The 230686-nt window shown below is 55.1% G+C and carries 213 protein-coding genes (2 of these 213 cut by a window edge); 104 read left to right on the top strand and 109 right to left on the bottom strand.

Features of this window, described 5'->3' with window-relative positions; all coding sequences use genetic code 11:
* Both ACTU44_RS17610 and ACTU44_RS17605 read left to right on the top strand, forming a co-directional pair.
* Nucleotides 1-1098, top strand: partial view of a WecB/TagA/CpsF family glycosyltransferase gene (locus tag ACTU44_RS17610; protein WP_114098604.1) — the 3' portion only. Its footprint begins 375 nt before the window's first position; only the last 1098 of its 1473 coding nucleotides appear in the window; its start codon lies off the left edge, out of view; it ends in the stop codon at nucleotides 1096-1098.
* Entirely contained in the window at nucleotides 1095-3236 is a 2142-nt protein-coding gene (locus tag ACTU44_RS17605; RefSeq protein WP_114098605.1) for a GumC family protein, read from the top strand. Before ACTU44_RS17610 ends, ACTU44_RS17605 begins: the two co-directional genes overlap by 4 nt.
* 288 nt (nucleotides 3237-3524) lie before the next feature.
* Here the strand turns inward: ACTU44_RS17605 and ACTU44_RS17600 are convergent, their stop codons facing one another.
* Complete coding sequence (locus tag ACTU44_RS17600) at nucleotides 3525-4859, bottom strand: O-antigen ligase family protein (protein ID WP_114098607.1); 1335 nt, start codon at nucleotides 4857-4859, stop codon at nucleotides 3525-3527.
* Nucleotides 4860-4966: 107 nt separating this feature from the next.
* Here ACTU44_RS17600 and ACTU44_RS17595 point away from each other — a divergent pair, with 107 nt between their 5' ends.
* Nucleotides 4967-6058 (top strand): O-antigen ligase domain-containing protein, encoded by a 1092-nt coding sequence (locus ACTU44_RS17595; protein WP_258548724.1) that lies wholly within the window; start codon nucleotides 4967-4969, stop codon nucleotides 6056-6058.
* Nucleotides 6051-7403 (top strand): prenyltransferase/squalene oxidase repeat-containing protein, encoded by a 1353-nt coding sequence (locus ACTU44_RS17590; protein WP_114098608.1) that lies wholly within the window; start codon nucleotides 6051-6053, stop codon nucleotides 7401-7403. Before ACTU44_RS17595 ends, ACTU44_RS17590 begins: the two co-directional genes overlap by 8 nt.
* A gap of 21 nt (nucleotides 7404-7424) precedes the next feature.
* Here ACTU44_RS17590 and ACTU44_RS17585 read toward each other — a convergent pair whose 3' ends face one another.
* Nucleotides 7425-7823 (bottom strand): EF-hand domain-containing protein, encoded by a 399-nt coding sequence (locus ACTU44_RS17585; RefSeq protein ID WP_114098609.1) that lies wholly within the window; start codon nucleotides 7821-7823, stop codon nucleotides 7425-7427.
* A gap of 260 nt (nucleotides 7824-8083) precedes the next feature.
* Here ACTU44_RS17585 and hrpB point away from each other — a divergent pair, with 260 nt between their 5' ends.
* Nucleotides 8084-10591, top strand: coding sequence for an ATP-dependent helicase HrpB (hrpB, locus tag ACTU44_RS17580; protein WP_114098610.1), 2508 nt, complete (start codon nucleotides 8084-8086; stop codon nucleotides 10589-10591).
* 14 nt (nucleotides 10592-10605) lie between these two features.
* Here hrpB and ACTU44_RS17575 read toward each other — a convergent pair whose 3' ends face one another.
* From ACTU44_RS17575 to ACTU44_RS17510, 14 genes are all read right to left on the bottom strand, one after another.
* Nucleotides 10606-11889 (bottom strand): amidase, encoded by a 1284-nt coding sequence (locus tag ACTU44_RS17575; RefSeq protein ID WP_114098611.1) that lies wholly within the window; start codon nucleotides 11887-11889, stop codon nucleotides 10606-10608.
* Nucleotides 11886-13019: a M20 family metallopeptidase gene (locus ACTU44_RS17570; RefSeq protein ID WP_220150317.1), complete on the bottom strand. Its 1134-nt coding sequence runs from the start codon at nucleotides 13017-13019 to the stop codon at nucleotides 11886-11888. Before ACTU44_RS17570 ends, ACTU44_RS17575 begins: the two co-directional genes overlap by 4 nt.
* A gap of 47 nt (nucleotides 13020-13066) precedes the next feature.
* Complete coding sequence (locus tag ACTU44_RS17565; RefSeq protein WP_114098612.1) at nucleotides 13067-13783, bottom strand: ABC transporter ATP-binding protein; 717 nt, start codon at nucleotides 13781-13783, stop codon at nucleotides 13067-13069.
* Nucleotides 13784-13785: 2 nt separating this feature from the next.
* Nucleotides 13786-14571, bottom strand: a complete 786-nt coding sequence (locus ACTU44_RS17560) for an ABC transporter ATP-binding protein (protein WP_114098613.1) — start codon at nucleotides 14569-14571, stop codon at nucleotides 13786-13788.
* Between the two features lies 1 nt (nucleotide 14572).
* A complete protein-coding gene (locus ACTU44_RS17555) occupies nucleotides 14573-15724 on the bottom strand; it encodes a branched-chain amino acid ABC transporter permease (RefSeq protein ID WP_114098614.1) in 1152 nt (383 codons plus the stop codon).
* A 3-nt stretch (nucleotides 15725-15727) separates the two neighbouring features.
* Nucleotides 15728-16648: a branched-chain amino acid ABC transporter permease gene (locus ACTU44_RS17550; protein WP_220150318.1), complete on the bottom strand. Its 921-nt coding sequence runs from the start codon at nucleotides 16646-16648 to the stop codon at nucleotides 15728-15730.
* 105 nt (nucleotides 16649-16753) lie between these two features.
* Entirely contained in the window at nucleotides 16754-17926 is a 1173-nt protein-coding gene (locus ACTU44_RS17545) for a branched-chain amino acid ABC transporter substrate-binding protein (RefSeq protein ID WP_114098615.1), read from the bottom strand.
* A 243-nt stretch (nucleotides 17927-18169) separates the two neighbouring features.
* Nucleotides 18170-18733 (bottom strand): cupin domain-containing protein, encoded by a 564-nt coding sequence (locus tag ACTU44_RS17540; protein ID WP_114098616.1) that lies wholly within the window; start codon nucleotides 18731-18733, stop codon nucleotides 18170-18172.
* A gap of 304 nt (nucleotides 18734-19037) precedes the next feature.
* On the bottom strand, nucleotides 19038-19517 hold the full coding sequence (gene greB / locus ACTU44_RS17535; RefSeq protein ID WP_114098617.1) for a transcription elongation factor GreB: 480 nt from the start codon (nucleotides 19515-19517) through the stop codon (nucleotides 19038-19040).
* Nucleotides 19518-19608: 91 nt separating this feature from the next.
* Nucleotides 19609-20220: a pyridoxamine 5'-phosphate oxidase family protein gene (locus ACTU44_RS17530; RefSeq protein WP_114098680.1), complete on the bottom strand. Its 612-nt coding sequence runs from the start codon at nucleotides 20218-20220 to the stop codon at nucleotides 19609-19611.
* A 207-nt stretch (nucleotides 20221-20427) separates the two neighbouring features.
* Nucleotides 20428-21705 (bottom strand): MFS transporter, encoded by a 1278-nt coding sequence (locus tag ACTU44_RS17525; RefSeq protein WP_258548725.1) that lies wholly within the window; start codon nucleotides 21703-21705, stop codon nucleotides 20428-20430.
* 79 nt (nucleotides 21706-21784) lie between these two features.
* Entirely contained in the window at nucleotides 21785-22735 is a 951-nt protein-coding gene (locus tag ACTU44_RS17520) for a LysR family transcriptional regulator (RefSeq protein ID WP_462096086.1), read from the bottom strand.
* A gap of 105 nt (nucleotides 22736-22840) precedes the next feature.
* Nucleotides 22841-24010, bottom strand: a complete 1170-nt coding sequence (locus ACTU44_RS17515) for a DUF3095 domain-containing protein (protein ID WP_114098619.1) — start codon at nucleotides 24008-24010, stop codon at nucleotides 22841-22843.
* 55 nt (nucleotides 24011-24065) lie between these two features.
* Nucleotides 24066-24284, bottom strand: a complete 219-nt coding sequence (locus ACTU44_RS17510) for a SlyX family protein (RefSeq protein WP_114098620.1) — start codon at nucleotides 24282-24284, stop codon at nucleotides 24066-24068.
* A gap of 84 nt (nucleotides 24285-24368) precedes the next feature.
* Here ACTU44_RS17510 and ACTU44_RS17505 point away from each other — a divergent pair, with 84 nt between their 5' ends.
* Nucleotides 24369-24905, top strand: a complete 537-nt coding sequence (locus tag ACTU44_RS17505) for a class I SAM-dependent methyltransferase (protein WP_114098621.1) — start codon at nucleotides 24369-24371, stop codon at nucleotides 24903-24905.
* A gap of 3 nt (nucleotides 24906-24908) precedes the next feature.
* Here the strand turns inward: ACTU44_RS17505 and ACTU44_RS17500 are convergent, their stop codons facing one another.
* The 3 genes from ACTU44_RS17500 to ACTU44_RS17490 form a co-directional block, all read right to left on the bottom strand.
* The gene (locus ACTU44_RS17500; RefSeq protein WP_114098622.1) at nucleotides 24909-25184 is read right to left on the bottom strand and encodes a GDCCVxC domain-containing (seleno)protein; all 276 of its coding nucleotides are present in this window, start codon (nucleotides 25182-25184) and stop codon (nucleotides 24909-24911) included.
* Nucleotides 25171-26055, bottom strand: a complete 885-nt coding sequence (locus ACTU44_RS17495) for an NAD(P)-dependent oxidoreductase (protein WP_114098682.1) — start codon at nucleotides 26053-26055, stop codon at nucleotides 25171-25173. Before ACTU44_RS17495 ends, ACTU44_RS17500 begins: the two co-directional genes overlap by 14 nt.
* Before the next feature lie 283 nt (nucleotides 26056-26338).
* On the bottom strand, nucleotides 26339-26752 hold the full coding sequence (locus ACTU44_RS17490) for a tellurite resistance TerB family protein (RefSeq protein ID WP_114098623.1): 414 nt from the start codon (nucleotides 26750-26752) through the stop codon (nucleotides 26339-26341).
* A 365-nt stretch (nucleotides 26753-27117) separates the two neighbouring features.
* Here ACTU44_RS17490 and ACTU44_RS17485 point away from each other — a divergent pair, with 365 nt between their 5' ends.
* Nucleotides 27118-30249: a sensor domain-containing protein gene (locus ACTU44_RS17485; protein ID WP_258548726.1), complete on the top strand. Its 3132-nt coding sequence runs from the start codon at nucleotides 27118-27120 to the stop codon at nucleotides 30247-30249.
* A gap of 93 nt (nucleotides 30250-30342) precedes the next feature.
* Here ACTU44_RS17485 and ACTU44_RS17480 read toward each other — a convergent pair whose 3' ends face one another.
* Both ACTU44_RS17480 and ACTU44_RS17475 read right to left on the bottom strand, forming a co-directional pair.
* The gene (locus ACTU44_RS17480; RefSeq protein ID WP_114098624.1) at nucleotides 30343-30987 is read right to left on the bottom strand and encodes a Crp/Fnr family transcriptional regulator; all 645 of its coding nucleotides are present in this window, start codon (nucleotides 30985-30987) and stop codon (nucleotides 30343-30345) included.
* A 187-nt stretch (nucleotides 30988-31174) separates the two neighbouring features.
* Nucleotides 31175-31621 (bottom strand): DUF2946 family protein, encoded by a 447-nt coding sequence (locus ACTU44_RS17475; protein ID WP_258548727.1) that lies wholly within the window; start codon nucleotides 31619-31621, stop codon nucleotides 31175-31177.
* Between the two features lie 351 nt (nucleotides 31622-31972).
* Between ACTU44_RS17475 and ACTU44_RS17470 the strand changes: the two genes are divergently transcribed.
* Together ACTU44_RS17470 and ACTU44_RS17465 are read left to right on the top strand one after the other, a co-directional pair.
* The gene (locus tag ACTU44_RS17470) at nucleotides 31973-32542 is read left to right on the top strand and encodes an HdeD family acid-resistance protein (RefSeq protein WP_114098625.1); all 570 of its coding nucleotides are present in this window, start codon (nucleotides 31973-31975) and stop codon (nucleotides 32540-32542) included.
* Nucleotides 32543-32638: 96 nt separating this feature from the next.
* Complete coding sequence (locus tag ACTU44_RS17465; protein ID WP_462096085.1) at nucleotides 32639-34561, top strand: heavy metal translocating P-type ATPase; 1923 nt, start codon at nucleotides 32639-32641, stop codon at nucleotides 34559-34561.
* Nucleotides 34562-34602: 41 nt separating this feature from the next.
* Here the strand turns inward: ACTU44_RS17465 and ACTU44_RS17460 are convergent, their stop codons facing one another.
* Both ACTU44_RS17460 and ACTU44_RS17455 read right to left on the bottom strand, forming a co-directional pair.
* On the bottom strand, nucleotides 34603-35895 hold the full coding sequence (locus tag ACTU44_RS17460) for a glycosyltransferase (RefSeq protein WP_114098627.1): 1293 nt from the start codon (nucleotides 35893-35895) through the stop codon (nucleotides 34603-34605).
* 100 nt (nucleotides 35896-35995) lie between these two features.
* A complete protein-coding gene (locus ACTU44_RS17455) occupies nucleotides 35996-38776 on the bottom strand; it encodes an ATP-dependent DNA helicase (RefSeq protein ID WP_114098628.1) in 2781 nt (926 codons plus the stop codon).
* 101 nt (nucleotides 38777-38877) lie between these two features.
* On the opposite strand from ACTU44_RS17455, the gene ACTU44_RS17450 reads away from it, so the two are divergent.
* On the top strand, nucleotides 38878-39723 hold the full coding sequence (locus ACTU44_RS17450) for an AraC family transcriptional regulator (protein ID WP_114098629.1): 846 nt from the start codon (nucleotides 38878-38880) through the stop codon (nucleotides 39721-39723).
* 92 nt (nucleotides 39724-39815) lie between these two features.
* Here ACTU44_RS17450 and ACTU44_RS17445 read toward each other — a convergent pair whose 3' ends face one another.
* The 6 genes from ACTU44_RS17445 to ACTU44_RS17420 all read right to left on the bottom strand — a co-directional run bounded on the left by ACTU44_RS17445 (nucleotide 39816) and on the right by ACTU44_RS17420 (nucleotide 43737).
* A complete protein-coding gene (locus ACTU44_RS17445; RefSeq protein ID WP_220150319.1) occupies nucleotides 39816-40424 on the bottom strand; it encodes a LysE family translocator in 609 nt (202 codons plus the stop codon).
* Between the two features lie 207 nt (nucleotides 40425-40631).
* A complete protein-coding gene (locus tag ACTU44_RS17440; protein ID WP_220150320.1) occupies nucleotides 40632-41000 on the bottom strand; it encodes a hypothetical protein in 369 nt (122 codons plus the stop codon).
* 197 nt (nucleotides 41001-41197) lie between these two features.
* Nucleotides 41198-41629, bottom strand: a complete 432-nt coding sequence (locus ACTU44_RS17435) for a YqaA family protein (RefSeq protein ID WP_114098631.1) — start codon at nucleotides 41627-41629, stop codon at nucleotides 41198-41200.
* 26 nt (nucleotides 41630-41655) lie between these two features.
* Nucleotides 41656-41952, bottom strand: coding sequence for a putative quinol monooxygenase (locus ACTU44_RS17430; RefSeq protein ID WP_114098632.1), 297 nt, complete (start codon nucleotides 41950-41952; stop codon nucleotides 41656-41658).
* A gap of 190 nt (nucleotides 41953-42142) precedes the next feature.
* Nucleotides 42143-42568, bottom strand: a complete 426-nt coding sequence (locus ACTU44_RS17425; RefSeq protein WP_114098686.1) for an organic hydroperoxide resistance protein — start codon at nucleotides 42566-42568, stop codon at nucleotides 42143-42145.
* Nucleotides 42569-42693: 125 nt separating this feature from the next.
* Nucleotides 42694-43737, bottom strand: coding sequence for an alpha/beta hydrolase (locus ACTU44_RS17420; RefSeq protein ID WP_114098633.1), 1044 nt, complete (start codon nucleotides 43735-43737; stop codon nucleotides 42694-42696).
* Nucleotides 43738-44100: 363 nt separating this feature from the next.
* Between ACTU44_RS17420 and ACTU44_RS17415 the strand changes: the two genes are divergently transcribed.
* Nucleotides 44101-44553 (top strand): MarR family winged helix-turn-helix transcriptional regulator, encoded by a 453-nt coding sequence (locus tag ACTU44_RS17415; RefSeq protein WP_114098634.1) that lies wholly within the window; start codon nucleotides 44101-44103, stop codon nucleotides 44551-44553.
* Nucleotides 44554-44565: 12 nt separating this feature from the next.
* Here the strand turns inward: ACTU44_RS17415 and ACTU44_RS17410 are convergent, their stop codons facing one another.
* The 5 genes from ACTU44_RS17410 to ACTU44_RS17390 all read right to left on the bottom strand — a co-directional run bounded on the left by ACTU44_RS17410 (nucleotide 44566) and on the right by ACTU44_RS17390 (nucleotide 51299).
* Entirely contained in the window at nucleotides 44566-44982 is a 417-nt protein-coding gene (locus tag ACTU44_RS17410) for a DUF1801 domain-containing protein (RefSeq protein ID WP_114098635.1), read from the bottom strand.
* A complete protein-coding gene (locus ACTU44_RS17405; RefSeq protein ID WP_114098636.1) occupies nucleotides 44982-45392 on the bottom strand; it encodes an MAPEG family protein in 411 nt (136 codons plus the stop codon). The genes ACTU44_RS17410 and ACTU44_RS17405 overlap by 1 nt, the downstream gene beginning before the upstream one ends.
* 141 nt (nucleotides 45393-45533) lie before the next feature.
* Nucleotides 45534-47609 (bottom strand): methyl-accepting chemotaxis protein, encoded by a 2076-nt coding sequence (locus tag ACTU44_RS17400; RefSeq protein WP_114098637.1) that lies wholly within the window; start codon nucleotides 47607-47609, stop codon nucleotides 45534-45536.
* A gap of 178 nt (nucleotides 47610-47787) precedes the next feature.
* The gene (locus ACTU44_RS17395; protein WP_114098638.1) at nucleotides 47788-50226 is read right to left on the bottom strand and encodes a two-component system response regulator; all 2439 of its coding nucleotides are present in this window, start codon (nucleotides 50224-50226) and stop codon (nucleotides 47788-47790) included.
* Between the two features lie 17 nt (nucleotides 50227-50243).
* The gene (locus ACTU44_RS17390) at nucleotides 50244-51299 is read right to left on the bottom strand and encodes a sensor histidine kinase (protein WP_258548728.1); all 1056 of its coding nucleotides are present in this window, start codon (nucleotides 51297-51299) and stop codon (nucleotides 50244-50246) included.
* Between the two features lie 428 nt (nucleotides 51300-51727).
* On the opposite strand from ACTU44_RS17390, the gene ACTU44_RS17385 reads away from it, so the two are divergent.
* Nucleotides 51728-53320, top strand: a complete 1593-nt coding sequence (locus ACTU44_RS17385) for a lysine--tRNA ligase (RefSeq protein ID WP_114098640.1) — start codon at nucleotides 51728-51730, stop codon at nucleotides 53318-53320.
* An 89-nt stretch (nucleotides 53321-53409) separates the two neighbouring features.
* Here ACTU44_RS17385 and ACTU44_RS17380 read toward each other — a convergent pair whose 3' ends face one another.
* The 3 genes from ACTU44_RS17380 to ACTU44_RS17370 all read right to left on the bottom strand — a co-directional run bounded on the left by ACTU44_RS17380 (nucleotide 53410) and on the right by ACTU44_RS17370 (nucleotide 55816).
* On the bottom strand, nucleotides 53410-54312 hold the full coding sequence (locus ACTU44_RS17380; protein ID WP_114098641.1) for a TIR domain-containing protein: 903 nt from the start codon (nucleotides 54310-54312) through the stop codon (nucleotides 53410-53412).
* On the bottom strand, nucleotides 54309-54590 hold the full coding sequence (locus ACTU44_RS17375) for a hypothetical protein (protein ID WP_114098642.1): 282 nt from the start codon (nucleotides 54588-54590) through the stop codon (nucleotides 54309-54311). The genes ACTU44_RS17380 and ACTU44_RS17375 overlap by 4 nt, the downstream gene beginning before the upstream one ends.
* A 170-nt stretch (nucleotides 54591-54760) precedes the next feature.
* Entirely contained in the window at nucleotides 54761-55816 is a 1056-nt protein-coding gene (locus ACTU44_RS17370) for a hypothetical protein (protein ID WP_114098643.1), read from the bottom strand.
* A gap of 182 nt (nucleotides 55817-55998) precedes the next feature.
* On the opposite strand from ACTU44_RS17370, the gene ACTU44_RS17365 reads away from it, so the two are divergent.
* The 3 genes from ACTU44_RS17365 (at nucleotide 55999) to ACTU44_RS17355 (ending at nucleotide 58406) form a co-directional block, all read left to right on the top strand.
* Entirely contained in the window at nucleotides 55999-56964 is a 966-nt protein-coding gene (locus tag ACTU44_RS17365; protein ID WP_462096084.1) for a proline dehydrogenase family protein, read from the top strand.
* A 164-nt stretch (nucleotides 56965-57128) separates the two neighbouring features.
* Entirely contained in the window at nucleotides 57129-57710 is a 582-nt protein-coding gene (locus ACTU44_RS17360) for a TetR/AcrR family transcriptional regulator (RefSeq protein ID WP_336081802.1), read from the top strand.
* Between the two features lie 108 nt (nucleotides 57711-57818).
* Nucleotides 57819-58406: a DUF4136 domain-containing protein gene (locus ACTU44_RS17355; protein ID WP_114098646.1), complete on the top strand. Its 588-nt coding sequence runs from the start codon at nucleotides 57819-57821 to the stop codon at nucleotides 58404-58406.
* 88 nt (nucleotides 58407-58494) lie between these two features.
* Here ACTU44_RS17355 and ACTU44_RS17350 read toward each other — a convergent pair whose 3' ends face one another.
* Nucleotides 58495-59370, bottom strand: a complete 876-nt coding sequence (locus ACTU44_RS17350) for a branched-chain amino acid aminotransferase (RefSeq protein WP_114098647.1) — start codon at nucleotides 59368-59370, stop codon at nucleotides 58495-58497.
* Nucleotides 59371-59609: 239 nt separating this feature from the next.
* Between ACTU44_RS17350 and ACTU44_RS17345 the strand changes: the two genes are divergently transcribed.
* A complete protein-coding gene (locus ACTU44_RS17345) occupies nucleotides 59610-60419 on the top strand; it encodes an inositol monophosphatase family protein (protein WP_462096083.1) in 810 nt (269 codons plus the stop codon).
* Nucleotides 60420-60455: 36 nt separating this feature from the next.
* Here ACTU44_RS17345 and ACTU44_RS17340 read toward each other — a convergent pair whose 3' ends face one another.
* The 8 genes from ACTU44_RS17340 to ACTU44_RS17305 form a co-directional block, all read right to left on the bottom strand.
* Nucleotides 60456-63665 (bottom strand): CHASE domain-containing protein, encoded by a 3210-nt coding sequence (locus tag ACTU44_RS17340; protein WP_462096082.1) that lies wholly within the window; start codon nucleotides 63663-63665, stop codon nucleotides 60456-60458.
* Nucleotides 63666-63849: 184 nt separating this feature from the next.
* Entirely contained in the window at nucleotides 63850-64470 is a 621-nt protein-coding gene (locus ACTU44_RS17335) for a LexA family transcriptional regulator (RefSeq protein WP_114098649.1), read from the bottom strand.
* 88 nt (nucleotides 64471-64558) lie between these two features.
* Entirely contained in the window at nucleotides 64559-65887 is a 1329-nt protein-coding gene (locus ACTU44_RS17330) for a four-carbon acid sugar kinase family protein (protein ID WP_462096081.1), read from the bottom strand.
* A gap of 2 nt (nucleotides 65888-65889) precedes the next feature.
* On the bottom strand, nucleotides 65890-67161 hold the full coding sequence (locus tag ACTU44_RS17325) for a ribulose-bisphosphate carboxylase large subunit family protein (RefSeq protein ID WP_462096080.1): 1272 nt from the start codon (nucleotides 67159-67161) through the stop codon (nucleotides 65890-65892).
* Between the two features lie 3 nt (nucleotides 67162-67164).
* Nucleotides 67165-67704, bottom strand: coding sequence for a VOC family protein (locus tag ACTU44_RS17320; RefSeq protein WP_462096079.1), 540 nt, complete (start codon nucleotides 67702-67704; stop codon nucleotides 67165-67167).
* A gap of 10 nt (nucleotides 67705-67714) precedes the next feature.
* Complete coding sequence (locus ACTU44_RS17315; protein WP_220150321.1) at nucleotides 67715-68992, bottom strand: TRAP transporter large permease; 1278 nt, start codon at nucleotides 68990-68992, stop codon at nucleotides 67715-67717.
* On the bottom strand, nucleotides 68989-69513 hold the full coding sequence (locus ACTU44_RS17310) for a TRAP transporter small permease (protein WP_462096078.1): 525 nt from the start codon (nucleotides 69511-69513) through the stop codon (nucleotides 68989-68991). Before ACTU44_RS17310 ends, ACTU44_RS17315 begins: the two co-directional genes overlap by 4 nt.
* A gap of 135 nt (nucleotides 69514-69648) precedes the next feature.
* On the bottom strand, nucleotides 69649-70659 hold the full coding sequence (locus ACTU44_RS17305; protein WP_114098655.1) for a TRAP transporter substrate-binding protein: 1011 nt from the start codon (nucleotides 70657-70659) through the stop codon (nucleotides 69649-69651).
* A 189-nt stretch (nucleotides 70660-70848) separates the two neighbouring features.
* Between ACTU44_RS17305 and ACTU44_RS17300 the strand changes: the two genes are divergently transcribed.
* From ACTU44_RS17300 to ACTU44_RS17250, 11 genes are all read left to right on the top strand, one after another.
* Complete coding sequence (locus ACTU44_RS17300) at nucleotides 70849-71883, top strand: LacI family DNA-binding transcriptional regulator (RefSeq protein ID WP_462096077.1); 1035 nt, start codon at nucleotides 70849-70851, stop codon at nucleotides 71881-71883.
* Nucleotides 71884-72303: 420 nt separating this feature from the next.
* Complete coding sequence (locus tag ACTU44_RS17295) at nucleotides 72304-72744, top strand: hypothetical protein (protein WP_114098658.1); 441 nt, start codon at nucleotides 72304-72306, stop codon at nucleotides 72742-72744.
* Nucleotides 72732-73304, top strand: a complete 573-nt coding sequence (locus tag ACTU44_RS17290) for a hypothetical protein (RefSeq protein ID WP_462096076.1) — start codon at nucleotides 72732-72734, stop codon at nucleotides 73302-73304. Before ACTU44_RS17295 ends, ACTU44_RS17290 begins: the two co-directional genes overlap by 13 nt.
* Before the next feature lie 239 nt (nucleotides 73305-73543).
* Nucleotides 73544-73789 carry a hypothetical protein gene (locus ACTU44_RS17285; protein ID WP_462096075.1) on the top strand — a complete coding sequence of 82 codons (246 nt, stop codon included), beginning with the start codon at nucleotides 73544-73546 and terminating at the stop codon, nucleotides 73787-73789.
* Nucleotides 73790-73791: 2 nt separating this feature from the next.
* Complete coding sequence (locus ACTU44_RS17280; RefSeq protein ID WP_462096074.1) at nucleotides 73792-75363, top strand: portal protein; 1572 nt, start codon at nucleotides 73792-73794, stop codon at nucleotides 75361-75363.
* Nucleotides 75360-75623, top strand: a complete 264-nt coding sequence (locus tag ACTU44_RS17275; protein ID WP_462096073.1) for a Bbp19 family protein — start codon at nucleotides 75360-75362, stop codon at nucleotides 75621-75623. The genes ACTU44_RS17280 and ACTU44_RS17275 overlap by 4 nt, the downstream gene beginning before the upstream one ends.
* A complete protein-coding gene (locus ACTU44_RS17270) occupies nucleotides 75616-76311 on the top strand; it encodes a capsid assembly protein (protein ID WP_462096072.1) in 696 nt (231 codons plus the stop codon). The genes ACTU44_RS17275 and ACTU44_RS17270 overlap by 8 nt, the downstream gene beginning before the upstream one ends.
* Before the next feature lie 124 nt (nucleotides 76312-76435).
* Nucleotides 76436-77251, top strand: coding sequence for a phage capsid protein (locus ACTU44_RS17265; protein WP_462096071.1), 816 nt, complete (start codon nucleotides 76436-76438; stop codon nucleotides 77249-77251).
* Between the two features lie 157 nt (nucleotides 77252-77408).
* Nucleotides 77409-77684: a hypothetical protein gene (locus ACTU44_RS17260; protein WP_114098664.1), complete on the top strand. Its 276-nt coding sequence runs from the start codon at nucleotides 77409-77411 to the stop codon at nucleotides 77682-77684.
* Nucleotides 77685-77771: 87 nt separating this feature from the next.
* A complete protein-coding gene (locus tag ACTU44_RS17255; protein WP_462096070.1) occupies nucleotides 77772-78353 on the top strand; it encodes a tail fiber protein in 582 nt (193 codons plus the stop codon).
* Nucleotides 78354-78429: 76 nt separating this feature from the next.
* Nucleotides 78430-78993, top strand: coding sequence for a phage tail protein (locus tag ACTU44_RS17250; protein ID WP_462096069.1), 564 nt, complete (start codon nucleotides 78430-78432; stop codon nucleotides 78991-78993).
* A 57-nt stretch (nucleotides 78994-79050) separates the two neighbouring features.
* Here the strand turns inward: ACTU44_RS17250 and ACTU44_RS17245 are convergent, their stop codons facing one another.
* Nucleotides 79051-80700 (bottom strand): tetratricopeptide repeat protein, encoded by a 1650-nt coding sequence (locus tag ACTU44_RS17245; RefSeq protein WP_462096068.1) that lies wholly within the window; start codon nucleotides 80698-80700, stop codon nucleotides 79051-79053.
* Between the two features lie 135 nt (nucleotides 80701-80835).
* Between ACTU44_RS17245 and ACTU44_RS17240 the strand changes: the two genes are divergently transcribed.
* The 15 genes from ACTU44_RS17240 to ACTU44_RS17170 all read left to right on the top strand — a co-directional run bounded on the left by ACTU44_RS17240 (nucleotide 80836) and on the right by ACTU44_RS17170 (nucleotide 93216).
* Entirely contained in the window at nucleotides 80836-81414 is a 579-nt protein-coding gene (locus ACTU44_RS17240) for a phage connector family protein (RefSeq protein WP_462096067.1), read from the top strand.
* A 146-nt stretch (nucleotides 81415-81560) separates the two neighbouring features.
* Nucleotides 81561-83513 carry a phage tail protein gene (locus tag ACTU44_RS17235; protein WP_462096066.1) on the top strand — a complete coding sequence of 651 codons (1953 nt, stop codon included), beginning with the start codon at nucleotides 81561-81563 and terminating at the stop codon, nucleotides 83511-83513.
* Nucleotides 83513-83962, top strand: a complete 450-nt coding sequence (locus ACTU44_RS17230; protein WP_462096065.1) for a hypothetical protein — start codon at nucleotides 83513-83515, stop codon at nucleotides 83960-83962. The genes ACTU44_RS17235 and ACTU44_RS17230 overlap by 1 nt, the downstream gene beginning before the upstream one ends.
* 4 nt (nucleotides 83963-83966) lie before the next feature.
* Nucleotides 83967-85409 carry a hypothetical protein gene (locus ACTU44_RS17225; protein ID WP_462096064.1) on the top strand — a complete coding sequence of 481 codons (1443 nt, stop codon included), beginning with the start codon at nucleotides 83967-83969 and terminating at the stop codon, nucleotides 85407-85409.
* A 55-nt stretch (nucleotides 85410-85464) separates the two neighbouring features.
* Nucleotides 85465-86562, top strand: a complete 1098-nt coding sequence (locus ACTU44_RS17220; RefSeq protein ID WP_462096063.1) for a phage head spike fiber domain-containing protein — start codon at nucleotides 85465-85467, stop codon at nucleotides 86560-86562.
* Between the two features lie 4 nt (nucleotides 86563-86566).
* Nucleotides 86567-86896 carry a hypothetical protein gene (locus ACTU44_RS17215; protein WP_462096062.1) on the top strand — a complete coding sequence of 110 codons (330 nt, stop codon included), beginning with the start codon at nucleotides 86567-86569 and terminating at the stop codon, nucleotides 86894-86896.
* Nucleotides 86897-87024: 128 nt separating this feature from the next.
* Entirely contained in the window at nucleotides 87025-87849 is an 825-nt protein-coding gene (locus ACTU44_RS17210; RefSeq protein WP_462096061.1) for a hypothetical protein, read from the top strand.
* 25 nt (nucleotides 87850-87874) lie between these two features.
* The gene (gene terL / locus ACTU44_RS17205; RefSeq protein ID WP_462096060.1) at nucleotides 87875-89377 is read left to right on the top strand and encodes a phage terminase large subunit; all 1503 of its coding nucleotides are present in this window, start codon (nucleotides 87875-87877) and stop codon (nucleotides 89375-89377) included.
* Nucleotides 89378-89646: 269 nt separating this feature from the next.
* Nucleotides 89647-89952, top strand: a complete 306-nt coding sequence (locus ACTU44_RS17200) for a hypothetical protein (RefSeq protein ID WP_462096059.1) — start codon at nucleotides 89647-89649, stop codon at nucleotides 89950-89952.
* Nucleotides 89953-90277: 325 nt separating this feature from the next.
* Nucleotides 90278-90700, top strand: a complete 423-nt coding sequence (locus ACTU44_RS17195) for a DoxX family protein (RefSeq protein ID WP_114099381.1) — start codon at nucleotides 90278-90280, stop codon at nucleotides 90698-90700.
* 88 nt (nucleotides 90701-90788) lie between these two features.
* Complete coding sequence (locus ACTU44_RS17190) at nucleotides 90789-91103, top strand: hypothetical protein (RefSeq protein WP_462096058.1); 315 nt, start codon at nucleotides 90789-90791, stop codon at nucleotides 91101-91103.
* Complete coding sequence (locus tag ACTU44_RS17185) at nucleotides 91096-91548, top strand: cell wall hydrolase (protein ID WP_462096057.1); 453 nt, start codon at nucleotides 91096-91098, stop codon at nucleotides 91546-91548. The genes ACTU44_RS17190 and ACTU44_RS17185 overlap by 8 nt, the downstream gene beginning before the upstream one ends.
* Nucleotides 91549-91559: 11 nt before the next feature.
* Nucleotides 91560-92048: a 3TM-type holin gene (locus ACTU44_RS17180; RefSeq protein ID WP_114099384.1), complete on the top strand. Its 489-nt coding sequence runs from the start codon at nucleotides 91560-91562 to the stop codon at nucleotides 92046-92048.
* A 115-nt stretch (nucleotides 92049-92163) separates the two neighbouring features.
* Nucleotides 92164-92634, top strand: a complete 471-nt coding sequence (locus ACTU44_RS17175; protein WP_462096056.1) for a helix-turn-helix domain-containing protein — start codon at nucleotides 92164-92166, stop codon at nucleotides 92632-92634.
* 6 nt (nucleotides 92635-92640) lie between these two features.
* Nucleotides 92641-93216, top strand: coding sequence for a PIN domain-containing protein (locus ACTU44_RS17170; protein ID WP_462096055.1), 576 nt, complete (start codon nucleotides 92641-92643; stop codon nucleotides 93214-93216).
* Nucleotides 93217-93347: 131 nt separating this feature from the next.
* On the opposite strand, the gene ACTU44_RS17165 is transcribed toward ACTU44_RS17170, so the two are convergent.
* Genes ACTU44_RS17165 through ACTU44_RS17150 form a run of 4 tightly spaced genes read right to left on the bottom strand, consistent with a single transcriptional unit; the run spans nucleotide 93348 to nucleotide 95987 of the window.
* On the bottom strand, nucleotides 93348-94106 hold the full coding sequence (locus ACTU44_RS17165) for a hypothetical protein (RefSeq protein WP_462096054.1): 759 nt from the start codon (nucleotides 94104-94106) through the stop codon (nucleotides 93348-93350).
* A gap of 23 nt (nucleotides 94107-94129) precedes the next feature.
* A complete protein-coding gene (locus tag ACTU44_RS17160; RefSeq protein ID WP_462096053.1) occupies nucleotides 94130-94390 on the bottom strand; it encodes a hypothetical protein in 261 nt (86 codons plus the stop codon).
* A gap of 2 nt (nucleotides 94391-94392) precedes the next feature.
* Nucleotides 94393-95694 carry a type II toxin-antitoxin system HipA family toxin gene (locus tag ACTU44_RS17155; RefSeq protein ID WP_462096052.1) on the bottom strand — a complete coding sequence of 434 codons (1302 nt, stop codon included), beginning with the start codon at nucleotides 95692-95694 and terminating at the stop codon, nucleotides 94393-94395.
* Nucleotides 95691-95987: a helix-turn-helix domain-containing protein gene (locus tag ACTU44_RS17150; protein WP_462096051.1), complete on the bottom strand. Its 297-nt coding sequence runs from the start codon at nucleotides 95985-95987 to the stop codon at nucleotides 95691-95693. Before ACTU44_RS17150 ends, ACTU44_RS17155 begins: the two co-directional genes overlap by 4 nt.
* A gap of 182 nt (nucleotides 95988-96169) precedes the next feature.
* Between ACTU44_RS17150 and ACTU44_RS17145 the strand changes: the two genes are divergently transcribed.
* Nucleotides 96170-96529, top strand: a complete 360-nt coding sequence (locus ACTU44_RS17145) for a DUF952 domain-containing protein (RefSeq protein ID WP_462096050.1) — start codon at nucleotides 96170-96172, stop codon at nucleotides 96527-96529.
* Here the strand turns inward: ACTU44_RS17145 and ACTU44_RS17140 are convergent.
* Entirely contained in the window at nucleotides 96526-96774 is a 249-nt protein-coding gene (locus ACTU44_RS17140; RefSeq protein WP_462096049.1) for a DUF1413 domain-containing protein, read from the bottom strand. The genes ACTU44_RS17145 and ACTU44_RS17140 overlap by 4 nt on opposite strands.
* Before the next feature lie 137 nt (nucleotides 96775-96911).
* The gene (locus ACTU44_RS17135) at nucleotides 96912-98024 is read right to left on the bottom strand and encodes an NADH:flavin oxidoreductase (protein ID WP_462096048.1); all 1113 of its coding nucleotides are present in this window, start codon (nucleotides 98022-98024) and stop codon (nucleotides 96912-96914) included.
* A 164-nt stretch (nucleotides 98025-98188) separates the two neighbouring features.
* Between ACTU44_RS17135 and ACTU44_RS17130 the strand changes: the two genes are divergently transcribed.
* Nucleotides 98189-98572, top strand: a complete 384-nt coding sequence (locus ACTU44_RS17130; RefSeq protein WP_114099391.1) for a winged helix-turn-helix transcriptional regulator — start codon at nucleotides 98189-98191, stop codon at nucleotides 98570-98572.
* Here the strand turns inward: ACTU44_RS17130 and ACTU44_RS17125 are convergent.
* Nucleotides 98569-99918 carry a HipA domain-containing protein gene (locus ACTU44_RS17125; protein ID WP_462096047.1) on the bottom strand — a complete coding sequence of 450 codons (1350 nt, stop codon included), beginning with the start codon at nucleotides 99916-99918 and terminating at the stop codon, nucleotides 98569-98571. The two genes, ACTU44_RS17130 and ACTU44_RS17125, sit on opposite strands and share 4 nt — an antisense overlap.
* The gene (locus tag ACTU44_RS17120) at nucleotides 99902-100135 is read right to left on the bottom strand and encodes a helix-turn-helix transcriptional regulator (RefSeq protein ID WP_114099393.1); all 234 of its coding nucleotides are present in this window, start codon (nucleotides 100133-100135) and stop codon (nucleotides 99902-99904) included. The genes ACTU44_RS17125 and ACTU44_RS17120 overlap by 17 nt, the downstream gene beginning before the upstream one ends.
* Nucleotides 100136-100410: 275 nt before the next feature.
* Between ACTU44_RS17120 and ACTU44_RS17115 the strand changes: the two genes are divergently transcribed.
* The 4 genes from ACTU44_RS17115 to ACTU44_RS17100 all read left to right on the top strand — a co-directional run bounded on the left by ACTU44_RS17115 (nucleotide 100411) and on the right by ACTU44_RS17100 (nucleotide 103333).
* Nucleotides 100411-101541 (top strand): quinone-dependent dihydroorotate dehydrogenase, encoded by a 1131-nt coding sequence (locus ACTU44_RS17115; RefSeq protein ID WP_462096046.1) that lies wholly within the window; start codon nucleotides 100411-100413, stop codon nucleotides 101539-101541.
* Nucleotides 101542-101698: 157 nt separating this feature from the next.
* The gene (locus ACTU44_RS17110; protein WP_462096045.1) at nucleotides 101699-102580 is read left to right on the top strand and encodes a TIGR01459 family HAD-type hydrolase; all 882 of its coding nucleotides are present in this window, start codon (nucleotides 101699-101701) and stop codon (nucleotides 102578-102580) included.
* Complete coding sequence (locus tag ACTU44_RS17105) at nucleotides 102577-103158, top strand: hypothetical protein (RefSeq protein ID WP_462096044.1); 582 nt, start codon at nucleotides 102577-102579, stop codon at nucleotides 103156-103158. Before ACTU44_RS17110 ends, ACTU44_RS17105 begins: the two co-directional genes overlap by 4 nt.
* Complete coding sequence (locus ACTU44_RS17100) at nucleotides 103139-103333, top strand: hypothetical protein (protein ID WP_462096043.1); 195 nt, start codon at nucleotides 103139-103141, stop codon at nucleotides 103331-103333. Before ACTU44_RS17105 ends, ACTU44_RS17100 begins: the two co-directional genes overlap by 20 nt.
* A gap of 59 nt (nucleotides 103334-103392) precedes the next feature.
* Here ACTU44_RS17100 and ACTU44_RS17095 read toward each other — a convergent pair whose 3' ends face one another.
* Together ACTU44_RS17095 and ACTU44_RS17090 are read right to left on the bottom strand one after the other, a co-directional pair.
* Entirely contained in the window at nucleotides 103393-104271 is an 879-nt protein-coding gene (locus ACTU44_RS17095; protein ID WP_462096042.1) for a DMT family transporter, read from the bottom strand.
* 45 nt (nucleotides 104272-104316) lie between these two features.
* Nucleotides 104317-105255, bottom strand: a complete 939-nt coding sequence (locus ACTU44_RS17090) for a LysR family transcriptional regulator (protein WP_462096041.1) — start codon at nucleotides 105253-105255, stop codon at nucleotides 104317-104319.
* Nucleotides 105256-105351: 96 nt separating this feature from the next.
* Between ACTU44_RS17090 and ACTU44_RS17085 the strand changes: the two genes are divergently transcribed.
* Nucleotides 105352-106212 (top strand): SDR family oxidoreductase, encoded by an 861-nt coding sequence (locus tag ACTU44_RS17085; RefSeq protein WP_462096040.1) that lies wholly within the window; start codon nucleotides 105352-105354, stop codon nucleotides 106210-106212.
* A 97-nt stretch (nucleotides 106213-106309) separates the two neighbouring features.
* On the opposite strand, the gene ACTU44_RS17080 is transcribed toward ACTU44_RS17085, so the two are convergent.
* Entirely contained in the window at nucleotides 106310-107164 is an 855-nt protein-coding gene (locus ACTU44_RS17080; protein ID WP_114099401.1) for a D-amino-acid transaminase, read from the bottom strand.
* 394 nt (nucleotides 107165-107558) lie between these two features.
* Between ACTU44_RS17080 and ACTU44_RS17075 the strand changes: the two genes are divergently transcribed.
* Nucleotides 107559-108482, top strand: a complete 924-nt coding sequence (locus tag ACTU44_RS17075; protein WP_462096039.1) for an arylamine N-acetyltransferase family protein — start codon at nucleotides 107559-107561, stop codon at nucleotides 108480-108482.
* A 74-nt stretch (nucleotides 108483-108556) separates the two neighbouring features.
* On the opposite strand, the gene ACTU44_RS17070 is transcribed toward ACTU44_RS17075, so the two are convergent.
* From ACTU44_RS17070 to ACTU44_RS17025, 10 genes are all read right to left on the bottom strand, one after another.
* Nucleotides 108557-111124 carry an autotransporter family protein gene (locus ACTU44_RS17070; protein WP_462096038.1) on the bottom strand — a complete coding sequence of 856 codons (2568 nt, stop codon included), beginning with the start codon at nucleotides 111122-111124 and terminating at the stop codon, nucleotides 108557-108559.
* A gap of 214 nt (nucleotides 111125-111338) precedes the next feature.
* Nucleotides 111339-112328, bottom strand: a complete 990-nt coding sequence (locus tag ACTU44_RS17065) for a GAF domain-containing DNA-binding protein (protein ID WP_114099404.1) — start codon at nucleotides 112326-112328, stop codon at nucleotides 111339-111341.
* 129 nt (nucleotides 112329-112457) lie between these two features.
* Complete coding sequence (locus tag ACTU44_RS17060) at nucleotides 112458-113237, bottom strand: substrate-binding periplasmic protein (protein ID WP_258548776.1); 780 nt, start codon at nucleotides 113235-113237, stop codon at nucleotides 112458-112460.
* A 162-nt stretch (nucleotides 113238-113399) separates the two neighbouring features.
* Nucleotides 113400-114509 carry an ABC transporter ATP-binding protein gene (locus ACTU44_RS17055; protein ID WP_114099405.1) on the bottom strand — a complete coding sequence of 370 codons (1110 nt, stop codon included), beginning with the start codon at nucleotides 114507-114509 and terminating at the stop codon, nucleotides 113400-113402.
* A gap of 13 nt (nucleotides 114510-114522) precedes the next feature.
* The gene (locus ACTU44_RS17050; RefSeq protein ID WP_114099406.1) at nucleotides 114523-115374 is read right to left on the bottom strand and encodes a carbohydrate ABC transporter permease; all 852 of its coding nucleotides are present in this window, start codon (nucleotides 115372-115374) and stop codon (nucleotides 114523-114525) included.
* Between the two features lie 10 nt (nucleotides 115375-115384).
* Complete coding sequence (locus ACTU44_RS17045; RefSeq protein WP_462096037.1) at nucleotides 115385-116326, bottom strand: carbohydrate ABC transporter permease; 942 nt, start codon at nucleotides 116324-116326, stop codon at nucleotides 115385-115387.
* On the bottom strand, nucleotides 116323-117591 hold the full coding sequence (locus ACTU44_RS17040) for an ABC transporter substrate-binding protein (protein WP_114099408.1): 1269 nt from the start codon (nucleotides 117589-117591) through the stop codon (nucleotides 116323-116325). Before ACTU44_RS17040 ends, ACTU44_RS17045 begins: the two co-directional genes overlap by 4 nt.
* A 32-nt stretch (nucleotides 117592-117623) precedes the next feature.
* Complete coding sequence (locus ACTU44_RS17035; RefSeq protein ID WP_462096036.1) at nucleotides 117624-118811, bottom strand: PLP-dependent transferase; 1188 nt, start codon at nucleotides 118809-118811, stop codon at nucleotides 117624-117626.
* A complete protein-coding gene (locus tag ACTU44_RS17030) occupies nucleotides 118795-119517 on the bottom strand; it encodes a FadR/GntR family transcriptional regulator (RefSeq protein ID WP_114099410.1) in 723 nt (240 codons plus the stop codon). The genes ACTU44_RS17035 and ACTU44_RS17030 overlap by 17 nt, the downstream gene beginning before the upstream one ends.
* Before the next feature lie 323 nt (nucleotides 119518-119840).
* Complete coding sequence (locus ACTU44_RS17025) at nucleotides 119841-120224, bottom strand: c-type cytochrome (RefSeq protein WP_462096035.1); 384 nt, start codon at nucleotides 120222-120224, stop codon at nucleotides 119841-119843.
* Between the two features lie 246 nt (nucleotides 120225-120470).
* On the opposite strand from ACTU44_RS17025, the gene ACTU44_RS17020 reads away from it, so the two are divergent.
* The 4 genes from ACTU44_RS17020 to ACTU44_RS17005 all read left to right on the top strand — a co-directional run bounded on the left by ACTU44_RS17020 (nucleotide 120471) and on the right by ACTU44_RS17005 (nucleotide 125551).
* Entirely contained in the window at nucleotides 120471-120953 is a 483-nt protein-coding gene (locus ACTU44_RS17020) for a sigma-70 family RNA polymerase sigma factor (protein ID WP_336081676.1), read from the top strand.
* A gap of 148 nt (nucleotides 120954-121101) precedes the next feature.
* Entirely contained in the window at nucleotides 121102-122217 is a 1116-nt protein-coding gene (locus ACTU44_RS17015) for a FecR family protein (protein ID WP_462096034.1), read from the top strand.
* Nucleotides 122218-122419: 202 nt separating this feature from the next.
* On the top strand, nucleotides 122420-124834 hold the full coding sequence (locus ACTU44_RS17010) for a TonB-dependent siderophore receptor (protein ID WP_462096033.1): 2415 nt from the start codon (nucleotides 122420-122422) through the stop codon (nucleotides 124832-124834).
* 129 nt (nucleotides 124835-124963) lie between these two features.
* On the top strand, nucleotides 124964-125551 hold the full coding sequence (locus ACTU44_RS17005) for a HupE/UreJ family protein (protein ID WP_462096032.1): 588 nt from the start codon (nucleotides 124964-124966) through the stop codon (nucleotides 125549-125551).
* A gap of 99 nt (nucleotides 125552-125650) precedes the next feature.
* Here ACTU44_RS17005 and ACTU44_RS17000 read toward each other — a convergent pair whose 3' ends face one another.
* The 4 genes from ACTU44_RS17000 to ACTU44_RS16985 form a co-directional block, all read right to left on the bottom strand.
* Nucleotides 125651-126580 carry an ABC transporter permease gene (locus ACTU44_RS17000; RefSeq protein WP_336081667.1) on the bottom strand — a complete coding sequence of 310 codons (930 nt, stop codon included), beginning with the start codon at nucleotides 126578-126580 and terminating at the stop codon, nucleotides 125651-125653.
* A gap of 7 nt (nucleotides 126581-126587) precedes the next feature.
* Nucleotides 126588-127367: an ABC transporter ATP-binding protein gene (locus ACTU44_RS16995; protein ID WP_114099416.1), complete on the bottom strand. Its 780-nt coding sequence runs from the start codon at nucleotides 127365-127367 to the stop codon at nucleotides 126588-126590.
* 79 nt (nucleotides 127368-127446) lie between these two features.
* Nucleotides 127447-128433 carry an ABC transporter substrate-binding protein gene (locus ACTU44_RS16990; protein WP_114099417.1) on the bottom strand — a complete coding sequence of 329 codons (987 nt, stop codon included), beginning with the start codon at nucleotides 128431-128433 and terminating at the stop codon, nucleotides 127447-127449.
* A gap of 231 nt (nucleotides 128434-128664) precedes the next feature.
* Nucleotides 128665-128967 (bottom strand): hypothetical protein, encoded by a 303-nt coding sequence (locus tag ACTU44_RS16985; protein ID WP_462096031.1) that lies wholly within the window; start codon nucleotides 128965-128967, stop codon nucleotides 128665-128667.
* Between the two features lie 562 nt (nucleotides 128968-129529).
* Here ACTU44_RS16985 and ACTU44_RS16980 point away from each other — a divergent pair.
* The 4 genes from ACTU44_RS16980 to ACTU44_RS16965 are packed head-to-tail and all read left to right on the top strand — an operon-like array spanning nucleotide 129530 to nucleotide 132190.
* On the top strand, nucleotides 129530-129880 hold the full coding sequence (locus ACTU44_RS16980; protein ID WP_114099419.1) for a hypothetical protein: 351 nt from the start codon (nucleotides 129530-129532) through the stop codon (nucleotides 129878-129880).
* Nucleotides 129881-129909: 29 nt separating this feature from the next.
* Nucleotides 129910-130404, top strand: a complete 495-nt coding sequence (locus ACTU44_RS16975) for a hypothetical protein (protein WP_462096030.1) — start codon at nucleotides 129910-129912, stop codon at nucleotides 130402-130404.
* A gap of 55 nt (nucleotides 130405-130459) precedes the next feature.
* Nucleotides 130460-131263, top strand: a complete 804-nt coding sequence (locus tag ACTU44_RS16970; protein ID WP_462096029.1) for a transglutaminase-like domain-containing protein — start codon at nucleotides 130460-130462, stop codon at nucleotides 131261-131263.
* 54 nt (nucleotides 131264-131317) lie between these two features.
* Entirely contained in the window at nucleotides 131318-132190 is an 873-nt protein-coding gene (locus ACTU44_RS16965) for a transglutaminase family protein (protein ID WP_462096028.1), read from the top strand.
* A 114-nt stretch (nucleotides 132191-132304) separates the two neighbouring features.
* Here the strand turns inward: ACTU44_RS16965 and ACTU44_RS16960 are convergent, their stop codons facing one another.
* Entirely contained in the window at nucleotides 132305-132538 is a 234-nt protein-coding gene (locus tag ACTU44_RS16960) for a hypothetical protein (RefSeq protein WP_114099422.1), read from the bottom strand.
* A gap of 169 nt (nucleotides 132539-132707) precedes the next feature.
* Between ACTU44_RS16960 and ACTU44_RS16955 the strand changes: the two genes are divergently transcribed.
* Nucleotides 132708-133442 (top strand): Crp/Fnr family transcriptional regulator, encoded by a 735-nt coding sequence (locus ACTU44_RS16955; RefSeq protein ID WP_114099423.1) that lies wholly within the window; start codon nucleotides 132708-132710, stop codon nucleotides 133440-133442.
* Between the two features lie 23 nt (nucleotides 133443-133465).
* Here the strand turns inward: ACTU44_RS16955 and ACTU44_RS16950 are convergent, their stop codons facing one another.
* The gene (locus ACTU44_RS16950; RefSeq protein ID WP_336081652.1) at nucleotides 133466-133687 is read right to left on the bottom strand and encodes a hypothetical protein; all 222 of its coding nucleotides are present in this window, start codon (nucleotides 133685-133687) and stop codon (nucleotides 133466-133468) included.
* Between the two features lie 167 nt (nucleotides 133688-133854).
* Here ACTU44_RS16950 and ACTU44_RS16945 point away from each other — a divergent pair, with 167 nt between their 5' ends.
* Entirely contained in the window at nucleotides 133855-134217 is a 363-nt protein-coding gene (locus ACTU44_RS16945; protein ID WP_462096027.1) for a hypothetical protein, read from the top strand.
* A 225-nt stretch (nucleotides 134218-134442) separates the two neighbouring features.
* Here ACTU44_RS16945 and ACTU44_RS16940 read toward each other — a convergent pair whose 3' ends face one another.
* Together ACTU44_RS16940 and ACTU44_RS16935 are read right to left on the bottom strand one after the other, a co-directional pair.
* Nucleotides 134443-135606, bottom strand: a complete 1164-nt coding sequence (locus ACTU44_RS16940; protein ID WP_462096026.1) for a hypothetical protein — start codon at nucleotides 135604-135606, stop codon at nucleotides 134443-134445.
* A gap of 196 nt (nucleotides 135607-135802) precedes the next feature.
* Entirely contained in the window at nucleotides 135803-136609 is an 807-nt protein-coding gene (locus ACTU44_RS16935; RefSeq protein ID WP_462096025.1) for a TetR/AcrR family transcriptional regulator, read from the bottom strand.
* On the opposite strand from ACTU44_RS16935, the gene ACTU44_RS16930 reads away from it, so the two are divergent.
* Both ACTU44_RS16930 and ACTU44_RS16925 read left to right on the top strand, forming a co-directional pair.
* On the top strand, nucleotides 136608-137774 hold the full coding sequence (locus ACTU44_RS16930; RefSeq protein WP_462096024.1) for an efflux RND transporter periplasmic adaptor subunit: 1167 nt from the start codon (nucleotides 136608-136610) through the stop codon (nucleotides 137772-137774). The two genes, ACTU44_RS16935 and ACTU44_RS16930, sit on opposite strands and share 2 nt — an antisense overlap.
* A gap of 11 nt (nucleotides 137775-137785) precedes the next feature.
* Nucleotides 137786-140932 (top strand): efflux RND transporter permease subunit, encoded by a 3147-nt coding sequence (locus ACTU44_RS16925; protein ID WP_462096023.1) that lies wholly within the window; start codon nucleotides 137786-137788, stop codon nucleotides 140930-140932.
* Between the two features lie 252 nt (nucleotides 140933-141184).
* Here ACTU44_RS16925 and ACTU44_RS16920 read toward each other — a convergent pair whose 3' ends face one another.
* Nucleotides 141185-142774, bottom strand: a complete 1590-nt coding sequence (locus tag ACTU44_RS16920) for an FGGY-family carbohydrate kinase (protein ID WP_462096022.1) — start codon at nucleotides 142772-142774, stop codon at nucleotides 141185-141187.
* 190 nt (nucleotides 142775-142964) lie between these two features.
* Here ACTU44_RS16920 and ACTU44_RS16915 point away from each other — a divergent pair, with 190 nt between their 5' ends.
* A complete protein-coding gene (locus ACTU44_RS16915) occupies nucleotides 142965-143750 on the top strand; it encodes an HAD family hydrolase (protein ID WP_462096021.1) in 786 nt (261 codons plus the stop codon).
* Nucleotides 143751-143754: 4 nt separating this feature from the next.
* Here ACTU44_RS16915 and ACTU44_RS16910 read toward each other — a convergent pair whose 3' ends face one another.
* Complete coding sequence (locus ACTU44_RS16910) at nucleotides 143755-144486, bottom strand: FadR/GntR family transcriptional regulator (RefSeq protein ID WP_462096020.1); 732 nt, start codon at nucleotides 144484-144486, stop codon at nucleotides 143755-143757.
* Nucleotides 144487-144649: 163 nt separating this feature from the next.
* Between ACTU44_RS16910 and ACTU44_RS16905 the strand changes: the two genes are divergently transcribed.
* The 3 genes from ACTU44_RS16905 to ACTU44_RS16895 all read left to right on the top strand — a co-directional run bounded on the left by ACTU44_RS16905 (nucleotide 144650) and on the right by ACTU44_RS16895 (nucleotide 147571).
* Nucleotides 144650-145636 carry an aldose epimerase family protein gene (locus ACTU44_RS16905; RefSeq protein WP_462096019.1) on the top strand — a complete coding sequence of 329 codons (987 nt, stop codon included), beginning with the start codon at nucleotides 144650-144652 and terminating at the stop codon, nucleotides 145634-145636.
* 128 nt (nucleotides 145637-145764) lie between these two features.
* Nucleotides 145765-146481 (top strand): FadR/GntR family transcriptional regulator, encoded by a 717-nt coding sequence (locus tag ACTU44_RS16900; protein ID WP_336081635.1) that lies wholly within the window; start codon nucleotides 145765-145767, stop codon nucleotides 146479-146481.
* A 190-nt stretch (nucleotides 146482-146671) separates the two neighbouring features.
* Entirely contained in the window at nucleotides 146672-147571 is a 900-nt protein-coding gene (locus ACTU44_RS16895; RefSeq protein WP_462096018.1) for an SMP-30/gluconolactonase/LRE family protein, read from the top strand.
* 101 nt (nucleotides 147572-147672) lie between these two features.
* Here ACTU44_RS16895 and ACTU44_RS16890 read toward each other — a convergent pair whose 3' ends face one another.
* Nucleotides 147673-148437 (bottom strand): 2-keto-4-pentenoate hydratase, encoded by a 765-nt coding sequence (locus ACTU44_RS16890; protein ID WP_462096017.1) that lies wholly within the window; start codon nucleotides 148435-148437, stop codon nucleotides 147673-147675.
* Between the two features lie 280 nt (nucleotides 148438-148717).
* Between ACTU44_RS16890 and kdgD the strand changes: the two genes are divergently transcribed.
* The 5 genes from kdgD to ACTU44_RS16865 all read left to right on the top strand — a co-directional run bounded on the left by kdgD (nucleotide 148718) and on the right by ACTU44_RS16865 (nucleotide 153657).
* On the top strand, nucleotides 148718-149644 hold the full coding sequence (gene kdgD, locus ACTU44_RS16885) for a 5-dehydro-4-deoxyglucarate dehydratase (RefSeq protein ID WP_336081632.1): 927 nt from the start codon (nucleotides 148718-148720) through the stop codon (nucleotides 149642-149644).
* A gap of 248 nt (nucleotides 149645-149892) precedes the next feature.
* Complete coding sequence (locus ACTU44_RS16880; RefSeq protein ID WP_336081630.1) at nucleotides 149893-150885, top strand: TRAP transporter substrate-binding protein; 993 nt, start codon at nucleotides 149893-149895, stop codon at nucleotides 150883-150885.
* 108 nt (nucleotides 150886-150993) lie between these two features.
* On the top strand, nucleotides 150994-151539 hold the full coding sequence (locus tag ACTU44_RS16875; RefSeq protein WP_114099439.1) for a TRAP transporter small permease: 546 nt from the start codon (nucleotides 150994-150996) through the stop codon (nucleotides 151537-151539).
* Nucleotides 151540-152829 carry a TRAP transporter large permease gene (locus ACTU44_RS16870; protein WP_114099440.1) on the top strand — a complete coding sequence of 430 codons (1290 nt, stop codon included), beginning with the start codon at nucleotides 151540-151542 and terminating at the stop codon, nucleotides 152827-152829.
* A gap of 33 nt (nucleotides 152830-152862) precedes the next feature.
* On the top strand, nucleotides 152863-153657 hold the full coding sequence (locus ACTU44_RS16865) for an NAD-dependent epimerase/dehydratase family protein (RefSeq protein ID WP_462096016.1): 795 nt from the start codon (nucleotides 152863-152865) through the stop codon (nucleotides 153655-153657).
* A gap of 115 nt (nucleotides 153658-153772) precedes the next feature.
* Here the strand turns inward: ACTU44_RS16865 and ACTU44_RS16860 are convergent, their stop codons facing one another.
* Nucleotides 153773-155122 carry a flagellin N-terminal helical domain-containing protein gene (locus ACTU44_RS16860; protein ID WP_462096015.1) on the bottom strand — a complete coding sequence of 450 codons (1350 nt, stop codon included), beginning with the start codon at nucleotides 155120-155122 and terminating at the stop codon, nucleotides 153773-153775.
* Nucleotides 155123-155611: 489 nt separating this feature from the next.
* Here ACTU44_RS16860 and ACTU44_RS16855 point away from each other — a divergent pair, with 489 nt between their 5' ends.
* From ACTU44_RS16855 to ACTU44_RS16835, 5 genes are all read left to right on the top strand, one after another.
* On the top strand, nucleotides 155612-156136 hold the full coding sequence (locus tag ACTU44_RS16855) for an RNA polymerase sigma factor (protein WP_114099443.1): 525 nt from the start codon (nucleotides 155612-155614) through the stop codon (nucleotides 156134-156136).
* Between the two features lie 75 nt (nucleotides 156137-156211).
* Nucleotides 156212-157270 carry a FecR family protein gene (locus ACTU44_RS16850; RefSeq protein WP_462096014.1) on the top strand — a complete coding sequence of 353 codons (1059 nt, stop codon included), beginning with the start codon at nucleotides 156212-156214 and terminating at the stop codon, nucleotides 157268-157270.
* Between the two features lie 87 nt (nucleotides 157271-157357).
* The gene (locus ACTU44_RS16845; RefSeq protein WP_462096013.1) at nucleotides 157358-159778 is read left to right on the top strand and encodes a TonB-dependent receptor; all 2421 of its coding nucleotides are present in this window, start codon (nucleotides 157358-157360) and stop codon (nucleotides 159776-159778) included.
* Nucleotides 159779-159862: 84 nt separating this feature from the next.
* Nucleotides 159863-160276 (top strand): hypothetical protein, encoded by a 414-nt coding sequence (locus tag ACTU44_RS16840; protein ID WP_462096012.1) that lies wholly within the window; start codon nucleotides 159863-159865, stop codon nucleotides 160274-160276.
* 91 nt (nucleotides 160277-160367) lie between these two features.
* On the top strand, nucleotides 160368-160769 hold the full coding sequence (locus ACTU44_RS16835; RefSeq protein WP_114099447.1) for a GFA family protein: 402 nt from the start codon (nucleotides 160368-160370) through the stop codon (nucleotides 160767-160769).
* Between the two features lie 49 nt (nucleotides 160770-160818).
* Here the strand turns inward: ACTU44_RS16835 and fhuB are convergent, their stop codons facing one another.
* From fhuB to ACTU44_RS16815, 4 genes are read right to left on the bottom strand one after another with little or no spacing between them, the layout of a single operon-like run.
* The gene (gene fhuB, locus ACTU44_RS16830) at nucleotides 160819-162804 is read right to left on the bottom strand and encodes a Fe(3+)-hydroxamate ABC transporter permease FhuB (protein WP_462096011.1); all 1986 of its coding nucleotides are present in this window, start codon (nucleotides 162802-162804) and stop codon (nucleotides 160819-160821) included.
* A complete protein-coding gene (locus ACTU44_RS16825) occupies nucleotides 162801-163736 on the bottom strand; it encodes an ABC transporter substrate-binding protein (protein ID WP_462096010.1) in 936 nt (311 codons plus the stop codon). Before ACTU44_RS16825 ends, fhuB begins: the two co-directional genes overlap by 4 nt.
* Nucleotides 163737-163739: 3 nt before the next feature.
* Nucleotides 163740-164711 carry an ABC transporter substrate-binding protein gene (locus tag ACTU44_RS16820; RefSeq protein WP_462096009.1) on the bottom strand — a complete coding sequence of 324 codons (972 nt, stop codon included), beginning with the start codon at nucleotides 164709-164711 and terminating at the stop codon, nucleotides 163740-163742.
* A 51-nt stretch (nucleotides 164712-164762) separates the two neighbouring features.
* Nucleotides 164763-165539: an ABC transporter ATP-binding protein gene (locus tag ACTU44_RS16815; RefSeq protein WP_462096008.1), complete on the bottom strand. Its 777-nt coding sequence runs from the start codon at nucleotides 165537-165539 to the stop codon at nucleotides 164763-164765.
* A 309-nt stretch (nucleotides 165540-165848) separates the two neighbouring features.
* Between ACTU44_RS16815 and ACTU44_RS16810 the strand changes: the two genes are divergently transcribed.
* Nucleotides 165849-166739: an SMP-30/gluconolactonase/LRE family protein gene (locus ACTU44_RS16810; RefSeq protein WP_462096007.1), complete on the top strand. Its 891-nt coding sequence runs from the start codon at nucleotides 165849-165851 to the stop codon at nucleotides 166737-166739.
* A 204-nt stretch (nucleotides 166740-166943) separates the two neighbouring features.
* Nucleotides 166944-168509 (top strand): YbaY family lipoprotein, encoded by a 1566-nt coding sequence (locus ACTU44_RS16805; protein WP_462096006.1) that lies wholly within the window; start codon nucleotides 166944-166946, stop codon nucleotides 168507-168509.
* 152 nt (nucleotides 168510-168661) lie between these two features.
* On the opposite strand, the gene ACTU44_RS16800 is transcribed toward ACTU44_RS16805, so the two are convergent.
* The 4 genes from ACTU44_RS16800 to ACTU44_RS16785 all read right to left on the bottom strand — a co-directional run bounded on the left by ACTU44_RS16800 (nucleotide 168662) and on the right by ACTU44_RS16785 (nucleotide 172472).
* Nucleotides 168662-169168: a GNAT family N-acetyltransferase gene (locus ACTU44_RS16800; protein WP_462096005.1), complete on the bottom strand. Its 507-nt coding sequence runs from the start codon at nucleotides 169166-169168 to the stop codon at nucleotides 168662-168664.
* Nucleotides 169169-169190: 22 nt separating this feature from the next.
* A complete protein-coding gene (locus tag ACTU44_RS16795; RefSeq protein ID WP_462096004.1) occupies nucleotides 169191-170324 on the bottom strand; it encodes a type III PLP-dependent enzyme in 1134 nt (377 codons plus the stop codon).
* 575 nt (nucleotides 170325-170899) lie between these two features.
* On the bottom strand, nucleotides 170900-171820 hold the full coding sequence (locus ACTU44_RS16790) for a GNAT family N-acetyltransferase (protein ID WP_462096003.1): 921 nt from the start codon (nucleotides 171818-171820) through the stop codon (nucleotides 170900-170902).
* Nucleotides 171821-171986: 166 nt separating this feature from the next.
* Nucleotides 171987-172472 (bottom strand): hypothetical protein, encoded by a 486-nt coding sequence (locus tag ACTU44_RS16785; RefSeq protein ID WP_462096002.1) that lies wholly within the window; start codon nucleotides 172470-172472, stop codon nucleotides 171987-171989.
* 342 nt (nucleotides 172473-172814) lie between these two features.
* On the opposite strand from ACTU44_RS16785, the gene ACTU44_RS16780 reads away from it, so the two are divergent.
* The 3 genes from ACTU44_RS16780 to ACTU44_RS16770 all read left to right on the top strand — a co-directional run bounded on the left by ACTU44_RS16780 (nucleotide 172815) and on the right by ACTU44_RS16770 (nucleotide 175141).
* Entirely contained in the window at nucleotides 172815-174041 is a 1227-nt protein-coding gene (locus ACTU44_RS16780) for an SLC13 family permease (RefSeq protein WP_336081593.1), read from the top strand.
* Nucleotides 174042-174049: 8 nt separating this feature from the next.
* Entirely contained in the window at nucleotides 174050-174463 is a 414-nt protein-coding gene (locus ACTU44_RS16775) for a DUF3830 family protein (RefSeq protein ID WP_114099457.1), read from the top strand.
* A gap of 84 nt (nucleotides 174464-174547) precedes the next feature.
* Complete coding sequence (locus ACTU44_RS16770; protein ID WP_462096001.1) at nucleotides 174548-175141, top strand: DedA family protein; 594 nt, start codon at nucleotides 174548-174550, stop codon at nucleotides 175139-175141.
* A gap of 81 nt (nucleotides 175142-175222) precedes the next feature.
* Here the strand turns inward: ACTU44_RS16770 and ACTU44_RS16765 are convergent, their stop codons facing one another.
* The gene (locus ACTU44_RS16765) at nucleotides 175223-176152 is read right to left on the bottom strand and encodes a GNAT family N-acetyltransferase (RefSeq protein WP_462096000.1); all 930 of its coding nucleotides are present in this window, start codon (nucleotides 176150-176152) and stop codon (nucleotides 175223-175225) included.
* Between the two features lie 174 nt (nucleotides 176153-176326).
* Entirely contained in the window at nucleotides 176327-177028 is a 702-nt protein-coding gene (locus ACTU44_RS16760) for a hypothetical protein (protein ID WP_462095999.1), read from the bottom strand.
* Between the two features lie 304 nt (nucleotides 177029-177332).
* Between ACTU44_RS16760 and ACTU44_RS16755 the strand changes: the two genes are divergently transcribed.
* Both ACTU44_RS16755 and ACTU44_RS16750 read left to right on the top strand, forming a co-directional pair.
* A complete protein-coding gene (locus ACTU44_RS16755; protein ID WP_462095998.1) occupies nucleotides 177333-179603 on the top strand; it encodes a TOMM precursor leader peptide-binding protein in 2271 nt (756 codons plus the stop codon).
* Nucleotides 179604-179609: 6 nt separating this feature from the next.
* Nucleotides 179610-181112, top strand: a complete 1503-nt coding sequence (locus ACTU44_RS16750; RefSeq protein ID WP_462095997.1) for a SagB family peptide dehydrogenase — start codon at nucleotides 179610-179612, stop codon at nucleotides 181110-181112.
* 107 nt (nucleotides 181113-181219) lie between these two features.
* Here ACTU44_RS16750 and ACTU44_RS16745 read toward each other — a convergent pair whose 3' ends face one another.
* Entirely contained in the window at nucleotides 181220-182866 is a 1647-nt protein-coding gene (locus ACTU44_RS16745; RefSeq protein WP_114099463.1) for a U32 family peptidase C-terminal domain-containing protein, read from the bottom strand.
* Nucleotides 182867-183087: 221 nt separating this feature from the next.
* A complete protein-coding gene (locus ACTU44_RS16740; protein ID WP_114099464.1) occupies nucleotides 183088-183513 on the bottom strand; it encodes an acyl-CoA thioesterase in 426 nt (141 codons plus the stop codon).
* A gap of 526 nt (nucleotides 183514-184039) precedes the next feature.
* Between ACTU44_RS16740 and ACTU44_RS16735 the strand changes: the two genes are divergently transcribed.
* The 3 genes from ACTU44_RS16735 to ACTU44_RS16725 are packed head-to-tail and all read left to right on the top strand — an operon-like array spanning nucleotide 184040 to nucleotide 188013.
* Complete coding sequence (locus ACTU44_RS16735) at nucleotides 184040-185398, top strand: NAD(P)-dependent oxidoreductase (protein WP_462095996.1); 1359 nt, start codon at nucleotides 184040-184042, stop codon at nucleotides 185396-185398.
* A gap of 25 nt (nucleotides 185399-185423) precedes the next feature.
* Entirely contained in the window at nucleotides 185424-186701 is a 1278-nt protein-coding gene (gene preA / locus ACTU44_RS16730) for an NAD-dependent dihydropyrimidine dehydrogenase subunit PreA (protein ID WP_462095995.1), read from the top strand.
* Nucleotides 186702-186735: 34 nt separating this feature from the next.
* Entirely contained in the window at nucleotides 186736-188013 is a 1278-nt protein-coding gene (locus ACTU44_RS16725) for a Zn-dependent hydrolase (protein WP_114099467.1), read from the top strand.
* A 93-nt stretch (nucleotides 188014-188106) separates the two neighbouring features.
* On the opposite strand, the gene ACTU44_RS16720 is transcribed toward ACTU44_RS16725, so the two are convergent.
* The 3 genes from ACTU44_RS16720 to ACTU44_RS16710 form a co-directional block, all read right to left on the bottom strand.
* Nucleotides 188107-189606 carry an alkaline phosphatase D family protein gene (locus ACTU44_RS16720; RefSeq protein WP_336081569.1) on the bottom strand — a complete coding sequence of 500 codons (1500 nt, stop codon included), beginning with the start codon at nucleotides 189604-189606 and terminating at the stop codon, nucleotides 188107-188109.
* Nucleotides 189607-189744: 138 nt separating this feature from the next.
* Nucleotides 189745-190596 (bottom strand): substrate-binding periplasmic protein, encoded by an 852-nt coding sequence (locus ACTU44_RS16715; protein WP_258548780.1) that lies wholly within the window; start codon nucleotides 190594-190596, stop codon nucleotides 189745-189747.
* A gap of 120 nt (nucleotides 190597-190716) precedes the next feature.
* Nucleotides 190717-191394, bottom strand: coding sequence for a TetR/AcrR family transcriptional regulator (locus tag ACTU44_RS16710; RefSeq protein ID WP_336081566.1), 678 nt, complete (start codon nucleotides 191392-191394; stop codon nucleotides 190717-190719).
* 453 nt (nucleotides 191395-191847) lie between these two features.
* Here ACTU44_RS16710 and aptA point away from each other — a divergent pair, with 453 nt between their 5' ends.
* From aptA to hydA, 7 genes are all read left to right on the top strand, one after another.
* A complete protein-coding gene (gene aptA, locus ACTU44_RS16705) occupies nucleotides 191848-193179 on the top strand; it encodes an omega-aminotransferase AptA (RefSeq protein WP_114099469.1) in 1332 nt (443 codons plus the stop codon).
* Nucleotides 193180-193450: 271 nt separating this feature from the next.
* On the top strand, nucleotides 193451-194287 hold the full coding sequence (locus ACTU44_RS16700) for a nitrilase-related carbon-nitrogen hydrolase (RefSeq protein ID WP_336081562.1): 837 nt from the start codon (nucleotides 193451-193453) through the stop codon (nucleotides 194285-194287).
* A gap of 262 nt (nucleotides 194288-194549) precedes the next feature.
* Complete coding sequence (locus ACTU44_RS16695) at nucleotides 194550-195341, top strand: ABC transporter ATP-binding protein (protein WP_114099506.1); 792 nt, start codon at nucleotides 194550-194552, stop codon at nucleotides 195339-195341.
* Nucleotides 195331-196260, top strand: a complete 930-nt coding sequence (locus ACTU44_RS16690; RefSeq protein ID WP_462095994.1) for an ABC transporter permease — start codon at nucleotides 195331-195333, stop codon at nucleotides 196258-196260. Before ACTU44_RS16695 ends, ACTU44_RS16690 begins: the two co-directional genes overlap by 11 nt.
* Nucleotides 196257-197414: an ABC transporter permease gene (locus tag ACTU44_RS16685; RefSeq protein ID WP_114099471.1), complete on the top strand. Its 1158-nt coding sequence runs from the start codon at nucleotides 196257-196259 to the stop codon at nucleotides 197412-197414. The genes ACTU44_RS16690 and ACTU44_RS16685 overlap by 4 nt, the downstream gene beginning before the upstream one ends.
* 61 nt (nucleotides 197415-197475) lie before the next feature.
* Nucleotides 197476-198459 (top strand): ABC transporter substrate-binding protein, encoded by a 984-nt coding sequence (locus tag ACTU44_RS16680; RefSeq protein WP_462095993.1) that lies wholly within the window; start codon nucleotides 197476-197478, stop codon nucleotides 198457-198459.
* A 158-nt stretch (nucleotides 198460-198617) separates the two neighbouring features.
* Nucleotides 198618-200069: a dihydropyrimidinase gene (gene hydA, locus ACTU44_RS16675; RefSeq protein WP_114099473.1), complete on the top strand. Its 1452-nt coding sequence runs from the start codon at nucleotides 198618-198620 to the stop codon at nucleotides 200067-200069.
* A 99-nt stretch (nucleotides 200070-200168) separates the two neighbouring features.
* Here the strand turns inward: hydA and sugE are convergent, their stop codons facing one another.
* Complete coding sequence (sugE, locus tag ACTU44_RS16670; protein ID WP_336081555.1) at nucleotides 200169-200489, bottom strand: quaternary ammonium compound efflux SMR transporter SugE; 321 nt, start codon at nucleotides 200487-200489, stop codon at nucleotides 200169-200171.
* A 368-nt stretch (nucleotides 200490-200857) separates the two neighbouring features.
* Between sugE and ACTU44_RS16665 the strand changes: the two genes are divergently transcribed.
* From ACTU44_RS16665 to mobA, 3 genes are all read left to right on the top strand, one after another.
* Nucleotides 200858-201784 carry an SPFH domain-containing protein gene (locus ACTU44_RS16665; protein ID WP_336081553.1) on the top strand — a complete coding sequence of 309 codons (927 nt, stop codon included), beginning with the start codon at nucleotides 200858-200860 and terminating at the stop codon, nucleotides 201782-201784.
* 21 nt (nucleotides 201785-201805) lie between these two features.
* A complete protein-coding gene (locus ACTU44_RS16660) occupies nucleotides 201806-202279 on the top strand; it encodes an NfeD family protein (protein WP_336081551.1) in 474 nt (157 codons plus the stop codon).
* 115 nt (nucleotides 202280-202394) lie between these two features.
* Nucleotides 202395-203045 carry a molybdenum cofactor guanylyltransferase gene (mobA, locus tag ACTU44_RS16655; protein ID WP_462095992.1) on the top strand — a complete coding sequence of 217 codons (651 nt, stop codon included), beginning with the start codon at nucleotides 202395-202397 and terminating at the stop codon, nucleotides 203043-203045.
* Between the two features lie 15 nt (nucleotides 203046-203060).
* Here the strand turns inward: mobA and ACTU44_RS16650 are convergent, their stop codons facing one another.
* From ACTU44_RS16650 to glpD, 10 genes are all read right to left on the bottom strand, one after another.
* A complete protein-coding gene (locus ACTU44_RS16650; RefSeq protein ID WP_462095991.1) occupies nucleotides 203061-203912 on the bottom strand; it encodes a hypothetical protein in 852 nt (283 codons plus the stop codon).
* 85 nt (nucleotides 203913-203997) lie between these two features.
* Entirely contained in the window at nucleotides 203998-204891 is an 894-nt protein-coding gene (locus ACTU44_RS16645) for a tetratricopeptide repeat protein (RefSeq protein WP_462095990.1), read from the bottom strand.
* Nucleotides 204892-204983: 92 nt separating this feature from the next.
* A complete protein-coding gene (locus tag ACTU44_RS16640; protein WP_462095989.1) occupies nucleotides 204984-207296 on the bottom strand; it encodes a methyl-accepting chemotaxis protein in 2313 nt (770 codons plus the stop codon).
* A gap of 207 nt (nucleotides 207297-207503) precedes the next feature.
* A complete protein-coding gene (locus tag ACTU44_RS16635) occupies nucleotides 207504-209258 on the bottom strand; it encodes an ABC transporter substrate-binding protein (RefSeq protein ID WP_114099510.1) in 1755 nt (584 codons plus the stop codon).
* A gap of 139 nt (nucleotides 209259-209397) precedes the next feature.
* A complete protein-coding gene (locus ACTU44_RS16630; protein WP_114099479.1) occupies nucleotides 209398-209670 on the bottom strand; it encodes a DUF2160 domain-containing protein in 273 nt (90 codons plus the stop codon).
* Between the two features lie 24 nt (nucleotides 209671-209694).
* Nucleotides 209695-210498 (bottom strand): carbohydrate ABC transporter permease, encoded by an 804-nt coding sequence (locus tag ACTU44_RS16625; protein ID WP_336081539.1) that lies wholly within the window; start codon nucleotides 210496-210498, stop codon nucleotides 209695-209697.
* A gap of 1 nt (nucleotide 210499) precedes the next feature.
* Entirely contained in the window at nucleotides 210500-211372 is an 873-nt protein-coding gene (locus ACTU44_RS16620) for a carbohydrate ABC transporter permease (protein ID WP_114099481.1), read from the bottom strand.
* 14 nt (nucleotides 211373-211386) lie between these two features.
* Entirely contained in the window at nucleotides 211387-212481 is a 1095-nt protein-coding gene (locus tag ACTU44_RS16615; protein WP_462095988.1) for an ABC transporter ATP-binding protein, read from the bottom strand.
* A 14-nt stretch (nucleotides 212482-212495) separates the two neighbouring features.
* Nucleotides 212496-213596 carry an ABC transporter ATP-binding protein gene (locus tag ACTU44_RS16610; RefSeq protein ID WP_462095987.1) on the bottom strand — a complete coding sequence of 367 codons (1101 nt, stop codon included), beginning with the start codon at nucleotides 213594-213596 and terminating at the stop codon, nucleotides 212496-212498.
* Nucleotides 213593-215149, bottom strand: coding sequence for a glycerol-3-phosphate dehydrogenase (glpD, locus tag ACTU44_RS16605; RefSeq protein WP_336081532.1), 1557 nt, complete (start codon nucleotides 215147-215149; stop codon nucleotides 213593-213595). Before glpD ends, ACTU44_RS16610 begins: the two co-directional genes overlap by 4 nt.
* Before the next feature lie 555 nt (nucleotides 215150-215704).
* Here glpD and ACTU44_RS16600 point away from each other — a divergent pair.
* Nucleotides 215705-217165, top strand: a complete 1461-nt coding sequence (locus ACTU44_RS16600; protein WP_114099485.1) for an NAD-dependent succinate-semialdehyde dehydrogenase — start codon at nucleotides 215705-215707, stop codon at nucleotides 217163-217165.
* Nucleotides 217166-217241: 76 nt separating this feature from the next.
* Here the strand turns inward: ACTU44_RS16600 and ACTU44_RS16595 are convergent, their stop codons facing one another.
* Entirely contained in the window at nucleotides 217242-217784 is a 543-nt protein-coding gene (locus tag ACTU44_RS16595) for a hypothetical protein (protein WP_462095986.1), read from the bottom strand.
* 299 nt (nucleotides 217785-218083) lie between these two features.
* On the opposite strand from ACTU44_RS16595, the gene glpK reads away from it, so the two are divergent.
* On the top strand, nucleotides 218084-219580 hold the full coding sequence (gene glpK, locus ACTU44_RS16590; protein ID WP_114099487.1) for a glycerol kinase GlpK: 1497 nt from the start codon (nucleotides 218084-218086) through the stop codon (nucleotides 219578-219580).
* Between the two features lie 167 nt (nucleotides 219581-219747).
* Nucleotides 219748-220692, top strand: coding sequence for an AEC family transporter (locus tag ACTU44_RS16585; RefSeq protein ID WP_462095985.1), 945 nt, complete (start codon nucleotides 219748-219750; stop codon nucleotides 220690-220692).
* Nucleotides 220693-220699: 7 nt separating this feature from the next.
* Here ACTU44_RS16585 and ACTU44_RS16580 read toward each other — a convergent pair whose 3' ends face one another.
* Nucleotides 220700-222775 carry a bi-domain-containing oxidoreductase gene (locus ACTU44_RS16580; protein WP_462095984.1) on the bottom strand — a complete coding sequence of 692 codons (2076 nt, stop codon included), beginning with the start codon at nucleotides 222773-222775 and terminating at the stop codon, nucleotides 220700-220702.
* A 108-nt stretch (nucleotides 222776-222883) separates the two neighbouring features.
* On the opposite strand from ACTU44_RS16580, the gene ACTU44_RS16575 reads away from it, so the two are divergent.
* The 5 genes from ACTU44_RS16575 (at nucleotide 222884) to ACTU44_RS16555 (ending at nucleotide 229771) form a co-directional block, all read left to right on the top strand.
* Nucleotides 222884-225328 carry a glycosyltransferase gene (locus ACTU44_RS16575; RefSeq protein ID WP_462095983.1) on the top strand — a complete coding sequence of 815 codons (2445 nt, stop codon included), beginning with the start codon at nucleotides 222884-222886 and terminating at the stop codon, nucleotides 225326-225328.
* Nucleotides 225329-225531: 203 nt separating this feature from the next.
* Nucleotides 225532-226428, top strand: coding sequence for a dihydrodipicolinate synthase family protein (locus ACTU44_RS16570; protein ID WP_114099491.1), 897 nt, complete (start codon nucleotides 225532-225534; stop codon nucleotides 226426-226428).
* A gap of 175 nt (nucleotides 226429-226603) precedes the next feature.
* On the top strand, nucleotides 226604-227887 hold the full coding sequence (locus ACTU44_RS16565) for an NAD(P)/FAD-dependent oxidoreductase (RefSeq protein WP_114099492.1): 1284 nt from the start codon (nucleotides 226604-226606) through the stop codon (nucleotides 227885-227887).
* Nucleotides 227888-227901: 14 nt separating this feature from the next.
* Entirely contained in the window at nucleotides 227902-228903 is a 1002-nt protein-coding gene (locus ACTU44_RS16560) for a 4-hydroxyproline epimerase (protein WP_114099493.1), read from the top strand.
* A 199-nt stretch (nucleotides 228904-229102) separates the two neighbouring features.
* The gene (locus tag ACTU44_RS16555) at nucleotides 229103-229771 is read left to right on the top strand and encodes a GntR family transcriptional regulator (RefSeq protein ID WP_114099494.1); all 669 of its coding nucleotides are present in this window, start codon (nucleotides 229103-229105) and stop codon (nucleotides 229769-229771) included.
* 98 nt (nucleotides 229772-229869) lie between these two features.
* Here ACTU44_RS16555 and ACTU44_RS16550 read toward each other — a convergent pair whose 3' ends face one another.
* A protein-coding gene (locus tag ACTU44_RS16550) for a proline racemase family protein (protein ID WP_462095982.1) crosses the window boundary here: on the bottom strand, nucleotides 229870-230686 show its 3' portion. 254 nt of this gene lie beyond the right edge of the window; 817 of the gene's 1071 nt are visible here — the last part of the coding sequence; the start codon falls outside the window, past its right edge — the gene reads right to left on this strand; its stop codon occupies nucleotides 229870-229872.

The raw sequence follows: 230686 nt of genomic DNA, 5'->3' as shown, positions 1-230686 counted from the left end.
AAGGACAAACTGATTGCCGGTCACCCGGATCTTTTGATTGCCGGAATGCATCATGGCTATGAACAAGATGATGCAAAGCTTGCGCAAATTGTCAGGCAAAGCGGTGCTGATGTCTTGTTTGTCGCATTGCCATCCCCGCGCAAGGAGCTGTTTATCGAACGCTATGCCGATCTGACCGGGTGCGGCTTTGCCATGGGTGTTGGTGGAGCATTTGATGTTCTGGCCGGTCGGATCAGGCGTGCACCGGCTATCTGGCAAAGGACCGGGATGGAATTTCTTTGGCGTATCCTGTGTCAGCCGGGATACATGCTGCCACGTTATGCTTGCGGGTTGACTGCCTTTGCCAGGCTGGTTGTTCCCGCCGTCATAAAGTTTCAGGCAACCAGGTTCAGAAACTGGGCCGTAAAGATGGCTTTTGCCGTATCGGCAATTCTGATCCTGATGGGGGGTACGGACGGGCGTTCTGAAATTGTCGTTCCGGATAATCTGACAACATCAGATACCGAGGCAACGCAGGCATGGATCGAAAGCCGGATCGCGGCGATATCCGATCCCGAAGATATACAGGTCATCATCAATCAGCTGGTCGATCTGGTTTTGTTTGGGAAGGTCGAAGATGTGCCTGTCGATCCCGAAAAGACGGAAATTGACTGGCAGACAGCAGATGCCGCGATCCTGACTTTGCTTAAAGTGATCGAGGTTGTCCTGACAGCGGCAGGTGGAAACAGCTTTCTGGTCGAAACGGTTCTGGGCGGGACATTGAAACAGTTGCTGGGCCTGCATCCCGAACCAAGCCGCCTTAGCCGAATGATTGCCGATAGTACCCCGGAATTTGCAGCACGCGTTTTCCATGATCGTGCCTTCAGGAATGATGACTTTGACACAAGGCCGACCTTGCCGGTCTCGTATGCAGTCCCGTCTCAGTCTGTCGATCAACCGGAAACTTACGTTCAGAATGTCGATCGCCGGGTCATCCGGGTTTTTGATCTTGTCTATGGTCAGGGCCCGACAAGCACTCCGGAACAAGGTGGTTGGGGTGCCCTGATTGATGAGCGCGATGCTGATGTTGCAATTGTCGGGGATGCAAGCCCGCGATGACACAAAAACTGGCAAACAGCTTTGACCCGAGTTTGCGTGATCTGGTTGCCATTCTTTGGCAACGGCGCGGAGTGGCGGCTTTGACCTTTGTTCTTGTGCTGGTTGGATCAATTGGTGTGATTGCCAACTGGCGATTTGACTATCGTGCAAGTGCCGAGATCGGGTTGGCATCATCAATGCCCCCGACCCGGGGGGAGCTCAAGGATGGCGGGCCGACAGGACAGGGACAATTGACCGCGCAGGATATTGAAACGGTCATTGCCGAGATCGGAAGTGAAAAAACGCTTTCGACCGCCTTGTCGGTTTTGCGCGGGGAGCCTGTCATGTTTTCCAGACTGGTTTCGGGGCAGGCGAACAGGGGATTGTTCAAGGATGTGGTGGCCAGACAATCACAGACCTCGCCACACCCAGATGAAACAGGTCTGATCAATCAGCTGCATGCCGGGTTGAAGGCCGAGCGCATCGGTCATTCCGCCGTAATTTCGGTCAGCTTTGCATCCGGTGATCCGGCGCTTAGCCAGTCGGTTCTGCGCGCCATTGTCGAAAGTTATGTCTGGCAACGCGAGGACCGGCAAAAGCGGTCCCTTAGGATCGAACTTGCCGAAATAACGGGTCAGTTTGATCGTGCGCAGACAGAACTTGAAACCAGCGAGAGCGACTTGTCGGAATGGCAACAACGTGCCGGTGTCCTTGATCCTGACGAAAGCAAACTGATGCTTGACCGCATCTATGCCCTTGATGAGCAGGCCGAGAAAATCGGGCAGGATGTGGCGGCACTCAAACTGGCGGCAATTCAGCGTGACGGTGCAAACCGTCTTGAGGACCTTCTGACCATTCCCGATGTCGCGACCCATCCGATGGTGGCGCAACTTGCCACGCGGTATGACGCACAAAGGAAGGAGTTCCTTGCACTTGATCAGCGTTACGGTCCCAAACATCCGCTTATGCAAGGCAAGCAGCGTGAGCTTGATGATCTGCGCGCGGAACTGATGACCGTGGCAACATCGGTTGCCGATCAAATGGGAAGTGCCCTGATCAATGCGCAGGAAAAACTGTACCTGATCGAACGTCAACGCGATCAATGGCAGGCGCGCATGAGTGACCGCCATACCAGCATGCAGGGACAGGCTGCCTTGGTGCGCGCAGTCGCCATGGCGCGTGATAACCTTCAGGATTTGGGGCAGCGGGTTCAGGGGCTGCGTCGCGAACTGGTATCCTTTAAGGGCGATGCCGAAATCCTGCGATCACCAACATTGCCGGTTGCGGCAGAATTTCCGGCAAGACGCGACCTGTTGTTGCTTGCGGTTATGGTCGCCCTGTTTGCTGCGATGATTGCCGCCCTGCTTCGGCATTATTTTGATCAAACCATCGGCGATGGTTTCGAACCCGAAAGCATGCTGGGTATTCCGCTTTATGCCCGGATCCCGGATACAGGACCATCCGTGCGCACCGAACAATCATCAGGTGCGAGTGACGAGGCAACAGGCCATTTAGCAGTATTGATGCGTCTCCTTGATCAAAAATCAGATAACCGTTCGGAACGGTCTGGCCGGGGACAGGTCATTGCCATTGCATCGGCCCAGACCGGGGAAGGCAAATCGCATATCGCGCAGGCATTGGCAGCCAAGCTTGCCGCCCTTGGTGGCAAGACGGTGCTGGTTGATGCGGACCTTCATGATCCGGCGATGATGCGGGGGCATGCGGGTGTGTTTGCCGATCTGATGCCAATATTATCGGGGGATATCGCACCTGAGGATGTGTTTGGCGCGATGAAGGATGCGCCGGGCTACTGTCATCTGGGGGTGCGACTGGCGGTGCCGGGCAATATTGCCACGGGGCTGATCGAAAACCGCCTGCCCGCGATTATCAAGGCGCTTTGTTTTCAGTTTGATCACATCATCATTGATACGCCGCCGGTCCTGTCAGTTGCCGACGGGCTGGTTGCCTTGCGTTTGGCTGATGTCAGGCTGCTGGTTCTGCGCAAAGGGCAAAGCAAACGTCGCGATAGTGCCGAGGCGCTTGATCAGCTTCGAACAGTCGATGTGATCCCGGAGGGGATTGTTTTGAACGGAGTGGTGCCGCGCCCGGCCTATGGCAAGGCAAATACCACGGCAATCAAAAGCGGGCAGGTATCATGAAGTCTTTCCTTGTCCTGGTCGCGGGGCTTCTGATCGGTGTCGGTCTTTTCCGTCTTGGATCGGAAATCGCCGCGTTTCAGACAGTTGATCAGGTTGCCGCAGGATGGCGCAACGGCGATGGCATGGGGGCGGCTGCCCGCGCACAAGATATGCGGTACGCGGTTGCGTCGGGTGATCCGCGCCAGATGGAACGCATGACACAGGATCAACTGCAATCCGCACCATTTGACCCGGTATTGCTGTCACTTTTGGCGGTGGCCAGAATGTCCGGAAAAACGCCTGATCTTGTCACTGGCGCAGGGTTGCTTGATCAGGCAGTGGCGATTGCGCCGCGTGATAGGCGCGTTCGGGAAATTCGAAAGGCGATACAAGACGGCCTTCAAGGCCCGCCACCCACATTGCCACCATTGGCAGAATAAGGGCGGGAAGCGAGATGACCCAGTCCGAGAATGATCCGATCAGCGCAATGGAAATCAAAGCCGCCCCAAATGCCCGGTTTGGCCGGTTTGCGGCATTGCGGAGAATGAAAAAAATTGCTGCAATCAGCGATAAAGCAACGGCGATAGTTACCGGAATCCCGAACATAATCGCCCCGTCAAGCCACAGATTGTGGCTGCTAAACCAGTGGGCATTGGTATTTAAATCCGGTGTCGCGACATGAGCCATCACAAGGGGAATACTGTTTGCGCCATATCCGGTGATCGGGCGTTCGGCGATGGCATGTATGGCCGTCAGCCCGGCATCATCGCGCTGGATCAGATCAAGCCGGCCAAGATCGGCAAAGCGCATAAACAATTCGGGTTCGGCAGAAGCAACAAGGGCAAGAACAATTACGGCACCGGCTGTTGCAGCGAAAAATCGTCGAAGGCGGGCAAGACCGGATTGTCTGGAACTGCACAGGGTAACGAAAAGGATGGTTGCGATAATGATCGCCAAAATCGCACTGCGCGAATGGCTCTGGATCAGGGCGGCGGTGAACAGGATGGCCAGTGCCAGATAACTGCCCGACTGATCAAGCCGCTTGCCCGTCGATTGATCCGGATACCGGACAAAGAACCACAAACAGGTCATCGTTCCGGTTGCCATCAATATGCCAAAGGCATTGCGATTGGCAAAGCTTCCGGTCCAGTCCCCGATATGGGCGGTTTTGACAAACCAGAAGGTGGTCTGCCAGTCAAAAGCTGCATTGCCTGTGGCAAGGATCAGTTGCAGGCAGCAGGATGCAATAACAGCCTTGCCAACAATAATCTGCCAGTGACCGGGATGGAGTTGCGCGATCAGCGATCCAAGCGTGATCGTTCCGGCAAGCCAGATCAAACGGGCCGACAGGTCAATCCAGCCACCCGGGTAAAGCGCGATATAAGGTGCCTCGAACGGGAAGGGTTGAATGGGCCAGACTGGCATGGATTGCAGGACAGACCAGCCGATCAGTCCTGCCACAAGTATCCAGACATAAAGCACGTAACGGCGCAGGATCAGATTGCGCGCCGCCGCGATCATGGCAAGCAATCCAATGCCGGTCAGGATCGACAGGATCGCCATCGCCCATGGCCGTGCTCCGCCCAGCATTACCGGGGCGAGGATAATCTGTGCGATCAGGCAAAATTGCGCCAGACGATGCATCAGGCCGTGCCAATCTGCTTTGAAAACAAGGGGTTCAGTCTAGCGAAGATTTGCTTGCCTGTCGCGCGCCAATCAACAGAAGCAGGGACTGTGTGCCGAGGTGCAATATGACAGGCAGGCCTTATTCCCTGGCCGGGCGCGGGGATGTAAAAACACGTCTTGTTGACGTCGTTGCATCGCAGGTCTTGCCACTGTGGCTGGTGATTGCTGGCAACGCTGTGATGATCGCATCGCTGTGGCTGCTGGGCGCGGGCGGAATGATGGCCAAGCTGATCCTGCTGATTTTCTGGGTCATGATGCTGGCAGCGTATGGTCGCAATCTGCATTTCAAACCGGCCGGGCTGGTGGGTGGTTTGATCCTTTGTGCCCTGATCGGTTTGATCGGGCTGGGGGATGGCAGTCCGGGTGAGAAAATCCGTCTTGCGGGCAATCTGATGATGTTGCCGGTCGGGCTTGCTGCGGGATATGTGATCGGGCGTGATTGTTTGCGTATTCTTGTGCCATCACTCGCACTTTATCTTGTTCTTTCAAGCTCCTTTTATCTGACCCATGAAGGGTTTCGGCTTAATCACGCATTCCTGCTTCTGGGGTTCTTTGCGCTTTGCTCGGTCATGGCGTTGCCGGGTGGCCGATGGGCAGGCGGGGTTGCGGCCATCACCATTTTGCTGAGCCAGACGCGGATTGCGGTGATTGCGATGCTGATCAATCTGGTCGGCGGGATAAGGTTCGGACGGGCCGTGACCGTGCTGGTCGGGGTCACAGGTCTTGGGATCATGGCGGCATTGATCGCGCAGTATCTGCCACGTCTTTTGATGACCCATGACAGTGGAAGGCTGGTTTTCTGGCAGGAGTTTGCCGATCTCTGGCGTGATGGTCCGCCATCGCGGCAATGGCTTGGTTTCGGGGCCGGATCGGTTGAGGAAATCCTGTCGGGATCATCGTCATTTGCCTCATTTGGCGCACTTCATAATGATCATTTCCGTATCCTGTTTGAAACCGGGATGGTTGGGGCCATTTTGTGGCTTTGGGCATGGGGAATGATGATCTGGTCGGTGCGTCAGGTGCGGTTATCGGTCTGTATCCTGATTTCGGTATTTGTGACGATGGTGACCGATAACAGTCTGAATTACGGGCACTATCTGATGTGTGCGGCAATTGCATCGGGGATTGCCGCACACACAGGAGGACCGCGTGAATAGGGCCGTTCTGATCAATGTTCGGGACCGGGTTCTGGCACGCATGCGGCAAGCGGATTTTGCCGGTGCCGATCCGTTTGACGGGCTTGAAAGTCGATTATTCCAGGTATCGGGTCTTGGACGGTTTCGAATTGCCCGTCTGATCTGGTTGCAGGCGATCAAGCGCGGACCGGGTGTCTTGCGACGGTTTGCCATGATCCCGCCGATGATGAATCCCAAAACGCTGGCACTGCTGAATGGTGGTGCGGGTGGTGTCCGGCTTGGTGATTTTTCCGGGCAATTGATCGCGATGCAAAATGCCGATGGCGGGTGGGGATATCCGTTTGAATGGCAAGCGCGGGCCTTTTACGCCAGACGTCATCAAAGCAATGCGATTGTCACAAGTTTTGTGATTGATGGATTGCTGGCAGGCGGCATGACGCCAGACCATGCAGCCCTGATCCGGGCGGGGGAATTCATTGCACGTGATCTTTGGCGCGATGGCTATTTCGCCTATTTTGATCATGATGCGAGCGAAATTTACAATGCCAGCCTATGGGCGGCCTTTGCGTTAAATCGCATTCTGCCCGGAAATGAAAAATCCCGGCGCGCCTTGGTGCGCGTCATCAACGCGCAATGCGATGATGGCAGCTGGGCCTATGGCACGCGCGGGCATCATGGTTTTGTCGATGGCTTTCATACCGGCTACATCCTTGATCTGCTTGACCGGTTTCGGACGACTGGCGTTGAAGGGGCGGAGATTGGCGGGCTGGATGGCGTGATCGCACGTGGCTGGCAGTTTTATCGTAGCAACTGCTTTGATCCGGACGGTATTCCCAGAAGCTTTGCCAGCAAGGATGGTTATCTTGATGCTCATGCGGTGGCGCAGGCGATGGCAGGCCTGTGCCGGTTTGGTGAGGTGGTCGATGCGGTCAGGCTGGCACATTGGGCGGTGCAGATGCTTTTTGATCCGGCGCGCGATGTGTTTCATGCCGGGATCGGACGGTTTGGGGTTGATCGGCAAAACTATCTGCGCTGGACGCAAGCCTGGATGGTCTGGGCCCTTTCGATCGTGATAGAAAGAATGGCATTGAAACAGCAAGACACGCCCATGCCAACGCTTGATCCAAACGCAGCACTTTCATTTCCCCATCCCGATCCGGACAGGGCGGACAAGGAAGCGGCATTGCGCAACCTGTCCGAAGACGCCTTTTGCACGCTTTATGCCATTACGCGGGACGAAGCCGCGCGCATGAAAAACACAGGCGAGATGGAAGCGCTTTATGGCCTGACGCGCGGGATGAAAACCCTGCAACGGATTGGCGGAGAACGCGGGATCATTCTTCGGATTGCGCGTTCAGGCGCATAAAGCGGGGCAGTGTGTGGACTGTCAGCGTTGCGACATCTCGTCACTGGTCAACTGACCATCACCATTGGCATCAAGATGTTTGAACATCCGGGCATGGATGGCCTGAAATTCTTCGAGTGACAGGCTGCCATCACCGTTGGTGTCCATCATGACGATCATCATGTCGGGCCCATGCATCCTGCCCGCCATCATGCCAGATCCCATCATCATTCCGGCACCCGGCATGCCGTTACAGGAATAGGCCATATTGCCATAACCTTGTCCTTGCATCATTCCCTGACCCTGCATAGGACCCTGACCACCTTGCATCATGCCCTGTCCGGGCTGTTTCATCATCGGCGAGCCTTGTTGTGCATTTGCCAGACCAATAGAGCCTGCAAGTGCCAAACTAAATACGGTTACTGCGAGAATGTTCTTCATCGATCGTCTCCGGTTTCTGGGCTGGGGTGTTTTCCTGCAAGCTGCCTGAGCACTGATATGAAATGAGAGAACAGGCATCTGCCTAAACCAACAAGGAGAGCCTATCACGGTATGACATCGGGCCGCATTGAGGCCGATCAAAGGGCAAGGATCAGGGATCTGGTGAAATATCGATGTAACTGAGCGCTTGCGCCAAACAACAGCACAGGGATATTGCTAGGCAGAGCAACGATGTCGTCCGTTCAATATCGAAAGATCACATGACCTCTGCATTCCCGGCCCTTCCGATTGATGCCGTCCTGCCCGAATTTTGCGCGGCGCTGGAAACGGGAACCAATGCGGTTTTGCAAGCTCCGCCGGGCGCAGGCAAGACGACCAAGGTGCCCTTGGCGTTGCTGGATGCCGGGTGGCGTGGCGATCAGAAGATCATCATGCTTGAACCCCGCAGGCTCGCCGCCCGGGCGGCTGCGCGCCGCATGGCGCAGCTTCTGGGCGAGGGGGTTGGCGAGCGGGTGGGCTATCGCGTTCGCTTTGACAGCAAGATATCGGCCAGGACCAAAATCGAGGTCGTGACCGAGGGTATTCTGGTCCGGATGATTCAGGATGACCCGGAACTTTCGGGCATTGGCGCGATCCTGTTTGACGAGTTTCACGAACGATCCCTTGATGCCGATCTTGGATTGGCCTTGGCGCTGGAAACCCAAGGGGCACTGCGCGATGATCTGCGCATTGTGGTGATGTCGGCAACCCTTGATGGCGGGCCGATTGCAACGCTTATGGGCGACTGCCCGGTGATTACGTCCGAGGGGCGCGCCTTCCCGGTCGAAACCCGCTATTTCCCGCCCAAGCCCGATAAATGGGGCAATATCCGCATTGACGCGGAAATGACGGCGGCGATCAAAACCGCCCTTCGCGAAGAAAGCGGATCGATCCTTGCCTTCCTGCCCGGACAGGGCGAAATCACAAGGGTCGAGGCGGCATTAAAAGAAGTGGTTGGCAGCGATACCATCATCGCCCCGCTTTATGGCGCAATGGATGCCAAGGCACAGGATATCGCGATCCAGCCGGCATCAGAAGGCAAGCGCAAGGTGGTGCTGGCAACCGCGATTGCCGAAACGTCGCTGACCATTGATGGTATTCGCGTCGTGGTCGATAGCGGGTTGCAACGCCTGCCGCGTTTTGATCCGGCATCGGGCATGACCCGGCTGATCACGGTCAAATCATCGCAGGCAAGTGCCGAACAGCGCCGCGGTCGTGCCGGACGACTGGAGCCCGGTATTTGTTATCGCCTGTGGGCGGAAAATGAACAGCGCGCCCGTGCGCCCTTTACCGCGCCCGAAATTGCCGAGGCCGATCTGGCCCCGCTGACCCTTGAACTTGCGCGCTGGGGGGTAACGGATCCCAAAAGCCTGCCCTGGCTTGATGTACCCGAAGCCGCCAAGATTGATCAGGCGCGCGATATCCTGCGCGGGCTTGAGGCGATTGATACTGACAACCGCATCACCGCCATGGGAACGGCAATGGCGGGGATCCCGGTCCATCCCAGACTGGCGCATATGATGTTGCGCGGCGCGGCCTTGGGGCTTGACCAGATTGCCTGTGCCTTGGCGGCACTGCTTTCGGATCGGGATTTCATGCGCGGGCGCGGGGCGGATTTAAGGTTGCGGATTGAGGCCATCCTGCGCGGTCATGCCCCCAAAATGATCAGCGAGGCCGCCAAGCAACTTGCACGCAGGCTTTCTGATGTGGTGCATCAGGCAAACCTTCCCAAAGGTGAAGGCACAAAGGTTGATCGCGCGGATGAGGTCGGGTTGCTTCTGGCCTTTGCCTATCCCGACCGGATTGGCGAACGGCGCAAGGGGGCCGATGCGCGCTATCGCCTGTCAGGTGGGCGCGGGGGCGTTTTACCCAATGAAGACAGCCTTGCGAATGAGGCCTATATCGCGGTGGCCGAACTGGACGGGCAGGCGCGCGAGGCCAGAATTTACCTTGCCGCCCCGGTGGCGCGGGCAACTCTTGAAACACATTTCGCCGATCAGATTTCCGAAGGCACAGAGGTTTTCTGGGATACCCAATCAGACGCCGTGCAGGCTCGCTGGCAGCGCCGGATCGGGGCATTGGTGCTTGATGAAAAAGCCACCCATGACGAAGCCGATCCCGATGCGATTGCAACGGCGATGATCGAAGGTATCCGCAAGATCGGTCTGCATTGCCTGCCTTGGGACAAGGCATCAGAAGGTCTGCGTGAACGGTTATCCTTCCTGCATCGGGTGGATGGCGATCACTGGCCTGATGTGTCTGATGACGGGTTGCTGGGATCGCTTGAAACTTGGATTGCACCCTATTTGACCGGCATTACCAAGCGCGGGCAGCTTAAACAGATCAATCTGTCCGAGGCATTGCTGGCCGGGATTGACTGGAACCAGCGACAGGAACTGGACCGCCTTGCGCCCACCCATTGGCAAGTGCCGACCGGATCAAACATCCGCATTGATTATAGCGGTGAAAAACCGGCCCTGCCGGTGCGCATGCAGGAAATGTTCGGCGCGACCGAAACGCCAAAGGTCGCCGGAGGCAAGGTTGCCGTGACCCTGCATCTGCTATCCCCGGCCCAGCGCCCGATACAGGTCACAAGTGATCTGGTGGGTTTCTGGAACGGATCCTATGCGCAGGTCAAAGCCGAGATGAAGGGACGCTATCCCAAACATTACTGGCCCGATGATCCGCTTCAGGCGGAACCCACACGCCGGGTTAAAAGCCGGATGTAGGTTCCTGTCCGAAATCAAAGATGACGGGAAATCCAGTCGGCTGCCTTGAGCATGCGGGCATCATCACCAAAGCGACCAATCACCTGCAAGCCAACCGGCATATTGTTCGGGCCAGACAGACCCGGAACGTTGATGCAAGGCACGCCCGAGAACGTCCAGATACGGTTAAACACCGGATCACCCGTGGCGTTGAGGCCAACCGGTGCTTCGCCCGGGGCGCTTGGGCAGATCAGGATATCATAATCCCCCATGGCATCGGAAAGGGCGGTGCGGCTTAGTTTTGCCTGATCAAGTGCCTTGTCATAATCAGATGTCAGAACATTCATCCCGGCATCAAACCGTTCGCGGAACTTTGCGCTGGCCTGATCGGGGTGGTTTGAAACATCATAAAGGCCGGTAAAGCTGACCTCATAATCCATCGCAATGCCATGGGCGCTGGCAAGCGTTGCAAAGATGTCGGGCAGGGTGAAGTTGGAAACCTTCGCACCGGCTTTCCCAAGTCTGGTTGCGGCATCTTCGATCAGTGACTGGGTGGTTGCGTCGGCCGCATCCCATTGCGGCGTCTGGCAAAACCCGATTGTCGGAACGAAGTCGCCGGACTGGTTGCTGATATCAAGTTCGGGGCGTCGTCCAAGGATCGCGGCAAGGAAACCGGCATCCTTCACCGTCCGGGTCATAACCCCGAGGTGATCCATCGATGGCGCGAGGGGACGGATGCCGGTTAACGGCAAGAAACCGTAACTGGGTTTATAGCCAACAACCCCGCAATAGGATGCAGGACGGATAATCGAACCGGCGGTCTGGGTGCCGAGTGCTGCCGGAACATGATAATCGGCAACTGCGGCCGCCGAGCCGCTTGATGATCCGCCCGGAGTTCTGGTCAGATCGTTGGGATTGGCGGTTTTTCCCGGCTGGAAATAGGCAAATTCCGTCGAGACGGTTTTACCAAGGACAATGCCACCGGCATTGCGGATGGTCGCAACGCAGGCTGCGTCCTGTGCCGGTTGATGACCTTCATAGATCGGTGATCCATACCCGGTCGGCATGTCGACGGTATCAATCAGATCCTTGATCCCGATCGGAAGACCCGAAAGCGGGCCAGTGGTGGTCTTGGCGGCAGGGGCGCTTGCCTGTGCCTTGGCGCTGTCGGCATTGATATGCATCCAGGCACCAACATCCCCTTCACGTTCGGAAATGCGTTCAAGGCAGGATGCCAAAAGCGTTTCAGCGGTCAGTTTACCGTCCGAAAGTGCGCTGGCCGCTTCAAGAAGCGACAATCTGTTTGGCTGTGACATCATTGATTGTTCCAGTTTTCAGCCAGCGCACGATAGATACCGACGGCTTCTTCGATCCGCGAGACATAGCAAAACTCGTCGGTCTGGTGGGCCATGGCGGCTTCGCCCGGGCCAAGAATGACGGTTGGGGCAAAGTCATAGGCACGGGTGAAAATCGACGCATCGGTAAAATAGGCCGCAGTCCTGTTTTCAATCGGGCCGTCATGAAGCGGTGCGACCACCTCGAACACTGACTGCATCCACGGATCATCCGGCGATGTCCAGACCGGTTCAAGATTGACCGTCGGGGTCAATGTCACCTCGTCGCCCAGATAGGAGGCCAGCTGTTCAAGAATGACCTCGTTATCCTGACCGGGGATGGTGCGCACATCAATGCCGATTTCCGCACGGTTGGGGACGGAGTTGACGTTAATGCCGCCATCAACCGTCCCAACATTCAAGGTCGCGGGCCCCATCACCGGATGACGGGCGACGTTGAAGTCATAGTCTTCGAGCTTGGTGATCGCGCGCGATGCCTTGTAAATGGCATTGACGCCAAGTTCGGGCATCGAACCGTGCGCGGTGACACCGTCGGTCGTGGCTTTCATCCAAAGCGCTCCCTTGTGCCCGACATAGGGGTAGTTTGATGTCGGTTCGGCAACGACGATGGCACCGGACTTGCCAATCACATCGCCAAGTCCGGCGATATAGGCAGCACCCTCGCAGCCGGTTTCTTCGCCCGCCGTTATCAGAAGAACCACACCGGGACCCTTGGCCAGATCAGGCGCAATTTCAATCACGGCGGCGACAAAGGCGGCGACGCCCGATTTCATGTCGCTTGATCCGCGACCATAAAGTTTGCCATCGGCAATGTCGGCACCAAACGGCGCCATGGACCATTCGGTATGACCAAGCGGGACGGTATCAAGATGACCGGTAAAGCATATCGGGGGACAGGTTTCTGACCCGCCGATCCGCGCAATCAGGTTGGTTCGACCCGGTGCGAAGTCATGATAGGAAATGTCAAAACCATTTTCTGCCAGCAGCTTGCCGACATATTCGACGCAATCCTTTTCAGGATTGACCGGATTGACGGTTTCAAACCGGATGAGTTGACGGGTCAGTTCGACCGCATCAATTTTGGTGTTGGGCACGTTTTATCCCCTGTGTTCCTGATATTTTCAGAAGCGTGTTTCGGTGACTAGCCGAAATAGGCCTCGTGGACTTCCTTGTTTTCGGACAGTTCCTGTGCCGTTCCTTCGGCGACAACACGTCCCTGCGACATCACGTAGCCGTAATGGGCAATGGCCAGTGTTTGATGCACATTCTGTTCGACAAGGAACACTGTGATGCCCTGATCGTTGATCCGCTTGATGATGTTGAAGTTTTCTTTGACAAACAGCGGCGACAAGCCCAGAGACGGCTCGTCAATCAACAGGACCTTGGGGGCCGCCATCAGGCCGCGCCCGATGGACACCATTGCCTGTTCACCGCCCGACATCGTTCCGGCCAGCTGATTGCGGCGTTCCTTAAGGCGCGGGAAAATTTCGAACACCTGATCCATGCGATCTTTCAGGACGGCTTCGGTATTTTCCTGATATCCGCCAAGACGGAGGTTATCGACAACCGTCATTTTCGGGAAAACCTTGCGGCCTTCGGGGATACAGGCAATGCCCGCTGAAATGATCTTGTGGGTCGGAAGCCCGACCAGACTTTGACCATCAATCAGAATGTCGCCGGCACGCGGTGGCGTCAGGCCAAGAATGGCGCGAATGATGGTGGATTTCCCGGCACCGTTTGATCCCAGCAGGCAGGTGATTTTGCCTGCCGGGACCTTAAGCGATACGCCTTCGAGAACATCGGCGGAATCATAGGCCGCGTAGATGTCCCTGACTTCAAGTGCACTTGCAGTGGCCATGATTATTCTCCCCCCAGATAGGCTTCCTGGACAAGCTTGTCCGAGGCGACGTCACGATACGCACCTTCACAAATTTTCTGACCGAAATTCAGGACAATGCATTTGTCTGTCACGCGTTCGATCATGCCCATTTCATGTTCGACCAGAATGATGGACAGGCCATCGATCATTTCGCGGACTTCAAGAATGTCATCCATCAATTCGCGGGTTTCTTCGTGGGTCATGCCCGCCGAAGGTTCATCAAGAAGCAACAGACGCGGATGACTGATCAGGGCGCGGCAAATTTCGATACGGCGACGGTCAATCATGCGCAGGCTTCCGACCGGATCGAACATCTTCTCGGCCAGTGCAGGATCAAAAATCTTCAGAAGCTTGCGGGCTTCTTCGTGATTTTCCTGGATCTGTTCCTTAAGGGCCTTGCGCTGGAAGATATTGAACAGCAGGCCCTGATTAAGGCGCTTGTGGTTGCCGATCATGATGTTGTCAAAGATCGACAATTCAAGACACAGGCGCGAACGCTGGAACGTGCGGGCAACCCCGGCTTCGTAGACTTTCTGGGCAGGCCAGCTTGTGATGTCCTGTCCGAGAAATTCGATGCTGCCGCCATTGGCTTCATAGATGCCGGTCAGCACGTTAAACGACGTTGTCTTGCCCGATCCGTTCGGCCCGATAAGGCCAAGGATCTGGCCATTGGTAAGTTCCATGTCGAACTTGTTAAGCGCAATCACGCCGCCGAAACGCCGGGTCAGTCCGCGAAAGGTCAGTACGGTTTCTTGTTGCTGGGCCATATCAACCTCTCCAGCCTGGAATATATGCGCGCAAACCACGCGGAAGGATGCCCTGCGGACGGAACAGCAGGATCAGGATCATCACGACCGCATAGATCAGGAACCGGTATTCCTGAATGACCTGAAGCTTTTCAGGCAGCAGAACGACAAGACCGGCGGCAAGGATCGTGCCCCACAGGCTTCCCATCCCGCCGAGCAACACGATGGAAACAAGGATCAGTGAGTCCGAGAACGCAAAGTTCGACGGCGCAATAAAGCCAAGCATCATGGCGTACAGCGCACCAGCCGTTCCGGCCAGGAAGTTGCCAAGGGTAAAGGCAACAATTTTCCAGCGTTTGATATTGATGCCAAAGCAGGCCGCAGCGGTTTCATCAAGACGAACCGCATCGAAATTCAACCCGATCCATGACCGTTCAATACGACGCATCAGAACAAAGGTCAGAACCACCATAATCAGCGCCAAAACCACGTAGTTCATATAGAACGAGATTTCGAGGTTTTCGCTGATTTCGATGTTGTTGTTAAAGTCCCAGCCAAACAGGTTCATGCCCGAAACGCCCAGCCCTTGCGGGCCGCCAAGCGTGTCGTTGACCTCAAGGAAGGTACGGAACAAAAGACCAAAGGCGATGGTGACAACGGCGGCATAATGGCCGCGTGTACGCAGAACCGGAATAATCAGCACCGATCCGACAATGGCTGCAATGATGCCGCCAAGCAGGATGACAAGCAGCAGCGGCACGGATGTATCGCCAAGCACAGCTGCGGTATAGCAACCCACCCCAAAGAATGCCGCCCCGGCAAAGTTCACAACACCGGTGAAGCCGAACTGAATGTTCAGGCCGCAACAGGCAATCACATACAAAAGGACAGTCGCGATCATCAGAAGCGGGAAGTGATCTTCGCGGAACCAGAAAACAACGGCAATGGTTGCCGCGATGAAGGCAAAGTTCATCAGCCGTTCATTCCGCGCCAGGCTTTGCGCGATGGAGGCGGTGATGCCAAGTTTGGCACCGCCAAGAACCAGTGCAGCGGCAAATACCAGCAGGGCAAAGATTTCGACCTGTTCTTCAATGGCGATGAAGGTGATCGAAAAGGCAGCAATCACAGCGGCCAGAAGAATGATGACAAGTTTGTCTTTTAACGATTGCGTCATCGATCAGACCCTTTCGCTCGTTTTTTCGGCGATCAGGCCGGTTGGACGCCAGGCGATGATGGCAATAACAACTGCAAACGCGAAAACGTCTTTGTACGCACTGGCAAAGGGCAGGGCGACGGCACCAAGGGTCTGCAATCCGGCAAACAGGAAACCGCCAAGAATGGCGCCATAGATGTTGCCAAGGCCGCCAACGATGGCCGCACTAAAGCCGATAACACCAAGCAACAGGCCCATGCCGAAGTTGATTTCATTGTAGTAAAGGCCGTTCATGACACCGGCAAAGGCCGCCACACCCGAACCCAGCGCAAAGGTCAGAAGCACAATCATTTTGAAATTGATGCCCATGCATTTGGCGGTTTCTTCGTCCTGGGCCACAGCACGGATTGCCAGACCAAGACGGGTACGGTTGATCAGCATATTGACGCCGACAATCACCAGAAGGCCACCGACCAGCAGGATGACGCTGTCGGAACGCAGGGTGAAGGACCCCAGTGACCATGAATCGGTCGGCAGAAGGGCCGGGAAGTGTTTCGGGTTCGAGCCGTCCGGGTAAAACAGACGGATGGCTTCGCGCAGAACCGTGCCCAGCATCAACGTAACCAGCAGGGTATTAAGTGGCGGTGCCGATTTCAGCGGAAGCACCAGATAGCGGGCAATGACAGCACCGAGAATGGCCATCGATCCGATGGAGATAACCAGAACACCGATCAACTGAATGAAAGCGTTGTCGATCCCGATCGCAGTCATGCCGAGATAGGTCGAGAAACCTGCGAAAGTACCGACCATCAAGACATCACCATGGGAGAACTTGATGACATCAAGCACACCGAAAAACAGTGTGAAGCCAACAGCGACAAGGGCATACATCATGCCAAGCATCATGCCGTTAACAACAAACTGACCGAGAAGGCCCACATCCATGGCCAACCTACCTTTTTGTTTTGATTGATTTAAATTGCTTGCGAGAAATGCAATGAGCCCCTTCCTGCCCGAAAAACCGGACAGGAAGGGCCGCATCAGACCGGCTTATTTGCCAGCAAGTTTACGGGCGCCGGTTGCGTATTCGCTGTCTTCCCAGACCACCCATTTGCCGTCCTGGACGACATATTTGGTGATGGCGGCAACGGTGTTCTGACCGTGATCATCAAACGAGATTTTACCAACGATCGAGTCATGACCCTGAATGTCGCCAAGGTATTTGGTCAGTTTTTTGCGGTTCGGACCGACTTCCTCGATACCATCAAGGATCAGGCTCATTGCAGCAAAGGCGAACGGGCCATAGGCTTCTTCGTCTTCGGCAAAACCGGCTGCTTTGTATTTCTCGGTAAAGTACTGGCCACCCGGAAGTTTGTCCACCGGTGCACCTTCAAGGAAGCTGACAACGCCTTCGGAAAGTTCGGTGCCAACGCCTTCGATGAAGGCATCAGACTTGATACCCGATACGCCCTGGAACTGTGCGCTGATGCCAAGCTTTTCCATCTGCGAACGCACGCGGACGCCAAGCGGAACCAGACCACCGAAATAGATGACATCCGGGTTCAGCTGTTTGGCTTTGGTCAGCTCGGCAGTGAAGTCCTGCTGGTCAGCCGGAACACCGAAATCAGCAAGGATTTCGCCGCCATTCTGGGTCAGATACTCGGAGAAGTATTTGTTGTGGCCTTTGCCGTAATCGGTCGTGTCGTGAATGATGACCCAGGTTTTATAACCCTGTTCAGCCATGAACTTTGCTGCGACATCGTTCTGGTTGATCATCGTGCCGTTCACGCGATGGATTTCTTTGTAATCGTTGCCATAGGTGACATCGGGAAGAACAGCACCCCACACCGACATCGGCAGGTTGAATTTGTGATAGATGTCAACAGCGCCCATCGCCACAGCCGAGCAATAGTGGCCAACAAGGCCGATAATCGATCTGTCAGCGGCAACTTTGGTTGCAACCTGAACGCCGACGTTCGGTTTGCATTCGGAATCCATCGCAACTAGTTCATATTCGTACTTGGCATCCGGGTCTGCGTTACGGAGCTGAACAGCAAGCTCTGCCGAGTTACGACCGCCAACACCGATTGCCGATACGCCACCGGTCAGCGGGCCAATGAAGGCAACTTTTACTTTGTCTTTTGCATCGGCGATGCCGGCACCAACCGTCAGTGCCATCGTCAGTGCAATCGCAGAAACGGTCGATTTGCGTAGAATGTTCATCAAGATAAGCCCCCTGTTGGCTTTTTGGAAAACAACTCATACGGAGCCGAATTCGGACTCCGGAGGTTTCGCCAGCCATATCGATGCGAGATTTATGTTCCTTCCCGAACCTGGGTCTTATGACCCGGCCACCTTGTGTACGGTGGAATTCCGACTTAGCCAGCAGAGGCATACTGACCAAGTCTTTCTTATTGGTCAAGTGACTTGACCAATAAGAAAGTAGTTTTACTTAGAGCATGAAAACTAGAAGGTTGGCGGTGTGTTCACCCACAAAACCCTGGTTTCCTTATCGGTCGGATTGCGATAGCCGTGCGGCATTCGTGACGGGAAAAAGAATGAGTCGCCTGGCATCAGGTGATATTCGACACCATCGACATTCAGATCGAGCTCCCCTTCAAGCACATAACCAAGTTCTTCGCCTTCATGGACGATGGTGCCCGAACTGCCGCCACCGGCACGGACAATATGGATCGCGCCAAACAGCAAATGACCGGCGGATGGGGAAACCAGTGTTTCAAGGCCGACACCTTCGCCGGGGCGAATGTTACTGGTATGAAGAACTTGTCGTGTTCCAGCGCGCGACACAATGCTGTCGTTGCTTTCGCTAAACAGGTTGCTGATCGATGTTTCAAGGACAGCGACAATCCTGTGTAGAAGCTGGAGTGATGGTTTGACCCTGTCATTTTCCAGTTTGGACAGAAAGCCTTCCGAGCATTCTACCTGATCGGCGAGATCGCAAAGTCGCATGCCTTTGATCTTGCGTGCATGGCGCAGTTTCGTGCCAATCGAGAATGTAGGATCACTCATTTTTAAATTCCGGTCGTTTTTATATCGTACTGGCTCGCCAGAAATGAATTATTTCCGGGAAACGATCTGTTTTAAAATTTGAACTGTATGTCGCTAATCATGAGCGCGATTTGGATCATTGCGCAAGGCTTCTGACGAGAAATTGTTTCTTGTCGTCTGTTCTTTCTGCCAGCTGGTGCGCTGTTTACCCCGCGAAATCAGTTATCTGACTGCGCGGAGTTGCCGGGGGTAGTGCAACTTTTGCAAGAAATCCCGTTGTTTCGCGTTTGACAGGCAGATTGCCGAGGTTCGATCCTGTCACCAACTAGCCCGGGTAGCTGATTTCAAGGACTTCGAGTTCGTCCTCGCCCGCCGGGGTGCGGAAGGTGACAACATCGCCGACCGTGGCCTTCATCAATGCGCGCGCGACCGGGGAAATCCAGCTGATCTTGCCATTGAGGCTGTCGGCCTCGTCCTCGCCGACGATGCGGATGGTTTTTTCCTCGTCGCGGGAATTTACATAGGTGACAGTGGCCCCAAAGAAGATGCGCGAATGATCGGGCTGTTCTTCGGGGCGGACAACAACGGCATCCTCGATCCGCTTGCGCAGATATCTTACGCGACGGTCAATCTCGCGCAGGCGTCGTTTGCCATAGATGTAATCGCCATTTTCCGAACGATCACCATTGCCCGCCGCCCAATGCACAACGGCAACCACTTCGGGGCGTTCCTTTTTCCAAAGGTGATCAAGTTCGGCGCGCAGCGTCGCAAGACCCTCGGGCGTGATGTAAATCGGTCTGTCCATGCGCGGGTTTTAACCCAACTTGCTCTCTTCGGAAAGATGCAATCAAACCCCGGCAAATCAGGCCGGGCAATTGATGGACGATCGCAATGACCTAAAGACTTTGGCGGTAACGGGCTTCCATTTCCGATTGCGTTTCGTTGGGGCCTTCGCTGTTCATCTGGTCTTTAAGCATCTGTCCCATGGTGGGAAGTTCGGCACGGTCAATGCGGGCATCGGCTGACCAAAGTTCGGAGCGCATGAACGCCTTGGCACAATGCAAAAAGGCACAGGTGACGGTGATGGCAAGGACCGAACGCGGAGCTGTATCGCGTTCGGTAAATTCGGCGCAGAAGTCAGGGTCGGTGACGATCTTGATCGTCCCGCGAATGCGCAAGGTTTCATTGACGCCGGGGATCATGAAAAGCAGTGCAACCTGCGGGTTTTGGGCAAGGTTTCCCAGATTGTCCAACCGGTTGTTGCCGGGGCGATCGGGCAGGACCAGCGTATTATCATCTTTGACATGGACAAAGCCCGGCAATCCGCCGCGTGGACTAAGATCAGGTTCGGCACTGGGTGTCGCGGTTGACAGGATGCAAAACGGCGACAGGGAAATGAACTTCTTGCAGTGGATGTCAAGCTTTTGAAGTTCTTTGGCCTTGGCCCGTGCTCCGACTTCGGGATAGTGCGCCAGGATTTCAGAACGGGGCGTGTCCGGTGACGACATCGTTGCTTCCTTTTTGCTTTTCAGATCGCAGAAAACCGGTTGCAACAGTGCCTAGCCAAAGCCACCCTGACAACAGACCAACCCTGAATTCATCCAGTAAAAGGTGAAAATATTTTGCCGGTGAGCAATGCAATGAACGCATAAAAAAGCAGCGACAAGAATGCCTTGTCGCTGCCCGTCAAAATCGTGATTGTTCGGAATGCCCGATCAGGCCGCCTTGGCCGTGCGCAGTTCCTTGTCATCAATGGGCATATGGACAAGGGCCGCAAAGATGCCAAGCCCGACTGAGGTCCACCAGACGGCATCGAAATTGCCGGTCAGGTCATAGACAATCCCGCCCATCCATGCGCCAAAGAACGCACCAACTTGATGGGACAGCATGACAATGCCAAACAGGGTGGCCATGTAGCGCGGCCCAAATACCTGTGCGATCAGGCCACTGGTCAGCGGGACGGTCGACAGCCAAAGGGCGCCCATCGATGCCGAAAACAGCAAGATGGTTTCCGATGTCTTTGGCGAGAAGATAAAGACAATAATGACCAGCGCCCGCATCCCGTAGATGAAGGACAGACCATTCTTCTTGCGCCACTTGCCGCCAGCCCAGCCCGCCGTCAGCGTGCCAAAGATGTTAAACAGGCCAACCAGTGCCAGACCCTCGGCCGCCACCGAACGCGGCAGGCCGCAAAGCTCGGTAAAGGTCGGAAGGTGGGTGGCAATCACGGCAATGTGGAAACCGCAGACAAAGAACCCTGCATTCAAAAGCAGGAAGCCGCGATGTTTGCGTGCCTCGTGAAAGGCTGCGGCAAGGCCCTGTGGACCCAGATCGGGGGTGGCGGTCGGGCTGTTGCCCTCGGCCTTGCCAGTCAGGGCAAAGGCAGCAGGCACAATCAGCATCGAAATGGCGGCAAGAATGCCAAGGGTCGCGACATAGCCAAGCGATCCGTTAAGGGCCTGTGCGGTCGGGGCCATGACAAACTGACCAACCGAACCGCCCGCCGATGCAAGACCAAGGGCAAAGCTGCGGCGTTCGGGGCTGAAAACACGGCTGATTGCGGCCAGAATAACCGGGAAGCTGGTCGCACCGACACCTGTGCCAATCAGGAAGCCAGCCGTCAGGTGCAACTCGCCGGGGGTTGATGATGTGCCCATCATGTAAAGGCCAAGACCATACAGGATGGAGCCACCGATCAGGGTCCGGGTGGTGCCAAACCGGTCGGCAAGCGCACCGGCGATCGGGGCAGATATCCCCCACATCAGGTTCTGAATGGCAAAGGCAAGACCAAAGGTCGCTGCCGTCCAGCCGGTATCATTGAGCATGTCGGGAATAAACAGGCCAAGTGACTGACGCACACCAAGGTTCAGCGACAGGACAAGGCAACCGCAAAGCAGAACCAGCCAGGGGAACCATTTGGTTGCCCGCAACAACGCCAGACGCGTCGGGCTGGGGGTGCCGGATGAGCTGCCGGCATTTTGGGTGGGGCTCATGAATGTTCCTCCGCAAGGGGAATGAGTATGTTGGTGGCGATAGTGGGCGCATTGCGGTCATGCGTCCAATTCATTCGAATTATGATGCTGATAACATTTGCGCATGATCGGGGTTTGACATTTCGCCAGCCCGGATCACGATATCTCCGATTTTATCAATGATATCATTAAGATCACCGCTTGAGGTGCGCCGGATCAGGGTGATGGCCATATCCCAGTTCATGCCGGGAATATCAAGGATCCGGATGCGATCGCTGGCCGGGCTATGCATGCAAAAGCGCCGTGCCATGATGCCATATCCGGCCCCGGCCGCGACCATTTCGATCTGCAATTCAAGGGCGGAGACTTCAAGCACGGAATTGAATTCGACACCATTCTTGCGCGCCCAGGCATTGCCAAGGGCACGGAAAGTACAGCCTTCGGGCATCAGGACCATCGGATGTCTGGCAAGTTCGGTAATGCTTGTCGGGTGATGGCGGGCCGATTTCGGACCGATGGCAACAATATGATCATCCAGCAGCCTTTGAGGGACCAGACTTGCCGGAAGGTCGCGGGTCTGAATGCCGCCGACAATGCCATTGGGGCCATCAAGCGAAAGCATGGCATCAATCTCGCCACGTCGCAGAAGCGGTAGAAGTTCACTTGACCAGCCGCTTTTGATGGACAGCGATATATCGGGAAAGGATTGATGAAGTTCGCGCAGTTCCGGTGCGGTCAGAAGCGGTGCCGAACCATGACTGACGCCAAGCCGGAAGGGGCCCTGTCGTCTGGTATCGCCGGAAATGGCGTCGGTAAACCCGTCAAGGCGGCGCAAAAGATCTCGGGCCTCGGTAAGTGCGCGGTGACCGGCAGGGGTTGGTTGCAACGGTTTGGTCGACCGGTCAAACAGCGATGTGCCAATACGGTCTTCAAGACGCTGAATGCGGCGTGTCACGGCGGGCTGTGTCAGGCCAAGCTTGTCGGCGGCACCGTGAAAGGATTGCGCATCTGCGACGGCAATCAGGGCTTCGAGTTCGCGGGTATCCATCATCCGTGTCCTGATCTGTCAGGGATCAGGACAGTGTCAGACATTTCAAGACGTCATGCAATGAATCTATTGGCACCGTATCATTGATGCGTTTTGCGCATGTCAAGGCTATGTGGCTGGGGTTTGGTTCGTCCCGATTGCACCGATCTTGGCCTTGTAGGCAGCAGCGGCGGCGGTATAGCCGCCTTCGCCCCCATCAAGGAAATGGAAATGCGCGTCATTGGTGATCGAGGGCACGATACAGGTCATGATCGCACTGCGTTGATGATGGGTGCCAAACAGGATGTCGCCGCGCTGTTCGGCCGCATGCAAATATTCCTCGATCTCTGCGCTGCGATCCGCGCTGCAATTCACCGTCATCCAGAGACCGTCACCGAACTTTCGAAAGTCGGTGTTATTGCCGGTGAAATCGCGATAGCGCTTGGGGTCAAAGTCGCCAAGCTTCCATCCGGTTTTCATCAGGACAAGCGCAATCAGCGAGATATAGAACGCCTTGAACCAGGCCTTGAAATATCCGCCTTCCTGATGTTCGGTGGCAATGGCTTCAAGTTTGAGCCCCGGCGGGGGAAAGGCAAAATCAGGCCCCTTGGCCGGGATCGGGCTGCTTTTGCGTGGAGCATCGTCAAGAAGTTCAAACAGATGTTTGACAACCGTATCAAATTTGGCGCGGTCATCGGTCGGCTGAACAATGATCGACAGGATGTGATCATCGCCTTTGGCCTTGATCGGCGACCAGCGGCACGAGAGCCCGGTCAGATCCGGACGCGTCCCGGCCGGGGCCGGGGCCACGATATTGTCGCCTGCCTTCATGCGATCTTCGGCCCATTTAAGGCCCCGACCACTGAACATGGCATAGGAAACCGGGTGCGAGACGGCATAGCGCGCAACCCGGATATCGCGTCCGGTGGCACGAATATCGGAAATCCGGGCCAGCGCAACGCGCAGGTCAAAATCAAGGGTTTCGCGCGCCCAGGTGGCGGTCGCAGCCAGGGCCGCCCGCACATCCTCGATCCGGTCAGGCGGGCAGGCAAAGCTCGCGCCGTCACCGCCAAAGATAAAGGGATAATCGGAATGGCCCAATGCGTTGCTGACCGCACAGATCACGGATGCGCCAACCATATTCACATCCTTGAACCGCCCGGCGGCAATCGCCCTGGTTGATCCGACGATATCGGATGTGCCTACCCACCAGTCGTCAGGCAGTCGATGATATACATCGCCATCGAGTACTCTGGCGAAGTCGTCAAATACCGGAATATCAAGATACAGGTTGGTCACGTCCTACTCGCAATCTGGTGCTGGTGCCGCAGGTCTTTACGGGTCTTTCAGACGATCAGTAGTGCGGAGGCGGAGCATCGTCTTCTGGTGCTGTACGCAGAAAATCGATCATCCGTTTAATATCAGCAGACATTAATTTATTCTGGCGTTCCAGAAGATCAATACGATCCCACTGGGATTTGATCATGTCTGAAAGGTCGCTTACCACGGAATCCATGTGTGCGAGCTGGGTTTCAAGTTCAGTGATGCGGGTTTCCGTGTCTTCGTTATGCATGCTGGTATCTTCTGGATTTGGGGGCCACCGTGTGGCAGGACTAAAGACTGAATTCACCCGGACACTAACATATTTAGCGGGCTTATGACTGATTTATCGGTACTTGTTTTCGTCGTTATCATTCTGGGTCTGATTGCGGCTTATGCCGTTTGGCTGCGTTCGGTTCCCATGCCGACATTGTCCGCGGCGGCTGATGAAATCATTGCCTATATCCCGGCTGACGTCACAACCGTCACCGATTTCGGATCGGGGTGGGGGGATTTGACCTTTGCCATTGCCCGTGCGCGTCCCGGGATCAGTGTAACCGGGATCGAACTGTCCCCGGTGCCCTATGCGATCAGCCGGATGCGGGCGGTCTTGGCTGCCAAGCCGAACCTGACGCTGATCCGGGGGGACTTTCGCAAGCTTGACCGTGATCCGGGCGATGTTGTGATCTGTTTTCTGGATCCGCGCGTCATGGCCGATGTCGGCGATGTCCTGTCAGAACGGATGCGCGATGGCGCGATTGTCATTTCACGCGCCTTTTCCATTCCCGGCTGGCAGGCCTTTGGCGAAGTGCCGATGAAATCCGGTCCGGACCGGTTGTATCTATACCGGTTTGGAAAGCACAAGCCAGGCTGATCGTTAGGGGATTTCCGCCTGGTCCGCCTTCGTGGTGCCATTGCCGCCACAACAGGAAGCATTCTTGCCATCAAGCTGAACCGGCGGGCAGGGGACCGTGCCGTAAGAACAAAATACACAGCAATCCCCGGCAAGCGGGCGCAGTACCGCCCCGCATCCCTTACAGTCATAAAAATACTGGCAGGCATCGGTTGGCATGGTTTCGGTTTCGACATGGCCACATTCCGGGCATGTCAGAACCGATGTCAGTTCGACATCTTGCTGGTCAGTCTTCTTCATAGACTTTGATCAGTGCGGAATGGTCAAGTTCGCCACCGCCCATGGCGATGACTTCGTCATAAAGCTCCAGCGCGAGCCGCGAGAAGGGCAGTTCAAGACCAAGTTCACCTTCGGAAAATTCAAGTGCCTGATAGAGGTCCTTGCGCTGGGTGACAACCTTGCCGCCCGGTTCGAAATTGCGCTCGATCATGCGTTCGCCATGCTTTTGCAAGATTGCAGAATCTGCAAATCCGCCGGTCAGGGCCGAGCGCAGCTTGTCAAGATCAACACCTGCCTCATCGGCCATCGAGAAGGCTTCGGCAACCGCACCGATGGTGATGCCGACAATCATCTGGTTGGCGGCCTTGGCGATCTGGCCCGACGTTACATCGCCGACATGGGTGACGCGTGCGCCCAGAACATCAAACACCCGATGCGCGCGTTCGAAATCCTGCTTGTCGGCGCCGACCATGATCGAAAGCGTGCCGTTTTCAGCTCCATGCGTGCCACCCGAAACCGGGGCATCAATCCAGCGGCCACCGGCATCCTCGACCGCATCGGCAAAGCGGCGTGTCGCATCAACGGCGGTGGTGCCCATATCAATGACAATCGTGCCTTCTTCCATGCCGTCAATGACGCCGTCCTCGCCGAGCAGCACATTTTCAAGGGCGGGCGTATTGGCAACGCAGATGATGACAATATCGGCCTCGGCGGCGGCGTCTGCGGGGGTGCCTGCCGTTGCAATGCCAAGATCTTCAAAGGCATTGAGCGTTTCTGGATTGCGGGTATTGACCGTCAGGATCGCTCCGGCCTTTTCAAGATTGAGCGCCATCGGGCGCCCCATCAGTCCAAGTCCGATAAAGGCGATATTTTCCCCGGAAAGAGCAGTCATGACAGCGGTCCCTTTTGTGGCGGTGAACGACAACGGATCGGTCGATACGCAACCCCACGCGCGCCGAATGGCACGTATGCGGTGATTCTTGTGGCTAGGCCATATCACATTGTGGCGTTGATGAAAGCTGCGATTTCAAGGGGAACTTGCCCGAAATGCGCTTGGTACACCACAATTTGTGTCAGACACGGCCTCGTTGTTTCGGGTTTTGCTGATGAATTCTGCTTTGTTTCGTCATGCCAGACATATGTCGTCTGACGCGTGTTGCCACAATGCCCGACCCCTAGAAATCACCGGGGCGAACATAGCGGGCAGCCATGGCACGTTCAATTGCCGCGCCGACAAGACGGTCGATATCAAGCCGGTGGCGCAGAAGTTCAAGGATACGAAGTTCTTCCTGACTGATTTCACTGTCAGACAGAACAATTTCGCAGGCAAAGACATAGGCGGTTTCACGCAATTTGCGCGGCAGGGCATCGCGGATCATGGTCAGTGCGCGGTCCATGCCGTCTTCTTCGCCAAGCAGGCTTGCACAATCGCGGGCCACACTGGTGACACCGTCATTGTCAAATCCGGCAAAAATCGGAAGATACCGTACCCGGCGTCCCATAGCGGAAAGCTCGGCATCCGTAATGTCATTATCGGCGGCCGAAACCATAACCATTGTGTAGATCAAGGCGTCCTGATGCGAAATCACGTTGGTTACTCCTTTCCAGTATGATTATCAGAATCGTGTCTGTGCAGACCGTTGACGTTCGTCGCATTACACTGTGACAACCATTAGGCGGAGGAATGGTATTCTGATAACAATCAGCGGGCAACAGTTAACCGATTAAATTTTTTGGATTTTAATGATTACGTAGGGAAATCTGACACAATCTGTTCAAGTCGGTCACGCGGGGTAAAAAAATGCATCGAAAGATGTGCGTGATTCAGGCAATCTAAAAAAAATTAAGCCGGTTCAAAATAATAGCGACATAAAGTGGCTGCTTACTCTCTTTGGGGAAAAATAGCCTTTGCAGTGCATGGGGTAGCAGTTATGGTCTCGCAGCGATAACGAAAATGACGATTAAAGCGGATATGGGAGACATCAACGCAATCAATTCCGCCAACACACTGGCGGCATTGATCAGCCACCTGCGTATGCCGGCTGGATTGTTTGATCCTGTCCGAAAGTGTCTGCTTGTCAATGCGTTATGGGTTCCCTGGTTTGATCAGGACATCGAAGAGTCCCGGTGGTACGAGATTGATGATCTCGGCAGCTTGTCGGATCTGCTACCGGAACTTGCGGACGAAATTCTTCAGAATAGCGGATATCACAGCCGTACTCTTGCAGTTGGCGGCGCAGACCATGTGCTGTTTGGCTGGAAGCTGAGCATTCGTGGAGTTGACTATATCCGCCTGATGGTGATGGATGACGATGTGTCATCAGGCATGGGCAGCCTGATATCGCCACAACCGGTTCTGATATTCGAACGCGATGGCGCAATGCGATGTGCGAACCGCGCGGCCGAACAGCTGGCCCTTGAGATGGGCTTTGCAAGCCCGTTCGCATTGGCCCATCCGGTGGATCAGCGTTCCCTTGTTGATCAGAATGGTCCGCAATTTGACGAAGAAAATTCACGCACGGTTCATTACGGACAGCGTTTCTTCCAGTGGCAATGCATGCCGCTTTTCGGTGCCGAATTTGTCGTCCTGTTTGCACAGGAACGCACGCGCGAGGAAAGTTATCGCCGCGCGCTTGAACATGCGGTGCACGGGATTATTGAACTGAGTGCCGATGGCACGATCACCCATGTAAACGAAGAAACCGCAGCCCTGTTTAATTATGACAGTGTGCGCGAAGTCATGCAGGCCTATCTGCGCCATCCCGAGACATTCTATGCCCAGGACAGTGATCGTGTGCAGCTGCGCCGTGATCTGGCAACAGGTATTGGGGTCCATGCGCGCGATATCGAAATGCGCCGTTCGGACGGCAGTCAGATCTGGGTTCGCCTGAATGCGACCGAAATCCGTGGCGAAGGCGGCGGGTTGCTTGGCTATAGCGTCACGATGACCGACATCACCAAAAGCCGTCAGGCGGAATATGACCTGCGCCGGCGTCAGGAACGCTATCGCGCACTGGTTCAGACCGCAGGCAGCGTGATCATGTTCCTCGATGCCGAGGGACGCATTCTTGAATATAACCGTGAATGCGAATGGACCTTTGGCTATTCCTGGATGGAGGCCGCCGGTCAGAACTTTTTTGATTTCCTGCTGATTGAAAGTGACCGTGCGCGGGTGCGTATGGCGGTACGTCGTCTGCTTTCCGGTGAAATCATCAAGGATGAGGTTTTCTCGTTCAAGCGCCGTGATGGTGAAGTCCGCCTGTTGCAATGGAATGCCCGCGCGCATTTCGGTGAAGATGGCGACGTGGCCGGTGTGATCTGTATCGGCCAGGACGTAACCGAGAAACTGGCGGTCGAGCGTGCGCTTCGCCACGCCGAAGAGAAATTCCGCGGTATCTTTGAAAACTCTGCCGAGGGGCTTTATCAAAGCAGGCCTATGGGGCCGGTTCTGTCCGCCAATCCGGCATTCGTTTCGATTTTGGGCTATGAGTCCGTTGATGAGTTGATGTTGCAAAATGACGAACTTCAACATCATTACCTGAACCCCGTAAGTCGCCTGCGCCTTACGGGGCGTTTGTTACGCGATGGAATTGTGCAGGGCTTTGAAACAGAGCTGCGCCGCAGTGACGGTAAGATCATCTGGGTCGAGGAAAATGCCCGTCTGGTCCGCGACGAGAAGGGGCGTCCCCACCTGATCGAAGGATCGATTACCGACATTACCGACCGCAAGCGCAGCGAAGCCCGCATTCAGTTCCTTGCCCATCATGACGGCTTGACCGGTCTTCCCAATCGCACGCTGTTTCAGGAGCGACTGGCTGCCGCGGTCGAACGATCCAAACGCGAACGCCGCAATTTTGTCCTGATGATGTTTGATCTGGATAACTTTAAAGACATCAACGACACACTCGGCCACCCCATCGGTGACCTACTCTTACAGGGGGTAGGGGAACGCATGCGCGTTTGTCTGCGCAACGAGGATGTGGTCGCCCGTCTGGGCGGGGATGAATTTGCCGTTCTGATCCATGAACCCGGATCGGTCGAGGAAGTCACATTCGTTGCCCAGCGCCTGATTGAACGCGTTTCTGAACGCTTCATGCTTGATGGCAACGAGGTTCAGGCATCGACCTCGGTCGGGATTTGCATGTATCCGCAGGATGGTCGCGATGAAAAGGACCTTCTGCGCAATGCCGATCTTGCGCTTTATTGTTCCAAGGCCGAAGGCCGCAACCGGTATCATTTCTTTGAGCCGAAATTGCAGGTCGAGGTTCAGGAACGCAAGGCGATGGAACGCGATCTTAGCCACGCGATTGAAAATGACGAGCTGGAACTGTTCTATCAGCCGATCATTGAAATGGGTGGGCATCGTATCATCGGCATGGAGGCCCTTGTTCGCTGGTTCAGTCCGTCACGTGGCCCCGTCAGTCCGGTTGATTTCATCCCGGTTGCCGAACGCATGGGCATCATTGGCGATATCGGCAAATGGGTTTTGAACCGTGCCTGTGAACAAACCAAGATCTGGCGCGATGAGGGGTTCGGGGAGCTGACGATTTCGGTCAACCTGTCGCCGCTTGAACTGGCGCGCCACGAAGACCTGATTGAAAGTGTCGGCGAAGTCCTGGCGCGTTCGGGCCTTAATCCGCGTCAATTGCAGTTCGAGGTCACCGAAGGTGCGGTGATGGACAACCCGCGCGAGGCGGCCATTACCCTTGGCATTCTGCGTAATCAGGGCATCCGGATTGCGATTGACGATTTCGGCACCGGCTATTCGTCGCTGGCCTATCTGAAACGCTTCCCAGTCGACAAGATCAAGATCGACCGGTCCTTTATCATTGATATCGACAGTTCCGATGGCAATGCCGCGATTGTCCGTGCGGTGGTGTTCCTGGCGCGTTCGTTCGGGATGGCTGTGAATGTCGAGGGTATTGAAACCGAAACCCAGCTTGAACATATCGCGTCCGAGGGCGTGGACGAGGTACAGGGATTCTATTTCAGCAAGCCTGTCTCGGCGAGTGACATGGAAGCCTTGCTGAAATCCAACAAAACTGCGCCAACGCATTTCCCGCTGACCGGGAATGCCGTGCATTAAGCAGCGCGCGCGTGACCGCAGAATATCGAAATTGAAAAAGGTGCATGGGGATAACCGCCACACACCTTTTTTCATGTTTGCACCGATCTTTGATCAGGCGGCGGATTGTTGCCGGGCTTCGCCAGCCCCGGCACAAAGCTTTGCCCGGTTGATCTGCATGACCGTGGGCAGGGCCGGACTTTTGGAAATGGCTCCTTCACGTTTGAGATTGGCAATCATGCGACTGGCCGTTTCGGTCGTGGTTGCAATGATATTGCCAAGCTTTTCACGGTTGGGCAGGGCGACCTGATCCTTGTGCGATGCCCAAAGCAGGAACCGGCAAATGCGGCGCATGGCCGATCCGGTGCCAAAGCTTATTTTAAGCTGCTGGGCATCCATGACTTCGGTCGCAAGCAGGCTCATGACCGCCATTTGAGTCTGGCGATCGTGCTGCTGGGTTTCTTGCAACCGTTTGATCGGGATCCGCTTGATGATCGAAGGCGCAATGGTTTCGATCACCAGGGTCGGATCACAGACCGCAAGCATTTCAAGTCCGATCACATCGCCGGGGCGGTAAACCCGGCAGACCTGTCTTTCGCCGTCTTCGGTATATTTGCAGCGAAGGGCAAGGCCGTTTGCCAGAAGATAGATATAGCTCTGATCTTCGGCATGATGACCGATGCTGGCATCGGCCGGCAGGTTAAGGGCCGATGGCTCGGCGAGTATTTCCATAATTTTCAAGGCGTCTTGTTTGTTCATGGGTTGTCCCCCATTGGCAAATTCAGGATACGCGGCAAATGCGGGGTCGCGTATCGACACCAGTCGTTAGGCCCGGCATGGCATCCGGGATGGCCCGATTGGATGGGCGCTGCACATTGTTTTCAGACGGATTCCGGGCGTGAAGATACAGTGATGGCGTAAAATGCCGAAAACCGCGGAAACAAAATCAGATCAAAGCGGGCGGTGCGCGCGGGGATGCTGCAATCGGGCAAAAGTCGTGCAGACGTGCCGTGATGTGAAGGGCTGTGACCTGATTGGAAAGCTTGACCCGCTGAACATCTGGAAGTTCCGGCTCGACCGGCATGCCGACAGCATGATTGCCAAGTCCGCAACTCGCACATTGAAAGCCCTCATAGGCGTTCGAACTGTGCGGGGCGGTGGCACCATCATTTGCGACCTCGGCCGGGACGGAAATGGTCTTGATGCCGTTGGCCGTACAGATAATCAGGGGAACATAGGTAACTTCGGATGCCGTCGTGCTGGTCGGAACCGCAGCAAGGGCAACAGGGGCGTGCATGAACCCGAACATCATGCCATTAACCAGCAACAGCCATCCGACAAGGAGTGACAGTGTGCGTCGAATGACCGGAATATGTTTTCGGGTAACTGACACGGCTTCTATCCAGATTGGAAAGATACGGGTTTTCAATAGCCCTTTGAAAGCGCCCTGTCAAAGCCTGCAATTGTGAACCAGTTATCAGAATTTCTTTATAATGATTCAAACAAATCCCGTGATCGCAGGTAACCCGTGGTTTGTGCGTTCGGGCCGATGGTTCGCGGGCAGATTTTTTGTCGGGATTTTTTTAAAAGCGTCATGAAAAGGGCGCAAGAATATCTGTGATCTGATTGGGGATGATGGTCCAACATATTGCAACTCATAAACTTTTGTATTCAGTCGGAACAAAATGAACTATTTTGGGTTGAGATTTGTTGATGCCATCCGCACTCACACAGGAGCAAATCCATGACCCAGGTCGTAAATGACGGTACCCCGGAAATGCGCGGACTTCTCGACAAGGGCCGCAAGCGGCTGCGCAATGTTGGCGTGATCATGCTGATCCTTGGTGTTCTGGCTGTGGCTTTCCCATTGGCAACGACGATTGCGTTTAAAACCATCATTGGCTGGTTGTTCATTATCGGCGCGCTTGGTCATTTCTATGGCGCCTGGAATGCCGATACGCCCACCCGGCGATCTGTTGATGTTGTTCAGGGCATCATTTTTGGTGTGATTGGTGGCTGGCTGGCATTCTTTCCGCTGGCCGGGATCGTGACCCTGACGGTGTTGCTTGCCATTGCCTTTATCCTGCAGGGCCTGCTTGAAATCGTGATGGCCTCACGGCTCAGCCAGTTTCCCGGCTGGAAATGGATGCTGTTTTCGGGCGGTGTTGCCATCCTTGCCGGTGTCCTGATTTTCGCCGAATTGCCAAGTTCTGCCAGCTGGGCAATTGGCCTGTTGCTGGGCATCAATTTGCTGTCATCGGGTTTCAGCTATCTGATGGTTTCGGTTGCGATGGGCAAGGTTTCGCGTCTTTGACACCCCAAAGGCCTGTGGTGACCGTATTGTTCAGGCGGGGCTGCGTAGCGGCGTGCATTCATGGCATGATCGCAGAACCACATTCGGGATTTGACCATGGCAGCACAGGCTTTTGAAGATTTTCTTGCCCGGATAGATGACAGGCTTTCGACACCTGTCCTTAATCGTGTGATCCTGATTGCGACACTGGTCGCCATGGGGACGCATTTTGTGCTGCTTTGGGCGGGGCCTCACAGGGTCGGTGCGTATCAGGCCGCAGATATCCCGCTTTTGGCACTGTTTGTGATCGGGGGCGTGCCGATCCTCGGCCAGCTTGCCATCAAGTTGCTCAGGCGCGAAATGGGTGCGGATTTTCTGGCTGCCATTGCCTTTGTGACCGGTGTGTGGCTCGGTGAATATCTGGCGGCCAGCCTGATCATCCTGATGCTGACTGGCGGGCAGGTTCTGGAAAGCTTTGCCATGCGCAAGGCATCCTCGGCACTCAATGCCCTTGCGCGTCGCATGCCCAGTGTCGCGCATCGCAAGGAAGCCGGGGGCGATATTACCGACATTGCCCTTGATGATGTTCAGATCAATGATCTGATCGCGGTCTTTCCCCATGAAACAGCCCCGGTCGATGGCACCGTTGTCGATGGTCATGGCTCGATGGATGAAAGCTATCTGACCGGCGAGCCCTATGTGGTGGCCAAGGCACCGGGAACGGCGGTGTTATCGGGTGCGATCAATGGCGAGGCGGTCCTGATCATCCGGGCGGAAAAACGCGCACGCGATTCCCGTTATGCCCAGATCATGGATGTGATGGCCGAGGCCGAACAAAAACGCCCGCGCATCCGCCGTCTTGGTGATCAGATCGGTGCATGGTTTGCGCCCGCCGCCCTGATCTTTGCCATTCTTGTCGGGTATCTGAGCGGGGACTCATCACGCTTTCTGGCCGTGCTGGTGGTGGCAACACCCTGTCCGCTTCTGATTGCCATTCCGATCACGGTAATGAGTGCGATTTCCATTGCTGCCCGGCGCGGCATCGTCATTCGCGACCCGACGGTGCTGGAACGCCTGCCGACCTGCCAGACCGCGATTTTTGACAAGACCGGGACACTGACCTATGGGCGGCCGGAGCTGGTCGATGTCGTGCCCGGCGCCGGGTTTGAGGGGGATTTTGTCCTGCGCCTGACAGCGGGGCTGGAACGCTATTCCAAGCATCCGCTGGCATCCGCGGTGCTTAAGGCCGCCAAGCTCCGCAAGCTGCCGCTTGATGAAGTTTCTCGTGCCTCGGAAAAACCCGGACAGGGATTAAGCGGGCAGGTTGATGGCCATGAAGTGGTGGTCACCCACCGCAACAAGCTTATGAAATCCGATCCCGAGATGGCAAAGCTTCTGCCCGACACCACGGCGGGGCTTGAATGTGTGGTGCTGATCAATGGCCAATATGGCGCGACATTCCGGTTCCGCGACACACCGCGCGCCGAAGGTGAAAGCTTCGTCGGGCATCTGGGCGACATCCATCATTTCAAAAAGGTGATGTTGCTGTCAGGCGACCGCGAAAGCGAGGTCAGCTACCTTTCGGAACTGCTGGGTATTTCCGAAAGTCTGGCATCACAAAGCCCGGAACAGAAAGTCGCCATCGTCCGGGCCGAGGCCGCCAAGGCCCCGACACTGTTCATGGGCGATGGCATCAACGATGCCCCGGCACTGGCTGTTGCCACCGTCGGCATTGCCTTTGGCAAGGAAAGTGCGGTCACGGCGGATGCCGCCGGTGCCGTGATCCCCGAAGCATCGCTGGTCACGGTGGACGAGCTCCTTCACATCAGCATGGCGATGCGTCGCATTCTTTTGCAAAGCGTGATTGGTGGCATGGTGCTATCCATCGTCGCCATGGGCTTTGCCGCGGCTGGCTACATCACGCCTGTTGCGGGTGCGCTGTTGCAGGAAGGCATTGATATCATCGCGATCCTCAATGTGATCAGACTGGCAATCGCGCATGATATTGATGCCGATATGGTAGAGCAGCCAAACGCCTGAGACGCCAAGTTTGCGGTCCAGCTAACAGTATTCGGAAAGTGTTAGTGGTTAACCGCGCGCGTGATTTCGGCAATGGCATTCGCGATGCCGTCTTCATCGGCGATCTTGCTTGCGACGCGTTCGGCGTTGTTGCGATAGGCCGGCGTTTCAAGGACCGTTTTGATCTGATGGGCCAGGATCGCGGCATCAAGTTTTGCAGGCTTGATCGGGCATGGCGCAACGCCAAGCCCGTGCAGGCGCTTTGCCCAGAAAGGTTGATCACCGAAAAACGGAATGATGATCGACGGGCGACCGGCGCGCAGTGCTGCGGCACAGGTGCCAGCCCCGCCATGATGAATGACGAGATCGACTTTCGGGAACAGCCAGTCATGGGGAACTTCGCGGACCGCAAGGATGTTGGATGGCCAGTCAATGTCGCCCATGCCGCCCCAGCCGGTTGCAATGATAGCGCTCACACCGGCTTGTGAGACGGCCTTAACAATCATCTCTGCCATCGCGGTCGGATCATTGCCGTGCATTGACCCGAAACCGATATATATCAGGTTTTCGTGACGTTCGACAAAGCTTTTTAATGCCGGATCAGGCAGGTTTGTTTGTGCGCCCCCGTCCAGAAACCAGTATCCAGTGACAGTTGCGTGTGTCGGCCAGTCTGTGGGGCGATTGATCACAGCGTTGCCAAAGGCGTGGATCATGGGCAGCGTACCGGACTTACAAGACTGAAGGATGTCCAAAGAGTTGGCATTGATCCCGTTTTGGCGTCGTGCGGCCCATCTGTGAACTTGCCGACGCAGTGTCGCGTTCAAAAGCCTATATATCAGCGTGCCGGTCACGCGGTTATACCAGCGGCCCAACACACCTCTTGGGCCAAGATCGGGAACGCCCATATGCGGATAATCGCCGGTCGGGATAAAGGACGGGATCAGTTGCGCCATCACAACCGGGATACCGAAATGCCTGCCAATCGGCAGCGCGCCAAAGGTTTTCGGATGAAAAACGATGACGTCGGGCTTGGCCTGATCTATCGCGCGGAAAATGCCATCAAGCAGCCTGTCCTGAAGACCACGCGCCTTTTTGCCGATGGCAAATAACGATCTCAGTTTCGCCAAGGCCGATGCCTTCGGATCAGACGCATCGGCAAATTGCGGGTCATCCATAAGCGCAATCAGCGCATCGGTCAGGGCTGCGAATTCAAGATCATGATCGGTGATAAAACCGGCAAAGCGTTCCGGGGCGGCGACGGTGACCCGATGCCCCTTTTGGATCAGTCCACGCCCCAACGCGACAAAGGGCTGCACATCGCCGCGCGTCCCATAGGTCATCAGCATGACATGCATGATCCATCCTTTTTGCCGTTCCAAAGAACACCCTGCGCCTTAAAAGTTTAGCAGGTCTTGTCGCGGAAATCCGGCACGACAAAGGCAGGCAGGCAGCCGATCATTTTTCGTTGCTCTGGTCGTTGCCAAGGAAGATCCGCGTCTGTTCAATCGCCTCGCGCAACCCAACCCGCTGGACTTCGACGTCTTCGGGGAAGGCGCCCAGAAGCCGTGACGGCATGCGGTTATCAAGCAGAACAAACACACCGCGATCTTCGGCACGACGCACAAGGCGGCCAAAGGCCTGTTTCATCCGAAGGCGCGTGAGCATGTCGTCATAACGCGCACCGTGGAATGCGGATTTACGGGCACGGTGGAGAATATCGGGGCGGGGCCATGGCACGCGGTCAAAGACGATCAGGCGCAAACTGTCGCCCGGTACATCAACGCCGTCACGCACGGCATCCGTACCCAGCAAACAGGCATCGCGTTCAACCCGGAAAATATCGATGAGTGTTGAGACATCCATGCCGTCAATATGCTGGGCGAGTAATTGCAGACCCGCATCATCCATCGGTCCGGTCAGGCGTTCATAAATCGCACGCAGACGGGTGATCGCGGTAAACAGGCCAAGCGCACCGCCACCGGACGCCAGAAACAGTTCGCGATAGGCCGCAGCAATATGGTCCGGGTTATCCCGGCCCAGATCATTGACGATGAAAACACGGGTCTGTTCGCGGTAATTATAGGGGCTTTTCATCGCCGCCCGGATGGCCGGAAGCGGCATGTGGGCGGCCCCCGTGCGGTCCTCGGCCACGGCCCAGTCAAAATCCTCGTCCCCGGTGCCATCGCGCAGGGTGGCGGACGTCACCACCATGCCATGGGCGGTGGGGGCCAATGCCGATGTCAGCGGCAAGGTCGGATCAAGGTAATGGCGATGCATGCCAACATCAAAATCCCGGCCAAACTGCCGTTCAATCGCAAACCAGTCGACAAAGGTTTTGGGTGTTTCCTCGACTAATGATGCCAGCATTTCACGCCATGCCGCGACCTGCATGATCGCCCGGCGTTCAAGGGATCTGATGGCAGCATCAAGGCGCTGACGCTCCGCACTTTCAAGCTCATCAGCCTTTTCATCGAGCATATGGGCGATGATCTTGATCAGCGACTTGGCCGGTTTTTCCATGGCCTCAAGCGCGCGATCAAGATCGGCTGCACTGGCAAGGACTTCGTTCAGCGCCGGTTTGCAATCGGTCTCGATGGAATATCCGCGATCACCTTCGGCGGAGCGTGCCATGACCTGCGCACGCACATGGGCAAGGAAGGTTTCCGCCGGGCCCTTGGCATGTTGCGATCCGTCATGAATGCGCGAAAGCCATCCCTGTTCCGGAAGGCATTGGGCGGCAACAATCACCGCATTGACCGCATCGCGCAGTTCATCGCGATCAAGGATCAGGGTTTCAAGCCGCTGTTTCAAACCACGCGCACGCGATGACCCCTTTTGCTCGGCCCCAAGCAGCCAGCGGCGCAATTCCTGCCCCTCCATCCCGGTCAGGTGGGATGAAAATGCCTTATCGGCGGCATCAAACAAATGATGGCCTTCGTCAAAGACGTAACGGGTCGGCATCGAGCTGTCATCAAGCCCGCCCAAGGCCGCCTGCACCATGACAAGGGCATGGTTGGCAACAACGATCTCGGCCGAACGGGCGCGGCGTACGGTCTTTTCGATAAAGCATTTCGAATAATGCGGGCAGGCAGCATAGATGCATTCGCCGCGCTGATCGGCCAATGCGCCGGTGAAGCGGTTACCCAGCAATTCGGTCAGCCAGGCGGGGAAATCACCGCCGACCATATCGCCATCGCGGGTATGGGATGCCCAACGCGCAATCAGGCCAAGCGGGGTGGCTTGGTGCGGTTGCTGGTTTAACGGGCGCTGCGCTTCTTCGAAATTCAGCAGGCAGAAATAGTTTTCGCGACCCTTGCGGACCACGGCCTTAAGGCGTTTGTCCTTGGGGTCATCATAAAGCCGGTCAAGTTCCTGATCGATCTGGCGTTGCAGGTTGCGGGTATAGGTCGAAATCCAGACCGCGCCGTCATTTTTCTGGGCCCAAAGCGATGCTGGTGCCACGTAACCCAGCGTCTTGCCGGTGCCTGTTCCGGCCTCGGCCAAGACAATATTGGGCGCACCATCATGCAGACGCGGGCCAAAGGCCGAACAGACCGATGAGGCATAATCGGCCTGTTGCGGGCGTTCTTCGGCCCCTTCGCCCAGAAGTTCTTTCAGGCGCTTGCGGGCATCCTTGGGATCAACCGGATAATTGGCGGGCGGCGGTGGCGGCGCATGTTCGGCCCATTCGCCAAGCTTTTTCCAGACCTTAAGCCCTTCATAGACCGCATAACGATGCGGGCCGTCGCCATCCGCACCAAGAGCAGCCAGAACCGAAACACCCCACGGCCAATGTCCGCGGGCCATCGGCCATGCAACCGAAAGAGCCGGGCCGCGCTTGTTACGATGAAGGGTGGCCAGTTCCTGCAAAAGCCGCTTCATGGCTTCTGCCAGTGCCTCGGCCTGACCGATCAGGTCATCGGCGGGCTTTTGACCCGTTGCCAACGCGATGCCACGCGGGGTCGGCACGCAAAACTGTGCCGGGCGGACAAAGGCAAACAGTTCGAGCAGGTCATGGGCCGGAAACGGATCGGATTTCAGACGCCGCGCGCAGGCCGGGGTATGCACCAGAATGGGACGGGTTGAACGTGCCTTTTTGGCGGCAGCCCCGTGCGGGAGTTCCTCGATCTCGCCATCTGGCGACAGAAACACAGCATGACGCAATCCAACGACCATGACTGGCGCATTGGGCGGCATAAAACGCGGTGTGGCTTCTTCGGAACGATCATCGAACATTTGGGGCACTATAAGCAGACAGCGACAGTGGCGCTACCGGGGAAATTGACCTATCTTTGAAATTATCAAGTTTGACAATCACCACAAGATGACCGTACCGAATGGCAGCCCCGAATACCCGCAACCAGCATTTCTGGCGTGACGACGCGTTGCCGTTTGTCGAGCTCAGGCGCGTGGCGGACGGGCATGCTGTCTGTTATGAGCGCCATAGCCACGATACCTTTTCGATTGGCACGGTGAATGGTGGTCACAGCACCTATTGGAACCGCGGCAAGACCCATGAAACGCAAGCCGGTTCGGTGGTGATCCTGAATCCTGAGGATGTGCATGGCTGCAACCCGGTCAAGGGGGCGGACTGGTGTTATGACATGCTGTTTGTCGATCCGGGCTGGCTTCTGGATCTGCAGATCGAAATTGATGCCGATGCGGCCGGAAAATTTGCGATGTTTTCCGATACGATCAGCCACAATCCAAGGCTTTATAACGGGCTGGCCGATCTTGCCGATACGCTGATCAATCCGGATATTGATGTGCTGGGCAAGGAAACCGCCATGGTGTCGTTCTTTGGCGATTTGCATGTGCAGCTTGATCTGCGCGGTGATCTCGATGGCGGGATCGGTTCGGTCAATGACCGGAAAATGATCCGGGTCGCCGATTATATCCGCACGCATTATGACGAGAATATCAGTCTTGATGCACTGGCCGGACTGGTTGGTTATTCGCGGTCCTATCTGGTGCGGGCTTTCAAAAAAACCTTTGGCATGACGCCCTATGCCTATCTGATAAATTGCCGGGTCCAGCGCGCCCGTCATGCATTGCGGCGCGGGGAAAAGATCGTTGATGTGGCGCTTGAAACCGGCTTTGCCGATCAGGCGCATTTTCAGCGCATTTTCAAACGCCTGATGGCGACGACGCCACGGCAATATGCGCGCGGCAAGGCCGCCTGAGATCCGGGTAAAAAGAAAGGCGGATACAATGATCCGCCTTGAAGTTCACACCTTGATATTTGCAGGTTTGCAGGGGGAGCAAGGTGTGGGGGTTATCCCAAAATCAGATAGATCGCACTGGCGGCCAGCAATATGGCCATCGCCCGGTTAAACATGCGGATGCGCGATGGTTCGCCCAGAAAACGCGATAAAAACGCCCCGGCATAGGCCCAGCATGCGATCGCCGCAAAACAGATGACGAAATAGATCGCAGTGAATTCCCAGATCAGGGTCGGTGCCCCGGATGAGGCATAGGCCCCCATCCCGGCGATCGAGGCCAGCCATGCCTTGGGGTTTAGCCATTGCATCACCGCCCCGGTCATGACGGAGGGGCCGGAACCGGCATCGCTTTTGCCAAGTTCACCATTTGATGAAAACAGCTTCCAGGCCATGAATAACAGAAAAGCAACACCCGCCCACTGGATGAGGGTGGTCAGTTGCGGAAAGGTTTCAAGCAACTGATGCAGGCCAAGCCCGATCAACAACAAAAGCAGGCAAAATCCGGCAGTGGCCCCGAAAACAAGGCGGAGCGAGGGCCGGAAACCGAACTGAACGCCCGAGCTCAGGACAAGAATATTGACCGGGCCGGGGGTGATCGAGGCGGCAAGCGCAAAGCTTGCCATCGAAAGATACAGGCTCATGGTTGCGCTAAAGGGGAGCATGCGTTTGGTTTCCTCTGTGGGGCTTTTCCTTGTTCCAAGCCTGCCATGACGGATGCGGGCTTTATTGAACAAAATTGACCTTCAGAGGAAGGCGGGGACGATTTTTGCAAAAAAAACCGCAACCGGATGTGATGCCGGTTGCGGTTTTTTGATTTGGTTCATTTGCCGTTTTGGCCAAAGGCCGTGACGGGCCCGGAGATGGACCAATCAGCTTTTGGTCATGTCCATCAGAAGCGATGCACAGCGCTGGGCAATGTCATTGCGCGGCTCTTCGCTGCCCGGCATGGTTGCCCAACCCTTGGCGATGACGAAATCATCACGCTTGTAAGAGCTTTCCTCTTTCAGGGCGGCAAGTTCCGCCATCTGATTGTTCGGGGTCAGCGTCTTGAACTGGGCAACGCAAACAGGCGCCATGGCGGCAATAACAGATTCCTTGCTGCTGGTTTCAGCCATCTTTTCGGCTGTGCTGCCAGATACGACCGAGCCGGTGCTGAAACCGACGATGGTGATCAGGACAGCACCGACAACGCCGCCCCAGATTGCGGGTTTAACCCATGTGGCGATTGTCATTGGCATAATAAAGATCCTTTTGGTCAGGCTATGAAATGCATTTTCCATAGAGCTGTTGTGCCAAAGGAAGACATTATCGGCGCACAATTACAATTGATTTATATTTTTATATTTAAATCATTGGTGGGTTTTTTGACATTATTTTGAAACATGTCGCACTTTTATTATCAAACATGTTCAGATATTTGGCGTGATTTCGGGTGTTAAAATAATGATCCAAGCCAAGCTGCGCCACCGGCAATCATGGCATAGCGTGCGGCCTTGCCAATGGTGACAAGGATCAAAAACGGTATGAAGCGAACCCGCATGACGCCTGCAAAAAGGGTCAGCGGATCGCCAATAACCGGAAGCCATGCAAGCAAGAGTGACCAAAGCCCGTATTTGCCAAACCAGTGCGACGCACGATCCAGTGCATCGGGCGAAACCGGGAACCAGCGGCGATCCTTGAAGTGATCGACATAAAGACCAAGCCCCCAATTGATGATAGAGCCCAGCACATTGCCAAGGGTTGCGATGGCGACCAGAAGCCAGATGGCATGATCGCCCGCAGCAACCATTGCGCCAAGGGCCGCCTCGGACGTTCCGGGCAGAATGGTTGCCGATGTCAGGGCCGAAAGGAAAAGGGCAAACAGCACGGGTTTAAAGCCGATCCGGTCAGATGTTATGACTTGATCGTGAATTTGCGAATATCAAGCGGGCCGTCAAGGACTTCGTCCTTGGTATCGGCAAAGGCGCGCAGATAAGGCTGTTCAAAATGGCTGGCAAGGTCTTCTTCGGAGCGCCAGTTTTCATAGGCCAGCCAGACGGCCGGATCTTCCTGCGACTGGTGCATGTCATAGCTGATGCAGCCTTCTTCGGCGCGCGACGGCTCGACAAGGGCCAGAAGCCGCTTGCCCAGTTCTTCCTCCATGCCCGGTTTGGCGCGCGAATAGACAACAAGGGTAAGCTGCTTGGACATGATAAGTTCCCGATTTTCTGAATATTTATTGTGACGAGGTGGATCATCGGCGCCCACAACCCGATCGGCAACAGTTTAATGAACGACGACCTGAAAAACAAAGAAAAGGCCCGGTGCGGGGTAACACCGGGCCTTTGAATGCCGATCAGCAAATGGGGGCTGCTGACCAGCAGGGGGGGAACTGATAAAATCAGGCAATCACCGAAGTTACTTCGACATTGCCGCGCGTTGCGTTCGAATACGGGCAGATCTTGTGCGCTTCTTCGACCAGTTTCTCGGCCTCGGCCTTGTCAAGGCCCGGAAGCGAGATGGTCAGGGTCACAGCAAGACCAAATCCACCGGCAGAACGCGGGCCGATACCGACATCGGCAGTGACAGAAACATCAGCCGGAACTTTCGGGCCACCCTGGGAAGAAACGAACTTCATCGCACCGATGAAACAGGCCGAGTAACCCATGGCAAACAACTGTTCGGGGTTGTTGCCGTCGCCACCTGCACCACCAAGTTCCTTTGGCGTGGTCAGCTTGACATCAAGCGAACCATCAGCGGTTTTGGCGCGACCATCGCGGCCACCGGTTGCAGAAGCTTGTGCGGTGTATTTGACATCAACAGACATGGTTTTCATCCTTTGTTTGATCAATGGTTTGGTTTCGGTGATTACCCGGCTGTCTTTTCCATATGTCGCCGGGGGTGGGCAGGCGCAACCGCGCCTACCCGAAAGAGAGTATGAAAGTTTTGTGATCATTCACCGTGAAGGGCGTTGTGCAGATACTGACCGGCCTGGGCGATTGCTGCTTTGGCGGCCGGGGTGTCAGCAAGGGCATTGAGCATCACAAAATCATGGATCGTGCCGTTATAGCGGGTGACCGTGACATCAACGCCAGCCTGCGACAATTTGCGGGCATAGGCTTCGCCTTCATCACGCAGCACATCGTTTTCAGCCGTGATCACAAGGGCAGGGGCCTGACCGGCAAGCTGATCTTGTGTCGCATGGATCGGCGTTATTTTCGGATCAGTACGGTCAATGCCTTCGGGCAGATACTGGTTCCAGAACCATTCCATGGCAGGCCGGGTCAACCACGGGCCGTTGGCAAAGCTGGTGTAGGATCCGTTATCAAAGTTCGCGTCCGTCACCGGATAGAACAGGACCTGTGCGGTGATCGCCGGACCTTTGCGTTCCTGTGCCAGCAACGAGACTACGGCGGTCATGTTGCCCCCGACACTGTCACCGGCAATCGCCAGACGGGTTGGATCGACATTCAGCTGTTCGGCATGTTCGGCGACATATTTGGTCACCGCATAATCCTGTTCGATGGCGACCGGGTAGCGGTGTTCGGGTGACCGTTCATAATCGACAAAGACCAGGGCGGCATTGGCGCGAACCGCAAGTTCACGGACCAGTCGGTCGTGGGTTCCCTTGTCCCCCATCACCCAGCCTGCGCCGTGGAAATACACGATCACCGGGAGACGTTGCTGATTACCCGCCGGGCGGATGATGCGTACATTGGTCTGGCCGGTCGGGCCGACGGCAAAGACGGTGTCGGTGATATCAACAGCCGGTTTGGCAATTTTGCCGGATTGTGCACCGGCCAGAACGTTGCGGGCTTCAGTTGGTGTCAGGGTGTAGATCGCCGGGCCGCCGGATGCTTCAAGGACATTGATGAAGTTCTGGGTGGCCGGTTCGAGAACCGGTTCAGCAAAGGCAGCCGAAGATGCAATCGCCGTCGAGAGTGCCAGTACGCCAGAAAATGCAGCTGCGGCAACTTTGGTTTTGAATGGGCTCATGGGTCTGTTCCTTTGAGAAGGCCCGGTGACCGGGCGGTGTGTCGTTTCGGTGAATTATGTATCGCATACAATTAAATCGTGTGCGATATAAAAATGGAGATACCAGGCATGCAATTAAATCGCTTGTAATTAAATCGTGCGCGATATAATGTCTCTGACCCTGATTCCAGAACTCCTGATTTTCTGCAGGGATGCAGGATCAGGGAGCGTGATGAAATATCTATGGAATCAATGGGTTATGTGGATGTCGTGTTGAAAGTCGCCGCAGATATTTGACCCGACCCGCATGCCGATATATGTCAAGACAAGTCGTAATGATCCGGCATATGCCAGATCCCGCCCCGTTTCAGACAGGATGAACCGATGGAAAACACATCAAACCAAGACTTTTTGCAGCTTGAAAAGTTTCTGTGCTTTTCGGTTTATTCTGCAACCCATGCCTTTAACCGTATTTACAAGCCGCTGCTTGATGCGCTTGGCCTGACCTATCCGCAATATCTGGTGATGGTTACGCTTTGGCAGGAAGATGATCAGTCGGTCAGCAGTATCGGGGAAAAGATGTATCTGGAATCAAGTACGTTGACCCCGCTTTTGAAACGGCTGGAGGCCAATGGCCTTGTCATGCGCAAGCGCGATCCGAAAGACGAGCGGTCTGTGCGCATCAACCTGACCGACGCGGGCAAGGCGTTGCGGGAAAAGGCGCGTGAAGTCCCGCCCTGCATTCTTGAGGCGACCGGGCTTGATATCGAAACGGCCAAGCGCCTGAACAGTGATCTGCAGGCAATGCGTGATACGCTGGCGGCGGCTGCGAAATAGGCCCGCTTTCGATCAGGATGCCTTGCGATCCAGATGATATCGAAGCGCCCAGCCAAGTGCGGTTTTGATCGCGTCTTCCGGTAAGGGGCGGTCAAGGGGCAGGATGATCGCCCGGTTGCCTTCACAGGTCAGTTCGGATGATAGCAGGCTGCGCGTGCGGTCGATCAGATCGGTCTTGCAGTCAAAAAAGATCATGACCTGATCGGGGGTTTTTGCCTTCCAGTCTGCGCGAATGGTGGTGCCGGCCCCCGATTTCGGACGCCAGGCGGGCTCGCCCCATTTAAGGCTTTCATCAAGCGGCCCCACACCATCCATCCCGGCGGCAAGGCTATGAACCCAGTTTCTGATCTGGGTCAGTATCTGACGCGCCGGGGCAGGGCAGGTTGCGATTTTGGCAGGCACGCCGGACATTTTGACCGGATCGGTCATCACATCATCCCGCCCATTACATTGTGAAAGCTTTGCACCAGTAGCCAGATTGCGCAAATCATCATGGTCACATGCTGGATCACCATGGCCGGGGCCACCAGACGCTTGTTGAGGCGCTTGAATGTGCCGATGACATGCAGGACACGTGCAGCAATCAGCAGACCGGCCACAACCCAGACCATGTCCGATGTTGCCAGAATGGCTTCAACCGCAAGGACAACCAGCGCACAAAGCGGCGCGTTCTCGATAAAGTTGCCATGGGTGCGGATGCGACGGCGCAAGATGCGATCATCGCCATCTCCGACCGCCAGATTAAGGTCACGCCGCCTGAACGATACAGCAAGGCTCAGCACAGTCAGCATCAGGGCAAATATCGCAACGGTCACAGTCGTCACAGGAAGTGGCAGCATCGGAGTATTCCTTGAATAAGGGCGCAAGGTCTTTGTATCGAAAAGCAATTCAACCACCGAACGGGATTGCTATCAACAAAATGACGGCACCCGCGAGGAGTGCCGCCGTTTAATTTTGTGTGATGTCCGCCTGTCGTGCGCCTAGATGTTGCGCAGACGATCAAGGAAGTTTTTGACCTGTGCATCAAGATTGCGGGCTTCCTGTGCAAGCTGGGTTGCCCCGACCTGGACGTTTGATGCTGCTTCGCCGGTTTCTTGCGACGTATTGCGCACGATCCCGATTGAGGATGACACCTCGTTCGTGCCCGCCGCAGCTTGCTGAACATTGCCCGAAATCTCGGCTGTGGCGGCACCCTGCTGTTCAACGGCAGATGCAATGGCGGTGGCGATTTCATTGATGTTTGAAATCGTCTCGGTCACCCGTTCAATCGCGCCAACAGTGTTCTGGGTTTCGGACTGGATGGATCCGATCTGCTGGGCAATTTCATCGGTTGCCTTGGCGGTCTGGTTGGCAAGGTTTTTGACTTCCTGTGCAACAACGGCAAAGCCTTTGCCTGCTTCACCGGCACGCGCAGCCTCGATGGTGGCGTTCAGGGCCAACAGGTTGGTCTGGGCTGCGATATCGTTGATCAGGCTGACGACTTCGCCAATGCGGTCCGCAGCCTCGGCAAGGCCGGTGACCATGGCATTGGCCCGCGATGCTTCTTCAACAGCGGTGCTGGAAATATCAGACGATTTTGCCACTTGCGAACTGATCTCCTGAATGGAGGCAGACAGTTCCTCGGTCGCGGATGCCACGGTCTGAACATTGGCACTGGCTTCGTCAGCGGCGGCGGCAACGACAACGGCCTGTTCAGCGCTTTGATCTGCGGCATTGCGCATCTGGCGGGAAACCTTTTCCATGTTTTCAGCACTGTCAGACACATTGACGACAATCGAGCCGACCGACTTTTCAAACTCGTCAGCCATTTGCAGCCGGGTGCGATTGCGTTCCTCGCTGGCGCGCTGTTCGGCTTCAAGCTTTTCGCGTTCGGCCTGCTGCATGCCAGCCGATGCTTCCTTGAAGGCTTCAAGTGCCTTGGCAATGGCACCGATTTCGTCATTGCGCTCAAGATAGGGCACGTCGATGGCGAAATTGCCCTTTTGCAGATGGTCAATCACCCCGGCAACAGATGTCATCGGGCGACGCACCATCGTGGTGGTCGAAAACAGCACAACTGCAATCACAATTGACAAAAGGACCACACCGCCAATCAGGGTTGCATCGCGCAGATTGTCTGCCGGGGCAAAGACAGTGGCAAGCGGCACATTGACGACCACACCCCACTGATTGGGGTAACCTGAAATTTCCACCGGCACGATCATATGCATGTCTTTGTCATCGTCGATGCGCTGCGGTTCACCACTTTTCATCACTTCGAGGATGGTGGCCTGAACCGGGTCATTGGCGTCAAGCTTGGTGCCGCGAATGGCCGGATCTTCGTGGGCAACCCAGGTGCCTTGTGCCGAAACCAGATTGACCGTTCCCGTTTCAAACGGTGTCAGTTCGGCAAAGCGTTCGGAAAGCGCATTCAGTTCAAGATCAACGCCCAGAACTCCAAGGAATTTTCCTGATTTGTCCTGCACCGGATAGACAAAGGATGTCAGAACAACATCACGGCCCTGAATGTCATAGGTGATGGCATCGGTGACATAGGGTTTATTGGTGTCACGCGGCGAGGTGTAATATTCATTGACCGACGGGTCATCAAGGCCGGTCAGATGATAGGGCGTAATGCCGTCACCGAAATTATAAAAATAGGTGACATAGCGTCCTGATCCTTCGCCAAACGGCTCACCTTCGTCCTTGTAGTCGGCATCCTTGCCATCAAGGGCATCGGGTTCAAACCCCGACCAGGCACCGGCAAGCGACGGGTAATCAATCAGGGTGCGGTTGAGAATTTCGTTATAGACCTTGCGGTCTGCGCCGCCCTGTTCACGGATGGCACGGAAACCGCCGGCAAGCTGTCTGGCAATCGACATGCCGCTATTGAGAACCTGACTGGCCTGTTCGGCATGGTGTTTGGCAACGCCGCGCGCCTCACCCACCGTCAACTGTTCTGTCGTCTTGCTGGTTTGAATGGTTTGCAGGGTAATGCCCGCAATCAGGCAAACAGCAATGGCAAACGCACTGACAAGCGTGAGCTTTGCGCCAAGCGACAAGGAGGAGAGATTCATGCAGCCGTCCTTCCGACCTATGCTTTGGTGAGATTTATCGCATATGGCGACACCAGCCGTTAATTCAATAACTTGCAAGTGAATTTACATCGACAAGTTGCTGAAACCTGATCGGAAGTATTGGGAAAGGACAATGCTTTTGGGGGCGTTCGGCGGGGTCGGGCGATATGGGACGGATTTATGAAAACTTTGCCTTGGGGGAGGTGTCGGCAGTGATTTCTGACGCAGGGACAGGTTTGCCAAACAGATAGCCCTGCAACTCGATGCCTTCGATGGCACGAAGGAAGGTGTATTGTTCACGGGTTTCAACGCCCTCGGCCGTGACAAGCAGGCCAAGCGACCCGGCCATGGCAAGCATGGCCTCGACCAGTGCGACATCATCGGTCTTGTCGGGAATGCCCTTGATAAAGGCGCGGTCAATCTTGATGCGTTTGATCGGCAGGCTTTTGATCGACCGCAGACAGGAATAGCCGGTCCCGAAATCATCAATCGCAAGCAACACGCCGACTTCGCGCAATTCATGCAGCGTCTTGATCATTGACGCTTCGTCCTGGATCATGCTTTCGGTGACTTCAATTTCAAGGAATTCGGCGGGCAGGCCCGACAGGGCAAGCTCGTGCTGGACAGCTTCGGCAAAGCCCTCTGATCGTAACTGCCGAACCGAAGCATTCACGGCAACGCGGATTTTCTTGTCAAACTCGTCCTGCCATTGGCGGGCCTGTGAGCAGGCTTCGCGAATGACCCAGTTCCCGATTTCAACAATCAGGCCACTTTGTTCGGCAATCGGGATGATTTCCGCCGGGCCAAGAAGGCCGTGCTGGGGATGGTTCCAGCGCAGAAGCGCTTCGACACCGACCATCTGTTCGGTTCTTGCATCGATCTGTGGCTGGTAATGCAGGACCAGTTCATTGTTTTCAAGGCCGCGCCGCAATTCAAGCGATCTGGTCATGTAATGGGTGGCGTTCTCGGTCATTTCAGTTTCATAGAACGCATAGGTCCGTCTGCCACGATCCTTCGCTGCATACATCGCGGTATCGGCAAGCCGGATCAGGTCCTGTGAGGAGGACGCATGGTTAGGATAGAAAGATATGCCGATGCTGGCCGAAAGCGTCATTTCCTGACCGACAATGTAAAACGGGCGTTCGAGTTCCTGAATGATCTTGTTGGCAAGATTTGCCGCCGCGACCTCGCTTTTGAGATTTTCGCGAATGATCAGGAATTCATCCCCGCCAAGACGCGAAATGGTGTCGGTGCGCTCTGTCACTGCCCTGATACGGGTCGAGGCAATCAGGATCACCTGATCGCCTGCCGCATGACCCAGCGTGTCATTGATATTCTTGAAATCATCAATATCAAGAAACAGACAGGCGACAATCGAGCCGGTTTGTTCGGAACGCTCGATCGCCCGGTTCAGGCGGTCGGTGGCCAGCAGACGGTTGGGCAGGCTGGTCAGGCCGTCATACTGTGCAAGGTAATGCAATTCCTGTTCGGCTTGCCGGATGGCGGTGCGATCCGAAACGATGGCAACGAAATGGGTCAGTTTACCGTCATCATCCTCGACCCCGATGATCTGGATCGCCAGCGATATCGGACCGCCGCCCGTATTCTGGGTATCAATATCCTGATGCCAGTGTTTGCGATTTTGCAAGGCCAGAAGCAGTTCCTTGTACTGTTCTGCGGGCAGCTTTTCAGGGGTTATGAAATAGGGCGGATGATGGAGCGTGTTTTTGGCATTGGCCCCGGTAATCCGGTAATAGGCCTTGTTGGCATTGGTGACATTCAGTTTGGGATCAAGAATAAGGATGCCGTCCTGCGTGGTCTCATAGACCGCCATGGCTTCGCGCAATTTATCCTGGGTATGGCGTTGATCGGTGATGTCCTGGGTCATGCCGATGATGCGCATCGCGCTGGTGCGATCCGCGGGAAACAGTTTGCCGCGTGCACGCAGCCAGCGATATCCGCGTTCTTCATCAATGGTGCGAAAAACGATGTCGTAGAACTCGCCATTGTGAATGGCAAAGGTAAAGGCCTTGCGGACCATGGCGCGATCTTCGGGGGCCACCCGTTCAAGGAAATCATCCCAGCTTTCGGTGATGGTTTCGGTTTCCTGAAGGTGGCTGAAACTGCCAAGGCCGGTGCGCTGGACCTGACGGGTGGCAACATCAATTTCCCAGCAACTCATCTGGGCGGCTGTCATTGCCAGTGACAGACGTTGCTGCGTATCGCGAAGGGCCAGTTCGGCAACGCGACGTTCAAGGGCCATCTGAATGGTGGCATGCAGTTCGCGTTCGGAAAACGGCTTGATCAGAAAACCATAGGGACGGGTTTTCTGCGCACGGACAAGGGTGGCGTCTTCGGAATGGGCAGACAGATAGATCACCGGGATCAACAGGTGCGGTGGAATGCCTGCAGCCGTTTCAATACCGTCAATATCGCCATCAATGCGGATATCCATCAGGATGATGTCGGGCGGATCGCGCTCGATTGCCTTGAGTGCATCATAGCCGGCGTTATGAACGCTTGTGCGCTCATAGCCCAGTCGTTCGAGTTGCTTGCGCAAATGCAGGGCAATTACGCGTTCATCCTCGACAATCATGACATGGACCGGATGATGCATCCCAGATCAGTTCCTTTTCAGTTTCCCAGAGTAAACCGGATGATGAAGGTGGTGTCCCTTGAAGTATCAACGACCAGATTTCCGCCAATCTGATCGACCAGCAATTCAATCAGCTGCAAGCCAAGGCCGCTATTTGTCGACATGTTGAAATCCTTGGGCATGCCGCGCCCGGTATCTGAAACGCAAAGTTCCACGACATTTTCGGTCTCCATGCGTGTGGAGACCCGGATTTCGCCACTGTAACCGTCAGAAAAGCCGTGTTTCAGTGCATTGGAAATCAATTCATTGGCAATCAGCCCACATGGAACAGCCTGATCAATGGCCAGCTCGACTTCCGTCAGGTCGGTAATGACGCGGATGCGTTCGATGTCGATATTATAGGCGGCAAAAAGCGATGAAATAAGGCCTTCGCAGAAATTGGCGAAATTGACCTTGGCGATGTCTTCGCTTTGATACAGCGACTGGTGGATTTGCGCCATTGATCGCACGCGGTTGCAACTGTCAATCAGCGCCTGACGGGCCTGGCTGTCCATGACAGAGCTGGTTTGCATATCCAGAAGACTATGCACGATCTGCAGGTTGTTTTTGACCCGGTGATGGACCTCGGAAAGCAGGGTTTCCTTTTCACGAAGGGATCGCGCGATCTGTTCTTCGCGATGCTTGCGTTCGGAAATGTCGGAAATCGCCGCAAGGATCTGGTGGCGGTCGCCGCTGGTGATCGGGTTCAGGCCGATTTCGACCGGGAACTCGCTGCCATCCTTGCGCAAGGCATATAAATCCCTGCCCGGGCCCATCGGACGCGGGTTCGGGTTTTTTGAAAACGACCCGCGCAGGGCCGGGTGGCGCGCGCGAAACCGTTCGGGCACCAGCATTTCAATCGGTTGGCCAAGCAATTCGGATCGCGCATAACCGAAAATGATTTCGGTCTGGGCGTTGACCATTTCCATAAGGCCTCCTGCGCTGATCAGGATCATGGCATTTGGTGCGTATTCGACCACGCGTTCAAATCTCTGATCGGCACTGTCTGGCGAAAGCTCGTCGCTTCCTTGTTGGACGACCTGATCGTGCGTCACCTTGTTGTGGCTCCCCATAACAACACGAAAACATCAAACTGAATCCGGTCGTGGCTTTATCTTTCCGTATGGTTTTTGATCAGTTCTTATCTGCGTTATTGCGTGCGGATATTGTGCGAAAAATTTAAATTCTTTTCCGAGTGCGCGCTTGGGTTGGATATCTGGACGGTATGGCCGGAATTCAACTACACTTACGCATAGGGGTGCATGGGGCCTCTGTTTAGGTTTTTCCCATGCCTGTTTTATGTGGAGAAGGGCTGCAAAAATTACCATGCGTTCCGCGATTATTTGGCAGCCATGCGTAACAGAGGCTTGATCTTGGGACAAAGTGAGGTATAGCTTCGCGCACGCACGCGATCCGGGTGATCGGGCGTGCATAAGATTTCCATGTGATTTCAACGATACAACTGACAAACAAGGTTTCAAAAATGACAGCCGATCTTCGAGATGCCGCACTTAACAGCAACGTCTGGGCCTTTCAGGAAGCCAGCAAGCTGGTCAAGCGGTATAAACAGAAGGCGCCTGAAAAGGGCTATGTCCTTTTTGAAACCGGTTATGGTCCGTCGGGGCTTCCGCATATCGGGACCTTTGGTGAAGTTGCGCGTACGACTTATGTCCGCCGTGCGTTTGAAACCATGTGCGATATCCCGACCAAGCTTTTCTGCTTCTCGGACGATATGGACGGCCTGCGCAAGGTACCGGACAATATACCGAACAAGGAAATGGTTGCCGAGCATCTTGGCAAGGCGCTGACCAGCGTTCCGGACCCGTTTGGCACCCACGAGAGCTTTGCGCATCATAACAATGCCAAGCTGCGTGAATTCCTTGACGGTTTCGGCTTTGAATATGAATTCAAATCTTCGACCGAATGTTACCGTTCGGGCATGTTTGATGCCGCTCTTTTGCGTCTTCTGGAACGCTATGACGCGATCCAGAAAATCATGCTGCCGACCCTTGGTGAAGAACGCCGCGCGACCTATAGCCCGTTCATGCCGGTCGAACCGGGGACCAACAAGGTTCTGATGGCCAAGGTGACTGAGCTTAATGTTGAAGCCGGGACCATCGTTTACGAGCATCCGGAAACCGGCAAGCTTGTCGAAACCCCGGTTACTGGCGGGAACTGCAAATTGCAGTGGAAACCCGACTGGGCGATGCGCTGGTATGCGCTGGGTGTTGATTACGAAATGGCTGGCAAGGACCTTATTCCGTCGGTTGAGCTTGGCAACAAGATCGTCAAGGCCCTTGGCGGTACGCCGCCAGAAGGCTTTAACTACGAGCTGTTCCTTGACGAGAACGCCCAGAAGATTTCGAAATCCAAGGGCAATGGTCTTTCGATGGAAGACTGGCTGAAATATGCGCCGGAAGACAGCCTGTCGCTGTTCATGTTCCAGAAACCGAAAACCGCAAAGCGTCTGTATTTCGATGTCATCCCGAAAACCGTGGATGAATATCTGACCTTTGCCGAAAAGCTGAAAACCGAAACCGACCCGGAAAAAATCCTTCAGAACCCGGCCTGGCACATCCATGCCGGTACGGCACCGGATCGCGAAATTCCGCTGTCCTTTGGGATTTTGCTGAACCTTGTTTCGGTCTGCAACACCGATGACAGCGCGCTTCTGTGGAAGTTCATTTCGCGCTATGCCAAGGGTGCCACCCCGGAAAGCTCGCCGTATCTCGACAAGCTGGTTGGCTATGCCATCAATTATTACAGCGACTTCGTCAAACCGACGAAGAAATACCGCGCCGCAACCGAGGCCGAACAGGCCGCCCTGCGCGAACTGCGCGATACGCTTGCCAAAGTCGCACCGGGCACCGATCCGTCTGACATCCAGACCGAGGTCTTCACGGTTGGCAAAAACCACAATTACGAGAACCTGCGCGACTGGTTCAAAACGCTTTATGAAATCCTGCTCGGTCAGGAACAGGGCCCGCGCATGGGTTCCTTCATTGCCCTGTATGGCATTGACGAAAGCGTTGCCCTGATCGACCGCGCGCTTGCCGGTGAAGATCTGAGCGCCTGATTAGCGACCAGAACGTAAAATGACAAAGGCCCGCATCAAATGATGCGGGCTTTTTTTGTGATTTTTGACTCTTCATGGATGAGGTCAACTCAGCGCATGACGGTGTTCCAGTCTATAGTATATCCTGCAGCACTGAGCTCTCTTGCAAGTTTGGTTTTCCAAGCGCCGGCTTGGTCGAGTTCTTCCCAGACAACTCCCGCGAAATCGCTAGGGATACTTACATTTCCCTTCTTTAGAGCGCAGACGCGACTTCGTTGTAATCGGCCAATAAAGTAACCTAGCTCTAGCAAGACGTTTTGTCGGGCGCGTGGCTCAAGATCTTGATCGCCAACTGATTTTCCAACATCGTCAGGTGTTAGCAAAACTACTGCGAAACCGACATCGGAACTGTGTTCTACTTTTTCGATAATCGTTCGTCCCTGATTTGCTTGCTCATGTAAGATTATTGCTTCAAGCCCAAGCTTTTCAATATAGCGGGCTACAGATTCTCTAGCTTCCGCATCATGACCGTGAACGACAAAAACCTTTTTTGATATACTCGGAATTAGTGCAGGAGCTATTTCTCCTTGGCTTTTTACAAACGCTTTATAGTCTCTGATGAAAGGGATTATCAGTTTTGTTACAAATGATTGAATGTGTCCTGATATCTTGCCGTTGCTATAAAAAAATGTGTGACAGAAGTGTATTAGTTCCTCAGGTTTCTCTGAGAATTTCAGGACTAGCAAAAGCTGTAAGCCCAAGATTTCCAAATCATCGTCGGGCCAGACTAACTTAGCAGACCCAACAAACCCTCCTTGTGTTTCATTGCTTTTACTAATGAAATCATCAAGGTTTAGATTTCTTGATATTTCTAGATTGAACGTCCTGAGTTGATCATGTTGCAACAATCTGCCAAGTCGTTTTAGTGGTTGATGAAAATTCTGGCTATCGGTCTGTTGCAAATCCAAGACAGCATTATTGATTTGAACGAATAAATCAGATTCCTGTTTCATGTTTCATTTTCAATCCTAGCTTCAGAAGCTTTCTCCAGAATTGATGCTCTGAACTGTTCTTTTGATGCTTCAATCATTGGTGCGACGAATGGATTTTTTGAGTATTTCCCCATTTTTTCGTCAATTAACGTTTCCATTTTGGAAATTGCAATTGCAATGCTCTCTGGGTCATGTGGGTCAAGAGATACTGTACATAATTCACCATCAATATCTTCCAAGGCGCGCTGCGCTTCTTTAAGCTGTTTCTGGAGCTTATCTAAACCTTCAACTTTGAGCATTGGTTGTATCCGATCAATTGCGGCTTAATGTTGTGTTTCTCTAATATTCTAGCTGAAGGCATTTCAGGTTTTCAATTAAAAGTTGATGTTTGTTGTTCTGTTTTGATAAAAAAAGGTAAGGCCCGCGTCAAATGATGCGGGCCTTTTTGTTTGAATGCTGTCTTGTGGATTTAGCTTGGCGGCAGGTAACGCCGCCAGGGCTGGTCGGCAAATGGTGCAAGCAGGACATGACGGGCTTTTTGCCAGCCAACCCCGAATGCCATGACAAGGCCGCCAATGATAAAGCAGACCAGAACAATGGTCACAGACGGGTCGATGGCGACACCTTCAAAGCCCGATTGCAGCAGATAGCCGACATAGATCAGTGAACTGATGATCGGTGATCTGCGATCCACGACCAGCGAGAACAGCATGGCAAGGGCAATCAGCGGAACCATCACCCAGGCCGATGCCTCATAGGCGATGGCAACCGAATGGATGGTCATCGGTGCGCCCATCACATAAAGCCAGAACGCGCATTCCGCCCAGCCATTGATACGTTCGGGATCGCGGCTGTCGATAAAGACGCCAAGGACAAGCAACAGCAACCCGGTCGCGGTGATCAGGTAATTCAGATAGTCGGCAATCGCCGGGCCGATGGCGGCCGTCAGTGCCGCCCAGGCCACACCAAGGATGCCCGCCGCAATCAGTGCGAAGGATACCGGCAATCTGTATCGCAGGAAAAAGCCCACCTGAAAGGCAAAGCCGATCACGGTCACAAGCACAAGAATATTGGCAGATTCCTCGCCAAATTCGATGATGCTTTCAAGGGTCGAAAGGCCGCTTCCTGTGCCGTAAAACGGCATAAACAGCGCCATGGCATACAGCATGATGGTCGCGCCAAGGGCAGCCATGATCGCAATTGACGGCAGGGTCGCCTTGAGCTTGCCCGCGATATATTCAGCCAATGCGACATAACCGGCAATCGCCAGAAGCGGTGCAACCCAGAAGGCCGGGCTTTCGGTCAGCATGCCCCACAGGATGAACCAGCCAACACTTAATGCCACGACGCCCAGCGCGATGAAGATGTCATTCATACCGCGAAACAGGGTGAATTTTTCGGTTTCGGCGGCTTCATGCGATTGCGCGACAAGGAAGCTTTCAAGCCTTGTAAAAGACTCTTCGCTGATGACACCGGCCGAGATGGCGTTACGAATGTCAGCAAGCGTGAATTGACGGTTTTTCAAGGGGGCTCCCGTTTTATTGTTTCTGAAATCGTGTCAGACGTGACTGTGATACACCGCAATGACAAAGGGTTCAATTTTCGCAGTAAATCGTCAAAATTTGTCCGGTCTGTGGCGCATATCGTTCAATAAGCAATATCGGCTTTCATGTTACCTGCATATTCGCCACCACGAAGGAGTAATCAATGGGTATCTGGCAGAAATGCATGATCGCTGTTGCCTGCAACAAGCCGATACGTCGCGCGGGTGAGGCCATTGGACGCAAGACCGGTCTTGCCGATCAGTTTGTCAGTGCGAGCAATATTGAAGGACATGTTGCACGCGCCATCCGGTTGCACGAACAGGGCATCGGAATATCAAGCTTTTATCTTGGCGAATATGTCACCGACATTGCCCAGGTCCATGAAACAGCAGCACAGCTGGGGGCGCTTGTGCCCAAGCTCGATCAGGCGGGCGGGGATATTCATATTTCCATCGATCCGTCGCAGCTTGGCTATATGCAGGGCAAGGAAGTCCTTGATCAAAATGTCGATGACATTGCCCGACTGATCCGAACGGCTGCAAACGGAACCGCGCAGCGCAAAAATAACCGCACTATCCGATTGATGATCGATATGGAAGATTTCGACATGATCGATGATACGCTTGCCCTGCATCATCGTCTTGCCGATGCGGGCATTCCGGTCGCCCAGACGTTACAGGCCCGTCTGTTCAGAACAGAAACCGATCTTGAGAGCATGATTGCGCGCGGGGCGATGGTACGGCTGGTCAAGGGCGCCATGGCCCCGCCTGATACGGTGGCCTTTACCAAGCGTCCCGATATCGATGCCAATTATCTGAAGCTTGCAGGCAGGATGTTGTCGGATGCTGCGCGCAATGCCGGGTTCTTTCCGGTGTTTGGTACCCATCATCGCGATCTTGCGATCCGGATCGGGCAAATTGCCGATCAGAATGGTTGGGTGCGCGACCGGTTTGAATTTGAAATGCTGTATGGCGTGAACCAGCCCTTGCAACGTGAATTGCGTGATGCCGGATACCGGTTGCGGCTTTATGCGCCGTTCGGGCATGACTGGTGGGCTTATGCCTGGCGTCGGGTCGGGGAAAATCCCCGCAATCTTGGTTTGTTGTTACGATCCGGGCTGAACCGATAGACATCTCAACTACCTGCAGATGCCGCCAGATCCGTCTGGCGGCATTTTTACAAGGGCCAGTGTATCGGGAACGGCTGCGAAGAGGTGATGTCACATTGACAATATCTGGAGTTTCACATATCAAGTTAGTTAACTTACTTAATTGATCAGAATAAGGATCTGTGATGGCGGGCAAACTCAGTTCCGAGGAAAAACGGACAAAGCTTGCCCGTGCGGCAATGAATGTGATCTGGCGCGACGGATATCACGCGGCCACCATTCAGGCCGTCGCCAACGAAGCCGGATTGCCCGCAGGCGGGGTATTTTACCGGTTCCCTAGGAAACATGATCTGGCGCGCGCCGCACTTGAAACCATTCAGGGTGAATTCGCACCGCTTCTGGCCAGTATTGCGCCAGATGGTTCGGTCCGCGAACGCGTTGCCAAATTCTTTGATTATCTTGATGCCATGACCCCGCGTCGGGTGCGCCATGGCTGCCCGTTAGCGCGCCTGATGATTGATCTGCCGCCGGATGCGGATTTTGATGATGCGCGCGCAATCGGACAATCGGTGTTTGATGACCTTGTTGACTGGCTGGCCATGCAGTTCGTGGCAGCGGGCATGGTATCGACAAAGGCCGAAACCGAAGGCCGACGGATTATTGTGCGCTGGCAAGGGGCGATCATTCTGGCCCATGCGATGAATGACCGTGCCATCCTTGATGACGAAATCGAGGATTTGCGTCAGACGGCGCAGCAATTGCTGTGATGCAATTTATGATTGCCATCATGAAACCAATTTCTGGTGATGGTATTGTCGGGTTCAAACGTCATATATTAAAGACAGTTCTGTACTGAACAAAAAGGGGCCGACATTATGCAAAGATTGAAACTGGCGGTTGCGGGGCTTCTGGCTGGAATGCTTGCGGCCTGTGCAAGCGGCCCGCGCGTCTATACCGATGTTGATCCGGCGGCCGATTTCGGCCAGTTCCAGACCTTTGCCTTTATTGAATCCGCAGGCAAGGATACCGAGGCCCGGTATCAGACCCTGTCAGGGCAGCGGATCGAGGATGCCATAAGTAGCGCCCTTGAAGCGCGCGGCTATCGCGTTGATATTCGCAATCCCGATATCCTGATCAATTTCCATCTCAAGACCGAGGAAAAAACGCGAACAGCCCCGCCGGTCTATGTTGGCGGCTATTACGGATATCGCAGCGGAATGTATGTTGGCTGGCCGGGCTATGTCGAACCCGGTTATGTCGATACCTATACCGAGGGGACCCTGACGGTTGATATGGTCAACCGCGTGACCAGACAGATGGTCTGGGAAGGAACGGCGGTTGCGCGTGTGACAAGTTCGGTGCGCGAGGCGCCTAATGAAACAGTCAGATCAGCAGTGGCATCGATCTTTGCCAAATATCCCTTTGTTGCCGGAAGTAACGTTGCCGTGCCGCTGGCACAGTAACTTCCCCAGTGGCATCAAGGCCGCGATACAAGGCGGGCAATAAAAAAGGGCCGGATAACCGGCCCTTTTGTCTGGAATACGCAGGCTGTCAGTCTTCGCTGGCCGCGGTGAAGGCCATATAGAGTTCCTGTGCGCGGCGTGTGATCGGGCCGGGCTGCAGGTTGCGGTCATCAAGTTTGACGCAGGGTGCAACCTTGTAATAGTTGCCGGTGCCAAAGATTTCGTCGGCAGCTTCGAGTTCCTCGTATTTGCAGGTTTTCTCGACAACCTCGACGCCGTTTTCACGCAGAAGGGCAATGACGCGCTGACGGGTCAGACCATTAAGGAACGTGCCATTGATGGCCGGGGTATAGACCGTGCCATCCTTGGCAAAGAACAGGTTGGCATAGGAAAACTCGGCCACATTGCCAATCGGATCAAGCATCACACCGGTATCAAAACCGGACTCGGTCGCCTCGGTCACGGCACGGCCGACATTCGGATAGAGGCAGGCTGCCTTGGCCTCGGTCGGGGCACTTTCCGGTGACGGGCGGCGGAAACTTGATTTGCGTGCCGTAAAGCCGGTCTCGATGGCGTCGGGAATGTCAGAGACCGAAAGACACAGCACGAACTGCGCGCTGTCGGGGTTCGGGGCAAGGAAGCCTTCACCACCATAGACAATCGGCTTGATATAAAGGGCAAGTGCCGGATCGAATTTCTGAACACCTTCCTTGACCAGGGCAACAATTTCCTCGGTCGTGATTTTGGGTGTCAGACCCATCAACTTGGCGGAGCGCAGCACACGCGCGCAATGCGGATAAAGGTCGGGCATCTTGCCATTCATACGGCGCGCACCGTCAAACACGGTCGATGCCATCCAGACACCATGGGTTTGCGGACCCATGATGTTCGGGTTACCCTCATGCCATTCGCCCTTGTACCAGGTCCAGGTGGTGGGGGTGCTATCAGTGGCGGCGTGGCCCATTCTTGTACTCCTGATCAGTCTTGTGCGCGTCCGCTTGGCGCGGCGCTGCCGGTGGGGCGGTCAATTCCGGGGGTGAGAATAGGATTTTTGCCCAAGGATGGTCAAAGAAAAGATCGCATTTGGCGCTGCCTGAAAATTGTCATGAAAAGTTGCGATATCTGCGGGCCGCAGATTTTGTATATCTGTTTGATTATGAACAAAATTTGCCGATCAGAACCATTACCCGAAAGGAAGCCATCATGGGCAGTGACATCAAACTTGATATCAACGCGCGCTTTGATCATGCACGGGATGTGATCAAGGCCGCGGGCAAGCGCGCGATGTCCTATTACGATGGCACCGCCGGTGACCTTGAGATCGAGGCAAAGACCAATGCCCTTGATATGGTCAGTATTGCCGACAAGAATGTCGAGGCAATCATTCGTGACCGCATTCATGATGCCTTTCCCGAAGACGGATTTCTTGGCGAGGAAATGGGGATCGAGCAGGGCAGCAATGACTGCCTTTGGGTGATTGACCCGATTGATGGCACGGCCTGTTTTGTCAACCAGATGCCAAGCTGGTGCATTTCCATTGCACTGGTTGTGGCCGGTGAAATCGTGCTGGGTCTGATCTATCAGCCCTGCAACAAGGAACTTTTCACTGCCCGACTGGGCGAGGGGGCCGAGGTCAATGGCGAGCCGATCAAGGCCAGCACGGCAAACTCTGTGAGTGAGGGCCTGATGGGGCTTGGCATGTCTCATCGCACCAGCAGTGATGAAATCACGCCTTTCATCAAGGATTTGCTGGACCGCGAGGGCATCTTTATCCGTAACGGATCAGGGGCGTTGATGATGGCCTATGCCGCGGCGGGCCGGTTGATCGGTTATTACGAACCCCATATCAATCCGTGGGACTGCATGGCGGGCATCCTTTTGATGCGCGAGGCCGGTGGCTGGGCCAATGATTATCTTGGTGCGCCCGATGCCCTTGAAAAAGGCGCGCCCATCCTGACTGCCGGGGCCAATGTTGCCGCCGAATTGCGCGCGATGACCGGGATTGAAAAATAAAGTCCGGTACCGCCCCTGTTGCAATGGATCAAAGGATCAGGGGGCGGTTTTTTGCTGTGCTGCGCGTCGGTTTTCCAGCATCCGGCTTTCAAGGCGCATCAATTCGCTATTGATGGCCTTGATATCAAGCGGTTTGGTGCAATGGGCGTCAAATCCCGCTGCCCGGAAGACGGCAAGATTGTCATTGGAAATATCTGCCGTCAGGGCAAGGATCGGGATGGTGGCCTTTACGGGGTCATCAAATTCGCGGATTTGTCGCGTGGCTTCAATCCCGTCAAGGACGGGCATATGCACATCCATCAGAACCGCATCGAAATCCTGTTTTGCAAGGATATCAAGGGCGTCCTGACCATTGGCTGCCGGGGTGATGATATGCCCCTGCTGTTCAAGGAGTTTCTGGGCAAGGATGCGATTGATCTCGATATCCTCGACCAGAAGCAGGTTCCTGCCGGTAACCGGGACCTTTTCAAGATCTTCGTCGGTTTGAGCTTCGATTTCCGCATTTTCCGCCGCCGCAGCAGCAGAGCTGCGCGGCAGGGTCAATTCAAACCAGAATGTGCTGCCAGTTCCTTCCTGGCTATCGACCCTGATCTTGCCCCCCATTGCCTCAACCATGCGCTGACAGATCGCAAGCCCAAGCCCGGTGCCGCCATAGCGGCGTGACGTCGATGTTTCGACCTGTGCAAAGGCCTCGAAAATGGTTTCGAGTTTGTTGGCCGGAATGCCGATCCCTTCGTCGCGCACGGAAATGCGGAAACCAAGGTCATCATCGGTGACCGTGGTCGGTGTCACGGTGACATGGATATTGCCATATTTGGTGAATTTGATCGCATTGGAGACAAGGTTGGTCAGGACCTGTCGGAAGCGGACCGGATCACCGGTGACCCAGCGCGGCATGTCTGCCGGGATTTCAAGATGCAGCCGGTTATTCTGTGCGCGTGCGGGCACCAGCATCATTGATGTGACTTCCTCGCAAATCCCGCGCAGATCAAAGGGCACTTCTTCAAGGATCAGGCGTCCGGCCTCGATCTTGGAAATATCAAGAACATCTCCGATCAGCGACAGGACATGACGCCCCGCCCCGCGAATGGTCGACAGGTATCCGCGCAAGGTTTCGACAGAAAAATCCTTGTTGTCCAGACTGTCACTGGCAAGTTCGGTATAGCCAAGGATAGATGTCATCGGGGATCGGAATTCGTGGCTCATATGGGCGATGAATTCCGATTTTGCCCGGTCGGCCTGCTGGGCCTGATTCATTGCCCGTTCGGCAGCGGTACTTGCATTTTCAAGTTCCTCGGTCCGGCGGGCAACCAGATCGACAACATATTTTTCCGTGCGGTTGAGTGACCGCAGATAAATCAGCAACAGAATGCTGATCATGCTGCCAAATACAAGGATCGCCCAAGGTTGCCAGTAATGCAGGCTGGCAAGTGCGGACTTGGTCGGATGCAAGACAATTGTCCAGTCGCGATAGCCAAAGGTGAAATTTGAAACAGTCGGATTGAACGGTCTTTCAAGTTCGTGCTGAATATGGTCAATGGCATAGTCAGTCGGCCGGTTGGAATAGATCAGCTGTGCGTCGGATCTGGATTTCAGGTCGGCCAGATGGATCTCAAAATCAAGCGGCATGCGTGCCACGCGCGCAGCCCGCGTGATCATGTCGGTCAGGCGCAGGACACCCACGGCAAGTCCCAGTGGCGGACCATCGGGGTTGCGCCGGTTCTCAACGCTCAAAAAGGCAAGTGCAGTGGCAACCGCTGAGTTTGACTGAATCAGTTTGATCGGTTCGGTCAGGGTGACATTTCCCGTCAGAAGGGCGGTCTCAAGCGCACGTCTGCGGGTTTCCTCACTGGCCAGATCAAAGCCGATAGCGGCCTCGTTACCTGAACGCGGGAACACAAAGAAAATCGGGTAATACCCGTCGCGCTGGGCGGCGGCTTGTCGCTTGCCATCGACCAGTTCGCGGATCTGGAAATCCGGAACTCCGCGCAGGGCGGCATTTTCTTCTATCAGTGCACGGGCGCGGCCTTCGATAAACGGCGCCCATTCAAGGGCGGCAATCCCCGGACGGCGACTGACCCAGGGGGCAATCATTGCGTCAAACGTATTGGCAGAAACACTGCCATGGACGTCAAACAGCGTTTTGACCGCGACCAGTGCATCGGTCGCACGGCCAAGTTCTTCGCGAAGGGACGCCTCAAAGGCCAGCCGGTATTGTTCGGTCGACACGCGTTCTGCCGCAACCAGCTGGCTATAGGTGTACCAGGATGCCAGAGACGACACGCCAAAACCGATGACACCGATCACGATCGAAAGGGTGCGCCGCATGCGATGCACGTCATCAGAAAGGCGGCCGTCACGTGCGCGCGTCGTGATAAAGGAAATGCGCTCCAGTCCGCCTGCAAGGAACAGGGTCCCGACCGATACGGCGATCAGATAGCCATAAAGGTTGCGAAGGCCGGTATTGATCCCGACCGACCCGAATGTATTGTTGCCAAGGGCCGCAAAGACAATGATGTCAGCCACAATGATGGTATTGACGAGTGTCGCACCCAGAAGCCCGAACCGCGTCGCCCCCCAGATCACAAAAGGCAGGGAGACAAAGATAAACAGAAATTCGGGTTTCGAGACCAGTGGTGTGGTCTGCACCGCCGAGGAAATAACGATGGCGGCAACACAGATAAAGACCAGTTCACCATAATGCTGGCCCATCCGGCCGAACTGACGCCATTTCATCAGGCGCATCACAAGTGGCCCGACAACAATTGCGCCGACCAGATCCCCCAGGAACCAGCCCTGCCAGATTTGCGGGAACTGGCCAAAATTCCCGATCACGACAAGACTGAGCGATGTCGCGCCAAAAAGAGCGGACAGGGCAGGGCTGAGCACGCACCCGAGCGACAGGAAAATCAGCATGTTTCGGAACAGGCCGATCGGGTAGGTCCCGCAAAACCGCCGGACAATCAATGCCGGGCCGATGGCGGCAATGGTATTGCCTGTTGCAATCAGAAAGGCGAGGGTAATGGATGGCGACGTCGCAAGGTTAACAGCCAGCGCACCGATAAAGACGGCTGGAAAATATCGCCAGCCCCAGACAATCAGGGCGGCAAGCGCAATCCCGGATGGCGGCCAGACAAGGGTGACGCTGCTGCCAAAAAAGGGCAGTTGCAAACCGGCATAACCAAAAAGGAAATAGGCAAGTGCAATCGCCAGAGCGCGCAAGATATAGCGGCGTTGCAGCGTCAAACGAATTCCCCTTTCCCCCATGCGCGACACGTCTGTGTGTCTTCTCCTTAATGTAAGGATGCGCAACGTGATTTTGAATACGGTTTCGACGCAATCACGGATGATCAGGATGAAAAAAATACAACAGAATTTGGCAAATGCCGATGGCGGGGCATTTCAGTGCCTGTCGCGGGTTTTGTGCGGGTTACTGACTGCACCATAAAACGCGCGCGACCCAGTCAATCTGATCGGCGGGGATGAACCGGTCTTCAAAGTCGGGGTTGAACGATTTCAGCTCAACGCCAAGCGCGCCGCGCCGGATCAGTTCCTTTGCCAGAACTTCGCCATCAACCGTTTTGACGACAACCCGGTCATGGGGGCGGATGTTTGATGCCGGGCTGACAATGATCAGATCGCCATTGCGAAAGACCGGCGCCATTGAGTCCCCGGAAATCCGCAAGCCATAGGCGGTCGGATCATGCAGGGCCGGAAAAGTGATGTCTTCCCATGATCCGCCAACCGGATAACCGGCATCGTCAAAAAATCCCTGATTGCCAGCCTGCGCAAAGCCGATCACCGGAATACGCCCGGCCCCGTTGCCATCAACCAGTTCGGAAAATTCACGGAAACTGACATCGGTCACCGCAAGCACCTTGGAAATGCTTTCGGTCGAGGGCCAGCGCGCCTTGCCCTGTGTGGTGGTGCGTTTGGACCGGTTGAATGTCGTCGGGTCAAGCTGGGCCAGACGTGCAAGACCCGACGGTGTCAAACCGTGGTCTTTGGCGATCTGGTCAAGGGCGGCCCAAATTTTCTGATGTCGGATCATGACCCATCCTAGCAGGGGGGCGGGACGCAGTCGAAGGAATTTATTCCTTATCGCTCGGGGATTTTACAGGCCGGAACAGAGCGCCCGGCTAAGCCTTGGCGATGGCCAGATTGGCGATATTGTCAAACAGGGTGACTTTGCCCATCTGCCCGCCCTTAAGCAGCATCGGCAGGCCATCAAGGCTGTTCTGTGCGCTGTCATGTGTTTGGGCATGGGCCAGAATGACCGGCGCACCGGCATCGAAATCGGCAACATAGGACAGGCTGTCAATGCCAAGGGCCTGAACCGCAAGGCTTGATGTATCGCCACCGGCAATCAAAAGGAAACCAAGGGCTACCGACCGGCTGATATCGGCGATGAAACGCGCGCTGGCCTGTGCAAGGTCATGGCTGGCAATCGTGTGATTGCGGTCATCAGACAGCGACACCAAAAGGTTCTTGTCGTCTTTCAGGGCCGAAAGACATTCGTCTTTCAACAGATTGACGGCATCGGGATCAAGCAGATCAGATGGAGACACGCGGTATTTGATATAGTTCTGTGCGCTTGCCACCTGTTCGGCGGTCAGGGGTGATCTGCTTCCGGCAAAGGCAAAGACCGGCCCTGCGCGCCGCGATGCCTTGGCAGCATTTTGCGGCAGGGGCGGGAAGGACGGAAACAGCGCCTGTGCGACGCTGCTTGCGCCAATGCACAGGACCGGGGCGGATCTGGCGATCTCATGAAGGGCTTCGCCAATCGTCAGAAGATCGTTTTCATCGGACACATCAAACAGGGTTTCGGTTTCGCCATTGGCGATCCGGCGTTTGATTTCGGCAATCAGGGCAGTGCGCCCTTGCCGGATCATGGTGAAATCAATCAACCCGACACTGGACCAGCCCTGTGTTGCCAGATGGCGACGAAGGTCGGCCTCGCTCATCGGGGTGACCGGGTGGTTTGCCATTACCGGATGGCGGTCAATGCGGTGGATTTGTCCCGCGCCGACACCGGCAAAAAGATTGCCAAGGAAACAGAACCGGCGCAGTGATGGCTGTCCGCCGATGATGGCTTTCCAATTTGCACCAACGGACTGCGCATAACGATCCGCAACGGCGGCAATATTGCCGGTTTCCGGTGCGCTGTCGAAGGTCGAGCAGATTTTGAAATGATAGATGCCACAGCGGGCTTTTGCCAGCTGATCGGCAAGTTTGCCGATGGTGGCAACGCCGTCTTCGACCCCCATAGCACGAAGCGACGTTGCAACACCAAAGGCATCGAGGCTGCCAGGGTCTGAACCCGGTGACCCGTGACCAACGTCGTCTTTGTGTTCCGACATATCCGGAGCAGTCAGATACAGGCGTGCAGAAAGTCCTGCCCGGGCCAGCGTGGCCAGCGTATCGGACGCCCCGGTGAAGTCATCAGCACAAAAAACGAGTTTGGTCATTGTCAGCCTCGTGCCCCATAAAATGCCAGGGCTTCTGACAGGGCAGGGTTGGTTTTGGCATGTTGTTCGAGGCTGACACCGGCTTCGCAGGCTTCCCATGCCTGACGCAGACTGGTGATGCCGGCCGCAGGTCCCGACGGATGGGCAAGGATGCCACCCCCGGCCAGGAACATGAAATCAGCCGATCCGACCGCCTTGCAGGTGGCCGGAACCGTGCCAGCCCACTGGCCCGACGAAAAGACCGGAAGAACGCGATCTTCATCGCCATTGCCAGCGGCAAGCGGCTTGCCACACAGCTGGGCCGATGCTTCGACTTCGCTGTCTTCATCACAGAATTTGCCGCCCATGCCATGGACATGCATGTGATCCATACCCGCCAGACGATACAGCGTCTGATAGGCCGGATAGGCCATGCCGATCATCGGATGACGCGACAGCGCCCCAAAGCCGTTGCGATGCCCGTGCAGGACAAGGCCGGTCGATTTGCGCAAGGTCTGAAGGGCTGAAAGACCCGTCCAGTTCATGCTGACCATCGCGCATGATCCGCCTTCTTTTTCAATCAGGTCGGCATGGCGACGCATGGCATCGGTTTCATCGGTGATGTTAAAGGCGATCATCACATCGCGCCCGGTGCGATCCCGATACCGACGGACCTGATCCATCACGGCCGGAATGCGTTCGGCAAGCGGGGCGGATGCCGGATTGGCGCAGACTTCATCATCCTTGATGAAATCGACACCGGCTTCGCAAAGTTGCCCGACCAGACTTGCGATATCTTCGCTGCGCAGGCCGACATTCGGCTTGATGATCGTGCCAAAGAACGGGCGACCATGGACATTCATGCGATCACGCGTGCCCTTGGTTCCGGCCACCGGATAATCATAAAGATCGCGATAGGCCTTGGGCACTGTGACATCAATCAGCTTAAGCCCGGTGATTTCGCCCAGATCATAAAGATTGCCCGAAACCGTTGCGGCCAGTGTCGCAAGGTTTTTGCCGATATTGCCGGTTGGAAAACCGATGCGGATTTCAGCCCGGCGATAGGGGCCGGTGATGCCGCGCTCAGTCAGATAGGCACTATGCAGGCTGGGGTGATTGACCGGGGTCAGTTCGCGGACTTCAAGCACGCGGGCCGAACAGCGTTCGCGCAGCTCGTCGGTTTCACCTGCTACGCGCACGAATGTTCCGCTGCTTTGTTCGCCAGCCATGATGGCGGCGATCTTTGCAGGGTCCATCGGCGTTTCGATAAGATAGCGGGCTTCGATCAGGTCCATGGCTCAGATTTCCGAAAGCGACGGGAAAGGACGGATCGGATCAGAACCGTCCCAGTCAATCGAGGCTTCATAGATCGACTTGAACAGACGGCCTTTGGGGCCGACGACCTCGGAAAGTTCGATCACGGTGCCCGGATGCATTTCGCGGTCAAAATAGACAAAGCGACCATTGTCACCGACCTTGCCGCTCATTTTGACGTTGAAGCCCTTGCTTTCCATCAGGGCAAGGTCTTCATCAAACTTCTCGGTCCAGTAGGCGACATGTTGCAGGCCGACATTCCCGGCCTGGGTGAAGTCGCGATACATGGATGGCGCGTCATTGCGGGTCTGGATCAGTTCGACCTGAACGTAACCGGAATTGGCAAGTGCGACCGAGTTGTGGACGTCATAGGCCTTGCCGTCATAACGGTAATCCTCGATCGGCACGCGCGGGTTATAGTACCAGGGGCCGACACCCATGGTCGTGGACCAGTATTCCATGGCCTCTTCGATATCGGGCACGACATAACCGAGCTGGCGAATTTCACCAAGAAATCTGCTCATGTTTCCTCACTTAATCCAGAAGGTTGGGCAACCAGACAGAGATTGCCGGTATGCAGGTCACTGCGAGCAGCGACAAAAACAGCGGTAACAGGAAGGGCAAGGCGCCCCGGATCACGCGGTGCAGCGGCATCTTGGCGATGATGCTGACCATATAAAGGCTCATGCCGACCGGTGGGGTCAGAAGCCCGATCATCAGATTGAGAACGAACACGATGCCAAGTTGCAGCGGATCAACACCGGCCGCCGTCATGGCAGGGGTAATGATCGGTGCGATGATCAGGATGGCGGCAATGGATTCAAGGAACATGCCGACCACCAGCAGCAGCACATTGACGATCAGAAGCAGCACCAGTGGATCGCTGGAAAGCCCCAGAAGGAACTCGCTGGCCGTTGCCGGCAGGCGATCCATGGTCAGGACCCAGGCAAACAGGGCGGCGGTGGCAACGATGAACAGGACATTGCCCGTGGCATCGACACTGTCGCGTGCGGCAATCAGAACACGTTTGAGATCAAGCTGCCCATAGATGAACTTGCCGATCAAAAGCGCATAGGCAACCGTGACACCGGCCACTTCGGTCGGCCCGAAATACCCCGAAATCAGACCGCCGATCAGAAGAACCGGGGCGGCAAGGGCAGGAAGCGAGACGACGAATTTGCGGGCAAAGGCCGCAAGGCTGAATTTCACCTCGTCACGCGGCAATTTATAGATGCGCGCCATCACGGCAACCTGTGCCATCAAAAGGATGGTGATCAGGATGGCCGGAACGATGCCAGCAATCAGAAGCTTGACCGCTGATACGTTCGAGACCGACGCAAAGATGATCAACGGAATGCTTGGCGGGAAGATCGGACCGATGGTGGCTGCCGCCATGGTGATGCCCGATGCAAACTCGGAAGAATACCCCTGTTTGCGCATCATCTTGATCTGAACGGCACCAAGGGCCCCTATATCGGCAAGGGCCGCACCCGACACGCCCGAGAAAATCAGGCTGACCAGAACGCTGACCTGCGCGGTCCCACCCCGGATCCAGCCAACCATCATGCGGACCAGTTCAAACAGATGGTTGGTCACACCCGACAGGCTGAGAAGATTGGCGGCAAAGATGAAAAGCGGCACGGCCAGAAGCGGGGTTGAATCAAGCGCATTGACCGTGCGCTGCGCCAGAACCGCCATCGGCAGGTTAAACAGGATCATCACCACAGCCGATGACAGGCCCAGACAGACCGCAATCGGCACCCGAATGATCATGAGTGCGAGAAACAGGATAAGAAGGGTTGCACTCATCATTTGCGGGAATCCCCAGACGATACCTGTTCCGACATTTCCTCGGCGATGGCCTTGGCAATCGGGTTTTCGTCTTCTTCGGTGTCAAAGTCAGAAGCAGGTTCGGTGCCGGTGATCAGGCGATAGAGTGCAACAATCAGCAAAAGCACAATCGCGATCAGAACCGGCGCATAAACTGCATAATTCGAAAGGCTGAGCGACGGGGTGGTGAATTTGCCCGCACGGATCAGAAACTTGTAAAGACCAAACAGGAAGATGCCTGCAAATGCGCTGATCAGCACATAATTGGAAAATCGCAGGATCGCTTTTCCGCAAGGCCGCAGGGCGCCATAAAGCAGATCAATTGCGATATGACGGTTGTGCAGCATCAAGGCCGGAACGGCAAAGAACACCAGGGCGATATTGGAAATGCGCGATAATTCATCGGCCCAGGGCAGGCCAAGATCAAAGAAGTTGCGCAAGATCACCTGACCAACCACCAGCACAGCCATCAAACCCAGCATCAGCATGGATAATGCGGTCATGAAGCGGCAGATGCGGTCCAGTCCCCTGTAGATCGGGGAATTCCTGTACGGCATGACGATACCTGAATAAAAGCGGGATAAAAGGGGCGGGCGACATCCCTGAACGCAAGGTTCCCTGATGCCGCCCTGATCGTTTTATTTTACAGCAGCGATCTGTTCGAAATACTTGCCGTATTTGTCGTCAAAACGCTCGTGGACGAGTTTCTCGACACCGGCGCGGAAGGCCGCAACATCAAGACCGTCATCCGGACCAATGATGGTCATACCGGCATCCTTAAGCTTCTGAAGATCGCCTGCTTCCTTATCAAGGATCATCTGGGAGGCTTTCTGACGAACTGTTTCAGCCGCCTTGGTGAGGCCGTCCTTGATGTCCTGCGGGAAGCTCTGCCACAGGTCTTCGTTGATCACGACGATTTCTGCGGCCGAAATATGACCGGTCAGCATCATGTGCGACTGAACATCAAAGAGCTTGTGGTCAACTGCAACGTTTACCGGGTTTTCCTGGCCCTGAACGATGCCGGTTGCAAGGGCGGTCGGGACTTCCGACCAGTCAACCGGAACCGGGGCAGCACCAAGGCCCTCGACCGCGGTCAGATAAACCGGGGACGGAATGGCGCGGATTTTGACACCAGCCAGATCAGCAGGCGTCTTGACGGCCATATTGGCGGTCAGCTGACGGGTGCCGAAATAGAACGCATACAGGACGCGCATGCCGGTATTGTCGATCAGGCCCTGATTGAGTTCGGCCATGATCGGGGAGTTGATGTCGACAACCTTCATCAGGTGATCATAGTCGCGATACAGATACGGGGTGTCGAGCACACCGAAATCTTCGTAAAGCGAGCTCAGCGCACCAGCGGTATTGTGCGAAAGCGCGATGGAACCCATCGAAACGCCTTCGGCCAGTTCCTGAATCTTGCCAAGCTGGGAGGATGGGTAAACATCGATCTTGACCGCGCCATTGGTGTTCTTGGCGACTTCTTCGGCCAGCCAGTCTGCCTGCATGCCAACAACGCTGGTCGGCGAGTTCATGTGGCCGTAATTCAGTTCATATTCCTGCGCCTGCGCGCCGTGTGCGATCACGGCAAACGAAGCTGCCGCTGCAAAGGTGGTCGCGAGCTGGCGAAACTTTTTATGCATAGCCATGGTTTCCTCCCATGATGGTTTATGAGCGTTTTGACGGCAGAACGCACCTTTGAAAGATATGTTCGTACCTTATCTGTTTTCCGGTCGGGATTGTTATATCTTTTCCCTTGAATGGACGCAGAATACGTGAAACATTTTGCCTCATCAAACATCATAAAATGATGTGTTTTGATGTTTTTTGAGGATCAGATGCCAAAAACGACCGGCCCCATCATCAAGGATATCGCCGAGCTTTCCGGGGTTTCACCGGCAACGGTTGACCGCGTTTTGAACAAACGTCCGGGCGTGCGTGAACGCACGGCAAAGCGGGTTTTGCAAGCGGCAAGCGAGCTTGGCTATCTGCCTGAAACCGATATGGCCGAAGCGTTTCGGCCCAAACCGATGCGGGTCGTGTTCCTGTTGCCATCGGGCACCAACCCGTATTTGCAGTTGCTTGGTGATCGCATCAAAACTGCGGCCGAGGCCACCACGGGCTATAACATCCGCGCGCGGTGCTTTTTCATCGACAGTTTCAATCCGCAGCTTCTGTCCGAGGCGCTTCGTCAGCATGGCGAAAAGGCCGATGGCATTGCCTTTATGGCGATTGATCATCCGCTGGTACGTGAAACCGTGTCCGAACTTCAGAATGCCGGAAAGCATATGATTACGGTGGTGTCCGATATTTCCGGTGTGCCCCATGCTGCCTATGTCGGGCTTGATAACCGTGCGGTTGGCCGGACGGCGGGATATTTGCTGGGCCGGTTCAAGGGCAGTCGCAGCGGGCGGGTGGCAATGATTGCGGCCAGCCGTACCTATCGCGCCCATGAAGAACGCGAAATGGGCTTCCTGAGCCTGATGGAAGAAGAATTTCCCGAACTGCGCGTGGTTGCAGCCCGCGAAGGTCATGATGATCGCAGCGAAAACTATCTGCACACCAAATCACTGCTCGAAGAATATCCCGATCTGATTGGCATCTATAACGTTGGCGGGGCATCGGACGGGGTGGCACGCGCCTTGCGCGAAAGCGGTCGTGGACGCGACATCATCTTTATCGGCCATGGCCTGACACCCGATACCCGTCGTTTCCTGCTTGAAGACATCATGGATGTCGTCATCACCCAAAGCCCCGGCGTGATCGCGCATAATGTGCTGCGCATCTTTGAAAATCTGCGCGCCGGTGGTCAGGTCGACAAGGACCTGGCCAAGCTGACCATGGAAGTGGTGGTCAAAGAGAATTTGCCGTAAGGAAGTTCTCTTTTCCAAGTAAATTCAATGTTTTGCGGTCAGTTTCGTGATTTGTTGTACCATCGCGATAGTGCGTGCTCATCTTCTGAATAGGAAATTAATCCTTTACAATGAGAACAAAAGGGGATTATAACTTGAAAATCAACACCGGAACTGCATCCAGAAATAGGGTTTTCTCCATCTGCTCATAGGCGGCGGGGTGCCCTGAAATATGCAACGGCTGTGGCACCGTTGCCGGAATTGGGCGGCATGGCCGTCTTTGGGGAAATCACAAACCAGCATCATCGTAACGATGCGCACTTATGTGCGTGCGATGGGTCCAGCTTGGCTTTTTGGCGGGTGAAATGGCTGGTTGGTGCCCCATCCCAGGGGATTGCATGGTCGGCGTTGCGATGAGAATCCAGCCAGCAGGAGGGCGACGTGACCGAACAACGACTTTTTCCAAAACCCCTGTCAGAGCGTGAAATTACGCCCTTTGCCAGTGCGCGTCAGGCATGGTTCTGGTTCGTGCGATGTCAGACCGCGCGGATCGAGGGCGCACGCGTGATCGCCGATGCGGGCGAGGTGGTGCGCCCGTGCGATCCCGATGATGTCTATAACGCGGTGATGCGGCTGAAACAGGCCGGGACATTGACCGACCGGCATTTGCAGGTTCTTGAATATTTCGGGCTGGTGGAACGCGAACCCGATCCCCGTGATCCGCGTGAAAAAGGTAAGGACAGCCTGTGGCGGCAGGCCATGGAGGCGCTTGAAAATGTCCTGATCACACGCGGGATTGTGACGCGCCGCCGCGATGAGGATTTCCACCATGACGAGGTCATGATCAAACTGCGCGGGGATTTGTCGCCATGCGGAATCTGAGTTTTGAAAATCTGTGCTCTGTCGCGCCGGGCAGGGTAGGTGACGACGACAGTTATCATGCCATCCCGAACGCGGATGCCAGCAACGATACGTCGCTTGATCAATGGATCAGCCAGTCGACATCGGCGCGCGAGGTATCGGTTCTGGTGGTCTTTGCCGATGCTCCGGAAAAGCGGTTATTGCGGCTTCTTAAACCCGGATTTCGCCATTGCTTTGTGCTGGTGTCGGGATTGCGGGCCGGGGAATGGATTTGCCTTGATCCGCAAAGCCACCGGGTGCGCTGTGAAAGCTGGGCCTATTCGCCAATCTTTGATCCGGCGGCCTATTACCGGTCAATCGGCCATCATTGCATCTGGGCCCATTACCCGCACATGGTCACGCGCAAGGCCCGGTTTGGCCCGATGAGCTGTGTCGAGCTGGTTAAACGATTGCTGGGTATTTCGGCCTTTTGGGTCATCACCCCCTGGCAGCTTTATCGTCATATGTACGCGCAAAGCCAAACGGGCAGGGACCGGACGGCTGAAAACGGCCATGTTTATTTTTCTGAAAAATGTTCTTGATTTGTTCTTCTTGTGATGCTATAAGAGGCAAATCAACGCGATAATTGCGCCCGCAGGGTTCCGACCCTTGCGGGCGTTTTTGCGTTTGGCCGTGAGCTTGTGGATCGCGTTTCCCGCCTTTGCGGGAATGACGTTCGTTCCTTGCAGCTGTTTTGGGCGCCGTCATCCCCGCGAAGGCGGGGGCTCGTGCAACGTGCTCTTTCGCAACCATCACCAAACTTCACAACCCGGAGACCGCGATGGGAAGCCTGTTTTCAACGCCAAAGCCGGTCATGGTCAGCAATCCGGTCACGAACGCAACCACCACCAACGATGCGGCTGCGGATACGCCAACCGGCACGGAAACCGCGACCGGCAACGCCCGCAAGGAAGCCCTTGAGCGTCGGCGTTATGGCCGGTCCAGCCTGATCACCACAAGCTTTCGCGGCTTGCTGAATGACCGCATCACCGGGCTTGGCGGTGGCAAAAACCTTTTGGGGGAATAGGCATGGCAAAACCGGCAAAACAGATGACCCATGGTGCCGCCGGACAGGAGCCGCAAAAGCCCAGCGCCAGCGCCAGGGACAATAACACCAACACCAGTATTGCCCAGCTGCGCAGCCGCTATCAAAAGGCGGTGGGCCGTCGGCGCAACTGGCTGGCCCATTGGCAGGAATGTTATGAATTTGCCCTGCCTCAACGCAATGGTGCCGCCCGGAAAACCAGCGGGGGCAAGCGCCTTGACCGGGTGTTTGACGCAACCGCACCTGATGCGGTCGAACAGCTTGCCGCAAGTCTGATGGCCGAAATTACCCCGCCTGCGGGTGGGTGGTTTGATCTTGAACCGGGCGGCAATGTTGCGTCCGATGATCGTCAGGTTCTGACGGAACAGCTTGGCCGTGCGGTGCGCATTCTTCAGGGGCATTTTGACCGGTCGAACTTTGCAGTCGAGATGCATCAGGCCTTTCTTGATCTGGTCACGGCTGGTACCGCATGCCTGCGTCTTGAAAAGGCCGGTCTGCAAAGCCCGTCGGCCTTTCGATTTAGCGCTGTTCCGCTGCGTGATCTGGCCTTTGAAGAACGATCTGATGGCAAGATGGACGCGGTGTTTCGCAAGCTGATGCTGACCCGTGATGACATCAGGTCGAACTGGCCCGATGCCGGGAAACTGCCCGAATTCGGGGCAAGCAATGATGAAGAAGATCATCAGAAACGCTTTGCCGTGATCGAGGCGGTTATACCGGCCACCAGCGGGCAATCGGGATATGAGATTTGCGTCTTTCGCGAGGAAGGCGGGGCATCACAGGATGATCTGATTTATCGCGGGCAGTTTGATGTGTCGCCCTATATCACCTTTCGCTGGATGAAGGCCCCGGGCGAGATTTATGGAAGGTCGCCTGTGATGAAGGCGCTGCCTGATATCAAAACCGCCAACAAGGTGGTCGAACTTGTTCTTAAAAACGCATCGATTGCGGTGACCGGCATCTGGCAGGCCGATGATGACGGGGTGCTGAACCCGGCCACCATTCGACTTGTACCGGGCAGCATCATCCCCAAGGCGGTGGGCTCGGCCGGGCTCAAGCCGCTTGATGCGCCGGGCCGGTTTGATGTGTCCGATCTTGTGTTGTCGGACCTGCGTGACCGTATTCGCCGTTGTCTTCTGGCCGACCGGCTGGGTCAGGTTGATCAACCGGGCATGACCGCGACCGAGGTGCTTGAACGTGCATCGGAAAATGCGCGGTTGCTTGGTGCGACCTATGGCCGGTTGCAGGGGGAATTGCTTTATCCGCTGATCCGCCGGGCGCTTCATATCCTGAGCCGGACCGGGGAACTTCCCGACATTCCGATTGACGGGGATGTCGTGGTTTTGCGCCATTCCGCGCCGCTGGCGCAATTGCCAAGACGGGTACAGGCGGGGCAGGCGCTTGACTGGCTTTCACGCATCGCAACCCTTGGTCCCGATGCGTTGAATGAGGTCGATTTGCCGGTCATGGTGCGCTGGCTTGCCGATCAGTTCGGGGTGCCGGACCATCTTTTGAAACCGGCCTTGCCGACCATTACGGCGGAGGAACTGGCATGAACACCGAAAACGGTTGGGACTGGTTCGAACCGCAAGAGTCTCCAAATCCGGGCGCGGAAAATGATCACTGGCAGGCCTGTTTTGGCAGTCCCGCCGGGCAACAGGTTCTCGATGATCTTGAAGCACATATTCTGCACAGCGCCCTTGGCCCGGATGTAAGTCCGGGGGCGATCTGGATGCGCGAAGGGCAACGCGCACTGGTGCTTTTGATCCGGCGGCTTGCAACAGCAAACAACACTGCGGAGGAGGCAGATGACTGACATCATCGCGGATAATGAAACACCGCCAAATGACAGCCTGTCGGGCGGTGGTGCCGAACCACAAATTGAAACTGAAATTCCTGATCCGGGCCCCGCTGATGCGGGGCTTTTGTCTGGGGGCTTGCCGGATGATCAGGGTGATGAGCATGACGGGAATAACGCCGATATGCTCACGGTGCCTGCCAGTGCTGATGACTATGCGATTTCGGTTGATGATGCGCTTGGCGGTATGGATCCCGATCTGAACAAGCGCCTGCATCAAGCGGGATTTAACAATGCGCAGGCCCAGCTTGTTTATGATCTCGCCGGGGAAATTCTGGGTCCGATGATGGCCGATATGGATCAGGCCGCCAAACGGGCATCGGACCGTGCCGCCCTGATCACTGAATTTGGTGGCAAGGACGCATGGCAGGCCCTGGCACCGCGGATCGAACAATGGGGGCGGGCTAACCTGCCCGATGCGGCCTTTGAAACACTTTGTCAGACCAGGGACGGGGTGATGGCGCTCCATCGTTTGATGACGCAGGCAGGCGAGATCACATTGGGTCATACCAATGATGCCGATGGCAGTGGCGATTTGCGCGCCGATATCCGGGCCAAAATGAATGATCCGCGCTATTGGCGTGATCGCGATCCGGCCCTGATTGCCGAGGTGCAGGCGGGCTTTGCGCGCCTGCGCGGCGATTAGGACAACCGCATTTTCCAACAGATGACGCGTAACGGGCACCAGCGGAACGGGCACCAGAGGCAGATGGCTTTGGCGACGGGCCTTTGATGCCCGGATTTCATTTCTTCAAAGGGGGCGATTAGCGATGAGCGATACCATTGATCAAAGCTTTATTGATCATTTTCAGGCCGATGTGCATCAGGCCTATCAGCGCATGGGATCAAAATTGCGCAACACGGTCCGGGTGAAAAATTCGATCAAGGGCGCGACCACGGTTTTCCAGAAAGTCGGCAAGGGCACGGCAATGACCAAGGCGCGCCACGGCAAGGTACCGGTGATGAATGTCGATCATGAAGCGGTGCGGTGTGATCTGCGCGATTACTATGCCGGGGACTGGGTTGATGCGCTTGATGAACTTAAAATCAACCATGACGAAAAGATGGTTCTGGCCAATGCCGGGGCCTATGCGCTGGGCCGCAAGACCGACGAGCTGATCATCAATGCACTGGTGCAGGGCGACGATATCGTGCCCGATAACGCCGAGGGCATGACGCTTGAAAAAGTCATGATGGCGTTCGAGGGACTGGGCGAACGCGATGTTCCCGATGACGGGCAGCGCTATGCGATTGTCGGCTGGAAACAATGGTCGGAACTGTTGCAGATCAACGAATTTTCCAATGCCGATTATATCGGTGATGATGATCTGCCCTGGAAGGGCACACAGGCCAAACGATGGTTGGGAACGCTCTGGATGCCCCATTCGGGGCTTCCGGTGGCGGCGGGCATCCGGTCCTGTTTCTGGTATCACCGCACGGCCATCGGTCACGCGATTGGCTCGGACGTTCAATCCGATATCACCTGGCATGGCGATCATGCGGCGCATTTCGTGAACAACTCCATGTCACAGGGCGCTGCCCTGATTGACGGCGATGGGGTGACCTGTTTGCAGGCCATGGAATAAGGCCGAAGTCCTGCTCAATACGCTGCTCGAGGTTCCCGCCTGCGCGGGAATGACGTTCGTTCCACGCGCTTGTTTTACCCATCGTCATCCCCGCGAAGGCGGGGATCTCGACCGGCAAGCTCAAATCTCTGACAAAGACAACCAAAGGAGCCCATAGATGGCAGAAGGTTTCAAAGCCAGAAATCTCAGTGTTCTGGCCTATGCCAACGGCTTTACGCTTTGGCATTACATCACCCCGGATGTCGCCGCCGACGTTGATACATCGGGCTATTTTGCCGATGCGCGCGACATGCTGCGTGTCGGTGATTTCATCATCGCCAATACCAACCGCGACGCCACCCTGTCTGGCGGCCTTTTCGTGGTCGCAAGCTCGGGCGCTGCGGGCGTTGATGTCCGCGACATGACGGCAATTGGTACGGCCAATACCGACTAAGCGCGCATCTCTTTTATTTCCTCCCTCAACCTCGGCCCCGGTAGCACTGCTGCCGGGGTTTTCTTTTCCCAACCAAGGAGACTGCCCATGCAGGGGAATACTGCTGTCGAATGTGAAATCCTCAATGTCATTCAGGGGGCCGGCATCTGGCCCGATTGCGATGACAAAACCCAGCTGCTTCAGGCGATCAATACCCTGATTTCCGGTGGCGGTAACACCGTTATCATCGGCAGCGAAATCGGCTCGGTTTCGGCATTTGCGATGCCAACGGTACCGGAAGGCTGGCTGGTCTGTGATGGCGCTGCCATCTCGCGCACGGAATATGCTGATCTGTTTGCAGAAATTGGCACCGTCTGGGGTGCTGGCGACGAAATTTCGACCTTCAACCTTCCTGATCTGCGCGGCGAGTTTGTTCGTGGTTTCGATGCCGGTCGCGATGTGGATGTCGGGCGTGTGTTTGGTTCTGCGCAATCTGATGAGCTCAAAGCACACAGCCACACCACGGGTCAGGCGTTTTATGGCACTGGTGGGTCAACTTCTAGTGCTATCGGGGAGGCAAACTTGATCACAGAAACTGAGGCGACTGGCGGGATAGAAACCCGCCCGCGCAACGTCGCAATGACTTACGCGATCAAGGCGTTTTATCCGGCGCTTGGTTCCCAAGCTTAACCTTCTGTTTTCCCAAAAATGATCTCCCCGGCAGATGTCACTTGCCGGTTTTTTTGTCTCTGATTGGAGAATTCAAATGCAGTGTTTGAGCCCGGTTGAAAGCGAAGTTCTCAACGTTGTTCTGGCAGCAGACATCGTTCCGGATCGCATGGACGATACCCAGCTTTTGCAAGCGCTTCAGGTCATGTTTGGTGGTGGTAGCTCCTCCGGTTCGGTGCCCGTCGCGACCGTGCTGCCCTTTGCCGGTTCGGTGGCCCCGGAAGGCTTCCTGATTTGTGATGGCGCGGAAGTGCCCGCAAGCGAGTTTGCCGATCTGTTTGCAGCCATTGGCACCACCTATGGCGAAGGCCAGTCGGCCGGTGGTTTCAAACTGCCGGATCTGCGCGGTCGTATTCCGGTCGGTGCCGGTCAGGGCGACGGCCTGACGGATCGTGTCATTGGTGCAGTCGATGGTGCTGAAACGCATCAGTTGACGATCAATGAGATGCCTTCGCACAGTGGACATATTGATGCAGCAGTTGGGCAATCCGGAAATAACGCCGGTTCATCGTCTAGCCAGAATGGCATCATTGAAGGCGGCGATCAGCCGCATAACAATATGCAGCCATTCCTGGTGGTGAATTACATCATCAAGGTCTGATCTGATCTGATCTGGCCTGATGTGATCTGGTCGGGGCCCGGTTTTCCGGGCCCCGTTTCAGTTCCGGCTGTTTTCGGCTTCGGCCTTTTTCGCGCGGTATTTGCTCAGTTCGACGATGGCGCGGCTGCGCTGTTCATAGGAAACTTCCGGTTCGATGGTTTCGCGCCATTCGCGGGCATCGGGATGGCCACCATCCTCGGCGATGGCAAGATAAAGCCATGCGCGTTCAAGATCGCCCGGGACATGTTCGCCGTAATAATACATCCGTCCCATGGCGGCATAGCCGTCGATATTGCCGTTTTCCACGGCTTTTTGATACCAGGGCACGGCCTTTGCCGGTTCTTCGGGACCGCCAATGCCATATTCAAGAAAATGGCCGTAATAATAGGGGGCATCCGGGTCACCATTTTCGGCAGCAAGCCCCATCCAGTGGCGGGCAAGGACCGGATCAGGTGCGATATCGCCGCCCCCGGACTGATAGACCGCTGCCAGATTGTATTGCGCCCCGGCATTGCCGCCAATGGCAGCCTTTTGATACCATTCAACCGCCCGGGTCAGGTTGACCTCGACCCCGGTGCCATGCAAATAGCAATCGGCGATATTGACCATGGCAACCACTTCGCCAAGTTCGGCGGCATGGCGGAAATGATAGGCCGCCTCGGTTGCATCCTTCGTAACGCCCAGACCATCACGATACAGCACACCCAGCAAATTGAACGCGGCCGCATGCCCAAGTACGGCGGCCTCGCGCCCGATCCTGAAAGCATCTTCATAGCTTTGTGCGCGCCCGTTTCCGTAAAAGGCATCATAGGCCGCGCCATAGAGTTCGTCCGCCTTGGCATCGTTCGGCGAGACGGATGGCGGAGGTGCTGGTGTCGGTGTTGGTGTTGGCGCCGGTGTCGGTGTCGGTGTCGGAACTGTTTGCGATGATGATGTTTGGGGGACGTCGGCGGTGTCCGCGGGCTGGGCGGTTGTGGTTCCCGGGGCCGTTTCAGATGATGGTGCCGACGACCCTGTTGCCGGGATCGGCCTTGAGGAAAATACCCGGGTCAGATTGCCGTTTTCATCGCGCATCTTGTTGGTAAAGGCACAGGGCTGTGAGGCGGGATAAAGCCTGAAAAGCGGATCATTTTCGAGAAAGTCGATGGCTTCCTGATAGCCCTGCCTTGCCGCGCAATTATACCATGCTTCGGCCACTTCCATATTGCCCGGATCAAACAGGGTCGGCTCGAAATCCCGGCCCAGTTTGAACTGGGCATCGGGATAGCCATCCATTGCTGCGGCCCACATGTCGGTATGGCCGCCCCAAACGGATGCCGTGGCCGTCGACGAACTCTCAGGTTTCGGATCGTCGGCGGTGTAACCCGCCCCGGTAAATTCGCATTCTCCGGTTTCGCTGATGTCGAAATTGTAGGGCACATTTTGCAATTGTTCGATGGCGATGTCATCGCCCTGAAGGGCCGCACATTCAAACCAGCGGATGATCTGTTTGGCCTCGTATTCGTCGATCTCGCCGTCATCCTCGGCATAGTCATAAGACAGCATGATCGCATAAAGGCGCTGGGATGTCGCATCACCGGCATAGGCATCGCGCCGGACCGCATCAAGCGTTTCATCCGCACGTGAAGCCGACACGGGCAGCATAGCAGCAATCAGGGCAGCAAGGATCATTCCTGCAAACGGGACTGCAAACGGGGATCGGGACATGCGTGCTCCAGCAAAGGCGGCCATTCTTGCGGGCCGTTGGCTTTGGTCATCTTGGGCGACCGGTTGGCCTGATTTTGACAATAAATCAACCTGAACGGCAACTGAAATTAACCGGATATGGAGGAGGAAAAGCACATGGCACTCAGTGACATAGCGCTTTGTGCGCGTGCGCAAGTGATGATCGGGGCCAGCCCGGTGTCATCCTTTGACGAAGACAGTGCCGAGGCCGAAATTGCCCGCCTTCTCTATCCGACCATCCGTGACGGCATGCTGGCAAGCTATCCCTGGCGATTTGCCGCGCGCGGGTGCTGGCTGGCGCGATTGGCAAATACCGATGATGCGCGTGATCCCGGTGATGGATCGCATCTTTTTGCCATGCCGCGCGATTTTATCCGCTTGCTGTCGCTTGAAAATGACGGCGGCAAAATCACCCGGTTCGAGCTGCGCGACCGTGCGGTGCTGTGTTCGGCGGATGCGGCCTGGCTTTCCTATGTCGCACGTCTGGCTGAGGGCAGTTTTCCGCCATGGTTTGATCTGGCGCTGATTGTGCGACTGGCAGCGGAATTCTGTCTGCCGCTGACCGAAAGCAGTGCGCGGGCGGAATATCTGTTCAAGCGGTCCGAGGATCAGTTTCGCGCCGCCCGTCTTGCCGATGCCCAGCAATCGACCCCGCATGCGATTGACGATTTTTCCCTTATCTCGGTCCGGAATTGAGAGGCGGAGCCTCCGGCACAATGGGCTCCCGCCTGCGCGGGAGCGACGGGTAAACACGGAAGCAGAAACACCAGCGTCATCCCCGCGCAGGCGGGGATCTTGGTCCGTAAGCTCATCAGATGCGATATCCAAACAAGGAGGCATTCATGGCCCGCAGGGTTCTTGAGAAAAATACCTTCTCGACCGGGGAACTGGCCCCGGAATTGTGGGGGCGGTCCGATCTGAATGCCTATGCCAACGGGGCGGCACGGCTGCGCAATGTGTTTATCGAGCCATCCGGTGGCGTGCGCCGTCGTCCGGGCATTCGTCTGATCGACGGGCTGGACGGGCCGGTGCGCCTGATCCAGTTCGAGTTCAATACCGAGCAGACCTATATCCTGGCCTTTGGCGATATGAAGGCAACCGTGTTTGAAAACGGTGTTTCGGTCCTGTGGTTTGAAACACCGTTCGGGGTCGAGCACCACGATCTTCTGAACTGGACGCAAAGTGCGGACACGCTTCTGGTGGTGCATCCCGATGCGCCGCCGGTACGGATCAGCCGGACTGCGACCGGGGGATGGCAGGTCACATCATGGGCATGGCGGGCAACCGGTCAGCTGACTAGCCAGCCCTATTACAAATTCACCGATCCGGCCGCGACCCTGACGCCATCAGGGGTCAGCGGGACGATCACGGTCACGGCCGATCTTGATCTGTTTGTCGGTGGCCATGTCGGGACCCTGTGGCGGATTGCCGGGATCGAGGGCGAAATAACGGCTGTGTCGGGGCCAAGAACCGCAAGTATCGCGCTTAAGGCATCCTTGCCAGATAGCAGTGCGACAACCGATTTTGCCGAGCAGGCCTTTTCGGCTGTGCGTGGCTGGCCGCGCAGTGTGACGTTTCATCAGGACCGCATGGTGATTGGCGGATCACGGGATTTGCCCAACCGGCTCTGGATGTCGCAATCAGGCGATCTTTTCAATTTCGAGCTGGGCGAGGGCCTTGATGACGAGGCGATTGAATTTGCGCTGCTGGCTGATCAGGTCAATGCGATTACCGGGGTTTTTGCCGGTCGCCATCTTCAGGTTTTTACCAGTGGATCGGAATGGATGGTGACGGGGGATCCGTTAACGCCCGCCAATATTCAGGTCACGCGCCAAACCCGGATTGGCAGTCAGAGTGACCGTACCGTGCCACTGGTCAATATTGACGGGGCGACGATCTTTGCCGGGCGCAGCGGGCGTGAAATCCGCGAATTCCTGTTTACCGATGTCGAGCAGGCCTATGGATCAGCCGATCTGGCATTATTGTCGCGCCATCTGGTCAATCGCCCGGTTGATCAGGCCTTTGACGCCAACCGCCGGCTTTTGCATGTGGTGATGCGTGACGGATCACTTGCCACCCTGACGCTTTATCGGTCCGAGGCAATCACCGCCTGGTCGGCGCAGAATGTAAAGGATTGTGATTTTACATCGGTCGCGGTGTCGGGCGGCGATGTCTATGTCAGTCTGCGCCGTGGCGAGTGCTATTATCTTGGCCTGTTTGACGAGGATTGCGGTTTTGACTTGCAGGTGTCGCAATCCCTTGGCGCGGGCGAGGAAGCACGCCGTCACTGGGGCAGGCTTGAGGCGCTTGATGGTCTGGTGGTTGCCGGTCTGGTGGTTAATGGTCTGGTGGTTAATGGTCTGGCTGATGGCATTGTGATCACGGATTTGGCGGTGGCGGGCGGGACCGTGACCCTGCCGCTTGATACCGGTGCGGTATCGGAAATCGCCGTCGGTTTGCCGTTTACTCATGAAATCTTTGCCCTGCCGCCAGCGGCATCGGATGGCAGCCGCCCGCATGGCGGCAATGCCGTGCGGCTGGTATCGCTGACCTTGCGATTGCAAAAAAGCGGGCAGCTTCGCGTCGATACCGGGCGCGGCATGCGCGATATTGCCCTTCCGGTCACAGGTGATGATGCAGACGGGCTTTATAGTGGTGATATCACCTTGCGAAGCCTTGGATGGCGGCGCGGCAGTGGCGGTACGATTTCGGCGGGTTTATGGCGGATTGCCGGGGATTTTCCCCGGCCTTTTTTATTGCTGGGATGTGCATCGGAAATGGGGGTGAATGACTGATGGGCGGATTTACATCAATCGTGCCGTTGGCCGCATCGGCCGTGCAGACCGGACAGAAAATTCAGGCAAGTCAGGCCAGCGCACAAAGCCGGATTGCCGAGCTTGACGCTGCGCGCAAGGCCGAACTGGCCGATATCGATGCAAGACAAAAGCAACAGGACACCGAGCGCGAAGAGACCCTGCGCCGCCGTCAGGCCAGTTTGCGCGCCAGACAGGGGGCATCGGGTTTGATGGCCGGTGGTACCGGTTCGGCCAGTGCGGTTCTGGCCGGATATGAAAAAGCCGCCCTTGATGATCAGGCAACGGATCGTGCCGAGGCCACCCGCAAGCGCAACCAGATCAATGCCAGTGCCAGTTGGCGGGAAAAGTCGCTTTTGCGCACGGCACAGGATGACACAGCCGCACGGCTAAGCGCCTGGTTTGCGCGGCGTGACGGGTTCGGGGGATAAGGCAATGGGAACGGTTTTTACCAATCAGACCAGTGCATCACGCGCCTTTGTCGGTGATGGCGCGCGTGTCAGCTTTGGCTTTGATTTTGCGGTGTTTGACGACAGCGATATCAAGATCACCCTTGATGATGTCGCCCTTGATACCGGCTTTCACGTCACACTGGCGCGCGGGGATGCGGTGGCGGGTGGTGTGGTGACATTTGAAACGCCCCCCGCAGACGGCAGCTTGATCGTCATCGCCCGGATGTTGCGGTTACGCCGGTTGAGTGACTATGACGCGATGTCGGTTCCGCGCGGTGACGCGATTGACCGTGATCTTGATTTTATCACGGCGGCGATCGGTGATCTTGACGGCGCATTGGCAGCTACGCTGCGTCTTGATGCGGCAGATCGTGATCAGGCATCGGCGAAACTTCCAAAGATCGAAGCGGGCAGGGTCCTGATCTGGAACCCGGCGGGTGATGGTTTGGCGAACGGGCCGGACGGGGTGGAAATCGCCAAGGCGGCAAGCCATGCAAGCCTTGCACAGGATGCCGCCAACCGGGCAGAAGCCGCCGATGCGCGGTCACAAACCGCGCTGAAATCATTTGTGCAAAATGATGCCGGTGCGTTGCTTGATCTTGATTTCCGAAGTGCCAATGCCCTGGTGTGGGAAGATGAACGCCGCATGCCGGTGATTGATGCATCAACCAGCCGGATCATGGATATTCGTGAAACCGGATCACTTGTCAGGTTGTCAAATGGCGCACGGTTAAGCCTTCCGGATGCGTCGCTTGCGCGCAATGGCGTGCGGTATCGGGTGTTTAATGGCGATGGCACCATGGTTGATGTTTCGGCGGCCAGTGGCGATGTGATTGCGCCGGTCCATGGCGGGGCGGAAAACATCCTTTATCCGCTGCCAATCCGGGGCGATATGGTTGATCTGGTCTGTGATGGCGGGGGCACGGGAGGTGCTGGCGGTACTGGCGGGACTAGCGCCCGGTGGTTTGCCTGTCCGGTGCGCGAAAGCGGGCCTGTGGTCAAGCTGTTGCGCACCAATGCGCAAGGCATTCCGGCAGGGGGATCGTTCCTGATTGAATGGGATCAGGTGGTCGAAGACAGCCACAGCCTTTATGACAGCAGCAACCATGCGATCACCGGGCTTGCGCCGGGATTTTATCAGATCGATATCGGCGTCTGTTTCCCGATCACGAATGAGGCGGTGATGACCAGCCTGTTTGTCGAACGGTTTGACGGGACAAGCTGGAACTATCACCTCAGATCGCGCGACATCACAGCAATCGGCAGCGGGGCGGAACATAGCCTGCGTCTTGGCGGTGTGGCACGGATTGATGCAACCCCTGCGACCGGTCTTCGGGTGCGGTTGCTTCATAGCGATGCCCAGACGCGCAATATCGGCGCCAGTGATTTGCTGACCTGGTTGCATCTGCACCGGATTGGCGGTTAGCGCATCTGGTGCGTGCCGGACAAAATTCCCGATTTCATATCAAGGAGTGCATCCGATGGGATTGCGTTATCAGCCGCTTGCGGCCTCGATCAGGTTTGCGCGGGCCTCATTCAAACTGATCCGGGGGGAGGATGGCTTGCTCGAAACCCTTGGCAATGATCAGCCCGGTTTTGATCATGACGCGCTTGGTCGGCGTCTGGGGCTTTTGATCGAGGCATCTGCAACCAATCTGCTGCGCTATTCCACTGATTTTTCAAACACGCTTTGGGAAAGGAATGCCGGTGTGACGGTTGGCCCGAGTGCAATCATGGCACCTGATGGCAGCAATAATGCCATGTTGCTGGATCTGCCCGGTGGCACAGATGGCATTTATCAGAATGTCGGATCGCTGGTCAGTGGCGAGACATACAGTTTTGCCATCTGGATGCGGGCGGTTTCGGGAACCGCGGACATCACGCTTGGCGGGATTGACGGGCCATCGATGCATGCGATTTCATTGGGTGAAAACTGGCAACGGGTTTCAATCGCCGAACCGGCATCGGGCACGACCCGATATCCGAAAATCAGCACCGCAGTTTCGGGGATTCCTGCATCTGTCCTGATCTGGAATGCGCAGCTGGAAGCCGGGCCTGCGCCGACATCGGATATCATCAGCAACGGCATTCCGGCCTCGCGTGCCGCCGAGGGCGTGACGCTTGATCCCGGCGACTGGTTTGCGCAAGGAGCCGGGACATTGGTGTTTGATCTGCAGACTGCGTCGGCATGGCGCGGCATCTGGCGGATCGTGCAGCTTTATTCCAGTAGTCTTGATGATGATCATCTTGATCTTGGCTATGACAGCGATGCCGGTCAGCTCCGCATTTCAGTGCGCCGTGATGGTACGCCACTCATCACCCAGTCACTTTATGGGCAGTTATCGCCCGATACCCGCCATCGCATTGCACTGGCCTGGGAGGATGATGGTATCGCCGTCGCACTTGGCGGGGTGGTTTTGACATCACCTCCGGGCTTTGCCATGCCGCGCAATTTTTCCAATATCGTGCTGGGATCATATGGTGGAACCGACAAGCACATGAACGGGCATTTGCGCAATCTGGCCTATTGGCCGGAACGGCTTTCGGATGCGCGGTTGGCTGGGCTTTCGGTGGTGTAATCTCATGAAGACACCCAAGCAAACCGATCCGATTGCGATCCTTCGCACCCGACTTTTATCCGAACTGCCCGATGATATTGCACAGGCGCGGGATGCCTATCAAAGGCTTGCGGGGGAGGCCGCAGGCATCATGGATGCCAAGGAATTTTCCGCCCATCAGGGGGCGTGCAAGGCCGCCCTTGGGCATCTTGAAAGTCTGATCAAATTGCTGCGCTGGGCCTGCGAAGGGCACTTAGAGAAAGTGATAGCGAATGACGGTAGCGCCGCAAATGGAGAAGTTGATCAATTGATTGCGCAAGCTAGGTCGGGGTTAAGAAGAGGCACACAGATTTAGCTTTTAGTCTTCTCCCGATGTCCCTCTAATGTGGGCAGCAATTAAAATAGTGCTGCAAATTCTGCTGTAACCTGTGAAAAATTTGACGCTGATAGAACTGTTTTTATTTGCAATCGGGAAGACTTGGAATGATGGATCTGTGGGATGTCGCGACATTTGATCGTCATGTCGTGGACCTTTTGACTCAGAATGAGTGTCTGGTAAGAGATTTTTTTGAGGAAGAAAATCGTATTTTCATTTCTTATGATCTTTGCCGCGACCCTGACCTTCTTTGCCGCCCTAATAACAAATTCTATGATGCGTACAGTGAATTGGAAGAAGAAGTTGCGGCAAGAATTTCGAGGAGTTCTTTTAGGGCATTCCACTATACTCGCCTGACCGAAGATGAAGTCCGTCGACTTCGAAACTTTGGGATAGAACTATCAAGCTCAGAAACCTTGGAGCATAGATTGGCGTCGCAAGTTGCGGTTGGCAATATACCAGCAGATTGTGCTTCTCAGTTGTTTAATTTAAGCCCTCTTCAGAATGGGCAGAAAGACAATAGATCAGGGATGTTTTGGCTTGCTTCGTGGCCTGTTCCTGTTAGCGACGGAGGTGTTAACAACTTGCTTTCCCATTGGGGAGGCGAAGTGGTCTACATGTGGCTTCAAGATAAAAAACTGACTGAATTAATTCAGTCAATCGGTAAGCCGACCGTAGTTGAAGTTTGTGTCCCGATGTCTTCGACGAAGGATGTTTTCCGGGCATCCAGAGCGGTGGTTCGCACATTTGCTAGGTCGTTGGGGTTGCACGCAGAGGGCGGCGAGTTCGATGTATGTGTTCGAGAAAACCTGCCCCCAACAGCTATTCTGCGAGTGCATCAGAGCGGTGATTTGGATTTCATGAATTTGGCGCAAGGTTATCCAAAGTCATATTCCAGAAATGACAATATTTGGTGGGAAGAACACGAATAGTCGCCCATCGCAACGGGGGATGCATATGATGTCAGCAACTTTTGCCGAATTCGTCTGGATCTGGGATCAGATGCTGGGGCTAAGCCTGCCGCGGCATCATCGCAAGATGGCGGACTGGCTCGAAGATTGTTGGCGGTCCGGGCGGCGAGAGATGTTGTTGATGGCTTTTCGCAATTCCGGGAAATCAACGCTTGTCGGGCTGTTTTGTGCCTGGTTGCTGTATCGTGATGCCAATCTGCGCATTCTGGTTCTGGCCGCCGATCTTGATCTTGCGAAAAAAATGGTGCGCAACGTCAAACGCGTGATTGAACGCCATCCCCTGATGGCTGGTCACGTGCCCGAACGTTTGATCGACTGGGGGAGCGAGCGTTTTACGGTGGCACGAAGTGGCGTTTTGCGCGATCCATCGATGCAGGCGGTTGGTATTGGCGGCAATATTACGGGCTCAAGGGCCGATATCGTGATTTGCGATGATGTCGAGGTCCCGAAAAACAGCGATACCGCCCATAAGCGCGCCGAGCTTCGCGAGAAGCTTTCCGAGATTTCCTATGTCCTGTCGCCGGGCGGCGCACAGCTTTATGTCGGCACACCGCATAGTTACTATTCGATCTATGCCGATGAAGTCCGGCCGGAAACCGGCGAGGTTGCACCGTTTTTAAACGATTTCTCACGTTTTGTGCTGCCCATCGTCAATAGACATGGATCGTCAAACTGGCCCGAACGATTTGATGACAAGGCGATTGAAGCGATCCGGGCCAGAACGCCCGCGCACAAGTTTCAAAGCCAGATGATGCTTGAAATGGTTGCGCCCCTGGCCGGGCCGTTTGACCCGGCGCGCCTGCATCATTACGACGCAGAAACCGACATTGAATATGGCAATGGCCGGATGCGGCTTTCGATTGCCGGGCGCACCATGGTCGCAAGTGCCTGCCATTTTGATCCGAGCTTTGGCGGGCTGCGCGGTGACGGGGCGGTGGTGGCGTGTGTCTATATCTGTGATCAGGGCGAATACTGGCTGCATGATATCGCCTGGTTGCACGCAACCAACCCGCTTGAAGACGGGCAAAGCGGCGAAACCCCCTGGCGTGATGAGGCAAGCCAGCTTTGTGCGCAGGTCGCGGCATTTGTCGCGCGCAATCATTTGCCATCATTGCGGGTTGAGACCAATGGCATCGGGCGGTTTTTGCCCAATATCCTGCGGCGCGAGCTTAAATCAATCGGATGGGCGGCAAGCGTCGTAGAACATTATGAAGCCACCAACAAGACCACCCGGATCGAGGATGCCTTTGGCGCGGTGATGGGGGCAAGATTGCTTCATATCGGGCAAGCGGTGACCAAAACACCGTTTCTGCGCCAGCTTCGCGAATGGCACCCCGATGGCAGCGGGCATGATGACGGGCTTGATGCGGTGGCCGGATGCATTCTGGCCGAGCCGGTGCGCCTTCCACGGGTCGATTTGCCACTTTATCGGGCCGACTGGCGGGGAAATGGCGGTGTTTTTCGTGCCGAGAACCATTTCAATCCGTGAGCGAAGAAAAAACTTTTCTCACAATGCCAAATGGTTAGCGGGTCGCTGTATCACAAATGTGAAATATTCATGGAATTTTCAGCTTTTATCCCTACGTTTATTATATGAAAGAATAGTATTGCAATTTTAATCCTATACCAAAGGGCGGTTTAAGCCGACACAAGACACGTTGATTGCAGGAAACGGCCAGATCGATTTTTTGATCAATTTAGCAGTTCAGGACACCAAGACGCCCCTGTGGGCGCACCTGACTGTCAGGAGGCCTGACCATGTGGAAAACATTGAGCTTGATGGCTGTAATGGCAGGTGCCGTTGCAGTGACAATCCCCGAAGCCTCGGCTTCTCCGGTGTGCGGTGACCGTAGCAAGGTTATCGACAGTCTGAGTGCCAAATATTCCGAAGAACCGGTTGCGGTTGGCGTGACGTCCAATGGTGGCGTGATCGAGGTGCTCAAGGCACCCGACGGGCAGACCTGGACGATCCTGTTTACCTATCCGTCCGGGCCCAGCTGCCTTGTTGCATCTGGCGAAGCCTGGCAGGAACTGGAAGAAAAGATCAAGGGACCGGCTGCCTAGAAGGCATTGAATTGATGCCTCCTGAGCTTTGGTCACGGGCATGGGGCCTGCGCGCGGACTGATCTGTGCTGCACCCTTTGCCAACACAAGTTTTATGCCGCTCATCAAAACCGGGGGTGTTGCCCCGGTCACGATGACCTCCCTGAACTGACCCGCAAGCCTTCCGGTTTGCGGGTTTTTCTTTGCAGTGTAATCCTGAGATGATTCATCTATGTTGCTGAAAAATATGATAAATTTTCACTTTACCTTAACTTATGTTCAGGTTGTAGGGTGCCCGGCTCTGGTCGCCAGATCTTGGGCGACGTGATGCAAGTAAAGGCATGTTATGCAGAAAGTGATTTCAGGAATTCTCGAAAGCCGGTGGTTCTGGTTTTTGGCAAGGTTGTGTCTGGTGGTGATGTTTCTTGCCTCCGGCCTGGCGAAGCTGATCGATTTTGACGGAGGCATGGCAGAGATGCAGGCCGCCGGGCTTGCGCCAGCAGCACTTTTCAACGTCCTTGTGATCATCACGCTTTTGGCGGGTGCTGTTCTGATCCTGATCGACCGGGCTGTCTGGCTGGCCGCCGGGATGCTGGGCGGTTTCCTGTTCCTGACCATCCTGATTGTCCATACATTCTGGAACAAGACCGGGGCAGAAGCACAGATTTCCATGTTCTTTGCCCTTGAACATATTGTGGTTATTGGCGGTCTGATGGCTGCGGCGATCACCAGTCACCTTCGACGCAAGATCGCAGGGCTTTCAGCCTGATCCGTCATTAACGGCATATCCCGATTTTATGGACCCGCAAGCCTTCCGGTTTGCGGGTTTTTCTTTGACCAGATGACGAGGCCCCCCGATGAACGATCCAAGCCAGCCTGTGGATGTGATCTGGTGGATCACGGCGGTCGAAATCCCGGTGGTTGCCAGCCTGTTCTGGCTGCATTGGCGGATGCGGTCCGAGCTGCTTGGCCGGATCGAGGATCAGCGCATTCGCCATGATCAGGATGCCGGTGATCTGCGCGCCGATCTTGCCGACTTCAAGCTTGATGTGGCGCGCAACTATGTCTCGATCCCGTATCTCAAGGATATTGAAAAACGCCTGACCGGTCATTTGCTCCGGATCGAGGCCAAACTTGACAGCCCGCATAAAAAGGAACTGATCCATGACTGATCTTATGACCCGCCCGGTGACGGAACCGGAAACATTGCCCGAGGCCGAAATTCTGGCCCGAACGCTGTATGGCGAGGCGCGCGGCGAGGAACTTGCCGGGATCGAGGCGGTGGCATCGGTGATCCTCAACCGTGTGGCCTTTGCCAAAAAGCGCGGTCGATACTGGTGGGGCAATGACATCACATCGGTGTGCCTCAAACCGGGGCAGTTTTCCTGCTGGAACGCCCATGATCCCAACCGCAAGAAGCTTTTGGCGATCAATCCGCGCGATCCGGCCTATCGGCTGTGCAAGCGCATCACCAAACGGGCAGTGACCGGCGAGCTTCCCGATCTGACGGACGGGGCGACGCATTACCATACCCATGCGGTTGACCCCTATTGGGCGCGCGGGCAGGTGCCGGTTGCCGAGATAGGTAATCATGTTTTTTACAAAAACATCGGATAGGAAGGTGTCACGTGATCCCAGCATTGCTTGCCCAGATCGGGCTGCCGCTTTTGATCAAGGCGGTGGGTGCAGGGCTTGATCATATCGATAATCCCATCGCCAAAACCGCGGCCGAGGGCCTTAAACAGGTAGAAGTTGCCGTCACCAAGGGCGACGTCACGCCCGCCCAAATCCTTGAGGCCAACCGCCACACCGAACGGATGGCCGAGATTGAACTGGCGCGCGATACCGGGACGCTTAAATCGGTCAATCGCACGATCCGCGCCGAGGTCGCCAGCGAAGACGCGTTCGTGCGGCGCTGGCGGCCAAGCTTTGGCTATGCGGTCGCACTCACCTGGATCATGACTATGGGCGCGATTGCCTATGCCATCATCCTGACCCCGCTTCAGGCCCCTGCCATCATCGCAGCGCTGGTCAATACCAGCCCGATCTGGGGCATTGCGCTGGGGGTCTTGGGGGTGAGTGTGGTGAAAAGGAGTGCGGACAAGAAGATCCAGTGATTTCGTTTATTGCGAATGTTTCGAATATTGCGAATAGATGGGCGCGTGTGTATAAGTAAGAAAGCTACAAGAAAAATTGTAGCCGTGCGCCGGAAAGTGAAATGGAGATTGCAATATGTCCGCAATTCGCAAAGACGATTTTGGCGGTAGATTGCCAACGCAGATTGAGAGTGATACGGCCGATCAGTTGTGTCAGATTATTGCTTCGCAGGCAAAGGAGGGTGAAGATACCCAACTGACTGTTGTGCGTGGTGAGGGTGGGGCGGAAACCATCACGCTCAGCCCGGCTCTGACGGAAAGCCTGATGAATTTGTTGCGTCTGGTTTCTGGCCGTCAGGGGTTTCAGATGATCCCGCTTTCGGCAGATTTGACGACACAGCAGGCGGCAGATTTGTTGAATGTGTCGCGGCCCTATCTGATCAAGCTGCTTGAGGCGGGCGACATCCCGTACGCCACCGTCGGACGGCATCGCCGGATCAAGGCCGAGGATTTGTTTGCCTATAAAGCCCGGCGGGATGCAGAGCGTGACGAGGCTTTGTCTGAGTTGGCGAAGATGGACGCAGAGCTTCTTCTGAAAGGATACTGAGCGCGTATGACATATCGGGCAGATCATTTTACAGCGCTTCTTGATGCCTGTGTTCTGGCCGATGTGTTCAAACGGAATTTGCTACTCAGTCTGGCGCGAGCTGAGCTATTTCGTCCGCGCTGGAGCCCCCAAATCCTTGATGAGACCGAACGGGCGATCCTGAAAATCACCAAGGGTGAAGCTGACGGCAAAAAGCAGCGTGCGGTAATTGAGCGGGCGTTTCGGGATGCCTGCGTGACCGGGTATGAAGCGCTCATCCCGGCGGTGGCGCTGCCAGACGTGAATGATCGCCACGTTCTGGCGGCAGCCATTCATACCAACGCGCAGGTTCTGGTGACAGATAACCTCAAGGATTTTCCATCGGATGAACTGGCGAAGTTCGGGATTGAGCTCAAATCACCGGATGACTTTATTTCCGATACCATCACACTTCATGAGCAGACAGCGTTCGGTGCGTTGAAAGCCATGCGGGGGCGCTACCAAAACCCGACCCTTACGACAGGCAAGATCATTCAGTTTGCCGAAAGCCGTGGCTTGATGACGACGGCGCTTTTGCTCAAGGAATATGAGCAATATTGGTGAACGCTTGCTTCAAGCTTCGGCAATCATCGCCGCACTCGTTAATACCAGCCTGATCTGGGGCATTGGGCTGGGGGGGTAAGTGGAGTGCGGATAAGAAGTTGCAGCGTTGATCCTGAGGTGTTTGGAAACCTCTAAGCTCCGGGCTGCTGAAGCCTCTCAATATCGCTCTTAATTTCAAAGTCGCCAACCTCTAGTGTTGCCGAGGCAATGACTTCAAGTATGGAAGTGACAATCTCAACTTTACGCTTAACTCGAGTGGCCCAATCACTTGTGATTTTTCGGTATAGGTAGGTGACTTCCTTTTGTAGGCCTTTGTCAGAACCTACCAAGCGGGACTCGTATAGGGCAAGTAGGTCGATCTCTGCAGAAGAGAAAGTTTCGTGGTGAGTTATTCTATTTCTGCTTCTTAGCTCGTGATCAAAGATTTTTTTGACTTGTTTGACCGTGCTGCCTGTATCAACTTTTGTTTTGTCAGCAAGTAAATTAAGAGCGTTAAGGTACTTCTTTATGCGCTCGCAAAGTTGATAGAAGCGAGTGAAGTACAATTCACATATGTTAACAATGTGGTTGGACCGGCTTACTGGTAACTCACGGAACGGAAATCGGCGGAAGTAGTATTCTGTTTCCGCCAATGCATCTGCAGCACGAACGAGACCTAGATACTGTAACAGTACATCGTGCTTTTGCTTGATAGGTTCTTCAAACTCGAAAGGGCTACTATCTCCCTCAAACTCTGAAAAATCAGGATGAGAGGCTATCGTGTACCTTACCTTTCCGCGTTGCCAGTCTTCCCATCCGGGATAGCTGCTCAGGTCTTGGAGAAACTTATGAACAACGATGTCCAGTTTTTCGCGCGCGTTTTGAACCAATGCTTCTCCCCTTCCAGCCAAGTATCTCTCAGCTATCTGTGCTGCTATGTATAAGTAAGGAAAGCTGAGATTTCCTGACAACTATAGCCAAGCAGTTCACCCACCCTTGCGGAACCCGCGTTGTGATCTTTGACGGTCCCGCCATGAAGATTGCGCGACATGACGAGTGCTTCTTCGATCCGCCTATTCTTCTCCGGGCAGGACGAAGAAATCGTCATTGGCTTGCTGCCTGCCAGCATCAATTCCAGTTCGCGTCCTTCGTGCGGGCCGATGCCCGGCGGCAATGTCAGTTCATTATCCATCATGCTTACCCGAGTTGCGTCAGCCAATGTTTGCAGCGGTCTGATACGTCGTCAACGATGATGTCCAGTCTTGGGCTGTCGGCGTCGCTGTTACGCAGCTCTTCGCGGAGCGGCTTGAGGGCGTCTTGCAGTTTTTTGGCGATGGTTTTGACCTGTTTGCGAAGGGCGGTCGGGGAGCTTCCGATGGCGCGGGCCTGGGCTTCCCAGTGGGACCAGTCAAGTTTGGTCGGATCAAATTCGCCGCCGATGGATTGGGCAAGGCGGGGGCGTTGGCTTTTGAAGCAGTCGCGAAATGCGGCACCATTATTGACGTCATAAAGCGGACTGATCGCGGTCTGGACCGATTTCGGGTTCTGGCGATAGATCAGTGAATAGTTTTTGGCATGCGCATCGGGATTGCCGATCAGGAAATTGAAAATCACAAAGCCGAGCAATTTCGGAATGTCGCGGGCCGGAACCGTTGCGGCCTTTTTGGTCATGGCGAACATGGCCGCTAAGTCCGGTCCGCCCTGCTTTTCATATTTGAGGTCCGGGTTGATGCCGGTCGCCTGACAGAAATCTTCCTGATGCAGGCGGGTGACGCGCACACCGTCCGAGGTCCTTGCATAGGCGCGGTCAAAGCGGGTGACGAACAGAACCGGGCGGTCGTTATAGATCCGGATTTTGGTGTGTGCCGCATCAAGCCCGATGGTGCGGGCAAGTTTCAGACAGAAATGCTCGGTCCGGGTGGAATCCGGCAGGCGTTCGATATCGATTTTAAGGATATGGGTGCTGGGATATCCGCCAATCGGCAGGGAAATCGCGCCGCTATCAGGATCAATATAAACCGCTGCCTTGTCATTGACCCCGGCAAGGGACAGAACGACTTCATCCTCGTCAATGAAAAGCGGGCGTTGCGGTAGCTCGGCAATGCGGTGTGCCAGATCATCCGGCGCGATTGGCATCAGATGGGGTTTGGCGTTGTCCGATATGGTCTGCTGATCAGGATGGATCAGCATCAAGGCCCCGGCGCAATCACGCCCGATATGTTCAAGCATGCCAAACTCGTCGGTTGGGGCGACGTCAAAAAGCTCGCCAATCTGGCGGCGGACATCCTTTTTGTCGGGCAGAAGTCCGTCAAAGAAGGGTTCGATGGATGTATGGTCAAACGGGCCTTTGCGCAGCGGGATGCTTTGCGATACCGGATAGGATGTCGGACGTGCCAGCCATTCCGGGGCATATTCAAAGGACATATAACCGCGATCATCGGCATTCAGGACACCGACGCGATCCTGGCCATTGGCAAGAACAAGGAGTGACTTGTTCATGCCCGGGCTCCGTCGGGGGTTTCATCGGCACCGGCACCGGCATCGTCACCGGCATCTGGATCGGAGCTTGCCGTGACCTCCAGCCAGTTGATGTCAATCTGCCCGCCAAGGGCGCGGACAATATCAATCACATTGGCAAGGCCCGGATTGTCGGCCTTGCCGGTTTCGAGCTGACTGAGGAATTTGATGCTAAGCCCCGTCGCAAGCGAAAGGTCGGTTTGCGATAAACCGAGCGCCTTGCGGGCCTTGCGGATTTCGGGGCCAAGCTGGTTTATGCTGGAGATGTGCACCATATCCTCCAAATTTACCTGTGGGTAAATATAGGCAAGGAGCGGTGGAAATTCAATGTAAGTTTACCTTTGGGTAAATTTTTCTGTCATTCAGAGCTTGGAAGTCGAAAGTTTACTTGTGGGTAAAGTTTGATCAGATGCGTTTTTGCCTTGTTGTTGCTGCGTTCTGATCCTAAATTCCGTCCATGACAAATATAGAACATGAAACCATTTACCGCGTATTGGGTTCGGACGAATGGGCGGAGGCCCTTAGTGCCGGACAGTATGACGGTGCGCCCCATGATATCGCCGATGGCTTTATCCATTTCTCGACCCAGGACACGCTGGCGGCAACGCTTGCGCTGCATTATGCAGGGCGGGACCATCTGAAGCTGTTGCGGGTGCCGGTAGCACCGATTACCGCCAAGCTGAAATGGGAACCGGCCCGTGGCGGCACGCTGTTCCCGCATCTTTATGACACCCTGTCGGTCGAATATGTCACCAAGGTCGATGATATCCGCCTTGATGAAAACGGTGTTCACATTCTGCCCGAAGATTTGCGTTAAGGCCGGAATTCCGGCCCGTCAGGCTGGCACAGATATAGCCGCCCGCCGCCTTTTTTCGTGCCGGTATCGATCACACCGGGGAGCTTTCCTGCGCGCACGGCATTGAGGAAGGCATGGCCGTATTTGACCTTGTCACCGATATAAAGCTGTGCCCATGCCGGGCCATAAAGCGCGGCAAAATGGAACGGGCCCGGATTGCGGGTGGCAAGGGCGGCCCAAAGGGATTTGAGATCAAGTTCCGTCATGACGGCATCAGACCATTGTCAAAAGCCCTGTGCATTGTTCTGGCGCAAAGTGCGAAAGACACCCGGCCTGATATGACAACAGCCCGCCAGGATCCTGGCGGGCTGTTTTGCATGTGCAAGGCGTTGGGGCAGAGGATTTACACCAGTTCTGCCAGTGCGGCCGGGCTGAAGTCTTCGAGCTGGTCAAATGCACCCTTGGCGACCTTGTTGGGCCACTGGGCATCGGTGATCAGCGCACGACCCACCGCGATCAGGTCAAACTCGTTGCGTTCCATGCGTTCGACCAGACCGTCAAGGCTGGATTTCTGCGAGGATTCACCGGAAAACGCGCCGATAAAGTCGGAATTCAGACCAACCGAACCGACCGAAATGGTCGCAGCCCCGGTAAGCTTTTTCGCCCAACCGGCAAAGTTCAGGCCCTTTTCCCCATCAATTTCAGGGAATTCCGGTTCCCAGAAACGGCGCTGGGAGGCGTGGATGATATCCACACCGGCCTCGACCAGCGGTGCCAGCCATGACGTCATTTCATCTGGCGTGGTGGCAAGCCGGGCGGTGAAGTCCTGCTGTTTCCACTGGCTGACGCGCAGGATGATCGGGAAGTCCGGACCCACGGCAGCACGCATTGCCGCCACAACTTCGCGGGCAAAGGTCGAACGTTCGGCAATGGTCTTGCCGCCAAAACGATCGGTGCGCAGGTTGGTGCCCGACCAGAAGAACTGATCAATCAGATAGCCGTGCGCGCCATGGATTTCAAAGGTATCAAAACCGGCATTTTTGGCATCAAGGGCGGCCTTGGCGAAGGCGGCAATGGTATCGGCAATGTCGGAGTCAGACATGGTATTGCCGCGCGGCTGATCCGGGCCAAGAAGACCCGACGGGCTTTCGACCGGGGCATCGGGTTCCCATTCGGTAAAGGCGCGGGTTGATCCGGTGTGCCAGATCTGCGGGCCCATTTTGCCACCGGCGGCATGAACGGCATCGGCAACCGCTTTCCAGCCGGCAATCGCCGCATCACCATGGAAGAACGGAATGCCCGGATCATTGCGCGAAGCCGGGCGGTCAACCACCGTACCCTCGGACAGGATCAGGCCAACGCCGCCTTCGGCGCGTTTACGGTAATATTCGGCATTGATCGCGCCGGGAATGCCGTTTTCGGCCTTGGTCCGGGTCATCGGCGCCATGACAATGCGGTTGGGCAGATCAAGGGTTTTCAGCGCAAAAGGCTGAAACAGAATATCTGTATTGGTCATCACGGAAATCTCCGGTTCATGAAAGTCTATGTTGGAGACTAGATATATGTTATATACTTGGTGTCAATGAGGCACCTTGAGGAAACCAGGTATACTCAAGGAAACCGCACAGCTCTGGTTGAGGCGGTTGGGGCCATTAAACTGCGCGTTGGAAAGGATCCGTCATGGAAATGAAGGAATGCTCGGTCAGGGAGTTCCGGGCCGATTGCCCGAGCCGGAACCTGTTTGACCAGATCGCTGATAAATGGTCGATGATGATCCTGGCGGTGCTGGCCGACGGGCCGCTGCGCTTTAACGCGATCAAGCGCGGGCTTGAGGGCATCACGCAAAAGGCCCTGACCCAGACGTTGCGCAAGCTTGAACGCAACGGCATCATTTCGCGCAATGTGATCGCGACATCGCCCGTCGCGGTTGAATATGAAATCACCCCGCTGGGCCGCACCCTGATCGAGCCGTTCAAGGCGCTTTATTACTGGACCAAGGAAAAAATGCCCGAAGTCGAAGCCGCGCGCGCGGCGTTTGACGAACGGATGAAAGAGAATACCTAGGAGCCCATCCCCCAGCCGCCGCCTTGTGCGATGAAGGTGTCGCGGGTTTTTTGGGTGACAGAAACATCAAGAATATCGGCAAGGATCGCAATGTTTTGCGAGATCATGTCGCGGCAAGATTTAAGAGCCGTGCCGTCGAGCATATCCAGATTGTCTTCGATATCCTGAAGAAGTTTGCCCAATTCCTCAAAATACCGATGGCGGGCTGTTTTGTTGTTCATGGGGCGCGACAGGCCAAGGGCCGAAATGAAGGCGGTGATATCGGCATTCTCCAGATTCTCAATCCGGTCCGCCTGCCCGATCCTGAATGAAAAATCATGGGTAACTGATGGATCAAGCCAGATTGGGACAATGTCATAGGCCGGTGCAAGGACCGGTTTGCTTCCCAGGTCCGGATACAGGATCGCGTGGTTTTTGGCGTGATTGTCGGTATTGCCGACTGCAAGGTTGAAAATCGATAATGCGATAAAGTGGTTCCGGGAGATCAAAGGAACGTCTGTTTCTCCCAGAATGCGTGACAGGCTGGCTGCCGAGAATTTGTGATCCTCATTGCCATTGCGCTCATATTTAAGAACCGGTGCCAGCGAGAGTGCCTGACAGAAATCTTCCTGATGGATGCGACGGATGTACGGGCCGTCAATCTTTCTGTCAAAGCGTTCGATCAACAGGGCCTTGCAGCCAGAAATCTCGATGGCCTCGACATTGGCAACAGGCATTTCCAGAACTTTTGCCGCAAGAGCCATCAAGGCAGCTTCTTGCGAAACAAGGGCTTCTTCCTCGCGCTTGGGAACTTTTACGATATGGGTTGTTGGTGCGCCGGATCCTGATTTGGGCAGACCAAATTTCCCATTTTCCAGTTTGGTGACGGCAATTTTACCCTGTACGCCAGCCAAGGGGGAAGGATCCTTTTGCATGTCGCGTAACCTGCGCCGATCCCGCAGATTGATAACGATATCGCCAAGGTCATCTTCTGAAAGGGCGTCATAATCCTCGATGATATTGCCGGGCATTTTTGCCGGTTTCTCGCCGGACGGAACGCAGGATATGGCGCCGGGGCAGTCGCGCCCGACATGGTAAAGCAAGCCTGCAATATCATCGCGGTCAATCCGGTGTTTTGCCATGACCTGATCAAGAGAATTATTTTCCTGTAACAGATTGGCAAAGAAGCCGCGCGTTATATGATCGGGAAAGCGTTCCTGTGTGACCGGCATGGATAATGACAACTGGATTTTGGCGTCAAATGCCGAAGGGCTATAGGAAAATCCAAGGGAGTTATCTTCATTTCCAACAAGCTGGCCGACAGGGGCTTCCCATCCTTCGATATAAACATCAAGCAGTATGGTCATGAAGTGCCCCCTCGTATCCGAGTTTCAGGCCCAGTTCCCTGCAAACATCCAAAGCCAGGCCGACATTGACGCCCGGTGTGCCCTTTTCCAGCTCGCCAATCAGTTGCCGGGACACACCCATCATGGATGCAAGATAGGCTTGCGTCATACCAAGCGTCTTGCGGCGTTGACGGATTGCCCTTGCAAGGTCGGATGTGTCTCTAATAAGAGTGAGCATGACAACCTCAAAATGTCAGGAATATTTGACATTTTATGCTTTCTTCCAGGAAAGTCAACAAATGTCAGAAATATATAACATTTTCTGGTGGCGACGTTACTTTTTGAAGAATGTTATATATATCTGACATTTCGTCTTGGGGTGAAGGATATTGGCATATTTGCTGTGATGCTGAATTTGCCGTTTCAATCCGGATGAGGCCATTGTCCCTTGCCCTGTTGGGCCGCCACGCGTAAGAACAGGACAGGTTGTCATACGCAAAAGGAGCAGCTCGCGTGGGGTGGTACAAGTCACTGGTTTTGCCGATTGTCCGCTGGATTGATGCAGAGACCGCACATGGTCTTGCCATCTGGGCATTGAAAAACAATCTGGTGCCGCGTGCGGATGATGCGACCGACGCAACGCCAAGCCTTGAATGTGAAGTTTTCGGGCGCAAATTCGCCAATCCGGTCGGCCTTGCCGCAGGGTTCGATAAAAACGGCGAAGTCCCCAATGCCGCACTTTCGCACGGGTTCGGTTTTGTTGAAATCGGATCGGTCACACCTTTGCCGCAACCGGGCAATCCCAAACCCCGTCTTTTCCGTCTTTATTCCGACCGCGCGGTGATCAACCGCATGGGGTTTAATAATGACGGGGCGGAGGCAGTTGCCGCCCGCCTGCGCAAACGTGCGCGCCGTGGCATCCTGGGCGCCAATCTTGGCAAAAACAAATATTCCGAAGATGCGGCCGATGATTACGTCAAGGGGGTCGAAGCCCTTGGTCCCTATGCCGATTATCTGGTCGTCAATGTGTCTTCGCCCAACACGCCGGGCCTTCGCGCCCTTCAGGGCCGTGCGCCGCTTGAAAAGCTTTTGAAAGCGGTGCTTAAGGCACGCGACAGCTTTGCTAAGGGGGTGCCGGTCTTGCTTAAGGTCGCACCGGACCTGACCGATGAAGACAAATCCGACATTGCCGCAGTCGTGCTTAAGGTCAAGGTCGATGGCATGATTGTCTCGAATACCACCATTGACCGGCCGGTCGGGCTTAACTCCTATGATCAGGATGAAAAGGGCGGACTTTCCGGCCCGCCTTTGATGGAGCCATCGACCAAGGTTCTGGCCGATTTTTATCGCCTGACCGAGGGCAAGGTGCCGCTGATCGGGGTTGGCGGGATTGCATCGGGCAAGGATGCCTATGAGAAAATCCTGAGCGGTGCATCGCTTGTGCAGCTCTACTCCTCGCTGGTTTATCACGGGTTTGAGCTTGTCACCGAGATCAAGGAAGACCTTGAACGCAGACTTCGCAAGGACGGTTTTGCCAATGTTGCGGATGCGGTCGGCGCGGCCTTCCCGGAAATTTCGGGCAAGAATATCCCGGTGGATGAGGCGCGTGCGGCGAAGGATGCGGTTGAAGCCAAGAAAGATTGAGCCCGCTTGATTGATGGATGCCCGTACCCGCCTTCGCGGGCACAGGCTCTTCGCGGGCAGGACGGATGAGTTTTCAATGCCATGATCCGGCATCGTCATCCCCGCGCAGGCGGGGACCTCGACCCGCAGGTAATCATATTTGAACAGGAACATGTAAATGCGAGCTGCCCCCTATGAAATGATCAACGGCCTTTCGGAAGTGATCGGCAAATATGATGCCGTGATCCTTGATCTTTGGGGGGTGGTGCATGACGGTGTTGATCCCTATCCAAACTCGATCCCGGCGATGACCGCACTCAAGGAAGCCGGCATTCCGGTGGCGCTTTTATCAAACGCACCGCGTCGTTCATCGGTCGTCACCGGCCGGATGGAAGAGATGGGCATTGCGCGCGATCTTTATGGTCCGGCGGTGGCATCGGGCGAGATCGCCTATCGCCAGCTCGTGGACCGTACCGATCCCTGGTATGCGAAGCTGGGCCGCAAGGTTTTGATGGTGGGGCCGGTGCGCGATATGTCGATGTTTGAACATCAGGATGTCGAGATCGTCAAAGCCGTCGAGGATGCCGACTGGGTCCTGATCACCGGCCCGAACGAGGATTTCGACCCGGTCTCGAAATATGAAGACCTGCTGCATGCGCTTTTGGCGCGCAACCTTCCGGTCCTGTGCCCGAACCCGGACCGCGAAGTGATCCGGGGTGGCAAGCGTATCATCTGTGCCGGTGCGATTGCCGGACGGTATGAGGAACTTGGCGGCAATGTCCGCTGGGAAGGCAAGCCGTTCGCCAGTGCCTATGATTTCTGCCTGCAGATGTTCGATAAGGGCCCGGATGCCAGATTGCTCGTCGTCGGCGACAGCATCTCGACCGATATTGCCGGATCAAACAATGCCGGGCTTGATGTCGCACTCGTCACCGGTGGCATCCATGCCGCCGAACTGGATGCCCCGCGTGGCACCCTTCCGACCCGTGAAAAGCTTGATGCGCTTCTGGCGGCGACGGGCCGTCACATCACCTATGCGATTGGGGATTTTTGCTGGTGAGCGAATTCTATCGACCAGAACTGGTTGAGGCTTTGAGATTGGTTGCAGAGGCATCTGATGCTGTCGTTGCCGAAGGCCATGAAAGACCGGTTCTTGTTGGTGGTGCTGCCGTGGAACTTGCAACCTTGGGCGAGCTGATTTCAGGTGATCTTGATATCGTCACGCCCTGGCAAACAGACTTTGAAGCCGCATTGGAAAAAACGGGGTTTGTCAGAAGCGTTGGACCCGGTTCATTTTCGCGCGGGTTCCAGCATCCTAATCTCAGTGTTGGTGTTGAGGTTGTTGGAAGTGCCCTGATGGACGGTCGCGGAAGTTATGATCGTGTATTTCTTCTGCGTCTCGATAATGGACGTGCGGTTAGTGTTATTTGCATCGAGGATTTAATCGCAGATCGAATGGCGCAATATAACTGCCCGCCAAACTATGATCTGCAGGCGCTTGATCAGGCTGAAAAGCTGTACCAGCTTGCGTTTGAGCTCGACAAGACCTATCTTGAAAAACGGATCGTCGAAGAGACATCCGGAGATTTTGATTTGGCGTTTTTGGAAAAGAAGGCCTATGCGCGAGATAACGATTGAGGAATTGGCCGCGAAAGTCAGCCAGAAGAAAGCCGAGATGGGCTATTCTGGTGGTGGCTTCGTGCAACCAAATTCCGGTCGTCGACGCACCGAAAGCAAGCGTGCGCTTCTGCGCAATATCGCCGCTGCTGCGGCGGAGCGCGGGGAAGAGCCGACCTTTAAGGCCAATTACTGATCCGAACGCCAATAAGTTTTCAGGACCCGCTTTTCGTTTGAAAGGCGGGTCTTTGCGTTTCAGCTTTCCGCCACGCGCTTTTCGCGGAAGATGACGAACAGGCCGCTTGCGGTAATGATTGCTGCCCCGACAAAGGTCAGCATATCGGGCGTTTCCCCCCAGAACAGCCAGCCAAGGGCGGTGGCCCAGATCAGCGCTGTGTAGTCAAAGGGGGCGACTGTCGGCGCTTCGGCAAAGCGGAAGGCCTGTGTGATCATGGTAATCCCGACTGAGCCAAAAGCCGCAATCGCAACAAACCGCCAGATGTCCTCGACCCGGATAGGTGTCCAGACAAACAAGGCCGGAATACAGGTCAGAATGGCGCTGGTCAGGCTGAGATAGAGCAGCAATGTCCACATGCTTTCGCGGGTGTCGACAAAGCGCGCGCTCAGCATCAAAAACGCATAGGCAAGCGCGGTCGCAATCGGCAGGAGCGATATGAGCTCAAACGTGGCTGCGCCGGGCCGGACAATGACCAGAACACCCATGAAACCCACAATGACCGCAAGCCAGCGCCGCCATCCCACGCGGGCAATGAAAATCGCCGAAAGGGCCGTGATGAACAGCGGCGCGACAAAGGCGAGTGCGGTTGCCTCTGCCAGGCCAAGGTGATGGATGCTGGTAAAGAACATGACTGTGGCGGTAATCCAGATCACACCGCGCATGAAATGCACACCTACCCGGGTCGAGCGCAACCCGTGATAGCCCCCCATTTTAAGTGCGAGCAGGAAGGCAAAGGGAAGGGCGATCATATTGCGCAGGAAGATGATCTGGAACGGGGAATAATGATCCATCAGGCTCTTGGCCAGCGCATCATTGATGCAAAGGGCCGCCACACCGCCGCACATGGTCATAATGCCGACAAGGTTGTTCTGGCGTGATGTGTTGCTGGACGTCATCGCCCCTGTCCCCGCGTTTTGATCCGGTTTTTGTCATTGTTAAAATCAGATATCCCTTTCCAGATATCCGGTTCGCAACGCAGGGTCGAGCGATTTCATCACATCAATAAAGGCGCGTAAGGGTGGGGGAACGCGCCGGTGATCCGGGTAATACAGGAACAGCCCCGGAATTTCGGGCAACCAGTCATCCAGTACGGTGACAAGATCACCACTGGCAATGGCGCGCGCGGCATAAATCTCTGACACGTAAGCAATGCCAAGCCCCTGACGGGCGGCATCGACCATCAGATCATGTCGATCCAGTGTTAGCGGGCCGGGCACATCAATCGAGATTTCCTGACCCTGCTTTTCGAAATCCCAGTGATAGATCTTGCCGCTGGGAAAACGATGGCGGATGCAATCATGGCTTTGCAAATCATCGGGTACGACAGGGCGCGGGCGGGTCTTGAAATAATCCGGCGAAGCCACGGCAAGAAACCGGAATGGCGGACCAAAGCGGACTGCCACCATATCAAGTGGCACGTTTTCGCCCAATCGTGCCCCGGCATCAAATCCACCGGCGACGATATCGACAAGCCGTCCTTCGGTCACAAGATCAATCGCCACATCCGGATATCGTTTGCGCATTTCCGGCACAACATGACGGGTCAAAAGACGCGCAGCCCCATCGGATGTATTGATGCGCACCGTGCCTGACGTCCCGCCGGTGCGAAAGCTGTCAACCGTGCCGATGGCTTCTTCAAGGTTGACCAGTGCCGGGCGTAACCGGTCCAGAAGCTGTTCGCCTGCTTCGGTCAGCGAGACACTGCGCGTGGTGCGATGAAACAGACGGATATCAAGATTGCTTTCCATGTTGCGCAGCGCATGGCTGAGTGTGGAGGGCGCAACACCCAGCGTATCAGCCGCCTTGCGAAAGCTGCGATGTTCGGCAACCGCGATGAAGAACCGCATGTCATTTAAGGTCGGCTGACTGATTGCTGGCATATTTTCACTAACCAATCCGAATTAAGCGCAGTTATCGCATCAATCATTGGTTTCTATAGTCCCCCCATGTTCAGAGCAAGACAGAAAGGAACTGACATGGACAAGACATGGTTGATTACCGGTGCATCGTCCGGGTTTGGTCGCGGGCTTACGGAAAAGCTGCTTGCACGTGGAGATCGGGTGATCGCCACTGTGCGGCGCACGGGATCGCTTGACGATCTGGTTGCGCAATATGGTGAACGGCTTCGTGTCGCCGATCTTGATGTGAGCGATACCGATGCGGTGCAGGCGACTGTTGATAGGGCCTTTGCCGATGTCGGACGCATTGATTTCATCGTTAGCAACGCTGCCTTTGGTATCCTTGGTGCGGCCGAGGAAACCGGTATTGATCAGATGCGCCAGATCATTGATACCAATCTTTTGGGGTCAATTGTCCTGATCAAGGCCGCCTTGCCGCATCTGCGTGCCCAAGGATCGGGGCGCATCATTCAGGTATCGTCCGAAGGTGGCCAGATCGCCTATCCGGGCTTTAGCCTGTATCACGCGACCAAATGGGGGATTGAGGGCTTTGTTGAATCCCTTGCCAAGGAAGTCGCGCCATTTGACATCGAATTCATGATTGTCGAGCCGGGACCGGCGCGAACCCCGTTTATAGGCTCCATCGTTCAGCCTGACCCGATTGCAGCCTATGATGGCACGCCAGCCCATGACCTGAAAGAAGCGGCCTTTGGCGGCGGCTGGGTGATCAAGGGCGATCCGGCCCGGATGGTCGACGCAATGATTGCGGCTTCGGATGCGCCCCAAATGCCCTTCCGTCTGTTGCTGGGCTCGGATGCCTATGCCGGTATGCGCGCGGCATTGACCGAACGTCTGGCGGTGCTTGAGGCTGGCAAGGACGTCACCCTTGCTGCGGACTTTACCGAAGAAGAACTTGCCGCGATGCAGGCAACGGTTTGAAACGCAAAGCAAACCCCGCACATCAAACCCCGATGCAAAAGAAAACGCCGCCCGAAGCCGGGCGGCGTTTGCGTTGGGACGCAGATGATGGAGCCAATCAGAGTGCGGTTGCGCGGTTGGCTTCGATATAGATTTCGCGCAGGCGCTTGGCGATCGGGCCGGGAACGCCATCGCCGATTTTCTTGCCATCGATTTCAGAAACCGGGCAGACGAATGCCGAGGCCGAGGTCGAAAAGGCTTCCTTGGCGTTCTGGGCTTCCTCAATCGTGAAGTGGCGTTCTTCGACTTTCAGCTGGAGCTCCTCGGCGCATTTCAGAACCGATGCACGGGTGATGCCATGCAGAATGTCGGTCGACAGTTCGCGCGTTACAATCGTGCCGTCCTGGGTGACGATATAGGCGTTGTTGCTTGATCCTTCGGTGACAAAGCCATCAAGAACCATCCATGCATCATCCGCCCCCTTGCTTGCGGCTTCGGTTTTGAGAAGCGACGCATAAAGCAGCTGCACGGTCTTGATATCGGACCGGCGCCAGCGGATGTCGGGGAAGGTAACGATTTTCTGTCCACGTTCGGCCAGGGCTGATTTGATCAGCGACTTGGACTGGGTGAACATAACGATGGTCGGCGTGGTTTCCGGGTTGATTGCGAAATCACGATCACCCGCCGACCCCCGCGAGACCTGAAGATAAATCAGGCCTTCGGTGATGTCATTGCGCTTTACCAGCTCACGATGGGCTTCAAGCAGCTGATCGATATCAGGCTTGAAGGAAAATTTAAGTTCGGAAAGCGAACGTTCCAGACGTTTCATATGGCCCATGAAATCGATCAGCTTGCCATCAAGTACCGAGGTCACTTCATAAACGCCATCGGCGAACAGGAAGGATCGGTCAAAGATCGAAATCTTGGCTTCGGTTTCCGGCAAAAACTCGCCGTTCACATAAACAGTACGCATGGCAACTTTCCTGGCTCAGGAACGGATAGGGATATCCGTCTTTGTTGGATATGGCGACGTTTCCTGCGGTCGGGCCGGATGCAGCACATGTCACGGCGACCGTCTGAGAACTATTTGGGTATTGATTATCACAGTGCGAGGGGCCCTGTCGTGCAAAAGCTGTGGATCATGCGTTCAAATGATCGAATGTTGCTTGTGTGGGGCATCGATAGGGGGTGATGAATGATGAATGGTCCCTGATATGGGTAAATCGTCGCAGATTATTCGATTTCAAATTGGCAGATCAAAAAAAATGAAAATGAAGAATTTTTTCCTTTGACCCTAACATAAGTTGAGGTTCTATCGTCCTGCTCCATGAGACCACAACATCATCGAAAAAAGATGGAGCCACGAGATGAATAGCCACCAGCCCGCAAACCGTGACGTCCTTGTCGCCAATGACCGGGGCAGCGTGCAAACCCGGATCGATGCCAGTTGGGCCAAACCGGTTCCCGTGCCGCGGCCAGAGGTCGATCTCGATGCCTATTTCGCGCGTATCGGATATGACGGCCCGCGCGAAGCAACCCTTGAAGTTCTGCAATCCCTGCATGCCCTGCATCCCGCCGTGATCCCGTTTGAGGCGATTGACGTGTTCAATGACACGCCAATCAGCATCGCGTCGGATCGGGTTGACCAGAAACTGATCCATGGCGGGCGCGGCGGATATTGCTTTGAACAAAACGGGCTGTTTCGCCGGGTATTGCGCAGCCTTGGCTTTGAGGTCGAAGGATTGGCCGGGCGGGTTTTGTGGGGATATAGCGAGGCCGACATGCCCCGTCCGCGCTGCCATATGGCCAACCGGGTGATCATTGATGGCGAGGCATGGCTTGCCGATGTCGGGCTTGGCGGATGTGTGCCGACCGCGCCGCTGTTGCTTGATACCGCCATGCCGCAGGTCACCCCGCATGATACCTATCGCGTGATCCGGGGCGAACACAGCTATCGTACCGAACTGGAACGCGATGGTGTGTGGAAGGCGGTGCATGAAGTCGATATCGCCCCGGTCGGTGACATCGATTACGAGGTCATGAACTGGTACGCATCCGATCACCCCGAAAGCGGTTTTTGCAAGACGCTGATGGTGGCGCGGTCTGCCCCGTTTGCGCGCTTTACCCTGCTCAATAACCGTCTGACCATCCGCCTTGTCACCGGCGAGGAAGAGCAACATACGCTCAGCATTGGTGACATCCCCCAGACGCTCAAGGACATCTTTGGCATCGAACCCGATCCGGCCTGGCAGGGGGCCTTTGCAAGAATGATCAGACACAGTAACGGATAAACGATTGTGCGGTGTTTATGCCGCCTGTGAATGATCAAGGGCGGGGAGTTTCGGCTCCCCGCTCCATGATTTTATTAGAAGTTCATTCGGAATCCTGCTGCAAGTGCATGTTCGGTGCGATTTTCTGACAGAGACGGTTGGTAATCGGCATAGAAGCTCCAGCCATTTTCATCGGCCAGGGCCATGCCGATATTGCCAACCAGTGTATCGCGATCCGTTTCACCGCCGGTCACATTGAAGGACGAGGTTCCGGCAAAGGCAAGGGTGGTGGTGCTGGTGGTCGGACCCAGATGGCGATCCCATCCCAGCCGGAATTGCGGAATGATGGTTTGACCGTTGCCGGTATCAATCATGCCCGCCATGCGTAGGCCAAGGCTTGCAGTCCCGGTCAGGAGGCTGTCGGCTTCGCGTGACAGATTGGCCGAACCGGCACCGGTTTCGTCAAAGCTGTCAAAATCATTCCACAAGATGCCCAATCCGCCAAAGGGCTCTATCCGCCAGTTCCTGTTCAGGGCAAAGCCCTTTGCCAGTTCGATTTCACCATTCAGGGCGTTATCGGTGTAATCAGCAGAGGCGGTGCGGTCAATTGAACCAAAATCAAGATTTCGGCTGCTTTCGGTTCGGATCATGGTCCATCCGGCCTGCCCGGAAAGCCGCCAGTCATCGCCCAGATCATGGTCGCCATAAAGACCGGCCATATAGTTTCCTGCCTCAAGGGTGGCATCACGGTTGCTTTGACGGCTGTTGCCATCGGCATAGCCGAAATAGACCCCGAACCGGGTGTCAGCGGACATGTTTGTGTCATATCCGCCGATCATGCCGGTCCATTTATAATCGGTAGTATCGACATTACTGTCGCCATCAATACGGCCCTTGCCACCGATGGCCTGTAACCATACAGAGGCCCCCTGTTGCATCACCTGATCGCCAAGCGACAGCATCGGGGCGTCGGTCGCGCCATCTGTGCGGATAATGTCACTGGAAGCCGGGCCGGACGCGGCAAAGCCGGTCAATTGTGCAGGGCTCAGCGTTTCGGCGGCAACAAGCGTTCCGGCATTGGCCCCGCCGGACCGCAAAACCGCCATGCGCCCGCCGATCTGCCCGCCCGCCTGTTGGGCGATCTGACCATTGATGGCGGTGCTGCTGGCGTGAACGTCACCGGAAAGCTGTTCATAGGCGCGCTGGACTTCGGCGGTTGTCAGACCCTGAAGGGCGGTGCGGATGGCGGCACCGTCCGTCCCCGGAAGATCATCAATGACAGCGGCAACTGCCGTCTGGTTGCCGGTAACGGCATGATCGGTAAAATCGGTGTCGTTGCGTGTGAGGCTAAGTGTTACATCGTTGCCGGTACCGCCACTATAGGAAACAGAAGCATCATAAAATGCCAGTTTGTTATCGATGCTGTTGAAGGTGCCGACAATTGCATCGACCCCGTCATTGGCGATGATGATGTGGGTATAATTGTTCTGTCCCGACATATCATTATCGGGCAGGCCAAGAACGCGGAGCGTCGCACTGCCAAGATCAACCGCACCATTGACGATCACCTGATCGGCATTGCCTGCTGAATTGACCTCGATCGCAAGGATCGATCCGCTGGTAAGGGTATAGTTGCCATTGACGGTCTGGGTGCCAATCGAATTACCCGGTGCATGAATGGCGCCCGATTGCAGGGTGGTCGCGCCAACCGTGCCCGTCCCGCCAAGGGTGGTACCGTTCTGGACTGTGAAGGCCGACGAACTGGCAGAGCCATTCACCAGCAAGGTGCCACCCGAAACGGTGGTGGTGCCGGAATAGGTGTTGGTGCCTGTCAGGGTCAGGGTTCCAGCACCCAGTTTGGTTACTTTACCTGCACCGGAAATCACACTGGCATAGGTCTGATCATCGCTGCGATTAAAGGCAAGTGTTCCGTTGCTGGAGGTGGTTATGTTGCCGCCTAGCGCCCCGGTGGTGCCACCATTGCCGATCTGAAGCGTTCCCTGCCCAACGTCTGTGCTTCCGGTATAAGCAGACGAATCCCCTGTTAAAATCTGGGTATGGTTACCGTTCTTGTTGAACTGCCCATTGCCGGTCATGACCCCGGAATATGTGTTGGAACTGGTGGATGTGATGGTGAAGGTGCCGGTATTGTAGATATTGCCAACCAACAGCCCCCCGCTTACCGAGAGGGTCCCCGCGTTATTAAGGGTGCCGGTATTGGTAAGCGTGGTCCTTAGGAGCATGTAACTGTTATTGGTCAGAGTCCCGCTATTGTTCAGCGTGCCATCAGCATCAAAGGAGCCGTTATTGGTAAACGTGCCGTTATTGGTAAATGTGCTGCCACTGCTATTCTTCAGCGTGCTGCCATTCTCATTGGTAAACGTGACGTTATTGGTCAGTGTGCCGTTATTGGTCAGTGTGCTCGCACCGCTATTGGCAAATTGGCCGTTAATGGTGTAACTGCCGCCATTTTCAATCGTTCCACCGTTGGCAGCAACGATGCCCGTGGCGGTCTGGCTGTCGCCATTGGCAACGTAGATTTGCGCCAGTGCAATCTGTGGCGCAACAAGGGTGATCAATCCCCCGCCAAGGGAAAGTCCGCAAAGCACAGTTGTATCGTGCAGCAGGGCACAAAAGTACCGCCGCGATGGAAATGTCCGCATCGTCGTTTGTCCCGTCAACCGGGGCGGGGATCTTGTTTTTAAGGTGTTGCCCGCCTGTCTTTCTTCGCCTTTAGGGTGTGTCGATGCGCGGTGCAATCGGAAACAGAATACTTGACATGTATGTTCGACGAAGTGACATGAAATACAGTGTCATATGTGGAAAATGGCGTGTTTTCGGGGGCTTAGACAGAAATCTGGAGGCTGTTGAGGCGACTCAGACGCCAAGCCGATAGCGCAAATCCCGGCGATAGGGGCGCGAAACCGTCCAGGGTTTGTCCGTTCCACGCAAAAGAACTTCCCATCGCTGGCCGCTGGAACCGGCGTGACGGTCAAGATGGCGCACATGCAAAAGATTGATCACGCTTGTCCGGTGAATGCGCAGGAAATGCTTGGCGGGCAAAAGACCACTCCAGACCGATAAAGGCCTGAGATCGGTGATCTGGCTACCATCATCAAGATAGACGGTTGTGTAATCGTGGGATGAATGCAGTCCGGAGATTTCTACACTGGTCACACCGCGTACCAGCCCGTGACTGCGCAGATGGATCAGCGGTTCAGACGGAAGCGGTGTTTTGGGATTTTCATTGCCGTCCGGCTGCAAGCCAGTAGTCCGTTCGTAGCGGGCTGTTGCAATCAGGACACCGCATTGTGCCAGTGCAATAATGGTTTCCGATCCCCAGCGCATATGACAGGACGTGGCATCAAACCCGATGCAGGCGCGAAGCACTCCCCGCGAAAAGATCGGCACAGACAGAACGCTTTTGTCATTCTGACGCAGCATTTCGGCTTGAAGATCACGGGCAGCATGGGGAAGTGCGGCAACATCATTGATCATCACAGCCCTGCCAGCGGCAAGCTGACTATGCAGCCATGCAATCATGGTGACCGGGGTGTCCTGCAAATCCGCGACATGACAGGAAATGTTTTCGCGGCTCCATTCATGGGTATTGCGAAACAAAAGCCCGGTTTCATCATATTCAAACATCCAGGCCCGGTCGGCCCGGGCGGCGGTGCCGATATATGCCAGAATGCGGGAAATCGCATCGTCGCAGGGCTTTGACAGCAGCATTTGTGCGGCTTGAAACAGCCAGTTAGTTCCGGTTTTAGAACTATCGGGGGGCGTGTCCCCCGTCAGATGATCAAAAATCTCGAAAGGCGGGCACGCAACATCCGGCGTGCCAGAAAATGGCTCGTCCAACAGCATACTCGTATGTTCCTGCAACCTGAATATTGTTCATTTATTATTATGTCAGGTCCGTTTAAGTCGCTTTATCGGACCTGTTCGTGTCAGGGTTGCATGTTTAGGAGTGATTCGCAACAAAAGAGCATGTGCTCAGTACCGCATGACCAGCCCGAACCGTTCGATCAGGCCGTTAAAGGTTCCGTTTTGGCGGATTTCGGCAAGAGCGGTGTTGAACCTGACCAGAAGGCTATCGTTATCGGGATAGTCTTTTGAGGTCATCAGAAAAAGCGGGGCATGCGCAATAAGCGGTGGGTCAAGGGTATAGAAATTGGCGGCGATTTCCGGGGGGAACAGTTGATTGATCAGATACCAGCCAACCGTGGTTGCCGCCGGGAACAGATCAATCCGTCCCAGTTTCAGGCGTTCAAAATTCTGACTTTCATTCAGCGCGTAATCGGCCGCAATACCGGCCTCGGCAAATATCTGCTCGTAAAAATATCCCTGAATGCCGCCAATATGCCATCGCTTGAGCTCGTCAAGTTTTTCATAGGTTTCGGGCGGCAAGACATGTGCGCTTGTGCCGGGATCGCGATAGGCAAAAAAGCGCGAGTCCTCAAAATAGATCGGATCGGACAGGGCAAACCTGTCCTTGCGCTCTTGGGTAAGGGTATAGGGAAAGGTTCCCCATGCATCGAGATTGATGACCGATTGTTCGCCGCGTTTCCAGGGTTCTATCCTGACTTCAAATGTGACACCCATGATCTTGCCGATCTCGTAAAACAGGGCCGGGAGGAAGCTGTTTTCGACATTTTCCTGAACATAGGGCGGATAGATATTGGTGGTAATCACAAGGGTATGATCTGCACGCGCAAGGAACGGTGCGCAGATCAAGGCAAGCAACATAAAAAGATTTCGGGCGGTGATGATCATTATATATCTCAGATACTTGGCGATCTGAAACATATGGCGATGTATTTCCTGATTTGCAGAGGCCGTCACCGCGAAATCACCGATTGCACCACATCCCGGCAACCGTGGGGGTCAAATACGATACCCTTTGTTGCCGGGATGCTGGTTGGAAAGGCCCGGTGATCAGGTCAGAATACCGGCTGCATTGGCAGGGGGCAGGCGCTTTTCCGATGCGGTATCAAAGACATGGATTTTTGCCATGTCAAAGGCGATATGGATGAAGCTGTCCACCGGATAATCAGGTCGATCCATGGTGAAGATCTTGATCGGCTTTCCGGCAAGCGTGACGTGAACAAGGGTGGAAAGGCCCATCGGTTCAATCAGTTCGACCTTTGCCGGAAGACCGCCGCTTTGAGCATCGGCAACAATCGAGATATGTTCCGGGCGTGCGCCAAGCGTGATGGCCTGACCGGGCTTGGCATCGGCAACCGGCAGAACCGAAATCAGCGCCCCGTCCGAAAGACGGATGCCTGCGGTGGTGGCGTCGGCAATTTCATAGCTGCCTTCAAGGAAGTTCATCGCCGGTGATCCGATGAAACTGGCGACAAAGATGTTCGCGGGCCTGTCATAGATTTCGACCGGGCTTCCGACCTGCTGGATGATACCGTCATGCATGGCAACGATACGGTCGGCCATGGTCATGGCTTCGATCTGGTCATGGGTGACATAGACCGATGTCGCGCCAAGACGACGATGCAGCTTGCGGATCTCTGTGCGCATCTGTTCTCGCAACCGGGCATCAAGGTTTGATAACGGTTCGTCAAACAGGAATGCCTGGGGTTTGCGCACAATGGCGCGCCCCATGGCGACACGTTGGCGTTGCCCGCCGGAAAGTGCCTTGGGGCGACGGTCAAGAAGGGCCGTCAGGCCGAGGATTTCGGCGACGCCTGAAATCGCGTCCGATATCTTTTCCTTTGCGGTTTTGCGCAAGGCAAGCGCGTAGCTCATATTCTCGGCAACCGACATATGCGGATAAAGCGCATAGGATTGAAACACCATGGCGATATCGCGGTCCTTGGGCTGCAATTCATTGACCACGGTGCCGGCAATCGAAATAGCGCCCGATGTGATGTCTTCAAGTCCGGCAATCATGCGCAGCAAGGTCGATTTGCCGCAACCGGACGGGCCGACAAGAACAATGAATTCGCCGTCCGAGATATTGAGATCAATGCCGTGCAGGACATCAACCGCGCCATAGCTTTTGCGCGCATTTTCAATTTGAATGGAAGCCATTTGAAACGTCCTCTTATCCTTTGACCGCGCCAGCCGTCAGACCCTGCACCAGATAACGCTGGATCAGCAGGAAGAACAGGCAGGCGGGAACAAGTGCCAGCACACCGGCAGCCATCATCTGACCGAAATCGACACTGAATTTTGAAACGAATGACAGAAGTCCGACCGGGAAGGTTGACGCCGACTCACTGCTGACCAGCATCAGGGCAAACAAAAGCTCGCTCCAGGCAGCGGTAAAGACAAAGCCAAGCGTTGCCGCAACACCCGGAAGGGTCAGGGGCAGGATGATCGCCCGGAAAGCCTCAAAGCGGGTATTGCCATCAATCATTGCAGCTTCTTCCAGATCCTTGGGGATCCCGTCGAAGAAGGACTGCATCAGGAAGGTGGCAAACGGGACGTTGAAGGCCGTATAGACAATAATCAGTCCGGTCAGGCTGTCCGTCAGGCCAAGTGGCGCCAGAATTTTAAAGATCGGTGCGATCAGCATGACCAGCGGGAACATCTGCGTGATCAGCATCAGAGCGACGATGATCACCTTGCCGCGAAAGGCAAAACGCGAAAATGCATAACCGGTAAGGGCGGCAATCAGTGTTGTGACGAGGGCGGTTGTGCCCGATACGATCACGGAATTCAGGAAGTAATGCGGGAAGTTGCTTTGGGTCAGAACGAATGCATAGTTCTCCCACGAGGTGCGGGACGGCCACAAACGCACGCCTTCGGTATAAAGGATGTCGTTGGGCGTTACCGATACCTTGAGCAACCAGTAAAGCGGAAACAACGCAAAGATCACAAAGGCCGCAATCATCAAATAGTGACTGCCCCAGTAAAGCAGCTTGCGTGTGGAAGTTTGTCCGGTCAGGGTCATGGGGAATTCCCTAGCTATCTGTATGCGTCATGGCACGACGAAGCGCAATCATACTGAGCGCATAGGCCAGCAACAGAACAAGAAGGACTGCGGCAATCGCCGAGGCATAGCCGAAATCAAGTCGGCGGAAGGCCTGGGTAAAGATGTAGGAAGCAACAATCTGGGTGGAATCTGCCGGGCCGCCATTGGTCATGACAACGATCAGATCGGCGAAATTGGCAATCCAGATGGTGCGCAGCATCAGTGTGATGGCAATGGTTGGCGCAAGGAAGGGCAGCGTAATGCTGATAAATTGTTGGCGGGTCGTGGCACCGTCAATCGAGGCCGCTTCATACAATTCCTTGGGGATGGATTGCAGGGCCGCCAGCAGGGTGATGGCAAAAAACGGAATGCCAAACCAGATATTGGCGATGATCGGCCCCCACATGGCAAGGTCGGGATCCGACAGGATATTGAACGGTTCGGCCATCAGTCCAAGCGATGTCATCCAGTGCGGCAGCGGACCGACAACCGGGTTAAACATCCAGGCCCAGTTCAGACCCGAGAGAAATGTCGGAACCGCCCAGGGCAGGAAAACCAGCGCCTGCACAAGTCTGCGTCCAAGGAATTGCCGATTGAGCAGAAGTGCCAGAACAAGCCCGAGGCCGAACTGAAACAGCAGCGACCCGAATGTCCACCATGCGGTATTGGCAAGGGCGTCCAGAAACGCCTGATCTGATATCAGGGCTTCGAAATGGGCCGTACCGACAAAGCCGCCACTGAACGGGTTAAGGATACGGATATCGCGAAAGGCATAACTCAGTCCAAGGATCAGCGGCATCAACATCACCGCAATGATCAGGACAAGGGCCGGCGAGACATAAAGATAAGGTTCGATGATCCCGGAAAACTTCCTTGAGAAGCCTCCCCGTCTTTCGACGGGGAGTTTTCCGGTTTGGGTTCCAGTGTTCACTGATTTGCCTGCATCCATTTTTTCTGTGCGGGGGTCAGATAGTCTGCCCACTGATTGGCAAGCTCTTCCGGGCTGATCCGGCCAAGCATCGCTTCCTGACTGGTGCGGATGACCAGGCTGTCCTTGAAGAAGGCAAATTCTTCAAGGTGGGTCGGCATCACGGTCGGATGGACATCCGGATCGGAAAGTTCGGCGAACCATCCGGCAAATTGCGGGCTGGCAAAGAACGGATCACTTTCGGCGCCATTATGGATTGGAAGGGCACCAATACGCTTGTTCCAGGTCAGGTTGCTTTCCTTGGATTCAAGATGGGCGATCAGTTTCCAGGCTTCGTCTTTATGTTCACTGTTCGAGAACATCGACCAACCGGCATACCCGATGGTCGGGAATGCCTTTCCTGACGGACCTTTGGGCATGGTGGTCACGCCGAAATCTTCTTCCTTCATGCGGCTGGAAATCGCGATCAGTGCGTCGGGGTCCTGATCAAGCATCGCACAGGTCCCGGAATAGAACCCGGCGACAATTTCGTTAAAGCCCCAGTTCAGGCTGTCTTTCGGTGCCAGACCGTCTTTGTAAAGATTGATCAGATATTCCAGACCGTTTTCCCAGCCTTCGGAATTAAACGTGCTTTGACCGTCTTCGGTGAAGAATTTGTTCGAACCGGCTTCGGCGGCACCAAACATCACCCAGCCGTTCAAACCACCCGGTCCGCCACGCATGCAATAGCCGTATTTGCCCGGAAGGGCCGAGACTTTTTCGGCAGCCGCCCGGAAATCTTCAAGGGTTGCGGGGACTTCGGTGACACCGGCTTCTTCGAACAGTTTCTTGTTATAGAACATCGCACGAAGGTAAAAACCATAAGGCAGCATATAGGCGGTGTTGCCTGCCGAACGCGCAAATTCCAGTGCACGGTCATTCAGCGTCTTGGCACCATCCCATTTTGCCAGATACGGTTCCAGGCTTTCCAGGGCACCGTTATTGGCATAAAGCGTCAGCCAGGTGTCGGGCATCTCGACGACATCAGGCGTCTGGCCGGCTGAAACCATGGTTGCGAATTTCTCGAATGCCTGACCCCAGGGCAGGGAGGTGATTTCGACCGTTACACCGGGGTTCGCGGCTTCATACTCGGCGACCAGCCCTTTAAGGGTTTCGGTACGTTCCGGGCTGGAGATGACTTCCACCAGTTTCAATGTTGTGTCGGCATAGGCCTGACTTGTTAGCGCAATAGACGTCACACCTGCCAGTAGCGTTGTTTTCCAGTTCATTGTGAAGTTCCCTGTTTTTAACGATAGTTTTCTTACTTCAGGCTTGCCTCGATTGCGGTCGCCAGGTCAGACCAGAGGTCTTCGGCGCTTTCGAGGCCGATATGCAGGCGGACCAGATTTTCGGGCACGCCAAAGCGTATCGCCGAATTGGGTCCACCCACTTGCGCCCGCGTAACCAGTGCGGGGACAATCAGGCTTTCATGCCCGCCCCACGACACGCCGATCTTGAAAAAGCGCAGCGCATCAACAAAGGTCGGAATGTCGACCTCGGGGGCGAACTCGAATGAGAAAAGTCCGGAAGAACCGCTTAGTCCCGGTGCAGCCGGTTCCATCAATCCGGGATAATGCACAGCGGTTACTTTGGGATGATTGGCGAGATTGCGGGCAATGATCGTCGCAGAACGTTGATGTTCGCGCATACGTGCGGGCAATGTGCGCAAGCCGCGCAGCAATAACCAGCCATCGAAGGCCGACAGTTTCGCACCAAGATACGGCAGGATATGAGAGCGCACGCGGCCGATAAATTCATTGCTTCCGGCGATCACGCCAGCGACCACATCACTATGCCCGCCGATATATTTCGATGCAGAATGGATAACGACATCACAGCCAAGAGTGGCGGGCTGACAGAAAACCGGCGAAGCCCAGCTGTTATCAATCATCGAAACCGCACCATGATCGCGGGCGATCTGGCAAAGGGCGGCGATGTCGTGCGTGTGGAAGGTCCAGCTGGTCGGGCTTTCAAGATAGAGAACCTTGGCACCGGGCATGATCTTTCGCACAGCATCAAGGTCGCGACCATCGACATAATCAACACGGACATTCATGTCGCGCAGGAACATCTCGAAAAAGCGGAAGGCATCGGGATAGCAATGTTCGACCGACACGATCCGGTCCCCCGGTTTGACAACAGACAGAACCGCCGACGAAATGGCAGCCATGCCGCTTGCCAGACCAAGGGCGTCTTCGGTTCTTTCAAGCTGCGCGATCTTTTCTTCAAAGGCGCGTGTGGTGGGGTTCAGGCCACGGGAATAGACCGGGCGGGTCTTGCGCCCGGCATAGGTTTCGACCATTTCGTCGAAATTCTCGAAGGTGAACAGAGAATTCTGAAAGATCGGTGGAACGACGGCATTTGCAAAATGCTCGGCGTCATAGGCGACCACACTTTCGGGGGCGCGTGGCAACTGATTAGGATCGGCAGGATTATTGTTGTTCTTCATCAGACATTCTCACGATGTCGTTCTCGACGACTTCAAGGATGGCAAGGGTGTGTTTGCGTGCGAGTTCGGCATCACCGGCAACGATGGCGTCAAACAACATGCGGTGAAATTCAAAGGATGAACTGGCGAAATCCGGCCGGTTGAACGGTTGGGCAAAGAAGCTTTCAAAGGCTTCACGCATCTGCCCCAGAAGCTGTTCAAATAACGGGTTGCCCGATGCCTTGTAGATCGAGAGGTGAAATACAAGGTCGGCCTCGCCGGCGGTTCCAAACTCAAGATGCTCTGCCTCCATTGCATCAAGGGCAGTCCGCATTTCATCAATGTCCTCGGGCGTGGCGCGCCTGGCAGCCAGCATACTTGCTTCGACTTCAAGTCCACGGCGGACTTCAAGGGTTTGCAGCAACCCGTCACGCTGGGTGGCAATCGAGAGCGGCATGAAAAGCGTCTTTTCGCTGACCGGTCGTTTCAGATAGGTGCCCGATCCGCGACGAATTTCCACAATACCAAGTGCCTGCATGTGGCCGATGGCCTCGCGGATGCTGGAGCGGCCGACTTTCAAGCCCGCCATCAATTCGCGTTCCGGCGGCAAACGGTCGCCCGGAGTCAGTTCCGAGCTGACAATGAAGTCGGTCAGCGCTTCAAGGATCGCATCACGGCGTCCCGATGTTTCAATGGGTCGAATGGTCGTTCCGTCCGCTTGCGGCACATCGCACCTTCATGCTTGTCATCACTGTGTCCGATCTGGCCCGACTTGCAAAAGTCAGTGTGGTCAGTCATCAGACGTCAGACCAATTTTCAGATTGAATCGGTTCAAGTCAAGTCTGAATTCAACCGAATGGCGATTTTGGCATGTGCGAAATACAGCCAAATAGCGGTTTTAGCAGCATTTTCGACCGTATGAAGACGCGCAAATTCGCAGTGCACGCATGGCGACAGGTGCTGATCTGTTAAACCGGCAAGCCGGAAACCGGCCGTGAATCGGCGGGGACGTGATGACGGATTTGCACGATGGGGAAAACGATGGCGGGTTTATTTGCCCTTGGCTTCGGCTTCCCGGGTCAGGCTTTCCATATAGGTCAGAAGATCGGCGATGCTTTCCGGGGTAAAGGAAAATTCCGGCATCGTCATATTGTCGTGGGATACCGTGATGCCCTCGGCCAGTGCTTCTTCAAGATTTTCAAGCGGCCAGCGTTGCCCGAAACTGGCCAGTGCCGGTGCGTCGGTGATTGACGGATCGGGCAGGGGATCACCATCAAATTTCGCGTGGCAGCGCAGGCAGGTTTGTTCGGCAATCGATTGACCGCGTGTCACATCGCCGTGCTCTTCGCCCTTGCGCGACAGATAATCGCTGATCCCCCACATGCCTGCGGCAACGACACCGGTCACAAGGATGACAAGGCTTATTTTCTGCAAGGTGATCTCCCCGGAACTGCGTGTTTCTTGTTGATATCGCCCGACCCTATCAGGGTTTGGTAACGAATTTCCTAAGCTGTGTATGGGGTGGGACGGACCGGGTTTTGCGCGGATGATTGTCAATCCGAAAGTTATTGATAATCAATATCATCTACGTTAAGGATCAGCATCATCGAAAGCCCTGATGAAAGCTGTGCTTGAAGGAAGTCCTGTTTGCCCGGTAATTCGACATCATTGATCCTGTTCATGGCGCAGCGTTCGGCGCTGGTGAATTATGCCAGCTCAATCATCGGCAACCGGGTTCAGGCCGAAGATCTGGTACAGGAAGCATGGCTGCGCTTTGACGAGGCATCAAAAGGCCGTTTTCTGGACGACGCGACCGGTTATCTGTACCGGATCGTGCGCAATCTTGCCCTTGATAGCAAACGACGTGATGCACAGGAAAGCCGGGTGACCCGTGCGGCGGATTATGATGTCATTGCCAATATCTCGGCTGATGAGGCGCCGGATCCGGAAACGGTCGCGCTCTATAAGGATGACTATGCCCGGCTGATGCAGGCGCTGGGCGAGCTTCCCGAACGCACGCGCATTGCCTGTGAAATGCATCGTTTCGGCGGGGCCAAGCTGCGCGAAATTGCCGAATATCTCGATATTTCCGTGCCGCTTGCCCATAAGCTGGTGGCAGACGGGATCGATCATTGCCGTGAACGGCTGGGCGGATGGCCATGAAGGTAATGCATGACCTTACTGGTTTTTTCAGTGTAGAAGGTCGGAACCCTGATCAGCCCTTTGGCCTTGATCGGAAAAGGTTTTCAAACGAATTGTTCCGGGCCGCAGCCCCGCATCGCACGAACAGCAAAGCAGCGTGAAGACAGGCATGACAAATTCGGCCCAAGCCAAAGCCGCCAAGGCCGCCAAAGAGGCAACCGACTGGTTCATCCTGTTGCAGGAAGCCCCCGATGACCGCGACCTGATCGCGCGGTTTGAGGACTGGTGCGCGCAAAGTCCCCTTCATGCTGATGCCTGGCATGCAACGGTTCGTACTGCGGATCTGATGGCGGGTATTGCGCCCGTAATGTCCAATGGCGACAAAGCGGGCCCCAACGACAAAACCGACTGGCAGCGTTTCCTTGAAGAACGTCGTGCGTCGGACACCGATTTGCTGCGCGTTCGCACGGCTGCTGGCGAAGATGCGATCGCCGCCCAGGCCGAAGAAACCGCAAAGGTGATCTCGGCACAAAGCCGGTTTAAAAAGCGCGGCAATACGTCGTGGGGCGGGATTGGTCTGGGTGGTGTTGCCGTGGCGGCATCCCTTGTTGCCGCCGTGTTTGGCCCGCGTATTGCGACCGAAATGCAGGCCGATCATTTCACCAGGACAGCAGAAATCAGCACCATCACCCTTGCCGATAACAGCACGGTGACACTGGCCCCCGAAAGCGCGATCAAGGTGCATTATGACGGGGCAACGCGCCTTGTCGAACTGCTTGGCGGCGAGGCGTTCTTTGAGGTTGCCCCAAATCCCGATCAACCGTTCAGGGTCGGTGCGGATAATGTCACCGTCACGGTTCTGGGCACGGGGTTTGATGTGTCCGAAGGGGCCGGTCAGTCAAGCGTTGCTGTCGAACATGGTCTGGTGCGGGTTGAAAATGCCGCCAATGTCCCGGATGTTTCGGAAATTCTCGAACCCGGTCAGCAGGCGCGCGTCACCCGCGATGGCAAAGTCACCCGGTCGACCACGCCGGTCGATCAGATTGCGCCATGGCGCAACAACCAGCTGATCGCACAGGATCAGCCATTGGGCGAGATCGTTGATCGCCTGCGCCGCTATTATGATGGCACCATCCTGATCACCGATGGAACTTTGTCCCGGCAAACCGTGACCGGGGTCTATCGGCTGGATGATCCGGTATCGGCATTGCGGGGTATTGCGCGCGCACACAAGGCCAATGTGCGCGAAGTGACTCCCTGGATTCTGATCGTTTCCCCGTCCTGATCCGTTCTGGTCTGTCCATGATCCCGGAAATGCGGATTGTCTGAAACCCGCAGAAAATCGGCAATTTCAAGAAAGTTCTGATTTTTCGAAAGTTTTTTTGAAAAAGCTGCATCCCCGTCCGTTTTGTCTTTATACGCCATTGAGAAGCATTTGCATTCTCAGTCTGGTTGAGGCATATGACCTGAAACGGAGATCAAGACGAATGAAGAATGGGGGAGCAACCGAACTGCGCAATCGTGGTCGTGTTGCAATTATCGCCAGCGCCCTGATGATGAGCACGGCCCTTGCGCCGGTGATGTTTGCATCACCGGCAGCCGCACAGGTCGCATCAAAGGGCATTGATGGTCAGTATGATTTTGACATTCCGGCCCAGTCGCTGACGCGCGCGCTTGCGCAATTCGGGGTGCAGACGGGCTTGCAGGTAACTGTCGATGGCGCGCTTGCCCGCAATGTGGATGCCAGTGCCGTTTCGGGCACGATGCGCGCGGGACGTGCGCTTGAAAGCCTGTTGCGCGGGACGGGCCTGACCTATGTCGTGACCGATGACCAGACCATCGTGATTGAGGCAGTCGTCAGCGGCGATGCCGCCCGGGGCGAGGTTCTTGATCCGGTCCGGGTCGAAGCCAACAGTGCCGAGGCATCCGGTCCGGACACTGCCATCACGGATAGCTTTGTCGCATTGCGCAGCCGCACGGCATCAAAAACCGACACCCCGGTTCTTGATGATTCCTCGGCCATTTCGGTCGTGACCCAGAAGGAAATGGAAACCCGCAATGTGCAGGACATCCAGCAGGCGGTTTCCTATACGGCCGGTGTCCAGGCCGCCGAATACGGGTCGGATTATCGGTATGACTATGTCCGCATCCGGGGCTTTGGCCAGACATCGCTTGGCAGTTATCGTGACGGTCTTCCGGTCCGGGTTTACAATTTCACCAACAGCCGCCCGGAACCCTATGGCTTGCAGCAGATTGATGTTCTTAAGGGATCGACATCAAGCCTGTTTGGCCTGAATGGCCCCGGCGGTCTGGTCAATATGACAACCAAACGCCCCGAAGACGTGGCAGGCGGTGAAGTCTTTACCACCTTTGGGGAAAATCATCTGCGCGCCGGTGGCGATGTTACCGGGCCGGTTGCTGAGGACAGCAACTGGACATATCGTCTGACCGGTCTGTGGCAGGATGCCGAACGCAGTCAGGACTATTCGCAGGATGACCGTCTTTATCTTGCACCGGCTTTTACCTTTAAGCCCAAGGCAGGGACGGAGCTTACGATCCTGACAAGCTATAGCGAACGTGACAGCGGCCTTGGTTACGGATATCCGATCGGGATTGAAACCAGCCGCGATGCGTTTTTCGGTGAACCGGATTTCAACAATTTCGATACCGAGGAAACCAATATCGGTTACGCGTTTTCGCATCAGATTACCGACAAGCTCGAATTCCGTCAGAATGCGCGCTACACCAATGTCGATCTGACCTATGAGACGGTTTACCTGAATGACACCAGCCCGCTTGGCAATCGTTATGCCTTTGCGATTTATGGGGAACTGGACCGGTTTGGTGTCGATAACCAGCTGCAATATGACACCGCACTCAACGACATGTTTGAGAGCAAGACGCTGATCGGGATTGATTACAACCGCGACCAGAACCGGGAGCTCCGCCGTGACGGTACGGCAACCGCGATTGATCCCTATAACCCGTCCTATTGCGGGCTTTCATGCATCACCTTTACCAGCAGTTCCGATACGGAAATCACGCAGGCGACTTATGGGGCCTATGTGCAGGAACAGCTGACGATTGCTGATGACTGGATTGCCACTGTTGGCGGGCGCTTTGACTATGTGCAGAGTGACACCGACACCATCAGCAGCGGTACGACAAGCGAACGCGATGATCATAAATTCACATCACGTCTTGGCCTGACCTATAAGGCGACCAACGCAGTTTCGATCTATGGCAATTATTCGGAATCCTTCCAGCCGGTCTATTCCGGTCTGGCGTCGCGCCCGGAGGGCGTGAAACCGCAGGAAGGCACGCAATATGAAATCGGCGTGAAGTATCAGCCCGAAGCCATTGATGCCCTGTTTACCGCCGCCCTGTTTGACCTGACCCAGGAAAACGTGTCGCAGTGGAATTCAAGTACGAGCAGCTATAAGCAGATCGGCGAAATCAATTCGCGCGGGCTTGAGCTTGAAGGCAAGATGTCACTTGATGAACAGACCAACCTGACACTTGCCTATACCTATCTCGATGCGGAAATCAAAGACGACATTGCCGCAGCCAATATCGGCAACAGTCCGGCAAACGTGCCCGAACATCAGGCATCGGCATGGCTTGATTACACCATTCCGGGGCAGGGTGTGTTTGGTGACCTGACGCTCGGTGGTGGTCTGCGCTTTACTGGCGAACGCGCACGTAATGATGGCAACACCGAAACACTTGGGAGTTACACGCTGTTTGACGCGGCAATCATTTATGCGGTCACCGATGATGTCAGCCTGTCGGTCAACGCAACCAACCTGATGGATCGTGAATATGTATCGTCGAACACCTTTGGCAGTCGCTATTACGGCGATGGCCGCACAGTACTGGCGACACTGAAATATAGCTGGTAAGCAAACGACCTGAGACAAAAGGGCGGGGAAATTCTCCGCCCTTTTTGCGTCATTGGCATTTCCGCAGTCGTATGATAAATTTATAAAACTTCATAATTTCAGATTTCAGCATCCCAAGGAGATTTCAAAATGCGGCGTTCTTCCTTTGTGGCATTTGCCATTGCAACGCTGGTGGCAACACCGGCCCTTGCCCATACCGGTGCTGGTACGGTTTCGGGGTTTGCATCGGGATTTGGGCATCCGGTCGGGGGCCTTGATCATTTGCTGGCAATGGTTGCGGTTGGCATCCTTGCTTCCCAGCAGGGCGGGAAATCGATCTGGCTGCTGCCGCTGTCCTTTGTCGCGATGATGATTGTCGGTGGCATCCTTGGTGCTGCCAGCGTCGCCTTGCCGCTGGTTGAGCTTGGCATTGTCGGCTCGGTCATTGTTCTGGGGGCGGTGATTGCCCTTGGCAAACATATGCCAACCGGTGCGGCGATGGCGCTGGTCGGGCTGTTTGCGGTCTTCCATGGTCATGCCCATGGTACGGAAATGCCGACCACGGCAAGCGGCGTTGAATATGGTGTCGGCTTTGCAATTGCAACGGCGGCCTTGCATGCGGTCGGTCTTGGTCTGGGCCTGACGGTAAAACAGATTGCGCAGAAAACCGCACCGGTTGCTCTGCGCGCAGGCGGTGGTGCGATTGCCGCTGCTGGCGTTTTCCTGCTTGCCGCCTGATTGGGGCGCGATAGAGCTTCCCAATAACCAAAACAGAAACGGCCGCCCTTCGGAATTGAGGGGCGGCCGTTTTTATGGGCGTGATGACGTCAGGTTTGACTATTCACGCAGCTTTTCATGGGCGGGCGCGCCACCGGCACCGCGACCGCGCTTAAGCGTTGGCAGGGCCAGCATGGCCAGAACGAACAGACCGGTCGCCAGTTTCAGATCGGGCGGCGGCATGCCAGCTGCCAGACAAAGCGACACCAGCTGATAGTAAATGATCGCCCCGACAAACGGGGCCAGCAACTGGCGGAACACCGACTTTTTGCCAACAACCGCCTCGCCGATCATAAGCGCAGCAAGGCCGTTGATCAGGATACCAAGACCCATATTCACATCGGCGAAGCCCTGTGACTGAACCATCAGCGCGCCACTGGTTGCCGAAAACGCACTGGCAAGGCCAACACCGACAATGGTCGAAACCCAGACCGAGATGCCCTGTGCCTCGGCCATGGCGGGGTTGGAACCAACCGCGCGAAGGGCTGTGCCCTTTTCGGTTTTGAAGAACCAGTTAAGGGCCAGAAACACACCCGCCCCGATGATCCCGGCAATGATGATCTTGCTGACCGGGAAGCCCGGCGTGACAAACGGGGCCCAGTTATAAACCGTGTCTGAGCCAAAGATCGACAGGTTCGACTTGCCCATGATGCGCAGATTTATGCTGTAAAGCATCGTCATCATCAAAATCCCGGCAAGCAGGGTATGAATGCGGAACCGCAAGTGAATAAGCGCAGTACAGCACCCGGCAACAAAGCCACAGGCAAGGGCCGCAATAATCGCCAGTGCCGGATTGACGCCAGCCGCAATCAGGATACCGCAAACACAGCCGCCTAGCGGATAGGCGCCTTCGCTGGTCAGATCGGGGAAATGAAGCGTTCTGAACGGGATCATGATGCCCAGAACCACAAAGGCCAGAATAAGGCTTTGCGCAAGGGTGACGGGCACAAGGGCGACATAGCTGGTGAAGGTTGAGGAAAGGAATTCCATTATATTCTTATGCCCCCAGCATCATTGCGTCGGTTTTGACCGCGAAATGGTCGACCAGTTTTGCCACCGTGACATTTGCTTTTTCTTCGCCACCGATCTGAAGTTTGACACGACCGGCATCAAGCATGATGACGCGATGGCCGTAATCAACCGCATGCTGCATGTTGTGGGTGACCATCAGTGTCGTCAGTTTCAGGCTGTCAACGGCGCGCACGGTTGCCTGCATGACAAGGTCGGCAGTACGCGGATCAAGGGCAGCGGTATGTTCATCAAGCAACAGCAAATCCGGTGATCCGCCAACCGCCATGATCAGCGACAGCGATTGACGCTGTCCGCCCGAAAGAAGTTCGACCTTGGTTTCAAGGCGGTTTTCAAGGCCAAGGCCCAGAACCGAAAGCCGTTCCTTGTAATCGGCAAGGCGCTTGGCATTCAGGCCACGCGCAAGCGTGCGTTTCTTGCTGCGCAATTCGGCAAGCAACATGTTCTCAGCAACCGTCATGCTGGCAGCCGTGCCCAGCATCGGGTCCTGAAACACCCGGGCGATCCGGGTGGCGCGTTTGTGCACCGGTGTACTGGTGACGTCATCGCCATTGATCAGGATGGCACCGCTATCAAGGGACAGTGCGCCTGATACGGCATTGAGCATCGTGCTTTTACCAGCCCCGTTCGAGCCGATGACAACGCCGAATTCGCCGGTTTGCAAGGTCAGGTCAAGATTATCAAGTGCGACCTTTTCGTCGGGTTGCCCGGCATAAAAGGTTTTGCGTGCAGATCGGATTTCAAGCATCCGTCTTCTCCGTAAAGCCATTGGCGCCGCAGGGGGATTGACCCTGACGGCGCCAATGTTTGTTCAAGTCTGGACGAGCTTATTCGACGATGCAGCCGCAATCGTCAAACGATGCCGGAATTTCGATCCCGAATGCCGCAGCAGCCGATTTCGAAATCATCGGCGCATGGGTTTCATAGGTCGGTGCAGACGGCGGAATGTCAGCCGGTGATTTGCCCTTAAGGATTTCAGCGGCAATCATGCCTGCATTTTTGCCGACCTGGCTGTAATCAACCGAGAAGCTGGCCGGAACGGTGCCATTGGCAACAGCGGAGCTGTCAGAGTTCACAATCGGAACGCCAATCTGGCGGGCCGCCGCCGAAACAGCGGCAATTGCCGGCTGGATCAGGTTTGATGCCGGGGTATAGATGACATCGGCCTTGCCTGCGACCGAGGTAATGCGCTGCTGGATGTCATTGACGTTATCAATACCAACCGGAACAACCGAGAAACCGGCAGCCGGTGCCAGGGCCTCGACCTTTTCCAGAAGGGCGGTGTCGTTGGCTTCGCCCGGGTTATAGGGCAGGGCCAGACGTTTGGCATCAGGCAGAAGCTTGCGGGTGAATTCCAGAACGGCTGCAATATCCTGAAGATCGGATGCGCCGGTCATGTTGGTGTCGCCTGCTTCCCAGGACGGCACAAGCTTGGCAGCAACCGGATCGGTGACGGCCGAGAACACAATCGGAATGCCCGAACCGGCCAGCGCCTGTTTGGCGATCTGGGAAACCGGGGTGGTGATCGTATAGATCAGTTTCGGGTTTTCCGACTGCAACTTGGTGATCATCTGGGGGACCAGAGACGCATCAAAATTGGTGTGGCTTTCGGAATAGGAAACGTCCTTGCCCTCGACAAAGCCGTTTGCAGACATGGCTTCCTTGAAGCCCGCAATCGCGGCATTCAGCTGCGGATGTTCGCCAAAATTGGCGATCCCGACCTTGATTTCCTCGGCCGATACGCTGGTGACGGATGCGAAAAGGCTGCCTGCCAGGACCAGTCCGGAAAGGAGGCCCGATTTATTCATTTTCATTCACTGAAACTCCCTGATTCTTTCGGGTCGGCATTTGGGGCGCCAACCTTGTGTGCGGATCATGCGAAGTTCCAAGAAGAACGTCAATCCTCTGTATTATTGCCTACATATTATTCGAATGCGTTTCGGACGTTGCAAATTTGCAAACTGGCAATTGTCCGGGTCATGGATCGGGCCGACATCCAGACCGGCATCAATCAGGCGTGCCCGAACATGATGTCATCACGGACGTTATCCCGCTGGTCCGTATGATTTCGGCGTATGCAGGGACATAATCAAGCCTGTCACGATGTTCTGACGATTTTCAGCCGAGTGCGTTATGTCGGTGAAATTGATCATAACGGTGTCAAGCTTCTCGCGAGCTGCTTCCTTTGACATTGTGCTGAGGTCGTGTGCCACCTGCCAGGGATCAAGTCCAAGCCTGGCTAACATGGAAAGTGTCGTGACAGGTGTTCCGTTTGAACCTGCGCCGATTTTTGTCTGCAAAAAACGGTCGTATCTTGTGTCGAGGCCGGTTGGTCTGTTTTCCGTCATGCCTGATCAATCCATGAAAATGTCTGCGCAAGGTCTCTGTCGAGAGACCTGATTTAGCCAAGATGGTTAAATCGCGTTTTGCTGACATTATGGACCAAGCCGGATCTGGAGGACTTAATGTGGATTAGTCAATCCGTTCATTAAGCTGCTTTGTGCATCTGGTTGGCTTTATGTTCTGGGCGAAAAATCCAAAATCCGAAGCCGGTTGCGTCGGGATGTGTGCGGACAATTCTCTTAAAGCTAACCTCGATTAGTTCGTTCGGCTCGCATTCGTTGTATAAGAATAGTCTTCATTGAATGTTCTGCGATGCCGGATCGAAGGCTACGAAGTGTGGGCTTGGATTCAGATCAAAAAGGTATCTTCCTGCGGGCTTTATGCAGGGTCCTTCTGGTCGCCGTATTTTTCAGTAATTTTCCAATCATTTGAAAAATGAGAGGCATGTTCGCCTTCGATATTGCGAGCTCCTCGAGAGGCAAAAGAGCAATTTTTCATCGATCTCTTTTTGCACACGAAAAAATCCGGACATTCAAGCCATTCATCTTCCTTTCAGGAGGACAAGACATGAACTATCCCGATTGGTTAAAGCCCTATGTTCTTGGTGCGGCTTCCGGTGCAGCTTTTGCAATGGTGGTCGGCTTTACATGGGGAGACTGGAAGACGGGCGGAGATGCGCGTCAGATGTCAGAAACAATGTCCCATGACAATGTGATTGCGGCGCTAGTGCCGGTTTGTGTTGCCAAGGCAAACGCGGATTCAAATCGCGAAGAAAAACTGGAAACGATCCGGGATGCTTCAAGTTACCGCCAACAAGAAGCCGTGATGGACGCTGGTTGGGCGACAATGCCGGGCACAGAAATTCCAAATCGTGATCTTGCACAAGCCTGTTTCGATGCTCTTGAACCAGAGCTGTGATAACCGCTGAACTCAAGGAGATAAACACAGTGTCTGATGAGAGAAAGACCTCTCCCTTGCCGCCGGAAGCGACAGCTTTGGAACGGCGCGTTCTTGCGCATGAGCGGATATTGCAATCCCTTCTTGCGTTTATGTCACGAAGCGACCCCAAGTTTGTAGAACATCTGCAGGCCAGGTTCGTTTTACCCATGTCACGGGTGTCTCACGAGCATGACTACAAGGAAACAGACGAATACGCCGAAGATTTCATTCGTGCTGTCATGCTGCTTGAGGCGAAAGGCCTGTCAGGTGGTGATAAATCCAAACTGAACAGGAGTTCTGCCAACAAACAGCAGGGTGTTATCAGCCCTGCTCACGCCCCCTATGCAGAGCGTATCGAGCGCACCGGACGGGTTGAGCGCGTGCAACTGGTCAAGAAGAACAGTATCTGGGAAATCAGTGTGGATGGCGTTTTTCGGGCGCACTATCATGACCGGGAGCAAGCCCTTGCAGCTGAGGCTCTTGCGAAGCTGGCATTGTCATGAGTGCTAAGTGCGCGACTGTTCCGATGTGCTGCTCTGGTTGGTCAGGACAATACAAATGCGTCTAAGCATTGGATGCCATTTTCAGTATGAGCTGCAGCAGATCACACCAATGATTGCCCTGTTGAATGTGCATCATTCCCGTGTGGATGATCTGGAGGGCGAAGATTGCCTGCAGACAGTCCCGGAAGTGGTGCAAACGCCATATGTCGACGGGTTCGGGAATATCTGCACGCGTTTGATAGCGCCGGTTGGAACATTTGTTCTGAAGTCAGATGGAACCATCCTTGATGATGGTTCCGAAGATGAGCCATGTCAGAACGCGGAACAGCATGCGGTCGAAGATTTGCCATCGGATGTACTGGTTTATCTGCTTGGCAGCCGGTATTGCGACACAGATCTTCTGTCAAATGAAGCCTGGCGGCTTTTTGAAAATACGACACCAGGATCCGTCAGGGTCAAAGCGATATGTGATTTCGTCCATCAACATATTGCGTTTGGATATCTGGACGCACGCGCGACGCGCACAGCGTCCGAGGCGATGTCCGAACAACGTGGTGTTTGCCGCGACTACACACATCTTGCGATCACACTGTGCCGCTGCATGAATATACCGGCACGATACTGCACCGGATATCTTAGCGATATTGGCGAACCTCTTCCGCATCCGAGCGGTGACTTTGCTGCATGGATGGAGGTGTATCTTTCGGGCAGATGGTGGGTTTTCGACCCCAGAAACAATTCCCCGCGGATCGGGCGTGTCCTGATCGCCAGAGGACGCGATGCGGCCGATGTGCCGTTGCTGCAGACCTTTGGCGAAAGCACGTTGCGTGACTTCCGGGTGTGGACAGAAGAAATATGATGCGTTGCCAATATGGATCTGAAGAACCCTGTTACGGGGTAGTGGGGCTGTCTTATGCTGTCTCTTGAGCTTGTCCATTCAACGACCTATCGGTATCGTCGGCCGGTGTTGCTCGGCCCGCACAGATTGATGCTTCGCCCGCGCGAGGTGCGTGAAACGCGACTGGTTTCCTTTGATGTAAGGATGAACCCGGACACGGAGTTGATCTGGACGCATGATGTTGCCGACAATGCGATCGCAACAGCAAATTTCAAGGATAAGACCGATTATCTTGAAATTATAAGCCAGTCCAGGATCGAGATGAGTGCCACGCAATGGCCGGTTTTTGCGATCTCGGCTGATGCGTGCAGTTTTCCGTTCTCATATTCGGACAATGACTGGATCGATCTTGGTGCTTTGACAGCACAGCATTATCCCGACGCGCAGGGGCGGCTATCAGAATGGGTGAACAGTTTTATTTTCGGGTGCCCGACAGACACGCTTTCGTTGCTAAAGGACATTAGCGTCGGGATATCCCAGAGAACGATCTATCAGGTGCGCGAGAGCGAGGGCACGCAGACGCCGCTTGAAACGCTTGATAAACAGGAAGGGTCGTGCCGCGATTTCGCTGTCTTGTTTGTGGCGGCGGCGCGGTGCCTTGGACTTGGGGCACGTATTGTGTCAGGGTATCTGGTGAATACGGGTGGCTGGTTGAGCGGCTCGGACGGTTCGGGGTCTACCCATGCGTGGGCCGAGGTGTTCCTTCCCGGTGCGGGGTGGGTCGCTTTTGATCCGACAAATCGGAGTGTCGGTTCTGGCAACCTTATTGCAGTGGCAGTGGTTCGTGAAATGAAACAGGCCGTTCCGGTCGCCGGTGAATTCACCGGGGGCATTGATGCCCTTCTTGAAATGAGCGTTGCGGTCAGTATCACGGTAACAGAGCGCTAGTCAGATAACGGCAGACCAACCGCAAACAACCACAAAAGCCGGGTTGGCTTTGCTGAAAATGATGGGGGCAAGCATCCCCAAACGACTTGGTTTTCGTGCCTGCGAACGTGATTATCAGAGTTTCAGCCTGTTGCCGCCCTTGATAATCCTATCGATCAGGCTGTTGACAGCCTGATGGTCTGTTTGGACTGAAATGTGGGGCGGCACTGCAACATGTGCGTTTTTGGCATCCTTAAGAATGCCGACAATATCCTCTGTGCGGAGAATTCCGAGATCGCCCAGGCATAATAGAGTAGACTCGCATATCGAGAGTGCCGCAGATCCCTGGATCTCCATCGAATAATTCATGGTTCGTGCCCTCTTTTAAGTTTTGGTTTGAAGAAAAGCGATTTGGACGCTGCGTTTTCATACCATCACTTCGTTTCTGCGCTGCATACACAGGTTAGTCTGAGCAAGGATATTCTCATATCACTGCGACACTGAGGGGCTCCGATATTCCATGAGGAGACCGGGTTTGATGATTTCCCCGACCGAGGCAGTTTCAAAGAAGCTGAAAAACTATATCGACCTGACCGATCAGGAACTTGGCACACTTGCAGGAATGCCGGGCAGGTCGTTGATGATTCCTGCGGGCGAGGACATCGTCCATGAGGGGCAAAGCGGTCATCGTGCTTTCATTCTTCAGGACGGTTGGGTGATGTCCTACAAGTTGCTTCCCGAAGGTGCGCGACAGATCATTGACTTTCAGGTGCCCGGTGACTTTCTGGGGTTGCGCAGTTTGCTGTTACGTACGTCCGATCACAGCTTTGAAGCGGTTACGGATGTGCGGGTCGCCGAAGTCAAGGCACATGACATGCTGTCGGCTTTCTCATCTTCACCACGACTGGCGATGGCGATCCTGTGGGCGGTGTCCTGCGACGAGGCGATGGTTGTGGAACATCTCGTTAATATTGGAAGGCGCTCGGCGATTGAAAGAACCGCGCACTTCCTTTTGGAACTTGGTGCGCGGCTCAGACTAATTGGTGTCGGTACTGCACAGGGATATCCCTGTCCTTTATCGCAATATCAACTTGCCGATACGCTCGGGCTGAGTGCCATTCACATCAATCGCGTCTTGCGCCAGTTGCGCGAACAGAAGTTGGTGACTTTCCAAAAGGGACTTGTTCGCTTCGATGATCTGGAAAGGTTGACGGCACTTGCAGAATTCGAAATGGGTTATCTGGATCAGATTGGTCCCATCCTTGTAAAATAGGCCATTTGGCGCGTTGCATGTGCTTAAGAGAAATCTTTGCCAGCCATCCATTTTTCAACGTCGGCAACGGCTTCTTCCTCGGAAACCGCCCTGCGAATTTTGATCATGTTGCAGAGCTGACCCTTGGTTTTGATGGTCGATAGATCGTAGTGTGTCAGGAAGTTCCACTTCTTTTGGGCGTCGGCAAGATACCCTTTTTTCCGGGTGACTGTATCGGATGTTTCGCCACCTTTAAATCCAAACATGATTTTTCCTTTTATTTATTTGTGAATTTTGATCTTTCTTTGTGGTTTTCATTATGAATGAATTTTAATTTCAGAAGCTAACCTATGATGTTTATTTTGTTTTTATTTCATGGGATTGTTCTGATTATTCGAGTTTTATTCTCTTAATATCAAGAAAGTTGGTCGTCATGAATACGACAAGAACAACACATAAAACATACGCGTTTACCCATCCGTTCAGCCTGGACGGTTACGCCCAACGCTTTCTGCCGGGGCTTTACAGCATAGAGATAGAAGAAGCGTTATCGTCACGGCGTGGTCGTCTTGATTTCAGGTGGGTTAAGTCACGTTTGTATTTTACTCCCAAATCGGGGGCTCCGATCGAGATCGGCGTCTGCGGCATTGATCCTGATGATTTTGATCGGGCAGCCCTGCAAGATGGAGCAAGGTATTTGAAGGATCATCGCGCTGTACGAGGCCGCTCGAAGATTTCTCCGTTTGATCGCCTTGCAATTGAACGCAGTGAGAATGAGGGGATGTCGGTCAAGTAGACGTGTGGAATATTCTTGTATCAGGCGATTGAGTTCAGGGGCGTCTGGCGACGTGATGCTCCGGATGCTTTGCCCGATTTCAGGCCTGCAATCCGAAATGCGCGCCGTGAAACACCACTATGGCCCGGATATTCAGGCAACAGATCACAATCAGGAAATCACAATGCGGTTGTACGGGCCGACAAGGATATCAGAAGGTATCCTGGCATGCGGGGCTTTCAGGGCCTAGCTGCCATCAGCTGTTCGAAACACGGTCATGCCATTCACAACCACCCGGCCATCTGGCAGCAGCTGTCCGTCATATTCGGTCGTCCCTTGCGGGCCGGGGCGTCCGGCGGCAAGGCCATTGACCGCAAAGGGCAAAAGAGCACCCAGTAGGGTCGGGCTGTCAGGGGTGCCCAGCAGGTCAACCAGCTTGTCCTGTCCCAGCAATTTGAAATCAAATTCACCGGCAAAGCCATAGCGTGCGGCAGCCTGGGCAATGAATTCGCCCGCCCCCAATGCCTCAAGACCGCGCGATTCCACATAGAATTCGTCGACCTTGACCGGAGCCCCGTTATGTGCGGCCTTTTGCCACAGGGCATCGCCAATCTGGCGACGGGCAAGGCGCGGGGCGGTGCCGGTCAGAATATCGTGGAAGCCTTTTTCAATGATCGGTTTGGCATCGCTCCAGGGCAGGCCGGTGCTGCTGCTTTTGACGCGCACGGTGCGCGGCTGAAACAGGCTGGGTAACCAAAGCCCGTCATGGGCATAATCCAGATGGGTCTCGCCTGCTTCGCCGGGATAAAGGGTAAAGCTTGCCGATTTGATCGACCCCATTTTTTCCCGGTTGGGGCCGGTCCATTCCGCACCCTGCCATGCAATGCGCGCCAGTTCGGGCAGCCATTGCAGGATCAGACCATTCATCATCCAGTGTTTGCGCGTGATCGGTTCTTCCCCGATCAGGAAATCGGCAAAGCCGTCAAAAGTCATCGGGGCGTTGCGGGCAATATCCCAGCGCAGATACCCGCCCGCGTTGCGAAGGGTCAGCTCGCGCCGGTCGCTGGCAGCTTCGGCATCCATTCTGGCGCGCTCAGGAAGCTTGATATCAAGATCGATATGATCGGGATTGTCGGTATCGCGCACCGTGACATTAACCCCGTCCATCAACAGCTCGCGCGCCGTTGAATAGCCGCGAAGATCAAGGGATATACCGTCATATGTCAGGGTGACGGCATCGCCGTCTATCAGGCGTGCATCGGTTTCGGTTGCCGCAATACCCGATTGCATCAGAATGGCATCAATGGCGTTGCGTGCCTTTTCGACAGTGATCGCCTGGGCGCGCGCGTGCAGTGCAACGAGCGAAATCGCACAGATACCAAATCCCAACAAAGCGTGGCGCACGCGCATAAGGTGATGCCCCTTGACTGGATCGGTCCGGACAGATGGAACGATCAAATTGCGACAGGTTGTATTGTTTAGCGCAAATTTGGTGAAGATAGGGCAAATTTCACCAAAAATTATGCGTCATCTGACGACAACTGACAGGATGCTGTCAGGAGGGGCGCGTTACAAATAATTGAGTTTGATCACAAACAGGGGGAGCTCAGTTGCCACATCCGAACGTTTTGCGCTGATCGTCTGTCGCAATTCCGCACAGGAAGATATTCACAGCGCGCGATACGCGATTTTCGATTTCGCTGTCTGTCATTGGCGGTCGTGGGTGGTGTTTCATGACGCGTGATTGCCAGTCGCCGATCACCATGGCCTCGAAGATCTCGGCTGCGTGATCCGGATCATCAATGTGGATACGACCAAGTTTTTGCTGGCGCGAAAGATAATCGGCAAGGTGTTTGCGGGTACTGTCAGGGCCGATCTCGAAGAACTTTTCGATCAGGGGTAGAAAGTGCTGGCCCTCTGAATACAGAATTTGAGTGAAGCGGGCGACTTCCTCGGTTACTATCTTGTTGGCCAGTTTGGTTCCGAAGTCCGTCAGGGCATCACGAGGAGGGAGATCGGTTTTCAGCGAAATTTGAAGTTCCGCGGAAAATTCCACGCATCGTTCTGTCATGACGGCCTCAAGCAGGCCATCCTTTCCGCCGAATGCTTCGTAAAGGGTTGTACGAGAGCCACCCGACTGCGAAATGACATCATTAAGTGTGACGCCAGTGAACCCTCGCTCTAGCAGAAGTTGCCAGGCCGCATCCATCATGGCGCGCCGCCGCGCAGACCCGCGAGAGGATTGTTTTTCAAACTTTTCTGGCGTTTCACTCATGATTTTTTGTTCTGTTGTTTTTGGCTCTTGATCGTGCAGTGCACAATGTGTACTGTACCGTACAGTATTTCGAAAAGCAATGGCAAAGCGTCCTTGAATGCTTTGCACAGGACTTAGAAGGAAAAGCATTTTGTCCATGCGATCTTGTTTAAAATTTGCCGGGATGGCTGCGCTTGCCTTGATGGTCGCTGCCTGCAGCGAGCAAAATGAAGGTGGTGAACAACAGGCGGCTGCGCCTCAGCAACAGCCCGCAACGCCGGTTGGTACCGTCACCCTTGAAGCCCAGACCGTCGGTCTTGTCGAAGAAATGCCCGGTCGCACGATTGCTTTCCGTCAGGCTGATATCCGTCCGCAGGTGGACGGGATCATCAAGGAGCGCAACTTCACCGAAGGCGGTTTTGTCGAAGCCGGTCAGCAGCTCTATATGATTGATCAGGATGTCTATCTGGCAAAGGTCGATGCCGCACAGGCCGAACTGGCCCGCCAGAATGCGACCTATGAACAGGCGGTCAAAACCCGCAAGCGTTATGATCCGCTGATCAAGTCGCAGGCTGTCAGCCAGCAGACCTATGACGATGCGGTTGCCGCCGAAGCACAGGGCAGGGCATCTGTTGCCGCAGCCCGTGCCGAACTGGAACAGGCGCGCATTGATCTGGCCTATACCACGGTTACCGCACCGATTTCCGGTCGCATCGGTTCGTCCGATTATACCGAAGGTGCGCTGGTAACGGCCAATCAGTCGGCCAAACTGACCACGATCACCCAGCTTGATCCGATTTATGTCGACGTTACCCAGGCGGGTGGCCGTCTTCTCAAGATCAAACAGGCCATCGCCAATGGTCGCATCAAGGGTGTTGAAAACGGTCAGGTCGAAGTTTCCCTGATTATTGATTCAACCGGGGCGGAATATCCGCACAAGGGAACCCTGCAATTCTCGGATGTTACGGTAAATGAAACCACCGGGACCATTCGTTTGCGTGTTGTCTTCCCGAACCCGGATGGAACGCTTTTGCCGGGCATGTTTGTGCGCGGTCAGGTCCGTCAGGGCCACCTCGAAGGTGCATTCCTTGTGCCGCAAAAAGCAGTCATGCGTCGCCCGGACGGGTCGGCTTATGTCTATGTTGTCGCGGATGGAAAAGTCGCCTCCAAGGACGTCACCATCGAACAGTCTCAGGGACAGAACTGGCTGGTTTCCGCTGGCGTTGAAGATGGCGATCAGCTGATCGTTGATGGTCTTCAGCGTGTCGGACCGGGTGCACCGGTCGCAGCACAGCCTGTCGAAACCGCCAAAGCCGCCGAATAAGGACTTATTCAATGGCAAAATTCTTTATTGATCGCCCCGTATTCGCCTGGGTCGTTGCCCTGGTGATTATGCTGGCGGGGGGACTTTCCCTGTGGCAATTGCCCGTGGAACAGTATCCGTCCATTGCGCCGCCATCTGTCGAGATTTCGGCAAGCTATCCGGGGGCGTCGGCCCAAACTGTTGAAAACACGGTTACCCAGGTAATCGAACAACAGATGAGCGGTCTTGACTATCTGCGCTACATGTCGTCGAGCTCGTCGGCAAACGGTCAGGCATCGATCACACTGACGTTTGAACCCGAAGCCGATCCCGACATCGCACAGGTTCAGGTCCAGAACAAATTGCAGGCTGCAATGTCGTCGCTTCCGACCGAAGTGCAGCAGCAAGGCGTGAATGTCAGCAAGTCTTCGGGCTCGTTCCTGATGGTTGTCGGCTTTGTGTCTTCTGACGGTTCGATGAATGCCGAAGACCTTTCGGACTTTGTCGTCTCGACGGTCGAGGATCCGCTGGGTCGTGTGAATGGCGTTGGTTCGGTCACCGTGTTCGGTGCCCAGCACGCGATGCGCATCTGGCTCGATCCGAACAAGATGCTGTCTTATAACCTGACGGTTTCAGACATCAGCGCGGCGGTCGAAGCCCAGAACACCGAAGTCACTGCCGGTCAGATCGGTGGTGCGCCGTCGGTTCCGGGGCAGCAGATCAACGCGACCATCACCGCCCAGAGCAAACTGCAGACGGTTGATGAATTCGCCAACATCCTGCTCAAGGTCGAAACCGATGGTGCGCAGGTGCGTCTTGGTGACGTTGCACGCATCGAGATCGGTGGCGAAAGCTATGACGTGGTTGCCCGCTACAATGCCCAGTCTGCAACGGGTATTGGTATCTATCTGGCAACCGGTGCCAACGCGCTTGATACCGCCGAGGCCGTCAAGACCCGTCTTGCCGAACTCAAGCCGTTCTTCCCCCAGGGGATCGAGATCGTCTATCCGTATGACACCACCCCGTTCGTCAAAGTGTCGATCGAGGAAGTTGTTCATACCCTGTTTGAAGCGATCATCCTCGTCTTCCTGGTGATGCTGCTGTTCTTGCAGAACTGGCGGGCAACGCTAATCCCGACGATTGCCGTTCCGGTGGTTCTGCTTGGAACGTTCGGTGTCCTTGCGGCCTTTGGCTATTCGATCAACACACTGACCATGTTTGCCATGGTTCTCGCCATCGGCCTTCTGGTGGATGACGCGATTGTTGTGGTCGAAAACGTTGAACGTGTGATGCATGAAGACGGACTTCCGCCGCGTGAGGCAACGCGGAAATCCATGGGCCAGATCACCGGTGCCCTGATTGGTATTGCGCTGGTTCTGTCGGCGGTGTTTGTGCCGATGGCCTTCTTTGCCGGATCGACCGGTGCGATTTATCGCCAGTTCTCGATCACGATTGTTTCGGCAATGGCCTTGTCGGTTGTTGTGGCGATTGTCCTGACACCGGCACTTTGCGCGACCATGCTCAAACCGACCCATGTCGACCCGCTGACGAAAAAAGGTCCGTTTGGCTGGTTTAACCGTGGTTTCGATAAAACCAACCGGTTCTATCAGGGCAGTGTCGATCACGTTGTTCACCGCAAATGGCGTTACCTGATTGTCTATGGGGTGCTTGTTGGCGGCCTTGCTGCCTTGTTCATGCGTCTGCCGGGCTCGTTCCTGCCAGACGAAGACCAGGGCATCATGTTCTCGATGGTTCAGCTGCCTGCTGGTGCATCGCAGGAACGCACGGTCGAGGTTCTCCAGAAGCTGGAAACCCATTTCCTTGAGAATGAAAAGGAAAACGTACAGGGTCTGTTCACGGTTGCCGGCTTCTCCTTTGCCGGGAGTGGTCAGAATGCCGGTATCGCCTTTGTCAACATGAAGGACTGGTCTGAACGTACTCGTCCCGATCAGGCGGTTGGTGCGGTCATCGGTCGTGCCTATGGGGCCTTTGCCCAGATCCGCGAAGCCATGGTCTTTGCCTTTGCTCCGCCTGCGATTATCGAGCTTGGCACTGCCAACGGCTTTGATCTTCAGCTTGTCGATCGTGGCGGCAATGGTCACGAAGCCCTGATGGCAGCCCGTAACCAGCTTCTGGGAATGGCGGCACAGGACCCGCGCGTGGTCGGTGTGCGTCCGAACGGTCTGGATGACATGCCGCAGTTCAAGATCAATATTGATCAGGAAAAGGCAAGTGCACTTGGCATTGACCTGTCTGACGTCAACCGGACGCTCGCCGCGGCCTGGGGGTCGAGCTATGTCAACGACTTCATTGAAAACGGCCGTGTTAAGCGCGTTTACATGCAGTCGGATGCGCAATATCGCATGATGCCCGAAGACCTTGATTACTGGTATGTCCGTAACAATCAGGGCGAGATGGTGCCGATTTCGGCATTCTCGACCACGAATTGGGACTTCGGCTCGCCGCGTCTGGAACGCTTTAACGGTCTGGCATCGCTCAACATTCAGGGTGCATCCGCACCGGGTGTTGCATCGGGTGATGCGATGAAGGCCATGGACGAACTGGTTGCGAAACTTCCGGGTGGTATCGGCCTTGAATGGCAGGGGCTGTCCTATGAAGAACGCGAAGCAGGCGAGCAGGGACCGGCATTGTATGCCTTGTCCATGATCGTGGTCTTCCTGTGCCTTGCCGCACTGTATGAAAGCTGGGCCATTCCGATCTCGGTCATGATGGTCGTGCCGCTTGGTGTTCTTGGTGCCGTGATCGCAGCGCTTCTGCGTGGCCTGCCTGATGACGTTTACTTCCAGGTGGCAATTCTGACCACGATCGGTCTGTCGGCCAAGAACGCCATCCTGATTGTCGAGTTCGCCCGCGAACTTTACGACCAGGGCATGGGGCTTCTTGAGGCCACGGTTGAAGCGGCGCGTCAGCGTCTGCGTCCGATCATCATGACGTCGATGGCCTTTACCCTTGGCGTCGTGCCGCTGGCGATTTCGACCGGTGCCGGTGCTGCTGCCCGTGTGGCGGTGGGTACAGGTGTGATGGGCGGGATGATTGCTGCGACCGTGCTTGCGATCTTCTTCGTGCCGCTGTTCTTCGTCCTGATTGTTGGCACCTTTGCCAAGAACCGCTCCAAACGCGGGGACGTCAAGGCTGCCCACGAACATCCGGCTGAATAGGCATAAACAAACAAGGCCGGTCCAAACCGGACCGGCCTTGTAAGGCATCGTGCTCGTGGCGGTGCAGAAATTTAAATCTGCATGATCCCCCGACCCCGCCGTCGCGCGTGCGTAAGAAAGGGCCGATGCTTTTGCATCGGCCCTTTTGTTTTGGCCCTATCCAAAAGAAGCGTCAAGCGCCTTTTGAACAGAACCCTCAGGGAGAAAGGCGGGCCGGGTGGCTCATGCCCGGCCCGAAATTGACCTTGCGGGTCAGTTTTTGCTTAGGGCATCAAGGGCTTGGCGATGGGTATGCATCTGATGGAAAATCGCATAACGGCGATCGTGATCGGCCTTTGCACCCGCATCGGGGGCATGAAGCGTTTCCTTGCCCGCCATCTGGCGGGCGGCCTTTGCCAGTCCGCCTTCGCTATCAAGGGCAGCAGCAGCCAGCATTGCCGAGCCCAGCAAGACCGGTTCTTCGCAATCAGACATCACGACGTGACAGCCGGTGACATCGGCATAAAGCTTGACCAGGACCTTTGAGGCGGTATGACCGCCACTTAGATGAATATGGGTGATGTCATAGCCGGTATCATTCAGCGCATCGATAATATGGCGGGTGCCATAGGCAATGGCACAGGCCGTCGCCCAGTAAAGCTTGAGAAAACTTTCCTCGCTTTGATCAAGTGTCAGGCCCGATATCACGCCAAGGGCTTCGGGATCGGCAAGCGGGGACCGGTTACCATGAAAATCGGGCAAGACATGCAGGCGTGGGGCAAGATCGGTTTTTTCGCCCATCAGCGGCAACAGCTTTTCGCCCGCCAGTTTGTGGGCGTCGCGGCCCATATCGTGCGAAAAAGGATGCATGGCAACGATATGATCAAGCAGCGCACCAGTTGCCGACTGCCCCCCTTCATTCAGCCACAGCCCCGGTGCAATCGCCCCGAAATAGGGACCCCAGATCCCCTTGATAAAGCGCGGGTCCTTTGACAAGGCCATATGACAGGTCGAGGTCCCGGCAATCATCGCAAAATGCTGATCAAGATCGCCATCAAGATATTCGCCAAGGGTGCCAAGCGCACCCGCATGGGCATCAATCAAACCCGCCCCGACCAGACAATTGGTGGTCAGGCCAAGATCAGCTGCACCTTGTGTATCAAGAGTTCCGATCCGTTCACCAACGGCAAGGGCCGGGGCATGCATGTTGATCTTGTCATTAAGGTCTTCCATGCCGATCACCGACAGGAAATCGTGATCCCATGTTTCATCCTGATGGGCAAGATAGGTCCATTTGCAAGTTACCGTACAGCAGGACCGCGCATTGCTTCCGGTCGCGCGGAAGGACAGAAAATCGGCAAGATCATAGGCCGCCCCCATCTTGTCCCATGCCGGTTTGTTGTGGCGTTTAAGCCACATCAGTTTGGGCATTTCCATTTCCGGGGACATGGTGCCGCCGATATATTGCAAAACCCGTGAGCCGGTGGTGGTGCATTCCTCTGCCTCGCGCACTGCCCGGTGATCCATCCAGACAATCACATCCCAGTTATTGGCCCCGCCCGGTGTGACGCCCAATGGGCGGTTATCCTGATCGCGGATGACCAGCGAACAGGTGGCATCAAATCCGATGGCGGCGATCTTTTCCGGTGCCACGGCCGATTTTTGCAAGGCGTTGCGCACGGACTGGCAAACCGACTGCCAGATATTTTCCGAGTCCTGTTCGACAAAGTCGGGTTTCGGCCGGTTCATCGCAATGGCATGGGCGGCACTGCCAAGCAATTTGCCATTGGCATCAAACACGCCTGCGCGCGCGCTGCCGGTACCGACATCTACACCGATAAAGCAGGTGTCCTGGGGACTCATGATGGGTATTCCTCCGCATTTCCCCGGCTTTCAGGTCTGCCCTGATTGCCGGATGTTCTTTTGGTTGGCCTCTTTCATCCTGATTTGATCAAAAGTTCAATAGTTGGTCAAATGTTCATTTTTATTGACGCTGAAACATTTCATTCGTTACGCTGCTTTCATCACACAAATGAAACAAGCCAGGTTCAACATGGCCACAAAAAACAATGATGGAAACGGATCGGGAAACGACGGCGGAAGCAAACCGCTTCCGGGTATCGACGATGTGCCGCTGACGACGGCATCAATTGCCAGGCTGTTTGACGGGTGCAAGATTGTCCTGTTTGATTGCGACGGTGTTCTTGTCGATAGCGAGCCGATCTCGCTTGCGACCCTTGTCGATGTTCTTGATCACTTCGGAGCCCCGCTGACTCTGGAAGAGGTCGCTGAAAGATTTACCGGCCGGTCAAGCTCCGCCCCGATTGATCACATTCGTGCCCTGACCGGGCAGGATGTCGGCGCACAGTTCAAACCGTTCTTTTATCAGAAACTGTTTGCGCGCTATGAGACCGAGCTTTTCAGCATCCGCAATATTGACGCGGTCCTTGATGCGCTCAAGCAGCGCGCTATTGCCTTTTGCATTTCATCAAGCAGCTCGGTCGAGCGACTGGAAAAAACCATGAGGGTGACCGGGCTTGGCCCGTGGTTTGAGGACCGGATTTACAGTGCCGACTTCGTCAGGAATGGCAAACCGGCCCCGGATCTGTTTTTGCATGCCTGTGCCGATATGGGCCATGCCCCGGCATCAACCATCGTGATCGAGGATTCCGTTGCCGGGGTGAAGGCGGCGGTGGCCGCAGGCATGAAATGCATTGGCTTTGTCGGTGGTGGTCATTATGCCGGTCAGGAAGAAATTGCTGCACACAGGCTTTATGACGCCGGGGCTGATATTGTGATTTCTGATATGGCGGTTCTGGTCGCCGCACTTGGTTCCTGATGTCTTATCGCTGGGTCAGAAGTTTCTGATAGCGGGTCTGGCTCAGGCTCAGGTGATCGCGCATGGCCTTGCGTGCGCCGTCATCATCGCGCGTGGCAATCGCATCGTAAATGCGGCGATGTTCGCCAAGGATCATGTCCATATAGGCCTTGTGATCTTCGGCCTCGGGCGGGCGGCGGCGCAGCTGTGCACGGGGGATTGTCTTGTCACCAAGATGTTCAAGGAACTCGGCAAAGCGGCGATTATTGGTAGCTGCGGCAATCGCGCTATGGAATTCGAAATCGGCCAGTGCGGTCGGTTCACCCTTTTCAACAGCGCGTTCCATTTTCTCCATGGCCTCGTAGATCTTGGCCTGCTGCGCGACCGAGCTTCGCGTGCAGGCAAGACCGGCGGCCTCGATCTCGACCGCCATGCGCAATTCCAGAATTTCAAGTACGTCCGATACCTGCGCATAATCGACCGCAAAGATTGATCTGTCATTGGCCGTGGCCTGTGGCGCAAGAACAAAGACACCCGCCCCCTGACGCGGCTCCAGAAGTCCGTCGGCCTTAAGGGCGGCAATGGCCTCGCGGATGACCGTGCGACTGACGCCAAACCGTTCGGTCAGAACCGGTTCGGTTGGCAGTTTGCTGCCCGGTTCGCGCTGACCGCTTTCAATTTCCTGCCTCAGGCTGGCAATGACCTTTTCGGTCAGTGAAACTTTTCGCGGCGTGTTTGACGCACTGGTCTTCTTCATTTTGCGTGTCCGATAAATCCGGTATAAAACAACCGGATATAAAAATGACAGCCCGGCGTTAATCTTTGATTGGCGCAATGGGCATTACCATCTTCACATAATCGAACGGAGATGGTGATGTAAAGTCATCATATGATTTTGGTTGGAATTGAGGCACCACAAGATGTCCAAAAAGGGCGACGCGGAATATCGCTGGAACAGCGGACCATTTCAGATCGGGATTGTTCCCCGGGGCGGGGCGATTTCCCGCATTGACTGGATACGCCCCGATGGTCAGGGCATCATCAATCTGTTACGTCCGGTGACCGAACAGGACATTGCATCGGGCAATCCTTCGAGCCTTGGCTGTTTTCCGATGGTGCCCTTTGCCAATCGTCTGGCCTTTGCCGAGTTCGAGTTTGACGGTCGTATCGTAAAAGTTCCGGCAAACCGCCCGCCCAGTCCGCATGCCATTCACGGTTTCGGCCGGGGCTCGGAATGGAATATTGAACGCCCGACGGTCGACAGCCTGCGCTTCAATCACAAATATGACGATCCCGAAAGCGGCTTTGTCTATGTCGCCTGGCAGGAATTCAAGGTCACCGCACAGGATGTGACGCTTGAAATCGGAGTGCGCCATTTGGGCCGTACACCGATGCCCTATGGCATTGGCCTGCACCCCTGGTTCCCCGGTGGCGACGATGTGTCGGTTTCCTTCATCGCCACTGATTGTTTTGGCACGGACGAAGACATGTTGCCGACGACCCGCACGGTGATTGATCTTGGGCGCGATTTTTCGGACTCCAAGATGATCCGTCATAACCGCGGGCTGGATGTGCATTATACCGGCTGGCACCGCGAAGCGGACATGGTCTGGGAAGATGCCGGTTACAGCCTGAAAATGCTGGCAAGCGAGCGGTTCGGGAACCTGCAATTCTATATCCCCGAAGACGGCAAGACCTTTTGCGTCGAGCCGGTATCGCATGTGCCCAATGTGCATAATCGTCCGGAATTCAAGGAATTCGGGGATGTGCTGGTTCTGGATCGTAACCAGACCCTTTCGGGCAGCATGACATTGATCCCGACCTTGCTTGCGCGTCCCGATAGCGGGCTTGTCGATGACGATGATATCGCACAGCCCGAAAGCCGGGATTATTCGCTGGTAGACTGACCGTGCGATCATCTGTTGGCGCGATTTTTCGCCGTGGGGTGGTGGTTGACGGGCTTTACCGCCGGGTGATTTGCCGATAAAACTTACAAGCAAGTTTTACAAGATTACAAGCAGGTCCGGGGGACGGAATGGCAGAATTGCTGCTTAAGGCTCAGAAACGCGAAAAACTTGCGGATCAGCTTTATGGCCAGATACTCGAACAGATCGTTTCGGGAAATCTGAGCGAGGGGACAAAGCTTCCATCCGAGAACGAGATTTGCGCATCTTTTGGCGTCTCGCGACCGGTGGTGCGCGAAGCATTGCGCAAACTGCAATCCGACGGGCTGGTCTATGCCCGGCAAGGGGTCGGATCGTTTGTTAAGAAGCGCCCGCCACAGGGCCTGATTGAATTTGGCGGCGTGAATGATGTTGCTGGCCTTTTGCGCTGCTTTGAAGCGCGATCCGCTATTGAGGGCGCAACCGCGCGGATGGCCGCCGAACGAGCCAGTATGCGTCATCACCGCGAAATCGAAGGCGCCCTTAAAATGCTTGAACAGGGTGTTGCCGCCGGGGACATCGCCGATAAGGCCGATCTTGATTTTCACATGGCAATTGCCCGCGCCAGTGGCAATGAAATCTTTCTGACCATCCTTAATTCCCTGCACAATGTGATGCAGAAATCGATGAATGTTGCACTGAATATCACCCGTTCCGGATCGGCTGAGCGCGCCAAACGGGTGCTGGCCGAACATCGCCAGATCTATGATGCGATTCTGGGACGGGACGGTGAAAGTGCCGAACTCATGATGCGCTATCACCTCCATCAGGCCCGCCAGCGCGTCACCGATCACGCCCGCGAGATGTAATTTTCCTAACATCGCGATCCGCGCCAAATCCCCGTCAGCTCTTTGCTTGCGGGCTTTTGGGGTTGGTGCGCAGGTATGTTCTGGCCCGGCTGACCGTCATTTGAACGGTCAAATAATGTTGACAAGCAGCAACCCGGATGGGCACACCAGAGACCATTGAAATTGATCATATGAATTTATCGGGGGCTGCATGTCGGGAACAGATCACGGGCTTTATCAGCCGGAAATCCTGCGCGATGAAACTTTCACCTTGGCGGAATGTCCGAACTGGGATGGCCTGAAAAACCGGCTTTACTGGACGGACATCCTGAACGGAAAGCTGCATGCGCTTGATATCGAAACAGGTGACCGGCATGTCTGGGAATTTGATAGTGAACTGGGCTGTTTTGGTCTGACCGATGCCGGGCGGATCATTGTAGCCCTTCGTAAGGATATCCTGTTCCTTGATCCCGAAACCGATGAGCGCACCCCGCTTTGCAAGATTGAAGACGGGATCAAAAGCCGCACCAATGATGGCAAGATCGGTCCGGACGGGGCGTTCTGGGTTGGCACCATGGATGACAATGCCGACAAGCAGGCGATTGCATCGCTTTATCGCATTACAGCCGATGGCAAGATCGAAGAAAAAGCCAGGGGCTTTAAAATCTCCAACGGTATCGCCTGGTCGCCGGACGGATCGAAGATGTATCACTCCGACTCACGCGGACCTTGGGTCAATCGCTGGGACTTTGATGTCGCGACCGGCGATATTTCCAACTGCACGCGCTTCCTTGATCTTGATGACACGCTCGGGCGTCCGGACGGGGCGGCGGTTGATATGGAAGGCTGCTATTGGTCGGCCGGTGTATCGGCGGGCAACCTGAACCGCTTTGCGCCCGACGGGACGCTTTTGAAATCCATCCCGATGCCGATGCCCAACCCGACCATGCCATGCTTTGGCGGGCCTGATATGAAAACGCTTTATGTCACCAGTCATCAGGAAGGCTATAGCGCAGAAAAGCGTGCCCAGTTCCCGCATGCTGGCAAGCTGGTGTCGCTGCGCGTTGAAGTTCCCGGTGTGCCGGTTACCCGGTTTTGTGAAAACGACTAGGTCGATTTCACCGGGTTAAAGCAAAAGCCATGCGGCAATGTGCTGCATGGCTTTTCTGTTTTAGACCTTGTCGGCGTATACCGGCTAAACGCCAGCGCAGATCACGCCTTGCTGATCTCGGCCGTCACTGAGCCCAATCCGTCAAAGATCGCTTCGATCTTGCCATGCGGGGTAATGGTTGGAAGCGCGCAGGCACCGGTGGTGATGACGTCACCGGCTTTCAGGCTTTGTCCACGCTTGGAAAGGAAACCGACCAGATATTCCAGCCCGCCAAAGATTTCCGGCCAGGCATCGGGATCATCATTGGTGGCAAGGACATTGCCATCGCTTTTAGTGGTCACCGTACCGCCGATGAAACCAAGATCGCGCCAGCCGTCAATTTCCTGACCCAGCACGAAATAGCCGGTCGAATTCAGATCGGCCAGTGTCTGAACCGGGTCCTGTTTTTCGTGATAGCGACGGTCGGCAATCTCGATGGCCAGATGCATCGACTTGATGTGATCGAGAATGTCGCTTGATGTCGCATCCGGGGCAGGGGTGCTAGCCATCACCACGGCAATTTCGGCTTCGATATTGGGGAAGTTCAGATCATTGGTCGTCAGTTTGGCACCTTCGCCAAGAATGCGGCCGTCAAGCAATGGGCCAACCAGCGGGCCGTCGGCACCAATTTTTTCCTGTGCCGCACGGGTGGCAACGGCAAGTTTCCATCCCGCCTGTTTTGCCCCGGTCAGGGCAAGTGTTGCATTCTGCACCTCATAGGCCTCGTCAAATGATTTCGGCGCAATGTCGGCAGGCAGCGGTTCAATCAGCGTGTGATTGACAAAGGCATCGGCCAGAATGCGGCTGGCGGCTTTGATATCAGTCATTCCCGGTCTTCTCGGCTGTGAGGGTGAAACAGGTGATGGCCGACCCTAATCGGCTTTGTCGGTAAAGTCATCATATCAATCTGTACGATTCGCCATTTTATCGTCAAAAACCAAGTCATCATACCAAAGTGCGATGGTTCTAATATCGCCTTGCAAGCAGTGTGTGGCGCAGTTTTCTGCGCGTTACAGGTCATCTTGGTAATATGTTTGACAAAGTAATATGATGAATTTATAGAGTCATCATAGTTATTTTGATCTATTCAGACTTGAAGGACGCTTGATGCATTATCTTGAGATGAAAAAGGCCATTGGGGCCGGGTTGCTTTCGTTCCCGGTGACGCCTTTTGATGCCGAGGGCAAGCTTGACCTTGATGCGTACCGCGCACATGTCGGCTGGTTGTCGCAATATCCCGCCACGGCATTGTTTGCAGCAGGCGGAACCGGCGAGTTTTTCTCGCTGACCCCGGCAGAAGTCGTACAGGCCGTGCGTGCGGCCAAGGAAGTTGCGGGCGATACGCCGATCATTGCCGGTTGTGGCTATGGCACGGCGATGGCGGTCGAGCTGGCCAAGGAATGCGAAGCCGCCGGTGCCGATGGCCTGTTGTTGTTGCCGCAATATCTGGTCGGGGCGGAGCAGGAAGGTCTGTTTGCCCGCGTGAAGGCAGTCTGTGATGCCGTCGAGATTGGTGTGATTGTCTATAACCGGGACAATTCGATCATCACCGCCGAGACGCTGGCAAAGCTGTGTGACGTTTGCCCGAACCTGGTCGGGTTCAAGGACGGTCATGGCAATATCGAAATGGTGACCAAGGTCTGCACCCTGATCGGTGATCGCCTGTCCTATATCGGTGGTATGCCGACCGCAGAAGTCTTTGCCAAGGCCTATAAGGCCGCGGGTGTCACCACCTATTCATCGGCAATTTTCAACTTCCTGCCGCAGCAGGCGCTCGATTTCTATGACGCGCTGACCCGCGATGATGATGAAACGATGAGCCGCGTGCTCAGGGAATTCTTCTATCCGTATCTTGATATCCGCAACCGCGGCAAGGGCTATGCCGTGTCCATCGTCAAGGCGGGAATGCGGGTGATTGGTCGCGATACCGGTCCGGTTCGCAGTCCGCTGACCGATCTGACCGACGAAGAACACAACATGCTGGCCGAGGTCATCCGCAATGCCTATGGCGATGGTGCGTTGCGTATGACCTAGGCGGGTGGGCCGCAATGACTTGGGGCCTGCCTTTAATCCCGGCAGGTGGTTCTGCCGGGATCACGATTTGTGACGCCACAAAAAAACAGGCGCACAGAATGACCACCTGGTCTGTTAGACGAGTTGTTAACTAATCTTACAGTTGTCCTTACAAGTGATGAATTGTAAGATTATACGACAATAAAAAGTTCCCATCAGGGAAAACAAGGCTTTAACGCAAGTGACGTAATGTCTCGGGAGGAAACCTAATGAACAATCTTCTTAAAACCACGACGCTGACGATTGCTGCAGCGGCGGTATCGATGGCGCTGGCAGCCGGTGCGCAGGCAAAAGAATGGCGCGGCTGGAACATCCATCCGCCGGAATATCCGGTTTCGACCGGCATGGAAGAATTCGCCAGAATCATCAACGAAAAATCCGGTGGCGACCTTGAAGCCAAGGTTTATCACGGCGGTGTTCTGGGCAACCAGCCTGATGCGATCCAGCAGGTTCGTCTTGGCGGTCTGGACTGGGCTGTTTTCAATCTCGGCCCGCTTGGTGAAGTTGCTCCCGAAGCAAACGTTGTTTCGCTGCCCTTCATCTTTAAAAACGTCGATGCCATGCACAAGGTCATGGATGGTCCGGCCGGTCAGCAGATTGCCGATGGCCTGATCAAGGCCGGTCTGCAGCCGCTTGGCTGGTATGATTCCGGTGCGCGTTCCTTCTATAACACCAAGCACCCGATCAAGACCCCGGCGGATCTCAAGGGGATGAAATTCCGCGTGATGAGCAACGATCTCTATGTTCAGATGGTCGCGGCCCTCGGAGGTAACGCAACCCCGATGGCCTATGGCGAAGTTTACCAGTCGCTGAAAACCGGCGTCATTGATGGTGCGGAAAACAACTATCCGTCCTATGACAGCTCCGGTCATTTCGAAGCTGCCAAATACTATTCGGTGACCCAGCACCTGATCCTTCCGGAATGCCTGTGCATCAACAAGGCGCTTTATGACAGCCTGTCGGACGACGAAAAGAAAATCGTCCAGGAAGCGGCTGATGCATCGGTCACCGTACAGCGCGCTGCCTGGGCCGCACGTGCCGAGAAATCCAAGGAAAAAGTCATTGCTGCCGGTATCGCGGTCAACGAAGTTGCCGACAAGCAGGCTTTCCAGGATGCAATGCAGCCGGTCTATGACAACTTCCTGAAGTCCAACCCGGATCTGGCCGATCTGGTCAAAGCCATCCAGGATGCTCAGAAATAAAACATGAACGGTCCGAAGGGCGGCGATGATATCGTCGCCCTTCTTTCTGTCTGTGGTTATTCTATTTCTGGTTCTGTTGCTGATTAATCCAATTCTGGCGGCGCATAGATGTTTTCCAGCTTTATCAATTTGATTGACCGTCTGGGCGGGGGGATTGCCGGGGTTCTGAACCTGATTGGTGGTCTGGCTCTTGTGGCACTGATCCCGAGTTTCGCCTGGCTGGTCTTTGGCCGATATGTTTTGAACGAAACACCGACCTGGGTCGAACAGATCTCCCTGATCCTTATTGTTCTGATTACCTTTCCCGTGGCAGCGGCCGGTATGCGCGACAACAGCCATCTTTCGGTATCGTTTTTTCGCGATGCCTTGCCGCCAAGGATTGCGGCAATTGTTGCTGCGATCAGCTACGCGGCCATGGCCTGGTTCGGCTACTGGATGCTGATGGGCGGGATGGATCTGGTGGCCTTTAACTGGGCCAAACAGATGCCGATCATTCATATTTCTGACGGATGGCGTTCGGTGCCGATGGCGGTTTGCGGGGCCGGGATCACTTTTTACAGTCTGGTGCATATTCTTAAAATCATCACCCGCTGGAAAACCATTTCAAATGCCAGCCTTTACCATGACGATTTGTTAAACGAGGATATTGAATAAATGGGCATGACCATTCTTCTGGGCGTGTTTGCCATCGGTATTCTGATTGGCATGCCCGTTGCCATTGCACTTGGCATTGCGGCCCTTGGCGCATTTTTCTATGAAGGTCTTCCGACCCTGATTGCCTTTCAGCGTATCGGATCGGGCATTTCGGCCTTTTCACTTCTGGCCATTCCGTTCTTTATCTTTGCCGGCGAGCTGATGCTTCATGGCGGGATTGCCTCGCGCCTTGTGCAATTTGCAACCGCCCTTGTCGGCAGTCGCCGGGGCGGTCTTGGCATTGTGAACGTGTTTTCATCCATGCTGTTCGGCGGCATTTCCGGATCGGCGGTGGCTGATACATCCGCCCTTGGATCGATCCTTATTCCGGTGATGAAAAAGGAAGGCTATCGCGCCGATTACGCCGTTAACGTCACCGTGACATCATCGATTGCCGGGATCATGATCCCGCCCAGCCATAACATGATCCTTTATGCGGTGGCCGCAGGCGGCGGGATTTCGATTTCCAAGCTGTTCATGGCCGGTGTTGTGCCGGGCGTGATCATGTGCCTGCTGCTTGGTCTTGCCACCTGGCTTGTGGCGATCAAGCATGGCTATCCGGCTGAACCGTTTCCGGGCTGGGGCGTGGTCTGGCGCACGGCGGTGCGGGCGATCCCGGGCTTCTTTACGGCGGTCATCATTGTTGGCGGGGTATTAAGCGGTGTCTTCACTGTCACGGAATCGGGTGCCATCGGCGTTGCCTATGCGTTGATCATTACCGGGCTTGTCTATCGCGAACTCAGCTGGACAGGCTTTGTTGCCGCCGTGCGGCAATCGGCCAAGACCACAGCCCTTGTGATGCTGCTGGTCGGCTGTGCATCGGCCTATGGCTATATGCTGGCCTTCTATCAGGTGCCTGATGCGCTGGCCGAGGCGATCACCGGGATCACCGACAATCCGATCATGGTTCTGTTGCTGATCAATATCATGCTGCTGATTGCCGGCATGATCATGGATATGGCGGCATTGATCCTGATCTGTACGCCGATCTTCCTGCCGCTGGCGGTACAGTTTGGCATGGACCCGATCCAGTTCGGGATGGTGCTGATGATGAATTTGGGCCTTGGCCTGTGTACGCCGCCGGTTGGTTCGTGCCTGTTTGTCGGGTGCGCGATTGGCGGGGTGAAAATCGAAAAGGCAGTTCAGTCGATCTGGCCATTCTATCTGGCGATCTTGAGCGCACTTTTGCTGACAACCTATATTCCGGCGATTTCAATGACGCTGCCGAACCTTGTGTTCGGGGCGAATTGACCGCGGGCAAAACCGATATCAAAGAGGATACCTATGAAACGTTTGCTGATTACCGGTGCTGGTGGAAACCTTGGCAAGATTTGTCGCGAGGGGCTTAAGGGCTATGCCGATGTCATTCGCCTGTCCGACATTTCCCCGATGGACCCGGCAGGCCCGAATGAGGAAGTCGTGCAGTGCGACCTCTCTGATCGTGCAGCGGTGATCGAACTGACCAAGGATGTTGATGGCATCATTCATCTTGGCGGTATTTCGATCGAAGCAGCCTTTGACGACCTTCTTCAGGCCAATCTTGCCGGGACCTATAACCTGTATGAAGGGGCGCGTCAGAACGGCGTTAAACGCATCATGTTTGCCAGCTCCAACCATGCAATCGGTTTCCACAAGCGCACCACCAAGCTTGATGACAAATCCGAACTGCGCCCCGATAGCCTGTATGGTGTCACCAAATGCTATGGCGAAGCGGTGGCAAGCTATTATTACGACAAGTTCGATGTGGAAACGGTTTCGGTGCGGATCGGATCGTGCTTTGAAAAACCGCGTGATCGCCGGATGCTGTCCACCTGGCTAAGCCCGCGTGACTTTATTTCGCTGATGAGGGCGATCTTTGATGCCCCCATGACCGGCCATCTGGTGGTCTATGGTGTGTCGGACAATAAATCCAAATGGTGGAGCAATGATCATGCGGACTTCCTTGGCTGGAAACCGCAAGACAGCTCCGAACAGTTCCGTGCCGAGATCGAAGCGGCCTTTGGCCCGGAAGATCGCCATGATCCGGCAGTGATCTATCAGGGCGGTGGATTTGCCGCCAAGGGCCATTTCGAAGACTGATCCAAGATCGACTTTCGATCTCGGAGCCGCCTAAAATCGATGGCCCGAACGAAACTCGTTCGGGCCATCGTTGCATCAGGTAGGGTGCGTCAAAAAGTTTGTCAGATGTTGTTCACTAGCCTTGCAGCAACCGCAGCAGGTTTTGCGGCATCTGGTTGGCTTGGGCCAGCATCGCAACCCCGGACTGAACCAAAATCTGTTTGGATGTAAAGGACGTCATTTCGGCGGCAACATCCAGATCAAGCAGAGTGGAACGTGCTGATTCCGTATTTTCCTGCGTCGAAGCAAGGTTCTGGGCCGCAAAGTCCAGACGGTTTTGGGATGTGCCGATGGCTGCGCGAGCGCGCTGAAGGTCGTCAATCGCCCGTGTCACAACTTCGACCGCGTTCTGGGCGCCAGCAGCAGTGTTAACAGCGTTCGCACCAAGATCCTCGAGCGTTTCCTGACCCATACCAGATGATCCCAGTACAGCAGAGTCAACGGCGGTCAAATTAATCGAAAGACGATCATTTGCGGTGTTGCCGCCACCGACCTGGAAATCAATTGAGTCGGAAAGCTGCTGGCCCTTGTCCTCTTCCATGAAGAAGAACTGGCCACTGGATGTGTCGATGCCAGATCCCATGAAATCCGTATTGGCCGAGCTAAAACCGAAATCATTGGAGCCTGCTGCACCAGCCCTGACGTAATCAACTGTGTCCGAGAAGTTGGTGTTTACTGTAATTGTGAGTCCGAGCTCATCAAAATTGAGCACCTTGCTCCCGCCAGCAGCAATGGATTGTGATCCGCCGGTCGCGGCAAGATCAGTGACGTCGATTGATTGGGTCCGGTCCAGCGTGCCATCAATCGCCGTCAATACCGTCATAATGACCTGATTGCCGCCAATTTCCTGGATCCGTATCTCCAGTCCGTTATCGTCGACACCATCTGCAGTGGCGTCCTGTGCCCAGTAATTGTTGTCCGTGATGGCAAACTGGTCAAAGCCGAAAGCGGGCGTAAGCGCTGCATTGCTGGCGGCAGGCGTGAGATTGATTGCAACGTCACCCCCATCGCCAAGCAGTTGGATGCCATTGAAGTTGGTCGAGGACGCGATACGGTCGATCTCGTCACGCAGTTGGACGAATTCGTCATTGAGGAAACCACGTTCCACGTCTGACAGGTTGCCTGACGATGCCTGTACGGCCAGTGTTTTCATCCGGACAAGAACGTCGTCAATGGTGGCCATGCCGCCGTCGGCAATTTGCAACATCGAGTTGGCTTGCCCGACATTGACCGAGGCAGTTTTAAGCGCCTGCGTCGTCGCGTTAAGGCGCGCGCCGATTGCCATCGATGCCGCATCGTCCCGGGCTGAGACAACACGTGTGCCAGATGACAGCTTTGAAAGCGACTTGGTTGCCATTGCATCAGACGCAGTCAGATTGCGATGCGCAACATTTGCCGCATAGTTGGAAATAATGTTGAGTGCCATTGGTTTTCCTACCTGGAAAGTGGCGATGGTTTACTACGTGTAAAGTTCGCTATTAGTGATATAGCGAGAATAACAACTATAAGTAAAATATCCTCTTGTCGAGCAAAATCTAATTTACACGACGGATAGACAGTTCATTCCTGCTCTTTAGGGTAGGTTTTGGGCGGCTATTTTCGATTAATATAGGGAGAAACAATGCCGTTCTGAGAGCACATGTGGGGTTTCTGTACCGGGACTCGCACCGTCTGGCGGTTTCGCACTCTGTCATTAGAACAGATCCGGCACAGAGTTGGGGCTTAAATCGTTAGTTGTTGTGTAGCGAACACAGCAAGATTTTCAGATCGCTATGCAGGTTTCAAACCCGGGTCTTTCCCACGGGGAATGGTCGAAGAGGGCGTATGCTTTTTGAATTGACGCATGGTCAGGATTGCTTATAAGCATGAATGAAAATGATAACAGTTATCATTATCGAATTCTGGATGTGCAGCTATGGCGGTCTGTGACCGTTCCTGGGATAATCTTTATCAGCAATATCATGACCGTTTGTTGCGACAGGTGCAAAAATACCTGCCGACGCGCGACGAAAGCCAGGATGTGTTGCAGGATCTTTATGTGCAGTTGCGCCATCGCAATGTCGACCCGGCCCAGATTGACAATCCTCCGGCCTTTCTGATGCGTATGGCGACCAATCTGGCAATTGATGCCTTGCGTCGTCACAAACGCAATCCGGTTGAATTCAATGACCCGGTCGCGATCAGCGAGATGGATGGTGCAGGCAGGCAGTCTGTCACCCCTGAACAGATCAGTTCTGATCGCCAGCGGCTTGAGATCGTCCGACGTGCGATTGATGATCTGCCACCACGCTGTCGCGAGGTGTTCCTGCTGTGCAAACGCGATCATTTCAGCCCGACCGAGGCCGCCGAACATCTTGGTGTCAGTCGCAATATGGTGGAAAAGCATTTGCGTCAGGCGCTTGGACATTGCAAACAGGTTCTGGCGCGTCATGAAAACTAGACATCCTCAAATGACGCGCCCCGACGTCTATAAGATAACAGGTCACGCAGCCAGAAGCCGGATAATGCCTTTGCCATGACAGAATTCCGCTATCCCGAAGACTGCCAAAGCAATGAAGACATTGCTGATTTCTGGGCGGTGCGCCTTGATCAATCGGGATTGACCCCGGCTGAAGAAGCCGCATTTGCCGCATGGCAGGATGCCGATCCGAAAAATCCGCAACGCCTTGTGCGGGCCTGTCAGCTTTGGCAAAGCATGGAAATTGTGGCGGCCGACACGGCATTGTCCGGGCCATCTTCATCTGCCTCTGATCAGGACAAACGGCCGGTTGATCAAGAGGGTATTCGCCGTGATCTGGAACGGCTGGGTGCACTTGAAGGCGGGGATGGGCGGTTGCCTGGAATGCGATCGGCCAAGCGTCGGCCGCGCCCGCTTGTTGCCCTGGTAACCTGCTTGTTGCTGGTGGGGCTGTTTGCCTATTCCGCCCTGCAACCGGCCCCCGATCTGGTGGCGGCGGCAAATGTTTCGGCGGTGACAGAAGTTCATTCCCTGCCAGACGGATCGCGTGTCTGGATGGAGCCCGGAACCCGCGTCAGCCTGAATTACAGCGATACCCTGCGCGATATCACGGTTCTGGACGGCGGCATTTTCATCGAAGTTGCCAAGGATGCAACCCGTCCCTTGCGCATTCATCTTAATCAGTTCACGGCCATTGCCGTTGGAACCGCGTTCAGTGCATCCAAATGGGGCGGTCATGCCCGCATCGAGGTCGCGGAGGGCACGGTCGATCTCGAAGATCGCAAGATGCGTCTGGCCCGGCTGACCGCGGGGCGGTCTGCATGGCAGGATGCGGATGGTGACCTGTATTATGCCGATGTGGCCCCGGATCGCGTCGCCCTCTGGCGCGGTGGCCGATGGATTGTCGATGACATGCCCGTTGATGAATTGCTGGCGCGCCTTTCCCCGCTTCTGGGTGGTCTGACCTTTGTGCGTGATCCCCGCCTGGATGAAATCACCGTATCGGGAAGCTTTGATCTTGCGAAACCCGAAAGTGCCCATGATGCAATTCTGGCCGCCTATGGTTTGCAGGAAAGCGCATTTCCGGGCGGCTTCAGAATAATTTCAAGAAAATAGAAAAAATGGACTCCTCAAATCCTGATGCCATTCGTCATGAGGATAATAGTGATTTGCATTATTATCTTCGAGCGAAGGGGTTAAGCTTTGAAAGCTGAGAATTTCGGGATGTCGCGCCTGTTGGGAACCAGCGCGCTTGTGGCGACATTAATGATCGCGGCTGTGCCGATGGCATCGGCACAGGATACAACCGCCGCCATGCAACAGGTCAGCATTTCCGCGGGCAATCTGCGCGCGGCCCTTGATCAGGTGGCCGATCAGTTCGGTCTGCAACTGATCGTGCAAGGGGACCTGTCGGGACTTGATAGTGCGGCAATATCGGCCGAGCTAAGTGCTGCTGATGCCTTGGGGCGTCTTCTGGCCGGAAGTGGTTACCAGTTTGAATTTGTCACCAATGATAGTGTGCGCATTTCACCGGTGCCGACCCAAAGCATGGGGGATAACGGTGCCATGGTCCTGCCCGATGTCGTGGTCAGCGCCACGCGATCACGCCGTTCGATCAAATCCATGTCGCCATCGGTTGTGGTGATTGGTCGTGATCAGATCGAAACCCAGATGGCCAAAAGCAGCGACATTACCAATGTCATTCGCAACACCGTGCCGGGCTTCATGTTCGATGATCAAAGCCTGATTTCAAGCACGGAAACGTTCCGTGGGCGCGATGTCCAGGTGCTGGTCGATGGTGTGTCGCGCAACACGCCGCTTCGTAACAGCAGCCGCATTCTGTCGATGATTGATATCGCGCAGGTCGACAGCATCGAAGTCATTCCGGGGTCGAATGCCATGAATGGTGATGGAGCAACCGGGGCAACCATCAACATCATCACCAGGACCGGCGAAGTCGGAAATAACAGCTTTGTCGTCGATGGTCATATGACCAGCTATACCGATGATATCGGTGACAGTTTTTCGCCGTCGCTGACGCTTTCGGGCAGTGGCGGTGTTGGCGCGGTCGATCTTGCCGCCAGTGTGACGGCTTCGAAAACCGGCAATGCCTATGACGGTTATGGCAATCAGGTGCCATCCGATGCCATGCTGGGGCAGGGGGGCTTTGACAATGCCGAGGATTTGAACCTGTTTGGCAAGGCCGGTGTGACCGTTGCCGACGGGCACCGCCTGTTCCTGTCGACCGAGATTGTCCGGTTCCGTCAGGACATTGAATATAACGTCGATCTGACGACCCATCCGGTGTCGGTTGACTATGATAATCCCTACACCGCCCAGCCGCTGGAAGATGAAAGCCAGTATTTCACTGCCGGATACGAATATGATTTCGGCAAGATCGGTACCGGCGATCTGAAGCTGTTTTACAATGACAGCTACAAACAGGCCGCACGTGCCGATTACCATTCAAGCTACAACCCGGCACTGGTGGCACTGACCAACAACGGTTCGGTCGAAGACCCGCTGGGGCAGTCGGTGATTGATACGGTCAAATACGGGGTGAAGCTTTCGACCGATACCAGCCTTGATGCCGCCTATGACGGACTCACCCTGACCTGGGGTGGGGATCTGACCTTTGATGATGTCAAATATCGTACGATCAGCGGTCGTGATATCGGTGCCCCGATGAAGCAGGATGGCCGGGCCGTATTTGCGCAGTTGAGTGCGCCGGTAACCCGGTTTGTCGACCTTTCCGGCGGGGTGCGTTATGAAAAATACGACCTGACGGTCAAGGATTTCCTGCGTCCGAACTATATGCGCTATAACGCCGGTGCAGGTCAGGCCATCCTTGCCGCCGCGCAGTATACCGGGGGCAATACGACCTATAGTGCGGTGACCTATAACGCCTCTGCTGTTGTTCACTGGACAGACCGGTTCGACACTTCACTCAGCTATAGCGAAGGTTTCTCTGTTCCTGATGTCGGGGCCTATACCCGTCGTGCCGGTCTTAGCGGCGTGCCAATGAATTTCAGCGCACTGGATGTCGAGGCCTCCAAGGTTAAAACCTACGAGTTGGCGGCGCGTTATAACGGGCAGGATTTCCGTACCACGGGTGCTGTTTACATGAGCACCAACGAACGTGGCGACAATTTCGATGCCGCGACCAACTCGCTCAGTCAGGAAAAGGAACGCATTCTCGGGGCCGAGCTGACCGGGGAATATGACATCACTGACGATACCTATGTCGGTGCCCTGGCTTCCTATGTCGAAGGCCGTTATGACACCAACAAGGATGGTGATCTTGACAGTCCGCTTCCCAATAACCGCATTCCGTCGCCGTTCCGCTTTACCGGATATGTCGACAGCTATGTCTGGGGGGATCTGAATATGCGCCTTGACGGGACCTATACGGCGGCGCGTAACGAGATCAAAACCGCCAAGATCAAGCCAAGCCTCGTCTTTAACCTGATGGGCAACTATCCGGTGCTGGGCGGGACCGCGCGCTTTGGTATCGAGAACATCCTTGATACCAGTTACGAAAACCCGGCAGCAACGGCCCTTCGCGGGTATGCCGTTGCCGGGCACGGGCGGACCATTACCATCGGATTCCGTCGTGAATTCTGATCAGGTTGTTCGAAGTTAATTTCGTTAACACGCGCAATGGCCCGGTGATTTTTCGCCGGGCCATTCGCGCACAGGAGGTCCGGGATGTTTCGCGCAAGCCAACCCGCCAGTGACATTGTTCTGTTTGAAATGATCGACCGTCAAAGTGATGCGGACGGGCAGGCCTATCTGGCTGCACTCGATGATCTGGCCGCGCGTAGCGATCCGGTAATCCTGATTTTTCTTGTGTCGGGTTTTGTCGATCAGGATCATGAAATCCGCAAACAGGCGGCAATCTGGTTTAAGCACAATCGCGACCGGTTGGGGCATTTCGCCAAGGGCCTTATTCGCGTTGATGAAGGCCATCATCATGGCGACGGAAATGTTCACAGCCATGGCAGCGATGATCCTGAACACAGCAACTTTGCCCGCATGCTGCCATTTCCGGTCCGGCATGTCGTCACACTTGACGACGCCTTTGCCCTGGCACGCGACTGGCCATCAGTGTCAGCAGACTGATCTCATTGATAAATTATTGTGACGGGGTTGGAATGTGATAAATGTTCATGTTATGTTCTTTTCTCTGAAATTAAAAATAAAGGGATGAGAAATGATCAAGGGAAGCTGTTTGTGTGGCAAGGTCCGGTTTGAAATTTCGGGCACGCCATCATCGCTGAGCTACTGCCATTGTTCGCGCTGTCGCAAAGCGGCAGGCGTGTTTTCCGCCGTGGTGATCGGCAAGGCCGATGACTTTCATCTGCGGTCAGGTGATGATGTGATTGGCCGGTACAGCGGACCTGATTCAAAGTTCGAACGCTGCTTTTGCAAGGAATGCGGCACATCGCTTGGCGATATGTCTTCGGGGTCGATTTACGTGGTTGCGGCATCGGCCCTTGATGATGATCCAAAGATCAGACCATCCCTTCATATCCATACCGCATCCAAACCCGACTGGTATGAAATCACCGACGAGCTCAGGAAATTCGAAGGCGATTATATCGCGGATCAGTAAGGCCGCGTGGATGTCCCGTGCGTCAGATATTGTCTGACGCACGGGATTATTATCGTTTGCGCACCGCAAGGATCAGGAAGTAACCGGTGCCGATCAGGGCGGCGATAAGCCCGGTGGGAAGCTGTGCCGGATAGATCATGTTCCGTGCCAGCCATTCGGCCACCATCATCACATTGACCCCGATCAGAACAGCCCCCAGCAAATGCCCGCCCGCAAGCCGGTAACCGGCAACGCGCGCCAGATGCGGGGCCATCAGGCCGACAAAACTAAGCGGCCCGACAAGCAGGGTGGCACTGGCCGCAAGGATTGCTGCAAGTAACATCATGGCAAACTGGAAACCGGTGATGCCAAGACCCAGCGACACCGACTGATCGGTGCCAAGGGATGCCAGTTCAAGCGGGCGACGAAGCGCAATCGCCACCACCAGCAACACTGCCGTCACCCCGGCAACGATCAGGACTTCATCCATATTGGTGAAGTATGTCGTCCCGGCAAGCCAGGACATCAGCATGGATGTCTGTGTGCCGCTGCGCGTCAGAACGATGCGGACCATCGCCCCCAGGATCGCGGTCAGGGCCAGACCATTGAGCAGCATGTAATGCGGAGCATGGGTGAATTTGCGGCACAGGATCAGCAACACAAACAGCGATATGATCCCGCCTGCTGCCCCGATCATCATCAGTTCGGCACGTTGCCCGAACCCGAAAATGGCAAGGGCAATGATCATGGCGAGTGCGGTGGCCGAACTGACCCCGGTAATTTCCGGGCTGGCCAGCGGATTGCGCCCGACGCGCTGGATGAGCGTGCCTGAAACCGCAAGTGCCGCGCCGCAAATCATCGCGGCAAAACTGCGTTCCGAGCGACCCAGAAGGATATCTAAACTGTCCGTATTCCAGCCCAGAAACACAAGGCCATTGCCATCAAGCGACACAAACAGCGAGACGAAGATACCAGCCACAAGCGTGACGCCAAGGATCACGGTCAGCCGCGTTTTGGATATGATTTCCTGATCGCTGTGCTGATCTTCGCTTTGGGTGCCCGGCATGATCCGGGCCTTGCGCAGGATCAGGATGATAAAAGGTGCCCCGAAAAGTGCGGTTGCTGCCCCGGTCGGCAAAACATCGCCGCCAAGGCCATTAAACTGGCGCACGATAAAATCAATCAGCACCAGAACAAACCCGCCGGTCACAACCGAACAGATCATAAGATCGCGTGACCGGGTCAGTCCGGCAATACGCAGCGCGGCAGGAACCGCAAGCCCGACAAAACCGATCATGCCCGCAGCCGAAATCACCGATGCGGTGATGAAGACAGCAAAGCCAAGGATCAAAAGACGTAAGGTCGTGACTTTGGCACCAAGCGAACTGGCCGTCTCATCGCCCAGTGCCAGCAAATCCAGCGGACGTGACAGGGCCAGAACCGCGATCATGCCAATGATCACACGCGGCAGCACAAATTCGGTCGCTTCCCAGCCATTCTGGGCCAGATCACCGGCCCCCCACATAAAGATCGATTGCAGATATTGCTCGTTAAACAGCAAGACGATCTGTGATCCCGACTGCAACAGCAGATTGACGATCATACCGGCCAGAATAAGCCACAGTGTCGCATTGCCGCGCTTTGACGCAATCAGATACACCGCACCCAATGCAATCATGCCCCCGGCAAGGGCAAAGGCTTCCTGAAAGAGTGCCATTGATGCCGGGGCAATCAGCAGGAAAATGGTCAGGGCAAATTCAACACCGGCTCCGACGCCAAGGGTGGTCGGGGAGGCCAGCGGATTGCGCAACACTGTCTGGATTGCCGCACCGGCCAAGGCCAGTCCCGCCCCGCACAGGAACGCCATCGCAAGCCGGGGCAGGATGCTGTAATGAAACAGGATCTGGTCAAAGTCGGTTTCATCGGGACTGAACATGACTTGCCCAGCCAGTCCTTTCTGCAGGAACGGCCAGAAATCCGTGATCAGAACACCGACACAGGACAGACCAAGCAGAATCAGGAAGGTAGCGGGAAGCCGGGAACGGGTATTGGTCATCGATGCGGGCCGTTCTCAATGCTTTCGGTCAAAAGCCTTGCAAAGCGAAGCGATGATGGAACACCGCCATACATCCAGACGACCGGAAGCTCATAGACCCGGTTGTTGCGGGTGAAGGCCATGAATTTCCACATCGGCGATGCAAACATTTTCTCCAAAATGGCGTCGGGTACAGGGTTGGTGTAAACCACGCTTCCCTCGGCATAGGGGGCAATAAGTTCAAGCCCGCCACGTGCAAAGCCCCATTTATTGACCTCACCGGTAAAACCCATGGGCACATTCATCGCGGCCATCACCGATCCGGGAAGCGACGTGCCGCCAAAAATGCCGATCGTGCTTTCATCAAAGAAATAAATGACATTCAGTTTCTGATCGGGGCCCAGCGCCATCCTTATGCGTTCGCCATATTCGGCCAGCTTGGCATCAACATGTGCCAGATATGCCTGTCCTTCGGCTTCGCGTCCGGTGGCCTTGGCGATCTTGGCGAAAACATCGCGTGCGGCCTCGAATGCCGGGCGCTTTTCATCAAACAGCTTCAATTCCAGAACCGGGGCTATCTCGGAAAGCTTTTCATAGCTCATGCCGATATCGGGAATGGTGATGATCAGGTCGGGTTTGGCGGCACGCAGGGCTTCCAGATTGGGGGATGACCGTTGACCAAGATCGACAAAACCATCGGGCAGTTTCGGTTCTGCGACCCAGTCGGCATAATCCTGCGGATCGGCGACCGCGACGGGCGACAGGCCAAGCTCAATCACTGTTTCGGTAAAGGACCAGTTGATCGTCGCCACCCGCTTTGCCGGTGCCGGAAGTTCAAGGATCCCGCGTTCATGTTCAATCCGGATTGGATCAGCCTTGGCATATGTGCCGTTCACGGCAACAAGGCCGACGCAAAGGACAAGATAACTAAAGGCAGCGCGCATGGTCTTCATGATTTACGATCCGGTTGCGGTGGTCCGGGTGCCGGTCACGGCATCGGCCAGAAGTTCGGCAAAGCGCGCTGCGGACAAAACCCCGCCAAAGGTCCAGCTTGCGGGCACGGCATAAACATGGCCGTTGCGGGCAAAGGGCATGGCCTTCCAGATCGCGGTATCAAGCAAACGGCTTTGAACGGTCGGGGCAATCGGCTCGATATAGGCAAAATGCACATCGCCCATCCCGGCAAGATCGGACACATCGCCGTTATGGAAAGCCCAGCCATTGACGTCACCTTGCCAGGCGTTGGCAAAACCCATGCGTTCAATCAACGAGCCAAACAGCGATGTTTTGCCATGGATGCGGAAATGGGCCTCGTCGATGATACGGACGATGGCAAATCTGGCGTCCGTACCAACCGCGTCACGGATACGCGCGGCTGCGGCATCAATCCGTGCGTTGACCGATGTGATGACTTCTTCGGCCTTGTCGGATTTGCCCGCGATTTTTGCGACATTGCGCAATAACATTTCCGCACGGTCGATGGCGGGTTCGCCCGATTGGGTATTATAGATCGAATAGACCAGTGTCGGGGCGATGACTGAGAGTTTGTCATAGGCCATGGCAACATCGGCACTGATCAGGATCGCGTCGGGTTTGGCATCGCGCAGCGCCTCGAAATTCGGTTCGCGGCGGGTGCCCAGATCGGCAAACTCGGCCGGAAGTTCCGGTTCGACGACCCACGCGCGATAGCCATCTGCCTCAGGCACGGCAACCGGATCAATGCCAAGTGCCAGAAGACTTTCGGTCAGCGCCCAGTTCGATCCGGCAAAGCGGGTCGGCGTGGTCTCAAAGGTCACGTCGCCCATTTCGTGGCTGATGGTCTGAGCGGTAGTCTGGCTTGCGGTCTGGGCTGTTGCACTCAGGGGCGACAATGACGCCATGGTCACAAGGCAGCTTGCCGCAATCTGGCTGATCAAACGGGTGCGCATGGTAAATATTCCTGATCCCTGTTGGTCGATCATTTCCGCATGTCAGGCGCGCTAGGCGACAAAACTGACGAAACGGTCATGGTCGGGCAGATGGATGACATCAATGTCGGTTTGGAAAATGTTGCGAAGGGTTTCGCCCTGCATGAAATCGCGGGCTGTGCCCTGCCAGCAGGTTTGACCGCCGCGCAAGGCAAGGATGTGGTCGGCAAAACGTCCCACCATGTCGATATCGTGCAGAACGGCAATCACGGTCAGGTTGCCGTGATTTTTCAGATTGGCGACCAGCTGCAGAATGTCGCGCTGATGGCCGACATCAAGGGCCGATGTCGGTTCGTCCAGCAGCAGAACCGGAGCATCCTGTGCCAGCAGCATCGCAAGCCAGACACGCTGGCGTTCCCCGCCGGAAAGGCTGGCAACCAGACGGTCGGCAAAGCCGGTGACATGGGTCAGTTCCATCGCCTGGTCGATCCTGGCATGATCCTCGGCGCGATAGCGCCCGAATGCGCCGCGCCAGGGATAGCGTCCGAATGCGACGAGTTCGCGCACGCTCAGATGCGGTGGCACCACCGGGTTTTGCGGCAGATAGGCGACCTTGCGGGCGAAATCGCGCGTGCCGTGATGTTCGAGAACCGCATCATCAAGGGTGATGGTGCCGGAATGCTTTTTGTTCTTGCGGGCAAGCAATTTCAAAAGCGTACTTTTGCCCGATCCGTTATGGCCGACAATCGCGCTGAATGCTCCGGTCGGGAAATTGACCGTGATGTTCTCAAGCAGCGTCTTTGGGCTTTTACCGTCACTTTTGAAGGTAACGTCTTTCAGGTCGAACATATGCTGGAAACTCGTAAATGCAGTAATCGGGCAGGGCCGCCCATACCAATTGGCCAGGTCATGACGGCATGCCAATGATGATATGAGAATGCCTATCAATTACTTGTAGAAATTGCAACCGAGTTGCGATTGCATCTGGAGAAAATTTTGGCCGGGAAAAACAATCATCATACAAAATGACTTTTCAGAACTTCCCATTCCGGGTAGCAATAGAAATAACGACTTCGATCCGATGCGGGTCAACGGATACTGCATTGAATGATCGGGCAAACCAGCGCGGAAGACCGCCCAGAATATCAGGGAGAAATCATGGCCAACGTGAAAACCGTATTGCCAAACCTGCGATGTACATTGGGCGAAGGCCCGCATTGGGACTCCCGGGAAGGTGTCCTGTATTGGGTGGATATCGTCGGGAAAACCGCCTATGCGCTCCGCCCCAATGATGGCGGATCACGCAGTTGGACCTTTGATCAGCCAGTTGCTGCAATTGTCCCGCGCGAGAATGGCGGTCTTATGGTTGCACTTGCCGATGGTTTGGCTTTCCTTGATCCGGAAAGCGGGGAAACCACGCCGTTTGTCGCCCCCGATAGCGACCATGCCGGCAATCGGTCCAATGAAAGTCGCGTTGATCCGGCCGGGCGTTTCTGGCACGGCACCATGCAAAACAATATCGGTCCGAATGGCGAAGACCTGCCGGTGACGGCTTCGACCGGGACGCTTAACCGGGTCGGAGCTGACGGGGAGACAGCCCGTTTCCTGTCTGACATCGGGATTTCGAACACGCTGCTTTGGTCGGCAGATGGCACCAAAATGTTCTTTGGCGATACGATCAAAAACACGCTTAATGTCTATGATTTTGACATGGAAACCGGTGTGCCCAGCAATCCGCGCGTCTTCTTTGGTCCGCAGGATCGTGGCAATATGGATGGATCGGCCATGGATGCCGATGGCTATATCTGGAACGCGCGCTGGGGCGGGGGATGTCTGATCCGCTTTAATCCGGCAGGTGAAGTCGACAGGATCATAGATCTGCCGGTGACCCAGCCGACCAGCTGTGTGTTTGGCGGGCCGGACCTTAAAACCCTTTATATCACCTCGGCCTCGGTCGGGCTTGAGGGCAATGGCAACGAACTTGAAGGCGCACTTCTGTCGATTCAGACCGATGTCGCCGGGCTGCCCTGTACCCGTTTTGCCGGCTGATCGGCCACAGGCATTCCGGACACCGGGCATCTGCCTGATCGTGACGATATGCGTCCTGATCAGGGGGGCGTAATGGCCGCATTGCAGCATTTGATTGGGAAATAACACCTTTGCCGCTTTTTGGCCTTGGTTTTAGGTATTTTTGGCGGCAACATTGTGTGCAGAGCAACGCACACTCCAAAATACGAGCAAACCGGGGTCACAATGAATCCAGTATCGTCCGCAAAAATGTGGGTAAGGGCGTTATTTACCGTTGGCATGGTCACGATTTTATCGGGCTGTGCCGCACTTCAAACCAGCACGACCAAGGTCACCGGATCGGTTTCCTATCGTGAACGCATAGCATTGTCGCCAGACAATGCGTTTCTTGTCGTGCGGCTGCTTGATGTGTCGCGCGCCGGTGCGCCATCGGTCGAAATCGCATCCCTGCGCCAGCCGGTTTCCAGTCCGCCGATGGTCTTCGTTCTGCCCTATGACGCGGCAAAGATCGACCCGCGCATGAGTTATGCGATCGAGGCAAAAATCGTCAATGCAAATGGCGATACCTTGTTCCGCAATGATCAGTCCTATGGGGTTCTGACGCGCGGTGCGCCAAGCGATGTTGAAATTCTGGTACGTCCGGTCGCACGTACGCTTTCTGACGGGGCGCGCAAAACCAACGGCACGGACATTTCGCGCGACATTGCCGCGATCGAGGAACGGCTTTCGGCCATGCGGGTCATTCCCGGTCAGTATGTCGCAAGCGATCATACCGTCACCTACAAGGCCTATGTGTCGCCTGAAGGCGAACCGATGATGGTCGAGGAGCATCGCGACCTTGGCAAATACGGCAAGTCCGATGTGAAGCTTTATTACCGCAACAACCAGTTGCTGCGATTTTCCGAAAATGCCACCCGTGTCAATTTCGGGGGCGCGGAAAGTGATACGCCGCTTCAATACAGCCTGCAGCTTGATTTTGCCCAGGGGCGCTTTTCATCAGGGACCAAAACCGTCAATGGTATCGCAAGCAGCCCCGATGAACATGAAGTCAGCGGTGCGCAGGCCCAAAGCAAGGTCGCACTCAGCCGAATTGACGCCATGCTGGCCCAGATGAATACCAGCCCGACCGAGGCCGCTGGCCCGAAAATATTTGTCTGCGACGACAAAAGCCGGTTTTCGGTAACCTTCGAAAAGCGGATTGAACGCGCCATTGTTGAATTCCCGGGCCGCGAACCCTTGTCGCTGTCTCGGATTGAGACCGGATCGGGATATGGCTATGGCAATGAAATCTATGAATTGCGCGGCAAAGGCGAAGATGCAATCTGGCAAACGCCGTCAGGCGATACCCATTGTGCCGTTTCGGCCGAGCCTGTCAGCCTTGTGCTGGCACCGGGCAATTTCCCGGTCGTAAAGGTGGCCGAGCTTAAAGCCGCGGGCAAGGGCCTCTGGACCGAGTATTTCGAAGATTTGCAACCGGCCATTATCGCCTGTCTTGCCGAAAATCCCGGCGATCTGGTCTCGGTGCTCAAGGCCTGGCCAATGAACCATGGCATGGTTGGTGTGCGCACGGTCAATGGCAATGGCGGTCGTTATGATTGCCTTGTCCCGGCCGATGGTCTTGGCACGGTTCATACCGAACTGGTCGAAACGACCACCAACATTCTGCCCGGCGAAGACGATGTCCGCTTTACCCCGGCAACCGGTGCCTATCCCGGTGGCAAATGCTTTAGCCATGAACGGCTTGAAGATGGTGCAACCTTTGTTGGCTGGCTGTCGGAAAAGACCTGCTAGTCCGGATCGGTTTTGGATATCCATCACAAAGCCCCACAGATGCTGCGGGGCTTTTTTGACTGCGCTTCATGAAGTGCACCGTCTGGAATAAAAAAATCCCGGCAGGGGGCTAGCCATACCGGGATTTCAAAGTCGGAATTCTTTTTATTGCCTTAGTGGGCCATGGCACCGGTTGCACAAAGCATACCTTGCGCGCCCGTCAGGACGTCGTCATTGCCAAGATTGATCGCCTGGAACCGGTGACGATCAAAATGGCCGGGCATCAAAAGCCCGCTTGCCGGTGCGGCCTTGAAGCCAAAGCGTGCGTAGTAATCCGGGTCTCCGACAAGAAGAACCGAACGGTGACCAGCGGATTGCGCAGCGTTAAGGGCTGCGTAAACCAGACCGGCACCAACACCCGATCCGCTATAGACCTTTTCAACGGCCAGCGGACCGAGCAACAGGGCAGAGCCACTGTCACCCGCATTGACATTCCATAACCGGACAGTACCGATCAGCTGTTTGCCGTCGTGGGCGACAAACGCAAGACCGTCCGCCGGAAGCCGGTCGCGGCGCAGGATTTCAGAAGATTTCTGAAAACGCGCCGGACCCATGACGCGATCAAGCAGCTTTTCACGTTCGACGTGGTCAAAGCGGCCTTCGCGATCAATCGTGATCACTGATCTGTCTTTCCCGAAAGGGTCAGATGATATAGGCGGTCAGCGGCGAGAAGCCGTTAAACGCCACAGATGCATAAGTGGTGGTGTAAGCGCCGGTTGCTTCGATCAGAACCTCGTCACCGATGGTCAGGGCAATCGGAAGGTCATAAGGTTTTTTCTCGTAAAGCACGTCGGCAGAATCACAGGTCGGACCTGCAAGCACGCACGGGGCAACATCGCCGCCATCATGAATGGTCGTGATCGGGTAACGGATCGCTTCATCCATGGTTTCGGCAAGGCCACCGAATTTACCGATATCAAGGTAAACCCAGCGCACCGGATCATCTTCGTGCTTGCGCGAAATCAGAACTACTTCGGCTTTGATCACGCCGGCATCACCAACCATGCCGCGGCCCGGTTCGATAATGGTTTCGGGCATGTGATTGCCAAAGTGGGTGTGAAGCGCGTCAATGATCGCCGAGCCATAGGCTTCGGTCGCCGGTACGTCGCGCAGGTAACGGGTCGGGAAACCCCCACCCATATTGACCATGCGAAGGACAATGCCTTTGTCAGCCAGGGTACGGAAGATCGCCGATGCTTCTGCAAGTGCGGTGTTCCAGGCATCAAGGTTGCACTGCTGCGAACCAACATGGAAGGACACGCCATAAGCGTCCAGACCCATGTGATGGGCATGTTCAAGAACTTCGAGGGCCATGCTTGGTGCACAGCCGAATTTGCGCGACAGCGGCCATTCTGCACCAACGCCATCGGTCAGGATGCGGCAGAACACACGCGATGCCGGAGCAACACGGGCAATTTTTTCGACTTCTTCGACGCAATCAACGGCGAACAGGCGAACACCCAGCGCATAAGCGCGCGCAATGTCGCGTTCTTTTTTGATGGTGTTGCCAAACGAAATACGTTCAGGCGTCGCACCAGCGGCCATCGCCATTTCGATTTCGGGTACGGATGCGGTGTCGAAGTTGCTGCCAAGGTCGGCAAGCAGGCTCAGAACTTCCGGGGCCGGGTTTGCTTTGACCGCATAGAAAATGCGGGAATCCGGCAGGGCACGGGTAAAGGTCTCGTAGTTGCGCTGAACAACGTCGAGATCAACAACAAGGCACGGGCCTTCCGGTCGGTTCTGTGCGAGAAAATCAATAATACGCTGAGTTGCCATTGGGGCGTTCTCCCATTCCACGAATATGGCAGCGTGCCGGTACCTGATGCGTATGGGCGCGGTGGAGGCGCGTGACGCGGACTACCTGCGTGCTGTAAAGCTCCGGGGCCAACCGGAACTGCGAAGTAAGTCTGCCTCGCTATGGAATGGGATGTCCCGTTCCGCACGTGGGCAATGATGGTGTGCCTCTTTAGTGTCGGTGGATTTGGACGCCACCTGAGACCAAAAAAGCCCTACACCGTCGTTGCTTTAAGTAAGTCCTACAGGGTTCCAGTAAGCAGGACCACCACAGGCACGTGCGACTTTGGGCAAGTCGCGATTTACGCCTGTTGCTTTTTCCGCGCAAGTGAAATTTTCACCCTTTTTGTCCTGAAACAATCGCAGGATCGTCGAAGAACACATGCGGCAACGCACAAAATGGCTCAAAAGGCCGTGTTTTCGGTTTGCAAGAAGATGAGTTCACGCATTTTGGTATGGGGCATTGCAATTTGTGCATATCCGGGACCTGGGTGATGTTTCATGTCAGGTCTGAAACAGGTGCTCAATGGTATGGGATTGCATGAACCGGGGAAGTGTTACCGGCGCGTTGCGGGGGCTGTTTCACCTGTTCGAGGCGCAACCGGATCTTGATCCGGGATTTCCGAGATAAAATGCCTGCAATAGCCGTTTTCATAAGACCCCACACTTTTGTGAAGGCGTATCGAGGCGGCGTTTTTTTCACGGACCATCGACCAAAGGGGTTTTATCCCCATTTTTTGAAACTCATCCAGCGAATAGCCGGTGATCCATTTGGCAAGTCCGGTTCCCCACCATGGGCGCAAGACGGCAATCCCTGAAAACATCCCGAAACGGGTACATTCAGTACAGGCGGCAATTTGTCCGGTCGCATCGTCACGGGCATAAACCATCCAGGCATCGTCAGTTTTGATCAGCTTCGTGATCAGATCGCTGGTGACTGTCGGATGAACATGTTCGGTACTGTAGGCTCGGTTGTAAAAATCGGCCAGTTCGCCAGCAACCTTGGGGTCGAAATGGTCGCGGTCAAAAGGATAAAGGGTCAAACCCGGCACGGGGATATAAGAATAGGGGGCGCCATCCCAGCAGAAACGAAAGCTCCGTTCGTGCAGATTCTCGGTAAATCCGCAACGCTCCAGAAATGGAATGATCTCGGCATTTTCGGGCGTGACCAGTGCATATTGATGTGTCAGGCCCCGTGGTTGAAAAACACGGTCCATGCCGTCTTTAAGGACATCCCCCACGCCCTGATTGCGATAGGGGGCGGCAACCATGTAGACAACGCTTCTGCATCCTTCAGAAAAATAGGGACGCCAGTGCGCCAGGCCCACACCGATGCACTGATCGTTGTGAGTGGCAATGACCAGTGCCGCAAGACGGTCGAAGGGATTTTTCAGGATGGATTGCCAGAAATCGTAATAATCCGATTCCGGCTTGGTAAAGCCCCATTCCTCAACTGCGCGATAGAGGATGTCTTGCATAGTGGATGGATCATATTCCGTAACAGATAGCGTTGCTGTCAGCGGGGAAGGACTGGATCGCATCGCGGGTTTCTCGACAGAGCAAAAGACAAGAAAAATGCGATTGCCGATATCGGCAATCGCGTTGAAATGCAGGGCTTGAGGTTCTTAGCTGCCTTTAAGTGCCTCAGACATCACCACTAATGCAGCCGAAGCATTGCTGCATCTGATGCATCGAGACACTCAGTTCCTCATCCGAAGAGATGATGCATGGTGTGGAACCACCCTGACAGGGACGAGGGTAGCCGGACATGCCGAGCTCTTCGTCATTACGGGTCAGGCTTTTTGCAGGGGGGGACATTTCAGCGTCGCCCGTAATGCCATAACCGCAAAATGGTCCCCCCGGACGCGGGCCGGGAAAGATGCCGAGCTCTTCGTCATTACGGGTCAGGCTTTTTGCAGGGGGGGACATTTCAGCGTCGCCCGTAATACCATAACCGCAAAATGGTCCCCCCGGACGCGGGCCGGGAAAAATGCCGAGATCCTCATCCGAACGGTCGAAGGAAAAACTGTTCTGTGGCTGCGAGGTCGAAAGCGGACGACCCTGGTCACTGGCAAGACGGTAAAATGCTGACGACGGAACGGATCCGGCGGTCAGGTTTTCGTTTGTCATATCCCTGATACTCCTGATGGCGAGGTTGATGATCTGTGGAGGCGCAAGTCCAACTATCAACCAACATCAATTACGGAAGTGACATTGGTTCAAAATTGACCATTCGTACCGGAAAGTCCTGATTTTTCTATTTTTTTCCGGGTCTTGTTCTTGCAAAACTTTACAATAGTAATTCACGGTGTGCAACTGCAGGTTCATTCAATTGAAGCCCCATAAACGGCATCGTTAATGCTTGCCGGGTGGGGAAAGGGAGAACGACCAAAAAATGATCGTGCCTGAGGGGTTTGTTGGCGCTAAACATCGCGCAGGGTCTGGACTTCTATCAGAACAGGATGTTGCAAATTGGACTGGTTGATTGTTGCTGTCTTTGCGGGGGTCTATTTCGGCATGGCGCTGGGGCGCTGGCCGGGGCTTGCGATCAATCGCACCGGAATTGCCGTGATCGGGGCGCTGATCCTGTTGCTGGCTGGCGCTGTCAACGGGGATCAGGCACTGGCATCAATTGATTTTGCGACCCTGTCGGTTTTGCTGACCCTGATGGTGCTGTCATCTCAATATGCAGCCAGCGGCTTTTTTGACTGGATCGGCAATCGCATTACCCATCTTGATCTGACACCGCGCGGATTGCTTGCCGGGGTGATCATGATTTGCGGTGGCTTGTCGGCGGTCATGACCAATGATGTGGTGGTCTGGGCGGTAACGCCGATCCTGATCTCAGGGGTGATCGCGCGCGGCCTTGATCCAAAACCCTTTGTCATAGCGGTGGCCTGTGCGGCCAATGCCGGATCGGCCGCGACCCTGATCGGCAATCCGCAAAACCTGATGATTGCCGAATTTGGGCAGCTTGATTTCATCGAATTCCTGATGGTTTGCGGTGTTCCGGCCCTGATCGGGTTGCTGACTGTTTATGCCGTGCTGGTCTATGGCCCGATGACGCGTGGCGCGTTACAGCAGGTCGAAAGGATCGCAGCCGGTTCGGACGCAACGGCCGTGTTGCCTGATCGTCCAATGCTGATCAAGGCGGTGGCGGCAACCATTGCCGTGATCCTGATCTTTATCCTTGTCGATGAACGTGCGCTTTGGTGCCTGCTGATTGTTGCCATGCTGTTGCTTAGCCGCAGGCTTGGCACGGATCAGGTCCTGGGGCGGGTCGACTGGCATTTGCTGGCACTGTTTTGCGGGTTGTTCATTGTCACCGGCGCAATGTCGGGCGATGACGTGATTGCAGGGTTCTTTCGTGACATCCTGATCACGCTTCATATTGATCAGCCCGCGGTTCTTGTCGGTCTGTCACTTGCCGGATCAAACACCATTGGCAATGTGCCGCTGGTGATGATGTTGCTATCCCTTGGCCCGGACTGGTCGCAAAGCATGTTGCATGGCCTGGCTGTTTTCAGCACATTGTCGGGTAATTTTCTGATTGTCGGCTCGGTCGCCAATATCATTGCCGTTGAACAGGCCGCAAAGGCCGGAACGGTGATTTCATTTACAGACTATGCGCGCCTTGGCGTGCCGATCACGTTGATCAGTCTTGTAATGGCACTGGGCTGGATGACACTGATTTCGTAGGATCCAAGATGACCAAGATTAAGATCACCGCAGGCCCGTTCACCTTTGACGGCGTGCTTGAAACCGAAAAAGCCCCACAGACCTGCAAGGCGTTTCTTGACCGCATGCCGTTTGAAAGCAAGGCCGTCCATGTCCGCTGGAGCGGCGAGGGTGTCTGGATGCCGCTGGGAGATTATCAGTTCGGTGTTGGTTATGAAAACCACACCAGCTTCCCCGCACCGGGCCAGATCATTCTTTATCCCGGCGGGATCAGCGAAACCGAAATCCTGCTTGCCTATGGCGGCGTTCATTTCGCCTCCAAGGTCGGCCAGCTTGCCGGTAACCATTTCATCACGGTGACCAGCAATCTCGATGACCTTGAAAAACTTGGTAAAATGACGCTGTGGGAAGGTGCCCAGCCGATCCGGTTCGAGGTTGCATGATCGCATTGTGAACGGGCACACTCGTCTTGAGGCCCGGATTGCCCTAGAAGGCTTGCAATCTTTATTAAACGGGCGAGTGATGCCGTGTTCGAGACAATCAATCTGTGGATTCAGGACCACCAACAGCTGGTCTACACCCTGATCTTTACCTATTGCGTCAGCAAGGCCAGCATCCTGCCGGTGTTTGTCGGCATCTTTGTGGTATCCGAAAGCCTGTTGCCGGGGCCGTCTATTGTCGCGATGCTGTCCGGGGCCTTTGTCGGCGATATGATACGGTTCTGGCTGGGGCGCAAATATGGTGACGCGATTATGCGCAAGCTCCCGGATGGTCTGTCAAAGTGGTTGGGCAAAACCATGCGTTTGTTTGAGCATTATGGCGTCGCCTATATCCTTTTGTGCCGCTATCCCAATACCATCCGCTCGATCAGTGTGTTTCCGGTCGGCATGAGTTCGATGTCATTCATGCGCTTCCTGCCGCTTTGCATCGCATCAATCCTGCTTTGGGTCGGGATTTACTTTGCACTTGGTTATGTGCTGGGCGAGGGGATGTCGGAACTGCTTGAACGCAACCTCACACTGCTCAGTCCGGTCTTGCTGATTGTGTTCCTTGGGCTTGGCTGGTTCGGGCTTAAACGCATCGACAAGCTCGAACAGCAGGCCGAACGTGCCATCAAGTAATCAAATAGAAACGGCAGCCACACGGGCTGCCGTTTCTGTATTCAGGCTTTGTGCTGTTGCAGGGAATGTGGGGTCCGCTGATCAGGCCTGCTCGATCTGCGAAAAAAAGTATCGGTAAATTCCGTCGCCATCGCGTTTCCAGCCCATGCGTTCATGCAGCCGGATTGATGCGGCATTGCTGGTGCGTACAAGGCTCCAGAGCTTGTCGATCCCGTTTGCCCTGAAATGATCCATGCAATGGGCGGCGAGCCATTCGGCAACGCCTTTGCCCCAATAGGGACGAATGACAGAAATCGCAGAGAACAGTCCATCTACGCCGCATTCGGCATAGGCAACGATTGTCCCGGTTGCCTGTTCGCGGGCATAGGCAAACCACATGTCGCCATGGACCGACAGTTTGCGAATGTCTTTGCCTTCAAGGTCAGCACAGGCCGGTTCATTGGCAAAGGTTCGGTTAAACAGGGTGGCCAGTTCGGCCTCGATCACCGGATCGGGATGATCGCTGTCGTAATGATGGATGCTGAGCCCTGCGACGGCGGGTTTTGCATAGTCTCCGCCATCCCAGATCATGCGCATCGAATCATATTCTGCCTGATGGGCAAAACCGACTTTTTCATAAAGGGTACTATATTCGGCAAGTTCCGGGGGGGCAAAGGCGACTTGCGTGGTCCATCCCCGTTGGCGAAACAGTATATCGAGATGCTGCTTCAAGGCCCGCGCAACTGTTTCCCTAGGCTGGTTGCGATCAATGAAATAGGAAACCGAGCGCGAATTTTTATCAATGGTCGGCCGCCAGTTGATCTGTGCCAGTCCTATGATCGAAGTTCCATCAAAGGCCATAACCAATCCATCAAGGACCGTTCGATGGTCTTTCAGGATTGGTTGCCAGTAATCATAGAAGGGAGAGCTTTGCTCAAGCACTCCCCAACCGGTCAGCAACGCGCGAAACGGTTCTTCCATCGTGGCGGGATCATATTGTGCGACATGCAAGGCCAAATCGGTGTCAGACATGATATCTCGGCACGCTTTCGATCAGGGCCTGTTTGCAAACAACGGCACGCCAGAGTCCCCGTTCAGGCCAAATGTTGATTATGTGGACTGGCCTGAACGGAATCCTCTTACGTCGCTTCCCCGTCTTCAGGGATGTTCGCACGACGGCAGGTCCGGGCATCTATGTAAGGGAAATTACCATACACCGCATGCCGAGTAGCAGGGTTTCGGGCCGCCGGGAATCGGTGCACTAAGCGTCAGGTCACTGTCAGAGAATTCAGACTTGTCGGCGACCGGTGCACGACACCCTAGACCGCATGAGCAGCTTTGGGTGTGAAAGCCGGGAGGCGGTGCGCTCAGATCAAGGTCGTCAAATTGAACAGACAGTTCATCTTTACCGCGCCTGACGCAAAAACTTGGTGGCTGCGGAAGGGCGGCGTTGAGATTGGCATCGCTGACATCATCACTTTCTGGCCGCAGGGTGCAAATACACTGGCACGGAGCGGGTGGGTGACTTAAAGCCAGATTGCTGTCGCTGAGCTCAGCATTTTCTGGCAGCAAGGTGCAAATACACTGGCACGGAGCGGGCGGGTGACTTAAAGCCAGATTGCTGTCGCTGAGCTCAGCATTTTCTGGCAGCAAGGTGCAAATACACTGGCACGGAGCGGGCGGGTGATTTAAAGCCAGATTGCAGTCGGTGACATCATCACTTTCTGGCCGCAGGATGGTAATACACTGCCCCGGAGCGGGCGGACGACTGAAAGCCAGATTGTTGTCGCTGACGTGATCATCGTCAAACAGACGAAGGAAAGCTGGTGTCGGCAATGACCCTGCAGCGAGATTTTCCTGTGTCATATCCAGAAACTCCTGAAACCGGTTGCCAGATATCAGTGTCATGCTGGCTATGCCCGGGTTGCCTCGGAAACAGAAATAAACGGTACAAACTTCAAAGGACGCCATATGTGAACCAAGGTTGCCCGACGAAGTGCTTGGGCACCCTTATTTATTCTTGGTGTCACAAACGTTTGGCGCGAAAAATACGCTAACATATGTCTAATATACTGTGCAACGCAGATTGCGCGATTTTTCCGATTGTGCATTGATATTTAGTTGTTTTTGCTCTTGCGTAAAAGATGCAAGGCAGGGCAACCTGATCTGAGATCTGGACGGTTATAACAACACTTGCAGGGGAAGAATGGCAATGGCGGAAGATCAGAAATACCTTGCGATTGCCCCACACTTCACCCTGCACACAATTGGCAATCACACCTACTTGCTATTGTCGGAAACCCAAAGCTTTCGCCTGAATGGCGAAAGATACGGGATTTTGTTCCCCTATCTTGATGGACGTCTGCGCGAGCAGGAGATTATCGCCCGGCTCGGTGATCGCATTCCGCCTGCGGATATATCCGAGATGATCGCGCATATGCGTAAGCGGGGCTATGTCGTTGCGATTGATCCATGGGCGGATCATGCCCGATCTGCATATTGGAGCGCCAATGTCTTGCAACCTGATGAATGTGAAAGCTTTGCCCAGTCGGTCAAGCTTGGCGTTGTCGGGCTGGGTCGCGATGGGGCTGCCGGGTCGGTGCAGGCGTCCGAACTTGCCGCGATGCTTATAGCGCAAGGTTTCAGCATTACCGATTTTAAAAATGCCAATCTGACCATTGTTCTGACCGAAGACTATCTGCAACCGGCACTTTCGGATTTCGCCCGCATGGCGGCTAAACGCGAAATGGCATGGGTGCCGTTCAAGCCAGGTGGATTAAACGCATGGTTTGGGCCCGTCATTGGGGCTGATAGCGGTGCGGGCAATTGTTATTTCTGTCTGGCAAGGCGACTGGCCGAACATCGTCAGGGCGATACAGTGGCCCCGGCATCACCAGAAGGTGCCCGTCCGGCACGGGCCTTTACCAAGGCCAGTCTGGCGGTTGCATTTGGTCGGGCGACGCTTGAAACGGTGCGTCTGAGTTTTGGCCTGTGCGAAGATCTTCGCACGAAGTTGCAGGTCTGGTCGTTAAGCGATGGGGTGAATGAGCAGCATGGCGTGCCGTTATTTGCCGATTGTCCCGAACATGCTCTGCAGTCAACACCGCAAACACCCGATCAGATGCATCGACCAATCACCCTGTCACGGATCAAAAATCAGGATGGGGCGGATGGCGGTTGGCGGGCGCTGACCCCGGAACAGGCACTGGCGAGACTGGAACCGATTGTCAGCCCCCTGACCGGGATTGTTGGCCATTTGCACAAGGCTGATCTGGCGGAGGGGCTGCATGTTTATTCCGCCTCGCAGGGACGCCGGATGTCGATTGATCCACGTCAGAACCGATCGCTTGGGCGTCCGGGCGGGGCCGCAGGAAAGGGGTTAAGTGACAGTCAGGCCAAGATCAGCTGTCTGGCCGAGGCTGTTGAACGCTATAGTGCGCAATGGTCGGGCTCCGAACCCCGCCATCAGGCAAGCTGGCGGGAAATTCGCGAACATGCCCCGCATCCAGCTTCGTTTCTGGAATATGCCGCGCAGCAATATCAGAACCGCGAAAGCCTGAACCGGAATGCTACCACGATGGCCCGCATTCCCGAACCGTTTGACGAGACAGCGGTGATTGACTGGACCCCGGCCTGGTCGCTGCGGGATCACGCGCCGCGCTGGGTGCCGACCCGGTTCTGTTATTACGAATATCGGGGTAATGCGCCCGGTGATCATGATTTCTGTATGGCGGATTCAAATGGCTGTGCGACAGGTGGCAGCATCGAAGAAGCAATTCTGCAAGGTTTCCTTGAGCTGGTTGAACGCGATGCGATTTCGATCTGGTGGTATAACCGCCTTGTGCCACGGCGCGTATCGCTTGACGGGCTTGATGATGCGTTTGTTGCCAATATGCAGGCCCATTACCAGTCACTGGGACGAACGTTCTGGGTGATTGATCTGACCACCGATCTTGGGATTCCGGTGATGATTGCTGCATCGGCCAAACAGGATGGCAGCCGGGTATTGCTTGGTTTCGGATCACATCTTGACGGGCGGATTGCCGCTTTGCGTGCCCTGACCGAACTCAACCAGATTTTGATGCATGATGATATCGAGCCCTCAACGATCCAGACCAAGGGCGGGATCGAAGATGCTATGATGGAATGGCTGGCAACCGCCAATCTCGCCGACCATCCCTATATTGCCGGGACCGGTGCGGAAAAGTCGGTCGATGATCTTCCAAGCGCCGGGTTTGATACGATTGATCAGGCAGTCCGGTTTTGTGTCGATCGGATGGCAGAAGAAGGGCTCGATACCATTGTTGTCGATTACAGCCGCCCGGACCTGCCGCTTTCCTGTGTTCGTGTTGTGGTGCCGGGGCTGCGTCATTTCTGGAACCGCCGTGCGCCGGGACGGCTGTTTGATGCGCCGGTCAAGATGGGCGCACTTGATCACCCCCATAGCTATGACGATCTGCACCCCTTGGCCTTTTTCCTGTGAGGCGTCATGACTGCGAATGCATCGACTGGATCTGCTTTTTTTGCATCTTCTGACCCCTATCTTGGTATCGGGCTTGGTCCCCATGTTCGGGCGGTCTCATTCGATGAGACCGGTGGGCGCATGGTGTTGAAAACGGCCTTTGGCGATGAACCGACGCTTTATGATCATCCAACCGGTTGGTCAGACCCGCGGTTTGTCGATCTGGTCGCATCCTGGGGTGTCGACAATGGGGTGCCGGTTGCAACGCTCTGTGAACAGATTGGCGATATCTGCCCCGAACTGAACGAGGAACAGGTTTGGAAAAAGGCCGATCAATTGCTACATGAGCTGGCCAAGGTTCAGGCGTTGCAGTGGTGGTATTGGCCAGATAAATCTTCTGGTGCGCCGCTGTGTCATATTGAGTCAGGGTCGCGGCTTTATTATACGCCGCTTGAAATCGGGGCGGCGCCCGAGGATGCAGAGATTTCGCGCTTTGCCTTTGTTCAGCGCGAAGGCGGCAAGACAGTTCTTGAAAACTGTGAGATCGGTGTGCGGTTGGTGCTTGGTCCGCAGGGTGACGGGTTGCTGGCCCACATCTTTGGCGATCCGAAGCATGGCAATAGCATGAATTCAGGCGATGAAGGCAAACTGGCCTATCCCGGTTTCTGGCATTTTCTGTGGCGGTTCGGCTTTTTGCAAAGCCCGTCTCATGACAGTTTTGATCGTCAAAGCTGGGAATTTCATGAACGGCTGTTCCATTCCCGATCCCGCAGTTTTCTGGATCAGAGAATGATTGGCGGGACCTATCGGTTCAAGGACAAGGTGCCATCCCTACCCGCGATCAAGGCGCCAATGTCTGCCCACAAGATCGCATTGCCGCGCCCGGATGACAATTCAGCCGATGCCAAGCATAAGCCACTGTCGCTTTATGATGTGATGGATGCGCGCAAATCCATCCGCGAACCGGGCGCTCGCCCGCTGAGGCTTGATGATCTGGGCAGTTTTTTATGGCGGTCTGTTTCTACCCGCAAACATATCAAGCATGGCACGTCGCAGGATTTGCTGGAACGTCCGGTTCCTGCCGGTGGCGCGATCCACGAGATCGAAATCTATCTGGTCATCAATCGCTGCGATGGTTTGAAACCGGGCATCTATCATTATCAGGGGGCGGAACATGCACTTTATGCCTTGCCTGCTCGTGAACAGGTGCGCAAAGCCATCCTTGGTGTGGCAAGCGGTGCCACGGGTCTTGGTTCCAAGTTACCCGATAGTCTGATCGTGATGGCAAGCCGGATGCCGCGCCTTGGCTGGAAATACCAGAATCTCTGTTATCGGCTTTCGCTGCTCAATGCAGGGGTGATGATGGAAGCCTTCTATCTGGTGGCAACTGAAATGGGGTTGTCGCCCTGTGCCACCGGAAGCGGCGATAGCGCGCTGTTTGCGCTTGCCACAGGTCTTGGCATCGAGCATGAAACCGCGATTGGCGAATTCATCCTGAATGGCCCGCCGATCAAGAAATCCTATCACTGATCCGGGCTGAAGTGATCCGGGGACTGCCGACTTTGGATTTGGTGGGCCAAACAAAAAACCGCCGGGATTGACCGGCGGCTTTGTGTGATCAGCAATCTGAAGAATGCTTATTCCGCAGCAATCGTCTTGCCGTCTTTTTCAAGCATCTCGCCCTGTTTGCGTTTGGCAAGGATTTCGCGTGCCTTGGCATAGGTATCATCGTGCCAGAAGATCAGGCAACCGTTACAGCCACGGCCACAGCAACCCTTGGTGCCCACGCGCGGGGTACGGAAAGAACGTTCTTTCTGACGATCATCAAGGGCGGTCTGAAGCGCATCGCGTTTGGCGTCATAGCGGTCTTCATTGCCTTTGCCCATCTCGATCTTGTGGCCTTCCTGATCAAGTTTCAGGCGCTGCCATTCGTCTTCCGAAAGGGCTTTTTCCTTGCGCACGATGGTCATCGGAAGCACTTCGCGACGCAGGAATTCCGGGTCTTCCTGTTCAAACAGCGAGAACGGAAGGCGGATGCGCGGATGGGTATTGGCGTGGACAGCTTCGCCGACCTTGCCGGTTTTGGCGTCGATGAATTCATACATGCGGATGAAAATGGTCTGACGCGAGCGCGGCGGGACGATTTCAATCACGTCACCGGGCAGCATGCGGTTCTTGACCGACATGATAAAGGCGTCGTCTTCGACTTCCTCGATCATTCCGGCAAATTCCCAATCCGACACATTGGTGTTGCTGTCATAGCCATGCGCATAGTTGGTCAGACGGCCATCATGGAAGGCAAGGGTGTAACCCCGGTTCGGAATGGTCGACAGTTCCTTCATATATTCGTCGGCTGACCAGTTTTCCGGATCCTTGTACCAGTCATCAATCGCCATGCGATAGGCACGGGCAACGAGGCCGGCGTAATAGGGGCTTTTGCCGCGGCCTTCGACCTTGAGGCTGTCGACGCCGATTTTCAGGTAATCTTCAAGCTTCGGCATGATGCAAAGATCACGCGAGTTCAGGATATAGGAGCCGCGTTCGTCTTCCTGAATTTCCATCAGCTCGCCCGGACGCATGTCTTCTTCAAGGAAGAAGTCAAACATCTCAAGGTTTTCTTCGGTCAGGTTCAGTTCCTTGACCGTGCCGTCCTTGAGCTTCATATGGACTTTGTATTTCCAGCGGCATGAGTTCGCACAGGCCCCCTGATTGGCGCCACGTTCGGCCATGAAGTTCGACAAAAGGCAACGACCCGAATAGGTCATACACATCGAACCATGCACAAAGGCCTCGATCTTGATGTCCTGGCATTTTTCGCGGATTTCGGTCAGCTCGGCATAGGAAACCTCGCGGCCGAGCACCACAAGCTTTGCCCCGATGCTTTGCCAGAATTTCACCGACTGCCAGGAACAGACATTGGCCTGTGTCGAAACATGCAAATCAAGTTCCGGCGCATGTTCACGCACAAACATGAAAACACCGGGATCAGCAACGATCAGACCATCCGGGCGGACCTTGCGCACGGTATCGACATATTCCGGAAGCTTGTCGATATCCTTGTTATGCGAAAACAGGTTCAGCGTCAGATAAACGCGCACACCGTGGCTATGGGCAAAGTCGATACCTTCGACCACGTCTTCAAGCGACAACTGGCTTTTGACACGCAAGGACAGGTCGGGCGTGCCCATGTAAACGGCGTCTGCACCATAAAGCACAGCCACTTTCAGTTTTTCGAGCGAACCTGCCGGCATCAGCAATTCGGAACGGCGCGATTGATTACTCATCACTTGGGTCTTTTCGTCGGTATGCGGGAAATCTCTCTGTCCCGTTTCTTATGGGACTTGGCGCGCTTCATAACATGGCGCGACCAGATTTCCGACCAAAATCGCATATTCAAGCCCGTTTGCATAGGTCGCAGCCCTGCGTACCCGCCATGCCCGGTGCGCAGGGCTGCGGATTATCGTATGCCGACAGGGGTGTTGATTGCTGCCAGACCGACGCTCAATCAGGCTTTGGAAACCGGATCCTGCGGATCGGGATCAATCGGGCGCGGACGGCCTTCATCGTCAAGGGCGACGAAGGTAAAGACGCCTTCGGTCACTTTATCGGACGTTTCGGCAAAGCGTGTCTGACGCCAGGCTTCGACATTGATGCGAAGCGATGTGCGCCCGGTATGGATGATTTCGGTAAAGAACGAAACTTCATCACCGACATGCACCGGGCGCAGGAACGACATGGTATCGACAAAGACCGTGGCGGTTCTGCCCTTGGCCCGGCGTGCGGCTGCGGTACCCGCCGCAAGGTCCATTTGCGACATCAGCCAGCCGCCAAAGATATCGCCGCTCGGATTGGTATCAGAAGGCATAGCAACGGCCCGGACCGAAGGTTGACGATCAGGAAGGATGTCCGTTGCGGTTTCTTTTGATGTCATTACAGGCGTTCCGAAATGGGTTATTCGCGCAACGTTACTTTAGTTTATCTAATTAAAGCCAGCGTAAAGTATTGCCAAATCAGGGCTCTACCAGATGTCACGTAGTCTGAAACACAATGCGGACCGGGCCGTGTCAGAGGTGAGTTTCAAGGGGAATTCAGCCATATTCAGAGCCTGACAAGAATTCGGATTTTTAATCTTGACCAAATGATCAGGATTGGACATGCTGTATCTGTCAGAGAGAGGCATCTGTACGTGTAATCAACCGGGGATAACCCCGAAACTATAATCACACGACAGATTAGATACTGGGAAAAGTCCGGCATTGTCCGGACGGATACGCCAAGAATGTCAGAACAGGAAGACCCAGAGTTGGTCGGGCCCGCCCGTCCGCGCACGCCATAAATCTATCCTGATCCCGTATGCGGGATCGCAGTGCCCGCGCTGGTCAGACTGTTTTTGCATTCTTGTTTTGTCTCTCGATGACATCAGGAGAGGACGCCTTTTTGGCAGGGAGACAAAACCAATGACCACCTTGCAGGCCAAGCAAGTTTCCAAATCCGGTGCCATCCATGGTGGGGCCGGGCACAATGCAGCAGATGACGGTTTTTCCGATCTGCATCCGGCATATTCCACCCTTCAGGCAATGGCAGAAAGCAATCGCTGCCTCTATTGCTATGACGCCCCTTGTGTCACCGCATGCCCGACATCAATCGACATTCCGACCTTCATTCGCAAGATCAGCACCGGCAACCCGGATGGGGCGGCAAAGACCATTTTGTCGGCCAATATCATGGGCGGCACCTGTGCCCGTGCCTGCCCGACCGAAGTTCTGTGCGAACAGGCCTGTGTGCGCAATGTCGCCGAAGATACCGCCGTTGAAATCGGAAGCCTGCAACGCTTTGCCGTTGATCATCTGATGGCGCGCGATCTGCCCCATCCGTTCAAGCGTGCGCCGGAAACCGGCAAGAATATTGCCGTGATCGGGGCCGGTCCGGCGGGGCTTTCATGTGCGCACCGTGCCGCCATGCTGGGTCACAATGTGACCGTATTCGAAGCCAAGGCAAAGCCGGGTGGTCTGAACGAATATGGTCTGGCCGCCTATAAGATGACCAATGATTTCGCCCAGCGCGAAGTTGAATTCCTGCTTGGCATCGGCGGCATTCGCATCGAATACGGCAAGGCGCTTGGCAAGGATATCAGTCTTGCTGCCCTTAAGGATTCCTATGACGCGGTATTTGTTGGTGTCGGTCTTGGATCGACCAACAATCTTGGACTTACGGGCGAAGATTTCCCGGGCGTTGATGACGCGATCAGCTTTATCGAGAAGCTCCGTCAGACCGAACCGAAATCCGACATGCCGGTTGGCAATAATGTGATTGTCATTGGCGGCGGTAACACCGCAATCGATGCCGCAGTTCAGGCCAAACGCCTTGGTGCCGATGAAGTCACCCTTGTTTACCGTCGCGGTGCCGAAAACATGTCGGCGACCGAGTTCGAACAGGATCTTGCGAAAACCAACGGTGTTGTCGTTCGCTATTGGGCCAAGCCCGTTGCGATCAAGGCCAATGGCAAGCTTCTGGGCATGGAGTTCGAGAAAACCGAACTGGATGCCAGCGGCAAGCTTGTCGGTACCGGCGAGACCTTTGAAGTGCGTGCCGACCAGATTTTGAAAGCCATCGGACAGAAAATTAAAACCGATGACCTTACCGGAATGGAGATCGCCGGTGGCAAAATCGTGGTCGATGAAAACTATCAGACAACAGCCCCGGGCGTGTTCGCCGGTGGGGACTGCATCAAAAGTGGCGAAGACCTGACTGTTCAGTCGGTCGAGGACGGCAAACAGGCCGCCATCGCCATCGATGCATTCCTGAAATCCGCTTGAACCGTAGCCAAAGGGAGAGAGAAAAATGGCTGATCTAAGCTGCAAAATCGCCGGAATTGATTCGCTTAACCCGTTCTGGCTGGCTTCTGCACCGCCGACCGACAAGAAATACAATGTCGTTCGCGCCTTTGAAGCAGGTTGGGGCGGGGTTGTCTGGAAGACGCTGGGCATTGATCCGCCCGTGATCAACGTATCGTCGCGTTACGGTGCCCATCATGACCAGAACCGCCGTCTGCTTGGCATCAACAATATCGAACTGATTTCCGACCGGCCACTTGCCGTCAACCTTCAGGAAATCCGCGAATGCCGTGCGGAATATCCCGATCATGTCATTATCGGATCGATGATGGCCCCGATCGAGGAACGCGCCTGGAAGGACCTTGCCCAGCAGATCGCCGAAAGCGGTGTGCACGGGATCGAACTTAACCTTGGTTGCCCGCATGGCATGTGCGAACGCGGCATGGGCTCGGCCATTGGTCAGGTGCCTGAAATGGTTGAGCAGGTCACCCGCTGGGTCAAGGAAAGCGTTGATATTCCAGTCTTTACCAAACTGACGCCAAACATCACCAATATCCTGTGGTCGGCCGAGGCTGCCTATAAGGGCGGGGCGGATGCGGTATCACTGATTAACACCGTTAACTCGATCATTTCGGTCGATATCGATCAGATGGTGCCCGAACCGATGGTCGATGGCAAAGGTACGCATGGCGGTTATTGCGGATCGGCAGTCAAGCCGATTGCACTGAACATGGTTGCTGAAATCGCGCGCAGCCCGGAAACGAAGAACCTTCACATTTCCGGTATCGGTGGCATCACCACCTGGAAAGATGCGGTCGAATTCATGGCGCTGGGGTCTAACGCGGTTCAGGTTTGTACCGCTGCGATGATCTATGGCTTCCGTGTGGTCGATGATCTGATCGACGGCATGAGCCAGTGGATGGATGACAAGGGCTACACCAGTGTCGAACAGTTCACCCGTGCCGCCGTTCCGCAGGTTGCGGACTGGAACGAACTGAACATGAACTTTGACACCAAGGCCGTGATCAACCCGGATAACTGCATCGAATGCGGCCGTTGCCATATCGCATGTGAGGATACCTCACATCAGGCAATCACCATGACCAACAAGCCTGAAGGCGGTCGTCTGTTCGAGGTTGTCGACGAGGAATGTGTTGGCTGCAACCTTTGCTATCACATCTGTCCGGTGCCCGATTGCATCACGATGGAACCGGTCAAAACCAACAAGCCGCCAATGACCTGGCCGGAACATCCATTGAACCCGATGCGTATGGCTGCGGAATAATCCATCAGCGCCACCAACCTAAAAGGATTGAATAATGACTCTTCAACCCAGTGTTCGAAATCTGTCAATTGACGGTGACCGCCTTTGGGACAGCCTGATGGAAATGGCCAAAATCGGCAAAACTGCAAAGGACGGCGTATGCCGTCTGGCGCTGACCGATCTTGACCGCGAAAGCCGCGATCTGTTTATCAAATGGTGCGAGGCCGAGGGATGCTCGATCCGCATCGACAAGATGGGCAATATCTTTGCCCGTCGTGAAGGCCGCAACCCCGACCTGCCACCGGTCGTGATGGGCAGTCACCTTGATAGTCAGCCGACCGGCGGTAAATATGACGGCGTTTATGGCGTGCTCTCGGGGCTTGAAGTCATCCGTGCGCTCAATGAAGCCAAATACGAAACCGAAGCCCCGCTGGAAGTCGTGTGCTGGACAAATGAGGAAGGCTCACGTTTTGCACCGGCAATGGTGGCATCAGGCGTTTTTGCCAAGGTGTTTGACCTTGAATACGGTCATTCACGGGCTGATGTCGACGGCAAGACCATGGGCGAGGAACTGACGCGGATCGGCTATATGGGCCCGGACGAGCCGACCATTGATGCCCATCCGATGGGGGCCTATTTCGAAGCCCATATCGAACAGGGCCCGATCCTTGAAGACGAAGGCAAGGATATCGGTATCGTCACCGATGCACAGGGGCAGCGCTGGTACGAAATCAAATTCACCGGTGTTGAAGCCCATGCCGGCCCGACCCCGATGAAAACGCGCAAGGATGCGTTGCTTGGTGCGGCACGCGTGATTGATCTGGTCAACAAGATCGGTCTGGATCGATCCCCGCTTGCCTGTGCCACGGTGGGCATGATGCAAATCCATCCGAATTCACGCAACGTCATCCCGGGTGAAGTCTTCTTCACAGTTGATTTCCGTCATCCCGATGATGCGGTGCTGGCCGATATGGACAAGGCCCTTCGCGAAGGGGTGGAGAAAATCGCAGCCGAGATCGGCCTTCAGACCGAGCTTGAACAGATTTTCTATTACGCCCCGGTTCCGTTCGATGCGTCCTGTGTTGATGCGGTACGCAAGGGTGCGGAACTTGGCGGGTTCTCGGCCCGTGAAATCGTGTCGGGTGCCGGGCATGATGCCTGCTATCTCGCACAGGTCTGCCCGACGGCAATGATCTTTATCCCCTGTGTGGACGGTATTTCGCACAACGAAATCGAGGAAGTCCACAAACACTGGTCGGATGCTGGCGGACAGGTTCTGCTGCACGCGGTTCTGGCCAAGGCTGACGAAACCGTCATGCAGAAATCAGACTGATTTCAGGATTTTCGATCTCCCGTGGCTGACCATGCAGCCACCCAGAGCGGGGCGGGTTTTATACCCGCCCTTCTTTTTGTCCGGATTTCGGGACTAGGCCGGGACCGGGTGAATGACCTTGGTAAAGGGTTCTTCCTGTCCCTCGGCAATCCAGTGCGCCCAATAGCGGTTCTGACCATTGCGGTCGTCGGGCTCCAAACACAGGAAGTTGCGCGCCCCGACAAATTTGACATCCGCCCCCGGCAGATTTGCCATCCGTGACTGAATGCCCGGATCAATTTCCTTGTCGTTATCCAGCAGGTGGCGAAGGGCAAACAGTACCATCTTGCTTGGGGCCGGATGGACGATGGCCGATGAAATCAGCTGATTGATGACGCGCGTTTTGCCGTCATATTCCATGCGGTCATTTTGCAGAATACCAAGGGCTGCGACATGAACATCGCCCGACAGAATGGTGATCCGCATGCCGGTTTTCTGGAAATCAAACAGGCGGTGAACCATGCGGGTGCGTTCGCCCTTGTGGCTTCGGCTGCTCCAGTGATCCTGAAGATCGTCTTCCAGTTCCTGTTGGCCGGGCACCACGCCAAGCAGGCTTTCAAGTACATTGAAATCGGGATAGACCACCGGAATGCTCGACATCACAAACAGATGTTTGATGTCGGCCAGACCCGAAACCCAGTCATAAATCTGTTTCCAGTGATCGTTTGACAGAACCTGACGCTGGCTGCGTTCGGACCGCATATCAAGGCACAGAATGGCGGTATCGCCAATCACATGGCCCATCGAAAACCCGTAATCGGGGGCCAGATAGGCGTCCGGCTTTTGACCGCCCGGCGCAATATGTTGCTGAAAGACGCCAAAGGCCTTGGTTGCGATGGCACCGATCCCCTGAAATACCGCACAGTCCTGACGCGCAGGCGGGTAGGAACCCCAGCCATCAAAGATGTCATGGTCATCCCAGATCGCAATCGACGGGATGCTGGCCATCATGGCGCGGACTTCCGGCTGTGCCCAGCGTTCGGTGTAAAGGTTGAAATAAAACGCCTCGACCTGCTTTTCCATGATCTTGGTAAAGCTTGCCTTGTTTGCAGCGTCGTTGGGTTTGTTGTTCCATTCCTTGATGGATGGCACGACTTCCCAGATGGAATCCGCATAGACCTGATCGCCGCCCAAAAGCATCAGATGGATGGGCTTGTTGTCATGGCGTTTGGCCATTTCCTGCCACATCCGGTTTTTGACCTCGACACCTTTCATGACCTTTTGCGATGAAAACCCGTTGCAGGATGCATAGGACATGTTGGGTGCATCCCCCTTGGCGGGCAGGTGGATGTCATAATAGACGCCATCTTCAAGGCTGTAGGTCAGGGTGGCGGGGCTGTCGGAAAGCGGGGTTTCAAAGGCAAGACAATGGGCAAAGTGCTTGCCGTTTTGCCAGATCGTTTCCGGCTGACCCGCATTGGCTGCATGGGCGTTCGTAAAGAATATCGGGCAGGGCTGATCGCTGTCGGTGACGATCAGGGCACTTAGTTTCCAGCGATTGCTGGCCTTGTCATATCCCTTGAATGACAGAACGGGTCCCATCAGGATTTTCATTGATCCTCCCCTGCGGTGCGGGCCGCAAAATAAAAGTTTTCCTGAATATAGCTTTGACAACTTTAAGTCGAAATCGACCGCAGGAAAAGAGGGCAGGGGCAAACATTCCTTATTCAAGCTGCTGATGGTCAGATCATCCTAGCTGCCGCTTTCGGCATTCAGAATGATGTGATTCTGTGTCCAGAGTTCGAGTGTGCCGTCTTCATCAAGGGCCTCGATCAGCAGATTGATATTTGCAATGTCGCGCACACAGGGGCTTGAGCGGGAAAACAGGAAAAGGACCTCGTTACGGACCAGTGGCGGTTCAACGGCTTTGATCTTGTCGGTCAGTTTGTCACGATACAGGTTGCTCAGACCGTCATAGCGGCCCAGCATGACGTAATCGACGCGACCATTGAGCAGGATATTGAAAATCTTGTTACCGGTCGGCGAGAAAATCATATCAAGATTATCCTGCGCATAGCGATCCAGTTTGTCGCCATAACTGCCCCCTTGCGGGCGGGCACCGGTATAGCCGATCAGGTCTCGCAGTTCTTCGACATCAAAAAGATTGTCATGTCGTTGAAAGACCATGATGTCATCGGACGCAAAAGCCGTGCTGTAGTGGAACATCTGGTCGCGTTCCGTGGTGAAATAGGCTCCGGCAATGACATCAAGTTCACCCTGTTCGAGCATCTGCAAGGCGCGGGTCCAGGGAATTTCAAGCTGAAGCGACAGATGCGTGCCGGTCTGGGCGCTATAGCGACGCAAGATATCAATCGCAACCCCGACCTGCCGGCCGTCGGCATCAATATAGGAAATCGGTTCCCACCCGTCCGCTCCGCCAACAGACATGGTACTGCAAGGCCGCATCAGCGTGCCGTTCAGGGGGGATTTTTCAGATCCATCCGCCGCAAGCGCAAGGCCGTCAAACAAGGAAATCAGGCCACCAACAAGGATGACTGCGATGCAAGCTCCTGCGACGCGGGTCGACGATATGTGACGCGTCATTTTGGTCCCGGGCAATCATGTTGCAGATACTGCGTCTACAGATTTGTCCGGTCGGACGTTTGCACAACTATGCAGAAGTGGTGCCAGCCCACCCCCTTTGAGGTGGTTCCTGGCGAATGATCAATTAAGCCCGACGCCTTTCAGGATGATTTTAACAACATTTTCCTTGGCCTCGGCGAACTGTTCTTCGCTAAGCGGCTTGTCATTGTTGAAAATCTCGATCTGGCGGCCAAAGTCGGCATAATGCTGGGTGGTGGCAAAGATCATATACATCAGCGAATAGGGTTCGATGTCATCCATCTTGCCTTCGTCGATCCAGCCCCTGATCACCACAACACGGCTATCAAGCCAGTTCTTGACGGTGGTCGAGATGTAATCGGACGAGAATTTGGCCCCACGTATGATTTCATGGGCCCAAAGGCGCGAACCATAGGGGCGGGCACGCGACAAATCCATCTTGGCTTCGATATAGCCGCGCAGGATCACGGCCGGGTCGGCACTGTTGTCAAAGGTCATGGCGGCTTCAAGCCAGTGATCACAGACATCTTCCATGATCCGGCGATACAGCGCCTCCTTGGTGCTGAAATAGTAATGCACGTTGGCCTTGGGCACATTGGCGATTTCGGCAATACGTGCGGTGGTCGCCCCCTTGAAGCCGTAATCAGCAAAAACCTGTTCTGCGGCGGCAAGAATCTGTTCTTCGTTTTCCTGTCGGATCGCGGCCTTGTGTGCCCCGTTTACTGCGGGTTTGGCGCCCATCCGTGTGTCCTGTTTCGAGCCGCTTTTTACTGAGGTCATTCGTGCTCTCTGATTTGTGTCATTTATCTTGACCGTTTGGTCAGGTTAAAATAACCTCTACCACAAATATGCAAAAGAAACTTTTTTATGCGCGTCGTTCTTGACCAGGGTCGAGAGTCGGGTTTGTCCGAAATATCGAACAGCACCGATGAAAGATAAAGAGAAAATAGACGCCATAAATAAAAAACAGGGTCGCTGAAATGGTGTTTGACGGTCGAATATTCGAAACAATTTCCCGGTAGCGTTTAAGCTCTAGTGCGTGGGCGTGTCTCATGCTAACGATTTTTGCGCGCCTGCCTGTCAGGCCGTTCCGGAAATCGAATGTGCGACATTTTGGTCACTTGGCCAAATTTGTCAGGCAAACGGAATAAAAGATGTCAGATGCCGGAAATACGGGTGCCCGCCATCCGTCCGGGATCAGGGAAGTAATAAAAAAGGTACGGGAGACCTTTTATGACAGCCACCACGAAAATCAGCCGTCCGAACGATCTTTCAGCGTTCTGGATGCCTTTTACGGCCAATCGCCAGTTCAAGCAGACCCCACGTATGCTGGTCTCTGCCGATGGCATGTATTACAAAACCGACGATAATCGTGAAATCCTTGACGGTACTGCGGGCCTTTGGTGCTGCAACGCCGGTCACAAGCGTCCGAAAATTGTCGAAGCCGTCAAGGCGCAGATGGACGAACTGGATTATGCGCCAGCATTCCAGATGGGCCATCCCAAGGCGTTCGAACTTGCCAGCCGTCTGGCACAGTTGATGCCGGGCAATCTCAACCATGTTTTCTATACCAATTCCGGTTCTGAATCGGTTGAAACCGCCCTTAAGATTGCACTGGCCTATCACCGCGCACGCGGCGACGGTCAGCGTACCCGTCTGATCGGTCGTGAACGCGGCTATCACGGTGTTAACTTTGGCGGCATTTCGGTTGGTGGTATTTCGGGCAACCGCAAGACCTTTGGCCAGATGCTGGGCGGTGTTGACCATATGCGTCACACCTATCTGCCAGAAGAAAACGGTGTGACCCGCGGGATGCCCGAACATGGCGCGTTTCTGGCCGATGATCTTGAGCGCATCTGCGCGCTGCATGATCCGTCAACCATTGCTGCCGTGATTGTCGAGCCGGTTGCCGGTTCGACCGGTGTTCTGATCCCGCCGAAAGGCTATCTGGAACGTCTGCGCGAGATTTGCACCAAGCATGGCATCCTTCTGATCTTTGATGAAGTCATCACCGGCTTTGGCCGTCTGGGTGCGCCGTTCGCGGTTGACTATTTCGGTGTTCAGCCCGATCTGGTCACGACCGCAAAGGGCCTGACCAACGGGACGATCCCGATGGGTGCGGTCTTTGCGACCGACGAGATCCATGATGCCTTCATGACCGGCCCGGAAAACATGATCGAGCTGTTCCATGGCTATACCTATTCGGGCAACCCGGTTGCCTGTGCGGCTGGCCTTGCGACCCTTGAGACCTATGAAGAAGAAGGTCTTTATGAAAAGGGCAAGGAACTTGGCCAGTATTGGGAAGATGCGGTTCACAGCCTGATTGATCTGCCGCGCGTCAAGGATATCCGTAACCTTGGCCTGATCGGGGCGATCGAACTTGAAGGGATCGAAGGTTTCCCGACCAAGCGTGCGTTCAGTGCATTCCTCAAGGCATTTGAGAAAGGCATCCTGATCCGCACCACGGGCGATATCATTGCGCTTTCACCGCCGCTGATCATTGAAAAATCACATATCGATCAGCTGTTTGGTACATTGCGCGACGTGCTCAAAGAGATCGATTAAGATCGAAGACTGATACCCATCGCCCGGTGACGGGCGATGGGGGCTTGCCGGATCGACAAAAAAATACCTGATCTGGCAACGCCACGGAGGAAACATCTGTTTCGCGATTTTTCCGACCGCGTCCCGTCTGGGAACAGACCCGCATAAAAACAAAAGGGTCTTTGGGGCGCGTAAGGACATAAGTCCGTCAGACCACAAAAGTGGCAAGGACATAAAATATCAGATCAAGGAGGTATCTCGGATGTCAATGCTGAGAGGCGGCCTGATTCAAATGAGCCTTAAGGGTTCAACCGATCAGACCCCCGAAGAAATCCGCAAGGCCATGATCGACGCACATCTGCCCCTTATTGAAGAGGCGGGTAACAAAGGCGTGCAGGTCCTGTGCTTTCAGGAGGTTTTCACACAGCCCTATTTCTGTCCGAGCCAGGACAAGAAATGGTACGCGGCCGCGGAAAAAATTCCCGATGGTCCGACCACACAACTGATGTGCGAACTGGCAGCCAAATACAAAATGGTGATCGTTGTTCCGATCTATGAGGAAGACATTACCGGGGTGTATTACAACACTGCTGCGGTGATTGACGCCGATGGCACCTATCTTGGTAAATACCGCAAAACCCATATCCCTCATGTCGCCGGTTTCTGGGAGAAATTCTTCTTCAAGCCGGGCGCTTCGGACTGGCCGGTCTTTGAGACCCAGTATTGCAAGCTTGGCGTTTATATCTGCTATGACCGCCACTTCCCGGAAGGCTGGCGTGCGCTGGCGCTTAATGGTGCGGAATATATCGTCAATCCGTCGGCCACGGTTGCAGGCGTCTCGGAATATATCTGGAAACTCGAACAGCCTGCATCGGCGGTTGCCAATGGCTGCTTTATCGGGGCGATCAACCGGGTTGGCCGCGAACAGCCGTGGGATATTGGCGAGTTTTACGGTCAAAGCTATTTCGTCAATCCGCGTGGCGAGATCGAAGCCCAGGCTTCGCGCGACAAGGACGAATTGCTGGTCCATGACATGGATATGTCGATGGTGCGTGAAATCCGCAATAACTGGCAATTCTTCCGCGACCGTCGTCCGTCGACCTATACGCGCCTGACGGACGGAAACTGATTTCTGGATACCGGCAAGCGGGCAAAGATCTGCTTGCCGTTTTGCTTTGACCGACATGAACGGGCCATGATCCCGTAATCCCGGCAATGACCGGGCAGACGCAACACATGCATCTGATCAAATGTTGGCAAGGTTCAGGGCAACGTCCCTGAAGGGAAGCTTCCATCGAGTGTGCCAGAAAAGTCTTTTCTGGTTCCGAGAGAGACATACGATCAGGGGAAACCCCATGACGCTAAAACAAGTCGTCAATAATGTTGCTGAGATGCCCGCATCAAAGAACGCAGTTGTTGATATCAAAAACCTGTCGCTGACCTTTCAGACGGCGGACGGTCCGGTTTATGCGCTTTCCGATGTTGATCTGACGATCAATGAAGGCGATTTCGTTTCCTTTATCGGCCCGTCGGGCTGTGGCAAGACCACGCTGTTGCGCGTGATCGCCGACCTTGAAAAGGCCACCGGGGGCGATATTTCGATCAATGGCGTTTCGCCCGAACAGGCCCGCGAAAACCGCGCTTATGGCTATGTGTTCCAGGCGCCAGCCCTTTTGCCATGGCGTTCGATTGAACGTAACGTCACCTTGCCGCTTGAAATCATGGAGATTTCCAAGGAAGAGCGGATCAAACGTGCGCATGAAGCCCTTAAGCTTGTTGAACTCAACGGTTTTGAAAAGAAATTCCCATGGCAGCTGTCAGGCGGGATGCAGCAACGTGCCTCAATTGCGCGTGCCTTATCATTTGATGCCGATCTGCTTTTGATGGACGAGCCGTTTGGCGCGCTTGATGAAATCGTGCGTGATCACCTTAATGAACAGCTTTTGAAGCTGTGGGCACGCACCAACAAGACGGTGGCCTTTGTCACCCACTCGATCCCCGAGGCGGTCTATCTGTCGACCAAGATTGTCGTCATGTCACCGCGTCCGGGCCGCATCATTGATGTGATTGAAACCGATTTCCCGCGTGAGCGTAATCTTGATATCCGTGAAACACCGGAATTCCTCGAGATCGCGCATCGGGTTCGCGAAGGTTTGCGCGCGGGGCACAGCAATGACGAGTAACACTGCCACCATGACCGGGTCCCTTGCCGGACCGTCGATCTGGTCCCGGATGATGTCGGGACAGACCGGTCCGGTCTGTGTTGTTCTGATTGCACTGTTTGTTCTCTGGTATGTCGGCGCAATCTTCATGAATGCACCGACCCAGATCGACAAATACAATCGTGCGGACCAGACCTGGACCACCAGCCAGTTGATCGAAGATACCCTGGCACAGGAGCGCCCGATCCTTCCGGCTCCCCATCAGGTGGCGCAGGAAATGTACAAGACCATCTTTGCCACCAGCATCACGTCAAAACGCTCGCTGGTTTATCACAGCTGGGTGACGCTTTCCTCGACCCTGCTCGGGTTCGGGATCGGTACCATTCTGGGCATTGTTCTGGCCGTCGGCATTGTGCATGTCATGACGCTTGAAAAAAGCCTGATGCCGTGGGTGATTTCATCGCAAACCATTCCGATCCTTGCCATTGCGCCGATGATCATCGTCGTTCTGGGGGCCATCGGGATCAAGGGCGTTGTGCCCAAGGCGGTGATTTCGACCTATTTGTGCTTTTTCCCTGTGACGATCAGCATGGTCAAGGGGCTTCGGTCGCCGCAAGTCATCCAGCTTGATCTGATGCGGACCTATAATGCCTCGAAATGGCAGACCTTCTGGCAACTGCGGTTGCCATCGGCGATGCCTTATCTGTTTGCCAGCCTGAAAGTCGCGATTGCGATCAGTCTGGTCGGTGCGATTGTCGGTGAATTGCCGACCGGTGCACAGGCCGGTCTGGGTGCACGTCTTCTGGCCGGGTCCTATTACGGTCAGACCATCCAGATCTGGTCAGCGCTTCTGACGGCGGCCTTTGTTGCCGCCATGATGGTGGTGATTGTCGGATGGTGTGAACGCCGCGTCCTTGCCCGGATGGGGGTAAAGGCATGACCGAGATGAAACTTGATAAATTCTGTCTGGTGGGCGCGATTGCAGCCCTTCTGGCGCTGATCTTCCCGCTTGCCGGTATTGATGCCGATACTGGTAAACAGGTCGCCTTTGTCAGTGACATTCCCGGTCTTGCCATTGCCATGGCGCTTTGCGTGATCGCCGGGGCGGCCTTTACGTGGCTTGGCGTGCGTTCCGTCATCAGTGGTGTGATCATTCTGGCCGTCGCAGTGTTTGGCTGCTGGCAGGCGATTGCGACGCTTTATGATCATGGTGTTGCGGGCTTTGCCGGGACCGGTTTCTGGTTGTTCATCCTTTCGCTTTGGGCCTTTGTCTGGCGCGGGATTGATGTGATTGCCAATTACCGTTCTTTGGAAACCGCCAAACAACAGATCGCCAATGTGACCGTGCCGGTGGCGTTCGGGTTTTGGCTTTTGTTTGTCTGGGAAGTTCTGGTTGCCGGATTTGGCGTGCCGCAGGTTCTGTTGCCGCCGCCCAGCATGATCGGTGTGCGGTTTGTGACCTCGACCGATATCATGGCGGCTGATTTCTATCAGACCTTTGTGAAGGCGGTTCTGAGCGGCTATGTGCTTGGATGTGGTTCGGCCTTTGTCATGGCAATTGCCGTGGACCGGGTGCCGTTCCTCAAACGCGGTCTTTTGCCACTGGGCAATATGGTGTCGGCACTGCCGATCATCGGGGTGGCACCGATCATGGTGATGTGGTTTGGCTTTGACTGGCAGTCAAAGGCAGCGGTGATCGTGATCATGACCTTCTTCCCGATGCTGGTGAATACGGTGACCGGGCTTAATGCGGCCGGAAAGCTTGAACGTGATCTGATGGCGACCTATGCGTCGGGTTACTGGTCGACGCTGTTCCGCTTGCGGTTGCCTGCGGCCATGCCGTTCGTGTTCAACGCACTTAAAATCAATTCCACGCTTGCGCTGATTGGTGCAATCGTCGCCGAATTTTTCGGCACCCCGATTGTTGGTATGGGCTTCCGCATTTCGACCGAGGTCGGGCGGATGAATATCGACATGGTCTGGGCAGAGATCGCTTTGGCGGCCCTTGCGGGGACCGCCTTCTATGGGGCCGTGGCTTATATCGAGAGAAAAGCGACGTCATGGCATCCATCTTTTCGGGTACGTCGCCATTAAAGGCACAATCAAAGACGGCCCACCGGGAGGACTTGACTACAACCTGAGGAGACATCGACGAATGAAGAAATTGTTTGCGACTGCATTAGGGTTGAGTTTCGGTCTGACATCGCTTTCGGCGATGGCAGCAGATGAAGTAACCTTGCAGCTTAAATGGGTCACACAGGCCCAGTTTGCCGGTTATTACGTGGCACTCGACAAGGGTTTCTACGAAGAAGCCGATCTTGACGTGACCATCAATCCGGGCGGTCCGGATATCGCCCCGCCGCAGGTGATTGCCGGTGGTGGTGCAGATGTGATTATTGACTGGATGCCGTCCGCACTTGCATCGCGTGAAAAAGGCGTGCCGCTGGTCAATATCGCACAGCCCTTTGCCAAATCGGGCATGATGCTGACCTGCCTTAAGGAAACCGGTGTTGAAAGCCCGGATGACTTCCCGGGCCGTACGCTTGGCGTCTGGTTCTTTGGCAACGAATATCCGTTCCTGAGCTGGATGTCGAAGCTTGGCATTCCGACCGATGGCGGCGACAAGGGGGTTACGGTTCTTAAACAGGGCTTTAACGTTGACCCGCTGCTTCAGAAGCAGGCCGATTGCATTTCGACCATGACCTATAACGAATACTGGCAGGTGATTGATGCCGGTATCTCGGAAGGTGATCTCAAGGTCTTCAAATACGAAGATCAGGGTGTCGCGACCCTTGAAGACGGCCTTTATGTTCTTGAAGACAAACTCAAGGACCCGGCATTCGTCGACAAGATGGCGCGTTTCGTAGATGCCAGCATGAAAGGCTGGATGTATGCGAAAGAAAACCCGGAAGAAGCCGCAACCATCGTGCTTGATAACGATGCAACCGGTGCCCAGACCGAAAAACACCAGGTCCGCATGATGACCGAAATTGCCAAACTGCTTGGCGATTCCGGCAAACTCGACGAGGCAGCTTATCAGCGTACCGTTGACAGCCTGCTTTCTGGCGGTTCTGACCCGGTCATCACCAAGGAGCCGGAAGGCGCCTGGACCCATGCGGTGACCGACAAGGTCATGTAATCCGACTTTACCTGTCTGGCGGTGGCATCTTGCGCCGCCAGACAGAATTACCTCCCGAATTTGATGTGAAACGAGATGCCCCGGTGACGTCCGGGAATTGGGTGAAATGCCGGGATGGCCCGCAACTTTTCGCCAAACAGACAGACAAGGAGCCACCCATGTCCATGGTTATTCGTGGCGGAACCATCGTTACCGCCGATCTGACATACAAATCCGATATCCTGATCGAGGACGGCAAGATTGCCGCGATCGGAGACAACCTGACCGGGGACAAGGTGATCGACGCCGATGGCTGCTATGTAATGCCCGGCGGGATTGATCCGCACACCCATATGGAAATGCCTTTTATGGGGACCTATTCCGCCGACGATTTCGAAAGCGGCACCAAGGCCGCTGTTGCCGGTGGCACCACCATGGTGGTTGATTTCTGCCTGCCTTCGCCAAACCAGTCGCTGCTTGAAGCGCTTCAGGCGTGGGACAACAAATCATCCAAGGCGGTTTGCGATTATTCCTTCCACATGGCGATCACCTGGTGGAGCGAGCAGGTCTTTGACGAAATGAAGACCATCGTTCAGGAAAAAGGCATCAACACTTTCAAGCATTTCATGGCCTATAAAGGCGCGCTTATGGTGGATGATGACGAGATGTTCGCATCCTTCTCGCGCTGTTCGGAACTGGGTGCGATGCCGCTTGTCCATGCCGAGAACGGTGACGTTGTCGCCACCCTTCAGCAGAAATTGCTGGCCGAAGGCAATAACGGCCCCGAAGCCCATGCCTATTCCCGCCCGGTCGATGTCGAAGGTGAGGCGTGCAACCGTGCGATCATGATTGCTGATATGGCCAATGTGCCGCTTTATATCGTGCATGTTTCCTGCGAACCGGCCCATGAAGCCATTCGTCGCGCGCGTGCCAATGGCAAACGCGTGTTTGGTGAACCGCTGATCCAGCATCTTATCCTTGATGACAGCGAATATAAAAACCCGGACTGGGATCATGCGGCACGTCGCGTCATGTCCCCGCCATTCCGCAGCAAGGAACATCAGGACGGTCTGTGGAACGGTCTGGCATCTGGCAGCTTGCAGGTTGTCGCGACCGACCATTGCGCCTTTACGACCGAACAGAAACGCTATGGTGTTGGCGATTTCACCAAGATCCCGAACGGCACGGGCGGCCTTGAAGACCGCATGCCGCTTCTCTGGAGCTATGGTGTCAATACCGGTCGCCTGACTCCGAACGAATTCGTGGCGGCAACCTCGACCAATATCGCCAAGATCCTCAATATCTATCCGCGCAAGGGTGCGATCCTTGTCGGGGCGGATGCCGATCTTGTGGTCTGGGATCCGAAGGCGTCGAAAACCATTACCGCCAAGCACCAGCAATCGACCATCGATTACAACGTGTTTGAAGGCATCGAGGTCACGGGTCTTCCGCGTTATACGCTCAGCCGTGGTCGCATCGCCGCCGAGGAAGGTGTGGTTCTCGCCAAATGCGGCGACGGCGAATTCATCGCCCGCGAACCCTATCCGGCAGTCAACAAGGCGCTGTCGAAATGGAAAGAAATCACCTCACCGCGCAAGGTCGAACGCAGCGGCATTCCCGCAGGCGTCTAGGCGGCGAACCGAACGAACAAACAGAAACAGGGCAGCCATTGGCTGCCCTGTTTTGCTTTAGGAGTTCTGTGGGAATTCCTTGGGATCTCAGTGGCGCGGTCAGGCCGGGCTGAACAGTTTCAGCATGACGATCCCGCCCAGGATCATGCAGATCGCGATCAGGCGACCGATACTGGCGGCTTCACCCAGCATGACAATGCCGAAAATCACCGCGCCCACTGCGCCAATGCCGGTCCAGATGGCATAGGCCGTGCCAAGCGGAATGGTGCGCATGGCAAGGGCCAACAGCCAGAAGCTGCCGATCATGGTGACAAGGGTAAAGATGGTCGGGATCGGTTTGGTGAAACCTTCGGAATATTTCAGGCCCGATGCCCAGCAAACTTCCAGAACACCGGCGATAATCAATGCAATCCAGGCCATGGGTGGCCTCCTGTCTTAAGGGGCCGTCCCCATTGATCCTGTAACGACATCCGGTCGTCCGGATATCGAGGCGGCAAGCCGCAATGTCTGAACCAAATTTTAGGACAAAGAGACAAGATCGGCAATGCAGAAATGCTGCGTTGCGGCAATGTCGGAAATGTGAGGAAACTTCAGGAAATATGCCGAAAATCTAAATTAAATATCGCCATAACCCTGTGTGCACAGGGCATTTTTATTGTGCAATTTGTAGCCCCCGGACATATGATTGATTGTATTGGTATAACGTTCTTCAATCTTGAACTCTGCCTGTGGCGCAAACCGGGAATTGCCCCGGTTGCCTGTCCGGGCAGGCATGTTAAGGGCATCACATGCAATCAACTTTCGCAGTTTTCTCGGTCGCTTTTGTTGTGCTGGCCGTCGTTCTGACCTTTATGAGTGTCAAGATCGTACCGCAAGGATACGAGTTCACAGTTGAACGATTGGGGCGGTATCTGAAAACACTTGATCCCGGCCTGCATGTGCTTATTCCGCTGTTTGATCGTGTCGGACAACGCATGAGCCTGATGGAACGTGTGCTTGATATTCCAAGTCAGGAAGTGATTTCCAAGGATAACGCATCTGTGGTTGTTGATGGCGTGGTGTTCATCCGTGTGACCAATACCAAGGATGCGTCCTATAAGGTCGAAAGTCTCGATTACGCGGTTCAGAACCTTGCCATGACCAACTTGCGCAGTGTTCTGGGGTCGATGGAGCTTGATGAAATGCTGTCGAACCGCGAAAAGATCAGCGCGTCGCTTTTGATGGTTCTTGATGAAGCCACCAGCGATTGGGGGGTGAAAATCACCCGTGTTGAAATCAAGGACGTCAATCCGCCGGAAGACCTGACCGAAGCCATGAACCGCCAGATGAAGGCCGAACGCGAAAAGCGTGCCCTGATCCTTGAGGCCGATGGCGAACGCGAAGCAAATATCAAACGTGCAGAAGGTGAAAAGTCCGCAGCAGTTCTGGCAGCCGAGGGGCGCATGATTGCTGCCGACCTTGATGCGCAGGCCCGTGAACGTACGGCTGCCGCCGAGGCCAAGGCAACCGAGATTGTCTCGACTGCAATTCGCGATGGTGACATTCAGGCAATCAATTACTTCGTTGCCCAGAAATATGTTGAATCGCTTGGGCAAGTTGCCTCAAGCCCCAACAGCAAGCTGGTCTTCATGCCATTGGATGCATCCGGAATTGTGGGATCGATCGGAGGGGTTTCCGAACTGATCAAGACGATCTCCCAGAAAGACGGCAAGTAACCGACATTTGGAAGTGTTGCGATGGACATGTTTTCGAACCTTGCGGTCGAGTTCTGGCACTGGTGGATACTGGCCTGTGTGTTTCTCGTCCTTGAAATGGTGCTGCCCGGGATCATCTTTTTGTGGTTGTCGATTGCCGCTGCGATTGCGGGGATCATCCTTTTGATCGTTCCTGACATCTCGCCGGAATTCCAGCTGATCGCATTTGGCGTGCTGAGTGTGATTGCGGTGCTGGTTGGCAGGCGTTTTCTGAAACCCGGCCGCTCGGGCACGACGGACGAGGATGTCAGCAGTGCCAGTTCTTCACTGGTTGGTAAAACCGCAATCCTGACCGAGAAAACCGTCAATGGTCAGATCCGTCAAAGCGTGTATGGCTCAAGCTGGGTTCTGGTCGCCGAACGTGACCTTCCCAAGGGACAGAAAGTGCGTGTCAGTGCGGTGAGTGGCAGCAAGCTTCTGATCGAGCCGGTAATGACCGATCCGGAAGAAACCTGATTGCGACTTTACTGTCGTCTGGACAGCTTCTTTAATCCTGACCTCGTTCAATGTGCCGATGTATTGTAAGATCATCGGCACATTTTATATCCAGCTGAAATCCCGGATCCATCGCATGTCATACGGGTCACAAAGTGACAATCATTCAGGCGTAAATATCGCTGGCCTTGTCCTTGCCGGGGGGGAAGGACGCCGGATGGGCGGGGATAAGCCGTTTCGCGAAATCGCCGGTCGGTCCCTGATATCTCTTGCGATTGAAACTGCGTGGCAGCAATGCGGGCATGTGATGATCTCGTCCAATCAATCGCCAGACACCTTTGCCGGTTTTGATATTCCGGTGGTGGCAGATGTTCCTGTACCGGGGCAGGGGCCGCTTGGCGGTATTCTTGGTGGATTGACGGTGATGTCTGATGCGGTGGACTGGCTGGTGACCTTTCCGGTTGACTGCCCGGTGGTGCCCGATGATATGGCACAGGAACTGATTGCAGCAGCAAGGGAGGCGGGGAGCAAAGCCGCCTTCGTCCGTCACGGGGAACGGGACCATTACCTGTCATCGGCATGGCACCGGGATTGTACGCCGGTGATTGCAGAATTATTGAGCAATGAGCAATATCGGGTTCGCGGGCCGCTGATGGCGGTCGATGCGATTGCTGTGCCCTTTGCCATTGATCCCGATCAGCCGGCCCTGTTTGTCAACGTCAATACAGGTGAGGATCTGGCATCCCTTGCGATGATGCTGAGCAAGGGTGATCTGGCCGGGCGATAGGATCGCGCCGGTCAATCAGGGCGTTGCAGCCGCCCAGCGGTCATAGAATGCTTCAAGTTCCTGACGGTTTTGCTGGTCAGAAAGCAAGCTGTTAACAGCATCAATGATTTGTTGGGCCTGCTTTTTATCTCCGCTGCAGGAAACCGGTAACGGCCGGACAGGCACACCCATGATCGGGACCGGTATGGTTTCCCGCCCCAGTTCCCCGGCTTCGCGGTAATAGTTCACATTGACCTGATAGCTGATGAAGCCGTCGATACGACTGACATCAAACAGGCGGATGGTCATTTCTGTGGTCCCGGCGCTTTGGGTCATTTTCGATTGCAGGAAATCATTCACGCCGGGCACCAGTGCCTCGTCAAAGCGATATCCGACCGGCATGCCAATCGACAATTTGTTCTGATGGGCCAGAAGACCAAGATCAACCATGCCGTCACGCATGGCATAGCGCAGCTCGTTGAGTTTTTCGGGCGCGATGAACATGGTTAAAGCCTGCAACTCCAGGAGCGGATCAGAAAAGATCAGGAAGTTGCGTCGATAGTCACTTTCGTAAAGAAAGTTGGAACACATGAATTCACCCTTGGCCATGACATCAAGGGCCCTGGGGATCGGGACCATACGCTTTTCATGACGGTAACCGGGAAGATGGCTGATCAGCCAGTCTGTTGTGCGTTGCAGATATCCGTCACCCGCAGATGGGCCATCGATGATCACAGCAGGAGGTGACGGGGCCTGTTGCCAAACAATCAAAGGGAGGGCAGGCTCTGCTGCCTGTGCCTTGCCACCAGATTTCACGAGGCTGGCCGCTGACAGGTAACAGGCAACGGTCAGGCCACTGATCATCAGATATCGAGAAAACTCTCCCACGTCAGATCCCCGCGATTATGCGTTAGCATTATGTGGTAGACGGAGGGGGGAGGCAAGGTTGAAAGTCTGGTAATTTACCGTTCTGTCACCGCACGGCGCAGGCCTTCCAGGGTGTCCATGGCTTATAGTTTTCAAAGAAAGTGGCAAGGAACTGGTCAACGCGTTCGCGGTTTGCCGCACGGGCTGTGTCGTCAAGGTCCTTGTCAAATTTTCCACAGTTTTTCTCAACTGCGTCGCCGATGGTTTTCCAGTCGACATCTTCGTTATGACCGGGAAGGCCGGTGGCAATCGCGCACCAGCCAACTGCCTCGGCGGTGTCGTTGACGGAACGGGCTTCTTCGGCCAGATAGGCCGCAGCGCGCATTTCGCCGTTCTGGGCGGCGGCGCGAAGATACTGATACCGTCCGCTGTCGGTTTTGGTGAACCGGTTGGCAAGCAATGTTGCTGCCCGCGGATCACCAAGTTCCCAAGCCTTTTCAAGCAGGGTTTTTGCCGTGTCATTCTGACCCTGATCCATAGCGTCGAGTGCCAGCCACAGCATTGCCTGTGTTTCGCCCTGATCGGCACTTTGCTGATACAGGGCACGGATCTGATCTTTGGGGGCCTGGGAAGCTTCGGCTTTGCGCGCCAGAATGATGCTGGCATCCGGTTGCCGGTTATGTGCGGCCTTTTGCATCAAATCCCAACCGGTATCCTCATTGGCCGGGATGCCGGCACCATTGATCATCTGACAGGATAAAAGATACTGCGCGGTGGCATCACCATTCTCGGCCAGAGGTGCAAAGATGGCTGCGGACTTTTCAAACTCGCCCTGGCGATAGGCCGTCATGCCATCATCAAGTGCAGAAGCGGCCAAAGCAGGTGCGCTGATACTGGTCAGGGCCGTGGCGATAACAAGAGCCGATGCTGACAGGCGCAGGCCGGTTGCTGTGGAACCGATCCGGGGCGCGTTCAGAAAGTTGACGATCATGTTTTTCATAGCATTCTGTCTAACATTGTTGCTGCCCTGAGCGAGAGAAAAAATGCCGGAACCGATTGGGTACATACCCGCTCGGTCCCGGCGAGGTGCGCTCATGGCAGGGAGTATGGTTCCCGGGTTGACCCGGTCGTCTGATTTGCAGGTTGTTCCGAGCGGATCGAGGTCAGGAAATCACGCACACGGCTGCCCAGATCATCAGACTGGCTGCGCAGGCGATCCGTTGCCTGACGCAAGCCGTCAACAGCCTGAAGGTTATCATCAGCAGCTGTGCTGACTTGCGCGATTGTGCCGTTCATTTCACTGGCAGCAGTGGCCGATTGTTCGACATTGCTTGCGATTTCGGCAACGAATTCCTGTTGCTCGTTAACCGCATCCGACATTTCGCCCACCGTTTCGTGGATGCCGGTTATGCTGTCCCGGATGCCGGCAATTGCCTGAACCGCGATGCCGGTGGTGGACTGGATTTCAGTGATCCGCTCGGCAATCCGGTCGGTGGCCGACCCGGTTTGATTGGCAAGATTTTTGACTTCCTGTGCGACCACGGCAAAGCCCTTGCCAGCCTCGCCAGCGCGGGCAGCTTCAATCGTGGCGTTGAGCGCAAGCAAATTGGTCTGGGCGGCAATATCCTGAATCAGGCTCAGTATTTCGCCGATTTCCTGCGCACCGGTTTCAAGTTCATGCATCGTGGCATTGGTGCGCTGGGCTGCTTCAACGGCACTGGTGGCTGCGCCGACCGATTTCTGGGCACGATGACCAGTATCACGTACCCGGTCCGATAGTGACTGGGTCGCATCGGACACGGACGCCATATTGATCGAGATTTCCTCGGATGCACCGGCGACGCCGGTGGCATTGGTCGAGGCGATCTGGGCGTGATCACGGACCTGATTGGACGTTGCCTGAATGTTTTCGGCTTCGCGAGCAACACCCTCGGCAACCTGCATGATCGATGCTTCAAATGCATCGGCCAACTCAAGCATATCCTGTCGACGTTTGGCTTCGGCATGTTCGCGTTCGCGGGCGACTTTTTCCTCGGCCTGCTGTGCCGCGAGGCTGGTTTCACGGAACTGGCCAAGGATTTCAGCCATGCGACCGATCTCATCGCGGCCGGTGTCCTTTACCTCGGTTGACAGATCACCATTGGCGACCTGACGCATGCCGTCTATCACGCGCAACAGTCGTTTGATCAGGTTCCCACGGACATAGAAGATCAGGATTGCCAGTGAAATCACCAGAACAGCAGCGCCGATAAACGCAATCAAACGCTGGTCCTGAACCACTTGCGATACGGCATCGGACGCATTGCTGTCGACCTCGGCTCGTTTGCTGTCGACCATCACCGAGATTGATTTGGAAAGTGCTTCGGCAGTTGCGATTGTTGCGTTCAGGTTTTTTTCGGTCTGATACTGGTTTTCCCATTCGGTTTCGCGCAGGTCAAACACGCTGGTCCGTCCCTTGCCAAAGGCCATCAATGCCTTGGCAAGGTCACGTATCTTGTTGCCGTCATCATTGTCAGGCAGTTCTTCGAGGGCATCGGTAATGCGCAGCTCTGCCCAGTTCCACTGATTGCGAACTTCGTCCATGGCTTCGCCTTCGGGAACGGCAATACCGGCCGTCAGCATCCCGAACGCAAGGTTCACATTGGCACGGATTTCAGCAATCAGCTGTGAAAATGCAATGGTTTCTTCAAGTTTTGTTGCGGCATCCGTGCTGCCACTGGAGACCCTTGAAATACCACGAGCAACATCGATGTCGACCACCTCGATCAGGGGGCTTAGAAACTCGGAAAGATCGCGATAGGCAAACACCATATCAAGCGTGAGATCACCTCGTTTCTTTTCAATATCCAGACGCCGGGTGGTCAGTTCGTGCAGCGTGTCGCGATGGGCGACAATTTCATCAAGTTGTGCTGTCAGGGTGGCAACGGCGTCGACCAGTTCTGGTTCTGAGGTCGACGGGGGCATTTCGGATGTCCCGGATGCATCGCTGCTCTGGCTATTTCCGGTTTCTGCTGCTGGCGGTTCTGTGACCGGCGAGGACACAGAAATATCAATCATGACCGGTTCGGGGTTGGCTGCGGCAATTTCAGCAAGGCGGGTTCGCGCGTCACTGATCAGTTGATCAAGCCTGTTTTCGGTTAAGGCCAGTTCATCGGCATTGCGCGATGCCGCCAGAACCGGCGCCTGTGCCGCAAGGCCAACACCGTTCATTGCCAGTTCCATCTGGCGAATGATGGATGGCAGGCTATCGGTTGTGATGTCAGCGACAAGATCGCGGCTGTTACCAAATGACACCCATGATACAGCCGATGAAATGCCAGCCAGTACCAGAATCAAGGCAAAAGAAGCCATGAGCCGACCTTGAATGCCAAGGCCCGCGCGACGTTTTTTAATGGCGGTATTCACTGTTTCCTCCCTGTCTGGCCCGCTGATTATGTTTTGATTGGGCAGACATTCCCTTTTGGGACATGTGCATCCGTTGTTCGGATGTCTCGGGTCTTATGACTTAATGAAATACGCGTCGGTAAAATGAATGATCTTTAAACAGGAAGCAGGCCTGGTCGGGACGGCCGGGGATGAAAAACATCCCCGGCACCCCCAGTAGTGTGGCTCTTAGTTTTTCTGAGCCGCACGCCATTCCGCGATCAGATCGTCATAATTGACGGTCTCACCCTGCGGTTTTTCGTTAGCGAGTTTCGCTTTCGGTGCACCCGGCTGGTCGAACCAGTACTGTGCATCACGCTCTTCGTTCAGTTTCGGAGCACATTCGCCACCGATGCCTGCACGCTCAAGACGCTGGAGAACCTGGTCCATAGATTTGGCAAGGTTGTCCATTGCTTCCTGCGGAGTACGTTCGCCGGTTACAGCTTCGGCAACGTTCTGCCACCAGAGCTGAGCCAGTTTCGGGTAATCCGGAACGTTGGTACCGGTCGGCGACCACTGGACGCGGGCCGGGGAACGATAGAACTCGACCAGACCACCCCAGTTCGGTGCGATATCGGTCATTTCCTGGGTGTCCAGGTCAGACTGACGGATCGGGGTCAGACCGGTAAGGGTCTTTTTCAGCGAGACCGACTTGGAGGTCACGAACTGTGCATAGAGCCATGCTGCTTTACGGCGCTCAAGCGGGGTGGACTTCATCAGAGTCCAGGAACCCACGTCCTGATAACCAAGCTTCATGCCTTCTTCCCAGTACGGGCCGTGCGGCGAAGGTGCCATACGCCATTTCGGCGTACCGTCTTCGTTCACAACCGGGGTGCCTTTTTTCGCCATATCGGCAGTGAAGGCGGTGTACCAGAAGATCTGCTGAGCGATCTGGCCCTGAGCCGGAACCGGACCTGCTTCACCAAAGGTCATGCCAGCTGCTTCTGCAGGAGCATAGGCCTTGAGCCAGTCAATGTATTTGGTCAGGGCATAAACAGCCGCCGGACCGTTTGCTGCACCGCCACGGGTTACGCTCGAACCAGCCGGTGCGCAACCTTCAACACGGATACCCCATTCGTCGACCGGAAGGCCGTTCGGAAGGCCCTTGTCGCCTGCACCTGCCATCGACAGCCAGGCATCGGTAAAGCGCCAACCCAGCGACGGGTCTTTTTTACCGTAATCCATGTGGCCATAGACTTTCTGGCCGTCGATTTCCTTCACGTCATTGGTGAAGAATTCCGCGATGTCTTCATAGGCCGACCAGTTGACCGGAACGCCAAGGTCATAGCCGTATTTGTCTTTGAACTGCTTCTGCAGGTCTTCACGCTGGAACCAGTCGTAACGGAACCAGTAAAGGTTCGCGAACTGCTGGTCAGGAAGCTGATAAAGCTTGCCATCCGGACCGGTGGTGAAGGACAGGCCGATGAAGTCTTCGAGATCAAGGGTCGGAGAGGTAACGTCTTTACCTTCGCCAGCCATGAAATCTGACAGCGGCACAACCGCGTCATAACGCGAATGGGTACCGATCAGATCCGAGTCATTGATGAAGGCGTCATAGATGTTACGGTTCGACTGCATCTGGGTCTGCAGTTTCTCGATAACGTCGCCTTCACCGATCAGGTCGTGGGTCAGGTTGATCCCGGTGATTTCCGAGAAGGCCTTCGCCAGAACCTTGGACTCATATTCATGCGTGGTGATGGTCTCAGACACCACGTTGATATCCATGCCACGGAACGGCTCAGCAGCCTTGATGAACCATTCAAGTTCGGCCATCTGGGCGTCTTTGTTCAGGCTCGACGGCTGGAATTCGCTGTCGATCCATTTCTTGGCCGCGTCAGTGTACTGGTCAGCCATTGCCGGGTTTGCCAGCACTGCAAGACCAAGAGCGACTGCGACGGCACTGCCTTTAATAACGCTCGAAGCGCCTTTGGCTTTAACGATCATGTCGTTTTCTCCCTGGTTGTCTTCCTTTTTGCTCATCCGGATAAAACCCGGTCACCAACGGTAGGGGAAGACAGACAACCCGCCGTGATGAATATCAAAGGAACGGCACTGCGAAAGATCACAGTACCGTTCCGAAGGTTTAGCCCCAGCGCATCACAATGATGAGCCAGGCAAGCGCGATAACCGAACCGATCCAAAGTGCAAGATCGGTAAATGCCAGCCATCCCAAATGGATATAGGCCGCGCCAAGCAGGCTGATAAACAGGCGATCACCGCGTGTGGTGGTCAGCGGCAAAAAGCCGCGCCGCGGAACGGTTGGTGAAACCGCCTGCCAAATTCCCATCCCGATCAGCATCAGGATGATGCAGCTGAAGAACACAGCGGTAATCGGGGTCCAGGCCATCCAAGACATGTTGATATTCCTCCTGTTTGCCGATTACACGCGACCCATCGCGAAACCTTTGGCGATGTAGTTGCGAACGAACCAGATCACCAAGGCGCCCGGGACAATTGTCAAAACACCAGCTGCAGCAAGAACGCCCCAATCAAGGCCTGATGCCGAAACCGTACGGGTCATGGTGGCCACGATCGGTTTTGCATCGACCGAGGTAAGCGTACGGGCCAGAAGAAGCTCAACCCAGCTGAACATGAAGCAGAAGAAGGCCGTCACACCGATGCCCGAACGGATCAGCGGAATGAAGATCGTGGCAAAGAAGCGCGGGAACGAGTAACCGTCAATATAGGCGGTTTCATCGATTTCCTTTGGAATGCCCGACATGAAGCCTTCAAGGATCCAGACGGCGAGTGGCACGTTGAACAGGCAGTGTGCAAGGGCCACAGCAATATGGGTGTCAAACAGTCCGACACTTGAATAGAGCTGGAAGAACGGCAACAGGAACACGGCTGGCGGTGCCATGCGGTTGGTCAGAAGCCAGAAGAACAGATGCTTGTCGCCGGTAAAGTTGAACCGCGAGAAGGCATAGGCCGCAGGCAATGCGACAACCAGCGAAATCACAACGTTGATGCCCACATAGATCATCGAGTTGATATAGCCCGAATACCAGGCCGGATCGGTCAGGATCGTCGCATAGTTTGCCAGCGTCGGATTATCCGGGAACAGGGTCATTGCACCCAGGATTTCCGTATTGGTCTTGATCGACATGTTGAACAGCCAATAGATCGGCAGCAACAGGAACAGAATGTAAAGAAGAAGTCCGATATGACGTTTCTGGAACTGCATTTTATTGTTCCTCCCGCTTTCCGGCGTTCATCACGACGGTATAGAAAACCCAGCAAACCAGCAGAATGATCAGGAAGTAGACCAGCGAGAAGGCCGCTGCAGGACCAAGGTCAAACTGGCCGACCGCCATACGGGTCAGGAACTGGCTGAGGAAGGTGGTTGCGTTACCCGGACCGCCACCGGTAAGGACGAACGGCTCGGTATAGATCATGAAGCTGTCCATAAAGCGCAGCAGAACACCGATAACGAGAACCGACTGCATTTTCGGAAGCTGGATAAAGCGGAACACGGCCCAGCGCGATGCGCCGTCAATCTTGGCTGCCTGATAATAGGCATCCGGGATCGACCGAAGACCGGCATAGCACAGCAGAACAATCAGGCTGGTCCAGTGCCACACATCCATGACAAGAACGGTGACCCACGCATCCATCGGGTTCTGGGAATAGTTATAGTCAATGCCCATCATGTTGATGACATAACCGCCAAGACCAATGTCGGCACGGCCGAAAATCTGCCAGATGGTGCCAACCACGTTCCATGGAATAAGCAGCGGCAGTGCGAGCAGAACCATCGAGGCCGAAACGCCCCAGCCCTTGCGCGGCAGGGTAAGCGCGACCGCAATGCCCAGCGGAATTTCGATGAACAGAACGCTCAGCGTATAGATGATCTGACGGATCAGCGCATCATGCAGGCGGCTGTCGCCCAGAACCTGTTCGAACCATTCGGTGCCGACAAAGAAACGGGTTTGCGGATCAAAAATGTCCTGAACCGAATAGTTCACAACTGTCATCAGCGGAATGATCGCGCTGATGGCGACGATAAAGAAGACTGGCAGGACGAGGAACCAGGCCTTGTTGTTGGTAATCTTGTTCATTTCCCCATCCCCCCTTACGCGACCAACTGACTGTCGGCGTAAAGTTTGGTCCATTCCGGTGCGAAACGCAGAACGCCGGACTGGCCGACAACCTTTTCGTCTTCACCGAGTTTGACCTTGATTTCAGATGCGCCAAAACGGGTGGTCGCGATCTTGTACTGACCGAGATCCTCGACCTTGATGATATTGACATCAACACCGTCGCTGCCTTTGGCAGCATCACCGGTTTCAAGGGTCAGGAATTCCGGGCGGATGCCCAGCTCGATCTTGCCGGTCTGTTTGGAAACGGCTTCAAGGTGACGGTCCGAAAGACCGATACGCTGACCATCGACCCAGGCTGCACCATCATCAATCTTGCAATCCATGATGTTCATGCCAGGGCTCCCGATGAAGTAACCGACAAAGGTATGAGCCGGATTTTCAAACAATTCCTGCGGCGTGCCCAGCTGAACAACCTTGCCGCCATACATGACGACAACCTTGTCAGCAAAGGTCAGGGCTTCGACCTGGTCATGGGTGACATAGACCATGGTCGGGCGCAGTTTGTTATGAATTTCCTTGAGCTTGCGGCGCAGAACCCATTTCAGATGCGGGTCGATCACGGTCAGCGGTTCGTCAAACAGGATGGCCGAAACATCGTCACGAACCAGACCGCGCCCAAGCGAGATCGTCTGTTTTTCATCCGCGCCAAGGCCGCGTGCCTTTTGTTTGAGCTTGCCGGTCAGATCCAGCATTCCGGCAATTTCACGCACACGCGCATCGACGCGTTTTGCATCAACGCCGCGGTTGCGCAGCGGAAAGGCAAGGTTTTCGTAAACCGTCATGGTGTCATAGATCACCGGGAACTGGAAAACCTGCGCGATGTTGCGTTCTTCCGGGGCCAGATTGGTGACATCCTTGCCATCAAACAGGACCTGGCCATGTGACGGTGTCAGCAGACCGGAAATAATGTTCAGAAGGGTGGTCTTGCCACAGCCCGACGGGCCGAGAAGGGCATATGCACCGCCATCTTCCCAGACATGTTCCATACGGCGCAGGGCATAATCCTCGTCCGTTTTCGGATCGGGGAAATAGGAATGCGCAAGGCCTTTAAGATCAATACGTGCCATTTTTCTATCTCACCTTACGCCGCTTTGCCGTTGGAAATTTCGACCGGCGGGGCGGCCACGAGTTTGCCGTTTGCATCAAAGGCAAACAGACGTGTCGGATCGACATAGAACGATGTGGCTTCGCCCAGACGCGGGTTGTGAACACCTTCTTCCTGGATTACCCAGGACACATCATTGAAATGCACATGAACAAAGGTTTCCGAACCGGTGATTTCGGCCAGTTCGACCTGTCCCTGCATGGCGATCGTGTCTGCACCGGTCGGATCAACCGACAGATGGTTGGCACGAATACCAAGGGTGTAAGTCCCGTTCGAAAGACCTGCCAGATGACCGGAAAGCGGAACCTGATGGCCCGATTTCATAAAGATCGCGCCATCGCGGACTTCGGCATCAACAAGGTTGATTGGCGGGTCGGAAAAGATCAGACCGGTCTCGACATAGGCCGGGTTGTGATAAACCTGTGTGGTCGGGCCAAACTGGGTAACGCGCCCCTGATGCATGACCGCGCACTTGCCGCCCAGAAGCAATGCTTCCATCGGTTCGGTCGTGGCATAGACAACAATGGTGTCGCGTTCCGCCAGAAGGTTCGGGATCTCTTCACGCAGTTCTTCGCGCAGCTTGTAGTCAAGGTTGACCAGCGGTTCGTCCAGCAGCAGCAACTTGCAATCCTTGACCATGGCGCGCGCCATGGCGGTACGTTGCTGCTGACCACCGGAAAGTTCCTGAGGCAGACGATCAAGCAGATGTTCGATATGCATCAGTTCGGCGGTCGAGCGGACACGCTTGTCGATCTCGGCCTTGTCAACGCCCTGAAGTTTTAGCGGTGATGCGATATTGTCATAGACATTCATCGACGGGTAATTGATGAACTGCTGATAGACCATGGCAACGTTGCGCTTTTGCACAGCCATGCCGGTCACATCAACATTATCGACCAGAATGCGACCGCTGCTTGGCGGTTCGAGACCGGCCATGATGCGCATCAGTGTCGTTTTACCGGCCAGGGTCCGTCCCAGAAGGACGTTGAACGATCCCGGTTCCAGCGTCATCGACACATCGTCGATGTGGGACTCCCCTCCCACGGTCTTGGTTATGTTTTCAAGCGTAAGGGTCATTTTCCACTGTTTCCTTCGCCCGTTTTCACGGTGTTTTTTGATTTCGGTTCTGTTTCGAACCATTGGACAATGGCATTACGCGTCTCATCCGAAAGGTGCAGCCCCAGTTTGGAGCGGCGCCACAAAACGTCCTGGGCGGTTCGTGCCCATTCGTAATCCACCAGATAGCGCAATTCGCATTCATATACGTCATTACCAAGGTGCTTCCCAAGCCCTTTAAGATCAGACGCATCCCCAACAATTCTGTTGGTAAGTGTGCCGTAGTTTTGCACGTAACGGTAGATCTGTGCGTCGGGAATCCACGGAAACTTCTTGTGCATTGCGGTGAGATACCGCTCGAAATCCGCGTTCGGCATGTCTCCGCCCGGAAGTGGCTTGGTCGCCGTCCAGCGGGTATCATCGCGGCCCAGCAAGGGGCAGAGCTTGGTCATGGCGGATTCAGCAAGCTTGCGATAGGTCGTGATCTTGCCGCCATAAATGTTCAGAAGCGGCGCACCATTATGGGCATTCTCGCCATGATCAATTTCGAGAACATAGTCGCGTGTGACCTGTGATGCGTCCTCGCTGCCATCACCATAAAGCGGACGAACCCCCGAATAGGTCCAGACCACATCATCGGTGGTGATTTTCTTTTCGAAATAGCTGTTGGCAAGATCGCACAGATACTTGGTTTCTTCCGCACTGATCGCGACCTTGGACGGATCACCCTTGTAGTCGCGGTCTGTTGTCCCGATCAGGGTGAAGTCCTGTTCATAGGGGATCGCAAACACTATGCGCCCGTCCGGGTTCTGGAAGATATAGCAATATTCATGGTCAAACAGTTTGGGCACAACAATGTGGCTGCCCTGTACCATGCGGATGCCCTGTTTCTTTTTGGCTTCGACACGGTTTTCAAGAAGTTCGGCACACCAGGGGCCTGCGGCATTGACCAATGACTTGGCGGTGATGACCTGTTCGGTTCCGTCATCGACATTGCGAATGGTCACGTTCCACAGATCGCCATTGCGTTTGGCCGAAACACATTCGGTGCGGGTCTGAATTTCAGCCCCCTTGTCACGGGCATCCATTGCATTGAGCACGACCAGTCGCGCATCCTGTACCCAGCAATCGGAATAGACGAATGCCTTTTCCATGCCCTTGATCAACGGCTTGCCTGCCGGATGGGACGCCAGCCTGATGCCTTCGGAACCCGGAAGCTTTTCGCGACCGCCAAGATGGTCATAAAGGAACAGACCCAGACGGATCATCCATGCCGGACGCAATCCCTTGACATGCGGCAGCACAAAGCGCAGCGGCCAGATGATGTGCGGGGCGGCACGCAAAAGAACTTCGCGTTCAATCAGCGCCTCGCGGACCAGCCGGAATTCGTAATGTTCAAGATAGCGCAGACCACCGTGAATCAGCTTGGTGCTGGCCGACGAGGTTGCGCTGGCAAGGTCGTCTTTTTCACACAAAAAGACCTTAAGCCCGCGTCCCGCCGCATCCCGTGCGATGCCCGTGCCATTGATGCCACCGCCAATGATGGCGATGTCGTATGTGCCTGAATTGAGCAACCGTATCCTCCCTGGTGCTCTTATTTGTGACAGATGTTCTCAACTGTCATTCTGTTCTTTCACAAACGTTACGAATGCCCCAAAATAATTGCAAGCGAAAAAAAAATAAACATCTAAATTTTCGATAACGAACTGAATCGGTTGATTTGTAACGAATTGTTTTTGTTCGATATTTTGTCTAGCTACCCGAAAAGGGGCCTGATAAATGACCAATGTTTCGTTTGTAATTACCCCTGTGGAATGCTCAGAATCGGTAAAAAGTGAAAAATATTGCCGGTTAGCGACTCTTCATTGGGGGAGGCGGCTTTGGGTCGATCTATGCGACACGGGCACAGGTCGCCGGATGGTCCGGGGTATCGGGGCTGTCGCATTTTCTGCCAAAAGCCACCGCATTCAGCGCGGGCAAAGCAATAATCTCGCAAAGGGTGCCCAATCCCCTGTTTGCGATTGCCAAGGCAGAAATATCTCGCGAAGATGTGGCATCAATCCCGGAGCAGACTAGATGTGGGGTATCCGATCATGTCGCTCCCAATAAAGAATTCCGGAGGCACTAAAATGATTTCGCTTAAAGACCCCTCGCTCTTTACCCAGCAGGCCTATGTTGGCGGGGAATGGGTCGATGCCCCAGACGGGAAAACCGAACAGGTGACCAACCCGGCGACGGGCGAAGTGCTTGGCACGGTTCCGGTGCTTGGCCGTGAAGCCGTCGCCCATGCTGTTAATGTTGCCGAAAAGGCCCAGAAGCTTTGGAAAAAGCGCACTGCCAAGGAACGTTCCGCCATTCTGATGAAATGGTACGACCTGATGATGGAAAATCAGGATGACCTTGGCGCGATCATGACCGCCGAGCAGGGCAAGCCGCTTCCGGAAGCCAAGGGCGAAATCGCCTATGCGTCAAGCTTCCTGCAATGGTTTGCCGAAGAAGGCAAACGTGTCTATGGCGATGTGATCCCGACCTTCGCCGAAGGCCGTCGTGTCATGGTTCTCAAGGAACCGGTTGGCGTTTGTGCGGCCATCACGCCCTGGAACTTCCCGACCGCCATGATCACCCGCAAGGCTGGCCCGGCATTGGCCGTTGGCTGTGCGATGGTGGTCAAGCCGGCAATGGAAACGCCCTATTCGGCACTGGCCATGGCGGTTCTGGCCGAACGTGCAGGCCTTCCCAAAGGGTTGCTGTCGATTGTGACCGGTGAAGCGGTCGAAATCGGTGCCGAGATGACCGAAAACCCGAAGGTTCGCAAACTGACCTTTACCGGCTCGACCCCGGTCGGGCGGTTGCTGATGCGTCAGTGCGCCGATACGGTCAAGAAAATCAGCCTTGAGCTTGGCGGTAATGCGCCGTTCATCGTGTGTGAAGATGCCGATATTGATGCGGCTGTCGAAGGGGCGCTGGCGTCAAAATATCGTAATGCCGGTCAGACCTGTGTCTGTGCAAACCGTCTGTTTGTTCATGATGCTGTCTATGATGAATTCGCCGAGAAATACGCCGCCAAGGTCTCGCAGATGCGTGTCGGTGACGGCTTTGAGGAAGGCGTGATCATCGGTCCGCTGATCAATGAAAAGGCGGTCGAAAAGGTCGAAAAGCAGGTTGCCGACGCGGTGTCAAAAGGTGGCCGTATCCTGACGGGTGGCAAGCGCCATGAAAAAGGTGCGACCTTCTTCCAGCCGACCGTCATTGCCGATGCCAACCGTGACATGATCGTCTTCCGCGAGGAAACCTTTGGCCCGATGGCACCGCTTATTCGCTTCCACAGCGATGAAGAAGTGCTTGAGATGGCCAATGATTCCGAGTTCGGTCTGGCGTCCTATTTCTATTCGCGGGATATCTCGCGCATCTGGAAGCTGGCCGAGGGCCTCGAAAGCGGTCTGGTCGGGGTGAATGTCGGCGTGATGGCAACCGAAGTTGCCCCGTTTGGCGGCTTCAAGCAATCGGGCGTTGGCCGTGAAGGTTCGAAATACGGCGTCGAGGATTATCTTGAAGTCAAATATGTCTGCATTGGCGGTATCGACGACTGATCACGGATATTTCCGGACATGAAAAAGGGCGCTGCAATTCGCAGCGCCCTTTTTGTCTGGTTCAACCGGGCATGGGTCAGGCCGAGAACAGGTCTTTTTTGACACCGGATGTGCGATTGTCGTCTTCCTCGCCGGTGATGGACTGCGAAGAGCCCGGCGGTAATTCCGACTGCAATTCGGTAAAGACATCAAACATGCGCGGGTTGAAGGCGATCTGGGCCTGCATACGGTCGCGGCGCTCGCTTTGCGATTCCTTGCCATCGTTTTTGCCAAGCTCGGCATTGGCAAGGGTATTGCCATTGAGCTGTTGTTCGATGGCATCGGCAATGGTTTTCTCGATGGCCTGTCGGTCATCGGCATCCATTTTTGCAAGGGTTTCCTCGTCCAGCCCCATGCTTTTAAGAATCTTGGCGCGCAATTCTTCGATCTTGCGTTCCTCGATTTCCTTTACATAGGTGGTAAAGCCGTTCTCGCGGATATAGGCCAGCTCGGCATTTTCTTCCTTCTTGTCGTCTGGAAGCGGCTGGCTGTTTGATGCGATCGTCACGGCCTGAGAAGCAGCACTTTTGGCGCTGTAGGCTGTGTTGGTGACGTTCAGCAATGTGTCATACAATCCCATAAGAGCCCTCCATGGGAAAAAGATGCCGGTTAAAATTCATGTGTATTCTTGTCGGTGCAAATCGCGTGCCGGTATAAACCGGGTTCTTATTGCCGTGGTTACGGGGAAAATTGTTTCTGTGAAAACAGGAGTTTGACGGAAGTGATGTGAAAAATTTTCGAAAACGAATTGTTTTTTGATGCGATTTTTTTCTAAATAGAGCGATAAAGCCAGCAGCCCGGTCGCAAAGACGGGTAGAACGCATGGTATCATGCAGGGTCAGAGGGCAGGAAAACTGCCGGCTCGGGAGGAAAACACAAATGACCGATACGCGTTACATCCTTGCCATTGATCAGGGAACGACAAGCTCACGTGCGATTGTTTTTGATGAAAACGGCCGATCCGTTTCCGTCGCACAACAGGAATTCCCCCAACATTTCCCCAATAGCGGCTGGGTCGAACATGATCCCGAAGATCTGTGGAGTACGGTGGTCGCCGTCTGCAAGGAAGCATTGGCGCGCGTCGATATCAAACAGGTCGCGGCGATTGGCATCACCAACCAGCGCGAAACCACCGTTGTCTGGGATCGCAAGACCGGCAAGGCGATTTACAATGCCATTGTCTGGCAGGATCGCCGAACGGCATCCCTGTGTCATGACCTGAAAAAGGGTGACCCGAAACTTGAAGAAGCGGTCAATGCCAAGTCGGGCCTTTTGATCGATCCTTACTTCTCGGCCACCAAGGTTGCCTGGATACTTGATCATGTGTCTGGTGCACGTGCGCGCGCCGAACAGGGTGATCTGGCGTTTGGTACGGTCGACAGTTTCCTTCTGTGGCGTTTGACCGGTGGAAAATCACATGCAACCGATGCCACCAATGCTGCACGGACCAACCTGTTTAACATTCGCGAAAACGCCTGGGATGATACGCTTTGCAAAATCTTCCGCGTGCCGCAAACCATGCTGCCGGAAGTCAAGGATTGCGCGGCCGACTTCGGCGTTACCGATGCCGACTTGTTCGGGGCGGAAATCCCGGTTCTGGGCATGGCAGGCGATCAGCAGGCCGCTGCATTCGGGCAATGCTGCTTTGAGCCGGGCGATATCAAAAGCACCTATGGCACCGGTTGCTTCGTGATCCTTAATACCGGTGAAGAGGCCGTCACGTCCCGGCATCGCCTTCTGACCACGGTCGGTTATCGGCTGAATGGCAAAACAAGCTACGCCATCGAAGGCGCGATCTTTGTGGCCGGTGCGGCGGTCCAGTGGCTCCGCGACGGGCTTGGCATCATCAAGTCGGCGGCTGAAACCGAAGGGCTGGCAAAGTCGCTTGAGGACAATCACGGTGTTTATCTTGTTCCGGCCTTTACCGGGCTGGGGGCACCTTATTGGGATCCGGATGCACGCGGGGCGATTTTCGGCCTGACCCGTGATACCGGCCCGCGCGAATTTGTTCGCGCAGCCCTTGAAAGCGTTTGCTACCAGACATTTGATCTGTTCGAGGCCATGGCGGCGGATGGCGTATCGCCAAAGGCCGTGCGTGTCGATGGTGGCATGGTTGCCAATGACTGGTTGTGTCAGATGCTTTCAGACGTTTTGGGGATTTCGGTCGAGCGTCCGGAAGTCACTGAAACCACAGCTCTTGGTGCGGCATATCTTGCCGGACTTCAGGCCGGTATCTATCGCGATCTCGATCATATTTCGGCCAACTGGCACCTTGATGCCAGCTTTGAGCCCAAGATCGAGGCAGCCCGTCGGGATGGACTTCTGGCCGGTTGGAAAAACGCGGTGGGCCGGGTGCAGACCGATCCGAACACCTGACACGCATAGCTGCCTTGTCCGGCATTCGTGCCGTAAGACTGGTAAGTGTATAAATTGCTTTGTACTATTTCCGGGCGGTGTCACTGATGCCGCCCTTTCTTTTTGCACGGAAATAGGGAAATGGGGCCCTGTGTCGTGCCTGTTTTTAAAGAAATACCGGGGGCACGATGCTTGATCTGATCGTTGGAAAAGTTGGACCTGTCTTTTTGACGATCATGTGCGGCTTTCTGCTGACGTATGTAAAGGTCATCTCCCGTCAGGGCATTCCATTCCTTGCCAAAATCGCCATGAACGCCTTTATCCCGGCGATGCTGTTCCAGGCCCTGTCCAAATCCGATATCAGCGCGCATTTCGATTTGCGCCTTTGGGGGAGCTACTATTCCGGCGTTCTGGTCAATTTCGCGATGGTTTTTGTGATTGCGCGTTTGTGGCTCAAGGCGAGAACCGATGAATCTGCCGTGACGGCAATGGGCGGGGTGTTTTCCAACATCGTTCTGCTGGGCATTCCGCTGGTACAGGCGGTTTATGGCGAAGAAGGTCTGGTGCCGGTTCTGATCATTCTTTCGATCCATCCGCTTAGTCTTTTGGGGATGACGGTCCTGATTGTCGAAGGCGCGCGAAGTGGCGGGGACGGGCATTGGCTGCCCAAGGTTCTGCGCAGTGTTCTCCGCGTTCTCAGAAACCCGATCATCATTGCGATTATTCTGGGTGTGCTGGCTTCCTTGTTTGAAATACGGATGCCCGAAATCATCGACGGAACGTTCGAGCGGTTCCGCACAGCTGGTCCGACCATCGCACTGATGCTGGTGGGAGCCGGGCTGTATGGACAGTCGGTCCGTGGCAATCTCAGTGCGAGTTTGCTTTGTACGGTCGCCAAGATGTTTGTTCAGCCGCTTCTGGTGTTTTCGGTCGGGCATTTCATTTTTGATCTGCCGCCCTTGCAGTTGACCATCCTGACCCTTGTTGCTGCACTACCGTCCGGGGCCAACGTCGCGATCATCGCAGGGAGCTATAATATCTGCATTGACCGCTCGGCAACGACAATCCTTCTGACCACGATCATCAGTATGATTACCTTGCCCCTGCTTGTGCTCTATGCCGGGGCGCAATAAGGGGCTGTCATCCGCAATTGGCCGCAGTAATGACCAGTGACATCAGGCTGATTTCATCCTCAAGACGCGGGATCAGGGGATTGCGCTGACCGGTTGCGACAGCCTGTGTGAAGGCAGAAATCGCTGCTGCCTGCCCCTTGTCCTGTCCAAATCTTTGCCGCATTACGGTCTTGCCGTTGATGGTCAGTTTCTTCCAGTCCGTAAGTTCGGCGTCAAAGCCAGGTGCATCTATTTGCAGGGTTTCCTTCGCCTCGCGCCTGCTGGTGTGCTGATAACTGATTTCACCTTGTGATCCGTCGCTCAGACGGATTGTCCAGATGCTGTCGCCCATTTTGCGATCAAGCCAGTGACAGTGAATATCCGTGATGCTACCCGCCGTCAGACTGTGAATCAGGTCGATGAAGTGGGTGATTTCGCCAATTGTGCGGCCACCCTGATCGGAATGAAAAAGCCAGTGATCATTCGGAAGCGGTGAAATCCGGACCCGGTATCTGAAATGCCGGGCGCCATCGGGCAGGGCGGCGCGTAATTGCGCGCTCATCGGCGCATAACGACGATTATGACCGACCATGAACAGGCTTGATGATGATGTCTGATCGCGTAAAAGTCCGATCCCGGCAAGGTCAATCGCAATCGGCTTCTCCAGCCAGACATGTTTGCCTGCTGCCAGGGCGTCGGCGGCGAGTTTGGCGTGACTGTCATGGCGGGTTGCGATGATGACGCTGTTAACGCGCGGATTATTGATGATGGCATGTGCGGATGAGACGGCCTTTGCATCACCAAGTTTTCGCGCCATTGCCAAGGCTGAGATACCGTCTTGCGAACAACAGGCAAGGACATTGATATCGGCTTGTTTGATCAGGTGGGGAACAAGCTGACCGCCCGCATAATTGCCAGTGCCAATCATGCCAAGACGGACCGTCGCGGGTGAGGGGGCAGTGACATCACATTTGTGCAGGGCAGTTTTCGGTCGATCAACCGATGCCCCATAACGCACCAATGTTGCCAGCTGGTTCAGGTCGGGGCCCTTGGCGAAATGATCGGCGATGTTTTCAAACGCTATTTCTTTGGTGATCAGCGGCGTTGGATCAAGTCTGCCCTTAGCCATCAGATCAAGGGCGGCCTCCATATTGCGTTTGATGGTCCATCGCACATACCCGACGGGATAGTCCTGTCCCAGTTCTTCATAAGCCGGGTCATAACGACCCGGCCCGTAAGACCGGACCTGCTTGATCGCGATTTCCTTGTCATAGAGCATTTTACGCTGCGCGCTGATTGCGACATCGCCGACGCAGATGATAGTGGCCCGATCCCGACAAAGACGTGCAGCCGCATCAACAAGTTTGTGCAGACCTCGTGCCGGGGCACAGATATAGACGGCGTCGAAAACATCTGATTGTGCGGAACTGGCGGTGGTGAAGCATCTGTTTGCGCCATTTTCCTGTGCCAGTTCGCGCCGATATGGATGGGGTTCAATGATCGTAACATTGGTACCCGCCGCGACTGCAGTTTGGCAAAGCAATTGCCCGATCAAGCCCGCGCCAATGATTGCGACGTGATCCCCGATGGTTGTTTTGCCCTGCCGGATGGCATGAAGGGCAAGAGCATAAAGGGTGGCAAAGGCTGCTTTCTGATCAGAAAGCGTATCGGGTACCGGGCAGGCAAGATTGATCGGGGCCCTGTTGCATTGCGCATGGTTTGCACTGCCCATCCCGGCAATCGCAACCCTTTGTCCGGGTGCGAAGTCATATGCTTTCGAACCGGTGCGAACAACTTTCCCCACGGCGCAATACCCCATTGGCATCGGCTGTCCAAGGCGGTTATTGACCCGCGAAACAGTGGATCGTGCACCCTCCTGCCTCAGGGATTTCAAGGTAAGAGCCACAAGGTCCGGACGTTGCCAGGCCTTTTGCAGAAGCGATGCGGTGGCTTGGCGCGCCTGTGTAAACTCTGTGCCGGGACTGATAACGCTAAAGCTGGTCTGGACAAGGAGGTCATGGTCACCGGGGGTGGGGACTGGACAATCGGCAAGGGCAATCTTGCGTTCTGCCGGAAACCGCAAAAGGGCCTTCATCTCCGTCATGATCATCCTTTATTGATAAAGGGTTGAATATCATAGCGACGATTAAACCACATGCGGTGCAGCTTGGTCGATCCGAGATTGACGCGGGCACGGCACGGGGTTAGCAAGATGGCAGACTTCAATATGGAACCGCTTATCATGCATCAAACTGTCCCGGCCCGGCATTGGCGCGACACGCTGCTCAGCCTTGCTGCCATCCTGTTTGGCCTTTCTGCGCCGCTGTTTTTCTTTGGGCGGACTGCTTTGGGGATCGGGCTTGGATTATCGCTGATCACGGCTTTGGCTTCTGCTGATCACGGTGAAGCATGGCGCAAGATGCGGGCAGATATTGCAACCCCGGTGGGGCTGCTTGTTGTTGCAGCTTTGGGCGTGTTTCTGCTGTCGGCAGCTGGCTCGATCATGCCGGGAAAGTCGCTTGAAACCTGGACAGGCCGGTTTGCGATGCTTGCAGGCATCTGGTATCTGATGCGCCTGATCGAGCCAAAGGCCCGCCTGGCATGGGATGCGTGCATCTATGCGGCGATTGCGCTTGTCGGATATTGCATTCTGGCGATCATGATTTATCCGGAAATGTTATCGATCAAGGCACTGCGCGAACCTGATTTCGCCTTTGATATCACCCGCCGTCTGAAGCCTGTCGGAAGTTTCCTGATTTTCGGGGCGATGTTGCTGGTCTTTGATGCCATCGACCGGAAGGGTGTCCGGCGTTATGTCTCGATCCTTGCTGCCTTGTGTATCGTGCCGATCTTGGAAGCCTCGCATGGCCGGGCCAATGTTGCAGCGATAATGGCGGCAGCCTGTGCTGTCGGTTTTTGTGCTGTTTTGCTGATCGGGTCGCGGGTTCTTAAAATCGGTGTGCTGGCTGGTGTCGCGGGTGTTTGTGTTGTTGCCCTGACCTGGCTGAGTGGTGTGACGGTCAATGCTTCAAGCCTTATCGGGTTCGATACCTATTTGCCAACCTGGCTTGTGGATATCCATCGCCAGATGATCTGGCAATTTGCCTATAGTCATGTCTTTGATCACCCGCTTATCGGTTACGGTATCAATGCCTCTCCTTGGGTGCCCGGTGCCAATGATATGGCCGGGACATCGGGTCAGTCCGTATTGCCCGGACATCCGCATAGCTGGTTTATGGAAATCTGGTTGGAAGCTGGCCTGCTTGGCTTGTTTGTGGTTGTGCCGCTGGTTCTTGTGATTGCATCCACAACCTTGAAGGACGTTCTGCGCAACGGGATTAAGGTATCCGCCTTGCCGTTGATGATCATGGCTGCTTACTGGTTTGCCGGACTGTTTAACTATTCATTCTGGACGTCATGGTGGTTTGGCGTGGTCATGCTTTCCTTGGCGCTGGCCGTGTTGCGCCGGGAAGCATTGCTGGATGCCAAGGCCCCGAAAACCCGCCGCAAGACCATGATTGTGTGTGCGGAAGACTGGTCGTTTGTGTCGCACCGGATCGGATTGGGGCGCGCTGCACTGGTACGCGGGGATGAGGTTGTCGTTGCATGTAACGCCGGTGCAGCCGCCGAAGGTCTTCGCAAGGAAGGTTTTCGGGTGGTTGATGTGCCAATCGCGCGCGGCGGGCTTAGTCCGGTCAAATCCCTTAAGACCGTCAAGGCATTGGCGTGTCTGATCCGTCGTGAAAATCCCGATGTGATTGTCAATGTCGCCATTCAATGTGTGGTTCTGTCTGTCTTTGCCGGAATGCTGGTGGGGGCAAAACGTTCGGTCAATATGATCACCGGACTTGGTTTTCTGTTTGTGTCAGGCGGGGCAAAGGCCAAAATTGTTCGCGCCATTGTTTCGATAATCCTGCGGGTCTATGCCCGGTTTGGATCAGTGCATGTGATTGTGCAAAATCAGGATGATCTTGCCCTGATGACAGGACTTGGTTTTACGGAAAGTCGCATTGATCTTGTCCGGGGATCGGGGGTGGATATCTCGGCCTTTTCGCCTGCGCAAAAGGCACCCGGTGTGCCCAAAACGGCAATTTTTGTCGCACGCATGCTGTGGTCCAAGGGTTTGGCTGAACTGGTCGAAGCCGCGCGTCTGCTGAAATCGCGCGGGCGAAACTATCGCTTTCTGCTGGTCGGGGATGCTGATCTTGCCAATCCCGATAGCGCACATGAGACCGATCTTTCCCAATGGCAAAAGGATGGTCTGGTCGAGTGGCTGGGCAAACGCAGCGATGTTGCAGCGCTTCTGCGTGAGGCTGATCTGGCTGTTTTGCCGTCCTGGCGTGAGGGGCTGCCAAAGACTTTGCTGGAATCTGCGGCTTCCGGTCTTGCCATGGTTGCAACCGACGTGCCGGGATGTCGGGAAATCGTCCGCCATAACGAGAACGGTCTTCTTGTTCCGCTACGCGATGCCAATGCGCTCGCCAATGCCATCGAGGAATTGATGGAAGATGATGCGAAGCGTGCAGAATTCGGTAAAGCCGCCCGGAAGCTGGTTGAGGATGAGCTTTGCGACGGTGTGATTATCGCAAAGACACTGGCCGTTGTAACCGGAACAGTGTCGACGACACCGATCCGGAATGTGCCATTTCCTGCCTGATCAATGTATCGGCAAGGCATTGACATCGTGATGTTAAAGGACCCGAAACCGGGTCCTTTTCTTTTTGTCAAAAATCCCGTTGCATCTGCATTTTTTATTTTGTATACAATATACATGAATTGCAGTTGGTCTCAGGCCAAAAGATTTGAACATTGTTGGTGTGATTGAAAAATAATCCCGCCATATTAGGAGGTTACTTTCCCATGCAGGTAAACTGGACTGGCGTTTTCCCCGCCGTTGCAACCCAGATGAATGAAGACGGCTCGATCGATTTCGATATGACCGCAGAACAGATCGAAGCCCTGATCGATGCAGGCGTTGACGGTCTGGTCATGCTGGGTTCTGTCGGCGAAAACACCGCGCTTGAGCTGGAAGAAAAATTCGCCGTTCTGAAGCTTGCTGTGGAAATCACCAAGGGCCGTATCCCGGTTCTTTCCGGTGTTGCTGAAAACTCGACCCGTGCGGCGATCCGCTATGTCCAGGAATGTGAAAAAATCGGTGCTGATGGCCTGATGCTTCTGCCGGGCATGGTCTATACCGCTGACCCGCGCGAAAATATCGAGCATTTCCGTACCGTTGCGAACGCAACCAAACTGCCGATCATGATCTATAACAACCCGGGTGCTTATCGCATCGACATCAAGCCGGAAGAATTCAACCAGCTTGCCGATGTCAAAAACCTGGTCGCGATCAAGGAAAGCTCGGGCGATCCGCGTCGTATCACCGATATCTACAATGCATGCGGTGACCGTTTCGTTCTGTTCTGTGGCATGGATGACCTTGTCATGGAAACACAGGTTCTTGGCGCCGTTGGCTGGATTTCCGGTTTTACCGATGCCTTCCCGAAAGAATCGGTTGCGCTTTGGAAGCTGCTTTCCGAAGGAAAATACAAGGAAGCTCTTGAGATTTATCGCTGGTTCACGCCGGTTCTGCACATGGATGTTCACGCCAAACTGGTCCAGTACATCAAACTGGCTCAGGAAATGACCGGCGTTGGCAAGCCGCATGTGCGTGCACCGCGTCTGCCGCTGGTCGGCAAAGAGCTTGAAACCATCAAGGCGACCATTCAAAAAGCCATCGACACTCGCCCGTCGCTCTAGGCGCTGTGCGACGGATGCAATCACACCTCCCGCCCTAAAAACCGTGATTGCATTATAAGTCTGTTTGATGGAACAGTGAGCTCCCCCGTGCAATGTCGCGGGGGAGTTTCCTGCCATCTGGCAGATTGATCACCAAAATGAATCAAATGCGCACCACATCAGGCGAGGCCCCAAAATGACCAAATCCAAAACCGATATTACGGCTCAAACCAGCGGCAAACAGCAGGCCGTTGTCATTGGTGCGGGCATTGTCGGTGTGAATGTCGGGCTGGCTCTTTTAAAAAAGGGCTATGACGTAACCATTCTGGACCGTGGAGAGCCGGGCAGGGGGACCTCCTTTGGCAATGCTGGCGGTATTGCGGTTTCCGAATGTGCGCCGATTGCCATGCCCGGAACACTTTTGAATGTGCCCGGCTGGTTGTTGGATCCGTATGGGCCGTTGTCGATCCGCTGGGCCTATCTGCCCAAAATGATGCCCTGGCTGTTGCGCTTTGTTGCGGCAAGCACCAAAAGCCGGGTTGAACAGATCAGCACCGAACTTGCCGCCATCCTCAATCGCGTCTGGGAGGATTACGAACCGGTGATTAGTGAGGCCGGTCTTGACGATGCGGTCTTTAAAAAAGAAGGCGCAATGGGTGTCTATCGTTCGGAAAAGACCCGCCGCGATGCCGAATACGGCATTGATCTGCGCCGTCGCAAGGGCATTAAAATCCGTGACATCACCCGTGACGAGATCATGGATCTCGAACCCGACCTTGCCCCGATCTTCCCATGTGGCGTGATCGAGGAAGACTGGGGCCGTGTCCTTGATCCCTTCAAGATCGTCACCGGCCTTTACAAGCATTTCCTTGATCGCGGGGGCAAGTTCCAGACTGCCGAGGTCACCGATTTCGTCTATCGCGACGGTCAACCGCGTGCAGCCATGACGACCAGCGGCGATCAGATTACCTTTGATACGCTGGTGGTGGCCTGTGGTGCATGGTCCAAAACCCTTGCCAAAAGGCTTGGCTCCCCCGTGCCGCTTGATACCGAGCGCGGCTATAACACCACCGTTCCCTATCACGATGCCAAACTGTCGCGCACCATCATCAGTGCCGATGACAGCATCATTCTGACCCCGATGGAAATGGGCATTCGTGTTGGTGGTGCGGTGGAGCTTGGCGGGCTGATTGCGCCCCCCAACTATGACCGTGCCAAGGCCCTGTTTGCCAAGGGCAAGGAAGTGCTGCCCAAACTCAATGCCGAGGGCGGAACCGAATGGATGGGCTTCCGGCCATCGATGCCGGATTCAAAGCCGGTCATTTCCAAAAGCCCGCGCCATCGCAATGTCTTCTTCTCGTTCGGTCATGGCCATCTTGGTCTGACCATGGGGGCGACCACCGGTCGTTTGATTTCCGATCTTGTCACCGGTTCGGAAACGCCAATCGACATGACGCCCTATCGTATTAATCGCTTCTGATCACAGGCCCCACTATGGCGAAAAACAGCTTCTTTTGCGTAGACGGTCATACCTGCGGCAACCCGGTGCGACTGGTTGCTGGCGGCGGACCGAAACTTGAAGGTGCGAACATGCTCGAAAAGCGTGCGCATTTTCTGGCTGAATTTGACTGGATCCGTACCGGTCTGATGTTTGAACCGCGCGGTCATGACATCATGTCGGGATCGATCCTCTATGATCCGACCTCTGATGACTATGATGTCGCGGTTCTGTTTATCGAAACATCGGGTTGTCTGCCGATGTGTGGTCACGGCACCATCGGGACCGTGACCATGGCGATTGAGGAAGGTCTGGTAAAACCCAAAACACCGGGACGTCTGCGTCTTGAAACCCCGGCCGGTCTGGTGATTGCCGAATACAAGCAGGTTGGCGATTACGTTGAATCGGTCAAGCTGACCAACGTGCCTTCTTTCCTTTATAAAACCGATATCGAAGTCGATTGTCCCGATCTTGGGCCGATCAGGGTTGATGTTGCCTATGGGGGCAATTTCTATGCGATTGTCGAACCCCAGGAAAACTTCCGTGATATGGCGGATTTCACCGTGGGTGATCTGCAGCGTATCAGTCCGGAATTGCGTCGTCGCCTGAATGAACAGAACAGTTTCGTTCACCCGCTGCATCCCGATATCAAGGGGCTTTCCCATATTCAATGGACCGGCAAGCCGACCCAGCCCGGAAGCACGCATCGCAATGCCGTGTTTTATGGTGACAAGGGCATTGACCGGTCTCCCTGTGGCACGGGGTCGTCCGCCCGTCTTGCGCAGTTGGTTGCCAAGGGCCAATGGGATCCGGCTGACGAGCTGGTTCATGAAAGCATCATCGGCTCACAGTTCCGCGTTTCCGTGGTCGAGAAAACCAAGGTCGGCGACTTTGATGCGGTGGTGCCCGGGATCGAAGGCTGGGCGCGCAAGCACGGCTATAACACCATCTTCATTGATGACCGCGATCCCTATGCCCATGGCTTTATCGTAAAATAGGCGGGCTTAATCTGATTGTGACAAGGGGGCTTTATGCCCCCTTTGTTGTATTTCGCGCGATGACAGGAAATTATACAGTATGCAATTGTATTGCGACTTGGTCGGGCCGACGTTATGACTATGAACAGGCAGGTTTGATCTGTCTGATGATATGACGCCGCCAAGCCATGATTTCGGGTAACAGAATAAAAGAGCTGAAATGACCGCATCACCGCGATTTACCCGCCGCACCATCACCGATCAGGTGACCGAAGACCTTCGGGCACGCATTCTTTCTGGCGATTTTCCCGCAGGATTCCAGTTGCGACAGGATGCAATCGCCGGTGAGTATAATGTCTCGCGCATTCCGGTCCGCGAAGCGCTTCAGCGCCTTGACGCCGAAGGTCTGGTCACCTTTCAGCCGCACAAGGGCGCGATTGTCTCGCAGCTTTCCATCGACGAGATCGAGGAACTGTTTGAAGTCCGCAAGCTTCTTGAATGCGAATTGCTCCGTCATGCTGTGCCGCGTCTGACCCCGGCCGATCTCAAATCGGTCGAGGATATCCTTTTGGTTTATGATGAAGCTTTCCGCTCTGGCGATGTTGCCAAATGGGGCGAGCTCAACCGTGAATTCCACGACCGGCTCTATCGCGCCTCGAACCGTCCCAAGACGCTGGAAATCATTCGCATGATTGGCAACAACACCGTGCGTTTCACCCAGGCACAGCTGGCATTGTCCGGGGCGACGGATCGGGCAGAGCGTGAACATCACCAGATTTTCGAAGCCTGCAAGGCCGGCAACACCGAAGAAGCGGTCGAACTGCTTGCCGAACATATCCAAAGCTCGGCTGACAGCTTGATGGAATGTCTGCGCAAGGCCCGTGAATAGGGCTTGATACATATTATATAAGCAAAGGGATGCCCTGATCGGCATCCCTTTTTATTTGGGCGTGTTTTTGCAGGGTTTCGTTACAGATGCAGTCGGGATTAGCGGACAATGAATCCCTGTCCGACCAGATCACCTTCTTCATACCAGAAACTGGCCTTGCCACTGTAATGAGCCTGCCCGCTGACCGATGCGATGATCGCATCATGCGGCCCGCAGCTGGTGACGGCGCCAACCGATCCTTCAAAGCCTGATCCGATCACACTTTCAAACTGGCGCGTCTGACCGGGTTTGATCAGTCCCTTGGCATGCTGGATGGCAAGGCGGGCGCTGACCCCTGATCCGGTCGGGCTGCGATCCACCTGATTTTCGGCAAACACACATATATTGCGTGTCGGTTCTGGACTGAACGCATCGCGCCCGTCGGTCAGGATCGCCCCGTATAAAAAGGCCAGATCATCATGATCGGGATGGGAAAGGCGAATGCTGTCATTGACCGCCTGACAGATTTCTTCTGAAAGGGCGGTCAGGCGGCTGACATTTCCGGGGGTGATTGCGATGTCAAACTGCCCGGCATCCAGAATGGCGTAAAATGCCCCGCCATAGCCGATATCGGTTTTAAAGGCCCGGCCATCTGGCAGGGCAAGGTCAAGATCGCCTGCAAACATGAATGATGGCACGGATGAGAACCGCACCTTGCCGGTTTTGCCATTGGCAACTTCGACCTCGGCGCGCACCAGCCCGCAGGGACATTCGATATTGACCTGCGTGACTGGTTCTACCGCCTTGACCAGTCCGTAATCGATTGCATAGCGGCCAAGGGCGATGATCGCGTGGCCGCACATGGTCGAATAACCTTCATTATGAATGAACAAAACCGCAAGGTCTGCATCGGGCAGGCTGGGCTCAACCAGAATC

It is taken from the genome of Thalassospira sp. SM2505 (assembly GCF_054901115.1).
Note: the sequence above shows the minus strand (reverse complement) of the source record. Positions and strands in the feature narration are given on the sequence as shown.

Bases quoted from the DNA above. Each gene is read 5' to 3' on its own strand.
- ACTU44_RS16680 (WP_462095993.1), top strand. From the start codon at position 197,476: ATGAAGAAATTGTTTGCGACTGCATTAGGGTTGAGTTTCGGTCTGACA.
- ACTU44_RS16855 (WP_114099443.1), top strand. From the start codon at position 155,612: ATGGCGGTCTGTGACCGTTCCTGGGATAATCTTTATCAGCAATATCAT.
- ACTU44_RS17460 (WP_114098627.1), bottom strand. From the start codon at position 35,895: ATGCATGTCATGCTGATGACCTATGGGACGCGCGGCGATGTGCAGCCC.
- ACTU44_RS17565 (WP_114098612.1), bottom strand. From the start codon at position 13,783: ATGGCCACTGCAAGTGCACTTGAAGTCAGGGACATCTACGCGGCCTAT.
- ACTU44_RS16860 (WP_462096015.1), bottom strand. From the start codon at position 155,122: ATGGCACTCAACATTATTTCCAACTATGCGGCAAATGTTGCGCATCGC.
- ACTU44_RS17075 (WP_462096039.1), top strand. From the start codon at position 107,559: ATGAATAGCCACCAGCCCGCAAACCGTGACGTCCTTGTCGCCAATGAC.
- ACTU44_RS17445 (WP_220150319.1), bottom strand. From the start codon at position 40,424: ATGCTCCCCTTTAGCGCAACCATGAGCCTGTATCTTTCGATGGCAAGC.
- ACTU44_RS16625 (WP_336081539.1), bottom strand. From the start codon at position 210,498: ATGCAGTTCCAGAAACGTCATATCGGACTTCTTCTTTACATTCTGTTC.
- ACTU44_RS16560 (WP_114099493.1), top strand. From the start codon at position 227,902: ATGGCGAAAAACAGCTTCTTTTGCGTAGACGGTCATACCTGCGGCAAC.
- ACTU44_RS16985 (WP_462096031.1), bottom strand. From the start codon at position 128,967: ATGACGGAAAACAGACCAACCGGCCTCGACACAAGATACGACCGTTTT.
- ACTU44_RS17345 (WP_462096083.1), top strand. From the start codon at position 59,610: ATGGGCAGTGACATCAAACTTGATATCAACGCGCGCTTTGATCATGCA.
- ACTU44_RS17305 (WP_114098655.1), bottom strand. From the start codon at position 70,659: ATGGCTATGCATAAAAAGTTTCGCCAGCTCGCGACCACCTTTGCAGCG.
- ACTU44_RS17090 (WP_462096041.1), bottom strand. From the start codon at position 105,255: ATGCCAGCAATCAGTCAGCCGACCTTAAATGACATGCGGTTCTTCATC.
- ACTU44_RS17215 (WP_462096062.1), top strand. From the start codon at position 86,567: ATGAAGACACCCAAGCAAACCGATCCGATTGCGATCCTTCGCACCCGA.
- ACTU44_RS17480 (WP_114098624.1), bottom strand. From the start codon at position 30,987: ATGAACAAACAAGACGCCTTGAAAATTATGGAAATACTCGCCGAGCCA.
- kdgD (WP_336081632.1), top strand. From the start codon at position 148,718: ATGCATTATCTTGAGATGAAAAAGGCCATTGGGGCCGGGTTGCTTTCG.
- ACTU44_RS16725 (WP_114099467.1), top strand. From the start codon at position 186,736: ATGACTCTTCAACCCAGTGTTCGAAATCTGTCAATTGACGGTGACCGC.
- terL (WP_462096060.1), top strand. From the start codon at position 87,875: ATGATGTCAGCAACTTTTGCCGAATTCGTCTGGATCTGGGATCAGATG.
- ACTU44_RS16895 (WP_462096018.1), top strand. From the start codon at position 146,672: ATGTCGGGAACAGATCACGGGCTTTATCAGCCGGAAATCCTGCGCGAT.
- ACTU44_RS16620 (WP_114099481.1), bottom strand. From the start codon at position 211,372: ATGAACAAGATTACCAACAACAAGGCCTGGTTCCTCGTCCTGCCAGTC.
- ACTU44_RS17060 (WP_258548776.1), bottom strand. From the start codon at position 113,237: ATGATCATCACCGCCCGAAATCTTTTTATGTTGCTTGCCTTGATCTGC.
- ACTU44_RS17335 (WP_114098649.1), bottom strand. From the start codon at position 64,470: ATGATCCGACATCAGAAAATTTGGGCCGCCCTTGACCAGATCGCCAAA.
- ACTU44_RS16900 (WP_336081635.1), top strand. From the start codon at position 145,765: ATGGCAGAATTGCTGCTTAAGGCTCAGAAACGCGAAAAACTTGCGGAT.
- ACTU44_RS16825 (WP_462096010.1), bottom strand. From the start codon at position 163,736: ATGAAGACCATGCGCGCTGCCTTTAGTTATCTTGTCCTTTGCGTCGGC.
- ACTU44_RS17410 (WP_114098635.1), bottom strand. From the start codon at position 44,982: ATGACCGATCCGGTCAAAATGTCCGGCGTGCCTGCCAAAATCGCAACC.
- ACTU44_RS17040 (WP_114099408.1), bottom strand. From the start codon at position 117,591: ATGAACTGGAAAACAACGCTACTGGCAGGTGTGACGTCTATTGCGCTA.
- ACTU44_RS16575 (WP_462095983.1), top strand. From the start codon at position 222,884: ATGGCAGACTTCAATATGGAACCGCTTATCATGCATCAAACTGTCCCG.
- ACTU44_RS17235 (WP_462096066.1), top strand. From the start codon at position 81,561: ATGGCCCGCAGGGTTCTTGAGAAAAATACCTTCTCGACCGGGGAACTG.
- ACTU44_RS17210 (WP_462096061.1), top strand. From the start codon at position 87,025: ATGATGGATCTGTGGGATGTCGCGACATTTGATCGTCATGTCGTGGAC.
- ACTU44_RS17070 (WP_462096038.1), bottom strand. From the start codon at position 111,124: ATGCGGACATTTCCATCGCGGCGGTACTTTTGTGCCCTGCTGCACGAT.
- ACTU44_RS16905 (WP_462096019.1), top strand. From the start codon at position 144,650: ATGTCCAAAAAGGGCGACGCGGAATATCGCTGGAACAGCGGACCATTT.
- ACTU44_RS16585 (WP_462095985.1), top strand. From the start codon at position 219,748: ATGCTTGATCTGATCGTTGGAAAAGTTGGACCTGTCTTTTTGACGATC.
- ACTU44_RS16595 (WP_462095986.1), bottom strand. From the start codon at position 217,784: ATGGGATTGTATGACACATTGCTGAACGTCACCAACACAGCCTACAGC.
- ACTU44_RS16950 (WP_336081652.1), bottom strand. From the start codon at position 133,687: ATGTTTGGATTTAAAGGTGGCGAAACATCCGATACAGTCACCCGGAAA.
- ACTU44_RS16710 (WP_336081566.1), bottom strand. From the start codon at position 191,394: ATGACCTCAGTAAAAAGCGGCTCGAAACAGGACACACGGATGGGCGCC.
- ACTU44_RS17355 (WP_114098646.1), top strand. From the start codon at position 57,819: ATGCAAAGATTGAAACTGGCGGTTGCGGGGCTTCTGGCTGGAATGCTT.
- ACTU44_RS16790 (WP_462096003.1), bottom strand. From the start codon at position 171,820: ATGCAAGACATCCTCTATCGCGCAGTTGAGGAATGGGGCTTTACCAAG.
- ACTU44_RS17430 (WP_114098632.1), bottom strand. From the start codon at position 41,952: ATGTCCAAGCAGCTTACCCTTGTTGTCTATTCGCGCGCCAAACCGGGC.
- ACTU44_RS17560 (WP_114098613.1), bottom strand. From the start codon at position 14,571: ATGGCCCAGCAACAAGAAACCGTACTGACCTTTCGCGGACTGACCCGG.
- ACTU44_RS16920 (WP_462096022.1), bottom strand. From the start codon at position 142,774: ATGAGTCCCCAGGACACCTGCTTTATCGGTGTAGATGTCGGTACCGGC.
- ACTU44_RS17200 (WP_462096059.1), top strand. From the start codon at position 89,647: ATGTGGAAAACATTGAGCTTGATGGCTGTAATGGCAGGTGCCGTTGCA.
- ACTU44_RS16735 (WP_462095996.1), top strand. From the start codon at position 184,040: ATGACCACCTTGCAGGCCAAGCAAGTTTCCAAATCCGGTGCCATCCAT.
- ACTU44_RS17080 (WP_114099401.1), bottom strand. From the start codon at position 107,164: ATGCGTACTGTTTATGTGAACGGCGAGTTTTTGCCGGAAACCGAAGCC.
- ACTU44_RS17265 (WP_462096071.1), top strand. From the start codon at position 76,436: ATGAGCGATACCATTGATCAAAGCTTTATTGATCATTTTCAGGCCGAT.
- ACTU44_RS17095 (WP_462096042.1), bottom strand. From the start codon at position 104,271: ATGACGTCCAGCAACACATCACGCCAGAACAACCTTGTCGGCATTATG.
- ACTU44_RS17005 (WP_462096032.1), top strand. From the start codon at position 124,964: ATGCGGCGTTCTTCCTTTGTGGCATTTGCCATTGCAACGCTGGTGGCA.
- ACTU44_RS16865 (WP_462096016.1), top strand. From the start codon at position 152,863: ATGAAACGTTTGCTGATTACCGGTGCTGGTGGAAACCTTGGCAAGATT.
- ACTU44_RS17150 (WP_462096051.1), bottom strand. From the start codon at position 95,987: ATGGTGCACATCTCCAGCATAAACCAGCTTGGCCCCGAAATCCGCAAG.
- ACTU44_RS17360 (WP_336081802.1), top strand. From the start codon at position 57,129: ATGGCGGGCAAACTCAGTTCCGAGGAAAAACGGACAAAGCTTGCCCGT.
- ACTU44_RS17375 (WP_114098642.1), bottom strand. From the start codon at position 54,590: ATGCTCAAAGTTGAAGGTTTAGATAAGCTCCAGAAACAGCTTAAAGAA.
- ACTU44_RS17465 (WP_462096085.1), top strand. From the start codon at position 32,639: ATGGCAGCACAGGCTTTTGAAGATTTTCTTGCCCGGATAGATGACAGG.
- ACTU44_RS17225 (WP_462096064.1), top strand. From the start codon at position 83,967: ATGGGAACGGTTTTTACCAATCAGACCAGTGCATCACGCGCCTTTGTC.
- ACTU44_RS17420 (WP_114098633.1), bottom strand. From the start codon at position 43,737: ATGAGCCCATTCAAAACCAAAGTTGCCGCAGCTGCATTTTCTGGCGTA.
- ACTU44_RS17530 (WP_114098680.1), bottom strand. From the start codon at position 20,220: ATGTCGTCACCGGACACGCCCCGTTCTGAAATCCTGGCGCACTATCCC.
- ACTU44_RS17065 (WP_114099404.1), bottom strand. From the start codon at position 112,328: ATGCTGTTGGACGAGCCATTTTCTGGCACGCCGGATGTTGCGTGCCCG.
- ACTU44_RS16910 (WP_462096020.1), bottom strand. From the start codon at position 144,486: ATGAAGAAGACCAGTGCGTCAAACACGCCGCGAAAAGTTTCACTGACC.
- ACTU44_RS16785 (WP_462096002.1), bottom strand. From the start codon at position 172,472: ATGACAAACGAAAACCTGACCGCCGGATCCGTTCCGTCGTCAGCATTT.
- ACTU44_RS17310 (WP_462096078.1), bottom strand. From the start codon at position 69,513: ATGACCGCATTATCCATGCTGATGCTGGGTTTGATGGCTGTGCTGGTG.
- ACTU44_RS17220 (WP_462096063.1), top strand. From the start codon at position 85,465: ATGGGATTGCGTTATCAGCCGCTTGCGGCCTCGATCAGGTTTGCGCGG.
- ACTU44_RS17145 (WP_462096050.1), top strand. From the start codon at position 96,170: ATGACAAATATAGAACATGAAACCATTTACCGCGTATTGGGTTCGGAC.
- ACTU44_RS17395 (WP_114098638.1), bottom strand. From the start codon at position 50,226: ATGCATCATCCGGTCCATGTCATGATTGTCGAGGATGAACGCGTAATT.
- ACTU44_RS17575 (WP_114098611.1), bottom strand. From the start codon at position 11,889: ATGATGTCACAGCCAAACAGATTGTCGCTTCTTGAAGCGGCCAGCGCA.
- ACTU44_RS17405 (WP_114098636.1), bottom strand. From the start codon at position 45,392: ATGCTGCCACTTCCTGTGACGACTGTGACCGTTGCGATATTTGCCCTG.
- ACTU44_RS16610 (WP_462095987.1), bottom strand. From the start codon at position 213,596: ATGACCCTTACGCTTGAAAACATAACCAAGACCGTGGGAGGGGAGTCC.
- greB (WP_114098617.1), bottom strand. From the start codon at position 19,517: ATGGACAGACCGATTTACATCACGCCCGAGGGTCTTGCGACGCTGCGC.
- ACTU44_RS16695 (WP_114099506.1), top strand. From the start codon at position 194,550: ATGCCCGCATCAAAGAACGCAGTTGTTGATATCAAAAACCTGTCGCTG.
- ACTU44_RS16930 (WP_462096024.1), top strand. From the start codon at position 136,608: ATGCGATCTTGTTTAAAATTTGCCGGGATGGCTGCGCTTGCCTTGATG.
- ACTU44_RS17130 (WP_114099391.1), top strand. From the start codon at position 98,189: ATGGAAATGAAGGAATGCTCGGTCAGGGAGTTCCGGGCCGATTGCCCG.
- ACTU44_RS16760 (WP_462095999.1), bottom strand. From the start codon at position 177,028: ATGACACTGATATCTGGCAACCGGTTTCAGGAGTTTCTGGATATGACA.
- ACTU44_RS17250 (WP_462096069.1), top strand. From the start codon at position 78,430: ATGCAGTGTTTGAGCCCGGTTGAAAGCGAAGTTCTCAACGTTGTTCTG.
- ACTU44_RS17350 (WP_114098647.1), bottom strand. From the start codon at position 59,370: ATGGGCCACGCCGCCACTGATAGCACCCCCACCACCTGGACCTGGTAC.
- ACTU44_RS16980 (WP_114099419.1), top strand. From the start codon at position 129,530: ATGAACTATCCCGATTGGTTAAAGCCCTATGTTCTTGGTGCGGCTTCC.
- ACTU44_RS16875 (WP_114099439.1), top strand. From the start codon at position 150,994: ATGTTTTCCAGCTTTATCAATTTGATTGACCGTCTGGGCGGGGGGATT.
- ACTU44_RS16715 (WP_258548780.1), bottom strand. From the start codon at position 190,596: ATGACGCGTCACATATCGTCGACCCGCGTCGCAGGAGCTTGCATCGCA.
- ACTU44_RS16835 (WP_114099447.1), top strand. From the start codon at position 160,368: ATGATCAAGGGAAGCTGTTTGTGTGGCAAGGTCCGGTTTGAAATTTCG.
- ACTU44_RS16960 (WP_114099422.1), bottom strand. From the start codon at position 132,538: ATGAATTATTCGATGGAGATCCAGGGATCTGCGGCACTCTCGATATGC.
- ACTU44_RS17285 (WP_462096075.1), top strand. From the start codon at position 73,544: ATGGGAAGCCTGTTTTCAACGCCAAAGCCGGTCATGGTCAGCAATCCG.
- ACTU44_RS16880 (WP_336081630.1), top strand. From the start codon at position 149,893: ATGAACAATCTTCTTAAAACCACGACGCTGACGATTGCTGCAGCGGCG.
- ACTU44_RS17440 (WP_220150320.1), bottom strand. From the start codon at position 41,000: ATGCCAATGACAATCGCCACATGGGTTAAACCCGCAATCTGGGGCGGC.
- ACTU44_RS17160 (WP_462096053.1), bottom strand. From the start codon at position 94,390: ATGATGGATAATGAACTGACATTGCCGCCGGGCATCGGCCCGCACGAA.
- ACTU44_RS17510 (WP_114098620.1), bottom strand. From the start codon at position 24,284: ATGCATAACGAAGACACGGAAACCCGCATCACTGAACTTGAAACCCAG.
- ACTU44_RS16580 (WP_462095984.1), bottom strand. From the start codon at position 222,775: ATGACGGAGATGAAGGCCCTTTTGCGGTTTCCGGCAGAACGCAAGATT.
- ACTU44_RS16990 (WP_114099417.1), bottom strand. From the start codon at position 128,433: ATGAAAATGAATAAATCGGGCCTCCTTTCCGGACTGGTCCTGGCAGGC.
- ACTU44_RS17035 (WP_462096036.1), bottom strand. From the start codon at position 118,811: ATGAAGAACAACAATAATCCTGCCGATCCTAATCAGTTGCCACGCGCC.
- ACTU44_RS16740 (WP_114099464.1), bottom strand. From the start codon at position 183,513: ATGACATCAAAAGAAACCGCAACGGACATCCTTCCTGATCGTCAACCT.
- ACTU44_RS17300 (WP_462096077.1), top strand. From the start codon at position 70,849: ATGCCAAAAACGACCGGCCCCATCATCAAGGATATCGCCGAGCTTTCC.
- ACTU44_RS17500 (WP_114098622.1), bottom strand. From the start codon at position 25,184: ATGAAGAAGACTGACCAGCAAGATGTCGAACTGACATCGGTTCTGACA.
- ACTU44_RS17110 (WP_462096045.1), top strand. From the start codon at position 101,699: ATGCGAGCTGCCCCCTATGAAATGATCAACGGCCTTTCGGAAGTGATC.
- ACTU44_RS17125 (WP_462096047.1), bottom strand. From the start codon at position 99,918: ATGACCATACTGCTTGATGTTTATATCGAAGGATGGGAAGCCCCTGTC.
- ACTU44_RS17485 (WP_258548726.1), top strand. From the start codon at position 27,118: ATGACGATTAAAGCGGATATGGGAGACATCAACGCAATCAATTCCGCC.
- hydA (WP_114099473.1), top strand. From the start codon at position 198,618: ATGTCCATGGTTATTCGTGGCGGAACCATCGTTACCGCCGATCTGACA.
- ACTU44_RS16810 (WP_462096007.1), top strand. From the start codon at position 165,849: ATGGCCAACGTGAAAACCGTATTGCCAAACCTGCGATGTACATTGGGC.
- ACTU44_RS16925 (WP_462096023.1), top strand. From the start codon at position 137,786: ATGGCAAAATTCTTTATTGATCGCCCCGTATTCGCCTGGGTCGTTGCC.
- aptA (WP_114099469.1), top strand. From the start codon at position 191,848: ATGACAGCCACCACGAAAATCAGCCGTCCGAACGATCTTTCAGCGTTC.
- ACTU44_RS17140 (WP_462096049.1), bottom strand. From the start codon at position 96,774: ATGACGGAACTTGATCTCAAATCCCTTTGGGCCGCCCTTGCCACCCGC.
- ACTU44_RS16965 (WP_462096028.1), top strand. From the start codon at position 131,318: ATGCTGTCTCTTGAGCTTGTCCATTCAACGACCTATCGGTATCGTCGG.
- ACTU44_RS17315 (WP_220150321.1), bottom strand. From the start codon at position 68,992: ATGATGAGTGCAACCCTTCTTATCCTGTTTCTCGCACTCATGATCATT.
- ACTU44_RS16820 (WP_462096009.1), bottom strand. From the start codon at position 164,711: ATGCGCACCCGTTTGATCAGCCAGATTGCGGCAAGCTGCCTTGTGACC.
- ACTU44_RS16815 (WP_462096008.1), bottom strand. From the start codon at position 165,539: ATGTTCGACCTGAAAGACGTTACCTTCAAAAGTGACGGTAAAAGCCCA.
- ACTU44_RS17155 (WP_462096052.1), bottom strand. From the start codon at position 95,694: ATGAACAAGTCACTCCTTGTTCTTGCCAATGGCCAGGATCGCGTCGGT.
- preA (WP_462095995.1), top strand. From the start codon at position 185,424: ATGGCTGATCTAAGCTGCAAAATCGCCGGAATTGATTCGCTTAACCCG.
- ACTU44_RS16840 (WP_462096012.1), top strand. From the start codon at position 159,863: ATGTTTCGCGCAAGCCAACCCGCCAGTGACATTGTTCTGTTTGAAATG.
- ACTU44_RS16945 (WP_462096027.1), top strand. From the start codon at position 133,855: ATGAATACGACAAGAACAACACATAAAACATACGCGTTTACCCATCCG.
- ACTU44_RS17320 (WP_462096079.1), bottom strand. From the start codon at position 67,704: ATGAGCAGATTTCTTGGTGAAATTCGCCAGCTCGGTTATGTCGTGCCC.
- ACTU44_RS17455 (WP_114098628.1), bottom strand. From the start codon at position 38,776: ATGTTCGATGATCGTTCCGAAGAAGCCACACCGCGTTTTATGCCGCCC.
- ACTU44_RS17290 (WP_462096076.1), top strand. From the start codon at position 72,732: ATGCGGAATCTGAGTTTTGAAAATCTGTGCTCTGTCGCGCCGGGCAGG.
- ACTU44_RS17175 (WP_462096056.1), top strand. From the start codon at position 92,164: ATGTCCGCAATTCGCAAAGACGATTTTGGCGGTAGATTGCCAACGCAG.
- glpK (WP_114099487.1), top strand. From the start codon at position 218,084: ATGACCGATACGCGTTACATCCTTGCCATTGATCAGGGAACGACAAGC.
- ACTU44_RS17230 (WP_462096065.1), top strand. From the start codon at position 83,513: ATGGGCGGATTTACATCAATCGTGCCGTTGGCCGCATCGGCCGTGCAG.
- ACTU44_RS16955 (WP_114099423.1), top strand. From the start codon at position 132,708: ATGATTTCCCCGACCGAGGCAGTTTCAAAGAAGCTGAAAAACTATATC.
- ACTU44_RS17505 (WP_114098621.1), top strand. From the start codon at position 24,369: ATGACTGATTTATCGGTACTTGTTTTCGTCGTTATCATTCTGGGTCTG.
- ACTU44_RS16750 (WP_462095997.1), top strand. From the start codon at position 179,610: ATGACTGCGAATGCATCGACTGGATCTGCTTTTTTTGCATCTTCTGAC.
- ACTU44_RS17330 (WP_462096081.1), bottom strand. From the start codon at position 65,887: ATGACCAAACTCGTTTTTTGTGCTGATGACTTCACCGGGGCGTCCGAT.
- ACTU44_RS17450 (WP_114098629.1), top strand. From the start codon at position 38,878: ATGGCAGCCCCGAATACCCGCAACCAGCATTTCTGGCGTGACGACGCG.
- ACTU44_RS16645 (WP_462095990.1), bottom strand. From the start codon at position 204,891: ATGAAAAACATGATCGTCAACTTTCTGAACGCGCCCCGGATCGGTTCC.
- ACTU44_RS16805 (WP_462096006.1), top strand. From the start codon at position 166,944: ATGAATCCAGTATCGTCCGCAAAAATGTGGGTAAGGGCGTTATTTACC.
- ACTU44_RS17585 (WP_114098609.1), bottom strand. From the start codon at position 7,823: ATGAAGAACATTCTCGCAGTAACCGTATTTAGTTTGGCACTTGCAGGC.
- ACTU44_RS17190 (WP_462096058.1), top strand. From the start codon at position 90,789: ATGAACGATCCAAGCCAGCCTGTGGATGTGATCTGGTGGATCACGGCG.
- ACTU44_RS17185 (WP_462096057.1), top strand. From the start codon at position 91,096: ATGACTGATCTTATGACCCGCCCGGTGACGGAACCGGAAACATTGCCC.
- ACTU44_RS17000 (WP_336081667.1), bottom strand. From the start codon at position 126,580: ATGGAATTCCTTTCCTCAACCTTCACCAGCTATGTCGCCCTTGTGCCC.
- ACTU44_RS17520 (WP_462096086.1), bottom strand. From the start codon at position 22,735: ATGATGGATACCCGCGAACTCGAAGCCCTGATTGCCGTCGCAGATGCG.
- ACTU44_RS16745 (WP_114099463.1), bottom strand. From the start codon at position 182,866: ATGAGTAATCAATCGCGCCGTTCCGAATTGCTGATGCCGGCAGGTTCG.
- ACTU44_RS16775 (WP_114099457.1), top strand. From the start codon at position 174,050: ATGACCAAGATTAAGATCACCGCAGGCCCGTTCACCTTTGACGGCGTG.
- ACTU44_RS17425 (WP_114098686.1), bottom strand. From the start codon at position 42,568: ATGTCTGTTGATGTCAAATACACCGCACAAGCTTCTGCAACCGGTGGC.
- ACTU44_RS16970 (WP_462096029.1), top strand. From the start codon at position 130,460: ATGCGTCTAAGCATTGGATGCCATTTTCAGTATGAGCTGCAGCAGATC.
- ACTU44_RS17600 (WP_114098607.1), bottom strand. From the start codon at position 4,859: ATGCATCGTCTGGCGCAATTTTGCCTGATCGCACAGATTATCCTCGCC.
- ACTU44_RS17550 (WP_220150318.1), bottom strand. From the start codon at position 16,648: ATGGATGTGGGCCTTCTCGGTCAGTTTGTTGTTAACGGCATGATGCTT.
- ACTU44_RS17605 (WP_114098605.1), top strand. From the start codon at position 1,095: ATGACACAAAAACTGGCAAACAGCTTTGACCCGAGTTTGCGTGATCTG.
- ACTU44_RS17545 (WP_114098615.1), bottom strand. From the start codon at position 17,926: ATGAACATTCTACGCAAATCGACCGTTTCTGCGATTGCACTGACGATG.
- fhuB (WP_462096011.1), bottom strand. From the start codon at position 162,804: ATGACCAATACCCGTTCCCGGCTTCCCGCTACCTTCCTGATTCTGCTT.
- ACTU44_RS16700 (WP_336081562.1), top strand. From the start codon at position 193,451: ATGAGCCTTAAGGGTTCAACCGATCAGACCCCCGAAGAAATCCGCAAG.
- ACTU44_RS17470 (WP_114098625.1), top strand. From the start codon at position 31,973: ATGACCCAGGTCGTAAATGACGGTACCCCGGAAATGCGCGGACTTCTC.
- ACTU44_RS17275 (WP_462096073.1), top strand. From the start codon at position 75,360: ATGAACACCGAAAACGGTTGGGACTGGTTCGAACCGCAAGAGTCTCCA.
- ACTU44_RS17325 (WP_462096080.1), bottom strand. From the start codon at position 67,161: ATGGACCTGATCGAAGCCCGCTATCTTATCGAAACGCCGATGGACCCT.
- ACTU44_RS17050 (WP_114099406.1), bottom strand. From the start codon at position 115,374: ATGACCCTGACCGGACAAACTTCCACACGCAAGCTGCTTTACTGGGGC.
- ACTU44_RS17525 (WP_258548725.1), bottom strand. From the start codon at position 21,705: ATGAGCCCCACCCAAAATGCCGGCAGCTCATCCGGCACCCCCAGCCCG.
- ACTU44_RS16765 (WP_462096000.1), bottom strand. From the start codon at position 176,152: ATGTCTGACACCGATTTGGCCTTGCATGTCGCACAATATGATCCCGCC.
- ACTU44_RS16890 (WP_462096017.1), bottom strand. From the start codon at position 148,437: ATGACTGATATCAAAGCCGCCAGCCGCATTCTGGCCGATGCCTTTGTC.
- ACTU44_RS17595 (WP_258548724.1), top strand. From the start codon at position 4,967: ATGACAGGCAGGCCTTATTCCCTGGCCGGGCGCGGGGATGTAAAAACA.
- ACTU44_RS16850 (WP_462096014.1), top strand. From the start codon at position 156,212: ATGACAGAATTCCGCTATCCCGAAGACTGCCAAAGCAATGAAGACATT.
- ACTU44_RS17240 (WP_462096067.1), top strand. From the start codon at position 80,836: ATGGCACTCAGTGACATAGCGCTTTGTGCGCGTGCGCAAGTGATGATC.
- ACTU44_RS16935 (WP_462096025.1), bottom strand. From the start codon at position 136,609: ATGGACAAAATGCTTTTCCTTCTAAGTCCTGTGCAAAGCATTCAAGGA.
- ACTU44_RS16795 (WP_462096004.1), bottom strand. From the start codon at position 170,324: ATGGCAACTCAGCGTATTATTGATTTTCTCGCACAGAACCGACCGGAA.
- ACTU44_RS17120 (WP_114099393.1), bottom strand. From the start codon at position 100,135: ATGCTCACTCTTATTAGAGACACATCCGACCTTGCAAGGGCAATCCGT.
- ACTU44_RS16720 (WP_336081569.1), bottom strand. From the start codon at position 189,606: ATGAAAATCCTGATGGGACCCGTTCTGTCATTCAAGGGATATGACAAG.
- ACTU44_RS16635 (WP_114099510.1), bottom strand. From the start codon at position 209,258: ATGATCGTTAAAGCCAAAGGCGCTTCGAGCGTTATTAAAGGCAGTGCC.
- ACTU44_RS17245 (WP_462096068.1), bottom strand. From the start codon at position 80,700: ATGTCCCGATCCCCGTTTGCAGTCCCGTTTGCAGGAATGATCCTTGCT.
- ACTU44_RS17020 (WP_336081676.1), top strand. From the start codon at position 120,471: ATGGCGCAGCGTTCGGCGCTGGTGAATTATGCCAGCTCAATCATCGGC.
- ACTU44_RS17415 (WP_114098634.1), top strand. From the start codon at position 44,101: ATGGAAAACACATCAAACCAAGACTTTTTGCAGCTTGAAAAGTTTCTG.
- ACTU44_RS16660 (WP_336081551.1), top strand. From the start codon at position 201,806: ATGGACATGTTTTCGAACCTTGCGGTCGAGTTCTGGCACTGGTGGATA.
- ACTU44_RS16570 (WP_114099491.1), top strand. From the start codon at position 225,532: ATGCAGGTAAACTGGACTGGCGTTTTCCCCGCCGTTGCAACCCAGATG.
- ACTU44_RS16555 (WP_114099494.1), top strand. From the start codon at position 229,103: ATGACCGCATCACCGCGATTTACCCGCCGCACCATCACCGATCAGGTG.
- sugE (WP_336081555.1), bottom strand. From the start codon at position 200,489: ATGGCCTGGATTGCATTGATTATCGCCGGTGTTCTGGAAGTTTGCTGG.
- ACTU44_RS16630 (WP_114099479.1), bottom strand. From the start codon at position 209,670: ATGTCTTGGATGGCCTGGACCCCGATTACCGCTGTGTTCTTCAGCTGC.
- ACTU44_RS17010 (WP_462096033.1), top strand. From the start codon at position 122,420: ATGAAGAATGGGGGAGCAACCGAACTGCGCAATCGTGGTCGTGTTGCA.
- hrpB (WP_114098610.1), top strand. From the start codon at position 8,084: ATGACCTCTGCATTCCCGGCCCTTCCGATTGATGCCGTCCTGCCCGAA.
- ACTU44_RS16565 (WP_114099492.1), top strand. From the start codon at position 226,604: ATGACCAAATCCAAAACCGATATTACGGCTCAAACCAGCGGCAAACAG.
- ACTU44_RS16995 (WP_114099416.1), bottom strand. From the start codon at position 127,367: ATGCTTGAAATCCGATCTGCACGCAAAACCTTTTATGCCGGGCAACCC.
- ACTU44_RS17100 (WP_462096043.1), top strand. From the start codon at position 103,139: ATGCGCGAGATAACGATTGAGGAATTGGCCGCGAAAGTCAGCCAGAAG.
- ACTU44_RS17495 (WP_114098682.1), bottom strand. From the start codon at position 26,055: ATGACTGCTCTTTCCGGGGAAAATATCGCCTTTATCGGACTTGGACTG.
- ACTU44_RS16870 (WP_114099440.1), top strand. From the start codon at position 151,540: ATGGGCATGACCATTCTTCTGGGCGTGTTTGCCATCGGTATTCTGATT.
- ACTU44_RS17385 (WP_114098640.1), top strand. From the start codon at position 51,728: ATGACAGCCGATCTTCGAGATGCCGCACTTAACAGCAACGTCTGGGCC.
- ACTU44_RS17270 (WP_462096072.1), top strand. From the start codon at position 75,616: ATGACTGACATCATCGCGGATAATGAAACACCGCCAAATGACAGCCTG.
- ACTU44_RS16755 (WP_462095998.1), top strand. From the start codon at position 177,333: ATGGCGGAAGATCAGAAATACCTTGCGATTGCCCCACACTTCACCCTG.
- ACTU44_RS17085 (WP_462096040.1), top strand. From the start codon at position 105,352: ATGGACAAGACATGGTTGATTACCGGTGCATCGTCCGGGTTTGGTCGC.
- ACTU44_RS16615 (WP_462095988.1), bottom strand. From the start codon at position 212,481: ATGGCACGTATTGATCTTAAAGGCCTTGCGCATTCCTATTTCCCCGAT.
- ACTU44_RS16665 (WP_336081553.1), top strand. From the start codon at position 200,858: ATGCAATCAACTTTCGCAGTTTTCTCGGTCGCTTTTGTTGTGCTGGCC.
- ACTU44_RS17015 (WP_462096034.1), top strand. From the start codon at position 121,102: ATGACAAATTCGGCCCAAGCCAAAGCCGCCAAGGCCGCCAAAGAGGCA.
- ACTU44_RS16915 (WP_462096021.1), top strand. From the start codon at position 142,965: ATGGCCACAAAAAACAATGATGGAAACGGATCGGGAAACGACGGCGGA.
- ACTU44_RS17195 (WP_114099381.1), top strand. From the start codon at position 90,278: ATGCAGAAAGTGATTTCAGGAATTCTCGAAAGCCGGTGGTTCTGGTTT.
- ACTU44_RS17280 (WP_462096074.1), top strand. From the start codon at position 73,792: ATGGCAAAACCGGCAAAACAGATGACCCATGGTGCCGCCGGACAGGAG.
- ACTU44_RS17400 (WP_114098637.1), bottom strand. From the start codon at position 47,609: ATGAATCTCTCCTCCTTGTCGCTTGGCGCAAAGCTCACGCTTGTCAGT.
- ACTU44_RS17170 (WP_462096055.1), top strand. From the start codon at position 92,641: ATGACATATCGGGCAGATCATTTTACAGCGCTTCTTGATGCCTGTGTT.
- ACTU44_RS16940 (WP_462096026.1), bottom strand. From the start codon at position 135,606: ATGCGCGTGCGCCACGCTTTGTTGGGATTTGGTATCTGTGCGATTTCG.
- ACTU44_RS16600 (WP_114099485.1), top strand. From the start codon at position 215,705: ATGATTTCGCTTAAAGACCCCTCGCTCTTTACCCAGCAGGCCTATGTT.
- ACTU44_RS17555 (WP_114098614.1), bottom strand. From the start codon at position 15,724: ATGACGCAATCGTTAAAAGACAAACTTGTCATCATTCTTCTGGCCGCT.
- ACTU44_RS17255 (WP_462096070.1), top strand. From the start codon at position 77,772: ATGCAGGGGAATACTGCTGTCGAATGTGAAATCCTCAATGTCATTCAG.
- ACTU44_RS17365 (WP_462096084.1), top strand. From the start codon at position 55,999: ATGGGTATCTGGCAGAAATGCATGATCGCTGTTGCCTGCAACAAGCCG.
- ACTU44_RS16685 (WP_114099471.1), top strand. From the start codon at position 196,257: ATGACCGAGATGAAACTTGATAAATTCTGTCTGGTGGGCGCGATTGCA.
- mobA (WP_462095992.1), top strand. From the start codon at position 202,395: ATGTCATACGGGTCACAAAGTGACAATCATTCAGGCGTAAATATCGCT.
- ACTU44_RS17380 (WP_114098641.1), bottom strand. From the start codon at position 54,312: ATGAAACAGGAATCTGATTTATTCGTTCAAATCAATAATGCTGTCTTG.
- ACTU44_RS17260 (WP_114098664.1), top strand. From the start codon at position 77,409: ATGGCAGAAGGTTTCAAAGCCAGAAATCTCAGTGTTCTGGCCTATGCC.
- ACTU44_RS17055 (WP_114099405.1), bottom strand. From the start codon at position 114,509: ATGGCTTCCATTCAAATTGAAAATGCGCGCAAAAGCTATGGCGCGGTT.
- ACTU44_RS17135 (WP_462096048.1), bottom strand. From the start codon at position 98,024: ATGACCAATACAGATATTCTGTTTCAGCCTTTTGCGCTGAAAACCCTT.
- ACTU44_RS16690 (WP_462095994.1), top strand. From the start codon at position 195,331: ATGACGAGTAACACTGCCACCATGACCGGGTCCCTTGCCGGACCGTCG.
- ACTU44_RS17540 (WP_114098616.1), bottom strand. From the start codon at position 18,733: ATGAGTGATCCTACATTCTCGATTGGCACGAAACTGCGCCATGCACGC.